General features: G+C 60.0%; 201 protein-coding genes, 1 tRNA gene, 2 pseudogenes and 1 riboswitch (1 of these 205 cut by a window edge). Of the genes and pseudogenes, 101 read left to right on the plus strand and 103 right to left on the minus strand.

Translation table 11 applies throughout. The annotated features are described in order from the left end of the window. The 5 genes from dctP to SIAM614_RS07695 form a co-directional block, all read left to right on the plus strand. Window positions 1–586, plus strand: a 586-nt coding sequence (gene dctP, locus SIAM614_RS07675) for a TRAP transporter substrate-binding protein DctP (RefSeq protein WP_006933396.1), incomplete at its 5' end; no start/stop codon positions are given. Between the two features lie 75 nt (window positions 587–661). Next, window positions 662–1,210 (plus strand): TRAP transporter small permease, encoded by a 549-nt coding sequence (locus SIAM614_RS07680; RefSeq protein ID WP_006933397.1) that lies wholly within the window; start codon window positions 662–664, stop codon window positions 1,208–1,210. After that, on the plus strand, window positions 1,210–2,526 hold the full coding sequence (locus tag SIAM614_RS07685) for a TRAP transporter large permease (RefSeq protein ID WP_006933399.1): 1,317 nt from the start codon (window positions 1,210–1,212) through the stop codon (window positions 2,524–2,526). The genes SIAM614_RS07680 and SIAM614_RS07685 overlap by 1 nt, the downstream gene beginning before the upstream one ends. Then, a complete protein-coding gene (locus SIAM614_RS07690) occupies window positions 2,526–3,791 on the plus strand; it encodes a malonyl-CoA decarboxylase (RefSeq protein WP_006933400.1) in 1,266 nt (421 codons plus the stop codon). Before SIAM614_RS07685 ends, SIAM614_RS07690 begins: the two co-directional genes overlap by 1 nt. Before the next feature lie 92 nt (window positions 3,792–3,883). Next, entirely contained in the window at window positions 3,884–5,401 is a 1,518-nt protein-coding gene (locus tag SIAM614_RS07695; RefSeq protein ID WP_006933402.1) for a malonate--CoA ligase, read from the plus strand. 2 nt (window positions 5,402–5,403) lie between these two features. On the opposite strand, the gene SIAM614_RS31940 is transcribed toward SIAM614_RS07695, so the two are convergent. After that, on the minus strand, window positions 5,404–5,580 hold the full coding sequence (locus tag SIAM614_RS31940; RefSeq protein WP_006933404.1) for a hypothetical protein: 177 nt from the start codon (window positions 5,578–5,580) through the stop codon (window positions 5,404–5,406). Between the two features lie 4 nt (window positions 5,581–5,584). Between SIAM614_RS31940 and SIAM614_RS07700 the strand changes: the two genes are divergently transcribed. Continuing rightward, window positions 5,585–5,803 carry a YqhA family protein gene (locus tag SIAM614_RS07700; protein ID WP_267871939.1) on the plus strand — a complete coding sequence of 73 codons (219 nt, stop codon included), beginning with the start codon at window positions 5,585–5,587 and terminating at the stop codon, window positions 5,801–5,803. A gap of 246 nt (window positions 5,804–6,049) precedes the next feature. Here the strand turns inward: SIAM614_RS07700 and SIAM614_RS07705 are convergent, their stop codons facing one another. The 5 genes from SIAM614_RS07705 to ygfZ all read right to left on the minus strand — a co-directional run bounded on the left by SIAM614_RS07705 (window position 6,050) and on the right by ygfZ (window position 10,742). Beyond that, window positions 6,050–7,297, minus strand: a complete 1,248-nt coding sequence (locus tag SIAM614_RS07705; RefSeq protein ID WP_006933406.1) for a cell wall hydrolase — start codon at window positions 7,295–7,297, stop codon at window positions 6,050–6,052. Between the two features lie 232 nt (window positions 7,298–7,529). Beyond that, the gene (locus tag SIAM614_RS07710; protein ID WP_006933409.1) at window positions 7,530–8,561 is read right to left on the minus strand and encodes an NUDIX hydrolase; all 1,032 of its coding nucleotides are present in this window, start codon (window positions 8,559–8,561) and stop codon (window positions 7,530–7,532) included. A 19-nt stretch (window positions 8,562–8,580) separates the two neighbouring features. Beyond that, window positions 8,581–9,087, minus strand: coding sequence for a tyrosine phosphatase family protein (locus tag SIAM614_RS07715; RefSeq protein ID WP_006933415.1), 507 nt, complete (start codon window positions 9,085–9,087; stop codon window positions 8,581–8,583). A 54-nt stretch (window positions 9,088–9,141) separates the two neighbouring features. Beyond that, a complete protein-coding gene (locus SIAM614_RS07720; protein ID WP_006933416.1) occupies window positions 9,142–9,804 on the minus strand; it encodes a YfbR-like 5'-deoxynucleotidase in 663 nt (220 codons plus the stop codon). A 23-nt stretch (window positions 9,805–9,827) separates the two neighbouring features. Further along, window positions 9,828–10,742, minus strand: coding sequence for a CAF17-like 4Fe-4S cluster assembly/insertion protein YgfZ (gene ygfZ / locus SIAM614_RS07725; RefSeq protein WP_157139737.1), 915 nt, complete (start codon window positions 10,740–10,742; stop codon window positions 9,828–9,830). Window positions 10,743–10,937: 195 nt separating this feature from the next. Between ygfZ and SIAM614_RS07730 the strand changes: the two genes are divergently transcribed. The 5 genes from SIAM614_RS07730 (at window position 10,938) to SIAM614_RS07750 (ending at window position 17,864) form a co-directional block, all read left to right on the plus strand. Continuing rightward, the gene (locus SIAM614_RS07730; protein WP_006933420.1) at window positions 10,938–12,269 is read left to right on the plus strand and encodes a dihydroorotase; all 1,332 of its coding nucleotides are present in this window, start codon (window positions 10,938–10,940) and stop codon (window positions 12,267–12,269) included. Between the two features lie 256 nt (window positions 12,270–12,525). After that, window positions 12,526–13,740 carry a L,D-transpeptidase gene (locus tag SIAM614_RS07735; protein ID WP_006933422.1) on the plus strand — a complete coding sequence of 405 codons (1,215 nt, stop codon included), beginning with the start codon at window positions 12,526–12,528 and terminating at the stop codon, window positions 13,738–13,740. 250 nt (window positions 13,741–13,990) lie between these two features. Further along, a complete protein-coding gene (locus SIAM614_RS07740) occupies window positions 13,991–15,679 on the plus strand; it encodes a methyl-accepting chemotaxis protein (protein WP_006933424.1) in 1,689 nt (562 codons plus the stop codon). 233 nt (window positions 15,680–15,912) lie between these two features. Continuing rightward, entirely contained in the window at window positions 15,913–17,175 is a 1,263-nt protein-coding gene (locus SIAM614_RS07745; RefSeq protein ID WP_006933425.1) for a DUF3419 family protein, read from the plus strand. A gap of 32 nt (window positions 17,176–17,207) precedes the next feature. Next, window positions 17,208–17,864: an SAM-dependent methyltransferase gene (locus SIAM614_RS07750; RefSeq protein WP_006933426.1), complete on the plus strand. Its 657-nt coding sequence runs from the start codon at window positions 17,208–17,210 to the stop codon at window positions 17,862–17,864. 41 nt (window positions 17,865–17,905) lie between these two features. Here the strand turns inward: SIAM614_RS07750 and SIAM614_RS07755 are convergent, their stop codons facing one another. The 3 genes from SIAM614_RS07755 to SIAM614_RS07765 all read right to left on the minus strand — a co-directional run bounded on the left by SIAM614_RS07755 (window position 17,906) and on the right by SIAM614_RS07765 (window position 21,634). After that, the gene (locus tag SIAM614_RS07755) at window positions 17,906–19,411 is read right to left on the minus strand and encodes a caspase family protein (RefSeq protein ID WP_006933428.1); all 1,506 of its coding nucleotides are present in this window, start codon (window positions 19,409–19,411) and stop codon (window positions 17,906–17,908) included. Window positions 19,412–19,418: 7 nt separating this feature from the next. Next, window positions 19,419–20,501: an OmpA family protein gene (locus SIAM614_RS07760; RefSeq protein ID WP_006933430.1), complete on the minus strand. Its 1,083-nt coding sequence runs from the start codon at window positions 20,499–20,501 to the stop codon at window positions 19,419–19,421. A gap of 164 nt (window positions 20,502–20,665) precedes the next feature. Further along, window positions 20,666–21,634 carry a LysR family transcriptional regulator gene (locus SIAM614_RS07765; protein WP_006933433.1) on the minus strand — a complete coding sequence of 323 codons (969 nt, stop codon included), beginning with the start codon at window positions 21,632–21,634 and terminating at the stop codon, window positions 20,666–20,668. A 108-nt stretch (window positions 21,635–21,742) separates the two neighbouring features. Between SIAM614_RS07765 and SIAM614_RS07770 the strand changes: the two genes are divergently transcribed. The 10 genes from SIAM614_RS07770 (at window position 21,743) to SIAM614_RS07815 (ending at window position 31,044) form a co-directional block, all read left to right on the plus strand. Continuing rightward, window positions 21,743–22,609, plus strand: a complete 867-nt coding sequence (locus tag SIAM614_RS07770) for an ABC transporter permease (protein WP_006933434.1) — start codon at window positions 21,743–21,745, stop codon at window positions 22,607–22,609. Continuing rightward, window positions 22,609–23,394, plus strand: a complete 786-nt coding sequence (locus tag SIAM614_RS07775; protein WP_006933440.1) for an ABC transporter permease — start codon at window positions 22,609–22,611, stop codon at window positions 23,392–23,394. The genes SIAM614_RS07770 and SIAM614_RS07775 overlap by 1 nt, the downstream gene beginning before the upstream one ends. Window positions 23,395–23,446: 52 nt before the next feature. Next, window positions 23,447–24,586, plus strand: a complete 1,140-nt coding sequence (locus tag SIAM614_RS07780; RefSeq protein WP_040439670.1) for an extracellular solute-binding protein — start codon at window positions 23,447–23,449, stop codon at window positions 24,584–24,586. Between the two features lie 86 nt (window positions 24,587–24,672). Next, on the plus strand, window positions 24,673–25,758 hold the full coding sequence (locus SIAM614_RS07785; RefSeq protein ID WP_006933444.1) for an ABC transporter ATP-binding protein: 1,086 nt from the start codon (window positions 24,673–24,675) through the stop codon (window positions 25,756–25,758). After that, window positions 25,755–27,110 carry an aminotransferase family protein gene (locus SIAM614_RS07790; RefSeq protein WP_006933445.1) on the plus strand — a complete coding sequence of 452 codons (1,356 nt, stop codon included), beginning with the start codon at window positions 25,755–25,757 and terminating at the stop codon, window positions 27,108–27,110. The genes SIAM614_RS07785 and SIAM614_RS07790 overlap by 4 nt, the downstream gene beginning before the upstream one ends. Before the next feature lie 10 nt (window positions 27,111–27,120). Continuing rightward, a complete protein-coding gene (locus SIAM614_RS07795; protein WP_006933446.1) occupies window positions 27,121–28,050 on the plus strand; it encodes a BKACE family enzyme in 930 nt (309 codons plus the stop codon). A 2-nt stretch (window positions 28,051–28,052) separates the two neighbouring features. Then, complete coding sequence (locus SIAM614_RS07800; protein WP_006933447.1) at window positions 28,053–28,541, plus strand: GNAT family N-acetyltransferase; 489 nt, start codon at window positions 28,053–28,055, stop codon at window positions 28,539–28,541. Beyond that, window positions 28,538–29,560: a histone deacetylase family protein gene (locus SIAM614_RS07805; RefSeq protein WP_006933448.1), complete on the plus strand. Its 1,023-nt coding sequence runs from the start codon at window positions 28,538–28,540 to the stop codon at window positions 29,558–29,560. The genes SIAM614_RS07800 and SIAM614_RS07805 overlap by 4 nt, the downstream gene beginning before the upstream one ends. Further along, the gene (locus SIAM614_RS07810; RefSeq protein ID WP_006933449.1) at window positions 29,557–30,657 is read left to right on the plus strand and encodes an NAD(P)/FAD-dependent oxidoreductase; all 1,101 of its coding nucleotides are present in this window, start codon (window positions 29,557–29,559) and stop codon (window positions 30,655–30,657) included. Before SIAM614_RS07805 ends, SIAM614_RS07810 begins: the two co-directional genes overlap by 4 nt. A 36-nt stretch (window positions 30,658–30,693) precedes the next feature. Then, window positions 30,694–31,044 (plus strand): RidA family protein, encoded by a 351-nt coding sequence (locus SIAM614_RS07815; protein WP_006933450.1) that lies wholly within the window; start codon window positions 30,694–30,696, stop codon window positions 31,042–31,044. A gap of 324 nt (window positions 31,045–31,368) precedes the next feature. On the opposite strand, the gene SIAM614_RS07820 is transcribed toward SIAM614_RS07815, so the two are convergent. Both SIAM614_RS07820 and SIAM614_RS07825 read right to left on the minus strand, forming a co-directional pair. Then, window positions 31,369–31,548: a hypothetical protein gene (locus SIAM614_RS07820; protein WP_006933451.1), complete on the minus strand. Its 180-nt coding sequence runs from the start codon at window positions 31,546–31,548 to the stop codon at window positions 31,369–31,371. Beyond that, entirely contained in the window at window positions 31,545–33,152 is a 1,608-nt protein-coding gene (locus SIAM614_RS07825; RefSeq protein ID WP_006933452.1) for an FAD-dependent monooxygenase, read from the minus strand. The genes SIAM614_RS07820 and SIAM614_RS07825 overlap by 4 nt, the downstream gene beginning before the upstream one ends. Window positions 33,153–33,243: 91 nt before the next feature. Between SIAM614_RS07825 and SIAM614_RS33430 the strand changes: the two genes are divergently transcribed. After that, window positions 33,244–33,954, plus strand: coding sequence for a helix-turn-helix transcriptional regulator (locus SIAM614_RS33430; protein ID WP_006933453.1), 711 nt, complete (start codon window positions 33,244–33,246; stop codon window positions 33,952–33,954). A 17-nt stretch (window positions 33,955–33,971) separates the two neighbouring features. Here SIAM614_RS33430 and SIAM614_RS07835 read toward each other — a convergent pair whose 3' ends face one another. After that, complete coding sequence (locus tag SIAM614_RS07835; protein ID WP_006933454.1) at window positions 33,972–34,790, minus strand: helix-turn-helix domain-containing protein; 819 nt, start codon at window positions 34,788–34,790, stop codon at window positions 33,972–33,974. Between the two features lie 133 nt (window positions 34,791–34,923). Here SIAM614_RS07835 and SIAM614_RS07840 point away from each other — a divergent pair, with 133 nt between their 5' ends. Together SIAM614_RS07840 and SIAM614_RS07845 are read left to right on the plus strand one after the other, a co-directional pair. Continuing rightward, on the plus strand, window positions 34,924–35,334 hold the full coding sequence (locus SIAM614_RS07840; RefSeq protein ID WP_157139738.1) for a hypothetical protein: 411 nt from the start codon (window positions 34,924–34,926) through the stop codon (window positions 35,332–35,334). A gap of 12 nt (window positions 35,335–35,346) precedes the next feature. Continuing rightward, complete coding sequence (locus SIAM614_RS07845; protein ID WP_006933456.1) at window positions 35,347–35,667, plus strand: DUF1330 domain-containing protein; 321 nt, start codon at window positions 35,347–35,349, stop codon at window positions 35,665–35,667. 109 nt (window positions 35,668–35,776) lie between these two features. Here the strand turns inward: SIAM614_RS07845 and SIAM614_RS07850 are convergent. The 5 genes and pseudogenes from SIAM614_RS07850 to SIAM614_RS07870 form a co-directional block, all read right to left on the minus strand. Next, window positions 35,777–36,521 (minus strand): annotated as a pseudogene (locus SIAM614_RS07850) (transporter); the annotation flags it as partial. Between the two features lie 182 nt (window positions 36,522–36,703). Continuing rightward, the gene (locus tag SIAM614_RS07855) at window positions 36,704–38,659 is read right to left on the minus strand and encodes a multiheme c-type cytochrome (protein WP_006933458.1); all 1,956 of its coding nucleotides are present in this window, start codon (window positions 38,657–38,659) and stop codon (window positions 36,704–36,706) included. A 122-nt stretch (window positions 38,660–38,781) separates the two neighbouring features. Then, window positions 38,782–39,777, minus strand: coding sequence for an HAD family hydrolase (locus SIAM614_RS07860; protein ID WP_040439613.1), 996 nt, complete (start codon window positions 39,775–39,777; stop codon window positions 38,782–38,784). A gap of 83 nt (window positions 39,778–39,860) precedes the next feature. Then, window positions 39,861–41,507, minus strand: a complete 1,647-nt coding sequence (locus SIAM614_RS07865) for an arylsulfatase (RefSeq protein WP_040439614.1) — start codon at window positions 41,505–41,507, stop codon at window positions 39,861–39,863. Between the two features lie 2 nt (window positions 41,508–41,509). Then, a complete protein-coding gene (locus SIAM614_RS07870) occupies window positions 41,510–41,788 on the minus strand; it encodes a hypothetical protein (protein ID WP_006933461.1) in 279 nt (92 codons plus the stop codon). A gap of 295 nt (window positions 41,789–42,083) precedes the next feature. Here SIAM614_RS07870 and SIAM614_RS07875 point away from each other — a divergent pair, with 295 nt between their 5' ends. Beyond that, entirely contained in the window at window positions 42,084–43,811 is a 1,728-nt protein-coding gene (locus SIAM614_RS07875) for a hypothetical protein (protein WP_006933462.1), read from the plus strand. Between the two features lie 118 nt (window positions 43,812–43,929). On the opposite strand, the gene SIAM614_RS07880 is transcribed toward SIAM614_RS07875, so the two are convergent. Further along, window positions 43,930–44,142, minus strand: a complete 213-nt coding sequence (locus SIAM614_RS07880; protein ID WP_006933463.1) for a hypothetical protein — start codon at window positions 44,140–44,142, stop codon at window positions 43,930–43,932. A gap of 201 nt (window positions 44,143–44,343) precedes the next feature. Next, window positions 44,344–45,048: a hypothetical protein gene (locus SIAM614_RS07885; RefSeq protein ID WP_006933464.1), complete on the minus strand. Its 705-nt coding sequence runs from the start codon at window positions 45,046–45,048 to the stop codon at window positions 44,344–44,346. Between the two features lie 212 nt (window positions 45,049–45,260). Here SIAM614_RS07885 and SIAM614_RS07890 point away from each other — a divergent pair, with 212 nt between their 5' ends. Beyond that, window positions 45,261–45,914: a LysE family translocator gene (locus SIAM614_RS07890; RefSeq protein ID WP_006933465.1), complete on the plus strand. Its 654-nt coding sequence runs from the start codon at window positions 45,261–45,263 to the stop codon at window positions 45,912–45,914. 88 nt (window positions 45,915–46,002) lie between these two features. Here the strand turns inward: SIAM614_RS07890 and SIAM614_RS07895 are convergent, their stop codons facing one another. The 4 genes from SIAM614_RS07895 to SIAM614_RS07910 form a co-directional block, all read right to left on the minus strand. Next, on the minus strand, window positions 46,003–46,275 hold the full coding sequence (locus SIAM614_RS07895) for a hypothetical protein (RefSeq protein WP_006933467.1): 273 nt from the start codon (window positions 46,273–46,275) through the stop codon (window positions 46,003–46,005). 191 nt (window positions 46,276–46,466) lie between these two features. After that, window positions 46,467–46,877 (minus strand): TIGR02301 family protein, encoded by a 411-nt coding sequence (locus SIAM614_RS07900; RefSeq protein WP_208983918.1) that lies wholly within the window; start codon window positions 46,875–46,877, stop codon window positions 46,467–46,469. 60 nt (window positions 46,878–46,937) lie between these two features. After that, window positions 46,938–47,384 (minus strand): NUDIX hydrolase, encoded by a 447-nt coding sequence (locus tag SIAM614_RS07905; protein ID WP_006933472.1) that lies wholly within the window; start codon window positions 47,382–47,384, stop codon window positions 46,938–46,940. Window positions 47,385–47,443: 59 nt separating this feature from the next. Beyond that, on the minus strand, window positions 47,444–47,956 hold the full coding sequence (locus SIAM614_RS07910; RefSeq protein ID WP_040439615.1) for a hypothetical protein: 513 nt from the start codon (window positions 47,954–47,956) through the stop codon (window positions 47,444–47,446). 114 nt (window positions 47,957–48,070) lie between these two features. Between SIAM614_RS07910 and SIAM614_RS07915 the strand changes: the two genes are divergently transcribed. Then, window positions 48,071–48,826, plus strand: a complete 756-nt coding sequence (locus tag SIAM614_RS07915) for an SOS response-associated peptidase (RefSeq protein WP_006933476.1) — start codon at window positions 48,071–48,073, stop codon at window positions 48,824–48,826. 79 nt (window positions 48,827–48,905) lie between these two features. Further along, the gene (locus SIAM614_RS07920; RefSeq protein WP_006933480.1) at window positions 48,906–49,778 is read left to right on the plus strand and encodes a methyltransferase; all 873 of its coding nucleotides are present in this window, start codon (window positions 48,906–48,908) and stop codon (window positions 49,776–49,778) included. 72 nt (window positions 49,779–49,850) lie between these two features. On the opposite strand, the gene SIAM614_RS07925 is transcribed toward SIAM614_RS07920, so the two are convergent. From SIAM614_RS07925 to SIAM614_RS07940, 4 genes are all read right to left on the minus strand, one after another. Beyond that, window positions 49,851–50,282, minus strand: a complete 432-nt coding sequence (locus SIAM614_RS07925) for a glyoxalase superfamily protein (protein WP_006933481.1) — start codon at window positions 50,280–50,282, stop codon at window positions 49,851–49,853. Between the two features lie 419 nt (window positions 50,283–50,701). Continuing rightward, window positions 50,702–52,165, minus strand: a complete 1,464-nt coding sequence (gene dnaA, locus SIAM614_RS07930; protein ID WP_040439672.1) for a chromosomal replication initiator protein DnaA — start codon at window positions 52,163–52,165, stop codon at window positions 50,702–50,704. Window positions 52,166–53,111: 946 nt separating this feature from the next. Continuing rightward, window positions 53,112–54,392, minus strand: coding sequence for a glycoside hydrolase family protein (locus SIAM614_RS07935; RefSeq protein WP_006933490.1), 1,281 nt, complete (start codon window positions 54,390–54,392; stop codon window positions 53,112–53,114). Window positions 54,393–54,648: 256 nt separating this feature from the next. Next, complete coding sequence (locus SIAM614_RS07940; protein ID WP_006933496.1) at window positions 54,649–56,061, minus strand: FAD-binding oxidoreductase; 1,413 nt, start codon at window positions 56,059–56,061, stop codon at window positions 54,649–54,651. A 169-nt stretch (window positions 56,062–56,230) separates the two neighbouring features. On the opposite strand from SIAM614_RS07940, the gene fabI reads away from it, so the two are divergent. The 3 genes from fabI to SIAM614_RS07955 all read left to right on the plus strand — a co-directional run bounded on the left by fabI (window position 56,231) and on the right by SIAM614_RS07955 (window position 59,490). Continuing rightward, entirely contained in the window at window positions 56,231–57,049 is an 819-nt protein-coding gene (gene fabI / locus SIAM614_RS07945; protein WP_006933497.1) for an enoyl-ACP reductase FabI, read from the plus strand. 87 nt (window positions 57,050–57,136) lie between these two features. Then, window positions 57,137–57,781, plus strand: coding sequence for a histidine phosphatase family protein (locus tag SIAM614_RS07950; RefSeq protein WP_006933498.1), 645 nt, complete (start codon window positions 57,137–57,139; stop codon window positions 57,779–57,781). A 524-nt stretch (window positions 57,782–58,305) separates the two neighbouring features. Next, entirely contained in the window at window positions 58,306–59,490 is a 1,185-nt protein-coding gene (locus SIAM614_RS07955) for a DUF3095 domain-containing protein (protein WP_040439617.1), read from the plus strand. Here the strand turns inward: SIAM614_RS07955 and SIAM614_RS07960 are convergent. After that, entirely contained in the window at window positions 59,481–61,754 is a 2,274-nt protein-coding gene (locus SIAM614_RS07960) for a putative bifunctional diguanylate cyclase/phosphodiesterase (RefSeq protein WP_006933500.1), read from the minus strand. The two genes, SIAM614_RS07955 and SIAM614_RS07960, sit on opposite strands and share 10 nt — an antisense overlap. 311 nt (window positions 61,755–62,065) lie before the next feature. Here SIAM614_RS07960 and aroC point away from each other — a divergent pair, with 311 nt between their 5' ends. Both aroC and yghX read left to right on the plus strand, forming a co-directional pair. Then, window positions 62,066–63,151, plus strand: coding sequence for a chorismate synthase (gene aroC, locus SIAM614_RS07965; protein WP_006933505.1), 1,086 nt, complete (start codon window positions 62,066–62,068; stop codon window positions 63,149–63,151). Window positions 63,152–63,291: 140 nt separating this feature from the next. After that, window positions 63,292–64,179 carry a YghX family hydrolase gene (gene yghX, locus SIAM614_RS07970; protein ID WP_040439675.1) on the plus strand — a complete coding sequence of 296 codons (888 nt, stop codon included), beginning with the start codon at window positions 63,292–63,294 and terminating at the stop codon, window positions 64,177–64,179. Window positions 64,180–64,308: 129 nt separating this feature from the next. Here yghX and SIAM614_RS07975 read toward each other — a convergent pair whose 3' ends face one another. The 14 genes from SIAM614_RS07975 to SIAM614_RS08035 all read right to left on the minus strand — a co-directional run bounded on the left by SIAM614_RS07975 (window position 64,309) and on the right by SIAM614_RS08035 (window position 78,510). Beyond that, complete coding sequence (locus tag SIAM614_RS07975) at window positions 64,309–64,863, minus strand: hypothetical protein (protein WP_006933507.1); 555 nt, start codon at window positions 64,861–64,863, stop codon at window positions 64,309–64,311. 23 nt (window positions 64,864–64,886) lie between these two features. After that, on the minus strand, window positions 64,887–66,206 hold the full coding sequence (gene ribB / locus SIAM614_RS07980; RefSeq protein ID WP_006933508.1) for a 3,4-dihydroxy-2-butanone-4-phosphate synthase: 1,320 nt from the start codon (window positions 66,204–66,206) through the stop codon (window positions 64,887–64,889). A 71-nt stretch (window positions 66,207–66,277) separates the two neighbouring features. Continuing rightward, on the minus strand, window positions 66,278–67,387 hold the full coding sequence (locus tag SIAM614_RS07985) for a class I SAM-dependent methyltransferase (protein ID WP_006933509.1): 1,110 nt from the start codon (window positions 67,385–67,387) through the stop codon (window positions 66,278–66,280). 14 nt (window positions 67,388–67,401) lie between these two features. Further along, window positions 67,402–68,634, minus strand: coding sequence for a class I SAM-dependent RNA methyltransferase (locus SIAM614_RS07990; protein ID WP_006933510.1), 1,233 nt, complete (start codon window positions 68,632–68,634; stop codon window positions 67,402–67,404). Window positions 68,635–68,765: 131 nt separating this feature from the next. Further along, window positions 68,766–69,506, minus strand: coding sequence for a TlyA family RNA methyltransferase (locus SIAM614_RS07995; RefSeq protein WP_006933513.1), 741 nt, complete (start codon window positions 69,504–69,506; stop codon window positions 68,766–68,768). Window positions 69,507–69,513: 7 nt separating this feature from the next. Next, a complete protein-coding gene (locus SIAM614_RS33305) occupies window positions 69,514–69,648 on the minus strand; it encodes a hypothetical protein (protein WP_006933515.1) in 135 nt (44 codons plus the stop codon). A gap of 27 nt (window positions 69,649–69,675) precedes the next feature. Beyond that, the gene (locus tag SIAM614_RS08000) at window positions 69,676–70,302 is read right to left on the minus strand and encodes an SCO family protein (RefSeq protein ID WP_040439620.1); all 627 of its coding nucleotides are present in this window, start codon (window positions 70,300–70,302) and stop codon (window positions 69,676–69,678) included. 122 nt (window positions 70,303–70,424) lie between these two features. Continuing rightward, window positions 70,425–70,943 (minus strand): copper chaperone PCu(A)C, encoded by a 519-nt coding sequence (locus SIAM614_RS08005; protein ID WP_006933517.1) that lies wholly within the window; start codon window positions 70,941–70,943, stop codon window positions 70,425–70,427. Between the two features lie 38 nt (window positions 70,944–70,981). After that, complete coding sequence (locus SIAM614_RS08010; RefSeq protein ID WP_006933518.1) at window positions 70,982–71,377, minus strand: hypothetical protein; 396 nt, start codon at window positions 71,375–71,377, stop codon at window positions 70,982–70,984. Window positions 71,378–71,483: 106 nt separating this feature from the next. Then, window positions 71,484–72,872: an MFS transporter gene (locus SIAM614_RS08015; RefSeq protein ID WP_040439677.1), complete on the minus strand. Its 1,389-nt coding sequence runs from the start codon at window positions 72,870–72,872 to the stop codon at window positions 71,484–71,486. A gap of 225 nt (window positions 72,873–73,097) precedes the next feature. Next, window positions 73,098–75,017, minus strand: coding sequence for a 1-deoxy-D-xylulose-5-phosphate synthase (dxs, locus tag SIAM614_RS08020; RefSeq protein ID WP_006933520.1), 1,920 nt, complete (start codon window positions 75,015–75,017; stop codon window positions 73,098–73,100). 402 nt (window positions 75,018–75,419) lie between these two features. Continuing rightward, the gene (locus tag SIAM614_RS08025; RefSeq protein WP_006933521.1) at window positions 75,420–75,668 is read right to left on the minus strand and encodes an exodeoxyribonuclease VII small subunit; all 249 of its coding nucleotides are present in this window, start codon (window positions 75,666–75,668) and stop codon (window positions 75,420–75,422) included. Between the two features lie 115 nt (window positions 75,669–75,783). Next, window positions 75,784–76,713, minus strand: coding sequence for a histone deacetylase family protein (locus tag SIAM614_RS08030; protein WP_006933522.1), 930 nt, complete (start codon window positions 76,711–76,713; stop codon window positions 75,784–75,786). 801 nt (window positions 76,714–77,514) lie between these two features. After that, window positions 77,515–78,510: an L-threonylcarbamoyladenylate synthase gene (locus tag SIAM614_RS08035; RefSeq protein ID WP_006933523.1), complete on the minus strand. Its 996-nt coding sequence runs from the start codon at window positions 78,508–78,510 to the stop codon at window positions 77,515–77,517. 314 nt (window positions 78,511–78,824) lie between these two features. On the opposite strand from SIAM614_RS08035, the gene SIAM614_RS08040 reads away from it, so the two are divergent. The 3 genes from SIAM614_RS08040 to SIAM614_RS08050 all read left to right on the plus strand — a co-directional run bounded on the left by SIAM614_RS08040 (window position 78,825) and on the right by SIAM614_RS08050 (window position 82,309). Continuing rightward, the gene (locus SIAM614_RS08040; RefSeq protein ID WP_006933524.1) at window positions 78,825–80,606 is read left to right on the plus strand and encodes an acyl-CoA dehydrogenase; all 1,782 of its coding nucleotides are present in this window, start codon (window positions 78,825–78,827) and stop codon (window positions 80,604–80,606) included. Between the two features lie 21 nt (window positions 80,607–80,627). Beyond that, a complete protein-coding gene (locus SIAM614_RS08045; RefSeq protein WP_040439679.1) occupies window positions 80,628–81,371 on the plus strand; it encodes a crotonase/enoyl-CoA hydratase family protein in 744 nt (247 codons plus the stop codon). A 74-nt stretch (window positions 81,372–81,445) separates the two neighbouring features. Then, entirely contained in the window at window positions 81,446–82,309 is an 864-nt protein-coding gene (locus tag SIAM614_RS08050; protein WP_006933526.1) for an SDR family oxidoreductase, read from the plus strand. Window positions 82,310–82,375: 66 nt separating this feature from the next. Here SIAM614_RS08050 and SIAM614_RS08055 read toward each other — a convergent pair whose 3' ends face one another. Beyond that, entirely contained in the window at window positions 82,376–82,942 is a 567-nt protein-coding gene (locus tag SIAM614_RS08055; protein ID WP_006933527.1) for an NADPH-dependent FMN reductase, read from the minus strand. Window positions 82,943–83,077: 135 nt separating this feature from the next. Between SIAM614_RS08055 and SIAM614_RS08060 the strand changes: the two genes are divergently transcribed. The 3 genes from SIAM614_RS08060 to SIAM614_RS08070 all read left to right on the plus strand — a co-directional run bounded on the left by SIAM614_RS08060 (window position 83,078) and on the right by SIAM614_RS08070 (window position 86,116). After that, entirely contained in the window at window positions 83,078–83,488 is a 411-nt protein-coding gene (locus tag SIAM614_RS08060; protein WP_006933528.1) for a winged helix-turn-helix transcriptional regulator, read from the plus strand. Between the two features lie 170 nt (window positions 83,489–83,658). Next, on the plus strand, window positions 83,659–85,212 hold the full coding sequence (locus SIAM614_RS08065; protein WP_006933529.1) for an ankyrin repeat domain-containing protein: 1,554 nt from the start codon (window positions 83,659–83,661) through the stop codon (window positions 85,210–85,212). Between the two features lie 97 nt (window positions 85,213–85,309). Further along, window positions 85,310–86,116, plus strand: a complete 807-nt coding sequence (locus tag SIAM614_RS08070) for a mechanosensitive ion channel family protein (protein WP_006933530.1) — start codon at window positions 85,310–85,312, stop codon at window positions 86,114–86,116. A 60-nt stretch (window positions 86,117–86,176) separates the two neighbouring features. Here the strand turns inward: SIAM614_RS08070 and SIAM614_RS08075 are convergent, their stop codons facing one another. The 3 genes from SIAM614_RS08075 to SIAM614_RS08085 all read right to left on the minus strand — a co-directional run bounded on the left by SIAM614_RS08075 (window position 86,177) and on the right by SIAM614_RS08085 (window position 91,830). Beyond that, window positions 86,177–89,161, minus strand: coding sequence for a cation:proton antiporter domain-containing protein (locus tag SIAM614_RS08075; protein WP_006933531.1), 2,985 nt, complete (start codon window positions 89,159–89,161; stop codon window positions 86,177–86,179). A gap of 110 nt (window positions 89,162–89,271) precedes the next feature. Next, entirely contained in the window at window positions 89,272–90,810 is a 1,539-nt protein-coding gene (locus tag SIAM614_RS08080; protein ID WP_006933532.1) for a hypothetical protein, read from the minus strand. A 108-nt stretch (window positions 90,811–90,918) separates the two neighbouring features. After that, complete coding sequence (locus SIAM614_RS08085) at window positions 90,919–91,830, minus strand: DMT family transporter (protein ID WP_050789354.1); 912 nt, start codon at window positions 91,828–91,830, stop codon at window positions 90,919–90,921. 228 nt (window positions 91,831–92,058) lie between these two features. Between SIAM614_RS08085 and SIAM614_RS08090 the strand changes: the two genes are divergently transcribed. Further along, window positions 92,059–94,221 carry a malate synthase G gene (locus SIAM614_RS08090; RefSeq protein WP_006933537.1) on the plus strand — a complete coding sequence of 721 codons (2,163 nt, stop codon included), beginning with the start codon at window positions 92,059–92,061 and terminating at the stop codon, window positions 94,219–94,221. A 62-nt stretch (window positions 94,222–94,283) separates the two neighbouring features. Here SIAM614_RS08090 and SIAM614_RS08095 read toward each other — a convergent pair whose 3' ends face one another. Genes SIAM614_RS08095 through SIAM614_RS08105 form a run of 3 tightly spaced genes read right to left on the minus strand, consistent with a single transcriptional unit; the run spans window position 94,284 to window position 98,606 of the window. Beyond that, window positions 94,284–95,495, minus strand: a complete 1,212-nt coding sequence (locus tag SIAM614_RS08095) for a mandelate racemase/muconate lactonizing enzyme family protein (RefSeq protein ID WP_006933539.1) — start codon at window positions 95,493–95,495, stop codon at window positions 94,284–94,286. A gap of 10 nt (window positions 95,496–95,505) precedes the next feature. Further along, window positions 95,506–96,993: an aldehyde dehydrogenase family protein gene (locus SIAM614_RS08100; protein ID WP_006933541.1), complete on the minus strand. Its 1,488-nt coding sequence runs from the start codon at window positions 96,991–96,993 to the stop codon at window positions 95,506–95,508. Next, window positions 96,990–98,606: a GMC family oxidoreductase gene (locus tag SIAM614_RS08105; RefSeq protein WP_006933543.1), complete on the minus strand. Its 1,617-nt coding sequence runs from the start codon at window positions 98,604–98,606 to the stop codon at window positions 96,990–96,992. Before SIAM614_RS08105 ends, SIAM614_RS08100 begins: the two co-directional genes overlap by 4 nt. Before the next feature lie 180 nt (window positions 98,607–98,786). Here SIAM614_RS08105 and SIAM614_RS08110 point away from each other — a divergent pair, with 180 nt between their 5' ends. Continuing rightward, window positions 98,787–99,680, plus strand: coding sequence for a LysR substrate-binding domain-containing protein (locus tag SIAM614_RS08110; RefSeq protein ID WP_006933545.1), 894 nt, complete (start codon window positions 98,787–98,789; stop codon window positions 99,678–99,680). Between the two features lie 341 nt (window positions 99,681–100,021). Here SIAM614_RS08110 and SIAM614_RS08115 read toward each other — a convergent pair whose 3' ends face one another. Further along, entirely contained in the window at window positions 100,022–102,391 is a 2,370-nt protein-coding gene (locus SIAM614_RS08115; RefSeq protein ID WP_006933546.1) for a fatty acid cis/trans isomerase, read from the minus strand. After that, the gene (locus SIAM614_RS08120; RefSeq protein ID WP_040439682.1) at window positions 102,381–102,611 is read right to left on the minus strand and encodes a hypothetical protein; all 231 of its coding nucleotides are present in this window, start codon (window positions 102,609–102,611) and stop codon (window positions 102,381–102,383) included. The genes SIAM614_RS08115 and SIAM614_RS08120 overlap by 11 nt, the downstream gene beginning before the upstream one ends. Before the next feature lie 200 nt (window positions 102,612–102,811). Here SIAM614_RS08120 and SIAM614_RS08125 point away from each other — a divergent pair, with 200 nt between their 5' ends. The 3 genes from SIAM614_RS08125 to SIAM614_RS08135 all read left to right on the plus strand — a co-directional run bounded on the left by SIAM614_RS08125 (window position 102,812) and on the right by SIAM614_RS08135 (window position 106,072). Beyond that, window positions 102,812–104,137 carry an NAD(P)/FAD-dependent oxidoreductase gene (locus SIAM614_RS08125; protein ID WP_040439622.1) on the plus strand — a complete coding sequence of 442 codons (1,326 nt, stop codon included), beginning with the start codon at window positions 102,812–102,814 and terminating at the stop codon, window positions 104,135–104,137. Window position 104,138: 1 nt separating this feature from the next. Continuing rightward, the gene (locus tag SIAM614_RS08130) at window positions 104,139–105,461 is read left to right on the plus strand and encodes an NAD(P)/FAD-dependent oxidoreductase (protein WP_006933549.1); all 1,323 of its coding nucleotides are present in this window, start codon (window positions 104,139–104,141) and stop codon (window positions 105,459–105,461) included. A 65-nt stretch (window positions 105,462–105,526) separates the two neighbouring features. Continuing rightward, entirely contained in the window at window positions 105,527–106,072 is a 546-nt protein-coding gene (locus SIAM614_RS08135; protein ID WP_006933550.1) for a ClbS/DfsB family four-helix bundle protein, read from the plus strand. Here SIAM614_RS08135 and SIAM614_RS08140 read toward each other — a convergent pair. The 5 genes from SIAM614_RS08140 to SIAM614_RS08160 form a co-directional block, all read right to left on the minus strand. Next, window positions 106,054–106,782, minus strand: a complete 729-nt coding sequence (locus SIAM614_RS08140) for a GNAT family N-acetyltransferase (protein WP_198137284.1) — start codon at window positions 106,780–106,782, stop codon at window positions 106,054–106,056. The two genes, SIAM614_RS08135 and SIAM614_RS08140, sit on opposite strands and share 19 nt — an antisense overlap. After that, window positions 106,763–107,083, minus strand: a complete 321-nt coding sequence (locus SIAM614_RS32905; protein WP_006933552.1) for an antibiotic biosynthesis monooxygenase family protein — start codon at window positions 107,081–107,083, stop codon at window positions 106,763–106,765. The genes SIAM614_RS08140 and SIAM614_RS32905 overlap by 20 nt, the downstream gene beginning before the upstream one ends. After that, window positions 107,080–107,610: a MarR family winged helix-turn-helix transcriptional regulator gene (locus SIAM614_RS08150; protein WP_006933553.1), complete on the minus strand. Its 531-nt coding sequence runs from the start codon at window positions 107,608–107,610 to the stop codon at window positions 107,080–107,082. Before SIAM614_RS08150 ends, SIAM614_RS32905 begins: the two co-directional genes overlap by 4 nt. A gap of 175 nt (window positions 107,611–107,785) precedes the next feature. Further along, a complete protein-coding gene (locus SIAM614_RS08155; RefSeq protein WP_006933554.1) occupies window positions 107,786–108,763 on the minus strand; it encodes a DnaJ C-terminal domain-containing protein in 978 nt (325 codons plus the stop codon). Between the two features lie 197 nt (window positions 108,764–108,960). Next, a complete protein-coding gene (locus SIAM614_RS08160; protein ID WP_208983919.1) occupies window positions 108,961–109,428 on the minus strand; it encodes an RT0821/Lpp0805 family surface protein in 468 nt (155 codons plus the stop codon). A gap of 80 nt (window positions 109,429–109,508) precedes the next feature. Here SIAM614_RS08160 and pdxH point away from each other — a divergent pair, with 80 nt between their 5' ends. After that, window positions 109,509–110,144 (plus strand): pyridoxamine 5'-phosphate oxidase, encoded by a 636-nt coding sequence (gene pdxH / locus SIAM614_RS08165; protein WP_040439685.1) that lies wholly within the window; start codon window positions 109,509–109,511, stop codon window positions 110,142–110,144. A 50-nt stretch (window positions 110,145–110,194) separates the two neighbouring features. On the opposite strand, the gene SIAM614_RS08170 is transcribed toward pdxH, so the two are convergent. The 3 genes from SIAM614_RS08170 to SIAM614_RS08175 form a co-directional block, all read right to left on the minus strand. Then, window positions 110,195–111,169 (minus strand): magnesium transporter CorA family protein, encoded by a 975-nt coding sequence (locus SIAM614_RS08170; RefSeq protein ID WP_006933557.1) that lies wholly within the window; start codon window positions 111,167–111,169, stop codon window positions 110,195–110,197. Between the two features lie 282 nt (window positions 111,170–111,451). Further along, window positions 111,452–111,841, minus strand: coding sequence for a hypothetical protein (locus SIAM614_RS31945; RefSeq protein WP_157139739.1), 390 nt, complete (start codon window positions 111,839–111,841; stop codon window positions 111,452–111,454). Between the two features lie 41 nt (window positions 111,842–111,882). Next, window positions 111,883–112,320 carry a hypothetical protein gene (locus SIAM614_RS08175; protein ID WP_006933559.1) on the minus strand — a complete coding sequence of 146 codons (438 nt, stop codon included), beginning with the start codon at window positions 112,318–112,320 and terminating at the stop codon, window positions 111,883–111,885. Between the two features lie 189 nt (window positions 112,321–112,509). On the opposite strand from SIAM614_RS08175, the gene SIAM614_RS08180 reads away from it, so the two are divergent. Further along, a complete protein-coding gene (locus SIAM614_RS08180; protein WP_006933562.1) occupies window positions 112,510–113,508 on the plus strand; it encodes a DUF1499 domain-containing protein in 999 nt (332 codons plus the stop codon). Window positions 113,509–113,520: 12 nt separating this feature from the next. On the opposite strand, the gene SIAM614_RS08185 is transcribed toward SIAM614_RS08180, so the two are convergent. Beyond that, window positions 113,521–114,423 (minus strand): MBL fold metallo-hydrolase, encoded by a 903-nt coding sequence (locus SIAM614_RS08185; protein WP_006933564.1) that lies wholly within the window; start codon window positions 114,421–114,423, stop codon window positions 113,521–113,523. Between the two features lie 172 nt (window positions 114,424–114,595). Here SIAM614_RS08185 and SIAM614_RS08190 point away from each other — a divergent pair, with 172 nt between their 5' ends. From SIAM614_RS08190 to phoB, 9 genes are all read left to right on the plus strand, one after another. Beyond that, the gene (locus SIAM614_RS08190; protein ID WP_006933566.1) at window positions 114,596–115,081 is read left to right on the plus strand and encodes an SRPBCC family protein; all 486 of its coding nucleotides are present in this window, start codon (window positions 114,596–114,598) and stop codon (window positions 115,079–115,081) included. A gap of 247 nt (window positions 115,082–115,328) precedes the next feature. Beyond that, window positions 115,329–116,684 carry an ATP-binding protein gene (locus SIAM614_RS08195; RefSeq protein ID WP_006933568.1) on the plus strand — a complete coding sequence of 452 codons (1,356 nt, stop codon included), beginning with the start codon at window positions 115,329–115,331 and terminating at the stop codon, window positions 116,682–116,684. Between the two features lie 163 nt (window positions 116,685–116,847). Next, window positions 116,848–117,864 carry a substrate-binding domain-containing protein gene (locus tag SIAM614_RS08200; RefSeq protein ID WP_208983933.1) on the plus strand — a complete coding sequence of 339 codons (1,017 nt, stop codon included), beginning with the start codon at window positions 116,848–116,850 and terminating at the stop codon, window positions 117,862–117,864. Between the two features lie 351 nt (window positions 117,865–118,215). Then, window positions 118,216–119,256 carry a substrate-binding domain-containing protein gene (locus SIAM614_RS08205; RefSeq protein ID WP_006933571.1) on the plus strand — a complete coding sequence of 347 codons (1,041 nt, stop codon included), beginning with the start codon at window positions 118,216–118,218 and terminating at the stop codon, window positions 119,254–119,256. A 65-nt stretch (window positions 119,257–119,321) separates the two neighbouring features. Beyond that, on the plus strand, window positions 119,322–120,791 hold the full coding sequence (gene pstC / locus SIAM614_RS08210) for a phosphate ABC transporter permease subunit PstC (protein WP_006933573.1): 1,470 nt from the start codon (window positions 119,322–119,324) through the stop codon (window positions 120,789–120,791). Continuing rightward, window positions 120,791–122,143, plus strand: coding sequence for a phosphate ABC transporter permease PstA (pstA, locus tag SIAM614_RS08215; RefSeq protein ID WP_006933576.1), 1,353 nt, complete (start codon window positions 120,791–120,793; stop codon window positions 122,141–122,143). Before pstC ends, pstA begins: the two co-directional genes overlap by 1 nt. Window positions 122,144–122,154: 11 nt before the next feature. Beyond that, on the plus strand, window positions 122,155–122,952 hold the full coding sequence (pstB, locus tag SIAM614_RS08220) for a phosphate ABC transporter ATP-binding protein PstB (protein WP_006933578.1): 798 nt from the start codon (window positions 122,155–122,157) through the stop codon (window positions 122,950–122,952). A 31-nt stretch (window positions 122,953–122,983) separates the two neighbouring features. After that, window positions 122,984–123,679, plus strand: a complete 696-nt coding sequence (gene phoU / locus SIAM614_RS08225) for a phosphate signaling complex protein PhoU (protein ID WP_006933580.1) — start codon at window positions 122,984–122,986, stop codon at window positions 123,677–123,679. 80 nt (window positions 123,680–123,759) lie between these two features. Next, on the plus strand, window positions 123,760–124,461 hold the full coding sequence (gene phoB / locus SIAM614_RS08230) for a phosphate regulon transcriptional regulator PhoB (protein WP_006933581.1): 702 nt from the start codon (window positions 123,760–123,762) through the stop codon (window positions 124,459–124,461). A gap of 236 nt (window positions 124,462–124,697) precedes the next feature. Here the strand turns inward: phoB and SIAM614_RS08235 are convergent, their stop codons facing one another. Continuing rightward, complete coding sequence (locus SIAM614_RS08235) at window positions 124,698–125,234, minus strand: GcrA family cell cycle regulator (RefSeq protein WP_006933582.1); 537 nt, start codon at window positions 125,232–125,234, stop codon at window positions 124,698–124,700. 439 nt (window positions 125,235–125,673) lie between these two features. On the opposite strand from SIAM614_RS08235, the gene SIAM614_RS08240 reads away from it, so the two are divergent. The 3 genes from SIAM614_RS08240 to SIAM614_RS08250 are packed head-to-tail and all read left to right on the plus strand — an operon-like array spanning window position 125,674 to window position 128,796. Further along, window positions 125,674–126,870 (plus strand): aspartate aminotransferase family protein, encoded by a 1,197-nt coding sequence (locus SIAM614_RS08240; RefSeq protein ID WP_006933583.1) that lies wholly within the window; start codon window positions 125,674–125,676, stop codon window positions 126,868–126,870. Further along, window positions 126,870–127,799: an ornithine carbamoyltransferase gene (gene argF / locus SIAM614_RS08245; RefSeq protein ID WP_006933584.1), complete on the plus strand. Its 930-nt coding sequence runs from the start codon at window positions 126,870–126,872 to the stop codon at window positions 127,797–127,799. Before SIAM614_RS08240 ends, argF begins: the two co-directional genes overlap by 1 nt. 10 nt (window positions 127,800–127,809) lie before the next feature. Continuing rightward, entirely contained in the window at window positions 127,810–128,796 is a 987-nt protein-coding gene (locus SIAM614_RS08250) for an Hsp33 family molecular chaperone (protein WP_006933585.1), read from the plus strand. A gap of 772 nt (window positions 128,797–129,568) precedes the next feature. On the opposite strand, the gene SIAM614_RS08255 is transcribed toward SIAM614_RS08250, so the two are convergent. Continuing rightward, window positions 129,569–130,216, minus strand: a complete 648-nt coding sequence (locus tag SIAM614_RS08255) for an alpha/beta family hydrolase (RefSeq protein WP_006933586.1) — start codon at window positions 130,214–130,216, stop codon at window positions 129,569–129,571. A gap of 115 nt (window positions 130,217–130,331) precedes the next feature. Between SIAM614_RS08255 and SIAM614_RS08260 the strand changes: the two genes are divergently transcribed. After that, entirely contained in the window at window positions 130,332–131,177 is an 846-nt protein-coding gene (locus SIAM614_RS08260) for a sterol desaturase family protein (protein ID WP_006933587.1), read from the plus strand. A 31-nt stretch (window positions 131,178–131,208) separates the two neighbouring features. On the opposite strand, the gene SIAM614_RS08265 is transcribed toward SIAM614_RS08260, so the two are convergent. Continuing rightward, the gene (locus SIAM614_RS08265; RefSeq protein WP_208983920.1) at window positions 131,209–132,075 is read right to left on the minus strand and encodes a transporter substrate-binding domain-containing protein; all 867 of its coding nucleotides are present in this window, start codon (window positions 132,073–132,075) and stop codon (window positions 131,209–131,211) included. Between the two features lie 321 nt (window positions 132,076–132,396). On the opposite strand from SIAM614_RS08265, the gene SIAM614_RS08275 reads away from it, so the two are divergent. Continuing rightward, entirely contained in the window at window positions 132,397–133,575 is a 1,179-nt protein-coding gene (locus SIAM614_RS08275) for an IS481 family transposase (protein ID WP_006931338.1), read from the plus strand. 56 nt (window positions 133,576–133,631) lie between these two features. Here the strand turns inward: SIAM614_RS08275 and SIAM614_RS08280 are convergent. After that, window positions 133,632–133,705 (minus strand) — tRNA-Gly (locus SIAM614_RS08280). Between the two features lie 169 nt (window positions 133,706–133,874). Here SIAM614_RS08280 and SIAM614_RS08285 point away from each other — a divergent pair. Beyond that, a complete protein-coding gene (locus SIAM614_RS08285) occupies window positions 133,875–134,675 on the plus strand; it encodes an ion transporter (protein ID WP_040439628.1) in 801 nt (266 codons plus the stop codon). 472 nt (window positions 134,676–135,147) lie between these two features. Here the strand turns inward: SIAM614_RS08285 and SIAM614_RS08290 are convergent, their stop codons facing one another. Both SIAM614_RS08290 and SIAM614_RS08295 read right to left on the minus strand, forming a co-directional pair. After that, the gene (locus tag SIAM614_RS08290; protein WP_006933590.1) at window positions 135,148–135,696 is read right to left on the minus strand and encodes an IMPACT family protein; all 549 of its coding nucleotides are present in this window, start codon (window positions 135,694–135,696) and stop codon (window positions 135,148–135,150) included. Between the two features lie 6 nt (window positions 135,697–135,702). Next, on the minus strand, window positions 135,703–136,839 hold the full coding sequence (locus SIAM614_RS08295; RefSeq protein WP_006933591.1) for a 2'-deoxycytidine 5'-triphosphate deaminase: 1,137 nt from the start codon (window positions 136,837–136,839) through the stop codon (window positions 135,703–135,705). 138 nt (window positions 136,840–136,977) lie between these two features. Then, a riboswitch (SAM riboswitch) is annotated at window positions 136,978–137,057 on the plus strand. A gap of 36 nt (window positions 137,058–137,093) precedes the next feature. On the opposite strand from SIAM614_RS08295, the gene SIAM614_RS08300 reads away from it, so the two are divergent. Beyond that, on the plus strand, window positions 137,094–138,302 hold the full coding sequence (locus SIAM614_RS08300; RefSeq protein ID WP_006933592.1) for an O-succinylhomoserine sulfhydrylase: 1,209 nt from the start codon (window positions 137,094–137,096) through the stop codon (window positions 138,300–138,302). On the opposite strand, the gene SIAM614_RS08305 is transcribed toward SIAM614_RS08300, so the two are convergent. Continuing rightward, window positions 138,299–138,916, minus strand: a complete 618-nt coding sequence (locus SIAM614_RS08305; protein ID WP_006933593.1) for a CDP-alcohol phosphatidyltransferase family protein — start codon at window positions 138,914–138,916, stop codon at window positions 138,299–138,301. The genes SIAM614_RS08300 and SIAM614_RS08305 overlap by 4 nt on opposite strands. A gap of 210 nt (window positions 138,917–139,126) precedes the next feature. On the opposite strand from SIAM614_RS08305, the gene apaG reads away from it, so the two are divergent. Beyond that, window positions 139,127–139,528 (plus strand): Co2+/Mg2+ efflux protein ApaG, encoded by a 402-nt coding sequence (apaG, locus tag SIAM614_RS08310; RefSeq protein WP_006933594.1) that lies wholly within the window; start codon window positions 139,127–139,129, stop codon window positions 139,526–139,528. A 12-nt stretch (window positions 139,529–139,540) separates the two neighbouring features. Here the strand turns inward: apaG and SIAM614_RS08315 are convergent, their stop codons facing one another. The 3 genes from SIAM614_RS08315 to SIAM614_RS08325 form a co-directional block, all read right to left on the minus strand. Beyond that, complete coding sequence (locus SIAM614_RS08315; RefSeq protein WP_006933595.1) at window positions 139,541–139,945, minus strand: hypothetical protein; 405 nt, start codon at window positions 139,943–139,945, stop codon at window positions 139,541–139,543. A 109-nt stretch (window positions 139,946–140,054) separates the two neighbouring features. Beyond that, window positions 140,055–141,146, minus strand: coding sequence for an alpha/beta hydrolase family protein (locus tag SIAM614_RS08320; protein ID WP_006933596.1), 1,092 nt, complete (start codon window positions 141,144–141,146; stop codon window positions 140,055–140,057). Between the two features lie 27 nt (window positions 141,147–141,173). After that, the gene (locus tag SIAM614_RS08325) at window positions 141,174–141,587 is read right to left on the minus strand and encodes a tellurite resistance TerB family protein (protein ID WP_006933597.1); all 414 of its coding nucleotides are present in this window, start codon (window positions 141,585–141,587) and stop codon (window positions 141,174–141,176) included. Between the two features lie 320 nt (window positions 141,588–141,907). Here SIAM614_RS08325 and SIAM614_RS08330 point away from each other — a divergent pair, with 320 nt between their 5' ends. Beyond that, window positions 141,908–143,563, plus strand: a complete 1,656-nt coding sequence (locus tag SIAM614_RS08330) for a lysine--tRNA ligase (RefSeq protein ID WP_006933598.1) — start codon at window positions 141,908–141,910, stop codon at window positions 143,561–143,563. 82 nt (window positions 143,564–143,645) lie between these two features. Here SIAM614_RS08330 and SIAM614_RS08335 read toward each other — a convergent pair whose 3' ends face one another. The 3 genes from SIAM614_RS08335 to SIAM614_RS08345 all read right to left on the minus strand — a co-directional run bounded on the left by SIAM614_RS08335 (window position 143,646) and on the right by SIAM614_RS08345 (window position 146,229). After that, window positions 143,646–144,449, minus strand: coding sequence for a pyrroline-5-carboxylate reductase family protein (locus SIAM614_RS08335; RefSeq protein ID WP_006933599.1), 804 nt, complete (start codon window positions 144,447–144,449; stop codon window positions 143,646–143,648). A gap of 167 nt (window positions 144,450–144,616) precedes the next feature. Then, window positions 144,617–145,528, minus strand: a complete 912-nt coding sequence (locus tag SIAM614_RS08340) for a thermonuclease family protein (RefSeq protein ID WP_006933600.1) — start codon at window positions 145,526–145,528, stop codon at window positions 144,617–144,619. A 17-nt stretch (window positions 145,529–145,545) separates the two neighbouring features. Continuing rightward, a complete protein-coding gene (locus SIAM614_RS08345; protein WP_006933601.1) occupies window positions 145,546–146,229 on the minus strand; it encodes a S24 family peptidase in 684 nt (227 codons plus the stop codon). 151 nt (window positions 146,230–146,380) lie between these two features. On the opposite strand from SIAM614_RS08345, the gene SIAM614_RS08350 reads away from it, so the two are divergent. Together SIAM614_RS08350 and SIAM614_RS08355 are read left to right on the plus strand one after the other, a co-directional pair. Next, window positions 146,381–146,725 carry a DUF952 domain-containing protein gene (locus SIAM614_RS08350; protein WP_040439694.1) on the plus strand — a complete coding sequence of 115 codons (345 nt, stop codon included), beginning with the start codon at window positions 146,381–146,383 and terminating at the stop codon, window positions 146,723–146,725. Further along, window positions 146,722–147,816, plus strand: coding sequence for a quinone-dependent dihydroorotate dehydrogenase (locus SIAM614_RS08355; protein ID WP_006933603.1), 1,095 nt, complete (start codon window positions 146,722–146,724; stop codon window positions 147,814–147,816). The genes SIAM614_RS08350 and SIAM614_RS08355 overlap by 4 nt, the downstream gene beginning before the upstream one ends. Window positions 147,817–147,818: 2 nt before the next feature. On the opposite strand, the gene SIAM614_RS08360 is transcribed toward SIAM614_RS08355, so the two are convergent. Then, on the minus strand, window positions 147,819–149,171 hold the full coding sequence (locus SIAM614_RS08360; protein ID WP_006933604.1) for an MATE family efflux transporter: 1,353 nt from the start codon (window positions 149,169–149,171) through the stop codon (window positions 147,819–147,821). A gap of 198 nt (window positions 149,172–149,369) precedes the next feature. Between SIAM614_RS08360 and SIAM614_RS08365 the strand changes: the two genes are divergently transcribed. Next, entirely contained in the window at window positions 149,370–150,299 is a 930-nt protein-coding gene (locus tag SIAM614_RS08365) for a histone deacetylase family protein (RefSeq protein WP_006933605.1), read from the plus strand. A gap of 25 nt (window positions 150,300–150,324) precedes the next feature. On the opposite strand, the gene SIAM614_RS08370 is transcribed toward SIAM614_RS08365, so the two are convergent. The 9 genes from SIAM614_RS08370 to SIAM614_RS08410 form a co-directional block, all read right to left on the minus strand. Next, a complete protein-coding gene (locus SIAM614_RS08370; protein ID WP_006933606.1) occupies window positions 150,325–151,416 on the minus strand; it encodes a hypothetical protein in 1,092 nt (363 codons plus the stop codon). Window positions 151,417–151,539: 123 nt separating this feature from the next. Then, on the minus strand, window positions 151,540–151,815 hold the full coding sequence (locus tag SIAM614_RS08375) for a DUF6460 domain-containing protein (protein WP_006933607.1): 276 nt from the start codon (window positions 151,813–151,815) through the stop codon (window positions 151,540–151,542). Window positions 151,816–152,368: 553 nt separating this feature from the next. Beyond that, a complete protein-coding gene (locus tag SIAM614_RS08380) occupies window positions 152,369–153,490 on the minus strand; it encodes an AraC family transcriptional regulator (protein WP_006933608.1) in 1,122 nt (373 codons plus the stop codon). A 147-nt stretch (window positions 153,491–153,637) separates the two neighbouring features. Beyond that, the gene (locus SIAM614_RS08385; protein WP_006933609.1) at window positions 153,638–155,848 is read right to left on the minus strand and encodes a 3-hydroxyacyl-CoA dehydrogenase NAD-binding domain-containing protein; all 2,211 of its coding nucleotides are present in this window, start codon (window positions 155,846–155,848) and stop codon (window positions 153,638–153,640) included. 18 nt (window positions 155,849–155,866) lie between these two features. Beyond that, window positions 155,867–156,250, minus strand: a complete 384-nt coding sequence (locus SIAM614_RS08390) for a cupin domain-containing protein (protein ID WP_006933610.1) — start codon at window positions 156,248–156,250, stop codon at window positions 155,867–155,869. Between the two features lie 2 nt (window positions 156,251–156,252). After that, window positions 156,253–157,461, minus strand: a complete 1,209-nt coding sequence (locus tag SIAM614_RS08395; protein WP_006933611.1) for an acetyl-CoA C-acetyltransferase — start codon at window positions 157,459–157,461, stop codon at window positions 156,253–156,255. A 27-nt stretch (window positions 157,462–157,488) separates the two neighbouring features. After that, on the minus strand, window positions 157,489–158,127 hold the full coding sequence (locus SIAM614_RS08400; protein ID WP_006933612.1) for a glutathione S-transferase family protein: 639 nt from the start codon (window positions 158,125–158,127) through the stop codon (window positions 157,489–157,491). A gap of 105 nt (window positions 158,128–158,232) precedes the next feature. Then, a complete protein-coding gene (locus SIAM614_RS08405) occupies window positions 158,233–160,029 on the minus strand; it encodes an acyl-CoA dehydrogenase C-terminal domain-containing protein (protein WP_006933613.1) in 1,797 nt (598 codons plus the stop codon). Between the two features lie 331 nt (window positions 160,030–160,360). Continuing rightward, window positions 160,361–160,822, minus strand: a complete 462-nt coding sequence (locus tag SIAM614_RS08410) for a MerR family transcriptional regulator (RefSeq protein WP_040439631.1) — start codon at window positions 160,820–160,822, stop codon at window positions 160,361–160,363. A 422-nt stretch (window positions 160,823–161,244) separates the two neighbouring features. Between SIAM614_RS08410 and SIAM614_RS08415 the strand changes: the two genes are divergently transcribed. From SIAM614_RS08415 to SIAM614_RS08430, 4 genes are all read left to right on the plus strand, one after another. Beyond that, the gene (locus SIAM614_RS08415) at window positions 161,245–165,336 is read left to right on the plus strand and encodes a peptidoglycan-binding protein (RefSeq protein ID WP_006933615.1); all 4,092 of its coding nucleotides are present in this window, start codon (window positions 161,245–161,247) and stop codon (window positions 165,334–165,336) included. A 460-nt stretch (window positions 165,337–165,796) separates the two neighbouring features. Beyond that, window positions 165,797–166,726: a sulfite exporter TauE/SafE family protein gene (locus SIAM614_RS08420; protein ID WP_040439633.1), complete on the plus strand. Its 930-nt coding sequence runs from the start codon at window positions 165,797–165,799 to the stop codon at window positions 166,724–166,726. Next, entirely contained in the window at window positions 166,723–167,505 is a 783-nt protein-coding gene (locus tag SIAM614_RS08425; RefSeq protein ID WP_006933617.1) for a TIGR02186 family protein, read from the plus strand. The genes SIAM614_RS08420 and SIAM614_RS08425 overlap by 4 nt, the downstream gene beginning before the upstream one ends. Before the next feature lie 179 nt (window positions 167,506–167,684). Continuing rightward, window positions 167,685–168,803: an AI-2E family transporter gene (locus SIAM614_RS08430; RefSeq protein ID WP_006933618.1), complete on the plus strand. Its 1,119-nt coding sequence runs from the start codon at window positions 167,685–167,687 to the stop codon at window positions 168,801–168,803. A gap of 35 nt (window positions 168,804–168,838) precedes the next feature. Here the strand turns inward: SIAM614_RS08430 and pdeM are convergent, their stop codons facing one another. From pdeM to SIAM614_RS08445, 3 genes are all read right to left on the minus strand, one after another. Continuing rightward, a complete protein-coding gene (gene pdeM / locus SIAM614_RS08435) occupies window positions 168,839–169,576 on the minus strand; it encodes a ligase-associated DNA damage response endonuclease PdeM (protein ID WP_006933619.1) in 738 nt (245 codons plus the stop codon). Further along, window positions 169,573–172,077: a ligase-associated DNA damage response DEXH box helicase gene (locus SIAM614_RS08440; RefSeq protein WP_040439635.1), complete on the minus strand. Its 2,505-nt coding sequence runs from the start codon at window positions 172,075–172,077 to the stop codon at window positions 169,573–169,575. Before SIAM614_RS08440 ends, pdeM begins: the two co-directional genes overlap by 4 nt. 142 nt (window positions 172,078–172,219) lie before the next feature. Further along, the gene (locus SIAM614_RS08445) at window positions 172,220–172,402 is read right to left on the minus strand and encodes a hypothetical protein (protein ID WP_006933621.1); all 183 of its coding nucleotides are present in this window, start codon (window positions 172,400–172,402) and stop codon (window positions 172,220–172,222) included. Window positions 172,403–172,503: 101 nt separating this feature from the next. On the opposite strand from SIAM614_RS08445, the gene SIAM614_RS08450 reads away from it, so the two are divergent. From SIAM614_RS08450 to SIAM614_RS30505, 3 genes are read left to right on the plus strand one after another with little or no spacing between them, the layout of a single operon-like run. Further along, window positions 172,504–173,526, plus strand: a complete 1,023-nt coding sequence (locus SIAM614_RS08450) for a ligase-associated DNA damage response exonuclease (RefSeq protein ID WP_006933623.1) — start codon at window positions 172,504–172,506, stop codon at window positions 173,524–173,526. A gap of 51 nt (window positions 173,527–173,577) precedes the next feature. After that, on the plus strand, window positions 173,578–174,021 hold the full coding sequence (locus SIAM614_RS08455; protein ID WP_006933625.1) for a DUF4440 domain-containing protein: 444 nt from the start codon (window positions 173,578–173,580) through the stop codon (window positions 174,019–174,021). 4 nt (window positions 174,022–174,025) lie between these two features. Continuing rightward, a complete protein-coding gene (locus tag SIAM614_RS30505) occupies window positions 174,026–175,414 on the plus strand; it encodes a right-handed parallel beta-helix repeat-containing protein (protein WP_050789349.1) in 1,389 nt (462 codons plus the stop codon). A gap of 251 nt (window positions 175,415–175,665) precedes the next feature. On the opposite strand, the gene SIAM614_RS08465 is transcribed toward SIAM614_RS30505, so the two are convergent. After that, on the minus strand, window positions 175,666–177,759 hold the full coding sequence (locus tag SIAM614_RS08465) for a DEAD/DEAH box helicase (protein ID WP_006933627.1): 2,094 nt from the start codon (window positions 177,757–177,759) through the stop codon (window positions 175,666–175,668). A 377-nt stretch (window positions 177,760–178,136) separates the two neighbouring features. Here SIAM614_RS08465 and SIAM614_RS08470 point away from each other — a divergent pair, with 377 nt between their 5' ends. The 3 genes from SIAM614_RS08470 to SIAM614_RS32410 all read left to right on the plus strand — a co-directional run bounded on the left by SIAM614_RS08470 (window position 178,137) and on the right by SIAM614_RS32410 (window position 181,015). Next, complete coding sequence (locus SIAM614_RS08470; protein ID WP_208983921.1) at window positions 178,137–178,517, plus strand: hypothetical protein; 381 nt, start codon at window positions 178,137–178,139, stop codon at window positions 178,515–178,517. 140 nt (window positions 178,518–178,657) lie between these two features. After that, on the plus strand, window positions 178,658–180,313 hold the full coding sequence (locus SIAM614_RS08475; RefSeq protein WP_006933631.1) for a cisplatin damage response ATP-dependent DNA ligase: 1,656 nt from the start codon (window positions 178,658–178,660) through the stop codon (window positions 180,311–180,313). A gap of 162 nt (window positions 180,314–180,475) precedes the next feature. Further along, window positions 180,476–181,015: a hypothetical protein gene (locus SIAM614_RS32410; protein WP_198137285.1), complete on the plus strand. Its 540-nt coding sequence runs from the start codon at window positions 180,476–180,478 to the stop codon at window positions 181,013–181,015. Window positions 181,016–181,099: 84 nt separating this feature from the next. On the opposite strand, the gene SIAM614_RS08485 is transcribed toward SIAM614_RS32410, so the two are convergent. After that, window positions 181,100–181,969, minus strand: a complete 870-nt coding sequence (locus tag SIAM614_RS08485; protein WP_006933634.1) for a thioesterase family protein — start codon at window positions 181,967–181,969, stop codon at window positions 181,100–181,102. Window positions 181,970–182,424: 455 nt separating this feature from the next. On the opposite strand from SIAM614_RS08485, the gene SIAM614_RS08490 reads away from it, so the two are divergent. Next, the gene (locus tag SIAM614_RS08490) at window positions 182,425–183,108 is read left to right on the plus strand and encodes a response regulator transcription factor (RefSeq protein WP_006933639.1); all 684 of its coding nucleotides are present in this window, start codon (window positions 182,425–182,427) and stop codon (window positions 183,106–183,108) included. A 262-nt stretch (window positions 183,109–183,370) separates the two neighbouring features. After that, window positions 183,371–185,863 carry a putative bifunctional diguanylate cyclase/phosphodiesterase gene (locus SIAM614_RS08495; RefSeq protein ID WP_006933640.1) on the plus strand — a complete coding sequence of 831 codons (2,493 nt, stop codon included), beginning with the start codon at window positions 183,371–183,373 and terminating at the stop codon, window positions 185,861–185,863. Window positions 185,864–185,907: 44 nt separating this feature from the next. On the opposite strand, the gene SIAM614_RS08500 is transcribed toward SIAM614_RS08495, so the two are convergent. Then, window positions 185,908–189,429, minus strand: coding sequence for a PAS domain-containing hybrid sensor histidine kinase/response regulator (locus SIAM614_RS08500; protein WP_006933642.1), 3,522 nt, complete (start codon window positions 189,427–189,429; stop codon window positions 185,908–185,910). A 294-nt stretch (window positions 189,430–189,723) separates the two neighbouring features. Between SIAM614_RS08500 and SIAM614_RS08505 the strand changes: the two genes are divergently transcribed. From SIAM614_RS08505 to SIAM614_RS08525, 5 genes are all read left to right on the plus strand, one after another. Beyond that, window positions 189,724–190,896: a pyridoxal phosphate-dependent aminotransferase gene (locus SIAM614_RS08505; protein WP_006933644.1), complete on the plus strand. Its 1,173-nt coding sequence runs from the start codon at window positions 189,724–189,726 to the stop codon at window positions 190,894–190,896. Between the two features lie 77 nt (window positions 190,897–190,973). Then, window positions 190,974–192,170 (plus strand): two-component system sensor histidine kinase NtrB, encoded by a 1,197-nt coding sequence (locus tag SIAM614_RS08510; RefSeq protein ID WP_006933646.1) that lies wholly within the window; start codon window positions 190,974–190,976, stop codon window positions 192,168–192,170. Then, window positions 192,170–192,787, plus strand: a complete 618-nt coding sequence (locus SIAM614_RS08515; protein WP_006933648.1) for a response regulator transcription factor — start codon at window positions 192,170–192,172, stop codon at window positions 192,785–192,787. The genes SIAM614_RS08510 and SIAM614_RS08515 overlap by 1 nt, the downstream gene beginning before the upstream one ends. Window positions 192,788–192,923: 136 nt before the next feature. After that, window positions 192,924–193,280, plus strand: a complete 357-nt coding sequence (locus SIAM614_RS08520) for a response regulator (protein ID WP_006933650.1) — start codon at window positions 192,924–192,926, stop codon at window positions 193,278–193,280. Window positions 193,281–193,639: 359 nt separating this feature from the next. Then, the gene (locus tag SIAM614_RS08525; RefSeq protein ID WP_208983922.1) at window positions 193,640–194,356 is read left to right on the plus strand and encodes a Crp/Fnr family transcriptional regulator; all 717 of its coding nucleotides are present in this window, start codon (window positions 193,640–193,642) and stop codon (window positions 194,354–194,356) included. 140 nt (window positions 194,357–194,496) lie between these two features. Here SIAM614_RS08525 and hemN read toward each other — a convergent pair whose 3' ends face one another. Continuing rightward, window positions 194,497–195,870 carry an oxygen-independent coproporphyrinogen III oxidase gene (gene hemN / locus SIAM614_RS08530; RefSeq protein WP_006933654.1) on the minus strand — a complete coding sequence of 458 codons (1,374 nt, stop codon included), beginning with the start codon at window positions 195,868–195,870 and terminating at the stop codon, window positions 194,497–194,499. Window positions 195,871–195,961: 91 nt separating this feature from the next. Here hemN and SIAM614_RS08535 point away from each other — a divergent pair, with 91 nt between their 5' ends. Next, window positions 195,962–196,708, plus strand: coding sequence for a glutathione S-transferase family protein (locus tag SIAM614_RS08535; protein ID WP_208983923.1), 747 nt, complete (start codon window positions 195,962–195,964; stop codon window positions 196,706–196,708). Between the two features lie 100 nt (window positions 196,709–196,808). Beyond that, the gene (locus SIAM614_RS08540) at window positions 196,809–197,858 is read left to right on the plus strand and encodes an AbrB family transcriptional regulator (RefSeq protein ID WP_006933658.1); all 1,050 of its coding nucleotides are present in this window, start codon (window positions 196,809–196,811) and stop codon (window positions 197,856–197,858) included. A gap of 62 nt (window positions 197,859–197,920) precedes the next feature. On the opposite strand, the gene SIAM614_RS08545 is transcribed toward SIAM614_RS08540, so the two are convergent. Further along, window positions 197,921–199,243, minus strand: coding sequence for a serine hydroxymethyltransferase (locus SIAM614_RS08545; RefSeq protein ID WP_040439638.1), 1,323 nt, complete (start codon window positions 199,241–199,243; stop codon window positions 197,921–197,923). A 101-nt stretch (window positions 199,244–199,344) separates the two neighbouring features. Between SIAM614_RS08545 and SIAM614_RS08550 the strand changes: the two genes are divergently transcribed. Further along, window positions 199,345–200,226, plus strand: a complete 882-nt coding sequence (locus SIAM614_RS08550; protein ID WP_006933661.1) for a LysR family transcriptional regulator — start codon at window positions 199,345–199,347, stop codon at window positions 200,224–200,226. 23 nt (window positions 200,227–200,249) lie between these two features. Here the strand turns inward: SIAM614_RS08550 and SIAM614_RS08555 are convergent, their stop codons facing one another. Continuing rightward, window positions 200,250–201,155, minus strand: coding sequence for a DMT family transporter (locus tag SIAM614_RS08555; RefSeq protein WP_006933663.1), 906 nt, complete (start codon window positions 201,153–201,155; stop codon window positions 200,250–200,252). A 401-nt stretch (window positions 201,156–201,556) separates the two neighbouring features. Here SIAM614_RS08555 and ccoN point away from each other — a divergent pair. The 9 genes and pseudogenes from ccoN to SIAM614_RS08600 all read left to right on the plus strand — a co-directional run bounded on the left by ccoN (window position 201,557) and on the right by SIAM614_RS08600 (window position 210,323). Beyond that, a pseudogene (gene ccoN, locus SIAM614_RS08560) lies at window positions 201,557–203,211 on the plus strand (cytochrome-c oxidase, cbb3-type subunit I). A gap of 14 nt (window positions 203,212–203,225) precedes the next feature. Beyond that, window positions 203,226–203,960, plus strand: coding sequence for a cytochrome-c oxidase, cbb3-type subunit II (ccoO, locus tag SIAM614_RS08565; RefSeq protein ID WP_006933669.1), 735 nt, complete (start codon window positions 203,226–203,228; stop codon window positions 203,958–203,960). Window positions 203,961–203,965: 5 nt separating this feature from the next. Next, window positions 203,966–204,121, plus strand: a complete 156-nt coding sequence (locus tag SIAM614_RS08570) for a cbb3-type cytochrome c oxidase subunit 3 (RefSeq protein WP_006933670.1) — start codon at window positions 203,966–203,968, stop codon at window positions 204,119–204,121. Window positions 204,122–204,124: 3 nt separating this feature from the next. Next, window positions 204,125–205,003, plus strand: a complete 879-nt coding sequence (gene ccoP / locus SIAM614_RS08575; protein ID WP_006933671.1) for a cytochrome-c oxidase, cbb3-type subunit III — start codon at window positions 204,125–204,127, stop codon at window positions 205,001–205,003. A 172-nt stretch (window positions 205,004–205,175) separates the two neighbouring features. After that, entirely contained in the window at window positions 205,176–206,639 is a 1,464-nt protein-coding gene (gene ccoG, locus SIAM614_RS08580) for a cytochrome c oxidase accessory protein CcoG (RefSeq protein WP_006933672.1), read from the plus strand. 10 nt (window positions 206,640–206,649) lie between these two features. Beyond that, window positions 206,650–207,162: a FixH family protein gene (locus SIAM614_RS08585; protein ID WP_006933674.1), complete on the plus strand. Its 513-nt coding sequence runs from the start codon at window positions 206,650–206,652 to the stop codon at window positions 207,160–207,162. Window positions 207,163–207,172: 10 nt separating this feature from the next. Beyond that, window positions 207,173–209,419 (plus strand): heavy metal translocating P-type ATPase, encoded by a 2,247-nt coding sequence (locus tag SIAM614_RS08590; RefSeq protein WP_006933675.1) that lies wholly within the window; start codon window positions 207,173–207,175, stop codon window positions 209,417–209,419. Window positions 209,420–209,426: 7 nt separating this feature from the next. After that, the gene (gene ccoS, locus SIAM614_RS08595; RefSeq protein WP_006933680.1) at window positions 209,427–209,579 is read left to right on the plus strand and encodes a cbb3-type cytochrome oxidase assembly protein CcoS; all 153 of its coding nucleotides are present in this window, start codon (window positions 209,427–209,429) and stop codon (window positions 209,577–209,579) included. 72 nt (window positions 209,580–209,651) lie between these two features. Next, a complete protein-coding gene (locus SIAM614_RS08600) occupies window positions 209,652–210,323 on the plus strand; it encodes a methyltransferase domain-containing protein (protein ID WP_006933682.1) in 672 nt (223 codons plus the stop codon). A 30-nt stretch (window positions 210,324–210,353) separates the two neighbouring features. Here SIAM614_RS08600 and SIAM614_RS31955 read toward each other — a convergent pair whose 3' ends face one another. Further along, the gene (locus SIAM614_RS31955) at window positions 210,354–210,521 is read right to left on the minus strand and encodes a hypothetical protein (RefSeq protein WP_157139744.1); all 168 of its coding nucleotides are present in this window, start codon (window positions 210,519–210,521) and stop codon (window positions 210,354–210,356) included. Window positions 210,522–210,811: 290 nt separating this feature from the next. Between SIAM614_RS31955 and SIAM614_RS08605 the strand changes: the two genes are divergently transcribed. Beyond that, window positions 210,812–211,348, plus strand: coding sequence for a response regulator (locus tag SIAM614_RS08605; protein WP_006933687.1), 537 nt, complete (start codon window positions 210,812–210,814; stop codon window positions 211,346–211,348). Window positions 211,349–211,381: 33 nt separating this feature from the next. Here the strand turns inward: SIAM614_RS08605 and SIAM614_RS08610 are convergent, their stop codons facing one another. Continuing rightward, window positions 211,382–211,711, minus strand: coding sequence for a hypothetical protein (locus SIAM614_RS08610; protein ID WP_157139745.1), 330 nt, complete (start codon window positions 211,709–211,711; stop codon window positions 211,382–211,384). Between the two features lie 97 nt (window positions 211,712–211,808). Between SIAM614_RS08610 and aroQ the strand changes: the two genes are divergently transcribed. Then, entirely contained in the window at window positions 211,809–212,252 is a 444-nt protein-coding gene (gene aroQ, locus SIAM614_RS08615; protein ID WP_006933691.1) for a type II 3-dehydroquinate dehydratase, read from the plus strand. Window positions 212,253–212,399: 147 nt separating this feature from the next. Here the strand turns inward: aroQ and SIAM614_RS08620 are convergent, their stop codons facing one another. The 8 genes from SIAM614_RS08620 to urtA form a co-directional block, all read right to left on the minus strand. After that, complete coding sequence (locus tag SIAM614_RS08620) at window positions 212,400–213,152, minus strand: sugar transferase (protein WP_006933692.1); 753 nt, start codon at window positions 213,150–213,152, stop codon at window positions 212,400–212,402. 279 nt (window positions 213,153–213,431) lie between these two features. Further along, window positions 213,432–214,739 carry a UDP-glucose dehydrogenase family protein gene (locus tag SIAM614_RS08625; protein ID WP_006933697.1) on the minus strand — a complete coding sequence of 436 codons (1,308 nt, stop codon included), beginning with the start codon at window positions 214,737–214,739 and terminating at the stop codon, window positions 213,432–213,434. 326 nt (window positions 214,740–215,065) lie between these two features. Next, window positions 215,066–216,352: an ArgE/DapE family deacylase gene (locus tag SIAM614_RS08630; RefSeq protein ID WP_006933698.1), complete on the minus strand. Its 1,287-nt coding sequence runs from the start codon at window positions 216,350–216,352 to the stop codon at window positions 215,066–215,068. Between the two features lie 171 nt (window positions 216,353–216,523). Further along, window positions 216,524–217,219, minus strand: a complete 696-nt coding sequence (urtE, locus tag SIAM614_RS08635) for an urea ABC transporter ATP-binding subunit UrtE (protein ID WP_040439706.1) — start codon at window positions 217,217–217,219, stop codon at window positions 216,524–216,526. 112 nt (window positions 217,220–217,331) lie between these two features. Continuing rightward, entirely contained in the window at window positions 217,332–218,078 is a 747-nt protein-coding gene (gene urtD / locus SIAM614_RS08640; RefSeq protein ID WP_006933700.1) for an urea ABC transporter ATP-binding protein UrtD, read from the minus strand. Between the two features lie 4 nt (window positions 218,079–218,082). Then, window positions 218,083–219,321 carry an urea ABC transporter permease subunit UrtC gene (urtC, locus tag SIAM614_RS08645; RefSeq protein WP_006933701.1) on the minus strand — a complete coding sequence of 413 codons (1,239 nt, stop codon included), beginning with the start codon at window positions 219,319–219,321 and terminating at the stop codon, window positions 218,083–218,085. After that, complete coding sequence (gene urtB / locus SIAM614_RS08650; RefSeq protein ID WP_006933702.1) at window positions 219,318–220,940, minus strand: urea ABC transporter permease subunit UrtB; 1,623 nt, start codon at window positions 220,938–220,940, stop codon at window positions 219,318–219,320. Before urtB ends, urtC begins: the two co-directional genes overlap by 4 nt. A 239-nt stretch (window positions 220,941–221,179) precedes the next feature. Beyond that, on the minus strand, window positions 221,180–222,466 hold the full coding sequence (gene urtA, locus SIAM614_RS08655; protein ID WP_006933703.1) for an urea ABC transporter substrate-binding protein: 1,287 nt from the start codon (window positions 222,464–222,466) through the stop codon (window positions 221,180–221,182). 299 nt (window positions 222,467–222,765) lie between these two features. On the opposite strand from urtA, the gene SIAM614_RS08660 reads away from it, so the two are divergent. The 3 genes from SIAM614_RS08660 to SIAM614_RS08670 all read left to right on the plus strand — a co-directional run bounded on the left by SIAM614_RS08660 (window position 222,766) and on the right by SIAM614_RS08670 (window position 227,982). After that, complete coding sequence (locus tag SIAM614_RS08660) at window positions 222,766–226,155, plus strand: hybrid sensor histidine kinase/response regulator (RefSeq protein ID WP_006933704.1); 3,390 nt, start codon at window positions 222,766–222,768, stop codon at window positions 226,153–226,155. Beyond that, complete coding sequence (locus tag SIAM614_RS08665; RefSeq protein WP_006933705.1) at window positions 226,145–227,059, plus strand: response regulator transcription factor; 915 nt, start codon at window positions 226,145–226,147, stop codon at window positions 227,057–227,059. The genes SIAM614_RS08660 and SIAM614_RS08665 overlap by 11 nt, the downstream gene beginning before the upstream one ends. A 200-nt stretch (window positions 227,060–227,259) precedes the next feature. Continuing rightward, the gene (locus SIAM614_RS08670; RefSeq protein WP_006933706.1) at window positions 227,260–227,982 is read left to right on the plus strand and encodes a FadR/GntR family transcriptional regulator; all 723 of its coding nucleotides are present in this window, start codon (window positions 227,260–227,262) and stop codon (window positions 227,980–227,982) included. A 120-nt stretch (window positions 227,983–228,102) separates the two neighbouring features. Here the strand turns inward: SIAM614_RS08670 and SIAM614_RS08675 are convergent, their stop codons facing one another. Further along, window positions 228,103–228,679: the 3' portion of a sulfotransferase family protein gene (locus SIAM614_RS08675; protein ID WP_006933707.1), read on the minus strand. The gene runs 194 nt beyond the window's last position; the window shows 577 of its 771 coding nt (coding positions 195–771); its start codon lies off the right edge, out of view; the stop codon is at window positions 228,103–228,105.

Raw genomic sequence — 228,679 nt, forward strand, 5'->3', positions numbered from 1 at the left:
GATGGTGCTGGTGCACGGCTATCTGGCCGGTGGTTTTGCGGCCAAGGACAAGTGCATCACCAAGCCGGAAGACATGCCGGGCCTTCAGACCCGCGCGGCCGGCAAGGCCTTCGAGCAGATGCTTGCAGGCGCCGGGGCCTCGATTGCGTCCATGGCATCTTCCGAAGTTTACAACGCCATGCAATCCGGCGTTCTGGACGCGGTCAACACCTCGTCCTCGTCCTTCGTCAGCTACCGCATCTATGAGCAGGTCGCCTGCTACACTCCGGCTGGCGAATATGCACTCTGGTTCATGTACCAGCCGCTCCTGATGAACAAGGCCAAGTTCGACAGCCTGACGGAAGAGCAGCAGAAAGCCCTTCTGGCAGCGTCGGAAAAGGCCCAGGCCTTCTATCTGGAGGAAGCCAAGAAGGAAGATGCGGTGTCTGCTGAGGTCTTCCGTGAAAACGGTGTCGAGATTGCAGAAATGAGCGCCGCGGACTTCGATGCCTGGCGGACCCTTGCCAAGGAAACATCCTACAAGGCTTTTGTAGAGGAGACCCCGAACGGTCAGCAGCTTCTCGATCTGGCATTGTCCGTAGAATAAGCGTCTGAACTTGCGGGGCGGGCTGAAACCCGCCCCGAACCCTTTCCAAAGGACCTCTTTTCTAAGGAGTGACCCATGGCGGGCCACAGTACGGCTGCGGTGGCGCATGCCGGCAGCAATCCCTTCTTGCGCTTCGTCGCCGCGATTTCCACCGTGGCCGGCTGGTGTTCGGCAGCAATGATCGTCGTCGCGGTCGTTGTTACCTGTCAGATGATCTTCGTGCGGCTGGTGCTTAACGCCTCCACCGTCTGGCAGACTGAAACGGTCATCTATCTGGTGATCGCCGCAACCCTTGTGGGCCTGCCGTATGTTCAGCGGCTCCGGGGGCACGTCAATGTCGACCTGTTTCCCTTATGGCTGTCGCCGCGAGCCCGCTACGTGCTGGCCTGCATCACGCTGTCGCTTTCGATACTGGTCATGGCGATGATGCTCTTTTACGGCTTCGAATTCTGGTACCTTGCCTGGTCGAAAGGCTGGACCTCCGACACGGTCTGGGGCGTCAGGCTCTGGATCCCTTATCTGTCGATCCCTGTCGGCATCGGGCTGCTGTTGCTGCAGCTTACGGCTGACCTTTACGCGGTTCTCACCGGTATCGACAAACCCTTCGGTCTGGAGGACAAATAATGGATCCCCTGCTGCTCGGCGCACTGGTTGCGGTCGCCACTATCCTTGTCCTCTTCTCCGGCATTTCCGTTGCCATCGGTCTATTGATCGTCTCCGCGGGTTTTCTGCTGGCATTCGACGGTTTCCGGTCGCTGGAACTGATGCCCGAAATCCTGTTCGGCAAACTTGATAACTTCGCGCTTCTGTCGATCCCCATGTTCATCATCATGGGTGCTTCCATCGCCTCGACACGGGCGGGGGCGGATCTATATGAAGCGTTGGAACGCTGGCTCACGCGAGTGCCTGGCGGACTGGTGGTCTCCAACCTCGGCGCCTGTGCCCTTTTCGCCGCCATGTCCGGATCTTCACCGGCCACCTGTGCGGCCATCGGCAAGATGGGTATTCCGGAAATGCGCAAGCGTGGGTATCCGGATGGCGTTGCCGCCGGTTCCATCGCTGCCGGCGGAACGCTCGGCATCCTGATCCCGCCGTCGGTCACCATGATCGTCTACGGTATTTCGACGGAAACCTCGATCGGCCGCCTGTTCCTGGCCGGCGTCATTCCCGGCTTGATGCTGATGGGGCTTTTCATGGCCTGGTCGCTCTATTCGACCTGGCGCAGCGGCAATGCCAGCGTGCTTAGCGCGGGCAGCTATTCCTGGGCGGAAAAGTTCGAGATCCTGCCGCGCGTGCTGCCGTTCATGCTCATTATCCTGGGTGTGCTCTATGCCATGTACGGCGGTATCGCCACACCGTCTGAAACAGCGGCTGTCGGCGCTCTTCTTTGCCTCGTGATCGCGGTCATCATCTACCGGCTCTGGAGCCCCAAGCTGCTCTGGACCGTGCTGCGCGACAGCACCCGGGAAAGCGTGATGATCCTCTTCATCATCGCGGCAGCAGGCGTCTTCTCCTACATGCTGTCGTCGCTGTTCATCACCCAGGCGATTGCCGAATGGATCGGAACTCTGTCGGTCAACCGCTGGATCCTGATGGCGGCAATCAACGTCTTCCTGCTGATAGCCGGTTTCTTCCTGCCGCCGGTCGCGGTGATCCTGATGGCCGCACCGATCCTGCTGCCGATCATTACCACCGCAGGCTTCGATCCGATCTGGTTCGCAGTGATCCTGACCATCAACATGGAGATCGGCCTGATTTCCCCTCCGGTCGGGTTGAACCTTTACGTGATCAACGGCATTGCCCCCGACATTTCTCTGAAGACGATCCTCACCGGGTCTCTGCCATTCGTGGCCTGCATGTTCCTGGCGATCGTCATTCTCTGCCTGTTCCCGGAATTGGCCACCTGGCTGCCGGACGTGGTCATGGGAGAAGCGCTTTGATGTTCCTGGCAGACCTGCTCACCACCGTTTTCGAACGAAGATACCTGCCGAAATGGGCGGACAAGGCGGATGACCGTCCGCTCGAAGCGCTCGTCACCGATCTGATCGGTGCAACTGGCGAAGTCTCCGGGCAAAATCTTGCCCGGCAGATCCTCGCCCGGTACAGCGCGCTGAACGACGAGGAAAAACGTGGCTTTTTCCGGTATCTCGCGGAAGGCCTGGCAGTGTCGGTTTCCGCCGTTCGTTCAGCGCTGGAGCTTTACGAAAAAGGACAATCGAAGGCGAGCTACCGGGAATTCATGGAGGCGGTCGAACCGCCCCGGCAGGAGCTGATCCGGCGGCTCAATCAGGTTCCCGACGCAACCCGGCTTCTGGTCGGCATGCGCGAGGATCTGCTGCGCCTGAGCAAGGGCGACGATGCCCTGCAGGCGCTTGATCTGGACTTCCGGCATCTGTTTGCAAGCTGGTTCAATCGCGGTTTTCTCGTCCTGAGGCCGATCAACTGGGAAAGCCCGGCCCAGCTTCTGGAAAAGATCATCGCCTATGAGGCTGTGCACGCGATCGATAGCTGGAGCGATCTCCGCCGCCGGCTGGAGCCCGTCGACAGGCGCTGTTTTGCGTTTCTGCATCCGGCGATGCCAGATGAACCGCTGATCTTTGTGGAAGTGGCCCTGACAAAGGGAATACCGGGATCCATCCAGGGCCTCCTTGCCGAAAACCGGACCCAGATCGAGCCGGACAAGGCAGATACGGCGGTCTTTTATTCGATCTCAAACTGCCAGGCAGGCCTTGCCGGTATTTCCTTCGGCAACTCGCTGATCAAGCAGGTGGCCGCGGATCTGTCGCTGGAACTGCCCAAGCTCAAGACGTTCGTCACCTTGTCCCCAATCCCGGGGCTGGTCCGCTGGCTGGACAGTGAGGGCATCGACCACACCTCAGCCGACGAGGACACCCTTCGCAAGCTGGCAGCGCGCTATCTGATGACCGCAAAACGCACGGACGGTCTGCCGCTCGATCCGGTCGCCCGCTTCCATCTCGGCAACGGCGCCCTTGTCCATCAGGTGCATGTGGGCGCGGATCTTTCCGACAAGGGGTTGAAGCAGTCCGCGGGCGTGATGGTCAATTATCTCTACGACCTGGAGAAGGTGACGCAGAACCATGAAAGGTTCGCTTCGTCACAGACAATCGCCGCCTCGTCTGAAATCAAATCGCTCAGCACCGCTGGAGACAAAGCTTTCACTTTGGAGCTTCCCGCGTTGAACTGAATGCGGTTAACAAGCTCTAACACTATAGAATCGATCAGCTTTTTAGCCTTTCAAGGCTGGATGGGACACCTGCTGATCCAGGAGCCACATAAATGACAAACCCACTCTACGACCAACTCTTCGGAAAGCACGCCGGCAAGACCACTCCCTTTCTGATCTTTCAGGACGGCTCCATCCTGACCCATTCGGCGTTTCTGGAAAGTGCAGCACAGATTGCCCACGTTCTGACCGACCACGGCATGGTGGCTGGTGACCGGCTGGCGGCACAGGTCGAAAAGTCCGCCACAGCATTGGCACTTTATGCGGCCTGTGCCCAGACCGGCATCGTGTTTCTTCCGCTAAACACAGCCTATACCGTCGATGAACTCAGCTATTTTATCGAAAACAGCGGTGCCCGCACCGTGGTCTGCGACGGTTCCAGCAAAACCGTGCTGGAACCCGTCGCCTCCAGGCTCGGCGCCCGTCTCGAAACGCTCAACGCCGACGGGACCGGTTCTCTGACCGATCAGGCGAAGAACAAACCGTCCGAGTTTGAGACGGTGGACCGCGCGCCGGACGATCTGGCTGCGTTCCTTTACACATCAGGCACAACCGGACGCTCCAAGGGAGCGATGCTGACGCAGGCAAACCTCCTGTCGAATGCCACCACCCTGGCAGATCTCTGGCGCTTCACCGACAAGGACGTGCTGCTGCATGCCTTGCCGATCTTCCACACGCATGGTCTCTTCGTTGCGACCAACGTGTCGCTGGTGGCAGGCGGCGCGATCCTGTTCCTGCCGAAATTCGATCTCGACGCAATGATCGGCCTGATGCCGAAAGCAACGACGATGATGGGCGTGCCGACCTTCTACACCCGCCTGCTTCAGGACGACCGCTTCACAGCCGGGCTGACCAAGGGCATGCGGCTGTTCATTTCCGGAAGCGCGCCGCTGCTTGCCGACACGCACCGGCAGTTCGAGGAGCGGACCGGCCACCGGATTCTGGAACGCTATGGCATGACCGAAACCAACATGAACACCTCCAACCCTTATGAGGGCGAGCGCCGCGCCGGAACCGTCGGGTTTCCGCTGCCGGGCGTTGAACTGAAGATCACCGATCCGGCCACGGGCGACACGCTGCCGCCGGAAACGGTTGGCCAGATCGAGGTGCGCGGGCCGAACGTCTTCAAGGGATACTGGCAGATGCCGGAAAAGACGGCTGCGGAACTGCGTGAGGACGGCTTCTTCATCACCGGCGATCTCGGGATGATCGATGCCGATGGCTACGTTCATATCGTCGGGCGCAACAAGGACCTGATCATTTCGGGCGGCTACAACATCTATCCGAAAGAGATCGAACTGATCCTGGATGCCCAGCCGGGTGTGCGGGAAAGCGCCGTTATCGGCGTGCCGCATTCGGACTTCGGTGAAACGGTGCTGGGCCTTGTGGTGCCGGACGGCAGCCAAACTCCGGATCTGGACGCGATCCTGGCCGTTGCCGGAACATCTCTGGCCCGTTTCAAGCATCCGCGAAAGCTTGTCGTGGTCGACAGCCTGCCGCGAAACACCATGGGCAAGGTCCAGAAAAACATCCTGCGCGAACAGTTCAAGGATACCTTCGCCACAGCTTGAGGTCAGGCGCATACCCCGGCAAGCTCCAGAAGCTGGCCGGGTTTGTGCTTGCCGGTTGGATCTTCCGGTTTGGTCTGCCGTCCAAACTCGTGCGAGCTCTGAAGAAGGTCATTCAGGGCAGTCATCATGGGCGAATAGCAGAACGAAGACCGCAAGATTCCGGCAAGCGACCCGGTCATCAGGCTGACCCGCTACACTCAGGTCCCGATCCTGTTGGGGCTCAGCATTGCCATGGCCCTGTTTCTCGTCACCTTTATCTTCGATATCTACGACGCGATCCAGAGCTTCGAGTTTCTGGACCGGAAGAAGACAATCCTTCTGGTCCTCAATCTGCTCGACATGGTCTTGATCGCCAATCTGGTGATCATGGTGGTGACAAACGTCTTCAAGTCGAGTGACTGATGGGGAGGGACCGCGGTGTTTGTTGCGGATGCCCGGACAAGGGGCCCATCCTTCGAGACGGACCTGATGGTCCTCCTCAGGATGAGGTTGGGTGTTTGTCGATGTTGATCCATGCTCGCCTCCTCTCAACCTCATCCTGAGGAAGCGCGAAGCGCTGTCTCGAAGGATCGGCCACACACGCCTGAGGACGCCTATAAAGCAGTCGTCTGGAGAGCGCAGTTGGAAAAGGGGCTCAAGGCGGCAGGATCAGTTCCAGCCGCCGGCGTAGGTCTTGTAGAAGATGTGCAGACCGACCTGGCCGCGTTTGGCCATGGATTTTGCCCACCGCGGATTGACGTAGGTCGCGTGGTAGTGGGTCGAGGCGTCGACCATCTTGGAATAGCGCTGGCCGTCGGTCACTTGCCTTGCCAGCTTCTGCGCCGTTGCCCAGGCAGCTGGACTGGAAATACGGTCCTTGATGCCATCGCAGGCGAACGAGAACTGGCAGCGGTTGCGCTTGTGGCGGTTCTGGTAAACGACGCCGCAGATACTGTCCGGATAGGCCGGGTTCTTGACCCGGTTCAGCACGACCTGCGCCACGGCCACCTGGCCGTCTTCGCTTTCGCCGCGGGCTTCAAAGTAGATGGCCTCGGCCAGGCAGCGCTGTTCCTTCTTGTCTCCAACGGAAAGTGGCAACGGCTTCTGGGCCCACCAATGGGGATTTTCAGGATCTTCCGGTGGCGGCAGTTCCTGCTCATACATGGCCGCGCCGAACAGCGCGTCAAAGGGTTCCTTGGTTTCCTTCACGCTGTCAGGAGCGTAAGCGGAAACGAGCGAGAAGCTGGCCGCCGCCGCATTGCGGGCCATCATCACCTTTTGCAGATCCAGCGGACCGCCTTCCGGGAAACCGTCCTTGCCATGGCTGGCCAGCATGCTGGTTTCCTGAGAATTGAGCGGCTGTGCCTTGACGAAGGCAACGCGCGGCAGATCCTCGTGTTTCTTCTCCGTCGAGATCAGGCTGGACATGGAATAGAGATTGCCGGCCGCCCTGTCGACCATCTGGCGATCCGGCGCCATCGTGATCAAGCGGTCGCTCTTGGCGGTGCTGTTGGTTCGGATCTTGTCGGGAATTTCGGTCGGACGGTCGCTCATCGCAACTTCCTGAAGACCGACAAGCGGCCGCGCTTCAAAGGCATCATCTGCGGAGTTCAGCGTCAGCACCGGCGAGGAGATGTAGTCCGGTACGGGTGTCGTCCCGAGAGCCAGTTGCGGCGCGATTTTCGTGGTGAAATTCGCAGGCTCGAGATACATCATCCAGCGCGGAGATTCAGCCTTGCGCGCGTTGACGAGCGAGAAGATGTCCTGATTTCCCACCGATCCGCCGATACCGATCCAGACCAGCGGACAGGCAACAAGCACATATTTGAGCCGGCGCATACGCGCACGGACCGGGCCGAAATCCTGTGTCACTTTCGAAGAAAACCGCTTTCCGTTGCGGGACTTAAGGCCAGACATACGCAGCCAACTCCAACTCGTTACACATCGTCCCGAAACGCCGGACGAACAGCGTGAACGCTGTGTAAACAACGACGCTGAAATTGAAGATGTGCGCTTAACCTTGAAAGAGCGTTAATAAGACTGGAATTCGCGGAAATTCGTGGAAGTTTTCGCGCCTACAGGGTGCGTTATGGTTAATATTACGAAGGACTTAACTTTGAAGACGGCGTGAAAAAAACGCAGAACGCCGTCAGCGCCCGCCGACACGTAGCCCGGGAGCAGGCCGTTCACTCAACAATTGATGGCGGAACCGGAAGAGGGCGGCGGGGCGGCCACCAGTCGCGGTTGACGTTGCGCCGGTCGGTTCGACAAGGTCGGCATTTTCCACCAGGCGGCGAAAATTCTGCTTGTGCAGATGGCGTCCGGAAATGGCCTCGACCGAGGTTTGCAGTTCGGTAAGGGTGAAGGTTTCCGGCATCAGCTCGAAAATTACCGGTCGGTATTTCAGCTTGCCGCGCAGCCGGGAAATGGCCGTCGCCAGCACCCGGCGATGGTCAAACCGCATCGACGCGCCGAGAAACGGCAGGTTGGACCGGCGCAGGGCCGCAGGCCGTCCATCGGTCCGCGCTTCCTCGACGAGACCTGCTTCATAGAGCAGCTCGAACCGCTCCAGCGCCCGCTCTTCGTCCCAGGAAGTTCCACCTGTGCCAAAGGCCAGCCGGACCCGTTCCTGACGCCCGAGCGGTTTGGGCGGTTCGCCAGAGGGGGGCGGTTCGCTGGCCCACAAGTCGAGCGCGGGCAGGATGTCCCGATCCAGGACATCTGGCCGTCCGGTGCGCCAGTCTTCCCAGGGGAAATAATCGTACCAGGAGCGCCATGCCGAATCGTGCCGCGACAACATGCTTTCCGAATCCGGTGTCTGGCGGGTCAATGCCAGATATCCGACCGAAACCACGTGCGGGCCCTCGTCGCCGGAAACCCGGTGGCGGCCCCGGTCGCCGAATGTATAGAGCTGTTCCACATACCCCAGTCTCAGCGCGGTCTGGTTTTCCACCCACGACCGCAGGCCGATTTCGAAGGTACGGTGGTGGATCGGGTCGAACGGACCAAAGGGCAGACTGTCGAGCGTTGCCTCGCCCGGGGCGTTTGCTCCGGGATCTGCGCCAGTTCCCCTACCGGTCTGCTTCGCATCGTTCACATGGACGATCTGAGGCAGGCCTCCGGCAACCGATACGATGACGGCATTCAATCCGATTTCAATATTGGCTTGCCGGTGGGGCATTGGGTCTCCGTGGTGGCCGTCAGTCGATCGGCATGACAAAGGGGGTGCCTTCAAAGGCATTGGCTCCGCGGCCGATGCCCCGGATGGCGTCGATCATGCGGCCGTCGCGGCCGAGAAGCTTGTCGCCAATGGCAACAATACGTGCATTCGGCGTGGCCGAGGGCGAGCGTTCGCGCAGGATCTTCGCGAGACGGTGTTCGTCCGCCTCCGGATTGAGCGCACAAGCCGCCACATAGGCACCGGCTGTGGAGCGGCTGATACCCGCCCAGCAATGAATGACCAGCGGGTCCTGCTGGTCCCAGGAATTCACGAAAGAGAGAAAGGCCTGCACATGCCGTTCGCTGGCGGGCACCAGTCCCTGCACCGGGCTGACAATGTCATTGAAGGCAAGCGACAGATGCCGCTCCGGTAAAATGCCGGCCGGGGTCGGAACGTTCATTTCCGCATTGATCAGCGTTATAACGGATTTGGCACCAGTGGTGGCAACCGTTTCAGGTAGTTTCGACAGGGAGCAGACGTGCAGCATGACAGAACCGGTTCTTCGTATCTGCCACTAAACTAGGGTCATTCGCTGGCAACGTCACCCGTTTGCTTGTTTGCTTTTCGGGTTGTTCCCAGCTTCGCGCAGGGCCTCGATCTCATCGAAGCGCTGCATGAACATTTCCTGGGCAGTTTTCACCGGCAAAGGCTTAAGACCGTAGCGTAATTTGCCATCGGCATCGAGGGGGAAACCGCGCGGTTTGCCGAAAATCTTCGCCGCCTCGGTTTCCTCGAAACCGGCCAGTTCCACGGCTTCGAAATAGGCACAGATGATGTCTGCGCGCTTGGCGAGCTTCTTCACGGCCACGGGTATGGCAGCCGGAAGGCCGAACCGAAGGTGAATGGCCGCCTGAAGACGGGCTTCAACCGCCTTGTAGGCTTCGCCGATGACGGATTTGAACGGGGAAATCATGTCGCCGATGACATACTCCGGCGCGTCGTGAAGCAGTACCGCCAGCCGCCAGTGCGGTGGCAGGTCGGGCTTCAGCATAAAGGCGATGTCCTCGACGATCAGCGAATGTTCGGCGACCGAGAAGGCATGATTGCCGTAGGTCTGGCCGTTCCAGCGGGCGACACGGGCAAGCCCGTGGGCGATGTCGGAAATCTCGACGTCGAGCGGCGAGGGGTCCAGAAGATTGAGCCGTCTGCCGGACAACATGCGCTGCCAGGCGCGCGGGGGCTGGTCGATACGGGCAGAGGCCATCGGTTCTCAAGGGTCTCGCGGTTTCAGTCCGCGGTGCTCGGCTCCGGCAAGGAAAAGGAAGCCCAGTCGGGCAGCTTGACCAGAATCTCCGCGTCACCGCATTGCAGAGGGGTGCCGTTGTCCTTGGCTTGGGCAACCTTGTCAAGGCGCAGAAGCGCAAGGCCCACAGCGCCATCGTCGGTCAGGGCGCTGGAGCCGAGGGCGCCGATGGATTTGCCACCTGCCGTTATATCAGTGCCTTTTTCCGGAAGAGCATCGCTGCTTTCGATCTGAACGAACCGCTTGCGGGCACTGCCCCGGTGGTGCATGCGCGAAACGACTTCCTGCCCGACATAACATCCCTTGGAAAAGGAAACGCCGCCAAGCTGATCAAGATCGGCGTCATGCGGGAAGATGTCCGAGTAGTCGTAGTCCTTCAGGCCCTCCGGCACACCCATTGAAATGCGATGACGGTCATAGGCCGCAAGGTCCTGAGCCGTGGCCAGGAGCTTTAAGGCGAGCTCTACGACAGGCCCAGCAATACGCTTGCCGAGCGCGGGCAGGCGTGGGTCGGTGACGGCAGAAAGAGCGCCGTCCACATCACTGTCCAGACCCTTGCCCGCTTCCGGATTGTCATCCCAAAGAGCAATCACGCCAACGTTTTCCGGCAGCAGCTCCAGATCCACCTTCGCCCGCAACCGGTAGAAAGTCAGCCGTTTCACAAGATCGGCAGCGGTTGCCGAAGGCGCGTCCAGCAGATAACCGCTTTCCAGACGGTAAATCAGGAAGTCGAACAGGATCTTCCCCTGGGGCGTCAGCAGGGCACCTGCACTTGCGCCGCCATCCTTCATGCCGTCGATATCTGCCGTCACCAGATTTTGCAGGAAATGCTGTGCGTCGGCACCGCCAACGCGGATCAGCGAGCGGTCGGACAGAGGGGCGTAGGACAAGGTCGGCACGGCAGGCTCCATGGAAAGGATGGCTGTTTCAGACAGAGTGTCTGGCCAGATTTACTTGATTGGCACATAGGCTCTTTGCCCACCGTGGGCAAGGTTCTGAATCTGCCGGCCCCTGTCTGGCCCTTTGCCGCCGGGCCGCGTATAAGCCCGGTAAACCGACCTGCCGATAGACCCGAATTTACGCGGAGGAGCCACATGAGCGCGACCTATGACCTGATCCTGAAGGGCGGAACCGTTGTCAATCAGGATGGCGAGGGACAGCGTGATGTTGCTGTTCGCGATGGCCGGATTGCGGGCATCGGCTCCTTCGACGCATCGCAGGCAGGCGAAACAGTCGATTGCACAGGCCTGCATGTTCTTCCCGGTGTCATGGACACCCAGGTGCATTTCCGCGAGCCGGGTCTCGACCACAAGGAAGACCTGGAATCAGGGTCCCGGGCTGCGGTCATGGGCGGTGTCACCGCGGTGTTCGAAATGCCGAACACCAATCCGCTGACGACCTCTGAATCAGCTCTTGCCGACAAGGTGCAGCGCGGACACCACCGCATGCACTGCGACTTTGCCTTCTGGGTTGGCGGTACACGGGACAACGTCAAGGATATTCCGGAGCTGGAGCGTCTGCCGGCCGCCGCAGGCATCAAGGTGTTCATGGGCTCCTCTACCGGTGATCTTCTGGTGGAAGACGACAAGGGCGTGAAGGAAATCTTGTCCACGACCCGCCGCCGGGCAGCCTTCCACTCCGAGGACGAGTTCCGCCTGCGCGAACGTCAGGGAGAGCGGGTTGAAGGCGATCCGAGCTCTCACCCGATCTGGCGCGACGAGACCGCAGCGCTCCAGTGCACCCAGAGGCTGGTGGGCATTGCACGCGAAACCGGCGCCAAGATCCACATTCTGCATCTGTCGACGGCGGAAGAGGTGGATTTCCTGATCGACCACAAGGACGTTGCCTCCATCGAGGTCACCCCGCACCATCTGACCCTGACGGACGAAGCCTACCACCGGCTGGGTACGCTGGTTCAGATGAACCCGCCGGTGCGCGCGCCGCGGCACTCGGAGCGCCTGTGGTGGGCCTTGCAGCAGGGCATTCTCGACATTTTCGGCTCCGATCATGCGCCTCACCTGCTGGAAGAAAAGCAGAAGCCCTATCCGGCATCGCCGTCTGGCATGACCGGTGTGCAGACGCTGGTGCCGATCATGCTGGATCACGTCAATGCAGGCCGTCTCAGCCTGGCGCGCTTTGTTGACATGACCAGCGCAGGCCCGGCCCGTCTCTTCCAGACGGCGCGCAAGGGCCGGATCGCCGTCGGCTATGATGCCGACTTCACCGTGGTGGATATGAAGCGCAAGGAAACGATCCGCAACGAGTGGATTGCCTCCAAGTGTGGCTGGACACCCTATGACGGCAAGAATGTCACCGGCTGGCCGGTTGGCACCGTTGTTCGCGGACAGCGTGTCATGTGGGAGGGCGAACTGGCAGCCCCCTCGCGCGGTGAAGCCGTCCGTTTTCTCGACGCACTGAAAGCCTGAAAAAGCCGTTCCTGGGAACCTGAGGCATGAATGGGCCGTTTTCCCCGTTCAGGCCAGGTTCACGTTACGTCTGCTAACTGTACAAAAATGTGATGTGAATAACAGCCGCGAGCTGACTAATGTGCGACCTTGCGGCTGAAAGGTGGAAGGAAACCAATAAGTAACCGTGTTTCCTAACCCGATCTACACAGGTTTTGGTTACGGTTTTAATCGAGCTTTATGGGTTTTTGCGTTGGGGAGCTCAGGGATGTTGTCAATGGAAATGAATAGCCGGAGCAGGCGCAAGCGCTCGCTGCTCAACCTGACCGGTGCCGCAGTTATTTCGGTCGCCGCGATGTCGTCGGCATTCGCGCGGGACGCCGCTCCGGAGACGGATGTGGCAAGCGAACCGCCGTTGCATATGCTGGTGTCGCTGGACGACCAGAAGATCAAGGTCTATCGCGGCCTGGATCTGATCGAGGTTTCGTCGATTTCCTCCGGAAAGCGCGGCCACAGCACACCGACTGGCGTGTTTTCCATTCTGGAAAAGAAGCGCAAGCACTTTTCCAATCTCTACGACGATGCACCGATGCCCTTCATGCAGCGGCTGACCTGGTCAGGCATTGCCCTGCACGTCGGCAGGCTGCCCGGCTATCCGGCCTCTCACGGCTGCATTCGTCTTCCCAAGGCCTTTGCGCAGTCGCTCTACAGCATGACCGAGCGCGGCATGCATGTTGTCGTGACCAGGGGAGATGCGAACCCGCTGGGTGTCCATCACGCGGTGCTGCCGCAGCCCTATGTGGCGGAAACAGAGGTCGCAAGCCTGACGGATGAGACCATCGCGTCAGATCCGGCCCTGCGCGGGGCCATTCAGGAAGCGCCCCTGCAGGCCAATCTGCCGGCGGTACAGCCTGAAAATCCGTATTTCGATCAACCGCTTCGGATGATCATCACGCCGCAGAAAGCGCCGAGCCGTATTCAGGTGCTGCAGCAACTGCTCAACCAGATGGGCTTTAACGCCGGTCCGGAAGACGGTGTCATGGGCCGCAAGACCCGCGCCGCCATCAGCCTCTATCAGGAAGGGGCCGAACTGCCGGTAACCGGTCAGTTGACCAATGCACTGGAAGGTCGCATTCACGCCGACGCCGGCTACGAAGAACCGCAGAACGCCACCTTGCGGATCCGCCGCAAGTTTCGCGATGTCTATTCCGCACCGGTGACGATCAAGGATATTGATCAGGAAATCGGAACGCACGTTTTCACCGCGATGGATTTCAAGCCCGGCGACACGTCCGTTGACTGGATCGCGGTGTCCGCGGAAGAGGAACGCGGCGGCTCGGCAACCGATGTTCTCGACCGGATCGAGGTGTCCAGGAAGGTGGCGCTTGAAGTGTCCACAATGCTGACCCCGGGCTCGTCCCTGACGGTCACGGACCGCAACTTCACCCGCAATACCGGTCTTGGCACCGACTTCGTGGTGATCACCCGCTAGGTTCAGATATCCCAACCGTGCTGGACAAGCGACAGGCCCCCGCCTCGGCGGGGGCTATTCTGTTCTGGCGTCCCCGGTCATTAGACGAGTTATAGTCTAGGTTGTATTTGTAAATACTGCTCTCAAAATATTTCTCAAAAAATCGACAAGTAAAAATATGTGTCGACTTCGTCAAAAATGCCAAGGTCATGGAAAATTTACGATCATACGGCAGAAATACCTTCAGTAAGTTCCCCCAAAGGTATGTCAGATGAAATACAACAGCATTCCCCTGACCTGGAAAATTGCCATTCCAGCGGTAACTGTTTTCGCCTTCACAATTCTGATCGCAATTATCAGCCTGAATTCCCTTCACAGGGGAATGCTTGAAGAGCGCCTTCTTGGTATCAAGAACATCGACCAGGCCGCGATCGCGATAGCGAAACGCTACAATGATATGGCAGAGGCCGGCACTCTGACCGCCGAGGAAGCCAGACAGCGTGCTGCTGTTGCCATTGGCGGAATGCAGTTTAGCGGTGACGGCTACATATTCGTCTATGACAAGGAAGGAACGCTGCTGGTCCACCCGCGCTCCGAGATCGTTGGCGACAATCGCTGGGACAACGTCGACCCGGATGGCGTCTATATTACGAGGGAGCTGGTCAAGGCAGGCGACGCCGGGGGAGCCTATATTCAATATCAGACTAGGAAGAAGACCGGAGACGAGGTCTATCCGAAGCACGCATGGAGCGAACTTTTCGCACCCTGGGGCTGGTATGTCGGCAGCGGTGTCTATGTGGATGACCTTAACGCTGCGTATTGGGACGTCGCCATTGTATTGATCGCCGTGTCTGCCATCGGTGCGCTCGTTGCGGGATTCGTTGCCTATTTCACGATCCGTAGTATCAGCCGACCGATTAATGCCCTTACCAGCAACATGAACAGCCTCGCTGAAGGCAATAGTTCCATTGAAGTGACGGGAACCGAACGCGGGGACGAAATCGGCCAGATGGCATCCGCTATGGAGGTCTTCGTTCGCAATGAGAATGCGCGCAAGCAGCTTGAAGAGGAACAGCTGGCCAATCAGGAACAGGCTGCGCGGCGTGGTGAGGAAATCCAGCGTATGAGTGCCGAATTCGATCGCCAGATCATGGAGATGATGAACATCATCGAGGGTTCGGTTCGCCGTCTGCAGAACGCATCGGAGGAAATGACGAACGGAGCGGAACAGACGACGTCTCAGAGCGGGCTTGTCTCAAACGCCTCCTCTCAGGCCGCCCGCAACGTGGAAACGGTTGCCGCTGCTGCAGAAGAGCTTTCGGCATCGGTGAACGAGATCCGGCGGCAGGTTCAATCTTCCAGCGAGATCGCCTCCCAGGCAGCCTCCGAAGCCCGCGCGACCAACGAACGGATGAACGGTCTCTCCGAAGCAGCCGGTCGGATCGGCGAAGTGGTGACCCTGATTCAGGCGATTGCCGAACAGACGAACCTTCTAGCCCTGAACGCAACGATCGAGGCTGCGCGCGCTGGCGAAGCCGGCAAGGGCTTTGCTGTCGTTGCTGCCGAGGTCAAGGAACTCGCCACCCAGACATCGAAGGCAACCGAGGAAATCTCGAGCCAGATCTCGGCAATTCAGGGTGAAACCCAGTCTGCTGCGAATGCAATCTCGTCCGTGACGCAGATCATCAACAGCATGAACGAAATCGCACAGTCGATCTCTTCGGCGGTCGAGGAACAAGGTATGGCGACGCAGGAAATCGCTGAGAACGCGACAGAAGCGTCGCGGAGTACGGTAGAAGTGACCAACAGCATCGAGAGCGTCTCCTTGGCGGCGGAAAACACCCGTCACAATGCAGAAACAGTCGATGTCTCTGCACGCCAGCTTGAAGAAAACGCCAAGACCCTGAAGAGCCAGGTCGCCGCCTTTCTGGACGGTGTACGAACACAGTCCGCAGCCTGATCGGCTTCAGACAATGTGCCAAGGCCCCCGCCTCGGCGGGGGCTTTTCTGTCTGATGGGCTTCAGGTGGTCCATCCCGGCAAACCGAAGGCGCGTCAGGAACGGATCGGCTGGTGCTCACGGCCGGTTTTATTATCCGGACAACGGCTCGAATCTCCGCAAACGTCACCAAACTGTCGCGTCCGTCACGTATCGGAAGGCAGTTTATTGGCGCAGGTGACTCGGGAGAAAGACATGGCGCAGAGCACGCTCACCGCATCGAAGAAACGTCTCAAGAATGCGGTTCACCGGTCTGAAGCAACGTCCAAAGACGGCTTTCTGGAGCGCCTGTTCACATTTGCCTTCAAGGGGCTTGTCTATCCGCAGATCTGGGAAGATCCGGATGTCGACATGAAGGCCCTGCGCCTGACGCCGGACTCCAGGATGATTGCCATTGCGTCCGGCGGCTGCAATGTCATGTCGTACCTGACGGCAAACCCGGCCGAAATTACCGCAGTCGATCTCAACCGCGCACATGTTGCGCTGGGCCGCTTGAAGCTGGCGGCCGCCAAGCATCTGCCGAATTACGAGATTTTCTACAGGTTCTTCGGTGAAGCCGACGAAAAGGCCAATGTGGCTGCCTATCAGCGCTTCCTGAAGGACAAGCTCGATCCGGAAACGGTCGCCTACTGGGAAGGCCGCGACATGGCCAACTGGGGCCGCAAGCGGATCACGCTGTTCTCGCGCGATCTCTATCACCACGGCCTGCTGGGCTACTGCATCGGTGCCGGGCACCTGATCGCGAAGCTCTATGGCATTGACCCGAAATACATGGTCAAGACCAAGTCGCTGGAAGAGCAGCGCAGCTTCTTTGATACCGCGCTGGCGCCGCTGTTCGACAAGCGTCTGGTACGCTGGGCAACATCGAAGAAGATGTCTCTCTACGGCCTCGGTATTCCCCCGGCGCAATATGATGCGCTGGTATCTGCCAGTGCCGAGGGCGACATGTCCGCGGTTCTGCGCCAGCGGCTCGAGAAGCTGGCTTGCGACTTTTCCATGCAGGACAACTATTTTGCCTGGCAGGCCTTCGGCAGGGGCTATGCCCCCGGTGGTCAGGACAGCACAGGTCCGGCAGGGCCCTTGCCGCCCTATCTGAAGCGGGAACACTTCGAGGAAATCCGTCAGCGTGCCGGCCGTGTCCGGGTGCTCAACCGGAATTTCACCGAGCATCTCCAGTCGGTTCAGGACGACACGCTCGATGCCTACGTGTTGCTCGACGCTCAGGACTGGATGACCGATCATCAGCTCAACGCTCTCTGGGCCGAAATCACCCGCACCGCCCGCCCGGGCGCCCGGGTCATCTTCCGCACGGCTGCCGAACCGACCTTGCTGCCGGGCCGCGTCGCCGACCGAATTCTGGATCGCTGGACCTATGAGGAAGAGGAAAGCCTGGAACTCGGCCGTCAGGACCGTTCTTCCATCTATGGTGGCTTCCACCTTTATGTGTTCAACGGTTAGACTGGCCTGTCTCAGGACGGAAAACGAGCATCATGACCCAAGCTGTCGAAACGGCCCGGCTGATGGACGCCGTCTATCGCCATCAGCGCCATTTTTATGACCTGACCCGCAAGTTCTATCTGCTCGGGCGTGACAGGCTGATCCGAGACCTCCAGCCTCCGCGAGGAGGCACTGTTCTGGAACTTGGCTGCGGCACGGGCCGGAACCTGATTGCAGCCGCAAAGGCTTATCCGGACGTGCGCTTCTTCGGTGTCGACATTTCCAGGAACATGCTGGAAACCGCGCAGAAGAATATCGACAAGGCTGGCCTGACGGACCGGATCACGCTTGTGGAGGGCGATGCCGCCAATCCCGCTGCAACGGAAGGCCTTGGCGTGCCGGCTTTCGACCGGGTGTTCTATTCCTACACGTTGTCCATGATCCCGATCTGGCGTGAAGCACTGGCGGCAGGTGCTGCCCGGCTGGCGCCGGACGGACGTATTCACGTCGTCGATTTCGGTCAGCAGGAGCGGATGCCGGGCTGGTTCAAGCGCCTGCTGTTTGCCTGGCTGAAATCCTTCCACGTGTCTCCGCGCGCAAGTCTGGAAGACGAACTGACAGGTCTTGCCGCCAACAACGGCGCGCTACTGTCATTCCACCGTCTTTACGCCGGCTATGCGGATTATGCGGTGATCTCCAGACCGGTGTAGAAAGAATAGCGGGTCCTGCGAAAAAGAAACCGGCGCTGACCTCAGGGACATCCCTGCTGGGCCCAGAGCCGCAAGGCATTCTTGAAGGCGCCACCGTAGGGGTGTTCCTTCGCCACGGCGCGGGACTTGTCAGCGACATAGGTCTTGGCCTGGTCGCACAGGTTGGCCTGTTCCCAGTGATGGCACGCAGCGCAGGTCTTGTCCTTCCAGACGGCCTCCGGCAGGCCTTCGATCGGCGGATATTTCGGTGACCCTGTGATCAGTTCCGAAATGCTGCGGCTGGCAATTTCCGGATCCCCCATGGCGAGCGGCGCATTGAACGCGATGACCGCGGGCGGGCCTTTCTGATCCTGGTCAGTGGAGGGCTGTTGAGCGGCCACAGGCGCCTCTTCCGGCGGCGGCTGATTGGTAACCGGGTCGGTGCTCTGCTCCTTGTTCAGGATCGTCTGCAGTTCCAGGCGCGCCAGTTCTGTAAACGCCCCGTTTGGATAGGCATCCAGATAGGTCTGATAGGCGCTTGCCGTTCCCTCGCGGCGCGCTGTCTCGATCATGTCGCGCTCGCTTGTCTGGGGGGCGGCAGGCTCGGAGGCGGGTTGCGACGGAGCCTCTGCCGACACGACAGGCTGTGCCTCTTTCTCCATCAGCACCGTCAGGAGTTCCCTGGCTTCCCCCGCATAGCGGCTGTCCGGGTGCGCACGCAGGAACAAGAGCACCTGCAAGGGGTCCTGGCTGAGCTTGACCGTGTCCCAGATCTGCCGAAGCTCGACTTCTTCCGCTGAAGGGGCCTTGGCGGGAACGAACTGAAAATCGACGGTAAGGGAGGACGTATCCCAGGGCGTCTGCTGGTTGCCGGTATCCTTCAGAACGTCGACCCGAACTTCCCTGAAAAGAGTTTCAACGGACATTCCGGGTGTCGGCAGGTGCCGCGCCAGCGCTTCTGTGAACGGGCTGTTGCCGCCTGCACCATCAAGGGCAATATCGCCGGGGGCTGTCGAATAGGCCAGGAAGGTGCCTCTGGGGGCCTTCATTTCCGCAAGGCCGTTGTCGCTCAGGTCCGGGATCGCAGCGAACGGGTTGTTCCGGCAGGCATCCAGAATGACGATATTGGTCCGGTTGCGCGCCGAAAACATCTGCCGCAGAACGGCCTGGGCCGGCACGCCGACAAGGCTGAGGTCGGCAGCGTCCTGGAGCTCAATGTCGACCGGAAGCAGAAAGTTCGTACCGAAGGACTGCACACCGTGGCCGGCATAGTAGAAAAGCCCGGTCGCGTCCTCGCCGGCTGCCCGCAAACGGCTGCCGAACCGTGAGATCGCCGTGATCATTTCGTGCTGGCTGGAATCCGTGACGAGCGTTACCTCAAAGCCGACCTTGCGCAGCGTGTCGGCCATCAGCTCGGCATCGTTGACCGGATTGTCCAGCGGCGTGACCTCGGTGTAGTTGCCGTTGCCAACCACCAGCGCCAGTCGCGCTTCCGCCTGCGCCCTGCTCATGAACAGGCCAAGGCTGACTGTCAGCGCCAGAAGAAAACCGATCGCAGTGCGATGCATGAGAGGCTTATTCGACAACGACAAACTCTATCCGCCGGTTGCGGCGCTTTCCGTCCGCAGATGTGTTTGCTGCGACGGGCCGGCTTTCACCATAACCGACGCTCTTGATCCTGCTCTCGGGAATGCTCTTCGAGACAAGATATTGTTTGACCGCACCCGCCCGGCGCTCGGACAGAAGCTGGTTCGATGTATCGCTGCCGTCACTGTCCGTGTGGCCGCCGACTTCGATAACCAGTCCCGGGCATCTCAAGATGATGTCAACGAGGCTGTTCAACAGCGGTTCGCTTCGCGGGTCAAGCTGCGAACTGCCACTTGGAAAATAAATATTGTCCGTGCGGGACAGGATCTCGAACCGGCCGGTGCAGGCTTCACTGTCCAGGTTGCCTTCCGGTTCCAGCGCGGTGCTCGCCGCCGATTGGGAGGCTGTAACCTTTGGTGCCGCATCCGTCGAAACACTCTGAGCCGGTTCAGCGGCTTTGCGCGCGAAGACAAAATCGAAGGAAACCGTTGCCGAAGGCACAATCACCACACCGGCGGCTTCCTCGAGCTTCTTGATGCCGCCGCCAAGGTTGAAGTCAGACGCCGCAACGGAAACCGGCGCAGTGCTCGAAACGGCAACCAGATCCGCGCTCAGGTAGGTCACGGCAACGTCGGACTGGAAGGATTTGGAAACACCGTGAAGATCCAGCTTGAAATCCAGCGGTATGATCTTGCGTTTGACGGTCGGAAGGTCGGCCAGAGCCGACGCATCGATTTGCGTGGTGATCACCGCCTCGGGGAATTCGAACGTCTCGAAGAACAAAAACCGCATGCGCACGTTTCTGAGGTCGATTTTCGTATCGATTGAGTCCAGATAGATGCGAACTCTGGCGTTGCCGGTTTCGTCTATGCCGCCTTCAAATTCGGCGAAAGAGCTGGATTCCACGATTGTGAGGTTCTTCACCGACTGGAACCGGAGGGACGATGCGTCCCGCTGCAGGGTCCAACCACCCTGGAAGAATTCTTCCGCCGCGGTGGCCGGCGACTGAAACAGGGCAACAGTCATGAGCGCGAGGAACAGGTATTTCCAGGCGAGCCGTGCACAATTCATCTTCTAACCCTTTCAGCCCGGTCGGCGTTAACCGCCAGATTTCCGCAGCGTGCTGAAAGTTTTACAACGTCGGTTGAGGAATGCAATGTGCAGCTACAGGGTTTCCCTTATTGCCCGCTCGACTTGGTAAAGAAGCCGGCTGGCCATTCAACCCCAGAAGACTGTCATCGATAAGTCCGTTTCTCGATCGGTGTCTGCCGAATCTTTTCAAGCAGCATGTCGAGCAGTGCCTGTTCGGCCCGGTTCAGTTTCGCCTTCGGATTCCAGACCACATGCACGTCGATCTCCGGCAGCGCGTCATAGGGCGGTAATTGCCACAAAAGTCCATCGCGGATGTCCCGCTTGGCGACGTGGACGGGCAGGGGGCCGATACCCAGCCCGGCGATGATCATGCGCCGCACTTCTTCCAGATTGGCGGAAGTGCCGACGACCCTGTCTTCCAGATCGGCTTCCGCGCGCATCAAGGTGACCGGACGGAGCGCATCTTCCAGCCGGTCGGTCACGAAACTGACCGAGGACTGGCCCGCAAGATCGGCCTTCGTCAGGTTCGTCTTGCCGAATAGCGGATGGGGTGGGCCGCAGAAAAGGCCGAAGAACTCACGGAAAAGGCGCAGATATTCAAGCTTCGGGTTGCGTTCGCGCACCAGGCAGACAGCAAGAGACGCCCTGCGCGAGGTCACGGCCTCCAGCGCGTCCTTGCTGGCGGACACATTGACCGTCAGCGTTGCCGCAGGATGGCGTTCATGAAAGGCGCGCAAGGTGTCGTCGTAAAGCGGCGAGACCACGTGACTGGCCATGGCGATCTCGACATGGCCACGGATCTCGTCGGTGACGTCGCGCATCAGCGTACCAAGCCGCAGGATGGATCCCTGGATCTCGATGGCTTCCTTCAGCAGCAGTTGACCGGCTTCCGTCAGCTCGAACTGGCCCGGCTTGCGGTTGATGAGCTTGCGCCCCAACCGGTCCTCCAGCCGCTTCAGCGCGCTGGAAACGGTCGGTTGCTTGAGGCGCAGCCGATCCGCCGCCCTCGTCACGCTGCCCGATTGGGCCAGCACGATAAAGGTTCTCAGCAGGTTCCAATCCAGTTCGCGGGCAAGCCGCTCTGCCTGGATGGGGCGCAATCGCTCAGTCATTGATCAGATCTATAGTTATAATTTCTACTATCTATTTGATCAATAAACACCCTTCTGCGACGCTGAAGTCAAGCAATTTTGACAAGGCATCTGGCAGGGTTTGAGCGCATGAGCGTCGAGGCGCGGGAAAAACGACAGCCATGGATACTTCTCTCCCCAGCGCTGACCGCAGTCGGGTTGCTGCTGTTTGTGCCGCTTGTCTTCATCGTGGTCTATTCCTTCTGGCTGCGCACAGCCACCGGCGCCGACCAGGCGGGCTTTTATCTGGACAACTGGAACGAGGCACTCACCGATCCCTTCTATCGGGACATCCTGCTCGGCACGCTGCGGATCGCGGCAATTACGACAATTGCCTGCGCCGTCATGGGCTATCCGGCGGCTTATTTCATCGCCCGCTCGCGTGGCAACAAGGCATTGCTGCTGCTGTTGCTGATGCTGCCCTTCTGGATCAGCTACATCATCCGCACCATGTCCTGGATCAACATTCTGGGCGTGTCCGGCGCGGTCAACTGGGCGCTGCTCAATCTTGGCATCGTCTCCGAACCGGTCCAGATGCTCTATAACGAGCCGACGGTGATCCTGGGCCTCGTGCATTTCCTGCTGCCCTTCATGGTGTTGAACGTCTACGTGGCGCTGGAAGGGATCGATGTATCGCTGGAAGACGCCGCCTGTTCGCTCGGCTCCACCCGCTGGCAGGCGTTCCGGGAAGTCACCTTGCCGCTGTCCCTGCCGGGGCTGGCCGCGGGCGGCCTGCTCTGCTTCGTGCTGAGCGCCGGTACCTACATCACGCCGCTGGTTCTGGGCGGGCCGACGGACGCCATGTTCGCCAATCTCGTTTTCGAGGCGATCATTACCCAGCTCAACTGGCCACTCGGCTCGGCGCTCTCGCTCATGCTGCTCGCCGTCCTCGGCACCCTGGTACTCATCTACAACCACTATCTCGGCATGGGCCAATTGATGAAGGGGCTGGGCTGATGGGGTGGCAACTGATCCGGGCCTATACGCTGCTGGTCTATCTGTTCATGTTTCTGCCGGTCGCGGTGGTGGTGCTGCTCAGCTTCAACGCCAGCCAGTTCGGCAGCTTTCCGATGACCGGCTTCTCGTTCCGCTGGTTCGTTGAACTGGCCGGCAACGACGCCATCCTGCGGGCGTTCCAGACCTCAATCATCCTCGGCGCGCTGACGGCGCTGATCTCCACGACACTCGGCGTTCTGGCAAGCCTTGCCCTGGTGCGCTACGAGGTGCCGGGCCGCAACCTGATCTCCACCCTCCTGATTGCCCCCATCCTGGTGCCGGAGGTGGTGCTGGCGGTCGCCTTGCTGCTGTTCCTGAATTTCCTGTCGATCAACAAGAGCTTCTTCCTGCTGCTGATGGGGCACGTCATCTTCACGCTGCCCTTCGTCATCCTCGTGGTGCAGGCCCGCCTCGTCGGCATTCGCCGCGACTATGAGGAAGCCGCTCTCAGCCTTGGCGCCAGCCCGGTGCAGGCCTTCTTCCAGATTACGCTGCCGCTGCTGGCGCCTGCTGTCTTCGCCGGCATGTTGTTCGCCTTCACCATCAGCTTTGACGACATTACCGGCACCTTGTTCTGGAAGCCGGGCGGGGTCGAAACCGTGCCCACCCAGATCTTTGCCATGCTGCGCAATTCCATCTCTCCGGAGATCAACGCCCTCGGCACTGTGATGATTTTCCTTACCGTCGGCCTGCCGCTTATCGGGCTGGCAATTGCCCGGCGGATGGCCATGCAGCGCGGCAGTTAGAACCGCGCGATCAAAGCAAGTAAATGACACAAGAACCAGAGTGGAAACCAAGATGGACAATACCAAACGCTATGAGCGTCTGCGCGAACGCTATCTCAACGGCGATCTCGACCGCCGCAAGTTCCTTGGCTTGATCGGGGCCGCCGGTCTCGCCTACGGGGTGCAGACACCCTTTGCTCGCCATGCCATGGCTGCAACCGAGGAAGTTCGCTTCGATGGCTGGGGCGGGGTCGTTTCGGAAGCCTTCCGCAAATATGCCTTCGATCCGTATACCGAAAAGACCGGTATCAAGGTTGTCGACGGAACGTTCGGCGGCGGTGACGAATATCTGTCGCGCGTCAAGGCCAGCCAGGAAGGCGAATACAACATCGCGCATCTGTCCGGCGTCTTCGACTATGCGCGCTACGTCAATCTCGGGCTGAACTCGACGCTCAACGAGGACAACATCCCGAACCTGAAATACGTGATCCCGAAACTGACGGACGTCTTCCGGGGTGTCACCGACGGCAAGCTGTCCTGCGTGCCTTATGACTACGGCACCACGGGCATTGCCTATAACCGGAAATACATCTCTGACGATGAAGCCAAGGAGAAGGGCGCGAAGCTCCTGATCGATGAAGCCTACAAGGGCAAGATCGGCGGTTGGTCCGACTGGCGCACGCGCGTCTGGTACGCATCGCTGCAGACCGACCAGGACCCGAACAACGCAACGGATATGGATGCCGTCTGGCAGGCCGTGCGCACCAACCGCGACCTGCTGCTGAAATACTGGCAGTCCGGCGCTGAGCTCATGAGCCTTCTGGCGGAAGAGGAAATCTACGTCACCGAAGGCTGGTCCGGCCGGATTTATGCGCTGCAGGAGCAGGGCCACGACATCGGTTATATCGATCCGCCCAACGGTTTCGGCTGGCAGGAATGCCTGTTCGTGATCAAGGGCTCGCCGATGGAAGCCTGTGAAGAGCTGCTCAACTTCATGCTGGCGCCGGAAACCTCCATCGCGGTCGCCGAAGGCCAGAACTATCCACCGGCGCTCGACCCGACAAAGGTCGACCTCGGCAAGAAGATCCCGACCCTGCCGGCCTTCGACCCGACAGGAACGCTCGACGGTCTGACCTTCGCCAATCCGGAATACTGGAACAGCCACGAGCAGGACTGGTCCAAGATGTTCGGGCGGATCCAGAAGGGTTACTGAGCCCGGTACGGCCCCATCACTGACCCAGCACCTTCCGGCAGTTGCTGCCGGAAGGTCGTCTTCTCCCCAGGACCTGGAGAATTTGCGTGAGCGCGGTTTCCCTCAAAAATATCGTCAAGAAGTTCGGCGGCTTCACCGCCGTTCACCGGATGAGCATGGACATCCCGGACGGAAGCTTCGTCACGCTGCTCGGCCCCTCCGGATGCGGCAAGACGACGACCCTCAGGATGATCGCCGGTCTGATCGACCCCACCGAAGGCGACATCACCATCAAGGGACAGCGCATCAACGATGTGCCGATCCACAGGCGGAACCTCGGTCTCGTCTTTCAGAATTACGCACTGTTCCCGCACAAGACGATTGCCGAAAACGTGGCTTTCGGCCTGAAATACCGCGATATCTCCAAGGCGGATGCCGCGATGAAGGTGCGCGACGTGCTGGAACTGGTGCAACTGCCCCACGTCAGCGACCGATACCCCAAGCAGCTTTCCGGCGGCCAGCAGCAGCGTATCGCCCTGGCGCGGGCCATCGTCATCGAACCCGATGTCCTGCTGCTGGACGAGCCGCTGTCCGCGCTCGATGCCAACCTGCGGGAAGACATGCGCGTCGAACTGAAGCGCATCCAGCACCGGATCGGCATTACCACTGTTTTCGTCACCCATGACCAGTCCGAAGCGCTTGCCATGTCCGACAGGATCGTCGTCATGTCCAACGGGCGGGTGGAACAGATAGGCACGCCGCAGGAGGTCTACAACACACCTGCAAGCGAGTTCGTCTCGCGCTTCCTGGGCATCTCCAACATTCTGCCTGCCACATGCCAGGCGGTGGACGGGCAGGACCTGTCTCTCGAATTGCCTCACTTCGGCAAGATCAGCATGCCGAGGGAAAAGGCCCCCAACGTGTCGCAACCCGGTCCTGCACAGCTTGTGATCCGGGCGGAAAAACTTCTGCTGGCGGAAAAATCCGCTCCGGCGGATGATCGCATCGCGCTCGACGGCAAGGTCGAGGCGGTGGACTACCAGGGTCAGGCGGCACGGTATTTCGTGCGTGTCGGCGACCAGCAGCTTCAGGTGATCAACATGATCGATCAGCACCCTTTTGAGGAAGGCTCCGACGTTTCCGTTCGCTTCCGCCCGCGCGACTGCGCAGCCCTGCCGGGAGCTGCTTCATGAGCCGTCCTCAAACCTCTCATCTGTTCTACCAGTCCCGCCAGCGCCGGCCCGTTCTGGACCAGGCGCGCGGCGTCTACATGTGGGACGTCGACGGCAAGCGCTATCTCGACGGCTCCTCCGGGGCGATGGTCTGCAACATCGGCCATTCCAACCCGCGCGTGCTCGAGGCAATGCGCAAACAGATGGACAAATCCACTTTCGGGTACCGTCTTCACTTCGAAACCGAACCGGCTGAACTGCTGGCCGCCAGGACGGCCGCGCTGGCGCCTGAGGGGCTGGAAAAGGTCTTCTTCGTTTCCGGTGGATCGGAAGCGGTGGAAAGCGCCATCAAGCTGGCCCGCCAGAACGCAATCGCGATCGGCGAGGCTCAGCGCTACAAGATCATCTCGCGCGAACCGAGCTATCACGGCTGCACGCTCGGTGCGCTGGCCCTGACAGGCTACGCGCCGCTTACCGCCCCATTCGACCCGATGATGCGGCCGATGCCGAAGATCCCGGCACCGCGTGCCTATCTCGACGGGCTGGACCCGGACGATGAGGCAACGGGGCAGCATTATGCCGACATGCTGGAGGCAAAGATCCTGTCCGAAGGCCCGGAAACGATCCTCGCCTTCATCGTCGAACCGGTCGGCGGCGCTTCAACCGGTGCGCTTGTGCCCCCCAAAGGTTACATGCAGCGCATCCGCGAGATCTGCACCCGTTACGGCGTCCTGCTGATCCACGACGAGGTCATGACCGGAGGCGGGCGAACCGGCAAGTTCTTTGCCGGTGAGCACTGGAACGTGGATCCGGATATCCTGGTCATCTCCAAGGGCTTTGCCGCGGGGTATGCACCGCTCGGCGCCATGATCGCGCATAAGGACATCGTCACCAACGTGCTCGACAATGGCGGTTTCCTGCATGGCTTCACCTATGCCGGCAATCCGCTTGCCTGCTCTGCCGGCCTTGCGGTGCTGGAAGAGATCGAGCGGGAAAACCTTTGCCAGAACGCGGCTGAGACCGGGGCGCTCCTGAAGCGCGAACTGAAGAAGCTGATGGACCGTTATTCGATCATCGGCGACGTGCGCGGCGAAGGTCTTCTGCTGGCCTTTGAACTGGTCGAGGACCGGGCAAGCCTGAGACCGCTTGCGAAGGAACTGAACGCCTTCAACGAGTTGGTCGATATCGCGTACGAGAACGGCCTCATCATCTATTCCCGCAGGACGCGGGGCGGCTACAGCGGCGATCATTTCCTGATCGCACCGCCGATGATCTCGACCCCGGATCATGTTGCCGAGATCATCGAAGGCCTCGACCTTTCTCTCCGCCAGTTCCTCGACAGGATTTCAAGGCAACAGGCCAAAGCCAGCTGAAAATCAAGACATGACAGACAAGATCATCATCACCTGTGCCGTCACGGGCTCCATTCATACGCCCACCATGTCGCCCCATCTGCCGGTGACGCCCGCTGAAATTGCCGGACAGGCCATTGGCGCCGCCGAGGCGGGTGCGGCCATCCTGCATCTGCATGCGCGCAATCCCGAGACCGGTCAGCCGTCGGCCCGTGAAGCCGATTTCATGGCCTTCCTGCCGGAGATCAAGGCAGGCTGCAGCGCGGTGCTCAATCTGTCCACCGGAGGCAGCGCCATCATGAGCCTGGAGGACAGGCTTGCCGGTCCGCTGAAGGCTGAGCCGGAAATGTGCTCTCTCAACATGGGCACCATGAACTTCGCGCTTTATCCGCTGGCCGACCGCTACGACACGTGGCTTCACGACTGGGAACAGCCGTTCCTGCGCGGCACGGACGATCTCGTCTTCAAGAACACACCGCGGGACATCGAATTCGTGCTCACCCAGATGGGGCAGCAGCGCGGCGCGCGCTTCGAGTTCGAATGCTACGACGTCGGACACCTCTACATGCTGCGCCACTTCGCTGACCGCGGGCTCGTCAAACCGCCGTTCTTCATCCAGTTCGTCTTTGGTGTCCTGGGCGGTATCGGCGCCGATCCGGAGAACCTGCAACACATGAAGCGGATGGCGGACAAGCTTTTCGGCGACGACTATATCTTCTCTGTCCTTGCAGCGGGACGACAACAGATCCCCTTTGCGACAATTGCCGCCAGCATGGGCGGGCACGTGCGCGTTGGGCTGGAAGATAATCTCTACATCGCCAGGGGCGAACTTGCCCGGTCCAACGCAGAGCAGGTCACCAAGATCCGCAAGATTGTCGAAGAACTCGGACGCAAGGTTGCCACACCGGACGAAGCCAGGCAGATGCTGGGCCTCAAGGGCGCGGGCGGGACGGCCTTCTGATCATGAGTGGCATTACGATCAGGCGGGCAAAGCGGGAGGATGCCGAAAGGCTTCATGCGGCACTGCTCCAGCTTTCAGCCGATATGGGCGACACCCACGTTGCCAGTCTCGATGATGTGATCCGCCACGGGTTCTCGGAAGCCCCGGCTTTTTTCGCGCTGCTGGCAGAAAGAAATGCTGACGGCCGGACACTCGGAGTGTTGCAGGCCTCGCCGGTCTTTTCGACCACACGCGGCGGCACCGGTCTCTATGTTTCCGACCTCTGGGTCGACAGTGAGGCGCGCGGAGAAGGGCTGGGCCAGCGCCTGCTCGCCGCGAGCCTCGACCTTGCCCCTGAAAGCTGGACACCGGTCTTTCTGAAACTCGCCGTTTATCACGACAATCCGCATGCACGCCGTTTTTACGAACGGCTCGGTTTTGCGCCTCGGGAAGGCGAAACCGTCTTCGATCTGCGCGCACCGGCATTCGACAAATTGAGGGACCGCTCATGAAAGCCATTTTTGACGACCGCCAGTGGGCGCATGATCCCAAGCACTTCATGGCAAATGGAACCAGGCTTGCCAATCCGGAGCAGCCAAGGCGCATCGAGGTCCTGACAGCAGGTGCCAAGGCAGCCGGCTGCCGTTTCGAGGTGCCGGACGATCATGGCCTCGGGCCGATCGCAGCGCTTCATTCGGCTGAATACCTGGTGTTTCTTCAAACGATCCATGACCGCTGGAGCCGGATCGAGGGCGCGTCCGACGAGGTCATCCCGAACATTCATCCGGACAGGCGCACGGCAAGTTATCCGCGCTCGGCGGTTGGTCAGGCAGGGTTCCACCAGGCCGATACCAGTTGCCCCATTGCCGCGGGCACCTGGGAAGCGGCCTATTGGTCCGCTCAAAGCGCAATTCACGGCGCGGATCTCATGGCGGCCGGGGAACAGGTCGCCTATGTGCTGTCGCGCCCGCCCGGCCACCATGCTTTTGGTGATCTGGCAGGCGGGTTCTGCTTCCTCAACAATTCCGGCATCGTGGCCGAAAGGCTTCTGAAGGCGGGCAAGCGTCCGGCGATCCTCGATATCGATGTCCACCATGGCAATGGCACGCAAGGCATCTTCTATGAGCGCGGTGACGTTCTCACCGTTTCGCTGCATGCCGATCCGGTGCGGTTCTATCCGTTCTTCTGGGGACACGGTCATGAGCGCGGCGAGGGTGCCGGTCGAGGCTGCAATCTCAACCTGCCCCTGGCACGCGGCACCGGGGATGACGAATACCTGAAAGCTCTGGAAACGGCTTTCGACCATATCCGGGCATTCGGCACCGACATTCTTGTTGTTGCCCTGGGTCTTGATGCTTATGAGAAGGATCCCCTCAAGGGGCTTGCCATCACCACGCCCGGGTTCGGACGGATCGGTGCCGCTATCGCGAAGCTCGGCCTGCCGGTGCTGTTCGTGCAGGAGGGCGGCTATCTTTCGGAAGAACTGGGCCAGAACCTCACCAGTTTCCTCAAAGGGTTCCAGGACGCATGATCGAGACATCGGACTTTCTGATCATCGGCGGCGGCATCGCCGGCACCGGGGCCGCAGCGCGGCTTGCGCCGGAAGCAAAAGTCAGCGTGCTGGAAATGGAAGATGCGCTCGGCCGCCACGCAACCGGCCGCTCTGCCGCCATCTTCATCCGCAACTACGGCAATGCCACCTTACGGGCCTTGAATGCCGCTTCCGAACCGGTTCTGAAGAACCCGGAAGGAATTTCCGACGAAAGCCTGCTGTCGCCCCGGGGTGAGATGCTGATTGCGACCGAGGACGAACTGGACGCGTTCAAGGCCTATCTGGACGGCGGAGACGGCATGGAAGTCCTGACGGCGGACGAAGCCGTCGCCCTGTTTCCATTGCTGCGCAAGGAGAGGATTGCCGCTGCCGCCATCGAGTGGGACGCACAGGATATCGACGTCGACAGGCTGTTGCAGGGCTTTGCCCGGTTTGCACGCAAGGCCGGTGCGCGCTTCGTTACCGAAGCACCGGCGCAGAGCATTCTCAGGAGCGGTGACAAGTGGCGTGTCGAAACGCCCAAAGGCGTGTTTGAGGCCCCGGTCCTCATTAATGCCGCCGGAGCCTGGGCCGATCAGATCGCGGATCTGGCAGGCGTCCGCAAGATCGGCCTCGTGCCCATGCGCCGCTCGGCCGCCATCGTGCCGCCACCGGACGGCGTCGATGTCACCAAATGGCCGCTCGTCGCCAGTGCGTCGGAGCAATGGTACGCCAAGCCGGATGCGGGAAAGTTCATGGTCTCGCCCGCCGACGAGGACCCTGTCGAACCGCACGATGCCTGGGCCGACGACATGGTTCTGGCCGAAGGGCTGCACCGCTTTGAGCAGGCCGTGACCATGCCCGTCACGCGCGTTGAGCGGAACTGGGCGGGCTTGCGCAGCTTCGTTGCGGACCGCACTCCTGTGGTTGGTTTCGCACCGGACGCGGAAGGGTTTTTCTGGCTTGCCGGTCAGGGCGGCTACGGCGTACAAACGGCACCGGCGCTGTCCCGGCTCGTTGCGGATCTTTGCCTCAAACACCCGAGCGAGCTGCCCGAAAAGGTCGTGACCGCTCTCGATCCCGCCCGCTTGTTCTGAGCGGGCGTCTCTTTCAAAACAAGAAGGAATTCAAACATGTCCGACATCAAACGGCTGGAAGTTGGCCCGCGCATGAGCCAGGCTGTCATCCATGGCGGTCTCGTCTATCTCGCTGGCCAGGTCGGTAATCCGGGCGACACTGTCACCAACCAGACCCAGACCATCCTGGAACGGATCGATGCTCTTCTGGCGCAGGCCGGAAGCGACAAGAGCCGCATTCTTCAGACGACCATCTGGATGGACGACATGAAGGACTTTGCCGAGATGAACAAGGTCTGGGACGCCTGGGTGGACCCGGCCAATCCGTCGGCACGCGCAACCGGTGAAGCCAAGCTGGCAGCCCCGGAATACAAGGTCGAGATCATCGTCATCGCGGCGCTCGCTTAAAGCGAGGTCGGCCGGTTCAAAGTCAGGGCTTCCGGTTTCAACCACCGGCGTCATCCCGGCCAAGCGTAGCGCGAGCCGGGATCGGGGAGCCAGGGAGCTATCTTTTGAGGCCGCTCAAACGAGAGGCCCCGGCTCACCGGTCCCGGATCTCCGCTCCGCTGCGTCCGGGAAGACGTACCGAGGGGCTGTCTTCAAAAGAATCCGCCGCTCAAAAGTGTCGGGCGGGTCATTCTGAATGACGCAAAAGGCTGTGCGTTAAAAAGAGAAAAAGCGTGTCGCCTGAATTCGAAAGATCGCGACACGCTTTATTTGTTGGCGCTGACGTCATATCTCGAGATTGCTGGCAGCATCGGCAACAAGCGAGCGCGCACGACCGGCATCGGCGATCTCATGCACCAGCAGCAAGGCGAGCTTGGCGAGATAAAGCTCCCGGCGATCAGGCCCGATGGCATCGAGCTGTTCGGCCAGGGCCTCGTAAACGGTTTCCAGATCGGCGGGCGTCATGTTTTTCCTCCAGCTACTGCCAACTCGAGAGCTGCGCGGACTGCTTCTGGTGAAGCGGATTGCCAGCGCGCCGCGATATGCATGTCAGGCCGGACGAGATAGGCACTGCCGGGTGAAGCCGCCAGCACATCAGCCGCTTCAGAGCCCGGCTGCAGCACAAGCGGGGTGAGATCCAGGTCGGCGAGACGATCGGCCAACTCCGGACTGAAGACGATCAGCGAAAACCCGTCGCCGAGCAGGTCGGACAGGAACCCGCCATTAACGCGCGCATTCGGCAAGACCGCGCCGGGTTTTGGTCCGCCTTCGAAGCCGTCCTCATCGGGAGTGACAATCGGACTGTCGGCATAAGTATAGGGCGTCATCTGGCGCGGGTTGGCGAGCTCTCCTGCAAAGGGATGGCTGAGCGAAAGATTGAGCGCTGCATCGCGCATCAACTGCCAGCCTGCCGTTGGTGGTGTCATGAACCGGGCTGATTTGGACGCATTCTGAAACACATCCAGCGTCGCGCCGCGCCGCTCGGGCGTATAGCTGTCGAGGAGGCGAGGGCCGGCTTTGCCTTTCAGCACCCAGGCCAGCTTCCAGGCGATGTTATGGGCGTCGGCAAGACCGTTGTTGAGCCCGCGCACGCCGAAGATCGGCACGATATGCGCGCTGTCACCGATGAAGAACACCCGGCCGTCGCGGTAGTCATCCAGCGCCAGGGTGTTGGCCGAGTAGATGCTCCACCATTCCAGGTCCCAGTCACCGTCATAACCGATTTCCGTCAGAACGGCGGCCACCGAGGCCCGCACGGTGTCCTCGCGGATCGCCTCGGCTTCATCCTCGCCATCGCGAAGCTGATAGTCGATGCGCCAGATGTTGTCGGGCTGCTTGTGAACCAGGATCGTTCCGCCGCGACGGCAATCCGGATCGAACAGGGCGCGTCGGATGGTCGGGTAATCATGCTCCATCTGGACGTCGGCAATCACGTAGCGGCCTTCAAAATTTTCGCCTTTGAGCCGCAACCCGCGCAGCCCCCTGATGGTGCTGCGTGCGCCGTCTGCTGCCAGCAGCCAGTCACAGTCGACCTGGTAGGTGTCCACAGGGTCCTGGATCGTCAGGCGGACGCCTTCTTCAAGGTCTTCAAGTCCGGAGACGCGGCTTTGCCATCTCGTTTCGATCAGCGGCTCCTGCTCGATTGCATCCCACAGGTACTGCTCGATGTATTGCTGTTCGAGATTGTACATCGGCCGGTACTTTTCGCGCGGGCTGTCCGGCATTTCGAATTCGAGGATCTTCCGGCCGCGATAGAAGCTGCGGCCCCTGGTCCAGCCGAGTGATTTTTCCAGAAAGGGTTTCACAGCGCCGAGCCTATCCAGAATGTGGTAGCTCTGCCGGGCAATACAGATCGCACGGCTGCCGTCGTTGAAGGTGGCCTTCGCATCGAAGAGGACAGACGCAATTCCTTCCTGAGCCAATGCCAGCGCGGCCGTCATGCCGACCGGCCCCGCACCGGCAATGGCGACACGGACAGGCCGGGTCAGATGCGCACGGTTCGAAGGCGGATCGAAATGCGGATAGGTGAAATAGAGCGAGTCCGTTTCGGCGCGTCCGGCTGGCCTCATCTGCGTGTCCTCCCTGATTGTCGAGGGAAGATTAGGAGGTGGGGCCTCCCGCGTCTGTCCCCTTTTGGGGAGGACATGCTATCAGCATCTCATGAGCACACCGGACGGACACACGACTGCCTGTCACATTGAAGCCTGCCTCGCGGATCTGGGCACGGATCGGTTTGCCCAGACCTTTGTTGCATTTGTCGAAACGCTTGGCGTCGACCAGATCATGGTGTTTGCCATCGAGGGCACACAGGCGCGCTGCCTGTTGTCCTGGCACTTCAGCCGCTCTGCCATGGCCGGGAAACTGGCCGAAACCTATCTCGATGGCTGGTTTCTCAAGGACCCGCTGTTGCCGGACCTGATGGCCGCACCGACCCAATCCGTGACCTTGAGCCGGCTGGACGAGATCAAGGGCCGGATGAGCGCGGACTACCGGAAGCTCTTTTTCGAAAACCCCGGCATGCTGGCGAAAACAACACTGCTGGCAGTCGGAGAAAGACTGCGCCTTTTCGTCAGCCTTTATCAGAGCGATCCGGCCGCTTCCCTGTGTGACCCCGATCTGGCGCGCCTCGCCGGACGGCTGGCGCTGCTTCATTTCGAAAAGGCATCGGACACGGACCTGCCACCGCCCCTGGCGGCGCTCAGCGAGCGAGAGCGTTCGGTATGTCTCGGCATCCTGTCTGGACGCAAGGCGGAGGCGATTGCGGCGGATCTGGACGTCGCCCCGTCAACGGTGATCACCTACCGCAAACGCGCGTACGCCAAGCTTGGCGTCACCTCGAGAGCAGGTCTCTTTGCCATCTGCGGAAGGTAGCCCAAGGAGCGGGCGGTTCAGGAATGTCCGCCCGCGGTTCCGCTTGTCATGACCTTCATCTGCCTCGCCGTTTCCGCATCTGCCGGAAAGAACGCCTCGATGGCGATTTCGGACAGGGTGACATCCACCGCCGTGCCGAACACCGTCGTGGTGCTCAGGAAGCTCAAGGCTCCATTGGGGCCTTGCAGATAAAGCGGAACGGCGATGCGCCCTTCAGGGGCGGGGCCTGGTTTGTGGGCTTTAGCGGCCTGATCCGGAACCATGGCGGCAAGCTCCTCCTTGAGCGCGGCCAGCTTCGGATCGGCGGACTGCTCGACCTCATGGGCTAGGCGCGCAAGGATATGCGTTTGCCATTCGCCGAGATTGAGGATCCGCGAGGCTAGTCCTTCAGGATGCAGACTGAGGCGCAGAACGTTTACCGGCGCTTCCAGAAGGTGGGGTGCGACACCGTCCAGCAGGGCAAGGATCGCCTGATTGGCGGCCTGCAGCTCCCAATAGCGGTTCACGGCAAGGGCGGGATGGGGCATGTGCCCGTCGAGGATCTGACGGACAATGGCTGTTGCCGCGGCAAGTCCGGGTTCCCCCAGATCGTGCTGCGGATAGTGCGGGGCATGGCCTGCGGCAACGAGAATGGCGTTGCGTTCGCGCAAGGGGATATTCAGATGCCCGGCCAGATGCATCACCATGTCCCGGCTCGGGCGCGATCGCCCGGATTCCAGAAAACTCAGGTGCCGTTGAGAGATGTCCGCTTCGCTCGCCAGCGCAAGCTGGCTCATCCGCCGGTGCTGCCGCCATTGACGCAGCAGATCGCCCGCAGTCTCTGTTGTCCGCTTCATGATCGTTATCTTGCCGGTACAGTTTTCTAGTTTCAATTACCCCTGAAGTAATCGACTTCAGAACACCGGTTGGCAATCCTTTCGCCATTGCCGTCCGCACTGTGCGGGTGGATTTCACGATTGGAGAAAGATGATGACCAAATCGAACACACCTGTTCCCTTGAAGGTTGTTCTGAGGTTTGACGCGCTCACCTGCGCGGTGATGGGTTCCCTGCTCATCGGGGCGTCGGGATGGATCGCCGGGTTGACGGCGCTTTCTGCTGGCCTTCTGTTCTGGGCAGGGCTGGCCCTGTTCCCGGTGGCGGTGTTCATGGCGGTCTTTGCGTATGCGGATAAGGTGCCCGGCTGGGCGTCCGGCCTGATTGTCACCGGCAACCTTCTCTGGGCTGTCGCCAGTCTTCTCTTGCCGGTCACCGGTCTGGTTTCGCCCAACAGTCTGGGGTGGGCGTTTCTTCTGGTTCAGGCCGTTGCCGTGCTCTGTTTTACCTGGTTGGAGTGGAAAGCCGCACGGCTTCAGCCGGTCGTCGCGCGACCGCTTGCTTGAAGAGGTCGGACCATGACCTGTTATGCCGTAGGTCACCTGCGCGAAGTCGCAATGGGACCAGACATCGTCGCCTACCTGGAAGGGATCGACGCGACGCTCGCAGCGTTCGAAGGCCACTTCATCATCCACGGCGGCGAGAAGCATCAACTGGAAGGCGCGTTTCGGGGAGACCTAATCGTGATTGCCTTCCCTGACCGGGAACACGCCGAGGCCTGGTATGCGTCGCCGGCCTACCGGACAATCCTGCCTCTGCGCTTGAGGAAGGCGGTGGGGGATGTGTTCCTCATCGAAGGGGTAGGGGAAGATCACAAGGCAACCGATGTGTTGCCGTGATCTTGCGGCACCCGTGTCGCACCAAAAGCAAAGGCCGGTCCCCGGTGAAGGGAGCGGCCCTTTGCGCTGATGTTTTTTCGTAGTTCGCGCTTGGCGCGAATGGCTCATATTTCGGGAAGAGAAACGTGACCGCGGCCCGTGTACCGAAGCCGTCCGGACCGTTGTCCGAACTTGCCGCATAGTAGCGAACCCCCGCCTGCAAGCTGATGGGTTGCTTGTCGATCGTCACGAGTTTGGCAACCATCGCATTGATCGGAACCGACCATTCGTTTTGACGTCCAGTCGTAGGTGGTTTCCGAGTTCAGCGTGAACGTCCAGGCGTCTTTGGTGGTGTAGGACAGGAACGGCTGGAGGAAGGTTGAGTTGACGTCGCTGCGGTTACCGTCGCCCGCATAGGACCAGACATGGTTGGCAAGTGCGCCGTAGGTCCAGGGACCGGACTGACGCAGGACAACGCCTGTCGGTCCCGCGCCCCATTTGCGGGTGCTCAACAGATCATCGGTGCCTGTTGGCAGCAGCAGCACCGGGCCGAGACCCCAGATGATTTCGCCGGCGGTCGGTTCCTTGGGTGAAAAGAAGAAGCTCTGCGTAGTATCGCTGAGACCGAACTGTGTGCCTGAATTTCCGGCGATGTCATCCTGCCAGACCACGGGCACGATCGTCCGCGAGATCAGGTTACAGTGCTCGTTGAGTGAAATCGGAATCACCGCCTGAATGTTCAGCGTAACCTTGTCGCCGTCCGACGGGCCAAATCCGTGATCGTAGTTCCATTGAAACGGCACGCTGATAAGCGATGCCACTGGATTGGAGAGCTTCTTGGCAAGATCGGCGTCTTGAGCGCCTGCCGGCGTCATCTGGCAGAATAGCGCGAGAGCTCCCAAGACAAACAACTGCTTCATGTTACTTGCCTTCCATGTCCAGGGCCGCTTGTTGCCGTAGCAGGGGCCTGATCCTCAATGAGACCCAGATCTGTCGTCTGGATGTGGCGGATGTATTTCTGGAAAAAGCAATCTGAAGTATCGCGCGCCTTTTCCTTCTACTTTTGCGAAAACTGCTGTTTGTAGGATTGAAGCGTCGGGTCGGACGGATTGGCAACCAGAGCCTTTTGCAGACTGAGCTGCGCTCCTGCCATGTCGCCGACCGCCATCTTGATGCGCACCTGCATCACCCAGGCGTTGACCATTTGCGGATCAAGCAGGGTAACTTCCTCAAAGGCTGCTATGGCTGCCGGGATATTGCGAAGGACGAGCGCCGTTCCGCCCAGAACGAGCTGAGTTTCCGGAAAATCCGCCTTGTATGCGAGCGACTGTTGCCATTCGGTGGTGGCACTGGATGCCGCCTGGGCCATCTTGCCGGGCATATGGGCAATCGGCGCGCCGATCATGAGGCGGGCTGCGGCAATCCGGACGGCTTTGACCGGGTCGCTCAAGGCAGGAATGATCCGCGGAAGCCGCTGGGTTGGCGGCACCTGCTGCTGCAGCGCCAGCGCTCCGGCGCGGACCATTGGGTCCGGGTCTGAAAAAAGGTCGGTGACAGCTTCGGCGATCTCCGGTGTCGCGACAGGCAGCAGCAGGTCCAGCGCGCTCGCCCGCACGATCCCCGGGTAGCTCGCCTGATGGGCGACCGCCAGAAGGTCCGCGGCGTTCACGCCCGGGTTCTGCCGAGCGACTGAAAAGATCTCCGCGAAATGCGGGCCGCGGTGGCGGCTGTCCGGAAACCGCTTTTCAAGTTCTCCGGCGGCCCATGCGGCGGACTTGTCGTCGTGGCAATCGTTGCAGGCATTGGGCGTACCGAGCTTTTCCGAAAGATCCGGCCGTGGAACGCGGAAGGAATGATCCCTCCGGCCATCGATGCCCATATAGACCCGCTCGATCATATGGCAGGATTTGCACGCGGCGCCAGGCGTCGCCGGTTGGTGAAAATGATGAGAGGGATCGTCATAGAGCTTGGCGGTCAGTGACGGGAAGGCCTCGTTGCCCGCAGGGCTGTGACATTGGGTGCACACGGCGTTTGCCTCTGCACGCAATTGCCCGCTATGCGGCTCGTGGCAATTGCTGCAGCTCACGCCCTTGGCGTACATCTTCGACTGCAGGAACGATCCGTAGACATAGACCTCGTCAAGGATCTGCCCGTCTGCGTGATAAAGGCCTTCACGAAGCGGCGACAGGCGGTACGCGTCATGGAACGGTATGCCCGGCACCGGATTGCCGTCTTCAAAGGCTTCGCGGCGCGAATGACAGCTTGCGCATTGCTGGATCTCCGCTTCCGGCCGGCCTTTTGCAAACACCGGCAGAAGACCGGACGGGCCGGTTCCCGGGAAGGGGCTTTGGGCATAGGTCTCCGGGTCTTTCGCCCAGGCAAGATGTGCGGCGCCCGGACCGTGGCACGCTTCGCAGCCAACCCCGATTTCCGCCTGCCGGCTGGAATAGGTTCTGGTTCCGGGGTCGTAGTTCTTTTCAAAGCCGGTGGCGTGACACTCGGCGCAGCGGGCGTTCCAGTTCTTGTAAGGACCGGTCCAGTGCAAACCGTCTTGCGGTGGAGGAGCGTCGTTGCCGTAAAGGTGATACCAGCGCTTGTTCTCCTGGTCCCAGACCACATCGAAGGACTGAACCCGGCCTCGTTCCGTTTCAACCAGATACTGCTGCAATGGCGCGATCCCGTCGACACCGATCACCTTGAAGGTTTGCGTCTTTCCCGGAACGTCGCTTGTCTCGATGAAATAGGCGCCGTCGCGAGTGAAGAAGCGGCTGGTGCGTCCCTTGTTCGTGAACTGCGAATTGTCGAAGTCGGCGTCAACCGTGTCCGGTCCTGGCTCCATCCAGGCCTTGGAATGGTGTGAGCGGCGCCACGCGCTGGCTTCCGCCTCATGGCAGCCGGTACAGGTTGCCGTCCCGGCATAGTCCGGAACAGCGGAAGAAAGGTTTTCGGCTGCAATGGCGCTCTGGAACCAGAGCGTTGCAATGAGCACGATGAGCAATCGGGTGAACAACATTCTGGACGCTCAAACCTTTCCATCAATTCCGCTGGGTAAAACGAGACGTCAATTACCGCTCAGTCTCGCCGTTGCCTGACAACCATTCCAATGGTTCACTTCATGCGTCTTCTCCTGCGGATCTAGTCCGGAAAGATCTGCTTCCAATCGTCTTTCATGCTGATGATATGCCACCCTTCTTTCGAGGCGTCGTCCAGTCCCTTGTTCAGCGTGCCGAAATGGGTATCGCGATCATAGGCATATTCCCTGTCCGCATCATCGTGATGGACGATCATGCCGAGGCGCTTTCCCGAACCGGCAGTCGTATATTGCAGCATCTGATAGTCGCCATCGGAGTTGCCGAACGCAGCCAAGGGGCGCTTGCCGATGTGGCTGAGGATACCGACGGGCTTGCCGTCCTTGTCGTCGATAAAGGCAACCTTGGGTGTCCGCATCAAAGTGGGAACGCCGTCGATCACCTTGTATTCCGTAACGATCGACGAGCCGACCACCTGCTCGGGCGGGATCCCGTAGACTTTCTCGGTCCATGGGCGCATGAATTCGATGCCGCCACCGGAGACGATGAAGGTCTTGAAGTCGTTCGCGCGCAGATAGGCGAGAAGGTCCAGCATCGGCTGATAGACAAGTTCGGTATAGGGCTTGTCGAATTTCGGGTGTTTTGTGGTTGCGATCCAGTCCGTGACCGTCTTTTCGAACGCTTCCGTGCTCATGCCTGCGTGGGTGGCTGCGACGATTTCCAGCAGGCCTTTTTCGCCAGCCTTACCGAGCGCTTCCATGTCGTTTTCCAGAACGGCCTGGAAGGGCTGGGTCGTCTTCCATTCGGGGTGGTCCGGGGCCATGGCCTTCACCCGGTCGAGTGCGAAGGCAAACTGGGTGTACATGGGATGCTCCACCCACAAGGTGCCGTCATTGTCGAAGGTGGCGATCCGGTCTCCCGGCGCCACGTAATCCGCTCCACCTTCCGCCGTGACGGCTTCGACGAAGTCAACGATAGCCTGCTTGTTTGCACCATCGTTCCAGGACGGCAACGGATCGGATTGGGCAAGGGCTCCCGCCGTCGAGACGCTGACCGCGACCAGGTAAAGCACCAACGTTCTGTAGAGAGATCTGGCGTTCATGGCTGAAACCTTCCGAAATGATCATTTCTGGTTGGTGTCCGCTCCGTCACTGATCGGGGCGGACACTGTCGGCGTGTTTCAGATCAGTTTCCGGTCGGCAGGCCGATCGAGAAGCCGTCCTTGGCAAGGGCATCCTGAACGTACTTGAAGCGTTGATACTGGGTCAAAGTAATCGGCCCCGTGTAAACTTCACTCTGCAGCTTCCGCGGCGGGTACTTGACGTAGGATTCAACGAGTTTCTTCACTTCCTCGTTGATCACCGGCAGATACCAGGTGCGTTCGGTGAAGTTGTTCATGAACATGTCGTATCGTTCCTGCGGGTCGGCAAGCAGATTGAAGATCTGCGGCACAGTTGCGACATAGCTTTCCGGACCCTTCCACCCTAAGTTGGTGTCAACCGCAAGTCCACCTGTAGATGCGCCGTCATCGCCGCGCAGGTTGAACACGGCCTTGTAGTTGCCGACGCGGGCAGCACCGGGAGACAGTTCGTTCTCGGTGAAATAGAACCAGGCTTTGCGGCCGGAGTCTCCCGTGCCTTCCCAGACTGGTGTCATGTCGTAGCTGTCGAAGATGATCGGCTTGCCTTCGCGGTCTTCGGTCGGCAGCGTGATGTCGGCAACGGAGGCGAAGGTTGCCATCAGATCAAGACCGCCGACGACCGCTGCACTCTTCGTGTCCGGTTTGACATGACCGGGCCAGCGGACGATGGCCGGAACCCGGTTGCCGCCTTCACGCACGGTGCCCTTGGTGCCCCGGAACGGTGTGTAGCCCGCGTCCGGATAAACGTCCTGCCAGGCGCCGTTGTCCGTGGTCCAGAAAACGATCGTATTGTCGGCAAGGCCAAGCTCGTCGAGCTTGTTGACCAGATTGCCGATGCGGGTGTCGAGTTCAACGACGGAATCGGCATATTTGGTCTTGGAGATCGACTTTCCTTCAAATTCCGGTGCCGGCAGGTTCGGCTGGTGCACCTTCATGAAGTTGACGTTGATGAAGAACGGCGTGTCCGGCTTCTTTGCGGCCTCTTCCAGAAACTCCAGACCGGCTTTTTCGACATACCCGTCAAAATAGGGGATCCCGACCACGCCCTTGTCCGGCGTGTCCACATATTGGCCGTTGATCTTGAAGTCTTCCGTGGGCTTTTCACCGGCTTTGCCCGACAAAGACCCCTTGGTGACCTTTGCGAACATCTCGCGCAGGTCTTTCGGCATATCCGGGAACCAGGTCGGATCGGCATAGGTATAGGCGTTGAGGTGATAGAGGCCGACATGTTTCATCACGTCGTAGCCCTGCGCATTGGGCAGGGCGTAATCGTCTTCCCCAAGGTGCCACTTGCCGGTGAAATAGGTGTCATAGCCACCGGTTTTCAGGACCGATGCCAACGTCCACTCGGCAGCGGGAAGCCCGCCGCCCTGGCCCTGAAACGCCACGGTCGTCATACCGGAGCGGTTGGGAATACGGCCTGTCTGCATGGCAGCGCGGCCGGGCGTGCAACTGGGCTGTGCATAGAATTGGGTGAACATCATGCCGTCGTCGGCCAGTTTGTCGATGTTCGGCGTCGGCATGCCACGCGCTTCACCGCCCAGATACGGACCCGTGTCGCCGTAGCCGGTATCGTCCGAGACAATGAAGAGGATGTTGGGTTTCTTCGCGTCCTGGGCGAAGGCCATGCCTGACAGCGCTGTGCAGGCCATGCCTGCGACCACCAGTCTGGTTACTATTCTGGTCAACATACCTAATGGCTCCTTTTTGGACCATTTGTGGAGGAGGCCGGTGACGGCCCGTCGATACGAACGCTTCCTGTCAGAAAGCTCGAAATTTCCCGTTCGAGTTCTTCGATCACGGCACGATAGTCTGCGGCTTTGGCTTCATCGTTTCCCCAGCGTTCCAGAGCGCAACATGCGGTTGTGTAGTCCTCGCAAAGTGACAGGAAGGCGGGGTGAGTGCTGCAGAGGCGGCGAAGAGCAAGTTCGTCCACTTTGAAGCGACGCATGATGAGAGCTGCGACCGGCATGACGACACTGCTCCGTTCTCGAGAGCTCCTGGAAAATTCCAGTAAGATTACGTTCGGGAAACAGAGCGGTTACAAGGTGTGAACAGGTACGAACAGGAGTCTTGGGGGCTGTTTACCGTCTTCGCCGGTTTTGGGAATTGTTACGGATGACAAAGCTGATGGCATTGGACTATCGTTCGGATGAAGTTAATTCACGGCACTTTCGAGTGGGGGGAAGATGCGGTCTGGCGGGCAACACATAGTTGCAACAGGTGACGTGGAGGAGTTCGATTGCCCGGCCCGCGTACGGGAAGAAATGTCCCGTGTCCTGCAAAGCGATCACTTTCAGGCAACCCCCAAGCGCCGCGCCATGCTGACGTTCCTGATAGAGGAGGCCTTGGCCGGGCGCGCAGAGACGTTGAAGGGCTACACCATCGGACTGGCGGTCTTCGGCCGCGACGAGAGCTTCGACCCGCAGTCCGACCCGATCGTGCGTCTGGAGGCCCGGCGTCTCCGGCACGATCTGGACAGCTATTACATCGCCGATGGCGCCCAAAACCCGATCCGCATTTCCATTCCCAAAGGCCAATACGCTCCGAAGTTTCACAACAATCTGGCAGACGTTTCCGCAAAGGAGGTCCCGATTGAAGCAAGGGAGGAGAGTGTTCAGGCCAAACGGCCCGAAGAAGTTGAAACCGCTGCGCACGCTTCCGGGACGGTATCCAGATTGCCCTGGGCGCTTGCCGCCGCAGCAATCCTGTTTGTGCTGGCGGCGCTTGCAGCCGCAGCCGTAATGCATTTCCTGCCGGCACAAGAGGAGCAGGATGAGGTCTTGAAACCGTCGGTAATGGTACTTCCCTTCAGGGTGTCATCAACGGACCCGGAACAGCAGATACTGGCGGAAGGAATCGCGGAGCAGATCATGACCGCCCTCAGCCGGTTTCCGGACTTTCGCATCTTCTGGCCGCCGTCCGGTGCCAACGGGGCCAGCACAATGGATCCGGTTGAGATCGGCCGGCAGGAGGATGTCTCCTTCCTGATTACGGGCGCTGTCGGATCGGAAGGCGGGGTGATCCGTGTCAGCGCCAAACTGGTTCACAGCCCCAGTAGGCGGGTCCTGTGGTCGAGCAGTTACGACCGCGTCCGCAGCAGATCGACCTTGCTGGAAATCGAGGAAAGCATCGCTTCGGACATCGCAACCGTCGCCGGGCAGCCATATGGTGTGATCAAGTCCGAGCTGGCAAGCACTCTGCCTGCCGGGAACGAGCCGAGTAACGACAGTTTCGAATGCGTGTTGCGCGGCTACGTCTACCGGAGGAACTTTTCGAAACAACTCCATGCAACGGTCCAGTCGTGCCTGGAGCGCGCGGTCAAACGGGATCCGGGGTATGTCGAAGCCTGGGCCATGCTGGGCTGGATCTATCTGGATGCCGCACGCTTCGGTCTGACTGCGGACGGAAGCAAGGAACTTGCCTTCGACCGTGCACTGGATGCTGCGTCACATGCCTTGAGCCTTGATGGCAACAATATCCTGGCGCTCAAGGCGCTTTCGTCGATCAATCACTACATGGGCAATATCGAGGAAGGCGAAAGGCTGGCCAAAAAGGCGCTCGCTCTCAATCCCAACGATCCGGACACCATGGCCCAACTCGGCTGGCGGCTGGCGGTGGCAGGCAAATTCGACGAAGGCATTTCGTATCTGGAAAAGGCGATAGAGCGCACACGAAACGCGCCCGGCTGGTACTATCACCTGATCGCCGTCGATCATCTGCTGAAGGGCCAATATGCGGAAATGCTGACCGCCGCGAAGAAGGGCGTTCTGGACGGGTCCGGGATTAGCTGGTGCCTCGTCGCAATAGCACAGTCCAAACTTGGCAATAAGGCTGCCGCCCATGCAGCACTGGAGAAAATGGCGGAGATGTCTCCCGAGTTAGGTCGGGACCCGGCCAGTTACCTGCGCTCGCATCAGGCCAGCGATCAAATCGTCACTGCCCTGATCGAAGGCTTGAAAACAGCCGGCTGGAAAGATCCTGCCGGAGATTGAGATCCGCAAGGACTGCTTGAATTGCCTGTGAGGCAATGCAGCCATGAGGCGTTCCCGGAACGGCGGCGCTTGTTGCCTCAACCGTTCCGGAAAACCGGCTGTGAAAACCTGCAGGCCGTTAACAGCCCGGTGTCATCGAGGTACCTTCGGACATTGCGCCGGCACATGCGTCAGGATCGCCGTCCGGTCCCTGATCAACGGAGCTCAGATCACCTATGGGAGGCGCGGCACTGCCGTTTTCCAGACCATCACCGGACTGGCTGCTGGATTGGCAGCCGCTCAGGGCCAGGAGCGAAATCAGAAAGGCAGCGGAGAAAAATCTTACAATCATATTGGTCACTCGCATGCGCCGCAGGTGGCGGGAGTTGGAAGGCGGGGCGCAAGCACGTGCTTATGGGGTAACGAACGGCCTGCGCTCGTATTGATTGTCACGATTTTTTCATTTGCCGCAATAGCCCGGTCGATTGACGTGCCCGATTTATCTGGCGACTTGCGGTCACCGGGCACTCTGGTCAGTCTTGGGGCACTCTGGTCAGTCTCCGGCCACGAAATAATGCAGCGTGCCGTCCGGGCCGATGCCGACGCGATAAAACGTCCAGGCACCAAAGTCCTTCATTTCGGCGTAATCACCCGCAGTAACGATCCGGAACATCTCGACTTTCTGATCAGGCGTCAGGTCGTGCAAAGGGTAACGGGCAAAGTAAGGCCAGACATACATTTCCTGGGGCGTACCGGCATCGACGTGGAGGAAACCGGCATCCATGATGTCGGCAAGAATGGCCAGGATCTCGAAGCCTTCGCCGTCGCCGGAGCTTTCTTTCAGGAAGTCGATCGGGTCGTCGATGTGCCCGAACGAGACGGTGGGCGGCAGTTCGTTGCTTTCGAACACCATCCGCAGTCGTTCCATGTTTCCTGAAAGCGCGGCTTCCTTGAGTTGGGCCTGCATGCGCTGAACAGGTTTCGGCAGATACGATGTGCTGTAAAGCACCTGAGGCAGCTCCGCGCTGTCATTCGCAGGTGTTTGAGCCTCTTCGGCAGCAGCGGGTTCGGCGTCCTCCGATTCTTCGGCCTCTGGCAATGTGAGGTCATCTGCCGGAATGGCCGGTGCGTTTGAAGGCTCGCTCGGCGCAACCGGGATCGTTTCAACCTGGACTGTCTTGGCGACACCCGTAGCTGCGAAAGCTGTGCCTGCCAGAAGACCGGCGGCCAGAACCGCGGTCTGATAAATCCGACTCATGAAAGTTCCTCGTTTATCCGCACCTGTCCATCGCCGTTGTTGTCATGGCGGTGAAGGCAGGCATCGCCCCGCGCCTTTCCTTAAACAATTCATGCGAGACTGGAAACATCGGGACTGGAATTTCCTCTTGTCTTGTCACGGCCCCACCGGGCCGCTATCGAGAGGTCCGTTCGCTCTTAAAGTAAAATCAAGGGTCTAGAAAAGGACCGACCGTGTCGTTTTTCGAATATGCGCTGATCGGGTTTTTTGTTGGCATTCTCACAACAGCGCCTGTCGGTCCTGTCAATATCATGGCCATTCAACACGCCGTACACGGCGGGTTCCGTCAAGGGGTCTTCGTGGGGCTGGGGGCCGTTCTCGCCGATACCATTTTTGCCGCGGCGGCGATTTTCGGCGTGTCGGCGGTCACCAATTTCATCAAGGGCCAGTTCGACCTCATCGAGATTTTCGGCGGGGCGTTGCTGATCATTTTTGGCATCAAGATCTGGAATACCCATCCGCATCTGACCCGGGACGGCAAGCAAAGGGAACACGGATTTTGGGCCGATGCGACGGCGGCCTTTTTCATGGCCATCACCAATCCGGGCGCGGTGCTCGCCTTTGTGGCGATATTCGGCAGTCTCGGCGACTACCGCCCCCAGAGCGGGGATCATTTCGGTGCATTGGTGATGGTTGCTGGCGTCACGGCAGGCGCAACCACATGGTGGGTGCTGGTTTCGGCGTCCGTCTCGCACTTCAAGTCGCGTATCGACGATCTCTGGCTGGATCGCGCCAACCATATTGCCGGAATTCTGCTGGTCCTGTTCGGCGCGCTGATCTATCTCAAGCTCGCGCTGGAAGCGGCAGGCGTTGAGCTGACTGCTTAAGCGCGCCGGAAACACGAAGCCGCAGGTAAAAGGCGGGAATCAAAAAGGCCGGACAACCGGCCTCTTCAGAACGTGTGCCGAGAGAGAGTTACTGCAGAACCCGGTTCACGGTGTAGTCGCCTTGCAGGATACGGTCCGGCAGGCCTTCGGCCAATTTGGCCACGGCATCCTCACCATAGGCGGCAACCAGATCCGCAAGCGCGGTGAACATTGCCGCATGTGCGACCGCGTCCGCATCCACGCCATTGGCGATGGCTTCAGCCCATGCGTCTGAAATGAAGCCGAGGGCAGCACGCCTGATGTCTTCGTCTTCAGCAAATTCGGCTTCCATTGCCGCGTCGGCGTAATCGTCGTTTATCATTCGCTTCCTTACCGGTCCTTCCCGAACGCAAGGGAAACAACCCTTGCGTGTTCCTGCCCCGAATCTTGAGTATTGATCCTAGCACGGCGAACCGCGCTGATAAGTAACCGTGAACGCAAACTTAACGGCCACCCACAAATTTGATTCAAAAGGTTAACCAACTCGTAACGATTTGAAGTTTTTTGCGGAAATTACCGGCCGTAGCGGCTCGTGACGTCGCTGATGATGACCTCTCCTTCGCTCAAGTACTGTGCCATTGCGAGACGGGCAGCCTCGGTGCACTCTCTATAAGCGACTGAGAAACCACGATATCCTTGGTTAAAACGCTCGATGAACCTGCGGCGCCGATTCTCGTCCAGTGTTTCAGCGTCCAGGAAATCCTCCATGCGGTCACGCCAGCTTGGGGTATCGCTTTCCTTGCACAGCGGACGCAGGAAATGCAGCGCTCCGAAGATCTCCGACAGACGCATGAGTTGCTGTTCGTAGGGCGGCTCGTCGACCGCGGTTTCCTGGGCCGATACAACCTGAACCGGATACACGCTCCCCAAGGCCAGAACGACAGCGGTCCGGAAAAAGAAAGCTTGCAGGCGGCGGTTCATCATGGGCCGATCATGCGGAACGCAGACCGGCACCGCAAGCACTATGGCAAGTTGATCCCAAGATTAGACGCCCGGCTGCTGTTCGCCGGAGGCCTTCATGTGCCGCCGGATACGGTCGGGCGTGCCGGGTGTGGTCAGCAGACCATCAAGATCTTCTATCCGGAACCAGTCGAGCGCGGCAGCATCGTCGGCGGCAACAGCATCGCCGGAAACATAGGGTCCACAAAACACGGTCAAAATGAAATGGGTGGCAACGTGGCCGTCGTCGTCGCGCTGGATCGAATCGAATGTCTCCACAGGCTCGCCAAGTTCCGCGGTGACGCCGGTTTCCTCAAACAGTTCACGCGCGGCTGCTTCCTGCAGGGTTTCGCCCAGTTCGATCACACCACCAGGCAGGCTCCAGTGATCCTTGAATGGAGGCCTGCCACGTTTCACCAGCAGGGCACGGCCATCGCGGTGGCACAGGACACTGACACTGGCGCGTGGTGTTTCCGGATAAAACCTGGACATGGAACCTCGGCGGGCGGAGAAAACTCTGATTCTGCCCGGCCACAATAAGCGGCCTTGTTCTATGCGAACAGGGCGTCGATTTCCGCCTGCGCGCCTTCACCTTCGTGCTGGGTTGCTTCGGGCTCCACATGGCCGTGGATGACGGCGCCGGCAACGGCGATCAGAGGCTTGATTTCAACCGTGGCCTTGTCGGCTATTTCCGCCGCGATCATTGCCGGGTCCGGCGTGTCGCGAAGCTGATCCTGAATGTTGCGCACGAGTTTGTTGATGCCCGCGACCTGTTTTTCCAGGTGCTCGCGCAGATATGCCGGGGCGGCGTGATAGGCCATGATGGCCAGGTTCTTGTCCTTGAAAGACGAGTTCTCGAAGTGACCCTCATAGTCGAGCGGTTCCCATTCCAGAACATCTTCGGCGCAGTCCGGCATGTCCGGAAGCATTTCCAGAAGCATCATAACTTCATTGAAATGATTGAGATAATCGGTCGCCAGGCCGGTATGGGGATTGATGTTTGCCTCTTCCAGCCTTTCGGCTGCCAGCTCCCCGGCGCCCAAAACTGGATTCAAACATTCCATACCCGTCCCCCTGTTATTGACTTGGGACCTACGGTACTTCTTTTTTATTTCCAATTGCCTAACTCGGCGGAACCCTGTTTGCGCTTGTTGAGGTATCCCCATGGGAGAAAAACGATGTGCGGCCGCCTGGCTCTGACGACACCACCGGATGCTGTGCGCAGCTTCTTTGATTATGTCGATCAGCCCAATTTTCCGCCGCGATACAATATCGCGCCCACCCAGCCACTGGCCATCGTGCGTCAGTCGCTCGACGGCACGCGTCGCTTTCACCTTGTCCGCTGGGGCTTGATGCCGCCCTGGGTCAAGGACCCGGCGAGTTTCACGCTTTTGATCAATGCACGAGCCGAAACAGCATCGCAAAAGCCGTCGTTTCGCAACGCCATGCGCCATCACAGGTGCCTTGTGCCCGCCTCAGGCTTTTATGAGTGGCGGCGCACGCCGGAAGGCAAGCAGCCTTTCTGGATTCGCCCGGCAGAGGGCGACATCATGGGCTTTGCCGGACTTTGGGAAACCTGGTCGGATCCTGATGGCGGCGATATCGATACCGGCGCAATCCTCACCATCCAGTCCAACCGGATGATGTCGGCAATCCATAACCGGATGCCAGTCATCCTGAAGCGGGAGGATTTCGGCACCTGGCTGGATGTCGCCAATGTGGACAGGCGAGAAGCTGAAAAGCTGCTGCAGCCGGTGGAAGACGATTTTCTGGTGGCAACGCCGGTTTCGAACCGGGTGAACAAGGTGGCCAACGACGACGCCGATGTGCAACGCGAGATTTCGCCGGACGAAATGTCGGTGCCCTTGAAAAAGGTTGCCAGGCCGGCGGCGGAAAAAGCCCGGGCCGACAAAAAGCAGCTCGATCTGTTCTGATCCGCTCCGGGCATTCAAATTTGCCGTGCAAAACTCCGTCCATGGCTGTAGGGCAGGGGCTCAGCCGCAAGGATAGATCATGAGCAATAACGACACGCCTGAATTCGAGCCGGACGAGGACTTAGACGACGCTCCTGAAAACGAAGCGTTGGCGGAAGCCTATAATCGCGGCCTGGCCCTGCAGAAATCAGGTGATCTGGAAGGGGCAGCGCTTGCCTTCCGCGAAGCCTTGGCTCTCGATCCGGACGATCCGGGCGGTGTCAGCATCCGCCTGGCGGCCATTGGCGCGGAAGCCGCGCCGCAGAAAATGCCGGATGCCTATGTCGCCACCCTGTTTGACCAGCATGCCGATGTCTTTGACGACATCCTGGTTGATGAACTTGGCTATTGCGTGCCGTTGCTGGTGCGCGACCTTGTTCAGAAACTCGAGATCGGTCCTTTCGACCGGCTGCTCGACCTTGGCTGCGGGACGGGTCTTACAGGGATGGCTCTTGCCGACTGCACGAGCCATCGGACCGGCGTCGATCTCTCTGAACGGATCGTCGAGCTTGCCTACGACCGAGAAGTTTATGACGATCTTTATGTCGGTGAAGCTGTCGCGTTTCTTGAGGAATTCGAGGAAGACGACGGCTCACGGCCAAGCTGGGACATGATCGCGGCCACCGACGTGTTTCCCTATCTGGGCGCTGTCGAACCTTTTCTGGCAGGTGCCATCGACCGTTTGACCCCGGGTGGTTACCTGGCCTTTTCGACCGAAACCCTGCCGGAACAAGTGCTGCAGGGCCGTTCTTATATGGTTGGGCCCAAAAGCCGCTTTGCGCAGGGGGAAGACTATATTCGCACATCTCTCGATACGGCCGGTTTCGACATTCTCGCAATGGACCCGATCACCGTGCGCCTGGAGGAAGGCGATCCTGTTCCCGGACATCTGGTGATCGCACGGCTGCGCTGACGCTCAGCCGCTGAACGTTGCCTCCTATGATGCAGCGCTCAGCGGCTCAGGACCGGAAGGTTTTCAAAAAAGTCAGTCTGTGCTCTGCATGCGCAGATAGGGTTCACCGTCGGAGGTCCGCTTGACCGCGACACCGTCGCCGGTGATCACGACCACCACCCTGCTGCGAAAGGCCGAGAAACTGTCGAAGGTGACCACATCCACCGGTGTGTCGAACTTGATAGTCACCCTGTAGTGGCCCGTTGGGCCAACCCGGGTCAGCGACAGCACTTCACCTTCGAAGGGTTGCTTCAAATACGTGCCGGAGACGCGGCTGCCGACGGCAAACTGCATCTGGTTCGGACGGGCGGCGGTCGCAGACGCGGTGTTCCAGTCCTTGAAGCCGTATTGGGCGGAGAGAATTTCGAGCGCCTGGCTGTGAGAGATGTCCTGCCCCTTGGCAGCAAGCGCGGCGCGCAGGCGCTTGGCCTGTGCCTTGAGATTGGCAACGCTGGGTAGCGTCATGGGATTACCTTTCCAAGAAAGGCAGGCGGTAAGGTGTTCGCCACTTGGCGGCGACCCGTCATGGGGCCCGCGTTGCCATCAGCCTGCACTGTCTCGTGAAGGTCGATCAAAGCTGCAAGACGTCTTGCGCAAGGGTATTCACCATGGCCGAAGCCTGCGGGCGGCTGGTTCCCTCAAACCGGCGCAAGGCATACGCCTGGCCGCGGTGCCTGTCAACGCGGCAAAAAAGAAGCCGCTGGCGCGGCTTCAAGGAGAGGGAGGTTAAGATGAAACACCCGGCGGCTGTTACCGCCTGAGTTCGACCGCGCCCTGGCGGACGCATAGGGGTGATTGCCCTGTGTAGGGGGCAGGGCAATCGCGGAGGCGGGCAAGGCCCGCCGCCGCAGGTTTTCCGGGGGAGGGGTGTCCCCGGAAACGGATCAGGCGTGGATCAGACGCTTCAGAAGTTCCACTTCCTGGGCAAGGGCCTTGTCCTTGGTCACCATGTCCTCGATCTTGCGGACGGCATGCAGCACCGTGGTGTGGTCGCGGTTGCCGAACCGCCGACCGATTTCCGGCAGTGAGCGTCCGGTCATCACCTTCGCGATATACATCGCGATCTGGCGTGGACGAACCAGCGTGCGGGCCCGGCAGGACGACAACAGGTCGGCCTTGGTGACACTGAAATGCTTGCAAACCACCTGTTGGATCTCTTCCACCTTGATGGAGCGTGGTTCACCGATCCGCACGAGGTCGTGCAAGGTCTTTTCCGCCAGATCCATCGTCACCGGCTGTTTTGTAAGCTGGTTGTGCGCGAACAGTCGATTGAGAGCACCTTCCAGGTCCCGGGCCGATGCAATCACGTAACGCGCGATGTAATCGGCAACATCTTCGGGAACGGAAAACCCCGGATGCGTGCGGCGTGCTGCGTTGATCCGCTTTTTCAGGATATCGTGGCGCAGCGCATAGTCGGTGGCCTGAATGCCAACGACCTCGCCCTTCTGGATCCGGAAGCGCAGGGCATCGCCAAGCGTATCGAGATCTTCTGCCGGCCGGTCGGCCGCCATGATGATCTGGCTCGGCGATTCCATCAGCAGTTCCAGTGTCTTGCTGAATTCCTCGGCGGCCTGCTTGCCATGCAGGAACTGCAGGTCGTCTACCAGCAAGAGGTCGATGGAGCGCATAGCCTGCCGTAGGATAGGAAATGCTGGCGTTCTGAGGGCTGGGACCAGGTGATACATGAAGAATTCGGCTGACAGATACGCAACCTGCCGTCCCGTCTTGCGGGCCTCCGAGGCTGCTGCCTGCAGCAGATGGGTCTTGCCGATGCCGGTGGCGGAATGGATATAGAGCATATCCAGGGTGCCCTGGTGACCTGCAGCCATCTGGCGCACGGCTGCGCAGGCAAGGCTGTTCGAGGCGCCTTCCGCAAAGGTGTCGAACGTCAGCTTCGGATTGAGGGACGCTCCGTTCAGGAAATCGGCCGCCGCATCCTCATTGCTGTCTGCAAGACAGGGAATGACCGGAACGCCGTAAGAAGCGCCGAATTGAGGCGTGCTCGCGAAAGGACCGGGACGGCCGCTGATCCGCCGGGCAGAGATCGCCTTGGGGGCAAGACCGGTAGTGATCTGACGCGGACGCAGAGCGCCGCGAACGGTCAACTCGATACGGTTGATAGCGTCCTGCTCACGTTTCCAGAGCCCGACGAGCTGCTTCTCGTAGTTGTTCTGGATCCAGTTTTTCAGGAAGCGGGTGGGTACCGACAGGCGCACCGCATCGCCTGTGGTTTCTTCGTGGTTTACTCTGCCGAACCAGTTGGAAAATACATCGTCACCGAGCTCGTTTCTCAGTTCCTTTTTCACACGATCCCATTGATCCGAACCAGCTAAGTTCTGAACCTGCATTGTGGCCTCCATCGGAGGGACCGTTTTTATGGAATCGCTCCCCCCCGTGCACTGTCTATGGACAACGGTGTTCCGCCTCGCTGCCCGTTTCTTTCTTTAGGTCTCTTGCCCGTTGCGGGTCTTTGGACCGGGTGGCTTATTAACGCCTATGAAACACCATTAACCTTTTGCTTACCATGTTTACAAATAGCTTATTTTTATGAGGTCATAGACGTATCATATTGTGATTTTTGTAGATGACGGGCGCTGCGCATGTAAATTTTACATGGCGAATCTTGCTTTTCGTCATCGTCAGGACATGCCGCAAGTCCCGACCCAGTTGTTCTCCTGTTGCTGTTACCGCTCTGCCTTTGAGCTTGAAGACAACTTTAGGAAAAATTTAACTTTTCGGGAATTTTTCTGCGAGTTTTCAAAAGTCTGATGACAAATTAAGAACATTAAACAATAAAAAAAATCGGATTAATCGAAAGATAATGTCATTTCTGACGAGGATGCGTACGCATCGGTTCACCCGCGCTGCGGCTGCAAGAGCGCATGGCAGTCCTTTTCTCAGCTGATCAGAGACGGTTCGTGGTGGTAGCTGGGGACAATGTGCGTGGTTAAATCGCGCGCAGTGTGCGTTTTGGGTAACGCGTTCTGTCTGGTTCCTGTTTCCATAAAGTGCTGACAGATCAAGAGCCTGACGGGATCAATGCATACGTTGCCGGTGCTTGCCCGTGGTCACAGGTCCAGCCAATCTTATCCCCAGCTCCGGGGAAACGTGGGCAACCTGACAGTTTTGACAATTGATCGGCCGGGGCTTTTAAAGACGGACAAGGGCTTTCCGGTGCTAGGTGCTTTTACTTAGCTGTGACTGTGAGTTCTCCAAGTAGAGATCAGTAAATCACGGCCACCGGTCAGGTCGGCATGGCGAAGCCGGTTTTAACCGGCTTCGCCAGGTGTGAGATCAAGTCGTCGCCTGGAAAATTTTAGCGACAGTCGAAAACAGATAGTTTCTGTTCGTGTGGACATCTATCGGCTTATTGGGTCGGGTATTGTCCCAGATGGGGGCGTTGTTGGGCAGACCGGGGCCGCGCTTCACCGAAACGAGGCCAAAGCCGTCATTGTCCCAATAGCCGTTGGGAAAACCCGGAGCGGGCGGGCCGCCCCACCAGGTGTAGATGTTGGGGGCTTCTGGCTGGTTCCAGAGTTCATCGCAATATTCGAAGTAATAGAGGCCGATACAAAGCGGGTGGGCAAAGGCCTGCGGCAGCATTTTCTGCACAACTTGCGCCGCCTTGCTGCAGGTCTGATCGTCTGCATAGATCGTCCCGGGGTCGTTCGGGTTCCGGTGGCTGGTGGCAGGCATGCCCCACTCGGTCAGGAGAACGGGTTTCATGGCCCGCGGCGGCAAGTTGCCATAGTCCTTGAAGATGCTCTCGAAGGTCTCTGTCTGGTAGGTGTTGACGCCCCAGAAGTCGATGCTCGGGCAGTTCTCCATATAAGAGGACGCCTTCAGGGGAATGTTGGGGTCGTCATGGGTGGCCATGCCAGCCAGCTTGCCTGGCGCTTCTTCTTTCACGATGGCAGCCATCTTCTCCACCTGACCCCACCAGAACTTGGCCAATTCCGGTTTGTTGTAGCAAACGTCGGCCCCGTCCTGCTCGTTCTGGATGGTAAACCCCACCACCGCCGGATGATCTGCAACGGATCTGACCGTCTCACGCAACACATTGGTCCAGTAATCGATCTCTGCCTGTGTGGCCCGGTCGTATTGGGTCTTCCAGAACATCGTGGCGGGCAGGGGAATTCCGACCAGTACGGACTTGCGCATCTTCGCTTCAGGTGGCGCAAACTTGTCCCAGGCCAGATCCAGAAAGAACTGATGCGTGAAACAGTGGCCGCTGTCCCAGGGAACCGGAAAGCTCCCGTTTCCTTCCAGTTGCCGCGACAGCATGCAGTAGACCCGAAGCGAATTATTGTAGAGGTGCCTGAAATTGGGAAAATCGCGCAAAAGCAAGGGCGACCAGCTTGAAATGAACGTGGTGCCTGCTTCGAATTCATCCCAATACCAGTCCCCCAGGGCGGGGGCATAGGAATTGGAGCCATTGATCGGGGCAGGGGAATAGCAGACCCCTTTCAGTTTGACTTTCTCGCTCTTGGGTGGCTGTCCCTCTTCCGAGAGTTCGCAATAAAGAGATGCGGTTCCATCGCTGTCGACGGAACATGTCCATTTGGTTTTTGTCATGATGGGGTGCCTGAAATAAAGGGTTTCGAATAATGCGCGGCGCTCAGAAAGCCTATACCTTTTCGTGTAATCTAGAAACGATACAATCCAAGGGTGATGAATGAAGCTTTAAACCGGTCGCCATCATTGTGGCGAATGCGGTTCGCAAGAGGCACTGCCAAGGGCATTCAGGACGGCGCAATTCGGGCAGCTCATAAAAAATGCCGGCGCTTGTGGCGCCGGCATTGATTGTTTGCAGAGTTGAGCCGATGACAGTCTAGAGAATGCGGCCGCGGTTCAGCAGGCCTTTGGGATCGAACGCGTCCTTGATTCGCTTCATGAGATCCAGTTCGATACCCTGCTTGACGTCCTTAAGGAGATCGCGCTTGAGACGGCCGATGCCGTGCTCCGCGGAGATGCTGCCGCCGAATTCGTTGACGATGCCATGAACAATGGCATTCATTTCATCCCACTTTGCCAGGTACTCTTCCTTGTCGGCACCAACCGGCTGGCTGACATTGAAGTGGATGTTGCCGTCGCCGATATGGCCGAACGGAACGGGCCGGCATCCCGGCACGAAAGCTTCAACCGCCGCCATGGCCTTGTCCAGAAAGTCGGGGATCGAGGCAACGGGCACGGAAACGTCATGCTTGATCGATCCGCCTTCAGGCTTCTGCACTTCCGACATGCCGTGGCGGATATGCCAGAAATCCTGAACCTGGGTCAGGTTCTGCGCGAAGGCGGCATCTTCCACTAGGCCTGCTTCGAAGGCCTCGCCAAGAATGCTCTCCATCAGATCCCGGACAGGAAAGGCGTCCGAACCGCTGGACAGCTCCATCATGACGTACCAGGCGTGCTCGCCTTCGAGCGGGTCTCGCGCCCCTTCAAGATGGCGAAGGCAGAATTCAACACCAACGCGTGGCATGATTTCGAAGCCGGTCAGAACCGGACCGGCCTGCGCCTTGGCAAGGGTGAACAGCTTGAGGGCAGCCTGCGGGTCCGGCAGGCCGACGAAGGCGGCTTCCTGCTTCTTGGGCCTGGGGAAAAGTTTGAGTGCCGCGGCGGTAATGATGCCAAGTGTTCCTTCGCCGCCGATAAATAATTGTTTCAAATCATAACCGGTATTGTCCTTGCGAAGGGTTCTCAGACCATTCCAGATCTCCCCAGTCGGCAGCACCACTTCGAGGCCCAGAACCAGATCGCGCGTGTTGCCATAGGCCAGCACGGCGGTGCCGCCGGCATTCGTGGAAATGTTGCCGCCGATCTGGCACGAGCCCTGTGCGCCAAGTGAAAGCGGGAACAACCGATCCACCTTTTCCGCTTCGTTCTGCAGTGTTTCCAGCACCACGCCAGCTTCGGCCGTGATGGTGAAGCCTGCCGGGTCGACCGCGCGGACCTTGTTCAGCCGGGACAGGGAAAGAACGATTTCGTCGCCGGTTTCCTGCGGAATCTGGCCCCCGACGAGACCGGTGTTGCCTCCTTGCGGGACGACCTTGAGATCGTTCTGATAGGCATAGGTCATGACAGCGCTGACCTCTTGCGTGCTGCCCGGGCGCAGCACCATGGGAGTGACGCCCTGATACAGGTCGCGCCATTCTGTGAGGTAGGGAGCCTGGTCGTCCGGACTGGTCAGAACATTGGCTTCGCCGATCATCTCGGCAAAGCGGTCGGCATGGGCAGTGCGCTCCATGAGCGAGGTCCTCGTGAAGTTTGACGGTAAAATTCGGGCGCCAACATAGTGTCTGAGAGCGTCTGCGTCGACGGTTCATTCCGTCACCGTGTCTCTTGAAGGAACAGACCCCTTGTGCCATAGGAAGCCAGCCCGCTGGGGTGGTATTGGAATTCTTTCGGAGACGACTATGGCGGAAACGCGCGGACTGATGAATGGCAAACGCGGCCTGATCATGGGTGTGGCAAACAACAAGTCAATTGCCTGGGGCATTGCCAAAGCACTGGCCGACGCGGGAGCAGAACTGGCTCTTACCTATCAGGGCGACGCGTTGAAGAAGCGCGTCGAACCTTTGGCTGACCAGTTGGGCGCCATCGTTGTTGGCCATTGCGACGTGACCGATGGCGCCTCCATCGATGCCGTCTTCAAGGCGCTGGAAGACAAATGGGGCAAGATCGACTTTCTCGTCCACGCGGTTGCCTTCTCCGACAAATCCGAACTGACCGGCCGTTTCGTCGATACGTCTTCCGACAACTTTGCCCGCACCATGGATATCTCCTGCTATTCGCTGACCGCTGTCACTCAGCGTGCAGAGAAGCTGATGTCCAATGGCGGTTCCATCCTGACGCTGACCTATTACGGCGCCGAAAAGGTGATGCCGCATTATAATGTCATGGGCGTTGCCAAGGCTGCACTGGAAACCAGCGTGAAGTATCTGGCGATGGATCTCGGCCCCCAGAACATTCGCGTCAACGCGATTTCCGCCGGTCCGATCAAGACGCTTGCCGCCTCCGGTATCGGCGACTTCCGCTACATTCTGAAGTGGAACGAATACAACTCGCCCCTGCGCCGCACGGTGACGATCGAGGAAGTTGGCGACAGTGCCCTGTTCCTGCTGTCCGACCTTGGTCGCGGTGTGACCGGCGAGATCCAGCACGTCGACTGTGGCTACAACATCGTCGGAATGAAGGCGGTAGACGCCCCGGATATTTCCGTCGTCAAGGATTGACCGTTTCGGATGGCCGGTTTCAAACCGGCCATTTTCATATTGAATGAGCCCGTTTGTCAGGGCTGACCCCGTTTTCCGGAAACTGACATGACATCTGTGCTGAGTGCCCCGAAATCCGGCCTGCTGCCCAAGCTGCACGATCCGGAGTTCCTGGTCTTCGTCCGCCATGGACAAACGGACTGGAATTTCGAAGGGCGCATGCAGGGCCAGAAGGATATTCCGCTCAATGAGACCGGACGCGGCCAGGCCAGTGGCAATGGCGAGAGACTGAAGGCGTTTCTGGAGCGCGAGGCGATCGATCCGGCAGGGCTGGATTTTGTTGCCTCACCGCTTCACCGCACACGATCCACCATGGAACTGCTGCGCCAGTCCATGGGGCTGCCGGTTGAGGCCTACCGCCTTGAGGATCAGCTCAAGGAGATTACCTTCGGCGACTGGGAAGGCTTCACGCTGGAAGAACTCGCCGATGAGGAACAGGATCTGATTCTGCACCGCCGGGCCGACAAATGGGGCTTCGTTCCCCCTGGCGGCGAAAGCTACAAGATGCTGACGGAGCGGATCAGCCGCTGGCTGGTGACCGTCGACCGGCCGTCTGTCGTCGTGTCCCATGGCGGTGTCTTCCGTGTTCTGCGCGGTTTGCTGGAAGGGCTGGGCACCGATGTGGTGCCCAAGCTGGATGTGCCGCAGGACAAGGTCTTTGTCTGGCGTGATGGCACGTTCGAGGTTGTCTGAAGCACCGGCATGCAAGCATTGATCTGCTGATCAGCAGATACCCTGGGCAAACGGGTAAATCTTAGATTTTGCAACAACGCTGTTGGCAGCGCGCCCCGTGATTTCCGCCTAATCCCTGAGCACCGCGCGCTCGGGCGATTTTGTTGAAGACAGACCAAGCGGTTTGTCTTGAGATGTGCGACAAGCTGATCTTGCTGTTCGCATCGGCAGGCGTTTCATAGCGGGTCCGGTTCCCGCCCCACGGGGTCTGCCTCTGTTCGTTTAGCTGATAATGATCATAGGAAAGTGTCAGAAGGTCTGATCGAAAGCTGTTCTTGAGTACGTCATTTCGTCTTCATTTATGGGTCCGCACCCTAAGGAAGGTGGTTTTCTCCTGTCACGATCGGCATTGCAAAAAAGACAAGGTATCTCAGCGGCAATTTCTGTGTCGGGCATATCCTGCGCTGGTGATCGGTCGAGGTGAATGAAACGTAAAAGACGACAGCTAATGCGAGGGAGCCCGGAGAAAATCTAGGTCAGGTGCCGTGTCCGCCAATGAATTTTACAGCGAGCTGCCAAGCTTTTCAGATTTCAGTACGGTCGGGGATCTCGCCGATTACCGACCCGTGCCGGACGACTGGTACGTTCTTGCCGCAGATATTGTCCGCTCCAGCGATGCAGTTGCACAGGGCCGGTACAAGGAAGTCAACATGGTTGGCGCCGCGGCAATCGCGGCAGTCCTGAACCGGATCGGCAGTGACCGGGTTCCTTTTGTTTTCGGGGGGGACGGCGCGATGCTGCTCGTGCCCAAACACGATGTCGAGGCTGCCTGTGACGCGCTTGCAGGTGTTGTCGGTCTTGCGCGTCAGGTCATGGAGCTGGAGTTGCGTGCAGCGGCTATCCCGGTATCGCATCTGAGGGTGCTGGGCGGCGATGTCCGTGTGCGCAAATACCGCCTCAGTCCTGGCAATCACCTTGCCATGATCCTGGGGGACGGGCTGGCCATCGCCGATCGCATCCTGAAAGATCAGGAGAAATCCCGCCCATTTGCGATCTCAATCCCCGATGCTGCCTTGCCGCCGCTTGACGGGCTGTCTTGCCGTTGGGAGCCGCTTCCTTCGCAAAATGGCCACATCGTGTCCCTGATCGTCAAACCGTCCGGACGCATTCCCATGCAAGATATCCTGCGGGGGCTGGCTGATAAGCTCGGCTACGACCCTTCGACGGATGACAGCCGGGCGAGGCTTGCGGACAAATCGCGCCTGCGTTTTCGCTTTCCCCCAACCGGCACGCGCCATGAAGTGCGGCTCGGGTCTCCGGGCAGGCACTTTCGCGGACGGGCGAAGGCGTTGCTGGAAGCGGTTGTCTTCATGATCAGCTATCATACGGGCTGGCGCATCGGCCCCTTCGATCCGAAGCGTTATTTTCCGGAGCTTGGCCTGAACACGGACCATCGGAAGGTCGGCGACAGCCTGCAGCTTGTTCTGGATATGACACCCGAACAGCTTGGAAGGGTCGAAGAGTACCTCAAAGCCGGCTATGCAGCCGGCGATCTTGTGTACGGGCTTCACGTTTCCGCGTCAGCGCTGATGACCTGCTTCGTGGAGGACATCAGCAACAGCCGGCATATTCACTTTGTTGACGGCGCCGACGGCGGATTTTCCTTTGCAGCAGCCGAATTCAAGAAGCGGCAGGCGGAGATGACTGCGAAAGCGGCCGGTCAGGCCTGACCGCGCAGCGGGCCGTACCCTTCGAGCGCAGGCACCTTGGGTTTGAAATTCTGTTTCAGGATCATCGTCGCCAGCTCGGCATCAGGGACGGCCTGCGAAATCAGGAACCCCTGGATGACATCGCAGCCGTGGCGTTTCAGCCAGTCCCGCTCGCCCGCGGTTTCCACGCCTTCGGCCAGCACGCTGATGTCGAGGCTCTTGGCAAGGTTGATCAGTGCGCTGGTGAACTTCTGCAGAGCCGGATCGGTATCAACCCCGGAAATGAAGCTGCGGTCGATCTTGACCCGATCGACGTTGAGATCGCGCAGGCTGGAAATACTGGAATGGCCTGTTCCAAAGTCATCCAGCTCGATGAAAAAACCAAGTTCGGACAGCCGCGCGATATTCTGCCTGATCGGAGTGGCCGTGACTTCATCGATCATCACGGCTTCCAGGATTTCAAGGTTTATGTGAGCCGGTTTCAGGCCAAGCTCGATTACTTGCTTGTGGAGCACGTCCACGGCCTTGGTGCTGGTCAGGAGACTGGCGGTAACGTTGAGGCCCAGATGCATGGCGGACCGTGTCTTGCCGCTGAGACTTGCGGCGAAGTTCAGCGCATGGCTGCGTACCGCGTCCTCGATGTCCTCCATATACCCGGCTTCCATGGCGGCCGGCAGGAAGGCGCCGGGATAGCGGATGGTGTCGTCGTCTATCCAACGGGCCAGGGCTTCGGCGCCCACCACTTCGCCCGTGTGAATATTCACCTGAGGCTGGAACCAGGCGACGATATTTCCCCCCTTGAGGGCATTCTGCAGCTCCTTGGCAATCTGATCGCTTTCCTCGAAGGCGGTGCGCATCGCCGGGGTGAACCGGCCGAACTTGCGCGGCCCCTTCTGCTTTGCGGCCCGGAGCGCCAGGGCCGCGTCGGTCAGAATGTGATCGGAGATCTGGTCGCCCGGACTGCTGATGAAAATGCCTGCATTGGCCTCGATCGCCGATCTGTTGTTGCCGATGATCCGATCCGTTGAGATTTCCTGAAGCAAGGTGAAGGCAAGTTGCTCAAATTGTGCCGCCTTTTTGAGGCGCGGACGAAAAAGCAGGAACTCCGTCCCGCCTGTCCTGCACAGAAAGTCATCCGGCTCGGCGTGCTGGTTCAACTGCTCGGCGACCTGCCGAAGTAGGGAATCGCCATTATGATCGCCAAACCGGTCGTTCACCTTCTTGAATTCCCGAAGGTCGATCAGGATAGCGCCGGTCCGCAGTCCGGGCTCTGCCGGAGGCAGGTTCCGGATGGTGTTCAACAGGGCGCGCCTGTTCGGAAGGCCGGTCAGGGGATCGTGAAAGCCGAGGTTTTCGAATTCCTGCTGCGTCTTGTCGGCAAGCGCGCGCGACAGGGCGATGGCTATGGCAAAGGCCGCGACGATCACCAGTCCACCGACGAGCCCGGCAAGGGAGACGGCAAAGAGCGTTTCGGATCGTTGCCGCTGCAGGTCCATCAAGAGATAGTCGACCGTGGATTGCCACAAGGCAAACGTGGCATTTACCAGCGCCGGCTGCATGTTCACCACCGGCCGGGTCATGACGTCCCCGCCCTTTTCGGCGGTGATCGTCGAAGACAGCATTTTTGACCCGGCGTTCTGGAAGGCAACGTTTGTTTTCCGGAAAACGCCGGCCTGCTTCTTCAACAGCTCGGCTTGTGCGCCGGTCAGGTCGTGGAAGTATTCCATGGTATCGCGCGAGGCACCGTCGGCCGCAATCTTGTACTGACCGCCCTGGACCGGGATCACCATCTTGTCCCAGACATTTATTTCGCCCCAGGTGGAGATATTCTTGGCGTTGTTCGCCATGATCGCAGATTGAATCACCACGGTTGGCAAGGTGTCGGTAATGAGCTGCGGAAGCTTCGCGGTTTCGAAGGAGGAGGCTGAACTCAACCTGGTGATCTGGGAGATTTTAGAGGCAAGGATTTGAGCCTGACGAAGCGCGAGGGGAATGCTGCGCTCTTCCAGCAGGGTGTCGAGCGATAGCACAAGGTCCGCAGATCGCTCACTCCCGCCCAGCTCTTCCAGGCGCTCGCGCAGGTGGTCCGGTGTGCTGCTGATCTTTCCGGTGAGGGCTTTTTCCTGCAGCAGCGGTCCCAGCGCTTCAATCAGGTGAAGACCGGCGAGGCTGTTGTCGATCGAGTTGACCTTGTCGAACTTGTTATGAAACCAGAGCGAGGCAAACACCAGGCTGGGTGCCAGCAGGAATACGATCAGTCCAGTTAGCCAGCCCCTGATCCGCAACGGTTTGCCTCTTGGTTATTATTCGTTCGCAACGTGTAATAAAGGTAGAGGTTTAAGGATTGGCAAATCCAGGGTCGAATTTCGGCGAACCATTCGCGAATTTTCCCATGTCGAACAAGCAGAGCTTGTGAAACCCGTTCCGATGGCCGCAGCATCCATTCGAAATCTACTTGTTTTCAATTTTGGGAAGTCCGATGAGCGCATGTGCCTGTCAAAAAAATCCCTATTCCCGGCTGTGGGCTTGAGCTTGCGGGCGTGATGGCGTATCGCTCGGCGCCTGAACCTTCATTTGCAAACCTCGGTCACCGTTCATGTCGCACAACAGCTTTGGTCATCTTTTCCGGGTTACCACCTGGGGCGAAAGCCACGGTCCCGCAATCGGTTGCGTGGTCGATGGTTGCCCGCCGCTCATTCCGCTGACGGAGGCCGATATCCAGGGTTTCATGGACAAGCGCAAGCCCGGTCAGTCCCGCTTCACAACACAGCGGCGCGAGCCGGATGAGGTCAAGATCCTCTCCGGTGTCATGGTCGATGAGGATGGCGTTCAGAAAACCACCGGAACGCCGATTTCGCTGTTCGTGGAAAACACCGACCAGCGCTCCAAGGACTATTCCGAGATCAAGGACAGGTTCCGTCCCGGCCACGCCGACTTCACCTATGACGCCAAATACGGCATTCGCGACTATCGTGGTGGCGGCCGGTCGTCGGCGCGTGAAACGGCGATGCGTGTTGCCGCCGGGGCTGTCGCCCGCAAGGTGCTGCAAGGTGTGACCGTTCGCGGTGCCCTGGTGCAGATAGGACCGCACAAAATCGACCGGAGCAACTGGAACTGGGCGGAAGTGGATAACAACGCCTTCTTCTGCCCCGATGCCGAGGCTGCCGTCTTCTGGGCGGACTATCTGGACGGGATCCGCAAGGCCGGGTCTTCCGTCGGTGCGGTCATCGAAGTGGTTGCCGAAGGTGTGCCGGCCGGCTGGGGCGCGCCGATCTACGGCAAGCTGGACACGGATCTTGCTGCGGCAATGATGTCGATCAACGCGGTCAAGGGGGTCGAGGTCGGCAACGGATTTGATGCCGCAAGCCTGACCGGTGAAGACAATGCCGACGAGATCCGCCTGGACGATGTCGGCCGTCCCGTATTCCTGAGCAACAATTCCGGTGGCATTCTCGGCGGGATATCGAACGGCGATCCGCTGGTCGTCCGCTTTGCGGTCAAACCGACGTCATCGATCCTGACCGAGCGCAAGTCGATCACAAGCAAGGGCGAGGAGGTCGATGTCATGACCAAGGGCCGGCACGACCCCTGCGTCGGCATTCGCGCGGTGCCGGTCGGCGAAGCGATGATGGCTTGTGTCCTGGCGGACCATTTCCTGCGTCATCGCGGCCAGGTTGGCTGACCGGCGCCTGGACTGCGTTACAACTGATTACATTTCCGGAAGGCGAGGACCATGGACCTTGCCTGTCATCTCCCTAGTTTTATTTGCAGTATGACGTGTGATGCATTTCAGGGAGTGATGACATGAACGAAATGACGCCTGTGCGCCGTATGACGGCAAAGGATTTTCCTCAGGAACTGCTCGATCTTTATGATTTTTACGCACATGGAAAAATCACCAAGCGCGAGTTCATGAACGGAGCTGCCAAATTCGCGGTCGGAGGACTGACTGCCGCGATGCTGCTCGACCAACTTTCGCCCAACTATGCGCTTGCCCAGCAGGTTGCTCCGGACGATGCCGGGATCGTCACCGAACGCATCACGTATCCATCACCGAACGGCCATGGTGAGGTCAACGGCTATCTGGTGAAGCCCGCAGGCGCGACCGGCAAATTGCCGGCGGTGCTTGTGGTGCACGAGAACCGGGGTCTCAACCCTTACATCGAGGATGTCGCGCGCCGTCTCGGCAAGGCCGGTTTCATGGCACTGGCGCCCGATGGCCTGACCTCCGTCGGCGGGTATCCCGGAAATGACGATCAGGGCCGCGAGCTGCAGCGCACGGTCGACGGCACCAAGCTGATGAATGATTTTTTCGCCGGTTTTGAGTATCTGCTCAAAAGTGACGACAGCACCGGCAAGGTTGGTGCTGTCGGCTTCTGTTATGGCGGTGGTGTCGTCAACGCAATTGCGGTTGCCTATCCGGAGCTTGCCGCCGGTGTGCCGTTCTACGGCCGTCAGCCGGATCCCGCGGATGTCTCCAAGATCGAAGCGCCTCTGATGTTGCAGTATGCCGAACTGGACGAGCGTATCAATGCCGGCTGGCCGGCCTATGAGGAAGCTCTCAAGGCTAACGGCAAGACCTATGTGGCCCATATGTATCCGGGCGTGAATCACGGCTTCCACAACGACACGACGCCGCGCTACGACGAAGCGGCGGCAAAGCTCGCGGAAGAAAGAACGATCGAGTTCTTCAAGGAAAACCTGATGTAGGGCTGTGTGGCCCTGCTTTTAAGCGGTGATCCCGTTCAGTCTTTCCTGGGCGGGATGACCGTGATCGGCTTCTTTATCGTTAAACCAAGCCATCACATGCTGGGACTGAACACCCGGGCGGGTGGCGGATCAGACGAACTTGAAGGCCCGGATGCGGCTCAGGATTTCTTCCGGATCGGCGGCGAGCGTGTGCAGGTTGATTGCGAGCAGTTCCCGGCCGTGTTCGCGCGGGGTGCGCTTCCAGTTGCGCATCATGAACTTCTTCCAGACCGGAAAGGTCTGCGCCTTTGTGACCGCGTCATCCAGTGACCGGGTCAGGAGAACGTCGAGCCGAACCAGCTCGATGTTGCGGACCGACGTCCGCTTGACGTCGGTCATCCGGATCGCCGCCCAGTCGATGAAGCCGATGCGCTCCACATACAGCCCTTCCTCATTGGCACCGAGCTGGGGCTTGCCTTTTTCGATCATCGGGTAATGCCAATAGGCAATCCCGAAGGGGGCGAGGGAGGCGAGGGCCAGCAGGGGAAGTCCGCCGACGGCGCCGATCACTGCGAACAGAATACCGAGGATGAGGCTGCCGTAGACGAGGCTTTCGCTCTGGCTGCGGTTGAAGCCGACGGTGAACGGCACCGGAGCCGGCTTTACGTTTTCCTCTTGTTTGACTGCCTCTTTCTTCGCCGCCATGAAAGGCCCCTTCCGAAGGATCCTCAGGTGTCGAGGATCTCTGTTTCGTCAATCTTGATGTCAAACCCTTCCAGCCCAACGTAATGACGCTCACGGGAGGCCAGCAGGCGTATGGAACTGACGCCCAGGTCCTTCAGGATCTGTGCACCAAGCCCGACCTCACGCCATTGTTCCTGTCTAGCTTGTGCGGAGCTGTGTTCCTCGGTATCGGCGGCTTCAAAATCGGATCTTGGTCGCTTCGACTGACGGGCAACGCCGACCGAGCCTTCCCGCAGATAGACGATAATACCACGGCCGCGATCCGCAAAATGCTTCATGATCTGGTCAAGCGGCTGGGCATCTCCGAAGACATCGTCGAGCACCGACTCCAGTTGCAGGCGCACCGGCACGCTGCGGCCGTCCAGAATGTCGCCATAGACGATGGCAAGGTGGTGCATCGGGTCATACGGGGTGGAATAGGTGGTGGCATAGGCCGGACCGAAAACCGTCTCGACGGGCTGTTCGTTGACCCGCTCCACCAGCTTCTCGGTACGCTGGCGCCAGGCGATCAGGTCGGACACGGAAACCATCTTCAGCTCGTGCTCCGCGGCGAATTCGGCCACCTGCTGGCCGCGCTTCACGGTGCCGTCGTCATTGACCAGCTCGCTGATCACACCGACCTGTTCCAGGCCGGCAAGACGGCACAGGTCAACGGCAGCTTCCGTATGGCCGGAGCGGATCATGACGCCGCCTTCCTTGGCCACGAGCGGGAAAATGTGCCCGGGGCGGACGAAATCATCAGCGCCGACATTGGGGTTTGCCAGCGCGCGTACGGTGGAGCAGCGTTCCTCGGCCGATATGCCGGTGGTCAATCCCTGGCGGTAGTCGACGGAAATGGTGAAGGCCGTTGCGAGCGGAGCATCGTTTTCGGCAACCATCGGGTCAAGCCGCAGCCGGCGGGCATGGGTAACCGTCATGGGGGCGCAGATGATGCCGGATGTGTGACGCACCATGAAGGCCATCTGCTCGGGCGTGACCTTGGCCGCAGCGACAATCAGATCGCCTTCGTTCTCGCGGTCATCATCGTCAGTCACGACCACCATTTCTCCACGTTCGAATGCGCGGATTGCTTCTGCGACACGGGCCTGGGACACGGGATGCTCCTTGGTTGTAGACAGTCCGAGAAAGTCGTTGGGGGTTACGGCGCCATTGGTGGCAATGGCGATCTTGCGGGCCATGTCCCGCGAGACCCAGACATTGGGATCGTTGCACAGGGCCGTAACGGAGGCAGGTGACAGGTTGGCGCGGCGCGCAAAGGCGCTGCGGCTTTCCCCGGTCTGCAAGAGCCATAGATCCAATCTCATGACATTGGATATACGACCGAATAATTTCAGTCTCAAGAGAAGATGTGAAAAATTTCAGTGATACTGAAAGATCAGTCGCTTTTGATAAACTCAGCGACGCGGGAGACAAAGGCCGGAACCATCCAGCGTTCTTCCAGCCCTGCCGCTTTGGCAAGCCCTGTCAGGTCTTCACTGAGATAAGAGGTAAAATACGGCTCGTGGAAAAGCTGCGGAAAGACCGACAGGAGGCCGTCATATTCCGGCACGTCTCCGGTTTGCAGACTGTCGACAAAGAGAAACGAGCCGCCGGGTTTCAGAACGCGGGCCACTTCCGACATGACCTGCTTGCGGATCTTCGGCGGCAGTTCGTGAAACAGGAAGACACAGGACACAACGTCGAGAGAATTGTCCTCAAACGGCAATGTTTCGGCAAGACCGCAGACATACCCCGCGCGGCGCGACGGCAGGCGCTCCCGGGCAACGTTCAGATAAGGTTCCGACAGGTCGAGGCCGGTGCCTTTGAGGCGCGGAAAAGCGGCCAGGGCAGGCCGCAGGAGACCGCCGGTGCCACAGGCGATGTCCAGATAGGAAACGCGGCGCTGGTCCTTGCGGCGCAAGATACTGGCAAAGGGTACAAGGGCTCTGCGGCGCATCGCGGCGGTGGCTCCCGAAAAGAGTACATCCACCTGGAAGTCGTAGAGCCGGGCGCTTTCCTCCGACAGCCAGCCATCGGTCTGAAAATGAAAGTTCTGCCGGTAATAACGAGGCAGGGCTGCTGCAAAGCCCTCGGTGGAATTCACTTCCTGGTGCGCGCCGCTCGCTCGCCGGCGGGCAACCTCCGGCACGTCCTTGAAGAAGGCGCGGCTGGTCGCGATCAGCTCGCCAGGCGTCATGGTGCCATCGGTCGGCAGCGGATAAAGCCCGTCCTCGACGGCCTTCAGATCGTCCGCGAACAGCTTGACGATGTCCGACAGCATCCGCCTCTGGCTCGGAACCGGGCCGCTCGGCACCACTTTCGGCGTTTCGGGAAGCTCTTTCTGAAGATCCCGGTTCATCCGCCGCATGGCTTCTGAATGAAGAGTGTAAAGCGCAACCCGGCTTCCCTGGTAAAGCGCATAGCGGGTTCGCCGGGCAAGGCTCAGCAGCGGCGGCAGGTTGCGGGATCCTCTGACAGGTCCGAATTCCTCATCCGCCGCACTCATGGCTCACTCCCTGATCAAGGTCTGGTCAACACCGCCACTGCTTCAATATGGGGCGAATAGTGGAACTGGTCCACCGGTGTGACGCTTTGCAGCACATATCCGCCGTCGAGCAGGATCCGCAGATCCCGGGCGAGCGTTGCCGGATTGCAGGAGACGGCGACAATCGTCTTGACCTTGGAAAGGGCCAGTTGCTCCGCTTGGGCCTGGGCGCCAGCGCGGGGCGGATCGAACACCACGGCGTCATAGGGTTCCAGTTCGTCCTTCACCAGCGGTCTGCGCGACAGGTCGCGCCGTTCGAAGGTGACTTTCTTCAGGCCTTGCGGTTTCCTTAGGGCCTTGTCGAAGGCAGCCAGTGCTGCGGCATCGCCTTCCACGGCATGCACATTGGCCTGCCGGCCGAGCCTGAGTGCGAATGTGCCGACACCGGAAAAGAGATCGGCAATGGTCTTGGCCTTGCCGACGCCGTCCATAACCAGCTTGGACAGAGCGTGTTCCGCCGCCAGTGTCGCCTGGGCAAAGCCGCCAGGCGCGGCGACAATGCCGATGCCACCCATGTCGAGCAGGGGTGGGCGCAGCTCCAGAATGACTTCGCCATTGACCGAAAGCCTGGAGAGGTTCTGGTCGACGACCTTTTGCGACAGGGCCGGGATCTTGCGTTCATATCCCTTGTCGGCCTTGTCGAGCGCGACATCCAGACCGGTGGTGGTCACCAGAACGGTCATGCGAAGTTCGCCCTTTTTCGGCAGAACTTCCGAGGCAAGCGACTTGAGGCCTGGCAGCGCTTCAACGATGACAGGGTCAAGCACCGGGCATTCGGTGATATCGACCAGCCGGTGGCTGGCCTTTTCATGATAGCCGAGCAAGGTGTGGCGCCCGGCGCGGGTGGCCGTCAGCACGGCCCGGCGGCGTCCGCCCGCGGTTGCCGCAATCGTACTGGAGACGTCGGTCTCGATGCCGCGATCGCGCAAGGACTTTTCGACAAGCCCGCGCTTCCAGGCCAGATACGGATCTTCTGCAAGATGCTGCACCGAGCAGCCGCCGCAGGCGTGGTAATGGCGGCACACCGGTTCGATCCGGTCCGGGGACTTTGTAACGATCACCGGATTTTGCGCGCGTCCGTCCACCACATTGGCCCGGACCGTTTCGCCCGGCAGGGCTTCGGCCACATAGATCGGTCCGGTCTCCGTCTCGGCAACACCGTCACCGCGGTGGCCGAGCGTGGTGATTTCAATCTCTCTCTCGCTCATGGGCGAGCGATAGCGCCAAGAAGGGGATTGAGCAAGCCTTGATCATGAAGCGGGCTCTCAGCACCATCCTTTTGACAGCGCTTCGCGCTTTCTCAGGATGCAGCCAGGGAAAGGGGGGAGAACCGTGGCCCTCAACCCGCTTTCTTTCCGTAAAGCAGCCACTCCGCATTGCCGTCACCGCCTTTGACAGGCGAGGGAACCAGGTCACCCGCCTGCCAGCCCGGCATGGTGCCCAGCCACACCTGCAGGGATTTCGCGGTTTCTTCGGCAATCTCCGGATCGACCAGGCCGCCCTTGCCGATATTGTCCTTGCCCGCCTCGAATTGCGGCTTCACCAGAAAGACACCTTCCGCACCAGGCGCCGCGAGGGCAAGGGCGGGCGGCAGGGCAAGCTTGAGCGAGATGAAACTGACGTCGGAGACAAGCAGGGCCGGGGCGTCTCCGCCAAGATCTTCCAGAGTCAGATCCCGGGCATTGAGACCGTCGCGTGCGGCCACCTTCGGATGTGTCTTCAGGCTCTCATGCAATTGGCCGTGACCGACGTCGATGGCGTGGACCTTGTCGGCACCGCGTTCCAGTAGGACCTGGGTAAAACCACCGGTGGAAGCGCCAATGTCGAGGCAGATCCTGCCTGCCGGATCGACGCCAAACCGGTCGAGACCTTCGATCAGCTTCAGCGCAGCCCGGCTGACATACCCGGCAGCCGGATCTTCAACAGTGATGCTGGCATCGGCCGAGGTTTTCTGTGCCGGTTTGGTGCAGGGAAGACCGTCGACGCTGACCGTCCCGCGCAGGATGGCGTCACGAGCCCGTGCGCGGGACGGGAAGACGCCCGTATCGACGAGATGCTGGTCGAGGCGTTGTTTGGACATGTGAAATTCAGAAGCAGCCGGCGATTGCCGAGATCAGGCGGTCGGCATAGACCCGCTCACCGGCATAGAGCCACAGAAACGCCGAAAGCGCGACGAGGCCCGTCGCGCCGGCGGTCAGTCCCATGAACAGTGGCATCCGCATCGTGCCCGGCTGGCTCCAGATATTGTCTCAGGAAGAGGCTGGCGCGTTGTCGATGAGCCGGCGCAGCTTCTTCAGGGCGTTTTCCTCCGCCTCACCATAAGCGACCGTGCCGACGAACTTGTTGTCCGCACTCATCAGGTAGATGGCTGCGGAATGGTCCATCGTATAGTCGCCATCGTCAAGAGGCACCTTCTTGGAATAGACCCGGTATGCCTTCAGCATGGCGTCGATCTGCTCCCGCGTGCCGGTCAGCGGAACGATGCGCTTGTCGAACGCCCACACGTAATCGCGCATGACTTCGGGTGTGTCGCGCTCCGGATCCACGGTCACGAAAGCATAGTTGAGCTTGTCGGCATCCGGCCCGAGTTCCGCCATCCAGCCCTGCAGTTCGGAAAGTGTTGTCGGGCAGACATCCGGGCAGAAGGTGAAGCCGAAGAACATTACAGTCGGCTTGGTGGAGAACGTTTCGTCGGTCACCGTTTCGCCGGTGCCGCTGACAAGTTCAAACGGGCCGCCAATGGCCGCAAGCGGTTCGATCAAGCCGCCGGTGCTCTTGTTGCCGGCAGTCTGTTGATAGACCAGCACACCGGAGATGACAGCCAGAACGACAACAGCCGCCCAGGCCACGTACCGGAAGAGTTTCAAACCAGACATCGGTTTCGTCCTATCCTGGTCAGAGCCCCCGGCACCTGTTTCAAGGCGGGAAGGAGGCTCTGACACTTTGAAAATGAGTGCGGGCGTTTCATCGCGACCGAAGCAACGCCCGCAGACGGGGCTTAGTTCTTGCCGTGATCCATCTTGCTGTGGTCCATGGCGCCACGCTCCGCACCGCCATTGGGGGTTTTGGCGCCCATCTTGGAAACAGCCAGTTCGACGGCAACATCTCCGGCTTTTTCAAAGGTCAGGACAACCGGAATGCTGGAGCCTTCTTCGAAGGGTTGCTTGAGGCCCATGAACATGATGTGGAAGCCGCCCGGTTGAAGGGCAACCGTTTCACCGGCCGGGATCTCGACGCCGTTTTCCATCTTGCGCATTTTCATCACGCCGTCGGCCACCGCCATCTCGTGAATTTCCACCTTGGCGGCGACATCGGAACTCGCCCCGACAAGGCGGTCTGAAACGGCGCCGTTGTTGATGATCTCGACGAAACCGCCACCGGCCTTTGCTTTTGGCGGGGTTGCGCGGGTCCAGGGCTGGGTCAGTGTCAGCTCGCCGACCTTGTAGTCACTGGCAAGGGCGGACAGGGAGACAAGCGAAAGGGCGGCGGCAGCCGCAACGGTTTTCCAGATTTTCATAAAGTTATTCCTCGAGGTCTGAGAAGTCTGACGATTTTTCAGACCGAGGAAGGAGGCGCCCTGATGGGGCTGGACCGCTGAGCCAGTGGCAGGACAGCCGCTTGCCTTGCCGTGAAATTCGGTTTTTCGGCGCTAGCGAGCGGTTGATCCAAATGCGGCACAGCGCTGCTTGCCAGGCAAGGGGCGATTGCGCAGCCATGGGCGCAGACCGGGCCGCATTGACAGGTCAGCGGATTGTGCGGTCCCGGCAGGCTTTGCTCCTGTCCGGAGGGCTGGCAAAGGCTGGTGAGACCTGCGGCAACCGCCGCGTCGGGCGACAACGCACTGGCAAGCACCAGAAGCACAAGGCGCATCGCAAACGCAAGGGCCACCAGCGCCACCAGAGGGTGGCGCTCCTGCCGTAGCTGTTGCAGCTTTGTGACGCGCGCTTTCATACCAGCGGCTATAAGCCGGTTGTACCGCCGTGTCGAGAGGCGAAACCGCGCAGGTGAAGGTGTAGGCGCAGCGGCCGAAGGCCGGGCGACATGCATCGGAAAGGCATCAGGCCGATGGCGGTTTTTTGTCCGCTGCGTCTTGGGTTCCGGCGGGTTCGGCGGAAGCGGCATCCTCGCTGTTCGTATCTGCCTCGGTCGACGTTTCGAAATTGTAGATGTCGTCTTCGTAGGCCGGGAAATCCTCGGGCGCGATGACATATTCTTCCGCGGCCGCATCCAGGGGCTCGGCGGAGATGACCGAACCGACCTGTGCGGTGGATGCGTATTCGAAGTCTGTCTTTTCTTCGCCGGTCGGTGCCTCACGGGTCAGGACACGGGCAAGGATGAAGATCACCATCAGAATATTCGCCGCGATGATCATGATGTAGAGGCCGGATGGGCCGGTGTGGCTCATGATCATGGAGGCTGCGAGAGGTCCGATGATCGAGCCGATACCAAACGACAGCAGCATGCCGGAGGAGGTGGCGACGAAATCTTCCGCAGCGGCGTGGTCGAAGGCGTGGGCAACCGCGATTGCATAAAGCGGCTGGACGGCCATACCCACGGCCACCGCGCTCAACATGGCAACCAGGAAATCCGTCGGCGAGAAGAACACGATTGCCGTCGAGACGGCTGCAGTCGCGATGCCGAGACCGGCGATCACGAGACGACGGTCGATGCGGTCGGAGAGCCGGCCCACTGGCCACTGTGCGATGAGACCGCCGCCGACGATGGCGGCCGCATAAAACGCGGCCTGCTTGGTGGAAAGGCCAATCTGCGACCCGTAGAGAGACGAGAGCGTGAGCAGAGCCCCTTGCGAACTGCCGACGAAAAGCACGCCAATAAATGCTGCCGGGGAGTTCTTGTAGAGCTTCACCGGCTGGAAACGCACCAGCGTGATTGGCGCAGGTTGGGTCGATGTGGTCAGCGAAACGGGCATCACGGCAAGGGACACCATCACCGACGCAATTGCGAAGGGGATGAAATCGGCGATGTTCATCGACGCGATGGAGATCTGCCCCAGCATCAGGGCGCCGAACAGGATGACGATGTAAAACGACATCACCGTGCCGCGGTTCTCGTTCGAGGCGCTTTCGTTCAGCCAGCTTTCGACGATCATGTAAAAGCCGGCAAGGCTGAAACCGGAGATCATGCGGATGATCATCCAGGCATAGGGATCGATCAGCACCGGATGCAGGATGGCAGCGGCCGACATCAGCGAAACAAGCGCGGCAAAGGCGCGAATGTGCCCGGCGCGCATGATCACCAGCGGTGCGCCGAGGCAACCGATCACCATGCCGAAGAAATAGGCCGACGACACCAGACCGATTTCGAAATCGGTGAAGTAAAACCGTTCCGCGGCGAGTGGCAGCAGTGTTGTCTGCAGACCGTGCCCGAATATGAGCAGGGCAACCGACAACAAGAGAGCGGAGACGGAAAGAAGGGTCTGAGCCATGGCTGCATCCTGACGATGGATCGCCGCAGCCCGGTCGGGAGCGTTGCGGCTGGTATCGTGCTCTAGAAATAAAACAAAAGCGCCGGTTTGATCCGACGCGTTCATTTCTTTCGTCCAGCCTTTTCAGGTATGGCAGCCCATGTCAATCAGGATCGAAACCCGCTCCCCAGTCGACTTTGTTCCCAGCTTCTGGTGACGTGCGGGGGCCGGAAGGCTGAAAGCCGGTCAGGCGCGCTGTGGCGCGCTGACAGAGGCCGTGCCGAGTGCGGTAAAGACAGTCTTCAAAATGCCGTCGCTGTTGAGACCTGCGCGGGCATACATGGCATCCGGCTTGTCGTGGTCGAGATAGGCATCCGGCAGAGCCAGCGCACGCACCTTCAAGCCGTTGTCCAGAAGGCCTTCCTCAGCAAGCCGGGTCAGGACGTGGCTGCCGAAGCCGCCGGCCGATCCTTCCTCGATCATCACGAGAACCTCATGCTCGCGGGCGAGACGACGGATCATGTCCATGTCGAGAGGTTTGGCGAAACGGGCGTCTGCGACGGTGGTCGAAAGACCGGCGGCATCCAGTTCGTCCGCAGCCTTCAGACATTCGCTCATGCGGCCGCCGAAGTTCAGGAGGGCGACTTTCGTGCCTTCCCTGCGGATGACGCCCTTGCCGATTTCAAGCACGCTGCCGCGTTCCGGCATGTCGAGACCGACGCCTTCGCCGCGCGGGTAGCGGAACGAGATCGGGCCTTCGTCATAGGCAACGGCCGTTGCCACCATGTGGCGCAGTTCCACTTCGTCAGACGCGGCCATGACGACAAAACCCGGAAGGCACGTCAGGAACGCGGTGTCGAAGGCACCTGCGTGGGTCGGGCCATCCGCGCCGACAAGACCCGCCCGGTCTATCGGAAAGCGCACCGGCAGGCCCTGGATTGCCACGTCGTGGACCACCTGGTCATAGGCCCGCTGCAGGAACGTGGAATAGATCGCGCAAAAGGGCTTGAAGCCTTCGGTCGCAAGGCCCGCGGCAAAGGTAACGGCATGCTGCTCGGCAATGCCGACGTCGAAGGTGCGTTTCGGATAGGCTTCGCCGAACAGATCAAGCCCCGTGCCGTCCGGCATGGCGGCAGTGATGGCGAGCACCCGGTCGTCTGTTTCCGCTTCCTTGATCAGTGACGTTGCAAAAACATTGGTGTAGCTGGGTGCATTGGCTTTCGGCTTGGCCTGCTTGCCGGTAACGACATCGAACTTGGCAACGCCGTGATATTTGTCCTTCGCCCCTTCCGCTGGCGCATATCCCTTGCCCTTCTGCGTAACCGCATGGATCAGGATCGGGCCATGGTGAGTGTCGCGGACATTCTTCAGGACAGGCAGGAGGTGTTCGAGGTTGTGACCGTCCACCGGGCCGACGTAGTAGAATCCGAGTTCCTCGAACAGCGTTCCCCCGGTCCAGAAGCCGCGGGCATATTCTTCGGCGCGTGCGGCCTTCTCGAAAACCGGCTTGGGCAGGTTCTTGACCAGATTCTTGGCCGCGTCGCGAAAGGTCTGGTAGGTCGGGCCGGAGACGAGCTTGGCCAGATAGGCGGACATGGCACCGACCGGCGGTGCGATGGACATGTCGTTGTCGTTCAGGATGACGATGAGACGCGAGCCGAGATGGCCGGCGTTGTTCATCGCTTCATAGGCCATGCCAGCGGACATGGCGCCATCACCGATCACGGCAATAACGTTGTTGCTGCCGCCCTTCAGATCACGGCCGGCGGCCATGCCGAGACCTGCCGAAATCGAGGTGGAGGAATGTGCCGCGCCAAATGGGTCAAAGGGGCTCTCGGCGCGTTTTGTGAAGCCTGACAGGCCATCGCCCTGGCGAAGGGTGCGGATTCGGTCCCGGCGCTCCGTCAGGATCTTGTGCGGATAGCACTGGTGGCCAACGTCCCAGATGAGCTTGTCATCGGGCGTGTTGAACACATAGTGCAATGCGACAGTCAACTCGACGACACCAAGCCCGGCCCCCAGGTGACCGCCTGTAATCGACACGGCATCAATCGTTTCCGCGCGCAATTCGTCGGCGAGCTGCTTGAGATCGCTTTCATCAAGCTGGCGCAGATCGGCCGGGGACTTAACCTGGTCAAGAAGAGGGGTATCGGGCTTCGAAGTCACTCTGGAGATAGCTCCACGAATTGAAACATGGCGGGCAGGCATACACCAACCGGATATAGGGCGCAAATCGGGCAGGTGGTATGCGCCAAATTGGCTCCCTGATTCCTGCGACGGAAACGCCCGACACTTGATGGAAACGGCTTAAAGGGCTTTTTGGCAGAAAACGTGCAGGTTTTGGCGAAAATGCGCGCAGTTACGCTATCGAAAGATGCAAATTATCAGAATGAGACCGTCTGCTGCTGACGACGTCATCTGGGGCACTGTTATTTGTTTGACCCATGAAACGTCGATTTCGGTTCCAAGGTGTGCTTCCGAATACCATCGTCACAATCGAGCGAGCCGCCACGCAGTTCGGAATCGACTCAGGAAGCGGTCAGGGGGTTATCCGTTGGCGTGGCTGGCTTATTGCGGATCGAGGGCTTCGGTACCGCTGGCTTCACCGTTCTGACCAAGCTGGATCTTCTCGACCTTGGCTTCCGCGGATTTCAGAAGCGTGTCGCAATGTTTGCGCAACGCGTCGCCGCGTTCGTACATGTCGATGCTCCGCTCCAGCGGCACGTTGCCCTGCTCGAGTTCCCGCACAATGGTTTCGAGCTGCTTCAGCGCTTCTTCGAAGGAAAGGCCGGCAATGTCGTTGGCAGCATCGGTCATCGATAGGATCCCGTTTGTCTGAATGGCGTCTGGTCTTGAGGGAAACTTGCGGTCTGAGGGCCGAAGGTCAAGGTTTGATTTCGGCCTTCTGCCGGTCATCCCCGTGCTTTTCGCCCTAACCGGTCATGAGGGTCATGACATGTGCGGCGACCGATCGCGCCAGGCCTTCAAGATCGTATCCGCCTTCAAGAACCGAGATCAGATGACCATTGCTGTGGGCGTCGGCGACGTCCATCAACGCCCGTGTGGCCCAGGCGAAGTCCGCCTCGACAAGGTTGAGCCCGCCCAGCGGGTCGCGCATGTGCGCGTCGAACCCTGCGGAAATGATCACCAGTTCCGGTGCGAAGTGATTGAGACGCGGCAGGAGCAGCACCTCGAAGGCTTCCTTGAAGCCGGTTCCGTCTTCCCCCGGGGCCAGCGGTGCGTTCACGATGGTGTTGGCCTCTCCGGTCTCCGAAGCAGCTCCCGAGCCCGGATAAAGCGGCATCTGGTGGGTGGAGCAATACATCACCGTCGGATCGTCCCAGAAGATGTCCTGGGTGCCGTTGCCGTGGTGAACGTCGAAATCGACGATGGCGACCCGATCCAACCCGAACTTCGCCTGTGCATAGCGCGCGGCAACCGCTGCATTGTTGAAGAAGCAGAAGCCCATGGCGCGGTCTTTTTCCGCGTGGTGGCCGGGAGGACGGGAAGCGGAGAAGGCGTTGTTGACCCTCTTGGTCAGGACCTCGTCGACAGCGCGGCAAGCGCCGCCAACACCGCGCAGCGCGGCTTCCCAGGTGCCGGGCGACATGGTGGTGTCGGCATCGACGCGGGCCGTCCCTTCCGTTGGCGCCAGCCGGTGGATCTGGTCGACGTAGCTCATCGGGTGAGCGCGGGCGATGTCCTCAACAGTCCCCATGGGCGCGAGATCGCGCTCCACGGACTGGAACTTTTCGTGCTCCAAAATCCTGTCGATCGCCCGGATACGGTCCGGCCGCTCCGGATGCCCCACGGGTGTCAGGTGATCGAGATAGGATGAATGGTGCAGAAGCAGCGTAGACAAAGGGGCGTTTCCGGAAGGTCGATTGTTATCTTTTGTAGCCTCTGCATCAGAGCGGTTGCAGAACAGGCTGTCAATTCCCGCATTGGACTAACCACTGCGGCAAATCGGGAGAGTGGCGGAAAAGGGAAATCCGTCATTGATCGTGCAATCGGGAAGACGGCAGCCGAATGTAAATGTCAGCCCCTCGGCGAAAGACACATCATACCCGCCGAGTCAGCATGCCGTTTATAACCCTGGAGAGGCCCAGGCCCGTTCGACCTCTGCGTGTAACCCCCTGAAAGGAGTTGCCGGCCGTCATGCTGAACGCTCTGGTTGCCTGCGCTGTGGCGTCGGATAGGGCTGATCGTATTTGGGTGGGGTCAGGGAAAGGGCAAAAAAGCGGGCCGGCTATCTTGCCGGCCCTTACCGAGGTGCGAGCACCGCAATGCCCGAGGGGAGGTCCGCTGCATCTCAATTCTGATTCTCAAACTACGCGATTCCAGTAAGGGAACGCGAGCTTTTTACCGTAATCCATTTGGGGCATGGTGTTGATAAGTTTGCAGTAGAGGTTCTTATATCAACGGATATTGTATGAATTGCTTAACCAAAATCGAGATTTGGCGGCGGGGGTTGCTTGCTTTCGGAGGCGGAAACTTGCTGATCTTTTCTATTAACTTAAGGTGATCCGGATTCAGCTTGAAATTTAGCACCTGCTTCCGAGTTGCTGTTTTTTAAGGCCTTTTGTTTTGTTGCTGAAGAATGCGTCAAAAGCGCAGCTCATTAATTTAGCCGGCTCAATCGAAGGCAAGGGGCTGGCAGGTGTCAGTCGCGCGGGGCGGCTGCGCGGCGCAGCCGGTCATTGATCGCTTCGCCCAGTCCAAAGCTGGGGATAAACTGCACCTTGATGGTGCTGACACCCTGCGCATCGAGAAATCGCATGGCGCGAAACAGATTGGCGGCAGCTTCTGCAAGGCCGCCTGTCGGGCTCAGGTTGAATTCCGCCTTTGCAAGTTCAGCCCCTGGCAAACGATTGGTGCCGAAAGAGAGCAGCCCGTCGCCGGCACTCACCTCGCTTGCGTTCAGCAGCATGGCCGCATCGGGCGCATAATGAGACGTCAGCATTCCCGGTGCTGCCGGGGCATCCGGCCGCATGTCCGGGCTGGCGCCTTCAAGAGGCTGCCCCAGCACACGTTCGATGTCCTCGCGTGCAAGACCGCCCGGCCGCAGCAGGCGCGGCGTTCCGTCAACCAGCCCGACGATGGTGGATTCGATGCCGACGGCGCAAGCGCCCGCGTCGATGACGAAACTGAGCGAAGGACCAAGATCGGCAACCACGTCTTCTGCCCGCGTCGGGCTGATCTTGCCCGACCGGTTTGCACTTGGCGCTGCTAGTGGCCTGCCGGTCTTTTCGGCCAGAAATCGCATGACCGGGCCGACAGGCACGCGCAGGGCAACAGTTTGAAGCCCGGCGGTGGCCAGATCGGAAATCGGGGAACCTGCGCGCTTGGGCACGACCAGCGTCAGGGGGCCGGGCCAGAAGGCCTCGGCCAGTGCCAGCGCGCGTTCGTCGAAGACGCCGTGGTCCAGCGCAGCGCCCAGTGTCTGGACATGCGAGATGAGCGGGTTGAACTGCGGCCGCCCCTTGGCTGCGAATATCTTCGCACAGGCCGTACCGTTGGTGGCATCGGCGGCAAGGCCGTAGACGGTTTCGGTCGGCACCGCCACCAGCTCACCGGCCATCAGGGCAGCGCATACGGCATCTGCTTCAGGCGCTGCCTGCCAGTTGGCGTCGGCGATGTCGAGCGTCCAAGTCCGCATGTGCCTCACTCGCTGGCGTATCAGGCGTTTACGGGCAGCCTGGATACGCAAAGATTTTCGTTCCGGTGACGGTGTTGCAGTCCTGTCTGGCAGGAACCAGACCAACCGGACAACTCGTTTCCGCAATTGACCAAAAAGACGATGACCTGCCGCTGCGATACGGGTTGACGTTAACGTCAACGGGTCTATTGTCCTTTCAAACCGCTGTCGATATTGCCTTTTGCGGAGTAGCCTTGCCGCCGTCAAGCTCGGAACAGCGAAAACCGTCATTCGGCGGAATGAATCAAAAGCCAACTGGTTTTGGGAGGACTTGAATGTATCGCGCACCCGTCGATGAGATTGCCTTCACTCTGAAACACGTCTGCGGTCTGTCCGACCTGCAAAAGAGTGCCCGTCACGCCGAACTCGGCGACGATCTTGTCGATGCCATCCTGACTGAGGCTGGCCGGTTCGCCGCCGAGGAAATCGCGCCTCTCAATGCCGTTGCCGACAAGCACGGCACTCCGCTCTCCGATGGCAAGGTGTCCACGCCTCCGGGATGGCGCGAGGCCTATCATGCCTGGATCGAGGGCGGCTGGAACAGCCTGACCGCCGATCCGGAGTCCGGCGGTCAGGGCCTCCCGGTGATGATGTCGGCGGCTGCGCTGGAAATGTGGAACTCCGGGTCAATGGCGTTCGCCATCGGCCCGACCCTGACCATCGGTGCCATCGAGGCGATGGAAAAACACGCCTCGGACGAGCTCAAGGCAAAATATCTGGAGAAACTGGTCTCCGGCGAATGGATGGGCACCATGAACCTGACCGAGCCGCAAGCCGGTTCGGACCTGAACGCGCTGAAGGCAAAGGCCGAGCGCCGGGATGATGGCACCTACCGCATCTTCGGTCAGAAGATCTTCATCACCTATGGCGACCACGATCTGACTGACAACATCATCCACATGGTGCTGGCACGCCTGCCGGATGCTCCTGCCGGTACCAAGGGCATTTCTCTGTTTCTGGTGCCGAAGTTCCTGGTCAACGACGACGGCTCTCTGGGCGAGCGCAACGACGTCAAGGTGGGCGGTGTGGAGCACAAGATGGGCATTCATGGGTCGCCCACCTGCACCATGGTCTATGGCGACGAAGGTGGTGCCATCGGCTGGCTGGTCGGTGAGGAAAACCGCGGCCTGGCCTGCATGTTCACGATGATGAACAACGCTCGTCTGGCTGTCGGCATTCAGGGGCTGGGTGTCGCGGAGCGCGCCTATCAGCATGCGCTCGCCTATGCGCTGGAGCGCAAGCAGGGCAGGGCTCCCGGTGATACCGGTGAAGGCATGAGCCCGATTGCCCGCCATCCTGACATCAAACGCATGCTTCTGGGCATGAAGGCCCGCACGCAGGTCGCCCGCGCCATCTGCTACGCCTGTGCCCACGCCATCGACATGTCGAAGATTGCCGAGGATGAGGCAGGCAAGACTTTCTGGAGCGAGCGCGCCAGCCTGCTGACGCCCATTGCCAAGGCCCTGCCGACGGACTTTGGCGTCGAGGTCGCCTCGCTCGGCATTCAGATCCACGGCGGCATGGGCTTCATCGAGGAAACGGGCGCGGCGCAGCACCTGCGTGACGCCCGGATCGCCCCGATCTATGAAGGCACCAACGGCATCCAGTCCATCGATCTGGTTATGCGCAAGCTGCCGCTGTCCGGCGGTGAGCATATCAAGGGCTTTATTGCGGAACTGCAGGCGGTGGCCGACGAGGTCGCGGCCTCCAACCGGCCCGAGTTCGGGGCAACGGCGGACCGGCTCTCGGCCAGCATCCGGGATCTGGAGGAAGCAACCGGCTTCATGCTGAGCGCCCAGGCGGAGGGGCGGATCGGCGATGCGCTGGCCGGCGCAACGCCCTATCTCCGGCTCGCAGGGCTGACCCTGGGGGGCGTGTTGCTTGCCAGGGGCGCGCTTGCCTCTTCAGGCGAACCGGCACAGCGGCTGTCCGAACGCACGCTGCTCGCCCGCAGCTTCTGCGAAACCACGATGGGGGAAACCGCCGGTTTGAAGTCGGATATTCTTCTGTCTGCCGAAGCCATTCAGGCGTTCGACGCTGAAGCCCTGGCGTCCTGAACCGCCTGACCGGAGTTGATGATGATCCGCAAGTCCCTTGAAGACGGCGTCCAGACCCTGCGTCTGGACCGGCCGGAAAAGAAGAATGCCCTGACCGGGCAGATGTACAACGATCTCGCGGAAGCTCTGGAGGCCGGCAACACGGATGCGGATATCCGCTGTCATCTGATCTGCGGCCTGCCGGAGGTTTTTACCGCCGGCAACGATATTGGCGACTTTCTGCAATATGCCGGCAAGACCGGGCTTGGTGAGACGCCGGTCGTTCGGTTCCTGAGGGCCCTGGTTCGCAACGAAAAGCCGCTGGTTGCCTCGATAGACGGTATCGCCATCGGTGTCGGCACCACCTTGCTGATGCATTGCGACATGGTGTTTGCCAGCCCGCGCGCCCTCATCCGTTCGCCCTTCGTTGATCTCGGGCTTGTTCCGGAAGCCGGTTCAAGCCTGCTCGGTCCGCAGATCATGGGACCGGCCCGGGCTTTTGAACTGCTGTGCCTCGGCAACGCCTTTTCGGCCGAAAAAGCCGAGCAGGCCGGGCTCGTGAACGAAGTGGTGGAAGGGGATGTCGACGCGGCCGCCATGGCCTGCGCGAAGGAAATCGCTTCGAAGCCGCCAGAGGCAATGGCGCTTTCCAGAAAACTTCTGCGCAGGGACACAGCTCGGCTTTCCGAACGCGTCGAAGAGGAAATCAGGATCTTTGCCAGCCGGTTGAGCGCCCCGGAAACCATAGCTGCCTTCCAGGCCTTCATGACGAAAAAGAAGGCCTGACCCAAAACTGGTCGGAACGAGAAATTTCCAGACCGCAAGGTCGTCGCCGGAGAGCGACAGATGGAGGAACCACCATGTCCCTGAAGGGCAAGACACTTTTCATCACCGGCGCCTCACGCGGGATCGGCAAGGCGATTGCGCTGCGGGCCGCGCGCGACGGAGCCAACATCGCCGTTGCCGCCAAGACGGCGGAACCCCATCCCAAACTGGAAGGCACGATCTATACCGCTGCCGAGGAGATCGAGGCCGCCGGTGGCAAGGCGCTGCCCGTTCTGCTGGATGTGCGGGACGACGAAGCGGTCAAGGAAGCAATGGACAAGACCGCGGCGCATTTCGGCGGGCTCGACATTCTGGTCAACAACGCCAGCGCCATTCAGTTGACCCGGCTGCAGCAGACCGACATGAAGCGGTTCGATCTGATGCACCAGATCAACACCCGTGGCACGCTTGCCTGTTCCAAGCATGCCATTGAGCATCTGAAACAGTCCGCTAATCCGCATATCCTGATGCTGTCACCCCCTCTGGACATGCAGGAAAAATGGTTTGCACCGTTCACGCCCTATTCGATCGCCAAATACGGAATGAGCCTTGTGGTGCTGGGGCTGGCAGGCGAGCTTCGCTCAAAAGGCATTGCGGTCAACGCCCTGTGGCCGCGCACGACCATCGCAACAGCGGCGATCAAGAACATCATCGGCGGTGACAAGATGATGCAGCAGAGCCGGACACCGGACATTCTGGCCGATGCAGCCTATGAAATCTTCACCACGCCGTCGAAAGAGTTCACCGGACAGTTTGTCATTGACGACACCTTTCTGGCCAGCCGCGGCGTGACCGACTTCGACAAATACCGGGTGGACCCGAGCCTGGCATTGGCGCCCGACTTTTTCGTGCCCGACGACAGCGAGCCCCCCTGCGATATGGGCCCCGTGAAGAAATAAGGCCGGGACCGCCAAAACTGACAAACGATTGAGGGCCGCCGGACAGGTATCCGGCGGCCTTGTCATTTAACCGCGCATGGTTTTCAGGGCGGTTGCCCACTTGGTCAGCTCGCCCAGCAGCTGGGTGGTGCCTTCACTCATCTTGTCGTTCGGTGTGAAGACGCTTTCGTCGTTGATGAATTCCGGGAAGAAGGGAACCGGAACGACTTGCGGCAGAGCCATGACGTTGACGTTGCCAAGCAGCTCGCGCAGCGTCTGCGACGCGCGCAGGCCACCGGAAATCCCGCCGTAGCTGATGATGCCGGCCGGCTTGTAGTTCCATTCGCGGTAAAGCACCTGCACGGCATTCACCAGAGATGCCGGCGCGAAATAGTCGTATTCAGGGGTCAGGAACAGGAACGCGTCGGCGTCGGCGACAATGCTGCTCCAGCGCTTGGTGTGCTCGTGGGTGTATTGCTGGGCGGCCGGATGCGCAGGTTCGTCCAGAAGCGGCAGGTTGATGTCAGCGAGGTCGATGTATTCCACCTCAAAGCCGCCATGCGCCTCAGCGGCGCTGGCCGCCCATTTCGCAATGGTCGGCCCGACCCGTCCGGGGCGCGTGGACCCGGAGATGACCTTCAATTTCAGCGACATGTTGAATTCCTTGAGAAATATAATCTTGGGAGGAGTATCCAGGCGATACCTCGGTATACGTTGGATACTGATATGAAATGAGGTATGACGCAGCGAGCCGCAAGACGGCACCTTTTGGAAACCGAGGTATCCTAGATGAAACCCCTGGCAAAATCCGTCGAAGACCTGCCGCGCGAGCAATTGCCACACCACGAGGACCCGCGCTGCGCACCGGTGCGCAGGTTGCTGCAGACCGTCTGCAGCAAATGGTGCAGCCTCGTGGTCGCCCATCTTGAGGCCGAGCCGCAGCGGTTTACCGATCTCAAACGCTCCATCGGCGGCGTGACCCAGAAATCCCTGACCGCGACCTTGCGGGAACTTGAGAAGGACGGGCTGGTCAATCGCGTTGTGACGCCCACCATTCCACCACGGGTCGACTATTCCCTGACACCGCTCGGCCGGACGCTTCTGGTGCCGCTGAAGGCGCTGACAAGCTGGGCGATCGAGAATGAAGCTGCCGTTTCCAGTGCCCGCGAACGGTATGAACGTGAGCATGGTTCCGATTGAGCCCCGGGGTTGAAATCTGCTCCTCTCTCATGCAGTCTGATGTCGCCGATGAGGGCGGCAACCGGATCCGCGGAAAGCGTAAGCACCCTGACGACTAAAGATATTTGCCGGTTTTTCACCTGCGCCCGACACCAGCGGATCGCCCGGGCTTTCAACTCAGGAGAAAAGCCATGTCCGCAGGACTTGCGTCTTCCCTTACCCTTGATCATTTCCGGAAATCCGCTCGCCGTCTGAAAAAGGCGTTTTTGAACGGCGAGGCAGAGGCCGTCGCACGGATTGCCGCACATGTGGACACGGCAAGGCCGCCGCGCCATGCGGATTTTCTGCACGTGATTGCCCGCGAGGCCGGTCACGAAAGCTGGCCGAAGCTGAAATTCGCCCTCGAAACAGCATCCATGAGCCGTGCCGAACGCGCACAGCGACTGACACAGGCGCTTTATTTCGGCCAGCATTGGGTTGCGGAAAAACTGCTTGCCGATGACCCCACGCTGAAGGACGACAATTTCGGACTTCAGGTTGCCCTGTATGAACTCGAGGCCGTCCGCTCCGCCCTGGAAACCGACGCCGGAGTAGCCACGCGCCGGGTCGGCCTGCGCACGCCGATCCTGCATCTGGCGTTTTCGAAGGACATTCACCGGCGGCCGGAACTGGCACCGCAGATGCTTGCCATCGCCGAGCTGCTGGTGGCCAACGGTGCGGATGTAAATGACGGCTATCCGGACCAGCCAGGGGACACGCATTTGCTGTCTGCACTCTACGGCGCCTTGTGCCATGCGGCTAATTTCGAGCTAGGCCGCTGGATGCTGGAGCGCGGGGCCGATCCCAACGACAACGAAAGCCTCTACCACGCGACCGAGCTTGGGCATTCCCGTGCGCTTGAGCTGTTGTTGAAACACGGGGCAAGGCCTGACGGGACCAACGCCTTGCCGCGTGCGCTCGATTTCGGCGACGAGCACAAGGTCCGGCTGCTTCTGGAAGCTGGCGCCGATCCGAACATCACTGTGGCAGATCACCCGAGCGGCCAACCGGTGAACTCCATTCCAGCGCTTCATCAGGCTGCCCGGCGTGGTTGTTCCGAGGAAATTGCCGAGCTGTTGCTTGCCCATGGCGCCGATCCGGACGCGGATTGGGAGGGGCACACCGCCTATGCCATGGCACTGATTTACGGCAACCTGCCGGTTGCCGCTTTCCTGGCCAAACGGGGACATGCGCAAGTGCTGACCGCGAACGAGCAGGTTCTGTCGGCCTGCGCAAAGGGAAAGGAAGACCCGGGAAGGCTGGACGTTGCGCGCTTGAGCAAGGAAGACCAAAGCCTGCTGACACGGCTTGCCATCCTTCCCGGCAAGCTGGACCACATGAAGGCCCTGATTGCCGCCGGTCTGGACCCGGATGAGCCCGACGAAATGGGGTTGCCGCCGCTACATGTGGCAGGCTGGAATGGACTTGCGGACGAGCTCGCCTATTTCCTGTCCTTTGGCCCGGACCTTAGCCGAAAAAATCATTTTGGTGGCGATGCCCTCGACACTGTCGTGCACGGCTCGGAATTTGCCCCCAGGGACCCGAAGGCGGACCACATTTCCTGCGCACGTCTGCTGCTTGAAGCCGGATGCGTGATTGACCCGCGCTCCATCAGTGGCTGTGGCAACGAGGACATGGCACAGTTTCTGGAAGACTGGCTCGCTGCGCCGGGTGGCAGGTTCGGTTCGCGCACGTTGGACCGCTAAGCTGCGGACATTCTGAGGGCAGGTTTCTGGCCAGTCCCAAAATCTGCTGGTAGTAATTCCACGTAATCAATTGACTGAACAAGGCCGGAGGGAGTTCATGGAAAGCGCAATCGACCAGGTGAGTGTCTATACGCCACTGATCATCAACGCGGTGAAAGCCGTCATCGTTCTGGTGATCGGCTGGTTTCTGGCGGGCTTCCTGTCGAGCATCGTCAAGCGGCGCTTCGTCGCCCACCCGCGGATTGACGATACCATCGGCAGCTTTGCAGCATCGATCGTCCGCTGGCTGGTTCTGCTCGTCACTCTAATCGCGGTTCTGCAGCTCTTCGGCATTCAGGCAACCAGCCTGGTGGCGGTTCTCGGCGCTGGTACGCTGGCCATTGGCCTGGCGTTGCAAGGCACCTTGAGCGACATCGCCGCCGGTGTCATGCTGATCATCTTCCGTCCCTACAAAATCGGCCAGTATGTCGATATCGGCGGGACGTCGGGAACGGTCAAGGATCTCAACATCTTCGTCACCGAACTGGTGACGCCGGACAATGTCCAGATCATCATGCCGAACGGCAAGGCCTGGGGCACGGTGGTGACAAATTTCTCGGCCCACTCCACCCGTCGTCTCGATCTGACCTTCGGTATCGACTACGACGACGACATCGACAAGGCGGTGCAGATCATCCTCGATGTCGCCAATGCGGACGAGCGGGTGCACAAGGATCCCGAACCCTGGGTCCGGCTGACCAACCTGGGTGACAGTTCGGTCGATCTTGGTGTCAGGCTCTGGTGCAATGCAAGCGACTACTGGGAACTGAAATTTCACATGCTGAAATCGGTAAAGGAAGCCTTCGATGGCGGCGGCATCTCCATTCCCTATCCGCATTCGGTGGAAATCCAGAAAGCCGGGTAACATTGCCCATCATCGCCGCAGTGGTTTGGCCCCTGCGGCGATGTCCCGTCAAAACCGGATCTACGCCGTCTCGTGGCTCTTGGCGTTCGGCTCTTGAGTTTTCTCAGGCATGCTCCTGGCGCGGACCTCTTCAGCCGGTTCGGTCTTGTCCTCATCCGGTGACGAGGTAGCTGCAGAGGTTGTCATGCGTGGCTGCGCGCCTTCTGCGCCGCCCTTTTCCTCCTTCTCATCAGCAGATCCGGTGTTGCTCTCGCTCTTTTCCTTCGCCGCAGCCTTGCCTTCGCTTTCATTGGCGTCGCTGTCTCGCTCATTGTCCGGCAGGGGCGTCTCCTCCACCGTTTTGGTGACGGTATCGGCCGCGTTCAGTTTTTCCGTGAGGGACGGATCGTTTTGCGCGTCTGTCTCATCGAAGGTGAACACTTCGGCTTCCGTTTCGTTTGTCTCCTGCTCTGAGGGGCCTGCCTCCGGATCCGGGGCTTCTTCCGACCTTGTGCTGGTTCTGATCTCCGAGAAAATGGGGAAGACGGGATCTTCCAGTTCCGCTTCGCCGTCGTCCATGTTCATCAACTGACGCCGTTTGGTCAGCATGGCGACGTGATTGCGCAGATCCTCGTTTTCACCCAGAAGCGCCTTGAAATCCTGCGCTCTGAGGCTGAGCAACTGGCAGTACCCAAGTGCGACCACGTCTGCGCTGCGGCGGCCGCCGGTCATAAGGGCAATTTCACCGAAAACGTCACCACGTCCAAGGCGGATGTTATGACTGGGCGCACGCACTTCCACTGCGCCTGATGCAATGAAATAGGCGGCATCGCCGCGGTCACCCTTGCGGATCAGCTTCTCGCCCGGCGTTGCGAATTGCGGGCGCATCATCCGGCGGATGGCCTTTTGCTGTTTGCGGGTAAGGTCGGCGAAGAGTGGATGGGCGCTGACGAGTTCGCGGGTCTTCAGGCCAAGATCGAGCTTCGGCCGTGTGTGGCAGGCTTTCCGGGTCCGCTCGGCATCGCGCAGAAGCTCGCGATGCAGCTCGGTTCCGATCAGCATCTGCTCCTTGGCTTCGTCATAGGCCGTTTCTTCCAGCCGGACACCGGCCTTGCGCAGGAACTGCCCTTCAAGGGCATCGGCATAGTCCGGATACTGCAGGCGCAGCGCATCGATGGCTGCAAGGGTCTCGTCCTGACGGATCGCCAGAGTGTCCTGAAGAATGTCGGCAACGCGGTCACCGAGCAGGGGGCGTATCCGCCGGTTGTTGAAGTCCACCAGCTCGTCGGCAAGGATCCTGTAGACGAGCAGGAACTCGAACCGGTCGGCAAGGCGGATCGCCAGTGGCCGGGCAATCCGGAGCCGACGTTGCAAAGTCTGCGCCAGGCGGAAACCGAGGCCGAATTTGAGCGGCTGCCGCGCGGCCTGATTATAGCCGGACCGGCCTTCGGATCGCGTCAGGTCTCCTGTTCGCCCCGTCATGGCGAGGAAGCGCGAAACGGATCGACCGGATATGGTCTTGTCGTGGAAGTGCTCCAGCACGAGCTGCTGTTCCCGGTCGGCGAGCGCAATCAGGCCGATGCGGACACGGTCCCAGTCCTTCAGTTCTTCCAGCTTGTTGGTTTCCGCTGCCGCCGCTGCCGCACGGGTTTCGTAATCCTTCAGAACATCGTCCGTGACGCGCGGTGCGATGTGATAGTTGCGGGCGGCGGTTTCCAGTTCCTGCCGCACGTCCGACAGCGCAAGGGCGAGATACTGCGTGCGCAAGGCCTCGTCGCGGGCGTTCAGCTTGTCGAGGCCGAGCAGCCGGATCAACGGCTTCAGACTGGTGCCATAGACAAGCAGCGTGAACAGCACGAAGCCCGTTGCGAGCTTTGTGACGAAGACCGACACTTCGTCCGACAGCATCGCATGCTCGGACACGCTGAGCGCCAGCGTCAGCGTGACGGCGCCGCGCATGCCGCCCCACAGGATCACCGTCTTGTAGCGATCGTTGACCGCCTGTCCCATGCGGAACACGCTGAGCACCGGCAGCAGCCCGAAGATGACGACCGCACGCGCCGCCAGCGCCGCGACGATGACGACAAACAGCAACAGGATGTCGATGGGCGTGAAGCCCTCGACGAAACGCGGGATCAGGATGGCGGACAAGAGGAAGATGAGCGAAGCCGCCCAGAAGGAGATCTGCTCCCACACCGCATGGAGAAACTGCCAGCTTGCCGGTTGAATGCGGGCCGGGCCGTACAGATTGAACACCGTTCCGGCGCAAACTACCGCAACGACGGCGGAAACATCAACGAACTGATCGCTGAGCACATAGGTGCCATAGGGCAGGGCCAGGCTCAGCGTCACCTGTGCCAGCGGAATGTCGCGCATGACCGGCAGCAGCGAAACCGCGATCCGGCCAAGCAGCGCACCGACAATGATGCCGCCGGCAAAGGAGCGGCTGAAAGCAATGGCGGATTCTCCGACGGTCATCGTCTCGTGACCCGTCAGCATGTGCAGCAGGATGACGAAGATCACGATGGCGGCAGCGTCGTTCAGCAGGCTTTCGCCTTCCACGATCCGGCCGAGACGTGCAGGCGCGCCGATGTCCCGGAAGATGGCGACGACGCGACCGGGTCCGTGGTGGCGACGATGGAGCCGAGCAGAAGCAGCGATCAGCGTGATATCCGTAAGCGAAAACAGTGTCGCCAGCGGATAGAGGGCAAACCCGATAAAGCCGTGCAACAAAACGGCGACGACTGCCATCAGCAGGATCGGAGCAATATCCTCGATAATCCGTCGGACATCCAGCGTGAGCGCGGTTTGAAACAGCAGAATTGGCAAGAAAATATAGAGGATCATCTCCGAATCCAGCGGGGGATTTATGAAGACGTCCGCAATCGCGTTAAAGGCATTGGTTTCGGCCGTATAGCGCAGATAGGTCGCCAAAATGCCGATCATCGTGCCGACAGTTGCCAGCAAAACGCTAGGCGCCAGCCCAAGCCGGCGGGCAAGGGGCTGCAGCAGGGAAATCGTGATCAGGAGCAGCGCGAAAGCGCCTGTAATTAATGGAGTTTCCATGCCCTCATGGTGCACCGCGATTGCGGCAATTTCAAATTAGCGTTTCAAATATTCTTGCAGCCCTCGGCAATAGCCACAGGATTGAGTGAAAAAGACCTTGGGTCCAAAGCCTAGCGGCCAAATACCTTGCGGAAGGGCCACGTGAGGAACCTCACCCAGTCGGCAACGAAGAGCCAGATCATTGCCGGAACCACCATGACAAACGCAAACGGCACGAATAGCACGATCTTGATGGCCTTGAGCAAACGGGAAGGCGCTTCGGCAGCCGCACTGTTTTTGAGAATGAAGTGCCAGAGCCGGTTCCACCAGCGCCAAAGATACCAGCCCAGAAACAACGTGACGGCGGACAGGACCGCGAAGAGGAACAGGTTGAAGTTGGATACCCAGGGTATCCAGCGGCTTTCGACCTCGTCCGTGTGAACGGGGTCTTCGTTGTTGCTGTGAATGGTCCTGACGCCGGTCCGCAAGCTTGCATCCAGAAGCCAGCCGGCAAGTGTGTAGTCATCTCCGGCTGCCGAAGACACGTCCTGGGTGGCGACCGCGGGTGTTGCTGCCGGGTCGAAACGCGTTGCGGTCACCAGCCGGAAGTTTCTCTCGTCGGCGGCGCTGATCACGGTTGTGCTTTTGGGCGGCGACAGAGCCTTCAGAAGGTCGGCCTGGGTCATTGCCGATTGTGCGGCTTCAAAGCGTTTTTCAAGCGCGGTCTTTGAGAACCAGCTTTTGCCGGGTTGAACCAGCGAGGCACTCTCGACAAGCATCAGGTTGACACGCTGGCTTTCGGCTGCCGCCTGAAAGGTCTCGAGGTAGATGTCCCTAACGGACTTGCCGTCGCGCACACTCAATTGCGGCCGCCCGGTTTGCGGGTGCGGAGCGATGCGGCCACTCACGACGAGGGTCCGGTTTTTATATTTTGCCAGGCTGGACGCGAGAATGTCGGCATTGAGATTGGCTATCATGTCGCCCGGAGCTGCCGCGTTCGCCGACGCGGCACTGTCGAACCGGGCCATCTTGAGACCCGCCTGTTTGACCGGCCGCGACAGGAACCTGATGTTGCCGTCGAGTGCTCTTGCCGTTGCCGGATCGATCAGGACATCCGGCGAAAGCGCGACGGCCAGCCTCGTGCCGCCAGGATGGCGGACTGGCTTCAGGTCGTATGTTTTGCCATTTGGCAACACCATCACGGGCCGGGCCTTCGGCGGCAGGGTTCCCAACTGGTCCCGAAGCTGGAAGAAGTCGGCTTCCCGGACCGCGAGCTGCAGCGTGTCGGGGGCCTTGGTCTTGCCCGGAAGATCGCCCACCAGCGGCCGGTGCGACTGCCTTGCGGCATCATCCAGGGTGTCCGGCAGATCGTTGAGGGATGACAGGTGCAGACTTTTGCCTTCGGGCGTGACGAGCTGCCAGGCGTTTCCCGGGGCCGGCATCAGGGCAACGGACGCGGCGCCCGAGATCTTGGGAAGCCGTTTTGCAATCGAAGCGCCTTCGTCGAGAAGGTGCTTGGGCGTGTTGATGTGTTTGCCAGCGGAACCGGCGGCATCACCGGCCTCCCGTGCAAGCCGCGACAACAATCCGGCTTCGGCGGTTGAGGCAAGACACAAGGTGGCTGCAGCCAGGACGACCACGCGGAGGGTATCTTTGAAACTGCGGAACACGTCTGAAATCCCGATCAGTTAGAACAAGTTATTCCAAAAACGCAAACTGGCTGTCCCGGAGCGGGGCGTCGGTGCAGGCCAAAAAGGTCCGGTATTACACCGTTTCGCCTAGCCTGCCTTGCGCTCCGAAAGCCAGATGCCACCGATCACCAGCGCCAGAGCGGAGCCGTGATACCATTTGAACGGTTCTCCGAGGATGGAAACCGCCAGAATGGCCGCGAAGATAGGCACCAGGTTGATGAAGACCCCCGCGCGGGCCGGTCCGATCAGCTCGACACCGCGCATGAAGAAGATCTGCGCGAGGCAGGAAGGAAACAGCGCGATATAAAGGACCACGAGCCACCCCTGGAGTGACGGCCACTGAACGGTGCCGGCGGCAATGTCATACCCAAGACCGGGCAGGGAGGTGAGGGCCGCAATGCCGGACAGAACCGCAAAGAAGGCAAGCGGTGAAACCTGCGGCCGGTCGCGCAGCGCAAGCGTATATCCGGAATAGAGCACACAGGCGATCAGCATCACCCCGTCGCCTGGATTGACGGCAAGCGCAAGCAATACCTCCAGACTGCCCTGGGCGGCAATCAGCGTCACCCCGGCAAGCGTCAGCAGAATGCCGATCACCTGCAGGGTCCGGATCCTGCTGCCGAACGCAATCATGGAGCCGATCAGAACAAGAATGGGGACCGACCCCTGGATAATGCCCAGGTTGACGGCCGTGGTTTCCGTCGCAGCGATATAGAACAGCGTGTTGAAGCCGATGAACCCGAAGACGGCCATCAGCACCATACGGAAGGAATAGGGCCGCATCAGGGGCCACTCCGCACATATGTGCCGCCACTGCAGCGGCACCAGAATGCCGGCAACGATCACCCAACGCAGGAACACCACCACCATCGGAGACACTTCGCCAACCGCAAGGCGGCCGGCAACAGTGTTGCCGCCCCAGAACAGCGTGGTCAGGGCCAGCATCAATAGGGCGTTGCCGTAGGTCAGATCGCCTACACGTTTAACCAGCGAGTACATGGAAACCATTGTGTGGAAGATGGAATGGAACCCCATCGGTAACGGATTGGCGCGCGCAGGCAAAGGGCAATCTTTTTGTATACCGACCTATACTGTTGGAGATAATGATCGGGATCTTTTCCAAAATGGAAAAAGTCATCCAATCGGCCTGGCAATTGACGATTGCGTGCTTAGACCCCAAAACACGGGCTAATATCAGATTTTCAAGTTCGTTTAGGGAGCTGACAGATGACAGGCCGCGTCGATGCCCATGGATTGCAAGTTGCCAGGGTTCTTTATGACTTCGTCAATGAAAAGGCCCTTCCGGAGACTGGTGTCGATCAGGAACATTTCTGGAAAAGCCTGTCGAGCCTGATCCACGATCTGGCGCCGAAGAACCGGGCGCTGCTGGCAAAGCGTGACAGCCTGCAGGAAAAGATCGATATCTGGCACAAGGCCAACCCGGGCACCCCGGACATGGAGGGGTACAAGACCTTCCTGACGGAAATCGGCTATCTGGTACCGGAAGGACCGGACTTCTCCGTCGGCACCGCTAACATTGATCCGGAAATTGGCTCTGTCGCAGGCCCGCAGCTTGTCGTTCCGGTGATGAATGCGCGCTATGCACTCAACGCCGCCAATGCGCGCTGGGGGTCTCTCTATGATGCGCTTTACGGCACCGATGCGATGGGCTCTCTGCCGGCCGGCAAGGGATTTGACCCCGCACGCGGCGCCGAAGTGATTGCCTACGCACGCAAGGTTCTGGACGAAGCTGCTCCGCTGGCGGCTGGAAGCTGGTCCGATGTGACCGGGTTTGCCGTGGAAGACGAAGCGCTTGTCATTTCCACCAAGACCGGAAGCACGAGCCTTGCCGATGCCTCTCAGTTTGCAGGGTATTCCGGAGACAATGCAGCTCCCTACAAGGTGCTGCTGGTCAGAAACGGCCTGCATCTGGAAATCAACATCGATGCGCAACATCCGATCGGCAAGACCGATGACGCCAGTATCGCCGATGTGATCCTGGAATCGGCGATGTCGACGATCATGGATTGCGAGGATTCTGTCGCCGCGGTCGACGCGGAAGACAAGGTCGTCGTCTACACCAACTGGCTTGGCCTGATGAAGGGCGACCTGGAAGAAACATTCGAAAAGGGCGGAGAGACCGTCACCCGCCGGATGAACGGCGACCGCAATTACACGGCACCTGACGGGACCGCGCTGTCGCTGCACGGCCGCTCGCTGCTGCTGATACGCAACGTCGGCCATCTCATGACCAACGACGCCGTGCTCGACAAGGACGGCAACGAGGTGCCGGAAGGTCTTCTCGACGGCATGATCACCTCGCTGATCGCGCTGCACGACATCGGCCCGAGCGGCCGCGAGCTGAACAGCCGCGCGGGTTCGGTCTATATCGTCAAGCCGAAGATGCACGGCCCGGAAGAAGTTGCGTTTGCCTGCGAGATCTTCAACCGGGTGGAAGATGCCCTCGGCCTTGAGCGCAACACGCTCAAGATGGGCATCATGGACGAGGAACGCCGCACCACGGTGAACCTGAAGGAGTGTATCCGTCAGGCCAAGGACAGGGTGTTCTTCATCAACACCGGCTTCCTCGACCGGACCGGCGATGAAATGCACACCTCCATGGAAGCCGGTCCGATGATCCGCAAGGGCGACATGAAGGCCGCAACCTGGATCAGTGCCTACGAGAACAACAACGTCGATGTCGGTCTTGCCTGCGGGCTGCCGGGTCATGCCCAGATCGGCAAGGGCATGTGGGCCATGCCCGACCTGATGCACGCCATGCTGGAGCAGAAGATCGGTCATCCCATGTCCGGCGCGAACACGGCCTGGGTTCCCTCGCCGACGGCTGCGACGCTCCATGCGCTGCACTACCACAAGGTGGCCGTGACAGAGCGTCAGAACGAGTTGAAGAGCCGTGACGCCGCCAAGCTGGAAGACATTCTCTCCATTCCCGTTGCCGAGCGCCCGAACTGGGCACCGGAAGACATTCAGGCTGAACTCGACAACAATGCCCAGGGCATTCTGGGCTACGTCGTCCGCTGGGTCGAACAGGGCGTCGGCTGCTCCAAGGTGCCGGACATCAACGATGTCGGCCTGATGGAAGACCGGGCCACCCTTCGCATTTCCTCGCAACACATCGCCAACTGGCTGCACCACGGCGTTGTCGGACGGGAGCAGGTTCTGGAGACCATGAAGCGCATGGCCGCGGTGGTGGACGGCCAGAACGAGGGCGATCCGCTCTACCGGCCGATGGCGGCGGACTTCGAAGGCTCGGTCGCCTTCCAGGCTGCATGCGAACTGGTGTTCGAAGGCGCCAGCCAGCCAAACGGTTACACCGAGCCGGTGCTGCATCGCCGCCGGATCGAGTTCAAGGCCAAGACAGCGGCCTGATTTTGAGAAAAGAAAACTGATGTTTCGGCCGCAGGGAGACCTCCCTGCGGCCGAACTGCTATTTAGAGCGGCAAGGCCGGGCTTTCCTGGAACCCAAGATGCAGTTCATTGCCGGTGTAGGGATGCGCCCGAGCGATCTCCTCGTTGAGGTCGTGACCAAGGCCCGGCTCGTCTGAGGGGATGACGTAGCCGTCTTCCCAGCGGATTGGCGTCTTCAGCAGCTCGGCATAGAAACCGTCGAAGGTGCGGATCGATTCCAGTACCAGGAAATTCGGGCTGCAGGTTGCAAGCTGGATATTGGCGAGCGCCACCAGCGGTCCGCAGTAAAGATGCGGTGCTATCTGCGCCGAACGGCATTCCGCCATCGCTGCAATCTTCTTGGCTTCCAGCAGACCGCCGACGCGTCCGAGGTTCATCTGCAGGATGCTCGCCGCTCCGGTTTCCAGCACCCGGGCAAATTCATATTTGGTGCAGAGCCTCTCACCGGTCGCGACCGCTATGGATGTAAACCGCGCAACCTCGGCCATGTCCTCCGGCTTTTCCGGCGGGATCGGCTCCTCGAACCAGAGCGGATCATAGGCCTCGATCCGGCGGGCAAGGCGCTTGGCGCCCGAAACGGTGAACTGGCCATGCGTGCCGAAAAGAAGGTCGGCCCTGGTGCCGACGGCGTTGCGGATCTGCCGGCAGAAGGCTTCTGACCGCTCCAGATCGTCAAGGCTCGGCTGGTGACCATCGTAGATCGTGTAGGCACCAGCCGGATCGAACTTCACCGCCGTGAAACCCTGATCAACGGCCTTGACCGCCGCTTCCGCCGCCATGTCCGGATCGTTGTAGACGTTGGGCTTCGACGGGTCCGGATAGACATCGCCGTCGGAAGGATAGAGGTAGGTGTAGGACCGAAGACGCTCATGCACCTTGCCGCCCAGAAGCTGATAGGCCGGCTTGCCGGCGGCCTTGCCGATGATGTCCCAGCAGGCTATTTCCAGACCCGACAAAACGCCCATCACGGTGACATCCGGACGCTGCGTGTAACCGGCGCCATAGGTCTTGTGCCAAAGCTTCTCGATGTGGTGCGGGTCTTCGCCTTCGAACTGGCGCTGAAACACGTCCTTTGCCATTTCGGCAACCAGATGCGGGCCGAAGGTCGCGTTGTAGATCTCGCCATAGCCAATGATCCCGCATGCGGTCACCAGCTTGACGAAGATGAAGTAGCGCCCACCGTGGCGCGGCGGGGCGTTTTCGACGACGAAGGTCTCGATTTGGTCGAGTTTCATTTTGGTCCGCTTAGCTCGCGTTGCTGATCGTGATGGACTTTACCTTGGTATAGGCGTCGAGGCCTTCCCAGCCTTTTTCGCGGCCGTAACCTGATTTCTTGTTGCCGCCGAAAGGCAGCTCCAGACCGCCGGCCCAATAGTCGTTGACCGAAACCTGGCCGCAATCCAATGCTCCGGCAACCCGCATCGCCCTGCCAACGTCATTGGTATAGACGCTGGCGATCAGGCCGAAGTCGGTGCCGTTGGCAAGTGCGACGGCTTCTTCCTCGCTCTCGAACATCTGAACAGACAGCACCGGGCCGAAGATTTCTTCCTGGACCGCGGGATCGTCCGGCGCGAGATCCGCGATAATTGTCGGCTGGAAGAACCAGCCCTTGCCGGTATCCGTGTCGCTGGTGACGTCGCCGCCGGTCAGGATGTTGGCGCCGCGCGCCTTCGCGGCATCCACATGGTCCTTGATACGGGAAAGATGCAGTTCAGAATTGATAGCGCCCATGTCCGGGGCCGTCAGGCCATGACCGGTTCTGATCCTGGCCGCGCGTTCGGCAAGGATTGAAAGTACCTCGTCGCGGATCGATTTGTGCAGGATCAGCCGCGATCCGGCCGAACAGATCTGGCCGGAATTGGAAAAGATTGCCCAATAGGCTCCATCGGCGACCTTCTCCGGATCGGCATCGGCAAAAGCGATCAGAGGTGACTTGCCGCCGAGTTCCAGTGTCAGCCGGGTCACGTTCGGCGCGGCCATCTGGGCCACATTGATGCCGGTGGTGACGGAGCCGGTGAAGGTAAGCTGCTTGATGCGGGGATCGCGGGCCATCTGTGCGCCAACATCGCTGCCAAGCCCGGTGACCACATTCACCAGTCCCTCCGGCACACCGGCCTCACAGAGAAGTTCGGCCATGACAAGCGCGGTAAAAGGCGTCGTCTCGGCCGGCTTGGCGACAACGGAACAGCCCGCCGCAAGGGCAGGGGCGACACCGCGCGCGAAGGTCGAGGTGGGATAGTTCCAGGGAATGATATGCCCTGTAACTCCGACCGGTTCGCGCACGGTGAAGGCAGTGTAGGCAGGGCCGAGATTGACCGACCGTCCGTCAAGCTTGTCGGCGGCACCTGCATAATATTCGAAGAGGCGCGCGGAGGACTGAACGTCGCCCTGGGCCTCTGCCAGCGTCTTGCCGCTGTCGACCACCTCGATCACGGCCAGACGGTCGGCATTTTCGCGGAACACCCGGGCTACAGTGTTGAGGATCCGGCAGCGCTCCGCGGGCGTCACCTGACGCCAGTGGGCGGCCGCTTTCTCGGCAGCGTCGATGGCCTTGTCCATATCGTTTTCGGACCCGAGAGAAAATTCGGCAAAAGCTTCCGCCCGGCCCGGGTCGAAGCTGTCCATCTTGCGGTTCGAGGCAGGAGTGCGCTTGCCGGCGATGAAATGCCCGTCGGGCAGGGCGTCGAGCTTGCCTGTGGTCAGATAGTCTTGGGCGATGTCCTGAACGGTCATGAGAGGGCTCGCTTCTGGTCTTCTAGAATGAGATCGGCCCCCTTGAGGGCCAGCATCATGGTCGGGGCGTTGGTGTTGCCCGAGGTGATGTTCGGAAAGGCGGACGCGTCGGCGACGCGCAGGCCTTCAACCCCATGCACCTGCAGGCGGCTGTTGACGACGGTTGTCTCGCGGTTTTCCCCCATGCGGCATGTCGACACCGGATGGAAGACGGTGCTGGCCCGGCTTCGGAAGTCCGACAGAAGTCCGTCACTGTCAAGGTCGCCAAGGATGGGGGCGACCGGTTGCTCGACAAGCGCGCTCAAGGCGTGGCTTGCCATCAATCTCTGGCAAAGCTTTCCGCCATCGATCACGGTCTGGCGGTCTTCTTCTGTTGCGAGAGAATTAGGCCGGATCGAGGGCGCAGCACTGGCATCGGCGCTCTTGATGTCGATGCGGCCCCGGCTGGTCGGACGGGCCGGCTGGGCGCAGATGATGAAGCCGTTGAACGGATCGATGGTCAGCCGGGTCTTGTCCTTGTAGGGCCGTAGGCGATAGCTGATCGGATTGAAATAAAGCTGCTGGTCCGGTCGGCTGAGATCCGGCCGCGAGCGCAGGAAGCCGCCGCACTGGTTGACGGAAAGCGCCAGAGGTCCCTTGCGCGTTGCCGCATAGCGCATGGCGGAAAGAGCCTGGCCGAGCAGGGGGCGCAGGATCGCGTTGAGCGTCGGTTCCTTGGCACGAAATGTGAAATTGGCCGCCAGATGATCCTGAAGATGGCCGCCGACATTATCATTGGCGTGGATGACGGGAATGCCCAGTTCACTCAGCAGCTTTCCCGGTCCGATGCCGGAAACCTGAAGCAGTTGCGGCGAGCCGATGGCGCCAGCCGCCAGGATGACTTCCCGGCCGGCAAACAGGGTTTCCCCACTCAGGAGTTCCACGCCTGTCGCCCTGTTTCCGTCAAACAGAATGCGGGCCACCTGGGCCTGCGTACGAACGCTCAGGTTCTTGCGGGCAAGCGCCGGACGAAGATAGGCGCGGGCAGAGGAACACCGGCGGCCGTCCCGTGTGTTGATCTGGTAAATGCCGCCACCTTCCGGAGCATCGCCATTGAAATCGTCGCTCCACGGCAGCCCGACCTCACGGATCGCGGCGAAGAAATGCCGGTTCACCCTGTGGACCTGATCGGACACGTTCTGGATATGGATTGGGCCATTGCCTTGTTTGACGCCGTCGCAGGTGACCCGTGTTTCAAGGCGCTCGAATGTCGACTTGACGTTCGCCCACCCCCAGCCTCTTGCACCGGAGGCCTCCCAGTCTTCGAAATCGCCGGGCAGGCCGCGGCAATAGACCATCGCGTTGATCGAGCCAGATCCCCCCAGCAACCGGCCGCGCGGCCAGTAGACTCTGCGGCCACCCAGGCCCTCGTCCGGGTCGGTCATGAACCGCCAGGTGCGTTTCGGGTCGGAATTCAGCTTGCCGTAGCCAAGCGGCAGCGTCACCCAGGGCGAGGCATCGGACCCGCCAGCTTCCAGAAGAAGGACACGGGTTTGCGGATCGGCGCTCAGGCGCTCCGCCAGGATACATCCGGCCGAGCCGGCCCCAACGATGATGTAATCGACCTTGTTCATTTTCCGCTGCCAGTTGACTGCTGTTTGGACAAAGTGTCGGCGAGGATCGAAAAATCCTGAAGCGAAAAAATATTTGGTATAGCCTCGAAAATATTTGAAGGAACAGTCTGTCTACACAGGTGCGAATTCGTTTCGGCAGGTGGAGGCAGATGTTCCACCGGGAGAAGAAAGGACGGCGAAATGGCCTATAGCCTGCCACCGCTCACGTGGCTGCGCGCATTCGAGGCGGCCGCCCGGCTGGGGAACTTTACCCGGGCAGCGGAAGAGCTTCTCATCACCCCCGCTGCCGTCAGCTATCAGGTGCGCCAACTGGAGCAGCTCCTCGGCTATCCGCTCTTCGACCGCGTTCACCGCGAGCTGGTTTTGACCCGGCTCGGGCAGACCTACCTGCCGACGGTCGAGAAGGCCTTTTCCGACCTGTCCATCGCCACGGTTTCGGTGTTTGGCGAACGCGACAGGCAGCCGGTCCGTTTCCGCTGTCTCAACAGCTTCGGTCAGCTCTGGATGATCCCGCGGCTGCGCGCGTTCCAGGAAGCGCACCCGGGCGTCGACCTGCAGATGATCTCGGCCTCCTGGGCAGAAACGCTCAGTCCGGAACTGTTCGACATCGATATCCGCTTCGGTGACGGCAGCTGGACCGACGGGGTGGTGTCGTTTCTGGTGAACGACCCGATCATTCCGGTCTGCCATCCGGAACTGGCCCTCGACCCGGACAAGCGTGACATCGAAGCGCTGGCAGGGGCAACCCGTCTCGACATCATGGGCGTCATCGATACCTGGGAGAGCTTCTTCCGCAGCCATGGCCATGCAGTGCCCAAGCGCAATGGCCTGCAGGTCGACCAGACCCTGTCGGCCCTGGAACTGGCCGCTCTTGGCCATGGCCATGCCCTGGTGCTGGAAACGCTCGCCCAGCCCTATCTGGACAGTGGCCGCTTGATCCGGTCGTCAGACAAGAAGATCAAGAGCCGGCACAGCTACTATCTCGTCACCGACGGCCCCCGCCAGGCACTTGGTCCCGACGCCCAGATCTTCTGCGACTGGATGTTTCGGGAACTTGGCGGGGAAGCGGGATGAGGAGGTTGTTCATGGATGTAAGCTGTTTGTCGGGCTGGTCACAACAAACTCCGGTTTATCCTGGACGTCTGGACCGAAAGTGTCAGAGGGCGCAGTTGACGTGGTTCGTGTAACGAACTTCCGCCCTCCTCAGTTGTCATCCCCGCGAAGGCGGGGATCCAGTAACCTCATGAATTTGCTTTGGAAACTTAATTCTCACCTCACGCTTTACTGGATTCCCGCCTTCGCGGGAATGACAAATGTGGTTGTTGCAGTCGCCCCGGGCACCACTTTCGGAACAGACATTCAGGATGAGGAAGAGTGTTTGGCTGAGCAAAAGCCCACCCGCTCAAGCCTCAAGATTAATCCATCGAGAAGGTGAACTCGAACAGCCGATCGATCGGATCGAGGGGTTTCGGGTCCCGGTACCGGTTGAGATCGAGCAAACCCGCCTGAAGTTGATCCTGGTCTCTCAGGGCAGTCTGGATCCGGTCGAACTCGGTCCAGAAGGCCGGATCTGTTCTGCGGATGCCGAAACGTTCCACGAGTTTGAGATAATCGTCCTGCGATCGGATCGCCCGAACCGTCTCGACGAAGGTCGGTAGCTGCGCCTGGCTCACCTTGAACATGAAATTCGGATAGCTGCTGAACTGGCCGGGAACGACCGTCACGCTGTCGTTCTGCGGCTCGCGGCGCAGGTCCTCGTTGAAGATGAAGGCGACATTGCTGTGGGCCATGTCGTGCACCAGCGTGAATACCTGCGCGTCACGCTCCGTCTCCACGAGAAGCACCGAGATATCTGCCAGGAACTTAGCATATGGGGCAGGCTTTTGGACAAGCGGGCGCAGTTGACCGGCTGGGGTGTCGTCGGCCGCGCAGGTGCTTCCGCTGCAGCGGTTGATGGGATCGTGCTCGGCCCACAGACCCGCAGGTTTGCGCAGCAGGGAGGTCAGGAACTCCGTTTTGGTGTGGCTGGTGGTGAAGTGGATTCCCGTCGGCGACTTGCTGTCGAGCGCACTTTCCTTCCAGAGATCGACAAGATTGACGAGCGGCCCCTGATACCAGCTGTCGTGCAACGGTTTGCGCACCTGTGGCGGCAGGAACGACAGGAATGTCCGCTCCCCCTCGCGGCGCAGGCTGTCCATGTAGAGACGCGTCGTCAGTTGGTGCTCCACGTTGCCGAAGACGTCGAACCCGGCGACCAGATTGTAATAGATCCGCTCGAACAGCGGAAAGTCGATGACCCAGGCCGTTTCCGGTATGGCACCGACAAAACCGGTCACCACCGACGCGGATGAGAAATTGCGGTAGACCGTCAGGCGGGCATCGACCTCGGTATCGTCGCCGTCCCAGATATCGCTATAGTCCGGACCGCCTTCAGCCTTGAACTTGCTCTCGTATCGTCCTTTGCGAAACTCCTGATACTTGACCGGCCCGAGCGACAGGAACGCTTCCAGCCGCTTGGATATTTTGCCACCGAATTGCGCGACCGGCAGTTCCAGGATCGGGATCGCGGTTTCCAGGAAGGTCGGGTCCGTAATGGAGAGGTCGGCATCCGGGTTCAGGAAAGACACCCAGAAGCGGTCCTCGATCACGTTGACGGCAACCTGTCCGTAGCAGACGGGGCCGCGGATGAAGGACCGGACGAAATACAGCGCGTCGTCCAGGAGGAACTGATAGCGGCTGCGGGCAGGGATCGCGCGGAACGTCGACAGAGGGTTGCCGCCCGCGGCCGTTGAATAGGACGGCAGGCTCTCGATCTCCCAGTCGCTTTTCAGAAACAGGTCTGCATAGCGGTCGAGGCGCTTGGGGCCGATTTCATAGACCATGTGCTCCTTGTGCAGGATGGTGCCGTCAATCGGGATGAGCCTGTAATGAAAGGGCCCGCCCGGATCGTCGAAGGGGCGGCGCGTGGCGATTTCATCGGCGGGGGAACCGGCCGGGGTTCTGGAGCGGATCACCCGGAAGAACCGGTTCTGGTCGTCGCCCTCCAGATGCAGATGGGCCAGGAACAGGTGCTCGTAGACATAGCGGGCGACAAGTTTCGATCGTCGGTCGCCACGATTGAAGAATGTTTCGACGGCCTGCACTGTCTGCGTGACGCTCTTCGGCAGGCGCTTGTCGGTGTCCGGGGCAGGTGCGCCATCCCGGGCCCAGGTCAGCAAGGTCTCGTAGTCGCCGTCGGCAAGCGGTGCCATGGCAAAGGGCATACCGCCCTGCGGATGTTCCTTGAGATAATCCTTCACCTTGCCGGGCATGGCGCAGGTATTGGCCCGCAGTGTGGAAATGTCGATGTCGACGGGAAGCGGGGCCCCGAGTTTGAACGAAGTCTTGCGACCGGCCAGAAGCAACTGTTCCAGAACGGATGGTCCGCCCTGTGTGCCGGCAACATTGAAGAACCCCTTGGCGCGCCAGTCCGGAACGGTTTTCGCGTCGACGCCAAGACGCGTCATCGGTGCATCCTCCAGCCGGGAGGAATCATAGACTTTCTGCTTGCTCGCTCCCCTCAACCAGCCTGAGGCCGACGACAGCTTGAGCTGACAGGGGGCGTCATAACAGCCGTGGCAGACCACGCAGCGCTTGTTGAGAACATCGACAGCAGAACCGGCTTCCTGTGCGGTTGCAGCACTGGCCCACCAGATCAACAGCACCGGAATGGCGGATTTCAGGAACCGGAAGAACGGTCTCTTACTGCGCCCGGCTGCAATCCTGTCCCAGGCCTCAACCCTCATCGTCTTCCATCCGCTGGCGGGTCACCCGGCTCGGATCGTCAGGTCCCTTGTAGCGGAACAGGTAAGCCCATGCCGCGTAGGCGGTGATGGCCGACATGATATAGACCCAGGTGGTCGTGCCGTAGACATATTCCACGCCGGTCCAGCCGGCGCAAAAGGCGACCAGCACAATTCTGCGCCAAAGTGGATCGAACCAGGGATGTTCTACGGGACCAAACACAGTTTTGCCTTCCTTTTGCGTCATCTGAGCCTTCTGGCCGGGCTTCCTGACGTTACGGGATCCTCAAGAGCTTGCAAAATCAGGTAAAACCTGCCTGCTATCGACTGATTACACCTTGAATCCCACTGCTGAACAAGGGAATGTGGCGTTGAACTCCCCGCCACTGCAATTCATGTTGATAAGAGGGCCTGGCTTCCGACATGCTGACTTCGCTTGATCTCCTGACAGCTAATGACACGCCAGGTCAACACCCACCTTCCTATTACGCAGCGACTGCCAACAGGCAAACGGCTCACCCGGTGCTGGATGGCTCTCATACGTGCACGGCCTGCGTCATCGGCGGCGGCTACACCGGGCTGTCGGCCGCCTTGCATCTGGCCGAACGTGGGGTCGATGTCATCCTGCTGGAAGCCAACCGGATCGGATGGGGCGCTTCGGGCCGCAACGGCGGCCAGGTCGGGTCCGGCCAGCGCATGGACCAGACGGTCCTGGAACAACGCCATGGCAAGTCTCACGCCAGATTGCTGTGGGATCTTGCTGAGGATTCCAAGGCGCTGGTCAAGGACCTGATCGTGAAACACCAGATCGCCTGCGATTACACGCCGGGGATACTGCATGCCGATCACCGCAAGAGTTTTGTCGAGGAAAGCCGCGACTATGTCGAGCATCTCAGGCTCGTCTACGGTTATGAGGACATCCGCTTCGTCGGACCTGACGAAATCGGCGAACAGGTTGGTAGTCCGCGCTATTACGGCGGATCTCTGGATACGGGGGCAGGTCACCTTCATCCGCTCAATTTCGCGCTTGGTCTCGGCCAGGCGGCCGAAGCCGCAGGGGCCAGGATTTTCGAGGAAACCAAGGTCACCGGTATTGAGGGCCAGGGCACGGAGCGGATCACGGTGAGGACCGGGCAGGGCGACGTTCGCGCGGATCACCTCATTCTGGCCTGCAATGGCTATCTTGGCCGTCTCGACCGCCGGACCGCCGCGCACGTCATGCCGATCAACAATTTCATCGTGGCGACCGAACAGTTTTCGGAAGACGAAGCGCAGAGGATCATTCGCAACAATGTCGCTGTGGCTGACAGCAAGTTCGTGATCAACTACTTCCGCCTGTCCGCCGACCGCCGGCTGCTGTTCGGCGGCGGCGAGAATTACGGCTATCGCTTCCCGGAAGACATCAAGGCCTTCGTGCGTGAACCGATGCTGGAAATCTTCCCGCAGCTCGGCGATGTGGGCATCGACTACGGCTGGGGCGGCACACTGGCGATCACGCCCAAGCGCATGCCTTATTTCGCGCGTCTGGCCCCCAACATGCTGACCGCCGGTGGCTATTCCGGCCACGGTGTTGCCATGGCGACCCTTGGTGGACAGATTCTGGCGGAAGCCGTTACAGGCACTGCCGGGCGTTTCGATGTCTTTGAAAAGCTCGACATACCGTCTTTCCCCGGCGGCGACCGGCTGCGCTTCCCGCTTCTGGTGCTGGCCATGACCTGGTTTTCACTGCGGGACAGGCTCGGATTTTGAGATGCCGCTGAATCGCACGGAAACGCGCCGAACCATCGGCAGTTACTGGGAAGCCAGCGTTCCGCAGGTCAGACTGGACCGGCAGCTTATCGGCAACGCGGTGTTCGATGTGGCGATCATTGGCGCAGGGTTTGCCGGGCTGAGTGCTGCGCTGCGGCTTGCACAGGCTGGTGTTTCGGTCTGTGTTCTGGAGGCCGAACACGTCGGCTACGGTGCGTCGGGCCGCAATGGCGGGTTTTGCTGCCTGGGCGGAACCAAGCTCGACGAGCACCGCCTGATCAAGAAATTCGGTCTGGAAGAAGCGCGCCGCTTCGTTGCCTATCAGGTTGCCGGCGTCAATCTTGTTGCCCAGCGGCTGGAGAGCTGGGGTGTTGACGCCGACCGTCATTCCAAGGGAGAGATCTACCTGGCCCACCGGCCGAAGGATTTCGCCGGGTTTCAGGCGGAAGCCGCGTTCCTGAAGGAAAACTTCGGCATCAAGGCGCGGGTTCTTTCCAAGACGGACCTGGATGCGGAAGGGTATGGCGGGCCGGCATTCCACGGGGGCATGCACATGCCTTATGGTTTCGCGCTCAATCCCATGGCCTACGTTCAGGCGCTGGCGGAGCAGGTGCGCCGCGTCGGCGGCAAGATCTTCGCAAAAACACCGGTGACCGGTATCACCCGGGACAGCGACCGCTGGCATCTGGAAACCCAGCACGGTTTCATCCGGACCAAAAAGGTTCTCCTGGCTGGCAACGGCTATGCGCGTGAAGACGCTCCCAGGTGGCTGCACGGGCGCACGCTGCCGGTGATGTCGTCCATCCTGGTTACCCGGCCCTTGAGCGAGGACGAACTGGCAGCGCAGGGCTGGACTGCCGACACGATGGCAGCGGATACACGCAACCTGTTGCATTATTTCCGTCTGTTGCCGGACCGACGGTTCCTGTTCGGCACGCGCGGCGGGATATTCGAAAACGCCCAGTCCCTTGCGGCCATGTACAAGCGTGCCAGGGCGGATTTCGAGGAGATGTTTCCTGCCTGGGCCGACGTCGAAGCGGAACATAGCTGGTATGGGCACGTGTGCCTCGCGCGCAATCTCACCCCTTTCGTCGGTGAAGTGCCCGGCCTTGAGGGCATCTATGCCGCAATGGGGTGGCACGGCAGCGGTATCGCCATGGCCTCCATCTCGGGAGAGAAGGTCGCCGGGCTGATGCTGGGCAAGCTCCAGCCGGGTGACCTGCCGGTCCCCTTGCGGCGTCCCTTCGCCAGGTTTCCGCTACCGTCCCTGCGCAAGCTCTATCTTCAGGGTGCCTACTGGTGGTACGGCTGGCAGGACAGGTGATCTGCGTACCAACGAGGGAACGTCAGGCCATCTGATCCCGCATGAGGCGGTCATGGGAGAGCGGCATGCCGGCAACATCCAAGACAGAACTGCTGGCCGCAAGCGAGCGTGAGTTTTCGAAGCTGCAACAGCTTCTTGACGACCTGCCTGCAATGCTGCGCCTTGAAAAGGATGCGGACGGCATTTCGCCGAAAGATATCGTCGGCCACAGAGCCCACTGGATCGACCTGTTCCTGGGCTGGTACCGGGACGGGCTGGCGGGCAGGCCCGTCTGGTTTCCGGCCAAAGGTTACAAGTGGAACGAGACGCCCAGATACAATGCCGATCTGAGGCAGAGACAATCCGGCCTGTCGTGGCAGTCAGTGCGCTCGCTTCTGGACAGCAATCACGCCGAACTGCTTGCCCTGATCGAAGGCCTGGACGAGGAAGAACTTTACGGCGGACCGATGAAAGGCTCCAACAACAAGTGGACGACGGGCCGCTGGGCGGAAGCCGCCGGCCCCAGCCATTACCGGTCGGCTACAAAATATCTGCGCCAGCGTCGCACCCGGTTTGAGGAAGAAAGAGACCGGCGCAATTCCGATGTGAGGGGTCAGTCAGGGGTGACCTGAGCCTTGCGTCTGACAACGGCTACGTTGACCTCCCGCCATATCTCGAAACCCAGCTTGCGGTAGAGAGCGATTGCTCCGTGATTGTCCGCGTAAGCGTGAAGGAACGGAATGTCGCCGCGGCTCCTGATGACTTCAGTCACATGAAGAGAGAGCTCGGATGCCAGGCCTCTGCCTCGGAAATCGGGATGAGTGCAGATCCCGCTGACTTCCGTATAGCCGTCGAGGTTGATCCTGCTGCCCGCCATTGCAGCCAGACGGCCGTCCAGCCTGATGCCGAAGAACGTGCCCAGCTCCGGCGTGCGTGCGGTGAACGGGCCCGGTTTTGTCAGTGTTGCAAGCTCGACCATCTCCGGGACATCGGTTTCATCCAGCTGCACGATTGAAGTCGGTCGGGATGGGCCTGCTGACGGGGAAACTTCCACCATGAGAACACCAAGCGCGGTAATCTCTGCCTCAAGATCTTTGGGCAGGGCGATGTCATCCGCCTGCAGTATGAACGCCCGGTCGTCACCCGCTTGAATCAGCTCCGCCAGGGCTGCCAGAGCTTCGGGCGAGTTGTTCGCCGCTGCCGCGAAGGGAGAGATGGCCGGATCAAAACGGCGGGCAAGGTCGCCACCCTTGCTGAATTGCGCATGCCGGGAGGTCAGGGCTGACCAGACAACCCGCTTCAGAAGGCTGTCCCGGCTCGGTTCATTCATAACTGCGTGCATCTTCGAGCTCATAGTGTTGTGAAATCAGATCCCATCGCTTCAGCACTTCCCGGGCGGCATCGGGCACATAACAGCGCTCGTAATCCGGGCCTTGAAACGCGATGATGTCGTCAAGCGAGCGGAAACTCATGATGGTGATGAATTCCACCTCTGTTTCCAGGTTCCTTCGAAGCACCTCGAGGCCGAGATAGCCGGGAATGGCTTTCGCTTCGATGCCCGGAATGACTTGTGTCGTAAGACCATGGGCATAGGTGTCGGCCATGCCGGGGTCTGTCCAGCCATGCCAGATGCGCTTGATCATCGTTCAATCTCCGGAGGCGATTGCAGAGAGTTCCAGTTCTGCAACGGCATGTCCTTGCAGCGGACAGAAAGCGGGCTCGTGCAAAGGGCATCCTCCAGACCGGCAAGCTGGTCAAGCAGAGGGCCTTCCAGACTGTTGCAGGCATCGGCAACGGCCAGGGTGATCGCGGGCCAGAGCGTTTCTTTCAGATGGGCGACGAGGGCTACTCCCTTGTCGGTCAGGCCGATCGTCGTCACGCGACGGTCCTGTTGCGAGGGAACGGATTCAACCAGTCCATCCGACTTCATCTTGTTGATCGTTCTGGTTACGCCCGGCTGGCTCTGGCCAAGGGTCTTCGCCAGATCGCCGATACTCAGCGGACCCTGCCGATCAAGTGCGGCAAGAACGGGGTTGTGCGGCGTTGGCAGATCGGTGCCGGCAAGTTCGGCGGCGACGGTCTGCGTTTGTGCCTGCAGAATTTCTCCGATCCGCTTCAGCCGGCTGCCCAGCGTGGCATAGCCGAGGGCGCGGACGACGTCTTCGCTCATGGGTCTCTCCAGTTACATAACATGATATATAACTTGTTATGTAAATACGCAAGGCATGGCATTTGAGAAAGATGGAGGCCGGCGGGGGAGGGATTGGAAACAGAAAACAAGGTCGCCCCGCCAGTGGTTACAAGCGGGGCGAAAAGAAGTTTCAACGCGTTGACGCGGATGCGGCCTAGTCGAACTCCGGACCGCGTGCGCGATACGGCGTAATTTCCTTCCAGGCCCGCATCAGCGTATCCAGCTCGTCATCGCTGTGCGGCGGCATCACGATCTGCAGTTTGACCAGCAGGTCGCCGTGGCCACCGGTTTTCGTTGGCAATCCCTTGCCCTTCAGCCGCATGGTCTTGCCGCTGGAGGCATTGGCCGGAATGGTCAGATTGACGGCTCCGGACAGGGTCGGCGTGCGTACTTTCGCGCCCAGAACGGCTTCATAAAGCGTCAGCGGCAGATCGAGGTGAAGGTCGGATCCCTTCACTTCGAAAAGCTTGTGTGGTTTGAAGCGAATCTCGACCAGAGCGTCGCCGGCGGGGCCGCCGTTTTCACCCGGATGCCCCTGGCCCTTGAGCCGGATCTTTTCGCCTTCGACCACGCCCTTGGGCAGGGTGACATTCACCGTCTTGCCGCTAGGAAGCGTGACCTGGGTCTTGCCGGAGTTGACGATGTCTTCCAGCGAGGCGCGGGCGACGAGTTCCGCGTTGGCACCCTTCGTCTTGGGCGGTGCCTTGGCACGGGCTCCGGCACCGAAACCGCCACCGGGGCCGGCTCCCGCGCCGGCACGCGCACGGCCGCCGCCGAAGCTGCCGAAAATGTCGTTCAGAATGTCGTCGAAACTGCCGCCGCCGGCTCCGGACGTCTTGTGGGTGCGCGCGCCACCACCGAAGTCTTCATATCCGGAAAAGCCGTCAAAACCATGCGCCTGATAGCGCTGCTTGCCTTCCGCGTCGATTTCGCCACGGTCGAACTTGGCGCGCTTTTCCTTGTCGCCGACAATTTCGTAAGCCTGATTTGCTTCGGAAAAACGCTGCGCCGCCGTCGGATCATCCTTGTTCTGATCCGGATGGTATTTCTTGGCCAGCTTCCGAAAGGCCTTCTTGATTTCGCTCTCGCTGGCAGATTTTGCCACCCCGAGAACACTGTAGGGATCACGCATTCGTCTCACCAGGTTCCTAAGATTTTCCGGCAGGCTGACCTGCGCACTGCCTTGATCGGCAAGCCGAACGAAGCGTGCAGGTGAAGCAGGTCATGCTTGACCGGACTTGTCCTCTATATCGGGATGGATAGGAAAAAATTCCAGACCCTGGCCTTAGACTTGAGGACCTTCCGGTTTTAGCTGGTTTTCGGCTGGGTTCAAGCGTCGGCGACGTTCAGACTGGTGACTGCGAACTTTTGCGTCACGTCCCGGCAGGCCGTGCCGCTGTAGAGCTTGATCCCGACGATGGTATTTGCGGTTGTCTTGAAACCGAGACAGCCGGTCTCGCTGAACGTGGACGCGTTGATGCTCGACAAGGTGCCTGAGTTGCCGCTGATCGAATTGAGCCACGTCAGCGAAAGGGCGTCTGTCGGTTTTCCGGCGGCAAGGTCCGGGCCGATGGTGTCGAGGTTCTGCGCGATGACCGACCGGTCGTCCTCGTTGATGTCGGCGTAGGCGACATCCGATGCGGACGGAATGGAGCCCGTCAGGAGCGTCGGAGAATCGATATTGTTGCTGCCCATCGGCACGGAGAACTGGCTGCAGCCGCCAAGTGCGGTTGCAAGGGCCACGCAAAGTGCGGCTAAGGGTTGGATCTTCATGTGACCGGCAGTATATGAACGCATACGATACATTTTTCAGGCAGCCCCCCGGTCCGGCTTTTGGCGCCGCTCTAAAGGCTGTCGTTTCCTTCGACAGGTTACCGATGACAGACCTTAAAGATCCCCCTGAAGAGTTAACAAAAAGTGACTTTACAGAGGTAGTGAAACCATTTGAGCTTTTTGCAGAATGGCTTGAGGACGCCAGAGCTTCGGAGCCAAACGACCCCAACGCCCTGGCCCTGTCGACCGTCGACGAAGACGGCCTGCCCAATGTGCGTATGGTTCTGCTGAAGGACTTCGACGAACGTGGTTTCGTCTTTTACACAAACTTCGAAAGCGCCAAGGGGCAGGAACTGCTCTCCGCCGGCAAGGCCGCCATGTGCTTTCACTGGAAGTCTCTGCGCCGCCAGGTGCGCATCCGTGGTCTGGTCGAACAGGTCTCGAACGAGGAAGCGGACGAATATTACCGCTCGCGTCCGCGCGGCAGCCGGATCGGCGCCTGGGCGTCCAGGCAGTCCCGACCGCTGGAAAGCCGGTTCGCGCTGGAAAAGGAAGTGGCTAAATATACCGCCAAATTCGGCATCGGCGACATTCCGCGGCCCGACCATTGGTCCGGTATGCGTCTGGTGCCGCTTTCCATCGAATTCTGGCACGACAGGCCATTCCGCCTGCACGACCGGGTGCAATTCACCCGCACGTCCACGGATCAGCCCTGGAGCAAGGCGCGCCTCTACCCGTGATGTGCTTGCCGGGGAAGCCGCGCTTTTGAGCGGTCAGGTGGATTGAAGGATCAGAGCAGGCGTTTCCATCGGAAGAACAGGAACGTCAGTGCCACCGACGACACCATCAGGCCAAGCGAGAAAAGAAACCCGAGCTGCCAGTTCAGCTCGGGCATATTGGCAAAGTTCATGCCGTAGATCGACGCGATCAGCGTCGGCGGCAGAAAGATCACGCTGACGACGGTAAAGATCTTGGAAATCTGGTTCTGTTCCAGCGTGACGAGACCGACGGTCGCGTCCAGCAGGAAGGACAGCTTGTTGTCCAGCGCGTCGCCGTGTTCCTTGATGGAATGGATGTCCCTGCCGAACATCTTGCAGTCGGCTTCCTGCTCCTCGTTCAGGTTCAGCCGTTTGGCATGTGTGCTGAGGTAAAGCATCATCCGTGAGAGGCTTGTGCAAACGTCGTGCATCTTGGAAACATGCAATCCGATCTGCCCCAGTTGCTTGATGGCGATCTGATAACTGGCAGTCTTGCGCATGTTGAGGCCGTCGCCGAACACCTGCACGGCCAGCTTGTCATAACGGGTTGAGGCGCTTTCCATTTCGTCGGCACACCGGTCGACGATAATGTCGAGCAATGTGAACAGAACAGCCGGACCCTTGTGGGCGATACCCGAATCGGCCTGAACCTTGCGCGACAGAAGGGCGATGGACTTCGGTTCGCCATAGCGAACCGTCACCAGCCGCTTGGCGTTGACGACGAAGGTGACAGACGAAAGGGCCGGGTCGATCATCTGGGTGGCGATGGGAAGCTGCGCGGTCATCACCACGGCGCCCGGTTCCAGATAAAGCCTTTCGGATGTTTCGATGGAAGCGATCTCGTCCCGTGTCGGGATTTCCGCGCCCATCAGTTTTTCTGCTGCCTTTTGCTCTTCCGGCGTCGGGGCGATCAGGTCAATCCACACGGACGTGGACGGCAAAGGGGCATCAGAGGAAAGCTCGATACGCTCCAGCCCTTTCACCGTCGGGCAATAGGCAATGATCATGCAGCAAGTCTCCGCCGGAGGGCACGAACCGCGCCCTGTTTGGCGGCAGTTTGCCCAACAGATCGGAAGACGGCAACCATCTGAAAGAAGTAACTTTGCGGCACCCGTCGGGCTTAGCCGCTTCCGGATGGCGGACATTCAATCGTCGCCGATTGCATGTCCGTGCACTATCCCAGACCGGGGTCATACCGGCAGTAACCATGCGTCGTTCAACACCACGGCCGGCTGGCTGAAAGGAAGCCAGCGATCGGTTTGGGCGCAGGACGCGTCAGGAGCGGCTGCTCAGTTTTTCTTCTTCGCTACCGTGCCTGAATTCTTGCAAAGGGCAGCCGCATTGAGGGCTGCGATGCCGACGGGCTTGTAGAGGTTGACCAGTTTCGCGTCGGCGGTTTGCTTCGGGGCAGGGCGTGCAGGTTGCTCAGACATCTGTCTCGTCCGTTGTTTCTTCCAGTGCCCGCTCTCTGGGTTGAAATATTCATGGCTCGCGGGCGGTGTGCATGTCGTATCCAATTGCGGCAAACGGAAGGCGTAAAACACGCCTTTCAGCCGATTTCTGCATCGGATGTCAAAAAGCATGCGCTTATTGGCGGAAATCAGCCAGTCAAAAACGATAACAAGATGTAACGAATCCGGAGCGGATTTGAAGTAATACGGTAATAATTTCTTTACCAATTAAGCGCGTCGGTCATTCGGGCAAGTATATGACTGGCGGTTCATATGAAATAGCTTCTGTGATTGCGCAGTGGAGAGCCGCGCAGGGCGCTGTAGAAACCAAGACCCGACCGGGCGTAACACAGCAGCACCGCAACGGCGCATAACCCCAGTCCGGCCAGCATCAGCGCCGAGGAGATCGAAGCTCCAAGCAGGATCATCAGACCACCAGCGCTCAGGCCGATGATCAGAAGGGCAATCGTCGTTCGCAGATAATGGTAATGCGCCTGCTGCCAGCGGCCGCCCTGTTCGGCAAAGAGGAAGGCAAACCCCAGCGCGATGGGCGACAGCAGCAGCGTCAGAACAAGCAGGTGGCACAGGCAGATATTGGCAGAACCCGGCCGGAACAGGCCAAAAGGTGAAAACGCTTTTTGTTTTCCGTCACCGGTCGCGCGTTGCTCCGGTTCATTTGCCGTATGGCGGGACCGCAATCCGGTCATGCCTTACCCCGATTTGAAACTGTCATTCCGGCGTGTCTTGCTTGCACGTTTATCGTTTGCCCAGAAGGAATGTATGATGTGTTCATCGCCGAAGTGAAGTTCATTTTTGACAATTTGGCTGTAAACGAAGAAACAATCAGGTGGACAGCACGCCGCGCCGATGCGGCAGGCCATGCGAGATAGGATCTCATGAAGCGCTACGCCGTTTACAAAACAGCTTCAGCACCGGCAAGCCGAACGGCTGGCTCCGTGGCGCTGGCGCTTGCGGCAATTGCTTTTCTGGCAAAGCGCTTCGGTCTCATCGAAGCGGACGTCTTCGTCCTGTCTCTCATTGCAGCGGCAACGATTGCGCTCAGTGCCATTCTGCTTGCGCTGTTCGGCTTTCACCGGATCTGGACCTATGGCGGACCCGGCGTCCCGGCAGCGCTCACCGGGCTGTTTCTGGGCATGCTGGCACTGGCTACGCCCGTGCTTGTTGTCGGCATGCTGGTGATGCACGCAGGCGCGAGCGACCTTGCGACAAATCGAACAGATCCGCCCAGCCTGGAAACGACGGTGATTTCCGACGACCAGCCGTTTCTCGATTGGCTGAACACGGTGCTCGTGGAAGACGTCTGGCCGAGTGTCGCTGCCTATACAGGCGCCGTGCCGGATAGGAGCGTAGCCGGCACGTCGGTGGAAGATCGCCTTTATCCCGATATCGTTCCCCGCAGATACCGCATTTCCACGGCCCAACTTCATGCGGCCAGTGCCAAGGCGCTTGAAGCGCTGAACTGGCAGGTCGTCGACGAATTACCACCCGATCTCCTGGACGCGCCGACCTACCTCCAGGCCGAAGGCACCTCGCAGATCCTCGGCTTGAAACACGACATCGTCTTGCGCATTCGACCGGATACGGTTGGTGCGCTGCTTGATGTGCGCTCGCGCTCGCGCACGCCGCTCAAGGACCTGACCAACAACGCGGATCGCATCCGTCTGGTCTTCAGCGAAATCGACCGGGTGCTGCTGGAGACCTATGGCGATCTGGCGAGACTGTCCGTCGATGAGACGGAGCTGGAAGAGGATCTGCCGGCCGAACCGGTGGAGGATCTGCGCGAGACAATTCCGCTGCCGAGCTTCAAACCATATTTCGAGGATGAAGACGCGCCGGTTGCCGAAGGTCTGGATGCGGTGGATCTTGAAGGCTGATCGCCCGCAGGCTCATTCGGTGAGGCGGTAACGGGCGGTAAGCGGCAGCTCCGGGCTGGCTTCGACACGGCCACGGTTTGCCAGATCTTCCAGATGCGCGAAGACCGACAGACCTGCCGCGGGATGCAGCGCAGGATCGACGGCGGCATAAAGCACCGAAACGATTTCCGGGATCGATCTTTCACCTTTCGCCAGTTCTCGCAGGATGGAAGCTTCCCGGTCGAGCCGGTGGCGCTTCAGATCGCGGACGTAGTCAAGCGAGTTGCGAACCATGCCGCCATGCCCGGGCAGATAGATATCTTCCGTGCGGGCCAGCAATTTGTCGACGGAGGCCATATAATCCCGCATGCTGCCGTCAGGCGGTGCGACCACCGATGTCGACCAGCCCATGACATGATCCGCTGACAGCAGAACCGGTTCGCCGGTGAGCGTAAAGCACAGATGGTTGGAGGTGTGGCCGGGGGTGGCGACGGTTTCCAGCGAAATGCCGGCAGCCTCGAATACCTCGCCGTCTTCCAGCAATCTGTCGGGTGCATAGTCCTTGTCCCCGCTGGCATCGAGCGGGTTGACCTCGTTTTCCAGAAGCGCACGCGCCGGCCGGTGCGGCCCGCATCCGAGGATCTCTGCCCCCGTCCGTTCTTTCAAAAGCCGCGCGCCCGGTGAATGATCCACATGCGTATGCGTCACCAGGATTGCCTCGATTGTGGCGCCTTGTGCCGCCTTCAGGATGGTCTCGACCTGGCCTTCCAGGGCAGGTCCTGGATCGACACAGATCAGCCGGTTGGTCCCCAGAAGATAACTGTTGGTGCCGTGAAAGGTGAAAGGTCCCGGATTGTTCACCGTCAGCCGGCGCACGCCTGGCATCAGTTCGACGGCGGTTCCATATTGCGGATCGAACGCGCGATCGTGCTTCATGTTGTCTCCGGTTCGTTGTTGCGAGCAGGCAAGTGTCTTGGCGGTATCCGGGTGAAACTGCACGTCATGTATCTGACGTTTGAATCGGCTAGGGAAGCGCTACTTTGCCAAGCCGGGCCTAAATGTGAAACAGTGCGTTTGGGGTTGGAATGAACGAATTTGACGGAAAAAAATGACAAATGACACCGAGTGCCGGGTCGAAGGCATCTTGAATCTCCCACGAGCTCAGGCGTTTTCACTGTTTGTCGACCGGCTCGACCTGTGGTGGACCTCTCCATTCAAGAATGCGGGAGACGGCAAGGTGGAGGCGGGGATCGATCCTTATGCCGGCGGAAGCTGCTATGAGATCGACGCCGGCGGGCAGCACAGGGTGTGGGGAACCGTCCTGTCTCTGGAGCCTCCACTCTACGTCCGCCTTGCCTGGCAGGTCAGCCGCGATGGCGAGGAAGTCCCGGATCCTGCAACTGCAAGCCGTGTCATGGTCAACTTCCGAGAAGCGGGAGACAGCACGCGGCTGGAAATCGTCCATAGCGAGTTTCTAAGGCATGGCGAAGCCGGGGCGGAGTATCTGGAACGCATGCGTCAAGCTGATGGCTGGCCGCGCATTGTGGACAATCTGAAGGCGGCCGCCAGGCATCCCTTGCCAAAAAGCCGCTGACCGGCAGGGTTGCGCGCGGCGACGGTTCCCGGCCTTGCAAGCTGAAACCGGGCACCGTCTTCCGGCACTGCTGAGTGCGCTTTCAGGAAAGTCTTTTTTTGTCGCTTGGATGACATGTTTTCCATGTTAGGGGAGTGCTTCCATGCTGCCCCGATCTCCCTATTCCGGCCTTGCGCATTTACTGAGACGTCGAAATAGTGTCTGCACTCGGGAGACCAACCGCTGAAACGAATCCGCTCGACAGGCCATGACCCAACCGCCTTCGCCAATCGAAGAGCCCGCTGAAGATCGGCAGGCCGCATCGCCCCTGACCAGACTCGGCGAAGCCCGCTGGATTCTGCTGTTCGCGTTTGCTGCCATCACCGGTGCGGTCGTCTTGCACGAAGTGCCGTTGACGACGGGACTGCTGGTCATGGCGGCAATGGTTGTCGTCGCCTGTTTCGTTCCCCGCAAGTCATCGAGCCGCAGGGTCAAGCTGAATGCGCAGCGGGAAATCCGCAGGATGTGGCCGGGCACGGGCATGAAGGTCACCGTTGATGCCCTGCCAACCCCCTGTTTCGTTGCCGACGGGCGGGGCATCACCCGCTATGTCAACAAGCCGGCCCTGTCGATTTATGAAGGCGTGAAACCCGGTGATCCTCTGTCCTTCTCGCTGCGCGCGCCTTCGCTGCTGGAAGCGTTCGACCGTGTCTGCGCCACCGGTGAAGCAGAGAAGATAAGCTGGATCGAGAAGGTGCCGACCGAAACCTGGTACGAGGCCCATATCTCGCCGATCTACATGCCCGGCAGCGGTGTGCAGGAAAAGGTTCCGAAGCTGCCGGACTTCATTCTGGTGGTGATCCAGGATCTGACCGAGAACCGCCGGCTGGAACGCATGCGCACGGATTTTGTCGCCAATGCCAGCCATGAACTGCGTACGCCACTGGCCTCGCTGACAGGCTTTATCGAAACCTTGCAGGGGCCCGCCCGCAACGACCCGGACGCGCGCGACAGGTTCCTGTCGATCATGCTGGACCAGGCCGGGCGGATGCGCCGGCTGATCGACGACATCCTGTCCCTGTCACGGATTGAGCTGAAGGCCCATGTCCGTCCCGCGAATGAGGTCGATCTGTCGGAGATCGTGCGGCACACGGCCGATGCGCTGTCGCCGCTTGCCTCCGACATGGGTGTCGAGATCCGGCTCCAGCTTCCGGAAACGCCGGTGCGGATAAAGGGGGACCGGGACGAGCTTATCCAGGTGACGGAAAACCTGATCGAGAACGCGTTGAAATACGGTCACGACGGCAAGTTTGTTGACGTTGGCCTTTCGAAGCCGGCCGCGCCTCAGGACGCCTTGTCCTGGCAACTGTCGGTTCGCGATTACGGCGAGGGCATTCCGCGCGAACATCTGCCGCGCCTGACGGAGCGCTTCTACCGGGTCGATGTGGAATCGAGCCGGGCGATGAAAGGCACAGGCCTCGGACTTGCCATCGTAAAGCACATCCTGACGCGCCACCGCGGCCGGTTGGAAGTGGAAAGCGAACCGGGGCAGGGGGCGACGTTCAAGGTCAGTTTGCCTGCCACCGAGAACGCGGAAGGCCTGCCCGAGAAGATCTCTGCCTGAAACCGCGCAGTCGACTGTCGTATTCCTGAGACGGGAGGCTGCTAGAGGATTGCCCCAGTAAGATCGGAACAGTCTTTTGTGACCGGCAAGGCGATCCGCCGGGAGGAATACCCGGTGTTCCGGATCGCGCCCGCATTATTCGTCCAGGAGTTTTGACGTGCCGATATGTTTTTCTGCTCGCGCTGCCTTGTGTGGTCTTTTCTGCCTGGTGTCTCTGAGCGCCGAAGCGCGCGACCGATTGCTTATTGTCGGTTCGTCCACGGTGTTTCCCTTTTCAACCGCGGTCGCGGAAGCAGTCGGCAACAGCGGTATGAAGTTCCCGATTGTCGAATCCACAGGGTCCGGTGCGGGGTTTGCGCTGTTCTGCAGTGGCGTCGGCGAACACACGCCGGACATCACCAACGCCTCCAGGCGCATGAAGGCGCCGGAACTGGAAACCTGCCACGCCAACGGTGTTACGCCTGTCGAAGTGCAAATCGGTTATGACGGCATCGTCCTGGCCAATTCACGCAAGGGGCCGAAGTTCACCCTGACGGTCGAGCAGATCTTCGAGGCGCTGGCGGAGAAGCTGCCAGAGAAGCAGCCAGGGAAGCTTCCGGCGAACGGGCAACTTGTCGACAATCCAAACCTCGCCTGGTCGGATATCGACGCCACGTTGCCGCAGGAAAAGATCGAGGTGCTGGGGCCGCCGCCAACGTCCGGAACCCGTGACGCCTTCGAGGAACTTGTCATGGAAGAGGGCTGCAAGGCAGTCAAGGATCTGGAGAAGGGCGGCTGCACCCGGATACGTCGGGACGGCAGCTTTGTGGAGGCCGGCGAAAATGACGACCTGATCGTCGGCGCGCTGGAAGCCAATCCCGTAACGGTCGGTATCTTCGGCTATTCCTTCCTGATGCAGAACCGAGACAAGATCCAGAGTGTCGGCGTCAACGGGGTCGAGCCGACGTTCGAAAAAATTGCATCTGGCGAATATCCGGTGTCCCGTCCGCTGTTTTTCTACATCAAGAAGGAACACGTCGGCCTTATTCCAGGCATGGAGGCGTATATATCCGCCTTCACCAGCGACGAAGCCTGGGGCGATGACGGTTACCTGGCGGGCAAGGGACTGATTCCCCTGTCTGCGGAAAAACGCAGGCAGCAAGCTGCCGAGGCGCAGGCGCTTCCGGCCCTGCATCTCTGATCTGCCGATACCTGATCGCGTAACCGTAACTGGCCGTCACGGAAGGTGCCGCAGAGCATGCCTGATCGTGTCTGAGAGGGCAGGCTGACTAAAAAGCGTCACTGCCAACTTTGCCGATGCAGGTGAGAGACGCACACTGTGCACTCTGACGCCTGTTTTTGTGACTGGCTGCGACACAAAACCGTCAAGGAGCGGTTTTTATCGAGCAATTTCAATTGCTTAAATTGTCACAAAACTGAAAAGGAACTGTCATAGAACTCTCATCCGTGGAGCCTAGGTTCCCCGCATCGCTCGTGCAGATCAAAGCGCGGTGATCATCTAGAAACCTTGACATTCAAAGGGAGTGGTCAAGTGAAATTTACGACCCTCGTTAGCGCAACTGCTCTTGCCGTTGCTTCCACTGCATTCGTTGGTTCGGCTCAGGCCCGCGACCAGGTGCAGATTGCTGGTTCTTCCACGGTTCTTCCTTATGCTTCCATCGTTGCTGAGGCATTTGGCGAAAACACCGACTTCCCGACCCCGGTTGTCGAGTCCGGCGGCTCCTCTGCAGGTCTGAAGAAATTCTGCACCGGTGTTGGTGAAAACACCATCGACATCGCAAACGCTTCCCGCGCTATCCGCGAGAAGGAAATCAAGGCTTGTGCCGAAGCTGGCGTGAAAGACATCATCGAAGTCCGTATCGGCTACGATGGCATCGTCTTCGCTTCCCAGAAAGACGGCCCGGCTTTCAACGAATTCACCCAGGTGCAGTGGTTCAACGCTCTGTCCCCGAAAGTCCTGAAGGACGGCCAGATCGTCGACAACCCGTACACCAAGTGGTCGGAAGTTGATGCTTCCCTGCCGGACGCAGAAATCGCTGCTTTCATTCCGGGAACCAAGCACGGCACCCGTGAAGTGTTCGAAGAAAAAGTTCTGGCTGTCGGCTGTGAAGAATCCGGCGCTCTGAAGGCCATGATCGACGGCGGCATGTCCGAAGACGACGCAGAAGATGCTTGCATCGCAGTTCGCACCGACGGCAAGTCTGTCGACATCGACGGCGACTACACCGAGACCCTGGCCCGCATCGACTCCAACCCGAACGGCGTTGGCGTATTCGGTCTGGCGTTCTACGAAAACAACACCGACAAGCTCAAAGTGGCAACCATGGCCGGCGTTGCTCCGTCCACTGAAACCATCGCTGCTGGTGAGTATCCGGTTTCCCGTCCGCTGTTCTTCTACATCAAGAAGGCACACATCGGCGTGATCCCGGGCCTGAAAGAATACGCTCAGTTCTTCGTTTCCGACGAAATCGCTGGCCCTGACGGCCCGCTGGCCCAGTATGGCCTGGTTTCCGATCCGGAGCTGGCTGCTACTCAGGCTTCCATCGAAGCCGAAGAAACGATGGGCAACTAAGCACATCTTTCCGAAAGGGCGGCTTCGGCCGCCCTTTCTTTCTTCTTTGCCGGTTGGGTCGCCCTATGTCACTTCCCTATATTCTTATTGCGCTGCTGGTACTGGCTGTCGCCGGATACATAGTCGGCCGCGGAAAAGCGTTAAGTTCTGCTGGAGGGGATTCGCGAGAGCTCCATTCCCTGCCCGGCTACTACGGCTGGAACGTCGTCGTTTCGATACTGGTTCCCGCCCTCCTGCTGCTCATTGCGTGGTTGATCATCCAGCCGATCGTTCTGGACAGTCAGGTATCTTCCAAGATTTCCGAAGAGACCATCGCCGCAAGCTCGCTCGATCTCATCATGAGCGACGTCGTGCGTGTTGCTGAAGGTCTCGACCTTGCCGTTTCTCAGGGCGTTATGTCGGCCGATATGGCGTCCTCCATCCGGACCGAGCTGACTGACGTGCGCAGCCGTCTCGGCGAGATCGGTGTTGCGCTCGGGTCCGAGGTGACCGCCGAAACGCTACGGGCCGCACAGACCTACCGCAGCATTTCCGGCACTGGCCTGCTGCTGCGGTCCATCGCCGTTCTGGCTGCCGGTCTGATCGGTTTCGCCGTCGGTGTGATGCGCACCAACAAGGATTTCCGTGCCCGCAATGTGGTGGAAACGGTTGTCCGCTACATCCTGATCGCCGCGGCCTCCATCGCCATCCTGACGACTGTCGGCATCGTGCTGTCGCTGATCTTCAACACGGTCGAGTTCTTCCGGCTCTATCCGGCCGCGGACTTCTTCTTTGGCCTGACCTGGGCGCCGAGCTTCGGTGGCGGATCGGAGCTAGGCATCGTGCCGCTGATCTGGGCGACCATGTATATTTCCCTGATCGCGCTCGCCGTTGCCGTCCCCATCGGCCTGTTCGCCGCAATTTACCTCTCCGAATATGCAACGTCGCACGTGCGTGCCGTCGCGAAGCCTTTACTTGAGATCCTGGCCGGTATCCCGACCATCGTTTACGGCCTCTTCGCGCTGCTGACGGTCGGCCCGCTCCTGATGAATGTCTTCGGCTCCGGTGGTGCGCTCGGCGTAAGCTGGATGTCCGGTGCTTCCTCGGTGTTCACCGCGGGTGCCGTCATGGGCATCATGCTGATCCCCTTCGTCAGCTCGCTCTCCGACGACATCATCAACGCCGTGCCTCAGGCCATGCGTGACGGCTCGCTCGGCCTTGGCGCGACCCATTCGGAAACCGTGAAGCAGGTCATTCTGCCGGCGGCTCTGCCGGGCATCGTCGGCGCTATCCTGCTGGCGGCCTCGCGTGCCATCGGTGAAACCATGATCGTTGTTCTGGGCGCAGGCGCAGCCGCCCGGCTCAGCATGAACCCGCTCGAAGCGATGACCACCGTGACCGCGAAGATCGTCAGCCAGCTCACCGGCGATGCCGACTTTGCCTCCCCGGAAGCCCTGGTCGCCTTTGCGCTCGGCATGACCCTGTTCGTCGTGACCCTGGGGCTCAACATCGTCGCGCTCTACATCGTGCGCAAATATCGGGAGCAGTACGACTAATGACCGACACGACCCTTACGCCTCCGTCGGGCAAGACCAGTGCTCCGACCCCGAACAAGATCACGTCGATCCTCGAACTCGATCCGCTGACCAAGAAGCGCAACGCCGCTGAAGCCCGCTTCAAGCTTTATGGCATAATCGCCATCGGCATCGGCCTGTTCTTCCTCGTCGCGCTGTTGTGGGCGATCCTCTCCAACGGTCTCGGTGCTTTCAGCCAGACCTTCGTCAAGGTGGATGTCCCGCTAAACCAGCAGCAGATTGATGACGCGGAAAAGTCGGTGGTCAAGACCTCCAAGTACCGGGCCATCATCGACGACGCCTTCGCCAAGGAACTCGCCGGTGCCAACATCACCACCGAAATGTCGGCCAAGGACCTGCAGAAGCTGTTCTCGTCAGGCGCTGCCGCAACGGTTCGTGACTATGCGCTTGCCAATCCGGACAAGGTCGGCACGACCGTCACCTTCGAACTGATCGCCTCTTCCCGTGTCGACGGTTACCTGAAGGGCCGCGTCAAGCGGGAAGACCTTGCCGAAGACAAGAACCTGGATGCGGCGCATCTGGATCTTGTCGATCAGATGAAGTCCGCCGGACTTCTGGAAAAGCGCTTCAACTGGTCCTTCATCACCGGAACCGATGCGTCCGACAGCCGCCCGGAACAGGCCGGCATCGGGGCGTCAATGATCGGCTCGCTGTTCATGATGCTGGTGGTGCTGTTCCTGTCGCTGCCGATCGGTGTGGCCGCTTCCATTTACCTGGAAGAGTTCGCACCGCAGAACAAGTTCACCGATCTCATCGAGGTGAATATCTCCAACCTGGCTGCGGTGCCGTCCATCGTGTTCGGTATTCTCGGCCTTGCGGTGTTCATCCAGTTCATGCACCTGCCGCAATCCGCACCGCTGGTCGGTGGCCTGGTGCTGACGCTGATGACGCTGCCGACGATCATCATCTCCACCCGCGCTTCGCTGAAGGCCGTTCCGCCGAGCATCCGCGACGCGGCACTCGGGATCGGCGCATCCAAGATGCAGTCGATCTTCCACCACGTGCTGCCGCTGGCCATGCCGGGCATCCTGACCGGGACGATCATCGGTCTGGCGCAGGCCCTTGGGGAAACCGCTCCGCTGCTGCTGATCGGGATGGTCGGCTTCATCGCCTCGAACTTCCCCGATGGTGTGGCAGCCGGTTTCTTCTCTCCGAACTCGGCCATGCCGGCCCAGATCTACGAATGGGCGAAACGCGCCGATCCGGCATTCTATGAGCGCGCATGGGGCGGGATCATCGTGCTGCTGGTGTTCCTCATGACCATGAACATTATCGCTATCATCCTGCGCCGCAGGTTTGAGCGCCGCTGGTAAGGATTGCTCCGATGAACGAGATGCCGAATTTTGAACAGGCGAAAACCATGACCGAAAGCAAAATTTCCGCGAACAAGGTGCAGGTCTATTATGGCGATACGCACGCCATCAAGGACGTGGACATCGAAATCCAGCCGCGCTCCGTAACGGCCTTCATCGGCCCGTCGGGATGTGGCAAGTCGACCTTCCTGCGCACGCTCAATCGCATGAACGACACCATCGACATCTGCCGTGTCGAGGGTTCGATCAAGATCGACGGCGAGAATATCTACGATCCCAAGGTCGATCCGGTGCAGCTTCGCGCCAAGGTCGGCATGGTGTTCCAGAAGCCGAACCCGTTTCCGAAGTCGATCTACGACAACATCGCCTACGGGCCGCGGATCCACGGCCTGTCCCGCAGCAAGGCCGAGCTGGATGAAATCGTAGCGTCCAGCCTGCAGAAGGCCGGTCTTTGGGAAGAAGTCAAAAACCGTCTGGACGAACCGGGTACCGGCATGTCGGGCGGTCAGCAGCAGCGTCTTTGCATCGCCCGTGCGATTGCCGTGAGCCCGGAAGTGATCCTGATGGACGAACCGTGCTCGGCGCTTGACCCCATCGCGACCGCGAAGGTGGAAGAGTTGATCGACGAGCTGCGCGAAAACTTCACCATCGTGATTGTGACCCACTCGATGCAGCAGGCTGCCCGTGTGTCTCAGCGTACCGCGTTCTTCCACCTCGGTGTTCTGGTGGAGGAAGGTCTGACGGAGGACATCTTTACCAATCCGAAGGACAAGCGTACGCAGGACTACATTACGGGCCGCTTCGGCTAAGCATTTATTAGGTTTCTGAAGGGGACACAGGATGTCTGAACATACAGTCACGGCTTACGATGACGAACTGACGGCCATGGCCGGCAAGGTCGCCGAAATGGGCGGCATTGCCGAAAAGGCTTTCGCCGATGCGGTCTCTGCGCTGGTGTCGCAGGATCTGGAGCTTGCCAAGGCGACGATCAAGGGCGATGTCCGTCTGGACACCCTTTACAACGAACTTGAAGTCAAGCTGATCGAGCTGATCGTCCGCCGCCAGCCGATGGGGCAGGACCTGCGCGAAATTACCGCCGCCACCCGCATTGCCAACGACCTTGAGCGTGTCGGTGATCTTGCCAAGAACGTGGCCAAGCGGGTGATCGCCATCGACAGCGACTTGCAGTCCAAGAAGCTTGCGATCGGCGTCGAGCACATGACCGAACTGGCACTGTCCCAGCTCAAGCAGGTGCTGGATGCCTACACCCGCAAGGATGCGGAAGCCGCTCGCCGGGTTCAGGAAGCCGATGCCGAGGTCGATGCGATCTATACGTCCATCTTCCGCGAACTGCTGACCTACATGATGGAAGACCCGCGCGTGATCACCCAGTGCGTCCATCTGTTGTTCTGCGCCAAGAACATCGAGCGCATCGGCGACCACGCGACCAATATCGCCGAGAACGTCTATTACATGGTCACTGGCGAACGTCTGCCGGAGGACCGGGCAAAGGTTGACGAAACAGGTGCGGTCTGACCCGCCCGTATTCGTCGGATTTGCAGAAGATCTTAACGGCCGGCGCTTCGGCGCCGGTTGCGGTAATTGGAGCGAGATGTATGCCGAAGGTGCTCATCGTTGAAGACGAAGAACCGCTCAGCCTTCTTTTGAGATACAATTTGGAAGCAGAAGGGTACTCGGTCGAGTCCTGTGTCCGGGGCGACGAGGCGGAAATCCGCCTGCGCGAAAGCCTGCCGGACCTGTTGCTGCTCGACTGGATGCTGCCGGGTCTGTCCGGAATTGAACTGTGCCGCCGCCTGAGAGCGCGCGAGGACACCGAACGTCTGCCGGTCATCATGCTGACGGCGCGCGGCGAGGAAGCAGAGCGCATCCGCGGCCTGTCGACCGGTGCCGACGACTATGTGGTCAAGCCTTTCTCGGTGCCGGAGCTGATGGCCCGCGTGCGCGCCATTTTGCGGCGGGCAAGCCCGGAAGTGGTGTCCACCATGCTGCGGTCCGGCGATATCGAACTGGATCGCGAAACACACCGCGTCCGCCGCAACGCCAAGGAAATTCACCTGGGACCGACCGAATTCCGCCTGCTGGAATTTCTGATGACTTCCCCCGGCCGTGTCTTCTCCCGCGAGCAATTGCTGGATGGTGTCTGGGGGCATGATGTCTATGTGGACGAACGCACAGTCGACGTTCACGTGGGCCGCTTGCGCAAGGCCCTGAACAAGGGCAAGGCGAAGGACCCGATCCGCACCGTTCGTGGCGCCGGATATGCCTTCAACGACCAGTTCACCTCCGCAACTGCCTGAGGGCAGAGCGCGGAACATGCGATCAGAAGCCCGCTGTCGAGCGGGCTTCTTTGTATCTGGGGGGCTCTGTCCTTGCAAGAGCTGTCTGCGACTTCGCAGCTAGGTCCCGCGTGAAGGCCTTGCTCGGGCCAAGGCAAGACGCCGAAGCAAAACAAGGGCATCTGCCTTGGGAGCGCCCTAACAAAAAGCCCACCAGAACGGCGGGCCTTTCATGAACTGGTCTTGCCTGGAGGCTATCAGCCTGCCTGAGCCATTGTCTTGCGGTCGCGGCGGCGGTCGGCGACCGGCTGATACGCGATCTTGCAGTGATGGGCGCAGTAGGGGACGCCGGCATCGGAGTGGCGGCCGCAGAAGTAGAAGTCGTCGGTCGCCGGATCGCCGATCGGCCATTTGCAGGTCCGCTCGGTCAGCGTCAGGATGGTCGCGCGCTGGGAGATCGGCACCAGCTCGGCAATCGGCTCGACGCGCGGCTTGGCTTCCATCACCGGCGCAGGCGCCATATCCGCCTTCAGCGCCGTTGCGCCGATGGACTGCGGATGAGAGGTAGTCGGTTTCTTTGGCGCAGCGCCCGTTGCCGGAGCTGCCGTCCGCGGCCGGCGCGGCTTTGCGCTTGAAGATGTGGATTTGGCACGGCCGGACAATCCAAGGCGGTGCACCTTGCCGATGACGGCATTCCGGGTGACGCCACCCAGTTCTCCCGCAATCTGGCTCGCGCTCAAGCCGTCGCCCCAAAGCTTTTTGAGAAGCTCAACCCGTTCGTTTGTCCAACTCATCGCCGCACCCTTTAGTTTGACCGACCTGCGGCCATTAACCCCGTGTTAAGCATGCGTAGGCACGCTTACTGATGGCATATCTAGTGCCTCTTGGTGATTTGCCTCACGAGATCTCGTGTCTGATTGTTCAGAGGTTACAATAACGTTAATTTGTCAGGCAACCACCGGACCCAAACCAGTTGGGGATGAAACGACTTTTCCCCAATTATGGCGAGGTCATTGAGAATTTTATGAAATCCGTCTTCCTGGGTGGGGGAAATGTCTTGTGCGCCATTTCCATTGACAGTGCACGGTACCGGCAGTGTATAAGGAAACCGCTACGTGCCGCCTCATCGGGGCGGCACGTTGCGTTTTGGCCCTTCGCCCTCTTTCCAGATGGCGGCCCGGCGTCAGGGCGACGCAGGGACAGCAGGGGCGTTTAAAGGAGACAAACGAGGTTATGTCCGCGACTGCACTATTCGGAAATTACGCAAGATCGAACCTGTCTTTCGATCACGGGGAAGGTGTCTGGCTGGTAACCACCGACGGCCGACGATTCCTCGATTGCGGTTCCGGCATCGCGGTCAACGCACTCGGTCATGCCCATCCGCATCTGGTCAAGGCGTTGCAGGATCAGGCCGCCAAGTTGTGGCACACGTCCAACCTGCATCAGATGCCCGATGGCGAGCGGCTGGCGCAGCGTTTGTGCGCAGCAACCTTCGCCGACAAGGTGCTGTTCGTGAATTCCGGCGCCGAGGCGATGGAAGCTGCCATCAAATGCGCGCGCCGCTATCATTATGACAACGGCAATCCCGAACGGTTTCACATCGTCACCTTCGAAGGCGCCTTCCACGGCCGGACCATCGCGACCATCGCGGCGGGCGGCCAGGCAAAATATCTTGAAGGCTTCGGTCCGAAGGCCCCCGGTTTCGACCAGGTGCCGGCCGGCGATCTGGATGCGCTGAAAGACGCCATCGGTCCGCAAACGGCGGCGATTGCCATCGAACCGGTGCAGGGTGAGGGCGGGATCCGCGAAATTCCGGCCGACTTCCTGCGCGCGCTGCGCAAGATCTGTGACGACAACGGCATTCTGCTGATCTTCGACGAGATCCAGACCGGTGTCGGACGGACCGGCAAGCTGTTCGCCTACCAGTGGGCGGGCGTGGAGCCGGACCTGATGGCGATCGCCAAGGGCATCGGTGGAGGTTTCCCTATGGGCGCCTGCCTGGCAACTGCGGAAACCGCAGCGGCCCTTTCGCCTGGAACCCACGGCACCACCTTTGGCGGCAACCCTCTGGCCATGGCTGTCGGCAATGCCGTGCTGGACGTGGTGCTGGAAGACGGGTTCCTGGAAGGGGTTTGCCAGAAAGGCCTCAGCTTCAAGCAGAAGCTGGCCGGGCTGGTGGACAGCCATCCGGACGTTCTGGCGGAAGTACGCGGCAGTGGCCTGATGCTCGGCCTGAAGTGCGTGGTGCCGGTGGCAGATTATGTGCTTGCGGCCCGTGAAGCCGGTCTGCTGGCAGTACCTGCCGGCGATAACGTGGTGCGCATCATGCCGCCGCTGACCATGAGCGAAGAAGAAATTTCCATTGCTGTCGAGCGCCTGGAACAGGCTGCTGTCGCCGTGGAAGCGAAATTGGCGGAAGGAGCGGCCTGATGACCGCAAACGGAACCTACCGGAATTTTCTGGATCTGACGGATTTCGAAGGCGACGAACTGCGCGCCATCCTGGACACCAGCCGCAAGATCAAGTCGAGCCGAAACGGCGTGCATCGCGGCCAGGGGCCTCTGGCCGGCAAGATACTGGCCATGATCTTCGAACAGCCGTCGACCCGCACGCGGATTTCCTTCGATGTCGGCATGCGCGAACTTGGCGGCGAGACCCTGATGCTGACCGGTGCGGAAATGCAGCTCGGCCGCGGCGAGACAATCGCCGATACGGCACGGGTTCTGTCCCGTTTTGTCGACGCGATCATGATCCGCATCCTCGATCACAACGACCTGCGCGAACTTGCGGAAAATGCAACGGTGCCGGTGATCAATGGGCTGACCAAGCTCTCGCATCCCTGCCAGATCATGGCAGACCTGTTGACCTTCGAAGAGCATCGCGGTTCGATCAAGGGCAAGAGCGTTGCCTGGACCGGTGACAGCAACAACGTGCTGGCCTCCTGGGTCCACGCCGCACCGCGCTTCGATTTCGAATTGCGCATCGCGACGCCGGGCGAACTGGCGCCGCCGATGGACCTGATCGAGGCTGCCCGCGCCAAGGGTGGTTCCATTCAGGTCACGACGGACCCATATGAGGCAGTCAAGGGGACCGACTGTGTCGTGACCGACTGCTGGGTGTCCATGGGGGATGACGACGCGGAATCGCGTCACAACCTCCTCAGCGCCTATCAGGTCAACAAGCGTTTGATGGCTGAGGCAAACCAGGACGCCCTGTTCATGCATTGCCTGCCGGCTCACCGGGGTGAGGAAGTCACCTCGGACGTCATGGACGGTCCCAACTCCGTTGTGTTTGACGAAGCCGAAAACCGGCTCCATGCCCAAAAGGGCATTCTGGCCTGGTGCTTCGGCGCAGCATAAGGCAAGCCAAGTGGCACTTAATCTTGATGAACTGGGCATTACGCCTGCAGGGCTGGACGCTGTCCGGCCCTTTGCCGTGGAAGGGCTCGATGTGCGCGGCCGTGCGGTCGCGCTTGGTCCCGTCCTGGAAAAAATTCTAGCCCGTCACGCCTATCCGGAGCCGGTCTCGCGCCTGCTGGCGGAAGCGATCGTTCTGACCAGCCTGCTGGGCACGTCGCTGAAATTCGACGGCCGCTTCACGCTGCAGACGCAGACGAAGGGGCCGGTGTCGATGCTGGTTGTCGACTTCAAGACACCCGACGCGATCCGTGCCTGCGCGACCTTCGATGCCGCGGAAGTCGAGGCCCTGATAGCCGACGGCAAGGCGACGCAGGAGGCCCTTCTGGGCCATGGACACCTGGCGATGACCATCGACCAGGGTCCGCACATGCAGCGCTACCAGGGACTGGTGGAGCTGGATGGCGTGTCTCTGGAGGAAGTGGCACGGCGCTACTTCGAACGGTCAGAGCAGATCCCGACGGAAGTGCGTCTTGGTGTCGGTGAACTGTTCACCCGCCAGGAAGGCGAAGGCCATGCGAAAACCTGGACCGCCGGAGGTATCCTGATCCAGTTCCTGCCCCAGGCACCGGAACGCATGCGTCAGGCCGACATCGATCCGGGCGATGCCCCCGAAGGTACGCGCCCGCACGAGATCGACGAGGACGATGCCTGGGCGGAAGCCAAGGTTCTGGTCGAAACGGTCAAGGATGTCGAGCTGACCGACCCGGAAGTCAGCGTGGAAATGCTGCTTTTCCGCCTGTTCCACGAACGCGGCGTCCGCCTCTTTGAACCGCAGCCGCTGGCCGACAAGTGTAGCTGCTCGCGCGAGAAGATCGAGAATGTTCTCGCAGGGTTCAGCCAGGACGACGTCGACCACATGACAGTCGACGGCAAGATCATAGTCACCTGCGAATTCTGCAGCACCCGCTACGAATTCGACGGCAGGCCCGGTCAGTAAGCCGGAGGGAAGAGCAATTGAAAAAGCCCGGATCGGAAACGGTCCGGGTTTTTTGTTCCCTGCGGCCTAAGCCCCTCATCCTTGAACGATGAATTTGGGTGACTGAACCCACGCTCTCAGTTTTCCGGTGGACTGAGAGGTGGCGGGCGTGCCGAGTTCATCCCGAGGAAGCGCTTTAGCGCTGTCTAGCAGGATGGACCGCTTGCGCAAAAGGTCACCACTCCTGTTTGAGTGGACGACTCTGACCGCTACCGGCATCGCCCGGGCGACCGCTAGGCGACGCAGGACCCATTCCTTTCCAGAGAGCCGGTGAAGGAAGCGCACTGGTTTCAGCAAGCAGTGATGCGAGTAGGCACCGGATCTGCGCTGCGCTTGTCCGGTGTGACACCCAGGGGTGGGGCGAGCGTATCTTTGATGAGACACAGCAAACTTGCGGCTAAAGATGCTCATGTCCGTTGGAAGAGACGTCCCAGCATCCCGATCAGCCATAAAACTTGAGCCGTCCCACCTCCATCATCCTCATCCTGAGGAAGCGCTTTAGCGCTGTCTCGAAGGATGGGCTGCTTGCTCAAAACGTCACCGCTCGTGTGTTGACAGAAGTCTCAGATCGCTACCGGGGGCACCCCCGGAGCAACCGTAGGGAGACCAGGAACCCACTCATTCCCGGAGAGGGCAAAAGCAACACACCGGCTTCGGCTAGCGGCCTTGCGGGCAGGCCACGTGGACTTGCACTGCACTTGTCCGGTTGGGAAGGCCAGAGGTGTGGCAGGCCTTAACTCGCCAACCCGTCCACAAATGCCCTGACGGCTTCTGCGGCCAGAGTGATGTTGCCGTCTAGCGTTGCCGGTGACTTGCCGCGCGGGCCGAAGTCGTGGTTGCCGTCTTCGAGATAAGACAGGCTGACATGAGCGGGCAGGGTGACTTCGTCGAGTTCCGCCTTCGAGCCGAAAGGATCCCGATCGCCCTGCAGCACCAGAACCGGCCGTTTGGCGTCCTGCAGTGGCTGGAGCCGCCACTCGGCATCAGCCTTGCCGGTGGGGTGGAAGGGGTAGCCGAAGCAGGCAACGCCCTTGACGCGCCCGGGCAGCGAGCCGCCGCCTGCCAGCATCGCGGCGACCCTGCCGCCCATCGATTTGCCGCCGATCAGCAGCGGGCCGTCGCTCTGGCTGAGAACAGATTGCAAGGCCGTCTGGAACTCGGCAATCAGCTTGTCGGCCCGTGGTGGCGGTTTTTTCGGGCCTCCGGTCCGGCGGCCTGCCATATAGGCAAATTCGAAGCGTGCCGCTGCAATGCCCTCGCGTGCGAGAGCCGCCGACAGCTTGTTCATGAAGGCCGAGTCCATGGCCGCACCGGCCCCATGGGCCAGCAGCAGGGTTGCCACGGCGGGCGTTTCGGGGCAGGTCCAGAGAAAGTCGGTCATGATGATGTGATCTGTCGCAGCGGCAAGAAATGATATCAGGAGTATTGTTGTACCGCCCTATCGTGCCATCGGGACTGTGGCAAGCTGCATTAGTCAGGACGTTTCAAAAGACCCCATGTTTGACCAGATCGACATCAACCAGCTTCGCATGGCCTGTTTCGCCGGCATCTTCCTGATAATGGCGCTGCTGGAGGCAGGTTTGCCGCGGCGGCGCCTGAAAAGCAGCCGTTTCAAGCGCTGGCCGACCAACTGGGGCATTGTCCTGCTCGATGCCCTGCTGGTGCGGCTGATCTTTCCAATCGGCGGTGTCGGCCTGGCGCTGCTGGCGCAGGAAAAGGGCTGGGGCCTTTTTGCGCTGCTGGGCTGGTCAGGTTTTCTGGCTGGTTCGATAACCTTCATCGTGCTCGATCTGGCTGTCTGGTTCCAGCATCTGGTGTCGCACAAGGTTCCTCTTTTCTGGCGCATTCACCGCATGCACCATGCCGATAGCGAAGTCGATGCGACGACGGCGCTGAGGTTCCACCCGATTGAAATTCTGCTGTCTTTTCTCTGGAAAGGGCTGGTCATCATCGCGCTTGGAGGTCCGGTCGAAGCAGTGCTGATCTTCGAGATCGTCCTCAACGGGTCTGCGGTGTTCAGTCACGCCAATGTCCGGCTGCCGCTTTGGCTGGACCGCCCCTTGCGGTTTCTGATTGTCACCCCAGACATGCACCGCATCCATCATTCGGTGCTGCCGCATGAGACGGATTCCAATTACGGGTTCTATCTTTCCGTTTGGGATCGTCTGTTCGGAACCTACGTGGAAGATCCGGAGCAGGGGCATGAAACCATGGAAATCGGGCTCGGTGCGGCGCTCACACCGCGAGCACACTCCTTCGCCTTCAGTCTGTGGATTCCATTCCTGAAAAATCCGGACCGCTTCAGGAAGGCAGACCTGGGGAAACCGACACCCAAGAGCTGATGGTGTTCCTGCCGGTCATCGTTGGAAGAGATCAGAAAAAGCTCATCGGGAAATAGCGCAGGTAAAGCTCGCGGTAGATGCCCTTTTGATGAAGTTGGCGCAAGGCGTAGGTGAGGGCAGCCGCCCGTTCCGGGTCATCCTGGCGCGTGGCAATGGCCATGCCTTCATCAAAATAGCCCGGCTCCAGCCACGGGCCTCCAGCAAAGGCACAGCAGTCATCCGCGGCTTCGCTCGGCAGCCAGAAGGAAAGGTTCAGGCCATCGCCGAACAGGGCGTCGGCCGAACCGCCTTTGACGGCGTCCCGGGTCGCCTCTGCAGTTTCCAGACTGACAATCTCTGCCTCGGGAAAGAAGCGCTTGGCAAAGGCTTCGAAACGGGACCCGGCCTCGACGGCGATCCTCTTGCCGGTGAGCGCCTGTTCGTTGAAGTCGGCTGCATTATACGCCCGAACCACGAACCGTGCCGGCAGCTTCAGATAATCCTCTGTGAAGTTGAGACGGCGCGTGGAGGGCAGGCTGCGCGACAGGCCAGAGATGATCGCGTCGCCTTCTTCCTCGTCGAGCGCGGGCAGAAGAACCTCGAAATCCTTGATGCGCAGGGCGCAGGAACTGCCCAGTTCCTGGCAGAGCGCCCGGGCGAGATCGACATTGAAGCCGGTAAGCCGGCCGTGCTGGTCGCGGAAGACGAAGGGTGGATATCCATCGGTTGCCAGAAACTGGATCTTGTCCGGAATGGTGCTCGGCCGGTCATGGACGGCTTTGGGATCCCAGAAATTGGGAACGCGGACAGATGGCTCCTGGGCGGAGGCCGACAGGGGACCGAGTGTCGCGGCGCCAAGCGCCAACAGCCCGGCAGCAAGACGGCCGATAGTCTGGAGAAGGGGTCGTGAACGTGGCACGCGGACGTCTCGTTCCATATCAAGTCATGGTCGGCATACGCGCCGGGAATCGCACCTGCAGGATATCGCGAACCGGCAGCGCTTGTCAGCCCGCTCTTTGGAAGAGGGCGCGACATGCCCGTCTGGCCGATCTGCCCGGCTTTCTGCTGAAGGATGTTGGCCTCAGCCGCGCGGATGTCCGGAAATCGCATCAGACCAATGAAACACTGCGCTGACGATGGGTGGCTGCAAATTTTGGGGGAGGGCTGCCCGACCTGAGACATAGGTTACAGACCGTTCCGGACACATAGGTAACACTTTTCGTTTTTGCGGGAGGTGTCGATGCCGTGGAAAGAGGTGTCCGTCATGGAGGAACGTCTTCGCTTCATCGCCCGTCTTCTGGATGGGGAAGGCATGAGTGCGGTGTGCCGTGAGTTCGGCATCTCGCGCAAGACCGGCTACAAGATCTGGGATCGCTACCGGCAGGACGGCCTGGAAGCACTTTGCGACCGGTCCCGCCGTCCGGTGCGCTATGCCAACCAGCTGCCGGACCAGGTTGAGCGGCTGATTGTTTCCACGAAGAAGGACAAACCGCACTGGGGTGCGCGCAAGATCCGGGAGATCCTGGTCAGGAAGCTCGCCGGCGATGTGCGGATCCCGGCCCAAAGCACGGTGCATGCGGTGCTTGATCGCCACGGCCTTGTCAAGCGCGCCCGCAAGCGGCAGCGCGCCTACAAGGCCGAAGGCACGGCACTGTCGGCAGGCGTTCGTCCCAACGATCTGTGGTGTACCGATTTCAAGGGTGAGTTCAAACTGGGCAACCGGCAATACTGTTACCCCTTGACGGTCAGTGACCATGCCTCGCGCTATCTGTTGATGTGCGAAGCCTTTGACAGCACGAAGGAAAGGCCGGTCATTGAGGCCTTCGTGCGCCTGTTCAAGGAACGCGGCCTGCCAGGGGCGATCCGCACCGACAACGGACTGCCATTTGCCTCACCTAACGGGCTCTACAATCTGTCGAAGCTGTCGGTGTGGTGGCTACGCCTGGGCATCGGCATCGAACGCATCAAGCCCGGACATCCCCAGCAGAACGGTCGACATGAACGCATGCATCTGACGCTCAAGAAGGAGGCGACCCGCCCACCGGGCATGAACAGCCTCCAGCAGCAGGCGAAGTTCGATGCTTTTCTCAAGGAGTTCAACGAGGAACGCCCGCACGAGGCGCTCACCATGCAGATACCCGATGAAGTCTACAAACCTTCACCCAGACCTTACCGGGGCTTGCCGGAGCTGGACTATCCCTTCCACGACCGGGATGCGCTTGTGACTGCCTGCGGGCGGATCTGCATGTATCGAAAGAAGATCAATGTCTCCACCGTGCTTGCCGGTCAAAAGCTCGGTATCAAGGAGGTCGACGAGGGAATTTGGCTGATCAGCTTCATGAGCTATGATCTGGGATACATCGACCTGGAGCAGAGAACACTACAGACAATCGACAACCCGTTCGGCACGAGGTTGTAACCCATGTCTCCGGTACAAACTGTTACCTATGTCTCCGGGTCGGACAGGCAGGTCTATGGAGCGGGTGAGGGGAATCGAACCCCCGTCTTAAGCTTGGGAAGCTTCTGCTCTACCATTGAGCTACACCCGCCGAACCTGATGAGCTTTCTGCGCCGACTTGCCCCACCTGTCAAGCAGGCTTCTTGGAACGGGAGATGCTTTTCCAAAGCGCTGCGATCTTGCACTGCGGCACTGAAATCGCCATGTTCCGGCCCGTGCATTGCGGCACGCACGAAAAGCCATCAAATCGGGGCACATCAATGCGAAATCAGGTCAGGGCGCTGGTCACTTCACGCAACTGGGAAGCCTGTATCATCGGCGTCATCGTTCTGAATGCGGTCACGCTGGGTCTGGAAACGAGCCCTGCCGTCATGGCGGAGGTCGGCGGGTTTCTGAGGCTCGTCGATCAGGTCATACTGGGCATTTTCGTCATCGAGCTGATGTTGCGCCTCTATGCCCATGGCCTGAAATTCTTCAAGGATCCCTGGAGCCTGTTCGACTTCAGCATCGTGGCGATCTCGCTGATGCCGGCGACCGGCAACCTCTCGGTGCTGCGGTCGCTGCGGATCCTCAGAGCCTTGCGCCTCATTTCCGTCGTGCCGTCCCTGCGCCGTGTTATCGGCGGACTGGTGGCCGCCTTGCCGGGCATGGGCTCGATCGTGGTGCTGATGGCGCTGGTTTTCTATGTCTTCGCCGTCATGGCTACCAAGCTTTACGGGGAAGCGTTTCCCGAATGGTTCGGCACGCTAGGAGCCTCGCTCTACACGCTGTTCCAGGTCATGACGCTGGAAAGCTGGTCCATGGGCATCGTGCGTCCGGTGATGGACGTCTACCCTTATTCCTGGCTGTTCTTCGTTCCCTTCATCCTGTGCACGGCCTTCACGGTGCTGAACCTTTTCATCGGTATCATCGTCTCCGCCATGCAGGAGGAGCACGAGGCCGAAGCCGACGCCAACCGGCAAGCCATCCATGTCGACACAGGTCTGATCCTCGAAGAGGTCAGAGCGCTCCGCAATGAGGTCAAACAGCTTCAGGCTGAGGTTGGCAAGGCGCGGACATAAGACGTGCGACGCTCGATGCTGGTGATCATTCGGGTGACCTGTCGGCGCGGTTTTGCTCTCCAGCTTGACTGTGGGGTACCGATCTAAACGCTTTGCGAATACTCTGCGCGGTTGCCCCCTGATGCTTGCGCTCACGGGCAGGAGGGGGCGTGCATCCCGCATGGGTGAGGAGAGTCGTAGTCGGTCGGATGCTTGGCGAGTAGTGCAATTGCTTTGTCAAACAGATCCGGCACTCAACTCCCGCTGATGCGACGTCGGCCCGGGATATCCAACCATCCGTTCGTCATTGCCGGACTTGATCCGGCAATCCAAGCCGTGACTTCGGTCGAACGGCACAAGGCTGTTTGGTGAGGAAAAGGCATGGATCCCATGGTCTTGCCATGGGATGACGTAAGCGACTGTCGGCTATTTGAGGGGGGGGGCTATCAGCCTCATTCGGAAAAGTTGGAAAGAACTTCCCGACTTGGAGAACTTACAGCTCTGCCAGAACCTCTTCCGGTCCTTCGACCGTCAGCGTCACACCGTCTTCGGTATAGTCACGGGTCATCACCGTCAGGCCGAGGGTCTCGATCCGCCGTTCCAGTTCCGATCCGGTCGCAAAATCGGCGCGGACTGTTTTTGAAAGGATCTTCTGAAACGGCACCAGGTCGGCATTGTTGATCGCATCCTGGGCAGCGCCGGAATAGGCTCGGGCGAGGCCGCCGCCGCCGAGTTTGGTACCACCGAAATAACGGACAATCAGAACGGCGACGTTGATCAGGTCCGACCCTTGCAGTACGCGAAGCGTCGGCATGCCGGAGGTGCCGGCCGGTTCGCCATCGTCCTTGCCGCTTTCCTCAATCCGGTCGTCTTCCAACAGCCGGCGATGCGCCGTGACGATGTGGTTGGCCTTCTTGTGTTCCTTGCGCAGTTCTTCCAGCCGCTGGTCGAACTGCTCCACCGGCACGAGATGTGCCAGGAAACGGGACTTCCGGTCCTCCAGAAAGCCTTCGAACTCACGCGTGACGGTTTTCAGGGGCATCGGCGATCAGGCGGTTGCCTTGAAGTGTTTGGACAGCTTGAGCGCCTGGCCCTGGTAGTTGGAGCCGATACCTTCGCCGTAGAGCGTCGCCGGACGCTCCGCCATGTGTTCATAGACGAGGCGGCCGATGGTCTGGCCGTGTTCCACAATGAAGGGCACATCGTGCGATCGGACTTCCAGGACCGCGCGCGAGCCGACACCACCGGCACCCGCATGGCCAAAGCCCGGGTCGAAGAAGCCGGCATAATGGACGCGGAATTCGCCGACAAGCGGATCGAACGGCACCATTTCGGCGGCATAATCCGGCGGCACATGCACCGCTTCCTGGCTGACCAGAATATAGAAGGCGTCCGGATCGAGGATCAGTTCCGCCCGCTGGCGGCGATAGATCGGCTCCCAGAAATCCAGCACATCCTGCGCGCCGACGACATCCACATCGATCAGTCCCGAGTGATGTTTGGCGCGGTACCCGATCAGACTGTTGGGGCCGGTGCCTTCCAGATCGATGGAGAGCTGCACACCATTGCCGATGCGCTCGTTGCCGCCGCTCATCAGTGTGTGGGCCTTGTGGACCTCTTCCAGATCGGCATCGGGAATGAGCGACTGGCCGCGCCGAAAGCGGATCTGGCTGAGGCGGGAGCCTGAGCGCACGAGGATCGGAAAGGTCAGCGGCGAGATTTCCGCATAGAGCGGACCGGTGTAACCGGCCGGAATGGTGTCGAAGGCCAACCCGTTGTCGGTGATGACGCGGGTGAAGACGTCGAGGCGCCCGGTGGAACTTTTCGGGTTGGCGGTCGCGGAAATATCGGGAGCCAGGGCGAGGCTTTCCTGCAGCGGCACGATGTAGACGCAGCCGGTTTCCAGGACCGCACCTTCGCTCAGGTCGACGGTGTGCAGTTTCATCTGCTCAAGGCGAGCCGCCACCTGGATTTCCGGCCCCGGCAGGAAACTGGCACGCACCCGGTAGGCCTGCTGGCCAAGGCGCAGGTCCAGGCTGGCAGGCTGGATCTGTCCGGTGACAGGCGGTGCGTCCGCTGAAATCTCCCCGGCGGCGAACATGGCCTGGATTACCCGTTCCGGCAGAATGCCGTTTGCTGTGAGAATTGCGCTTCCGTTCAAGGCCTGTCCCGCTGTGACGTTCATGAAGATATTCCGCGTTTTGCTGGTCTATGGTCATTAAAGGATCGGGCCGCCCGCGCCAACAGGCATTCTGGCAGAAGCGGACTTTTGGGCGCAAAGGACGCAAGACAATTGACCTGTGTCCGCTTTTCCCGTAGGACAGGCGCACTTCGTGGTGATTTGGGCCGGCCGGCTTGCAGCCACGTTAAACAAGTTGCTAAAAAGGCCGGAGGTGAGAACCCCGGTCTTGAGGCTGGGGTTTTTTGCGTTTGGAGCGAATGAAAGACATGACTGAGACCACCAAGACCGGAAACAAGAACTGGCGCCCTGCAACCACTCTGGTTCACGGCGGCACCATGCGGTCACCGTTTGGTGAGACCTCTGAGACCATCTACCTGACCCAGGGCTTCACCTACAGCGGTGCCGAAGCTGCCGAGGCCAGGTTCAATGGCGAGGATCCGGGCTATGTCTATTCCCGCTATGCCAACCCCACCGTTACCATGTTCGAGGACCGCATCAAGGCCCTGGAAGGGGCCGAAGCCGCCCGGGCAACCGCCAGCGGCATGGCGGCTGTCAATCTGGCGCTGATGGCGTCGGTCAAGGCCGGTGACCATGTGATTGCCGCCAAGGCGCTGTTCGGCTCCTGCCGATATATCTGCGAAACACTGCTGCCGCGCTTTGGCGTAGAAAGCACGCTGGTCGACGGAACCGACATCGAGCAGTGGAAGGCGGCGGTCAGACCGAACACCAAGGCCCTGTTCCTGGAAAGCCCGACCAATCCGACGCTGGAAGTGATCGACATCGAGGCCGTGGCGCAGATCGCGAAGGAAGCCGGAGCCCGGCTGATCGTCGACAACGTTTTTGCAACTCCGCTTTACCAATCGCCGCTTCAACTCGGTGCAGATGTGGTCGTCTATTCGGCCACCAAGCACATCGACGGTCAGGGCCGCTGCCTTGGCGGCGTGATCCTGTCGGATGAAGAGTGGATCAACGACGAGGTCATGCCCTTCATTAAGCATACCGGTCCGCACATGAGCCCCTTCAGTGCCTGGGTGCTGCTGAAAGGCCTGGAAACACTGCCGCTGCGCGTTGCGCGCCAGACGGAAACGGCAAGCAGGATTGCCGACTATCTGGCAAGTCAATCCAAGGTTTCCCGGCTGATCTATCCGGGCCGGGACGATCATCCGCAGGCCGATGTCGCCAAGCGCCAGATGCGCGGTGGGTCCACGATGCTGGCGCTGGAAATCGCAGGTGGCAAGGAAGCGGCGTTCCGCTTCACCAATGCGCTGGAAATCATCAAGATCTCCAACAACCTGGGCGACGCCAAGAGCCTGATCACCCATCCGGCAACGACCACGCACCAGTCGATCGGCGAGGAAGCCCGCGCGGAACTCGGTATAACCGACGGTATCCTGCGGTTATCGATCGGTCTGGAAGATCCGCAGGATCTGCTGGAAGATATCGAAAAGGCGCTCCAGGCGATCTAACGGCCTGTCTGCCGCAGCGCCCGGACGCCAATGAGCACCCGGGCGCCCGCCGACACAAAGCATATCGCGGCAAAGCCGTAGGCAAGCAACGGAAACCAGTCAGGGACCAGGGCCATCAGCAGAAACAGCGCGATGGTCTCCGTGCCCTCGGCAAGGCCGCCGATGTAATAGAGCGATTTGGCGCCCTGGGCGTCGCTGGTCAGCTTGTTCTTCTCCGCCATGATGGCAAAGGCCAGAAAGGCTGAGCCGTTGGCATAGAAGCTGGCGAGAAGAGCTGCAGCCGCCAGTGCATTGCTGGCGGGGTCCTGCAGGGCAAAGGCCAGGGGGATGGCGCTGTAGAAGAAGAAATCCAGCGTGATGTCGAGATAGCCGCCTAGGTCCGTTTTGGTGGTCGCTCTGGCGACAGCGCCATCGAGGCCGTCGGCAAAGCGGTTGAGCGCGATCAGGAAAAAACCGATCAGAGCATGCCCCGTCGCGATGGCAATGGCTGCCGCCATACCAATGACGAAACCTGCCAGGGTCACGCTATTGGCTTTCAGACCCGTGCCGGCAAGGGACTGGCCCAGCCGGTTCAGTGGCGGGTCGATCAGCAGGCGCAGGCGGGCATCGAACATGAAAAGGTCACTGTGTTTGGACAGACAGATCGTGTTCTTGCAAAATCCAGCCTTAAATCTCAAGCAATTCCAGCCTCAGATGTCACAACCCTCTTTCACGCTTGCGTCATTCGCCCTATAAGCGCGTCCTGAATGAGCGGGTGCCTCCCGTGGAACTCACTTCGAACCGGTCTATTTCAAGGTTCGCAGGTCTGAAATTAAGGAAAAGTCGTGTCTGGCAGTTACACCGCCATCACCCAAGGGATCGAAGTCTCCGTCGAGCCGTTTTATCTGGACGATGAATCACGTCCGGAAGAGAGCGAGTATATCTGGGCGTATATGGTGGAGATCCACAACGGTGGCAGCGAGCCGGTGCAATTGAAGACGCGGTACTGGCAGATCACCGACGCTCTGGGGCGCCAGGAAGAAGTCAGCGGTGAGGGTGTCGTCGGCGAACAGCCGGTGATCGAGCCCGGAGAGACCTACGAATATTCGTCTCACTGCCCGCTTTCGACCGACAGCGGCATAATGGCCGGATCCTATTCCATGGAACGCCCGGACGGCTCCGTGTTCGATGTCGTCATTCCGGCGTTCTCGCTCGACCTTCCGGACGCGATCCACAGCCTCAATTGAGGCCTGTGCCGGTCAGATACTGGCAAGGCCGCCGGCGAAACCAAGCAGCAGCCACAAGATCCACTTGCGGCGGTTGAAGGCCGTCAGCAGCGCGACTGCAAGAATTCCGAAAACGAGATAGATGATGTGCCCGGCAAAGCCGGTGCCGAGCACCAAGGCAAAAAGGTCCGGGTCACGGTTCTTGGCCAGATGAAAGTGGTCTTCGGCGAACATCACCAGCGCGTCCGCTGCAAGGCCGCAGACAAAACCCGCAAAGGCGATCATCATCCGCGTGCCCCAGTTGGCCTGCTTCGGTGCGGTGCGCACCTGGACGTAGCGGACAGCATAGGGCGCGGGCCGTTGGGACCGAAGACGCTGGCGCCGCCGCCTCAGCGGATAGCGCACGCTCGTCCGCTCTCCGATTGCCTGATTGCTCATGTCCCCGTCTCCGCACTGAAGGACCTTTAGGCCCCGGCAGCCCACAAGCGCGCTGTCCCCGCACCGGTGATAAGGTGCGGCGGATTGAAGGACCGAAAACAAAAAGGCTTCAATTTGAACGATCGGAAGAAGTTGGTCGGTCTCGTGCAGGCACCGCCTGTGCGCTGATCCAGGTGGTTATGGTGTCCAGCGCGCCAGGTGCGTAGGCGCGGCGCCCCAGAACCGTGAACAAGGCCTTTGACCAATCAGGCATTTGCCCTTCAAGCTGATAGTTGAACGCTTCTGCCCTCAACAGCGCATGCGTTGCGCCCGGAAGGATCACGAAACGGTTGGCCGGGTTGCGATCCTTCAGGCTCTTTCGATAAACGCCGGAATTGAAACCGGGATCGACGTTGAGATCGTCAGCGCCGTGCATGGTCAGGACCGGTGCGGAAATGCGGGCAAGGGCTGTTGTCGAGTCGGCCGCTGCATTCCGGCTCGCGAAGGTGAAGCGGTCCTCTGGCATCGGAACCTTGTCCATGCCGCTGTCGAGATAGTCCTGATAGGAAAAATCCCTGTCGAGAAACCTTTCTTCGTCCTTCGCGGTCTGCGCGAGGGCCTTGTCGATTGTCGTGCTGCTGGCGCCGGCAAGCTCCAGCCTGCGGCGGGTATAATAGCCCGATTGGTGCAGCCAGTTGACCGCACCACCGACAATTACGAAGAAATCGCCCTGTGCGGGATCTTCCGCCAGAATTGGCAGAACCCAGCCAGCCTGGGAGAAACCAAGGACCCCGGTGGGAGACGCTTGCAACTCCGGCTGCTCTCTTGCTGTAGCAAGGGCTGTTGCTGCAAGTCGCGCCCTGTCTTCCATTGCAAAGGACAGCCAGTTGCCGTCGCTTTCGCCAACGCCCGGCTTGTCCCAGGAAAAGACGGCCATGCCGCTGTCCAGCAAGCTGCTGATCAGGGGCAAGTAGCCACCACCCGAGTAGCGGTCGGCTGGTCCGTCGCCGTGAACGAGCAGCACTAGGGCTGGATTCTCCGGCTGTGGGGATTTGGCCTGAGGCAGATGCAGGGTACCGGTGACGGAATATCCGTCGAAGGAAAAGACAATCGGCCGGCTTTCGTATTCAGAAAGATCGAAATCCTGAAGGCCCTGGAAAATCAGGAAAACACCGGCCAGGACGGCAAGCAGCACCGCACTGGCCCAGGCGAGGGCCTTCATTGATTTCAAACAGCTGCTCCCAGAGGATCAGATGGTCCGGTGACGGGCAATCGCGCCGCGTTCGATTGCGGCAACGGTCAGCTTGTCGAGTTTGAAGCGGTCACGCAGAAGCTGGAGGATGCGCAATTCTTCCTTCTCGACGTGGAGATCGGCAGCCGCCACTTCAACCGCCAGGGCATAGGCCGTGTCGTAAAGCTTTGCCGGGATCACATCGCCAACCAGCTCCAACACCAGTTGCAGGCCGTTGTCTTCCTGCAGGATATCGCCGCAGCGCTGGGCGGCCGGGATGATCCGGTTGCCGTCATAGCCATTGAAGACGGGCAGCATCTTGATCATGTCGCCGATGGTGGCCAGTTCGTTGTCGGTCATCTGGTTGTCAGACGCCGAGACGATAACCATCACGTAAATGAGGGCTTCCTGTACGCTGATCGGCTCATTCATGGACACTGGTCATTCTCCCGTAGCGCCAAAAGACGGAAAATTTCTTTTTGATCGTGCGCCCGATGTAACGGGTTGAGAGACAAGCTTCAAGTCACCGCTGCGAGACAATCTGGTGACCGCTGCTGCCAGCTTTTCGAACCGCGAATTGGCCGGGGGTGAAAAGAGTGCTCAAAGGCCCCGGTTCCGCTCAACTTAGCTGTGCTCATGCGATTGCACATGGAGGCGTGTTGATCTAGTGTCGCGCCGCAGCAACCGGCCGAAAACTCCAAAATCCGGCCGGCTGCATTCCATCCATTCTCATGAACAGAACGACTTGAAAAATGACCGAACAATCCCTGCCTCCGCTTGACCTTTCGCAAGAGTTTGTCGAGGCGGCCACGAAATCGAAAGCGTGGCCGTTCGAAGAAGCGCGAAAACTGGTCAAACGGATCGAGAAAAAGGGATCGGACAAGCCGGTTCTGTTCGAGACGGGCTACGGCCCGTCCGGGCTGCCGCATATCGGCACCTTTGGCGAAGTCCTGCGGACCACCATGGTGCGCACCGCCTTCCGACTGCTGACCGAAGACAAGATCCCGACCCGGCTGCTGTGCTTCTCCGACGATATGGACGGCATGCGCAAGATCCCGGAAAACGTGCCGGATCGTGCAGCGCTCGAACCTTATCTGCAGATGCCGCTGACAGCGGTGCCGAACCCGTTCGGCGGCGATTTTGACAGCTTTGCGGCCCACAACAATGCCATGCTGCGCCGGTTCCTGGACACCTTCGGCTTCGATTACGAATTCGCCAGCGCGACCGAATACTACAAGGCGGGCAAGTTTGACGACGTACTGATCCCGGGCGACCGAGAAGTACCAGAAGATCATGGACGTGATGCTGCCACCCTTGGCGCGGAACGCCAGGCGACTATCGCCGTTCTGCCGATCTCGCCGACGTCGGGCCGTGTGCTCTATGTGCCGATGAAGGACGTCAATCCGAAGGACGGAACCATCACCTTCGCGGACGAGACGGGAGAAGAGATCACGGTGCCGGTCACCGGTGGCAAGGTGAAGTTGCAGTGGAAGCCCGACTTCGGCATGCGCTGGGCCGCGCTGGATGTCGATTTCGAGATGTTCGGCAAGGATCACATGACCAATGCGCCGATCTACGACAAGATCTGCAACATCCTGGGCGGCACCGCACCGGAGCATTTCGTCTATGAGCTGTTCCTGGACGAAAAAGGCGAGAAGATTTCCAAGTCCAAGGGCAACGGTCTGACCATCGACGAATGGCTGACCTATGCCGCGCCGGAAAGCCTCGCGCTCTACAATTTCCAGAAGCCGAAGACGGCCAAGAAGCTCTATTTCGACGTCATTCCGAAGGCGGTGGACGAATATTACACCTTCGTTCAGAAATACGAGCAGATGCCGGTGGAGCAGAAGCTGCAGAACCCGGCCTGGCACATCCATTCGGGCAATATCCCGAAGATCGACATGCCGGTGCCCTTCGCAATGCTGCTGAACCTCGTGTCCGCCTCCAACGCGGAAAACAAGGACGTGTTGTGGGCGTTCATCTCCCGCTACGCACCGGGTGTCACGGCATCGACCCATCCGGAACTGGATGCGCTCGTCGGCTATGCAATCCGCTACTTCGACGATTTCGTCAAACCGGCCAAGTCGTTCAAGGTGCCGGACGATGTCGAGCGCACTGCGCTGGAAAAGCTGGACGAAACCCTGGCGGCCCTGCCGGCCGATGCGGATGGCGCGGCTATCCAGGACGCGGTTCTGGACGTTGCCCGGTCCATCGAGCGTTATCAGGACCCGTCCAAGAAGGGCCCGGATGGTGGTCCCGGCGTGTCCGTCGCCTGGTTCTCCGCGCTCTATCAGCTGCTGCTGGGACAGGAAAAAGGCCCTCGCTTCGGATCCTTCGTCGCTCTTTACGGCATTGCCGAAACGCGTGAGATGATCCGCAAGGCGCTGGCAGGCGAACTGACAGCCTGATCGAAAGACAACAGGAAAAGCGGTGCAATTGCGCCGCTTTTCTTTTTTTTAAGGCCTGTCCTCAGGGGAGTGGCGCGCGGGTTCAGTTCGGGCCGGCAATGGTTCTGACGCGCTCGGTAGCAGCTTCCAGCCCCTGGCTGATCAAGTCTGAAACACCCAGTTCCTTCAGCTTGATGAGGCCGGCGGCTGTCGTTCCTGCGTAGTCGACCATTTCCTGAACATGTTCTGCCGGAGATCTTGCGTCTCCCGCCATGATTTGTCCTGCCGACAGGATCAACTGTTTTGCGGCGCGTTCGGCAATGGGTCTTTCGACGCCATTCTTGCAAGCATAATCAACGATACAGTCGGCGAAGAAAGCGGCAAAGCCGGGGACTGGTCCGGTAATGGCGGTAAAGACCTCGATCTGCCGTTCGTCCTGGACTTCGTCACTTTGACCGCAGGCCGACAAGAGCATCTGGACTATGTTCCTGTCCTCATGCGTGAGCGAGGATGCAGCGCACCAGGGCGAATACGCCAGCCGCTTGCCGGCTGCCGGGCTCGACATGGCACGAACGACGTTGTCCGAGCCGGTGAGGGCCTTGAGCCGGTCGCGCGACACACCCGCCATGACCGAGAGGATCAGTTTCCCGGGAGCCGAAAGCCGGACCGTGTCGACAAGCGCCGGCGGGACGGACAGAAGGATGACGTCACAGGCATCGGCCAAAAGCTGATTGTTGGCGGTAAAGGTGATCTCCGGCCAGGCGTCAAACCCGGCTGCAGTTCCGGAGCGATTGGATATCCATAGCCGGTCAGGTTTGACAACGCCGCTTTCCAGCCAGCCGGTCGCGATGGCGCTGCCGAGTTGGCCGGTTCCACCGATAATGCCGACCTTGATGTCTCCGGTCATGATAACTCCAGATCCGGGTTCTCCGAACCTGTGAGCCTAATACCAATCCGGTTAAACATGAAACAGGCTTGCCATGGTTCGTAAACGATCCCTGCCGGAAGCCTGTCCACCCGAAGTGAGCGCTTGTCCTCTGCATTGCTTCAAGACAATTCTCTGCCTGTCTGGCGTTAGCGCACCGCCGGGTCTGTTTGCGGGTAGTCATCGACGGTCAGTTGCCCATCATCCGGCTGATCCGGTTCGGTCCTGAGGCTCCATTCGACAGTTTCCGGCGCAAGTTCCTCCAGCCCCGGCAATGCGGACGGTATTTCGGTTTCCAGTTCGGTCGTCGGCAACTCGTTCAGCCATTCCGATTGCCACTTTCCGACCTTTCGTTCCTTGGCCTTTTCGGCAAGTTCAAACAGGTCTTCAGGTGCATCCGGTGCGGGATCCGCCCAGCCGTAGCGGACAAGCCGTCTGCTGAGGTCCATGGATCCGCGGCTGCAGGTGGCCAGGATCTGTTGGGGTCCGGTGTCCTCGATCTTGTCGCAGACCACCTTCAACTGCCGCACCAGTCCTCTCAGGAAGGTGCGTGCCCTTGCGCCGCAGGGCCAGGTGCCGCCAAGACGAGAAACACAGGTTTCGTCCGATTTCAGCGGAACGATATGGGCAAGCGTCACCGTCAACCGGTCCGACTTGATGCGTCCACCATCCAGAACCTGCACACGCATAAACTCCAGCGGTCCGTCCGGAATGGGTTCGACTGGCGGGTCCTTCAGTTCCAGATAGCGTTTGGACGGCTCAATACGTTTCAGATCACCATTGACCTTCGGCGCCGAAACGCCTTCCGGCGAAACGTTGCGAATATCAGCCGGCCGGGGTGCGGTTGCAACGACAACCGGCTCGCTTTGTGTCGGGGGAACTTGCGAGGCGGTCTCGCCCGTCTTCACCGGTTCGCCCGCTTCGCTGGGAGAAGGAGCCTCACTGCCTGCCGTCACCTGTTCTTTCTGTACGGACGGCGGGTCGGACAGCAACAGCCAGGCGAGCAGACCACCTGCGGTGGTCAGCACGATTGCAGGCGTTATGAGAGGCCGAAGCTTCATCAATTGGGGCTCGCAGGTTATTGGCTCGCCCAGATAATACGGGCAGTCCACTCAATTGCCGAGTGCCGAAAGCGCAGGGAGTGTGAATTCTCCCCGATTGTACGGACAGACAGTTCCTCACCGCCTGCCTCCTGCAAGGTATAAAGCGACAGACGGCCACTGGTTAGCTTGAGTGCCAGCCGGTCTCCCGTGCGAAGCGGGGCATCGGGTGCAACGACAACGATATCGCCGTTCCGGTAAAGAGGCTGGAAATCTTCGTTGCTGACCTGCAGCGCAAAGGAGGCTCCGGGCTGCGGAAAGCTGAACTGCTGCCAGGTCGCGCCGGAAGGGCGGCCTGCGGCGTCGAAGGCATTGCGGTCCGACGCTGCTTCCAGTGCAGCAACGGGCACCAGGGCAGGTACGCTGCCACTTGGCGCGTCCTCGGTTTCGACTCTAGCGGCAAAGGTGTTCAGGGCTTCGCCGGTTGCCGCCAGCACCTTGGCAAGCGACTCGGTGGAGGGCCACCGCGGGCGCCCGTCACCCGCAACGCGTTTCGACGGATTGAATGCGGTCGGGTCCAGACCGGCCCGCCGTGCCAGGCCGGACGGCGTAAGTCCGTTCTGTGAGGCGAGGGCGTCGATGGCCGCCCAGACTTTTTCGTGTGAGAGCACGGTTGCCGGTTTCTCCGTATTGCGCGGCAGGAATAAATACCTTTCACGCATATGGGTTTTCCCGGCCAAAATTCAAAAGAAACAGGCAGGCCTGCCCGTGCGGCTTGTTCGGGACGGCCCGGATGAGTAGTGTCCCGACCGGTTGAGCATGCGCCGGGCCTTTGCCTGCCATGCCGTCGCTGGCACCAGGCAAGGCAGACAGATGACACTGATATTCAAGATCGTTCCAAAATCCCTGTGGCAGGAAGCAATCGGCCTCGGCGTTTTCAAAGGCGCACCGGTGGATCTTCAGGACGGCTTCATTCATTTTTCGGCTGAAGATCAGGTTCGGGAAACTGCGGCAAAGCATTTCGCCGGCCAGCAGGAACTGTTGCTTGCCGCCTTCGATGCCGACAGTTTCGGCGACAAGCTGAAATGGGAGACGTCGCGCGGTGGCGCCCTGTTCCCCCATCTCTACGCTCCGCTGGACCCGACGACCGCACTCTGGGTGAAGGACTTGCCGCTTTCACCGGACGGCTCGCATGACTTTCCGGAGCTTGCGCGATGATACCGCCCTTTCTGGAAAACGCCGCGCTGAAAGGCCTTCAGTGCCTGGACGCCGAAACCGCGCACCGTGCGACCATCCTGGCCTTGAAGTCCGGGTTGATGCCGGCGCGACGTAGGACTGACGATCCGCGTCTTGCGGTAAGGCTCTGGGATCTGACCTTTCCCAATCCGCTCGGGATGGCTGCCGGTTTCGACAAGAACGGTGAAGTGCCCGATGCCCTGCTGAAGCTCGGCTTCGGATACACTGAAGCCGGATCGGTGACGCCCAGGCCGCAGCCGGGAAATCCGCGCCCGCGCGTGTTTCGTCTGCCTGCCGATGAGGGGGTGATCAACCGCTACGGTTTCAACAACGAGGGACATGCGGCCCTGCGCCAGCGCCTCGAAGCCCGGCGAAAACAGAGTGGCATTGTCGGCATCAACGTTGGGGCCAACAAGGACGCGGCCGACCGGATCGCCGATTACGTCGCCGGGATCACCGCTTTTGCCGATCTGGCGTCCTATTTTACGGTCAACATCTCCTCGCCGAACACGCCCGGGCTGCGCGACCTGCAGGCGCGGTCTGCGCTTGCCGATCTGTTGACCGCCGTTATCACCGCCCGGGACGCGTCCACGCAAAAGCTCGGGCGCAAGGTTCCTGTCCTTTTGAAGATCGCACCGGACGTGGCGGACGAAGATCTGCGGGACATTGTCGAAGAAGTGCTCGCCAAGAAAGTCGACGGTCTGATCGTCTCCAACACGACCATCGGGCGCGAAGGCCTCAGCGGTAAGGGACCTGCGCAGGAGACCGGCGGATTGTCCGGCAAGCCCCTGTTCCGTAAGTCGACCATCATGCTGGCACGCGCCCGCAAACTGGCCGGACCAGACCTGCCGATCATCGGTGTTGGCGGTATCGACAGCGCGGAAACCGCCTGGACGAAAATCACCGCGGGTGCCGATCTGCTGCAGCTCTATTCCGCGCTCGTCTTCAAGGGGGCGGGGCTGATCGACGAGATCCTGAGCGGCCTGTCAGCGAAGCTGGATCAGCACGGTTTGGCATCGCTGCGCGAGGCTCGCGATGCGAATGTAGACGCCTGGGCGTCGGAAACGGCTTAGGGTCAGGCAACGCCGAATGTCTCAGCCGCCCGCTTCTGGCAGGCGGCCAGCAAGGTCAGGCCGCGCGTTCCGAAAAAGAGCAGGAACGCCAGCCAGAGGCCGTGGTTGCCAAGGACCGGAAACAGCAGGTAATAGGCTGCCAGATAGACGGCCAGCGACAGCAGCATCATATTCCGCATGGTCGACGACCACGTGGCACCGATAAAGACGCCGTCCATCTGGAAAGCCAGCACCCCGAACACGGGTGTCAGAATGGCCCAGACAAGATAGGTCGCAGCCACCTGGCGGACGTCTTCGGCTGTGGTCATGAAATCGATCACGTATTGGCCGAAGAACCAGAACAGGGCCGAGAGGATCCCTGCCAGCGCGAAGCTCCACAAGGCCGTCAGTTTCAAGGTGCGGTCGAAGGCTGGCCGGTATTTTGCACCGACCGCCCTGCCGGCAAGCTGTTCCGCCGCGGTTGCAAGGCCGTCCAGAAAGAACGCCGTCAGCATGATGAATTTTTCGAGCAGCGCGTTGGCCGCAAGAACGGTGTCGCCCTGGTCAGCCGAGCGCGCGGTGAAGAACGCGAAGGCGAACAGAAGGGTGAAGGAGCGGATCATGATGTCGCGGTTGACAGCCATCATGCGCACCAGCAAACGGCGGTCGAAAATGACCTTGGGAGCCGGCCACGGTGCCTTGCCGGAGGTGAAGACGATCAGCCCGACACCCAGGCATGTTGCCGCGATTTCACTCAGGACCGTTGCCAGTGCAACGCCTTCCACGCTCCAGCCGAGCCCGATGACGAACCAGACGCTGAGGCCGATGTTGAGCCCGTTCAGGACAAGCTGGAGAACAAGGCCGGTTCCCGCGCGCCCAAGCCCGATGAACCAGCCGAGTATGGCGTAATTGGCAAGCAGGAACGGGGCGCTGTAGACGCGAATATCGAAATAGCGGCTCGTGGCGGCCTGCACATCGGCGCTGCCTCCCAGGAACCAGAGGCCGGTTTCCCGCAAGGGGCCCTGCAACAGGATGACGAGAAGGCCGCCGAAGGCCGCAATCAGAAAGGCGCGCAACAGTGTCGCCCTGACTTCTTCCTCGTTCTGAGCCCCATAGGCCTGTGCCGTCAGCCCTGTTGTTCCGGACCGCAGGAAATTGAACGTCGTGAACACCAGGTCGAAGATGATGCCGCCGATGGCGATACCGCCAAGAAGGGCCGGGTCTCCGAGGCGGCCGATCACGGCCATGTCGACAATACCGAGCAGAGGTGTCGACAGATAGGCGAGCGTCATCGGAATGGCGATCGCCAGAACGGAGCGGTGCGTAACCGCAAAGGCCAGGCTTGGCCGCTCGCCGGTAGCTGGAGGGTGGGACATGATGGCTCGCTACAAAGGGAAGACCTTCATGTCCGCCCGGTGCACGCGCGTCAATTCTTTTCCGCACATACCGGGTATACGTCGTCGCCCTCGAACGGGGCAGGGAAGGGTGCTGATCCTGAAGGTGGCATTGCAAATGTCATTGGCCCCGCGCAAAGGGGTGCCCGTGACGCCACAGGCGCCTTATATTGCGCACAGATGACCCTGCCGATCGTACACCATCCGGCCTACTGCGCCGATCTTCCCGCCAATCACCGGTTCCCGATGGACAAGTTCCGTGCCGTTGCCGAGCTGATACGTAGGGAAGGTCTTCTCAGCGACAATGCCTTTTTCAGGCCCCGTCCAGCTCCCTTCGAGTGGGTCGCGCTGGCACACGAACCAGCCTATGTGGATCAGGTCTTCAACGCCCGTGTGCCGGACAAGATAGCGCGGGAAATCGGGTTTCCGATGCGCGAAGACATCGCCCTTCGTGCCCGCTGCGCCACTGGCGGAACCGTGCTGACGGGATATCTGGCACTGGAACACGGCATTGCCTGCAACACCGCCGGAGGCAGTCATCATGCCCGGCGGGCGCACGGTGCCGGGTTCTGCGTTTTCAACGACGTCGCCGTCGCCATCAAGGTGCTGCAAGCGGACGGAGCCATTCGAACGGCGCTGGTTATCGACCTCGATGTGCATCAGGGCGACGGTACCGCGGATATTTTCCAGGGGGATCCGAATGTCTTCACGTTCTCGCTCCATTCGGAGAAGAACTACCCGGTCCGCAAGGTCCCGTCGCATCTCGACATAGGCCTTGCCGATGGCACGGGAGACGAAGTCTATCTTGCTATTCTGGAAGAGGTTCTGCCGGACCTGCTGCGCCAGGGGCCATGGGACATTGTCTTTTTTAATGCCGGTGTCGACCCCTATTCGGGCGACCGCCTCGGCAGGCTGGCGCTGTCACGCGAAGGGCTTTGGCGGCGTGACCGCTATGTCATCGAAACGGTGCGACAGGCAGGGGTGCCTCTGGCCGGCGTTCTGGGAGGAGGTTACTCAACGGACATCGACGAACTGGCCGACCGCCACGTCACGCTGCACCGGACAGCAAGGGCGGTTTTGATTGGGGCGGCGCTCTCCGCGGCGGGCTGAGACGTCCGCACTTAGGTAAAACGGATCAAACCACGATATCCGACACCTGCACGGAAACATTTGCCGTAACGTTTGCTGCGAAGACAGCGTCCGTGCTGCCGGTGGCAACGGTTGAAGGTACTTCCGGCTCAGCCGTGAGGTTAGTGTCCCTCAGTGCCTTGATGCCGTCCTTCAGGTCCTCGCGGACATCCTTCAGGTCTTTTTTGGAGTCCCGGTCATCACGCTTGAGCAGACGTTCGATCTGTGCGGCAAGCGACTTGATGTCATCTGCCATCTTGGCCAAGGCTTCCTTGTCGCCCTGAAGTCCGGACCGGCGGCTTGCAGTATGGGCCCTGTCCGTTTCCTGTTGCCGTTCCGCGTAGGTGAGGATGGCTGCCTTGAGGTCTTCCTTCCAGCTACCGGACTTTTGCTCTTCCGGGGAAGACCCATCCTGATCCTCACCGTCTTGACTTTGATCCGTTTGACCCTGGCCTTCTTGGCTTTGACCTGCCTGGTCCGTGCCTCTGGCCTTGCCGTCCGAAGCCGGAGATGCAGTGCCTGCTTCAGGCGTGGATGTTGGAACACTTGCGTCGGAAATGCTTGCCGTCGCGGTCACACCCGTGACCGGTGCCTGAGCCCCTGCAACTAGCGTTCCTGTGTCTGCAGTGACGGTTGGCGTGCCGGTCGCGTTTGACACTCCTGCAAGAGCGTCCGCGCCGGTTGCCCCACCGCTCAGGCTCTGTCCTGCGGATTTCAGGTCCTGTGAAGCGGACTTGAACTCCTTGGCGACCTGTTTCAGTTCCTTGAGCAGCCGTTTGGCCTGCTCTGGTGTTGCGAAACGAAGCATTTCCTTGAGCCGTTCGATCCGCTCCTTGGCCTTGTTGATCTTCTGGTTGCGCAAGGCATCCTTGTTGGATTCCACCGACCGGGAAAGGCTGTTGTTGAGTTCACCAGAATCCTTGTACGTCTCGAACAGGGATTTTGCCTTGTCCTCGTCCTCCGCCGAGCCGGTTGCACCGAGAAAGGTCGTGAGCGTCTGCGCTGCGCCAAGCGAAGCCGCACGATTGCCCGCATGTGTGCCCATACGCGAATAGGATTGAAAGGAAGCGGCAACTTTGGACGTGGCAACGGCGGACATGAAAAGGCCCTTTCAGGCTTGGGAAGGCCCCGCCAGTTTTGGTTAATTTCGATTAATAAAGAGTTAATTTCCCGTGGAAGTTGCGGTCACGACTCAAACTCGGAACGTCGCCTTCCTCTGATCTTAGCGGTTGCGTCCCATGGCCAGAAGGCGCGTCACCAGCCAGATCGGCACGACCACCATCGCACCGATGACCAGATATTTACCCAGCCGTCCGAGAGCGTTGAAACCCATGTTCCACAGCCGTTCGACAAAGTCGAACGACATGGTGATCAGGTCGAGCGGGTCGAGGTTCAGTGCGGAGAGGATGATGCCGACAACGAAGGACAGGAACACAAGCCGCAAAAGCACCTGGGCTGGCGAGCCTCCCAGAAAACGGCTCAGGCCGGTGTCGGACATAGGTGTCTCCTGCATGATGTTGGTAGCGATGCTGGCCAGAAGTTAGGAACATTCGCTGCCGATTACAATGAGGCTGCCCAAACACTGCGAAGACTTGGCGTATTGAAGAAGTCAGATCGTAAGATTTCTTATTAATTAAACTTGGTGTCGTAAATCGTATAGTTCTGTACGCATCCTGCCAAAGACTTGGAAGCAGGCTTGGCGTATTAAACTTTCAGGAATGCGCATCTAGATCGTTTGCGGCTACCCACATCCGCTGCGATCTGCCTTCCTCTACCTGCGGTGAAAGACAGCCGTCGGAGCGGGAAATACCCCAAACCGGCAGATAAGGCGCACACTTCGCAGGATGGGCCAGCCGCCATCGACCCCACCTGTTCTTCATCCAACGGGATGAACAGCCGGTTGCGGTACAGGTGGTTTCATGGAGAGACATCCATGAGATCGCCGGCAATACGAACGATCTCTGGCACGGTGGCGACAAGCCCGAAGCCGCCGTGCCGCAATTCTTGATAAATAACGAAGCTTCAGCGTGAAGACCCTGGCCGTGGGGATCTCACTTTGCGACGGCGGACTGCCGGGAAGCGGAGGGAAGAGTCGCAGCCGTCTTGGACCGCTTGACCACCTGTTTGCGTCCCGGTGAGGTTCTGTCCGTTGTATGCGGTCTGGAGCGCGGCGCATCCCGCACCTTTTTGGGTGAGACGCCGAACCATGTCTTGACCGCCCGGGAAAAGGTGCTCAGTTCCGAAAATCCCAGCAGATACGCAATCTCCTTCATCGGGAGATCCGTTCCAAGCAGATAACGTTCGGCGGCGGACCGCCGAACTTCCTCGCTGAGTTGGCGGAAGCTCGTACCTTCTCTTTCAAGGAGCCGCTGGACTGCCCGCTGCGACATGCCCAGTTTGGAGGAGATGAGCGGCAAGGTGCAGGCACCGGTCGACAGGCTGGACGCAACTTCGTTCGCAATGCGGGACAGCGGCGATTCAAGCTCGCCGAAGCGTTCCAGTTCCGACGCCGCCGATTTCAGAATGATCTCGTACAAATGCGCGTCGTGCCGCCGCAAAGGGCGGGAGAGCAGAGACTTCGGGAACGAGATTCTGTTCCGCGTCGCCCCGAATTTGATCCGGCCCTGATACTTTTTCTGAAAATTGGAAGTGCATCGGGGAGGCGGCGTCGCAAGCTCGATGAGGATCGGAGGCACTTTCATGTCGAGCGCATGTTCAATCTGCTGGGTTGCCCAGCCCACACGTGCAAACACGTTCTGCCGCCATTCTCCGCGTCCCTCGAGAATGGGCCACTCGACGTAGCCACCGGTCTCGTCCTCATCGAATTTCACGCGATAGGCATTGGTTCGGATCGGGCTGAACCGTGCCCATGCCTGACAGGCGTCCCGAAGCGACGGGGCGCAGGCAAACAGGTAGTCGAAGATGGAAAAACAGCCGATATCGATGGTGTTGAAGAGGTCGAACATTGCGGCGTCGTCGTTGAGAACAGCGGCGATATGTTCAAACACGGCATGCCAGGCAGCTATTGGTACGGTGCCTTGCGGATCGTCCAGGCTTGCGAGATCGAACTCATAGAGCCTGGCCATCTGCGGCCAGTCCAGATTGGCGTTTGAACAGATGTCGCGCAGAACGCGGAAGACATCCGAGCGCGCCCATTCGCCATCTAGCGGCATTCGTATCTCCAGCCTGCCCATGCCTAATTCCAGGCAGAACTGTGCATGACAAGTCATGCCGGATCAAGTTTTGTCGTAAAATGCTAACAATTGTTGGCGCGCGACTGTCCGATGCCGCTCCCATGCGGGAGCGGCATCGGCTCATGATCAGGCGGCGTCCTTGACCTTGGCGTCCGCTTTGGGCGGAAATTTGCCGTAGAAGGTCTCGTTTTCCTTGGCCATATCCTTGAGCAGCTTGTTGGGCTTGAAGCGCGGGCCCCACTTGCGGGTGAACTTCTTGCAAAGCTCGACAAAAGCTGGCGTACCCATCATGTCGATGTAGCTCAGCGTGCCGCCGGTATAGGGGGCAAAGCCAAAGCCAAGGATCGAACCGACATCGGCTTCACGCACATCCGTCAGGCACTTTTCTTCAAAGATGCGGGCGGTTTCGAGTGCCTGCATCACCAGAAGCCGCTGCTTGAGCTCTTCGATGTTGAAGCTCTCAGCCGGCTTCGGCTGGCCGGTGACTTCCGGAATGCCGGGCCACAGGCTCTTGTCCTTGCCCTTGTAGTCGTAAAAGCCCTTGCCGTTCTTGCGGCCGAAACGCTCCTGCTTGACCACCATCTCTTCCAGGATATTGTCGAGCGGACCCTCGACATATTTGACACCAAGGTCCTTGCGGGTGGCGGAGACGATCTTCCAGGCGAGGTCCAGCGCCACTTCATCGCCAAGCGACAGCGGGCCGACCGGCATGCCGGCCATCTTGCCGGCATTCTCGATCATGGCCGCCGGAACGCCGTCCGCCAGCATCATCAGGCCTTCGCGGATGTAGGTCATGACGACGCGCGAGGTGTAGAAGCCACGGCTGTCGTTGACGACGATCGGGGTCTTCTTGATGGCCTTGATGTAGTCGAGCGCCATGGCGAGCGCACGGTCGGAGGTGCGCTTGCCGAGGATCACTTCCACCAGCATCATCTTGTCGACGGGCGAGAAGAAGTGAATACCGATGAAATTCTTCGGCCGCTTGGACGCCTGCGCCAGCGAGGTAATCGGCAAAGTCGAGGTGTTGGAAGCGTAGATCGCGCGGGACTTCATCACCGCCTCGGCCTTCTCCGTCACCGCTTTCTTGATGTCGCGGTCCTCGAACACCGCCTCGATCACCAGGTCGCAATCGGCAAGGGCTTCATAATCGACGGTGGCGGTGATCTTCGACAGCAGCTTTTCCTTCTGCTCCTCGCTCGCCCGGCCGCGCTTGATCGCCTTGGTGATCAACTCGTCGGAATGAGCCTTGCCCTTGTCGGCGGCCTCCTGGTCTCGGTCGATCAGGACGACGTCGATGCCGGCCTGCGCGGTGACATAGGCAATGCCTGCGCCCATGAATCCTGCGCCCAGAATACCGATCTTGCGGATCTTGTTCGGCCGCTGATCGGCCGGGCGGCGGGCCAGCTTGTTCAGCTCCTGCATGGAGACGAACAGCGAGCGGATCATGTTGGCAGCTTCGGGCGTCTGCAACACCTTGGCGAAATAGCGGCTTTCCACCTGAAGCGCGAGATCCATCGGCAACTGAAGGCCTTCGACAACCGAGCGCAGCAGGTAGCGGGCACCGGGATAATTGTCATGGGTCTCGCGGCGATAGATCGCATTGGCGGCCGGCCAGAACTGAAAGCCTGCCGGGGAATAGACATTGCCGTTCGGCAGCTTGTAGCCCTTCTTGTCCCAGTCCTTGACCGGGTCGAGGCCTGCTTTCAGCATCTTCTTGGCGGCAGCGACCAGTTTCTTGGTCGGCGCGACCTCATCCACCAGTTTCATCTGCTTGGCCTGCGGGGCACGCAAGGTGCGGCCCTGGAGCAGGAACTGCATGCCCTGCTGGCCGTCGGTCATGCGCATCACGCGCTGGGTGCCACCGGCTCCCGGGAAGAGGCCGACCTTGACCTCCGGCAAGCCCATTTTCAGGCCTTCGTCAACGACACGGCCATGGCAGGCAAGCGCCAGCTCGGTGCCGCCGCCCATGCAGGTGCCGGCAACGGCTGCCACGAAGGGTTTGCCGCAGGTTTCCAGCTTGCGGTAGACCTGAGACAGCTTGCGCGATCCATCGAAGAGCGCCTTGGCGGCCGCTTCCGCGTCATTGCCGCGCTTGACGTGGAAGTCCTTCAGGAGGCCTTCCAGCATGGTCAGGTCAGCCCCGCCGGAAAAGGCGGATTTGCCGGACGTGATCACGGCACCCTTGATGGCCTCGTCCCCGGCAATCTGGTCGACAATCGCATCCAGCTCGTCCATGACCGACAGATCGATGACGTTCATCGATTTTTCCGGCATGTCCCAGGTGATCAGGGCGAAACCGTCCTCATCGGTTTCAACGGTGAAATTCTTGTAGCTCATCTGATGGTCCTCCTCGGGTCAGGCGCCGGCCGACTGCAGATGGGCGCGCTGTTGCGCAGCCGTCTTCGTGCCGTCGACGACAACGTCGCCGGTGTGTTTGGTCTCTGCGGGTTCGAACAGCATCACCCAGCATTCGTCTTCTGCGAGCGGATTATGCTCGACGCCCTTGGGCACGACATGCATGTCGCCCGCATTCAGGACGACGTCGTCCCGGTCGCGGTAGCGAATGGTGAGGCTGCCCTTGACGATGAAGAACAGTTCGTCCTCGTCCTGGTGGTCGTGCCAGACGAACTCGCCTTTCAGCTTCGCAAGCTTGACGCTCTGATTGTTGACATCGGCCACCACGCGCGGAGACCAGTAGTCGGTGATCTGGGCGAACTCCCTGTCGATGTTGCTGATCATGGTCAGACCCTCTCGATGATGGTCGCCGTTCCCATCCCTGCGCCGATGCACAGCGTGACGAGGGCGGTGTTGAGATCGCGGCGTTCCAGTTCGTCGAGCACGGTGCCGAGGATCATGGCACCGGTAGCGCCAAGCGGATGGCCCATGGCAATTGCACCGCCATTGACGTTGACGATTGCCGGATCGAGATCGAAGGCCTGCTGGTAACGCAGAACGACGGAGGCGAAGGCTTCGTTGATCTCGATGAGATCGATGTCCTTGATGTCCATCTTGGCGTTTTTCAGCAGCTTTTCGGTGACATCCACCGGGCCGGTGAGCATCAGGGCCGGTTCGGAGCCGATGTTGGCGAAGGCCTTGATGCGGGCGCGCGGTTTCAGGCCGCAGGAACGGCCCGCGGTGCTGGAGCCGATCAGGACAGCGGCAGCCCCGTCGACTATGCCGGAGGAGTTGCCGGCGTGGTGGACGTGCTTGATCTTTTCGATTTCCGGATGGGCCTGAATGCCGACCGCATCGAAACCGCCCATGTTGCCCATCATCTCGAAGGAGGGGTTGAGCGAGGCGAGCGACTGCATGTCGGTGTCCGGCCGCATGTGCTCGTCCCGGTCCAGAATGGTGATGCCGTTGACGTCCTTCACCGGCACGACCGATTTGGAAAACCGGCCTTCGTCCCAGGACTTGCCGGCACGCTTCTGGCTTTCCACCGCGTAGGCATCGCAGTCATCGCGGGAAAAACCGTATTTGGTGGCAATCAGATCTGCCGACACGCCCTGAGGCATGAAATAGGAGGGGATGGCGACCTGCGGTTCGATCGGCCAGGCGCCGCCCGAAGCGCCAAGGCCGACGCGGCTCATGCTCTCCACACCGCCGGCGATCACCAGCTTGTGCTGGCCTGCCATCACCTGGGCCGAAGCCATGTTGACCGCATCGAGACCGGACGCGCAGAAGCGGTTGATCTGCATGCCCGGAACCGATTTGTCGTAACCGGCTGCAAACACCGCCGCACGGGCAATGTCGCCACCAGCTTCCCCGACCGGGTCGACACAGCCCAGGACGACGTCGTCCACCCGGGTCGTATCGAGGCCGTTCCGGTCGCGGATCGCTTCCAGCGCGGTGGCTGCCAGACGGACGGTGGGCACTTCGTGCAGCGAACCGTCCTTCTTGCCGCGTCCGCGCGGGGTGCGCACGTGGTCGTAAATATAGGCTTCGGGCATCAGATCCTCCTCTAGATCGGATTCGCCTCAGGTCTTGTCCGGCAAGGGATGACCGGGCATGAGGTCGTAAGGATGTTTCCAGCCGGGCAGAGCCTTGATCCGCCCCAGCCACTTGGTGACATTCGGATAAGCGTCGAGATCGATCCCGAGCTCACCTTCGTAAAAGAGGTAGCTGCACAGCGAGAAATCCGCGCTGGTCGGCTTCTTGCCGATGGCGAACTCGTTCTTGGCAAAATGCTTGTCCAGGATGGCAAGAGCGGATTTCGAGCGTCCGTCGAGCCATTTGACGACGTCCGTTTCGCCGGTCTTCATCAGCGTGCGCAGGAACCGCAGCGGGCCGAGCAAGCCGGAAACCTTCTGGTTGTCGAAGATCGTCCAGCGCAGGATCTCCCGCCGTTCTTCGTCGTTTTCCCAGCCGAAGGCACCGAATTTCTCGGACAGGTCGTCCATGATGACGGCGGACTGGGTCAGGATGTTGTCCCCATGAACGAGCACGGGCACTTCACCCATCTCGTTCAGCGTATCGCGGAACTCTTCCGTACGGGTGGCTCCATTGAAGAAGTCGACCCATTCCGGCTTCCAGTCGGCACCGCACAGTTCCAGCATCAGGGCCACCTTGTAGGAGTGCCCCGACTGGGCCATGCAGTGAAGAACGTATTCAGCCATAACTTGAAAATCCCCTCGCAAATCAAATTGGAACGCGACTATAGCGGCCGGTTTCGATTTGCGGGCTCAAATTTCCGCCATCGGTCAGCCAGTCCCCGGACGCCCTTAAAAGGCGTCCGCGGCAACCGACATCATGGTTTCGGAGCCGGACGAGATCCGGGCGAGGTGGGCGGCTGTTTCCGGCAGCGTGCGCTCCATGAAGAAGCGGCCGAAAGTCAGCTTGGTTTCCAGCCAGTCCGCCTTGTCTCCTGCACCTTCCGCGGTCTTTTCCTGGATCGTCTTGGCAATCTTTGCCCACATGTAGCCCATGGCGACGAGACCGAAGAGGTGCATGTAATCGACCGAACCGGCGCCGGCATTGTCCGGGTTCTTCATGGCGTTGTTCATGAACCACATGGTCGCGGCCTGCAGATCGTCCATGCCCTTCTTCAAGGGGGCGGTGAAGGCGGCAAGGGCTTCATTGTCCTTGTTCTCCTTCAGGAAGGTATTGACCTCATTGAAGAAGCTCATGACCGCGCGGCCGCCATTCGCTGGCAGCTTGCGGCCGACGAGGTCCAGGGCCTGAATGCCGTTTGCGCCTTCGTAGATCATGGCGATGCGGGCATCGCGGACGAATTGCTCCATGCCCCATTCGCTGATGTACCCATGACCGCCGTAAAGCTGCTGCGCATTGACCGCATTGGCGAAGCCGGTGTCGGTCAGAACGCCTTTGAGCACCGGGGTCATCAGGCCCATCATGTCGTCTGAGAACTGCTTGGATTTTTCGTCGTCCGAGCGGTGCGAGACATCGCCGTGAAGCGCGGTCCAGATGATCAGCGCCCGGGCAGCTTCATTGAAGGACCGGATTTGCATCAGGGTGCGGCGCACGTCCGGATGCACGATGATCGGATCGGCGGGCTTGTCCGGCGCCTTCGGTCCGGTGAGGGCACGCCCCTGAATGCGGTCCTTGGCGTAGGTGACCGCGTTCTGATAGGCGACTTCCGACTGGGAAAGCCCCTGAACGGCGACCCCGAGACGGGCCTCGTTCATCATGGTGAACATGGCGCGCAGGCCCTTGTTCTCCTCGCCAACCAGCCAGCCAGTGGCATCGTCGTAGTTCATCACGCAGGTCGCGTTGCCGTGAATGCCCATCTTGTGCTCGATGGAACCGCAGGAAACGCCGTTGTTGTCACCCACCGTACCGTCGTCGCCGATCGCATTGCGCGGCACGACGAACAGCGAAATGCCCTTGGTGCCTTCCGGCGCGCCTTCGATGCGGGCCAATACCAGGTGGATGATGTTTTCCGCCATGTCGTGCTGACCGGCGGAAATGAAGATCTTGGTGCCGGTAATCTTGTAGGAACCGTCGGCCTGCGGCACCGCCTTGGTGCGGATAAGGCCGAGATCCGTTCCGCAATGCGGCTCTGTCAGGTTCATGGTGCCGGTCCATGTGCCGGCGATCATGTTGGGAAGATAGGTCTGCTTCTGCTCGTCCGTGCCGTGGATCGTCAGGGCGGCCACGGCACCCGCCGTCAGGCCCGGATACATGGAAAAGGCCATGTTTGCCGACGAGGCGAACTCGTTGAAAATGGTGGTCAGCGTGTGCGGTAATCCCTGGCCGCCGTAGTTCGGATCGGCGGACAGCGTGCCCCAGCCGTTTTCGCAAAAGGCCTTGTAGGCTTTGAGAAAGCCCGTCGGCGTCGTAACGGAGCCGTCTTCATTGTGGGTGCAGCCTTCATTGTCGCCGGTCTGGTTCAGAGGCTGAAGAACTTCTTCTGCAAACTTGCCGCCCTCGCGCAGGATCGCTTCCACCAGGTCGAGAGGCGCATCGGCAAAGCCCGGAAGGTTGGAGTATCGGTCGTAGCCGAACACGTCCTTCAACAGGAAAAGCGTGTCATCGACGGGAGCGGTATAGCTCGGCATGGAAATCCTCCCAGATTTGCCGTTTATGTCTCGACCTTACGTTTCCGTAAACGTCACCTTGAGCTCTATATACGCGTCTAGTTTTTTTCCGGCAAGTGGTATCCCAACGGAAGGGGTGACAAAAAAATACGCCTAAAACATGCTGATGGGAATGATTTCCGCGAGTCCGGCACACGAATTCGTGTTGAGAGGGCGTATTTTTGAGCAATTTCGTCAGTTTGAGAAAAGAGTGCCGGTTCACGTAAAACGTGCATAACGGCAATTCCGCAAACGAAAACCGCCGGAGTTGCCTCCAGCGGTTTCAAATCTCTCAGGTCGAAAGGGAAGGGGCTTATGCCTCTTCCGCTTCCTTGTGCTTCAGCATGCCGGAGACGATCTCGACAGTGCGCGACAGTTCCTCGATGGCCTGTTCGATGTCCTTGCGCTGTTCTTCCAGAACGGCGATCTGTTCGTTGAACTTGGATAGCGCAACGCGCAACTGGGTCACCTGGCCGTCGCGCAGGTCGTAAAGGTCGAGCATGTCGCGGATTTCGGACAGGGAAAAGCCGACGCGCTTGCCCATGAGCACCAGCTTCAGGCGGGCGCGGTCGCGGCGGTTATACACCCGGTTCAGGCCATCACGCTTCGGGTTGAGCAACCCCTTGTCTTCGTAGAAGCGCAGCGTACGCAGGGTACAGTCGAATTCTTTTGCCAGGTCGCCGATGGTGAACTGGGTTTTCTTGGTGCTGTCGTCGGTCGCGGACACAACGTCCACAAGATCATCTTCATTGAGGATCGAAAGAGCTTCGCTCATAGCAGTTTGTTCTCGTTTTTCAGCCGTTGCCCGGCTCATCGTTGATGTTATGCAGTTTTCGAAACCCGCTCCGAAGACATGGTCTGCGGTGCGTTCGCAGGTGACGCGTTTGTGTGCACAGTGGCTCAGCCGGTTTCTTGCGTACTATTTAGCTTACGTTTGCGTTAACGTCCAGTCACGGAAGGTCGTCGGGGAAAATTTCGTTAACGTAGCGTTCGCCGATTCGCTCCACCCTGTTCCCTTGAAATGCGGATATTCATTCGAAAACGGACTGTTTTCGCATTTAGCAACGCCAATTAACGGCCTGTTTACCCTAAAACGACAAAGTCTTTCAAAACGCTGCGCCTGTCCCGTCCTCGACGGAAATTTGGTGCAGCCTGCTCCATCAGCGGTCTGAATGACCGTCAGCCCAGGGTCAAGAGATGCCGGCTTGGAAGAAAAACGAGGCAGGACGCCGCGGCCGTGATGCGTATGAAGGCGACGACTTTTACGATGCACCGCGCCGCGAGCCGGCGCGCAGTCGTATCGAAAGGTTGACGCGCACTGCAACGGCGCTCGGCGGCCAGGACCGTTATCCCTCCGAAGAACGCGACGAGGATCTCGATGCCGTGGCGGACGAGCTGGACCGCCTGCTGGCCGATCAGTCTGAACCACGTCGGCCAGCAAACAGGCCTGAAACCCACCGGCCCGAGCCGCGTCAACCTGCGCCGCGCCGCCGAGCGCAGCACAGGGAGCCGGGCATCGATGACGTCATGGGTGCGCTGGATCGTCTGGACGAACAGGTGCAAGGGCTGTCAAGGCCGGATCCGAGGCACGACTACGGACAGGACTATCGTTCCGATTTCGCCGACGAGCCGCTTCGGTCCGCGCCAAATCCGCGTCCGCGCCCCGGCAGTTACGCCATCGACAATTTGCCTGCCGAAGATCCCTCCTATGAAGAAGACGAAGCTTACGGAACGCAGTATACGCGGCAGCCCTCCCGTCACCGGGAACGGGACGGACGCGGCAGAAGCGACGCGTCCATGCATATCTACAAGGACCTTGGCCGCCGCATCGATGCGTTGAGAGCGCCGCAGGAACAGGCCTTCAATCAGGTGCGCGACGAGCTTGGTTCGCTGCGCGAGGCGCTTGGCGGCCTGTCGCGCGGCACCAACGAAACCGTGAGCCGGCAGAATGCGGAACTGCGCCGCTTGTCCGACATGGTCGAGCGTTTGCGGGCCGACAAGAAGAACGATCAGCTTGCCCGCGATATCCGCAAGGAAGTTGCGGACCTGAAGGACATGGTCGGCCGCACCAATGTGGAAGGGGCTCTGCAGACCCTTGAGCATGGCTATGCCCACATTCTGCAACGCCTCGACGAATTGTCCCGTGCTTCGGTCGATCCGCGCGTTCTGAGGGGCGTGACCGCTCGACTCAACGAAATCGAGGACGCCTTTGCCGCGCTGCCACGGTCCGAGCACATGATCGTGCTGGAAGACCGGGTCATCAGCATTGCCGAGCGTATGGAAGAGCTCTTGCAGCGCAAGGGCCATGACGAGATCGAGCCCCTTCGCGCAGAATTGCGGGAAGTGCGCGGCTTCGTCGAACAGATCGACATCAAGGGTCTTGTCGAGGGCATCGATGACCGGATGAAGTTCGTCTCCAGCCGGCTGGACGATCTGGAAGTGCTGGCGCGTGAACAGCGTGGCCTGGACAGCCGTCTGTCCGCCATGGAACAGCGCATGCCGGAACCGGAAACGATCTCCAGGCTGCAGGGCCGTCTTGAGGACATCGTCGGCATGATGGCCGATGACCGTGCAGCTCCGGTCGACAGCCAGCATCTGGGCCAGGTCGACCGGCGTCTCGATGAGATCGTTGATCGCCTGGAGCGGATGGAACAGGCCGGGCCGCTGCCTTCAGCCAATGCAGGAGCCTTCGCGGCCCTGGAGCAGCGTCTGGAAGCGATTTCCGGCAAGATCGACGCAATCGAAAAGAAGTCGGCTCGTCCCGTGCCCGTTCTGGATGCGGCAGCCATGCGGGCTGGCGGCAATGCACCCGACACCAAGTTCCTGGTCCAGCTTCAGGAACGGCTGAACGATCTGACCGAGCGTCTGGATCAGCCGAAAGACACCGTCACGACATCCGATCTCGACAAGCTTCGGGCGGAAATCGGGTCCATGCGCGCCAGCGTGTCCGCTCCGGCCTCCACCGAGGCGCTGGAACAGCGGATTGCCGATCTGGCGCAGGTCGTGTCGAAGGGCGCCGAAGTGACCGACGACGGCCGCTTCGAACAGCTTGGCGCGAAGGTTGCCGCGCTCGCCGAACAGATCGAAAGCACGTCCTCCCGTGCCTTCAGCATGGAACAGTTCTCGCCGTTCCTGGAGCGGATCGAGAAGGGCCTGGAGAAAACCCGGTCGGACGTCGTCGAGATTGCCCGCGAAGCAGCTCTGGAAGCCATCGAAAACGCCCCGACAGCTCGTAGCGGCCAGTATGACCAGGCCATTACGGAGCTTCAGTCCGATCTGAAGCGGTTGCTGGATGCGGCCGAAGGAAACGACGAACGGACACGCAACACCTTTGACGGGGTCAAATCCGTTCTCGGATCGCTGACAGAACGCCTGGACAATCTGGAGCGTGCCGAACATTTCGGCGAAGCGCCGGCCTCCAGCTTCTCGCCGATCAATGTCGATGAGCCTGCTCCGCTCTTCTCCAAGAGGTCCAGGGCGAAGAAGCCGGAAGGCGATCAGCGGCCGGTTAACGCACCGCGTTCCGATGACCGGACCCGGGACCGCAAGGCCGACTTCATTGCCGCCGCCCGGCGGGCCGCACAGGCAGCGTCTGCCGAAGCTGCTCAACTGGAAAAGCGCCAACAGACGGTCGAGGAACCGGAAGTGGCCGACGAGGAACGCGGCAAGGCACGCGTCGGTTGGCTGCGCAACGTCCTCAAGCGCGACAAGTCCGCCGCCAAGGCAGATAAGGTTGAGCCGGTCGAAGATCTGGAACTGAAAGCCGAGGAAGTCGCCGATCAGGCGTTCGAATCCCAGGATGCGACCGTCCTCCCGGGCGACCGCCCGGCGCCGGAAACGCCGCAGGCCTCCAATGGCCGCCGCCGCGCCATTCTCTACACCGCTGCTGCTGTCGTGCTGCTGCTCGGAACGCTGCAGGTGTTCCGCATGGCAACCGGTGTCCCGGAAGAGGGTGACCAGCTTGCTGCCAATACGCCGGAAACCGTTGAAGCCGTGCCCGCGCAGGACATGGCGGATGCGGCTCCGGCACAGGCAGATGCCCATCCGGTAGCTGATACTACAGGCGGAGTTGCTCTTGCAGAAAGCCGCGGCGCCGAAGCTGAGGGCCCGCAACCAACGGGCTCTGAACTTGCAGCATCTGGAGCAAGCACCCCTCTGCCGGACGACGCAGGCGATGCAATGACGCCGCAGGCGCCGGCCATGGCAGCAGCACAGCCGGCTCCGGCTCCCTCGGCACCGGTCACCGAGAGCGGCACCGTACAGACAGCTTCTGCCACCGGACCGCTTGCCCCGGAAACCGAACTGGCCTTCGCTCCGCCTGCTGGCGTTGCCAGCACCTTTGGCGCAGCCGGTGAAAGCACGGTGTCAGGGTTCCAGCCCGCAAGCGACGCCGGTGCGCCGGCAAACCTCCTTGCCAACCTGCCGCCGGAGGGCGTTGGTCCGATGGCGCTGCGCAGCGCCGCTGCCAGTGGCAATGCGGCTGCAGAGTTCCTGGTGGGTGTGAAATTCACCGAGGGGAACGGTGTCCCGGCAGATCTGGCCAAGGCTGCGGTCTGGTATCAGAAAGCCGCCGACAAGGGTCTCGCGCCCGCTCAGTACAGGCTCGCAAGTCTTTACGAAAAAGGCCGCGGCGTCGACAAGGACCTGCCAAAGGCAAAAGCCTGGTACGCCAAGGCCGCCGAGGCAGGCAATGCGAAAGCCATGCATAACCTTGCCGTTCTTTATGCGGAAGGGGGCGGTGAACAGCCCGACTATGCCGCTGCCGCAAAGTGGTTCGAGCAAGCCGCCAACTTCGGCGTCAAGGACAGCCTGTTCAACCTGGGCATCCTCTATGCCGGAGGTATCGGTGTCGATAAGGATCTGGTTGCCAGCTACAAGTGGTTCGCCATCGCGGCCGATCAGGGCGATCCGGAAGCGGCCAAGCGCCGTGACGATGTCGCCAACATGATGGACCAGGAAATGCTCGCCAATGCTCGGCTTGCCGTCGAGAGCTTCAAGCTGAAGACACCGGACGCGGCAGCCAACAAGGTGACGATGGAACCGGCTTGGGTGGATGCCGCTGCATTGCCGGCGGAAAAAGTGTCGATCCAGGCTCCCGACAACACGGCCATGGTCAAGGAAGCTCAGGACAAGCTGAACTATCTCGGTTTCGACACCGGAACGCCGGATGGTCAGATGGGGCCGCGCACCCGCAGCGCGATCCGCGCCTTCCAGCGCAGCCTCGGAATGCCGGAAACCGGAGAAGTTGACAGCCGTCTGCTGGACGAGCTGAAAAGCCAGGCGATCTGACCCGGCACGCGCCGATCCAAAGGGACCGGCGAAAGATATGGCGATCAGAAATCGGAGAGACGCCCAGTCAGGCTTGCTGCCCGGCTGGGCGTCTTGGCTTTGTGGCAGCGCTTTTCATCTCTCCTTACGCCGGAAAGAGAACGTGTGCGGCAAGCAAACGTGCCTTCGCTTGCGGTGAGCCAGGCTTTCTGCCAGCGTCTGCTTTGCAGTGGATAAGGCCATGGCAAAAATGCCATCAGATTTTTGACGGGAGAAACGGTATCGGGCACGGTCTTTGAAACGGGACTGATGCCGGGATAAATTCGCAACGCAATGGTCGAATTCCGCCGGTCACTGGTCTAAAATCGGCGAATGGAACGGAACCGGCCCGCAGGCCGGTTGACAGGCCGGACAGTACAGGTCTTTAACCATTTCATCGTAATCATTAAGCAGTCATTTCTGCAATTTTCCGGTTGATCCCGTGCAATTATACCTGCCCATAGCCGAGATTCCGGTGAATATCTTCGTGATATTCGGCATGGGCGGTGCCGTGGGGTTCCTGTCGGGCCTGTTCGGTATCGGCGGCGGGTTTCTGCTGACACCGTTGCTGATCTTCTCCGGCATCCCGCCAGCGGTTTCCGTTGCGACCGTCACCACCCAGGTGGTTGCTTCGTCGTCGTCGGCTGTCGTCACCTACTGGCGACGAAAGGCCATCGACCTGAAACTCGGCACGATCCTGCTCTGCGGTGGTGTGCTGGGCTCGCTGATCGGCGTCATCCTGTTCCAGGTGTTACAGTCCGTCGGTCAGCTTGATGTCGTGATTTCGCTGTCCTATGTGACGTTCCTGGGCGCCATCGGCGGCCTGATGCTGTTCGAATCCATCCGTGCCATCCGGCGGCGCAAATCCGGTGTAGCGCCCAAAGCGCGCAAACCCGGGCAGCATAACTGGATCCACGGTCTGCCGCTGAAAGTGCGCTTCCGCCGCTCCAAACTCTATGTCAGCGTCATTCCGGTTGTCGGGCTGGGCGCGATCATCGGCTTTCTCGGCACGATCCTGGGTATCGGCGGCGGCTTCATGATGGTTCCGGCGTTGATCTATCTGCTGCGCGTTCCGACCAACATCGTCATCGGCACCTCCCTGTTCCAGATCCTGTTCACGATGGCGGCCGCAACCGTGTTCCATTCCATGGGAACCAAGACGGTCGACATCGTTCTGGCCATGACGCTGATGATCGGTGGTGTCATCGGAGCCCAGTTCGGGGCCCGCATGGGCCAGAACTTGCGCGGCGACCAGCTCCGCCTGCTGCTGGCTTTGCTTGTTCTGGCTGTCGGACTGCGTTTTGCGGTCGACCTTCTGCTGACGCCGGACGATTTCTATTCCATCGCGATCCGGAAGGGGGCAGGGGCATGAGCCGGCTGATCCTTCTTCTGTCGATGGTTCTTTGTCTGACGACAGGCGCACAGGCGCAGAACCGGCCCGCTCAGGAACTGGTGACGTCCCTGTCGTCGGATCTGATCTCGATCCAGTCCAATTTCACGGGCACGGAAATCGTCATTTTCGGGCAGGCCAGCAACATCGAGCGCCAGCCGAACGATCCCAGCGGTTACGAACTTGCCATCGTTGTGGAAGGTCCGCCCCAGGATATTACCACGCGCCGCAAGGGCCGCTTTCTGGGGGTGTGGGTCAACCGCGAGGCCGAGCGGTTTCAAAACGTTCCTTCCTATTATGCCGTCGCCAGCACGATCAACATCAGCAACATGGCCAACCGCACGGTGCTTGATGATCTCGGCATCGGCCTCAACCACATCAATCTGGCGGTGTCAGGCGTTTCCAACGTGGCGCTGTCCGACCGGGACGATTTTCGCCGTGCCTTCGTCCGGCTGCGGAAGCAGATGGGCCTCTATTCTGAGCAGGAAACCTCGATCACTTTTCTGACCGACACGATGTTCCGCACCAATATTCCGCTGCCGGCCAACATTCCGGTGGGCGACTACAAGGTGAAAAGCTTCCTGTTCCTGCATGGCGATGTGGTGGCCCAGACGGAGCAGACACTGGCCGTCGCAAAAAGCGGTTTTGAACAGGTTACCTTCGAAATGGCACAGTCCTATCCGCTGTTTTATGGCCTCCTCGCAGTCTCTCTGGCCATTTTCACGGGCTGGCTCGCCGGCGTGATTTTCCGCAAGGATTAATCAGTCTCCTTAGGTCTGCCCGGAGCCATCCAACTCTGCCGGTTCGGATTGCTGGCATCTGCGCAACACCTTTGGTGCGCAGCGTAAAACCGCTTGCCTGCGCACTTTCCACTGGCACTCGCCGCTGCCGCGGCTATTCTCAAGTCCAGCGATTTTCCAGACCGTTGGGGCAGGCGGACATGACAGAAGAACCCTCATCTACAGCACGGGTGGAAACAGTCGTGAAAGCGGACCCGACGCTCGACGCCAGGGTCATCGACATTGCCATCCGCCTCGGCGTTCTCGGGTTATTCGCCTATTTCTCGCTTCAGCTCGTGGCGCCGTTCTTTCTGTTTCTGGTCTGGGCCGTGGTGCTGACGGTCGCGCTGTATCCCGTCTTTGGCTGGCTGACAGCCAGGCTTGGTGGACGCAAGGTTCTGGCGGCAGTGCTGATCACCCTCTGCTGCCTGGCGATTGTCATAGGGCCCGTCGCCGTGCTGGTCGTCAGTCTCGTCGACACGCTGCAAGGGTGGTATCACGGCGTTGCCGGCGGGGTTCTCAAGCTGCCGCCATTGCCGGAGAAGCTGGCCGCTTTGCCGGTGGTCGGTGCGAAGCTTTCCGAAATCTGGCAACTTGCCGGCCAGGGCCTCGAACAGGTGTTTGCCAAGGTCGGCCCGACGCTGGTGCCCGCAGGCAGCCGCATCCTCGGCGTTCTGGCATCGCTGAGTGGCAGCGTTCTGTTCTTCATTGTTTCCATCATCCTGGCGGGCTGCCTGTTTGTGCCGGCTCCCGCTCTGGCCAAAGGCGCCAAGCTGTTCGCCGACCGCATCATTGCTCCGCGTGGGTCTGAGTTCGTCGATCTGGCAGGAGCCACCATCCGCAACGTCTCGCGAGGGGTCATCGGTGTTGCTGTCGTCCAGGGGCTGCTCACAGGCATCGTGCTGATCGCCTTTTCCGTGCCGCTTGCCGGTGTCCTGACCTTCGTTGCGCTGATCCTGTGTATCGTGCAGATCGGTCCGGCACTGGTGATTGTTCCCACAATCATCTGGGCGTGGAGCTCCTGGGACCTGGTGCCGGCGCTCCTGTTCACCGTGCTGATGGTGCCGGTCATGCTCATCGACAATGTGTTGCGCCCGATCCTGATGTCCCGGGGCCTCAACGTGCCGATGCTGGTGATCCTGATAGGGGTTCTTGGCGGCACCATAGCCTATGGCTTGATCGGCCTGTTTCTCGGGCCCGTCATCCTGGCGGTGTTCTATGAACTGGTCATTGCATGGGTGAAGGCAGGCGAGAAGAGGTCGGCTGAAGAGACAGCCTGACGAAAGACAGTTGCGGGATCAGAAACCGAGACCTGTCAGTCCCCGACCAGCCTGCTGGCGGTGAAGGGGAACAGGCGGTCGTTGCCGAGCATGAAGACCGAAAACTGGCGCCGGCGGAACAGCATGCCATAGGCTTCGTCGGTGACGTTGAGGCCACCTGTCAGCGCGCCGAAGGCGGGCAGGACCAGACGGGTGCCGTCGGTGACGAAACAGGCCCGGCGGATCGAACGTCCGAAACGGCGCACGCGGGCAGCCGGATGCAGATGGCCGCAGATTTCTCCAGCGGTTGATGTAGAGCCGACCTTCTCGATCGGTTCGTGGCGGAAGGTCAGCGGACCTATGGTGATTTCATCGACCGTGACACCGCACAGGCGAACCGGTGCAATCGGGTCATGGTTTCCGGTGACCCAGATCCATTCACGGCCGAGTTGCAAGGTTGTCAGCATGGCCCGGTACGGCGCGGGCAACCGGTCGGACCCGTCTGGGTCGTGGAAACTGTCTCCAAGGCAAACGACGCAAGCCGGATCGAAGGCATCGATCACACCGGCAAGCTTCTCCAGCGTTGCCCCGGTGTCATAGGGCGGCAGCATCACGCCGCGCCGGGCGTAGCTGGAGCCTTTCTCAAGATGGAGGTCGGCCACCACCAGGGTGGATTCGTCCGGCCACCACAGAATACCGCTGTCATGCAGACCGACCAGCTGGCCATTGATCTGAATGTCATGACATACCGGCGCAGCAGCATATTTGCGCAGATGGGATGTCAGGGCACTCATTCCATAGCCTCCAGTACGAGTTCTTCGGCTGCCTCTGCCAGCAGCGTGTCCATGGCTTCCCCGTAGACCGGTTCTTTCCCTATTTCCAGGAGAATTGGCACGGCAAGGGGTGACACATGCGGGAGTTCAGTATGCGTGATTCGTCCACGTATACGGGCAAGAAGTTCCCCCAGACGCGAGATATCCAAAAGTCCTTCGGCGGCATCGTTCCAGGTTGCCTTGAGAAGTATGTGGTCTGGTTCATGGGCTCGCAGCACGTCATAGATCAGGTCCGAGGAAACGGTTACCTGCCGGCCCGACTTCTCCAGCCCCGGATGGCGGCGTTCGATCAGACCGGCAATGACAGCACAATTACGAAACGTACGTTTCATGAGGCTGGATTCGGCGAGCCAGGCATCGAGATCATCCCCGAGGATGTCTTCCTCGAACAACCTGTCCAGGGGAATTCGGCCAGAGGAAAACAGCAGAGACAGATCGCCAAGGCCCCAGACCGCAAGCGCATAATCGTTGGCGACGAAGCCGAGCGGGTTTGCACCCAGGCGTTCCAGCCGCTTGGTCAGCAGCATTCCCAGGGTCTGGTGCGCCAGGCGCCCTTCAAACGGATAGCAGACCATGTAGTGCTTGTTCGCGCGCGGAAACGTCTCTACCAGGAGGCCGTCCTTCGCCGGCAGCACGGATTTCTCCTGCTGGATGGTCAGCCAGTCGCGCACCTGTTCCGGCAAGGCCTTCCATGTCTCGGGCGTCGCCAGCATCGTGCGGACACCTTCGGCGAGATAGGTGGAGAGCGGAAACTTGCCGCCCATGTAGGACGGGATCATCGGATTGTCCGATGTCGTGCGCGAGACATAGGCCTCGTTTTCGCGGATACCTTCGAAACGCACGACCTCGCCGCCGAAAAGGAACGTGTCGCCCGGCGCCATCTGTTCCAGGAAATACTCTTCCATCTCGCCCAGCACCCGGCCGCCGCGGCCCACGGGCGTCCTTCGTCCCGAAGCCTTGGACCGCACCAGCCGCACCTTCAGCATCGGTGCTTCGACGATGGTGCCGACGTTCAGCCGGTATTGCTGCGCGATCTTCGGGTGGGAGATGCGCCAAAGCCCGTCCTGGCCCTTCCGCAGCTTGGCATATTGATCGTAGCTCTTCAGTGAGTAGCCGCCGGTGGCAACGAAATCGAGGACCCGCTCGAAGGTCTCCCAGTCTAGGTGCCTGTAGGTTTCCGAGGACCGCATTTCATTGAAGACATCCAATGCATCCAGCGGGTCCGCGCAGGCGAGGCCGAGCAGATGCTGGGCAAGCACGTCCAGCGCGCCCTGGCGCAGCGGCGGCGTGTCCTGGTCGCCGCGCATCGATGCGGCAAGGGCCGCCTGGCATTCGAGCACCTCGAACCGGTTGGAGGGAATGAGGATCGCCTTTGACGGCTCGTCCATGCGGTGATTGGCGCGGCCGATCCGCTGGGCAAGGCGGCTGGCGCCCTTCGGTGCGCCGATGTTGATCACCAGATCGATGTCGCCCCAGTCGATGCCCATGTCGAGCGAAGAGGTCGCGACCACCGCCTTCAGGGCGCCGGAGGCCATGGCCGTTTCGACCTTCCGCCGCTGGCCGACATCAAGCGAGCCGTGGTGTAGCGCGATCGGCAGCGTATCGTCGTTGATCCGCCAGAGTTCCTGAAACACCATTTCAGCCTGGCTGCGCGTGTTGACGAACAGCAGCGACACGTTGTGCGCCTTGATCAGCTTGTAGATGTCGGCAATGGCATAACGTGACGAGTGGCCGGACCACGGCACACGTTCCTCGCTGTCCAGGATCGAGATGTCGGGCTTGGCGCCACCGGCGACCTCAACGACGTGAGACAGCGCCCTGCCATCCGGGTCGGGCTGATCCACAAGATAGGCGCGCAGGTCATCCGGTTCGGCGACAGTTGCCGACAGGCCGATGGTTCTGAGGTTCGGCGCCAGTCGCCGCAGACGGGCGAGGCCAAGCGCCAGGAGGTCGCCGCGTTTGGAAGTCACCAGCGCATGCAATTCGTCCAGAATGACGGTTCGAAGCGAGGCGAACATGCGGGCCGAGGCCGGGTCTGACAGCAACAGGGCAATCTGCTCCGGCGTGGTCAGCAGAATGTCCGGCGGATTGAGCTTTTGCCGCTGGCGCTTGTGTGACGGCGTGTCACCGGTCCGGGTCTCCAGCCGGACGGCAAGATCCATTTCGGAAACCGGAGCCTCCAGATTGCGGGCAATATCGACCGCAAGCGCCTTCAGCGGCGAGATGTAAAGCGTATGGATGCCATTGCCCGCAGAACCGGGTTTGCGCTTTCCCCGTGCTTCCAGCTCCACCAGGCTGGGCAGGAAGCCTGCCAATGTCTTGCCGGCGCCTGTCGGGGCAATCAATAGTGTGGAATGGCCCTGTTGAAGATGATCGATCAGTTGAAGCTGATGCGGCCTCGGAGCCCATCCTCGCGAGGCGAACCAGCTTTGGAATCTGTTCGGTAGCAACTGCACGTCCATGGCTTGGTTTTAGGCCAGGGCTTGGCGAAAGGCGAGGGGGATGTTCCTAGATTGTTCGGCTTGTCTTCAGGTGACTTTGGGTCAACCCTACCGAGGCATGACCTTGGGCGGTTCTTTTGAAATTATTGGATTTTTGAGAGCTCTATTGGCCACGGTTCTGTCTGCCTGTGTGGGCGCAAAGGGTTCTGATAGCTTCGCCTGCCGCTGCACTCTCGGAAATCAGCTTGCCTTCCAGCAACGGTATCGCGGCGGGCGACTGCGAACAGGCGGCGATGCATTTTGCCATGGTCTGATGCTTGAACAGCGGTGCAAGCAGCTGCCGCATCGAGTATTCCCATTCCCATTACCATGATCCAAGACACCGCCATGCAGCCTTTTCGCCGCAGGACCATGGCACAACCGCAAATCAGGCCTATCTAGCGACCGATGTCCGATCTTCTGACGCTCACACCCGAAGGCCTTTATTGCCCTGAAGCAGGTGTTCATATCGATCCCGTCCGCCCGGTCGAAAAGGCTGTCATCACGCATGGTCACGCCGATCACGCCCGGTCGGGCCATGGCGCGGTGCTGGCGACCCGCCAGACACTCGACATCATGGCAATCCGCTACGGCGAGAACTTCTGCGGGGCGGCGCAGGCAATCCATTACGGCGAGACGCTGAAGCTTCGGGATGTCGAGATCTCGCTCCACCCTGCGGGACATGTGCTTGGCTCTGCCCAGATTCTGCTGTCATCTGCCGGGCGGCGGACCGTCGTCTCCGGCGACTACAAACGCCAGGCGGACCCGACCTGTGTGCCTTTCGAAGTGGTCCCCTGCGATACCTTCGTGACCGAGGCGACTTTTGGGCTGCCAGTGTTTCGGCACCCGCCGGCGCGAGAGGAAATTGCCAAGCTGCTGTCGTCGCTGGAGTTGTTTCCGGAGCAGACCCATCTGGTCGGGGCCTATGCGCTCGGCAAGGCGCAACGCGTTCTCGCCGAACTGCGGGCCACCGGTTACAGCAAGACGATCTATATGCATGGTGCACTGGAAAAGCTGACGGCCTACTACCAGAGCCAGGGGATCGATCTTGGCGATGTCGAGCCTGTCGGCCAGCGTGGCAAGGAGCTTGCCGGTGAGATCGTTCTCTGCCCGCCCGGACAGCTCTCGGACCGATGGTCCCGCCGCTTCGGCGATCCGGTTGCGGCTATGGCCTCGGGCTGGATGCGTGTCAGGGCGCGGGCGCGCCAAAGAGGGGCCGAACTGCCGCTGATCCTGTCCGACCATGCCGACTGGGATGACCTCTGCCGTACCATTCTGGAAACGGGTGCCGAGCAGATCTGGGTGACCCACGGCGCCGAGGAGGCACTTGTCCACTGGTGCGAATTGAATGGACGAAACGCCCGTCCGCTCAATATGATAGGTTATGACGACGGCGAGGACGCCGACGTTGCGCGGGCCGCACAAGGCTGATCAGGCCCGCATGGAATTGCGGCATATTTTCCTTTTGGGGGAGAGGCATTCATGGCGGACGACGGTGGATTTGCAGGTGCCGGCAACGGCCAGACAAACGGGGCCGGGGCCAGTGCCAACGGCGACGCGGAAGAAGCGATCGCCCAGCTTTTTGATGACTATCAGGCCGGTTTCAACGACTACGATATCGACAGGATCTGCGATTGCTTCGCGCTGCCGACCATCATCTGGCAGCACGAGAAAGGCCATGTCTTCAACGACGACGAGGAGCTGATCGAAAATATCGAGGCGCTCCTCCAGGCATTGGAAAAGGAAGGCGTGTCCCATTCGGATTTCCATGTCGTCTCCAGCCACGTCAGCGGCTCGGCCGCACTGGTGACCCTCGACTGGAGCCAGGAAACGGCCGACGGCGAAGCCGTCTTCGAATTTACCTGCCATTATCAGCTCATCCAGGACGGAGCGGATTGGGTTATTGCCTGCATCATCAATGAATAAAACGATGAGCGGGAATGCAGGACGTCTTGTTCTGCCGGTCCTTTCCCTGCTTGGTGCCCTGTCGGTGCCGGCTGTGGCCGAGACACCGAAAACCTATGGTGCGCTGACGCCTGCACCGGAAAGCATGAGAGACTGCGCGCTCCCGGACATGGCACCCGGAAAGGTGCTTCTGGAGACCGATTGCCGTTATACGAACCCGATCGTGATCTCCACCGGCAATGTCATTCTGGACTGCCGGGGAGGCACCATCACGGGAATGCACCGGCGCGGCATCACCATTCGGCCGGGTCTGGAAAATGTCACCATCCGCGATTGCCGCCTGGAGGACACCGGCGGCATCCTGATCGAAGGTCAGACGCCGACGGACGATGCGGCTGCACGTGACGAGGCGCGGGCAAACTCGTCGCAAGGCGTCGTGCTCGACCATCTGACCATCACTCAGTCCTACATGACCGGCGTCTTTGTCGATCACTATGTGGTTGGCGCGACGATCCGCAATTCCATCGTCGCGGATGGCCACCATGTCGGCATCTACCTGGAGCACGGATCGCAGAAGAACGTCGTTTCGGGCAATCTGATCCGCAACAACGGCCTGTTCACCAACAAGGGTATCCGGCGCATCGGCCCGACCCGCCGCGAAGGCCTGTCCGTGGATGGATCCGCCTACAATCTCATTGAAAACAACATCTTCGACAGCAACGCCTTCGGCGGCATCTTCCACTACAAGAACTGCTGGGAATTCCACACCACCAACCCGGAAAGCCGCCCGCGTCTTCAAGGATCGGACGGCAATGTCATCCGGGGCAACGTCTTTCGCAATATGGATATCGGCATCTGGGTTGCCTCGCGCCAGGCGCGTGATCTGGTGATGTGGGACTGCGGCGACAAGAGCCCCTACGACAACCCGGTGTCCTTGGCCCCGATGATGGGCGAGCGCCCCTGGGGCAAGTCCGACAATTTTCTGGGGTATCACTTCAATCCGGAACTGATCGCCGGTTTTGTCGACAAGAACGCGCTTGCCCCCAGGTGGCCGTTTCCGATGCGACTGAACCTTTTTGAGGATTTCGCGGAAGACAACACCTATGAGGGCAATTGCTTCGAAAACCTCGTTACCGGCATCCGGATTGAAGACGACGGCAACACGGTCAGGGACAATCTGTTTCTGGGAGACTTTGAATATCTATATCTCGGCAGTCCGTTCCGGGCGAAAATGCTGAACCGGCCGATCGAGCGAACCGTGATCGAAGGCAACGAGAATGTCTCCCCCTCGGGGCGAAGCTTCCTGCAGAACAGCTTTCTTGCGGATGGCGAGCACAAGGAGACCGTGATTAACCAGCCCGATGTCGGTTCCGCCGAGCGAAAGCCGAACACCTGCAAAACGGGACAGAGCTAGTCCGGTTCAAAAGAAAAGCCGGTGACACTGGTCACCGGCTGTTGTTGTTCACCGGCCCTTCTCTTTGTCATCCCGGACGCAGCGAAGCGAAGATCCGGGATCGGGGAACCGTGTAACTTTCAGAAAAACCTGAAAACAGAAAGGCTTGTGCCGCCTCGATCCCGGCTCGCGCTACGCTTGACCGGGATGGCGAAAGGTGAGGCAAGTCTGGGTCACCGCCTATGCCGGTGACACTGGTCACCGGCTTTCGGTCAGGGTTTGGTTTTCGTAGCCTTGCGCTCGGCGCGCGAAGGCTTGTTTTTCTTTCCGGCTTTTTTCTTGGCCGGTGCTGCGTTGGCTGCGGGCCGGCTGCGTGGCTTGCGCCGTTCACCTTCAGGCGCATCCGCGGAACGGCTCTTGCGTTTGGGAGCCTGGTCACCATCGAGATCGCGGGCCAGGTCCTTGGTGTTCAGCGGCTCGTAGGCAGGGTGATGCGGCACGAAATCATCGTCGCCGGACCGGCGACGGGGTTTCCCACGCGGTCCGTCAAACTTGCCGCGCGGCCCGTCGAATTTGCCTCGGCCTTCGCGCTTCGGGCGGCCCGTCTTCAGGCTGTCTTCAGCACCGAGGTTTTCATAGTCCGGTGCGTCTGCACCACGCGGACGGCGCTTGGGCGGACCGGAGCGGTCAGAGCGCTCACGGCGAAAGCTGTCTTCCTTCGGCGGAGCAGGGATCTTGCCACCACGCGCGTCGAGCAGCTTGATGGTCGCATTTTCCTCGCCCGTGCCTTCGCGCTTGACCACATCGGCAAAGCGTTGGCCATGGCTGCCGGCGATCTCGAAATAGAGCTCGTTCTGGAAGATTTTGATCGCGCCGACTTCCTTCTTGGTGACATGGCCGGCACGGCAGATCATCGGAAGAATCCACCGCGGTTCGGCGCGCTGGCGGTGGCCAAGCGACAGCGAGAACCAGATGCCGTCTTCGAACTTGCCGGTGATTTCCGCGGTGCGGCCACCGCGCGAGCCGGCATCCCGGCCTCTGAGCGAGGTTTCATCGACGTCCGAGACCTCTTCCGGGGCGGGCAGACGCGACTGACGCAATTTGACGAAGGCTGCGGCGAGCTGTTCGGGGCTGTGAAGCGCAAGCAACTCGTTCGCGATGGCCAGTTCTTCTTCTTCCAGTTCCACTTTCAGGGCCGGATCGGCAAGAAGCCGTTCCTTGTCCTTGGCGCGGATGTCGTCCGCGGTCGGAGCGCCTTTCCAGGTTGCCGTGATCCCGGCGAATTGCAACACGCGTTCCGCCTGACGGCGGCGCGGGAAGGGGACCATCAGCACGCAGGTGCCCTTGCGGCCGGCACGGCCCGTACGGCCGGAGCGGTGCAACAGCGCAGCCTTGCCGGTCGGCAGGTCGGCGTGGATCACCAGATCTAGGTTCGGCAGGTCGATACCGCGTGCGGCCACGTCGGTTGCCACACAGACCCGGGCGCGGCCGTCTTTCATCGCGGCCAATGCGCTGGAACGCTGTTCCTGGCTGAGTTCGCCGGAAAGGGAAACGATGGAAAAACCGCGGTTTGCGAGACGTGACGTCAGCCGGCTGACGGCTTCACGGGTCGAGCAGAACACGATTGCCTTTTCCGCCTCGTGCTGACGCAACACGTTGATGATGGCGTTTTCGCGCTCGTTCGGGGCCACCGGATGGGCGACATAGTCAATGTCGCCATGCTGTTCGCGCGCATTGATGGTCGACAGACGCACGGCGTCTTTCTGGAAGCGCTTGGCCAGTTCCGCGATCTGCCTGGGAACCGTTGCGGAGAACATCAGCGTACGCCGGTCCTGCGGCGCGGCGTCCAGGATGAACTCCAGGTCTTCGCGGAAGCCCATGTCGAGCATTTCGTCGGCTTCATCAAGAACGACGGCCTTGATCTCGGAAAGATCCAGAGCGCCCCGTTCGATATGGTCGCGCAATCGGCCCGGCGTTCCGACGACGATGTGCACGCCGCGTTCCAGTGTCCGCCGTTCCATGCGCGGATCCATGCCGCCGACGCACGAGGCCGTCACGGCACCGGCTTCGTTGTAAAGCCAGGTCAGTTCTTCCTTCACCTGAAGGGCAAGTTCGCGGGTCGGGGCAATGGCCAGGGCGATGGGCGCGCCTGCCTGGCCGAGGGTGTCCTTGCCGTCCAGCAGGGTGGGAGCAAGCGCAAGGCCAAAGGCAACGGTCTTGCCGGACCCGGTCTGTGCGGACACCAGAAGGTCGGCTTCCGGTGGAGCGTCGCTTAGAACGCTTTCCTGTACGGAGGTGAGGTTTTCATAGCCACGTTTCGCCAGCGCGGCCTTCAGCGCCGGGGCGAGAGAAGTCAAATCGGTCATAGAAATCTTTCAACTGCTCCGGATCTTCTGCATGCCAGTCAGCAGTCTACCGGATAGGGCCATCCAGTCATGGGCCCGTGGATGGCCGCGGCTTATACAGGTATTTTCCGCATCCGTCCATCCCGCATTTCAGGGCGTCGCACATGCCCCTGACAAAAACATCGAGTTTTTCCGCCGATACCTTTGCGGGATATTGATATTTATACCGCAGGTTGGTTCTTGCTCAAAATTTCATCTTCAGGTTATTCAAATTGTTAACTTGCCCCAGCGTTAATTTGCGCACCTGCTGGTTGGGGGAAGACATACTGAAATCAATTCGAGTTCAGATCGCGCTGCTGGCGATCGTTCCATTGCTTGCTTTCGTCGTACTTGGGGCAATGACGATAGAAGAGGCTTACCGGGAAAGCCGGCATGCCTCTGAAATTCAGCCTATCGCCGACATGGCCCATGGCATTGAAGGCTTCCTCGAAGAAATGACGCGTGACGTCGAGGAGCGGCGCCGTGCGACCCGAAAGCAGGAAATGGGGCAACAGGTCACGCTTGTGACAGAGGGTGGCAAGGTGTTCGAGACGCGCCTGATGAACAGTTCCGAAGGTGGCATCGGCGTGATGTATTTCGAGGGCGCCCGCGTCGGTCAATTGGTGATCTATGAGGACTTTTCCGGTCGGAAGTTCCCGATGGAAATCAAGTGGGTGAGCGACGACACGGTGGGGCTCCAGTATCGTGCGGAAGCTGGCAGCATGGCTGCTGCTGCCTGATTGGCATTAAGCCACCTCGCACATCAACCCTTTTCAAACCTGTTGGCCTGACCGGACGCCCAAGGGTGCCTGGCCAGACCTTCGAAAGAAAATCCGTCAGGGCTTGCAGTCCGGACCCTTTCCCGGTTCGTATAGCGCTCATGCAGGCCTTTTCCCATTTGCTCGACCGGCTCTCCCTGGAACCCAGGCGCCTCGCCAAGGAAGCGCTCTTGGTGCGGTTTTTCCAGGACGTGCCAGACCCGGACCGGGGCTTCGCACTGGCCGCCCTCACAGGCGGATTGCGTTTCAAAAACGCCAAACCGGCCTTGCTGAGGGCCTTGATCAGCGAGCGGACAGACCCGGAGCTGTTTGCGCTTTCCTATGATTTCGTCGGTGATCTTTCCGAAACCATTGCCCTGATGTGGCCGCAAGCGGTGCCTGTAGATGCCGCCGTGCAAGACGAAGCTCCAACTCTGTCTGAAGTGGTCAAAAGGCTGGAAGCTGCCGGCAAGAGCGAAGTGCCCGGCTTGCTGACGGACTGGCTGGACACGCTGAACGAAACCGGCAGGTGGGCTCTGTTGAAACTGGTGACGGGCGGTTTGCGCGTTGGTGTGTCTGCACGGCTGGCAAAAACGGCGGTCGCAAAGCTCGGCGGTCTGGATGTCGCTTCGGTAGAGGAAGTCTGGCACGGGCTGGAGCCTCCTTACGAGGCGTTGTTCGCATGGGCGGAAGGCCGGGAAGGTCCGCCGGATACATCCGATCCGGCTCCATTCCGCCCGGTGATGCTGGCGCACCCTCTGGACGAGGTCAGGGATACGGACCTGCTGGACGCGCAGGACTTCGCGGTCGAATGGAAATGGGACGGAATTCGCGTGCAGGCGGCTGCCGGCGAGAGTGAGAAGGGAGAGCGCGTGCGCCGGCTGTTCAGCCGGACCGGCGAAGACATATCGAAGGCCTTTCCCGATATTCTGGAGCTTCTGACATTCGATGCCTGCATCGATGGCGAACTGCTGGTGGTGTCGGAGGGAAAGGTCCGTCCCTTTGCGGATCTCCAGAAACGCCTCAACCGCAAGACCGCCGGTCCAAAGCTGATCCGTGAGTATCCGGCAGCGATCCGTGCCTACGATCTGCTGAGTGTCGGCGGAACCGATTTGAGGGAGTTGCCGTTTGCCGAGCGGCGCAAGGCGCTTGAAACATTTGTCGCCGGTCTGCCGGAAGGAAGCATCGATCTGTCCCCCATGGTGCAAGTGCGCGGATGGCAGGAAATCACAGCGGCACGCGCCGACCCTCATGCCCATCTGCCGGCTGCCGATGCCGAGGCCGTTGAAGGCCTGATGCTGAAACGGTGGGATGCGCCCTATGTCACCGGACGGCCGAAGGGACTGTGGTTCAAGTGGAAACGGGAGCCTTTCCTGATCGATGCGGTGCTGATGTATGCGCAGCGCGGGCATGGCAAACGGTCCTCCTTTTATTCCGACTATACCTTCGGCGTCTGGCGCGAGGCAGAGGCCGGGGCGGAGCTGGTTCCGGTCGGCAAGGCCTATTTCGGATTTACCGATGAGGAATTGCGAGAAATCGACCGCTACGTGCGAAACAACACCGTCAACCGGTTCGGACCGGTTCGGGAGGTTGTTCACGGTGCCGAAAAGGGCCTTGTTCTGGAAGTTGCCTTCGAGGGCCTCAACCGGTCGACGCGGCACAAGTCCGGTGTTGCCATGCGCTTTCCCCGCATTTCCAGACTGCGCTGGGACAAGCCGGCGGCAGAAGCCGATCGTCTGGAAACGCTACAAGCGATGTTGCTGGGTGACGAAGCGTAATCCTGGGTTCTGATACCTGGTTCTTGAAAACACTTTCTAAGGTCGTGCTTTGGCCATGGAAATATGGCACCCATGGAAAAACGAATGGCCGATGGCTGCCCTGCTTTCGAAAGGGCTGCTCCCACATGCGGGAAACGCACGGCCGCCAACCGGAGAGGCACTATGACGATCCGCAACACATTTCTGGCTCCCCTGTTCCGCGGGGTGGCCCTGGCCGTTCTCCTGGTCCCGGCAGCCATTGCTCAGGAGACGGTCACCCCTGAAACCGCAGACGCGGTCACGAAGGGACAGGCGGACCGCTTTTCGCTGGTCAAGGTTGATGACGATATTCTGAGAGTGGACAGGCAGAACGGCACCGTATCCATCTGCAAGGAACAGAGCGAAGCATGGCGCTGCAATCCGGTTCCGCTGGCCGAAGACGCCTATCTTGCGGAGATCAACGAACTGGCCGGTGAGGTGGATCGTCTGACGGCCCGTCTGGAAGAGGTGGAAGGCAACGGGGCAAAGCCCGAGAAACAATTACCGCCCGGCTCCGCACTTGACCGCCCGGCACCCAAGTCAGGAGAAAACGGCAGTAGTCCGTCGACGACCGAGGAAGACGAAGAACTCGAAAAGGTTCTGACCTTCACCGAAAGCGCCATGCGCCGCTTTTTTGGCATGGTGCGCGATCTTCAGAAGGACTTTGAAGGCGACACCAAATAAGTGCTTGAGCACAGCGGATGAAAAAATGGCGTGTCTCTGCCCGGGACACGCCATTTTCAATGCAGCTTCCTGTAGGTGTCTCAATCAGTCGATCAGCATCTTGTTGATGCCCTGATAGGCCTCGCCCGGTAGTTCGACGGCAACCCGCTTCGTCAGGTCCATCGTCAGCGCGACAACATCCAGCACGGCAGCCAGACGGTTCGTCCGCGATTCAAACAGATGATGGCGCATCGAGAATGTCTTTTGATTGACGCCGGTAAAGCCCGAAATGACCAGTACTGCATCGCCGGTCTTCAGAGGCGTTAGCCAGGTCAGTTTCATTTCGACCGCCACCCGGCCGAACCCGTTTTCCGTCAGATAGGCGTGGGTCATGGGCGTGCGTTGCCAGACATGGGCAACGCCATCGGTGCAGCAGGACAGGGCAAATCTGTCGTCGGCCTTGCCGTCGGAACCGATATCGCGCGGCAGCACGGTTCCCCGGTAGACGATCTGCGCTCCCTTTGCCTGAAGGCCAGCCAGCGTCGCGCGCGCATTCGCCGGAGCCGCGGATATCCCTCTCGGCCCGGCCTCCGCAATCATCGGTGTCTGGAAGTCGCGAAAGCGCTGGCGCAGGGTTTTGGCGGCAGTGGCACTAGGTTCATATCCATCAAGTGCGGTCGCGGTGAGTGTGCCTGTGGCACCGTCGCGCATCTCATGGATGACGGTCAGCATATGCGGTCCGTCGAAGGCGACGCTGGAATGAACGGTGATCAGGTCTCCCGTGCGCATTTCCTTGTGATAGCGCACATGGCGTACACGGCGGGCTCCGACGATGGTTTCACTTAAACCGGTGAGCAGCCGGAACTGGCGGTCTGCTTCTTCGAAGCGGCTGAAGTAGAACTGGACATTTAAATGATCATTTTCGTCACATTCCCAGCGGTTCACAAATGAAAACAGCGTCGCCTGAATTGTCATAATGGGTTCGTTTACTCAGTGATTTTGATTATTTGATGTGTATTGGAACCATCATTTGTTGCTGTATTTGCTTTGATTATCAACAGGAAATGTAGATTGTGGAAAATTATCTTTGGCTACGTTGAGGAAGTGCGAAAAATAACAAGTTCAACTACGCTAAGTTTTTTTAAACTTCAGGTTGTTGTTGGTGGTCGGTCGTGTCGTTGCTGTTTTATTTCAGAAATGAGCTGGCTGTCGGGAGTTTCGGCCGTGGCGGCCTGACGAGCGATTTCGCAGGGTTGGTCAAAAGCATGGTTTGACTTGCGCGTAACCCATGTTGCAAACATACTTTAAGATGGCCGCAACAATGGGGCTTCGCCACACAATCAAGAAGCGAGCGGGGGGCTGTATGGCAGCACCGCATGGCTCAGGCGGATCCTGCGGACCAAACGGACCGTTGAGGGAGGATTAACAACGTGTCGGCGACATCGTATCGGTTCATTATCGCGGATGATCATCCCCTGTTTCGGGGTGCCCTGCGTCAAACGCTCGAAACACAATATCCGGATGCTGTGATCGAGGAAGCCGGTGCGTTGGAGGACGTAACGGCCCGGTTGGAGCAGGATGGTGAGGTCGATCTCATTCTGCTGGATCTGTCCATGCCGGGCATGCGCGGCTTTTCCGGGCTCATGTATCTGAGGGCACAGTATTCCGGCGTTCCGGTGGTTGTGGTTTCGGCAAACGAAGATCCGCAGGCTATCCGGCGCGCCGTTGAATTCGGCGCATCCGGCTTCATTCCCAAGTCTCACGGGATTGATGTCATCCGGGAGGCGATTTCCGAAGTGATGTCAGGCAACATGTGGACCCCGCCGGATGTGGATCTTGCCGCCGACGATGGCAGTGGCGATCTGGTGCAGCGCCTTGCAACCCTCACGCCCCAGCAGGTGCGTGTGCTGATGATGCTGTCCGAAGGTCTTCTGAACAAGCAGATTGCCTACGAATTGTCGGTCTCCGAGGCTACCGTGAAGGCGCATGTTTCTGCCATCCTGCAAAAGCTCGGCGTGGAAAGCCGGACCCAGGCGGTTATTGCAGCGTCCAAGATCGAAGCCGGACAATGGCAGGTCGGCGGAGAAACCGCCGAGGCCGCTCAGGCGCAGTAACGCGCAGATCAAATACGGTGACCTAAGGCTTTTCGAACGGCGATAGGCTTCTTCCGCAAGGAGAGCCGTCGCCGTTTTTTGTTGCCCGAAGCAATGCTTATGGTTGCGGATTTGCGCGGAAAACCGGCTTCTTTCCAGTCAGGATTGCAAAAACATGCCTGAATCCTGACCATCATTTTTACCGGAATTTCAGGGAATGCCTGTAACCGTCGTTGCTGCGGGGCGATGCCGCGCACGGTGCGAGCAACGACCCGGAGACAAAATGCGGTTCAGCTTCAATTGGCGACTGATCTTCCAAATGATCGGAATGGCCTTTCTGTTGCCCGGCCGTCAGCTCAAGGTGGACTTCCGTTCCGATACCGGCGTTCGGACCGGCAAGCAGGAGGTCAATGCCATCCGGGCCTTCGTGCTTGCGTTCGGACATCCGGTGGTCGACGAGCTTCTGGCCCGCAAGGTCCGTGCCGCGCAAATTGCAAGCATCGCGCGCCTGACGCCCTTCATCGTGCTGGCCAATATCGTGAACGTGCTCGTTATCACGATCACGTTCCGCAGCTTCATGCCAATGAGCCTGCTGGCCCTGTGGATTGCGGCCATTGGCACATTTTTGTCCCTCACCCTGTTCAAATGGCTGAAGGCAAGAAAATCGCCCGTTCAACTTGCGTCGAGGCGGTCGCTGAACAAGGCCGTCACGCACGCAACGATCTTCAGCAGCCTGTGGGCGGTCGTTCCGGTTGCCGCGTTCGCTTATGGTGACGCTGACGGCATCTGGATCGCCTCTTGCCTGACGACCGGCATGCTTTGCGGTGGTGCGTTTGCCCTGGCAACGGTCCCGCAGGCAGCATTCCGCTGGGTTAGCGTCCTGTTCGTTGCCTCGCTCATGTCCTTCGCAATCGGACGCAGTGCGGAGCTGTGGCCGTTGTTCTTTCTGCTGACCAGCTACACGCTTGTGGTGATCGGCAGTATCGCCTCTGCGGCGTGGCTTTTCGCCTCCCATTTCCTTGCCGAAGCAGAGTTGGAACATCGCGGCGAACTGATTGCCCTTCTGCTCAACGAGTTTGAGGAAAAGTCCAGCGACTGGCTCTGGAAGACGGATAGCCACGGCATTTTGCACTCGATCTCCGACCGGTTTCTGCATGCCAGCGGCCGGCAGAGTGCCGAACTGGAAACCATGCGCATGGTCGATCTGGCCTATTCCCTGGACGAAAGCGACGCACGGTCCGCGGTGACGAAGCTGGAAAACGCCATGAAGCGCCAGCAGGCCTTCCGCGAAATCGTCATCGGCGTGGATGTGAAAGGGGAAGAGCGGTGGTGGTCGCTTGCGGCGCGGCCGGTCTACGACGACCACGGGTCCTTCACCGGTTACCACGGTGTCGCGTCCGACATCACCGAGGCCCACAGGGCAAGTGCCCTGGTCTCGCATCTCGCCGAGCACGATTCCCTGACGGGTATCGGCAACCGGAGCTGGTTCCTGAAGCAGGCCGAAGCGCAACTGGAAGAGCAGAACCAGAATGGTCAGAACACGCTGACGCTGTTCCTTATCGATCTCGACAATTTCAAGGTGGTGAATGACACCAGCGGCCATCCGGCAGGCGACGAGCTGCTGCGCCAGGTCGCAAGCCGGTTTACCGCCCTTGGCGAAGGCCGCACGATGCTGGCGCGTTTCGGTGGCGATGAATTCGCCGCGCTCGGCCGCTTCGTCAGCGATCAGGCTGCCCTGGCCTTCGCCGAAGAGCTGGTTGCCGTCACCCGCAAACCTTTCCGCATCGGCCGCCGCGACTTCGCCATCGGCGCCACGGTCGGCTTCACGCGCCTGCACGACAGCAAGGACACGGTCGATGACCTGATGCGCAAGGCAGATATTGCGCTCTACAAGGCGAAGGAAGGTGGCCGGGGACGGTCGCTCGCCTTCGAGCAGGACATGGAGCGTGAGGTCCGCGAGCGCCGTGAACTTGAATCCGACCTTCGCGAGGCTTTTGAATACGGCAAGCTCAACGTTGATTTTCAGCCGATCGTGGACGCCCGGTCCGGCAAAGTTGTGTCCAGCGAGGTTCTGGTTCGCTGGCTGCATCCCGTGCGCGGCGAGGTGCGGCCGGATGTGTTCATTCCGATTGCAGAACATGCCGGCCTGATACTGCCGCTTGGAAGCTGGGTGCTGAAGAAGGCCTGTGCGGCTGCCGCACAATGTCCGGAGCTGGAGAGTGTCGCGGTCAACCTGTCACCGGTTCAGTTCATGGATCCGAACCTGGTGGAACAGATCCTGGGCGTGCTGCAGGAAACGGGTTTCCCACCGGAGCGGCTAGTTCTGGAAATCACCGAATCCGTGTTCCTGCGCGACTTTGGCACCGCCTCGATCAAACTCCAGAAGCTGCGTGACCTCGGCATCCGTATCGCGCTGGATGACTTCGGCACCGGTTATTCGTCGCTTTCCTATCTGCGGCATTACAAGTTCGACAAGATCAAGATCGACAAGTCCTTCGTCGACGAGATCGGCGAACGCAGCGATGGCCTTGCCATTATCTCCGCCGTGATTGCGCTTGCACATAACCTCGGCCTCGAGGTGACTGCGGAAGGGGTGGAGCGCCAGTTCCAGGTGGACGCGCTGCGCACGCTCGGCTGCGATACCATGCAGGGCTATTACTTCGGCAAGCCGGATCCCAATCCGATGCGGGTCGCCCAGATCCGAAGAGAAGACTGGCAGGACCGGTCACCGAGCACCGCGCCGAAAAATCCCGCAGCGCTTCGCTCCGCTTCCTGATGAATTGGGGCTGACAGTCTTCTGAACCGACCGTTGCCGCCGGCTTATTCGGCAGCCTGGCCTGCCTGACAGCGCGCCAGATGGGCGCGCAGCGCCGCTGGCTTCAAGGGTTTGTTGAAGAAGGCGATGTCCTTTTCCTCCGCCTCCGTGCGCACGGGCCGGCTCCGGTCCGCGGTGATCAGGATTGCCGGGATCTGGCGTCCGAACTTCCACCTCAGTTTGAGGATCGCCTCGATGCCGGTTCCATTGTCGAGGTGATAATCCGCCAGAATGACATCCGGTATCAGACCGGCCTTGCTCAGCTCATTTGCCGCTTCAGCGTCGTCCGCGGCTGCGACCACCTTGCAGTTCCAGTTCGTCAGCAGATGCCGCATCCCGCTCAGGATGTCCGGTTCGTTGTCGATGGCGACCACGCACAGGCCGTCGAGCTGCCCCGCGATGGCAGGTGCCTGCGGGACGGGAACCAGATCCGGCATGTCCGCCGAACGCGGCAGTTCGACCGAGAAGCACGAGCCTCTGTTGGCTTCCGAACGCAGCATCACCGGGTGGTTCAGCACATGGCTGATCCGCTCGACAATGGACAGCCCAAGCCCAAGCCCCTTGGCAACGCGCATGCCGTCGTCCAGCCGGTGGAACTCCTGGAAAATCGCCTTCTGTTTGCTTTTCGGAATGCCCATGCCTGTGTCGTGAATTTCCACGATCACCCGACTTTCGCGCCGGCGGCAACCGACCAGGACGCGGCCCTGCTGCGTGTATTTCAGGGCGTTCGATACGAGGTTTTGCAGCAGGCGCCGCAGCAGTCGCCGGTCTGTCCGCACAGAAAGGGACGTCGGCACGATCCGCAGCTCCAGCCCCTTTTCCTTCGCGACAGGCTGGAAGTCGAGATCGATCCCGCGCAAGAGTTCATCGAGGCGGAACACCGCCGGTTCCGGTTTCAGGGCGCCGGTATCCAGCCGGGAGATGTCCAGGACGGCACCGAGAATGTCCTCAACCGACTCCAGCGCCATTTCCACATTGCGGACCAGCGAGCCGTCGTTGCCGTCCTTCAGCTTGTCCACGAGAACAGAGGCATAGAGACGGGCGGCGTTGAGGGGCTGCAGGATGTCATGACCGGCCGCGGCCAGGAACCGGGTCTTGCCGATATTGGCTTCTTCGGCGGCGCGGGTGGCTTCCACCAGGCGCTCGTTCACATGGGTCAGTTCTTCCGTGCGTTCCCGGACCCGGCGTTCCAGGGTTTCGTTGGCACGGGCGAGCGCTTCTTCCGCCAGCACCCGCTCGGTAATGTCGGTATAGGTGGTCACGATCCCGCCATCGGGCATCGGGCTGATGCGGACCTCGAACACAGCGCCGCTCGATTCCAGTTTTTCCTGGAAGGTTTCCTGGATCAGCACCAGCTTCTCGATCCGGTCGGCGACAATCGCTTCCACCGGTCCGGGGCCATGTTCGCCCCGTTCGGCGTTGAAGCGCAGGATCGCATCCAGCGTCGTGCCGACCTGACCGTATTCGGCCGGCAGTCCAAGAAGATCGCGGAATTGCCGGTTCCAGCAGATCAGGCGCAGGTCCCGGTCGAACACGCCAATGCCCTGGCGCACCTGATCAAGGGCCGTCTGCAGCAGGTCGCGGTTGTACTGAATGGCAATCGAGGCGTCATCGAGCAGCTTCACCGCACCCTTTGTCGAAGGGTCGTGCCGCTTGAGCATCAAGGTCAGCACCAGGCGGGAGGAGGCCGCGCCGATGGCGCTTGCCAGAAGCTGCTCGGAGAAGCGCAGCAGGTTGGCGTCCGCGAGTGTTTTCGGATCAAGCTCGATGCCGCGTTCGCTGGCGAAACGCCGGAACGAACGGGCCGTGCGTTCTTCGCCGAGATAGCGTGCGACGGTCGCCTGCAGGTCTCCAGCGGTGACGGAGGTGCGCCAGTAGCGCAGGCTGGGCGAGGGCGCGAATTCCGCCGGCACGAAGACATTGGCCTGGAGGGTTTCCGCAGGCAGCGGTTTTCTCAGGAAGGAACCGCCCACAAACAGAACGATGTTGACGAAGAGGCTCCAAAGCGTGCCGTGGATAAAGGGATCTATCGTGATCCCGAGCAGAGCCTGCGGGTTCAGTTCGGCAATGCCGAAGGGGCCGGTCTCCAGGAACCCGTCCGAAATCAGGCCGGATTTGGCAAAGGTGGGCAACAGCAGGGTATAGGCCCAGAACACGAAGCCGCCGCTGAGCCCGGCGATGGCCCCCAGAGACGTGGCACGGCGCCAGAAGAGAGCACCGACGAAGGCTGGTGCGAACTGGGCGATTGCGGCAAACGACAGCAGGCCGATGGACACAAGCGCGGCCGTATTGCCGGCCGCCTTGTAGTAGGCGTAGGCCAGCAGAAGGATGCCGAAGATGGCAAGGCGCCGGATCGTGAGCAGCCTGTCGCTCATGTCCTGGCCACCGGTGTTGACGATGTCGTCCTCGCTGTGCCGGCGCAGCAGCAGCGGTACGACAATGTCGTTGGAAATCATGATGGCCAGCGCAACCGTTGCGACGATCACCATGGCTGTTGCAGCCGACAGGCCGCCGATAAAGGCAAAGAGGGCGAGCCAGGGATGTCCGGCATCTATGGGCAGCGCCAGCACGAAGGTGTCCGGATTGACGTCCTGTCCGAAGCGCAGCAGACCGGCTGCGGCAATCGGCATCACGAACAGGTTGATCAGCACAAGATAAAGCGGAAACATCCAGGTGGCACGGCGCAGCTCGGCGTCGGAATTGTTCTCCGTCACCGTGACGTGGAACTGGCGCGGCAACAGCAGAACCGCGAAGGCCGACAGGCACGACATCACGAGCCAGTTGCCGATATTCAGCGGCTTTTCGAAAATCTGGGCAACTTCTGGCGCTTCCGAGATGGAGCGTATCAGGTCGACCGGGCCATCGAACAGCGAGTAGGTCACCCAGAAGCCGACCGCAAGAAAGGCGACAAGCTTGACGACCGCTTCGGCGGCGATCGCAAGCATCAGCCCTTCCTGGTGCTCCGTCGCGTCGATGTGCCGGGTTCCGAAAGCCCAGCTGAAAATGGCCATCCCGAGGGCGATCAGCAGGGTAACGTCATCGAAAACGGGCGTGAAGATGTCGCTTGGTGAAATCAGCGGTCCGATCATGGTGGTGATCGACAGCGAAACGGCCTTCAGCTGAAGGGCGATGTAGGGAATGACGCCGATGACCGCGATAAGGGTGGCCAGCGCTGCGACCGACTGGCTCTTGCCGTAGCGCGCGCCGATAAAATCGGCGATCGAGGTGATGCTCTCGGTCTTGGAAATCTGGATGATCCGTTGCAGCAGGGGATAACCGAGCGCGAAGACGAGCAAGGGGCCGATGTAGATCGTCAGGAATTCAAAGCCGGTCCGGCTGGCGTTGCCTACCGAGCCGTAGAAGGTCCAGGAGGTGCAATAGACCGAAAGTGACAGGGCGTAGATGAACGGGCGGCCGCCGGTGCGGGACGTATACCGGCGCGGCATACGGTCGCCAAAGCTGGCGATGGCGAACAAGCACAGGATGTAGGCCGTCGCGGCCAGTATCACGAGCCATCCATGCAGCATGATCTGCTAACCGTCCTCCCGAGCGGCATAGGTTCCTGCCGCCTCTTGCCGGGCCGGCTCGGACCTGTTTCACGGCAACACGCCAGGTTACCTTTTCCGATCCGACCACAGCCAGGCCGATCTGTCTATTCACCTTGCGACTGACACCCTCTCACAGCTTCGTCCAAGGGTCTCGAGGGGCTGCCAGAGGGCTCAATTGATCATCATCAGTGAAGTCATCTTCAAATCCTTTCATGAAACACGAAAGCGCAAACCCGATATGGTTGCGCCAGCAGTCAAAGAAGGACCCGCAATGTGACCAGCCTGATCGAGCGATTGAGCCCGGAAGCCAGAAACGCGCCGGAAAGCGGTATCGTCGAAGTGTTTAATGCCGGCCGGGGGCGGGAAGATCTGATCCCGCTCTGGGCCGGCGAAGGCGATCTGCCGACACCCGGGTTCATTTGCGAGGCGGCAAAAGCCTCTCTCGACCGGGGCGAAACCTTCTATACCTATCAGCGCGGCATTCCGCCCTTGCGCGAAGCGCTGGCCGCCTATCACCAGGACCTTTACGGCAAGCCGTTCTCTCCGGAACGATTCTATGTCACCGGATCGGGCATGCAGGCCATTCAGCTCGCCGTCCAGGCTGTCGCAGGACCCGGGCGGGAGGTGATCGTGCCGACGCCGGCCTGGCCGAACATTTCGGCCGCCATCGATATTCACGGCGCGCGTTCGGTCAGCGTGCCGATGCGGGAAGAGGAAAATGGCTGGAGGCTGGCGATAGAAGATGTCGAAGCCGCCATTACACCGCAGACGACCGCCCTTTTTCTGAATTCCCCCTGCAACCCGACAGGGTGGGTTGCCAGTGAAGACGTGCTGAAGGCCTTTCTGGAACTAGCACGCAAACGCGACCTCTGGATCATCGCAGATGAGATCTACGCGCTGTTCTATTACGGCAAGGGACCACGCGCGCCGTCATTTTACGATATTGCCGGGGACGATGACCGAATCATCTTCGTCAACTCGATGTCCAAGAACTGGGCGATGACCGGATGGCGCGTCGGCTGGATTTCCGCGCCACCGGAGCTGGGCCAGGTGTTTGAAAACCTGATTCAGTATTCCACGTCCGGCGTGCCCTCCTTTTCGCAATGGGGCGCTGTGGCGGCGCTGACAAAGGGCCGCGATTTCCTGCAGGAGCAGGTTGAGCGGGCCCGCAGGGGACGCGAGTGTGTTCTCACCGGGCTGCAAGCGCTCAACCGCGTGAAGGTTCTGCCGCCTGACGGCGCGTTCTACCTGTTCTTTTCCGTTGAGGGTGTCACGGATACACGCCAGTTTGCGCTGGATCTCGTCCGGCAGACGGGTGTGGGGCTGGCGCCCGGAACCGCCTTCGGAAAGGGCGGTGAACGCCACCTGCGTCTATGCTATGCCCGGCGCGAAGATCACCTAGCGGAAGCGGTGCGTCGAATTAGCACTTGGATACCAGAGATTTAGGGGGCAAACGGGTTGCTGGCGTACGGGAAAACCCTTAAACCTAGGTAACACATGAGTTCCATCTGGGTGCAGGGCTAGTGCGCGACGGGGTTTCAGATCACGATGATGACAATGCAGCCGTAACGGAAGCGCGCCTTGCCAGTGTTTTCGATACCGCAGCCGACGGTATTGTCGTCATCAACGAACGCGCGCAGGTGCTTGCCTTCAACAAGGCTTGCGAACGGCTGTTCGGCTATGAAGCGGCGGATCTTCTGGGACGGAACGTCAATCGGATCATGCCGGAGGAATATGCCCGCGCGCATGATCACTACGTGAACAATTATCTGACCACCGGTCATAAGAAAATCATCGGCATCGGCCGCGAGGTGCAGGCCCGGCACAAGGATGGCACTGTCTTTCCCATCGAGCTGTCCGTTGGTGAGGCCTGGACGCCGGCCGGGCGTCAGTTCATCGGCATTCTGCGCGACCTGCGCTCTCGCAAGCAGATGGAAGACCGGCTGGCCAAAACCCAGGCGCAGCTTCTTCACATGACCCGGATCAGCGCTCTGGACGAAATGGGAGCTGCAATCGCGCATGAGCTCAACCAGCCCCTGACCGCCGTTCTGCTGTACCTTCAGTCCGTATCGCGCAAGACCCGGGCCGACAAATCCCTGGATCCCTTCATCCTCGAAGTGATCGACAAGGCGGTGCGCGAAGCGGAGCGGGCTGGAGAAATCATCCAGCGCATGCGTCAACTGGTGGAAAAAAAGACGCCCAACCGCGAGGCAATCGAAGTCCGGGACTTTGTTGCAAGCTGTCTGGAAATGGCCGAACTCGGCAGTGGTCAGGGCAGGTCGATCATGAAGGCGGAGATCGCAAAAGAGTTGCCGCCGCTGATGGCCGATCCGGTGCAGATCCGGCAGATCCTGATCAATCTCCTGCGCAACGCGCGCGAAGCGGTCTGCGATCAGGCCGACCGCAAGGTGGTGCTGGCTGTTTGCCGCAATGGCGATCGTCTGGAATTCCGAGTCACGGACAATGGCCCGGGCGTTCCGGAGGAACTGGTCGACAATCTGTTCCGGGCTTTCACTGGGGCCAAACACAAGGGCGTCGGCCTGGGTTTGGCAATATCCCGTTCGATCGCGCAAAATCATGGTGGTGATTTGCGCCTGGAGCCTGCGGCAAACGGGCGAGGGGCTTCCTTCCTGTTGTCATTGCCAATAGACCCGCCCGAAGATGATCTAGCAGAAAGAGCCGAATCTCACGATCCGGCAGAAGAAAAGCTGAGGAAGTGATGGATATGAAAGCTGACGCGGAGGCCATATACATCGTTGATGATGATCCGGCGGTGCGCGACGCGCTGTCGGTGCTTTTCAATATGGAAGGCTATGTGGTCGAAACCTTCTCCGACGGCGACACGTTCATTCAGTCCGCAAGCAAGGCCGTGCCCGCCTGTGTCATGCTGGATGTTCATATGCCGGGCCGGTCGGGCATAGAGATCCTCAAGGCGTTGAACGCGGAAAACTACCCGGCGCCGATCTTCATCATCTCCGGTCAGGGCGATATTCCCATGGCAGTCGAAGCCATCCGCAATGGTGCCTTCGACTTTGTCGAGAAGCCGTTTTCCGCCGAGACCGTTCTGGAGCGGGTGAAGGAAAGCATTGCCATCACAAGGCAGCGGCAGGACAAGGTTGTCCCGGCCTCGTTCCAGGGGGCGGACTTGCTGACCCGCCGGGAACTTGAGGTCCTCAAGGAAATCACGGACGGGGCTTCCAACAAGGAGGCCGGGCGCACACTTGGCATCAGTCCGAGAACGGTGGAAGTGCACCGGGCGCGAATCATGGAAAAGCTCGGCGCGCGCAACGCGGCGGATCTCGTGCGTATCGTTCTGGGGCACCCGTCAGCCGGCTAAGGCCAGCGTGCTGTGCTGAACGGCATTTCAGCATCATAACCAGGTCGGAACGTATTTATGCGTACAGCCCGCAACGAAATTTTGGCGTATGAGTGGAGACCGACTGCACGTTCGCAGGCTTTGAGGATCTACTTTCGTGGTTGTTCACATCGTTGAAGATGATGAAGCAGTCGCCGATGCGCTGGCGATTGCGCTCGAAGATCTCGATCATCATCCGATCACTTACAAAGACGCTGAAAGTTTTCTCACCGGCGCGGCTCTCACTGCGGACGACTGGGTGATTGTCGATATCGGGCTTCCGGACAAATGCGGTACCGAGGTCGTCCGCGAGCTTATGGATTTACCGACGCCCCCGAGCATCCTTGCCATTTCCGGCAAGTCGAAAGTGAATCTGTTGCGGCAACTGCGGGAGCTTCCGGACCTGACGGTTTTGAGAAAGCCGCTGTCGATAGACATGCTGACGGCAGCCATGGCGCCGAAGGCGATGGTCTGAAGACGCAATCTGTCTGGATCCACTTTTGAAAATTCCAGAATTTCAAGTCCGGAGTACCGAGACGCATGGCGCTCTTCGAGGCCGTGCGCGCGCATTTTTCACGCTGAAACTCCAGTAACTTAGACCTTCGTCGGCTGCGGCGTTACAACTCATATGTAGTTTATCTTACGCAGTCGACCGAATTCCATTCTTTGCAGTTCGCGTTTTAGAGTGCACCCTGCAAGCTGCGAGGTGTCGGACGGGACACCTGCAATCAGCGGTCGATCTTGCCAGAGGCGCCGACAGGAATGTGCCGAAGAATAAGACTATCCGCTGTCGTAGCAAATGAAGGCCGTGCTTGAAGCACGAAGGAGGGACATATGGCTTATTTCGACGCGGGTACCCCCGGCCAGGGAGCTGCACCAAGAATGACGGGCGCTCCGATCTGCACACCCAGCAAGACATCGTTTTCAGAGTTTGGCGGCAAGGCCGTGCAGTACGACACCCACGCGGTGATCTACTACGAAGGTGATTCCGCCAAGCGCCTGTACGAGCTGGTGAAGGGCTCGGTGATGCTCTACAAGCTGCTGCCGGATGGCCGGCGCCAGGTTGTCGAAGTTCTTCGTCCCGGTGATATTTTTGGTCTCGCCGGCAGCGATGAATACGATTGCACCGCCGAAACACTCACGAATGCCGAAATTCAGGAAATCGACCTGAAGCAGGTCGAACGGTCCGATGCACTTCAGCGCACGCTCACCAGATGCCTGACCAACCAGATGCACGTGCTTCACGAGCATGCCGTTCTGCTTGGCCGCAAGTCCGCCGTCGAGCGGGTCGCGAGTTTCCTGATGCATCTCGTTCCCGATCGGGGCGGCGTCGGTTGCGTCGGTCCGGCCGACGATGATGGCGACGACGGCTTCGATCTGCGGCTGCACATGACCCGGCAGGAAATTGCCGATTATCTTGGCCTGACCATCGAAACGGTCAGCCGCGTGGTGTCCGATCTGAAGCGCCGGGGCGTTATTCGCGTCGACCGTGCGGACCAGATCCATCTCAACAAGGTCTGCAGCCTTTGCCAGATGACCGGCATGCACTGATCCCTGCTTGATCTTCGAATTCAAAGGGCTGCGATTTTCGCAGCCTTTTTTTGTGGCCGATCGTCGGCGCCCGGTTCGCAGCCGGTGGCCCGGCTGCCGAAACAGGCAAGCCCCAAGGTCCTGCCTCGGGGCTTTGGTCTTCAAACAGCGGCAGAATGGCGGGCTTTCCCGCTTGCCTGACTTGCCGCCAGATAGGCGTCGAATGCTGCTGCGGCCAGACGCACATAGGGCCGCCCGGCCTCTGTCACTTCAACCTTCGCGGTGCCACCTTGAACATCCAGCCGGACAAGGCCATCGGCCGCCAGGTCCTGCAGTGCATCGAATGCATCTGCCAGGTGGCTTGTCGGCAGGCCATAGGCCCGGCAGGCGGGTGTCAGATCGCAGGTGTAGTTGGTCATCAGTTCTTCGATGATCCGTCCACGCAGGCGGTCGTCGGCGGAAAGCGCCAGTCCTTTCGAGACCGGCAGCTCGCCCGCCATGATTGCCCGGCGCCAGTTGCCGACGTCGGATATGTTCTGAATGTAGCCTGCAGACAGCCGTCCGATGGAAGAGACGCCAAAACCGATAAGCTGTTCACCCTGATCCGTCGTGTAGCCCTGGAAATTGCGCTTCAGGGATCCGTCGGAAAGAGCGATGGCCATGCTGTCGTCCGGACGGGCGAAATGGTCGAGCCCGATGGCGATATACCCGGCCTTCAGCAGTTCGGCGCGGGCAAGATCCGCAAGAGCCAGCCGCTCTGCTGCATTCGGCAAGGTGCTTTCGTCGATCAGGCGCTGATGCTTGCGCATCCAGGGCACATGGGCATAGCCGAACAGGGCAATGCGGCCGGGATACAGAGAGAGCGTTTTTTCCACCGTGTCGAGAATCGTTTCCGGCGACTGGCCGGGAAGTCCGTACATCAGATCGAAATTGAGCGCGGTCACCCCGGCCTCTGCCAGGAACTCCACCGCCTGCTTCACGACCCTGTAGGGCTGCATCCGGCCAATGGCTTTCTGAACATTGGGATCGAAGTCCTGCACACCGAGGCTGGCCCGGTTGACACCGATGATGGCAAGCGTTTCGGCAAGCTGTTCCGTCACAAGCCGCGGGTCCAGCTCGATGGCGTGTTCCAGATCCGGTGCCAGGTCGAAACTGACACGCATCAGCCCGGTCAGATCGATCAGGCTCTCGCGCGGCAACAGGCTGGGCGTTCCGCCACCCCAATGGATATGGCGGACAGGACCTGTATGCGGCATGTGCTCGGCAACCAGGTTGATTTCCTGCCCCAGCGTTGCGGCATAGGCCTTGAGCGGCGCATCCTGACGCGTTGCCTTGGTATGGCAGCCGCAATAGTGGCAAAGCTCACGGCAATAGGGCACGTGCAGGTAAAGCGAAAGCGAATCCTGCGACGACACCGTCTTGAGCCAGTCCGCATAGACACCGGCCGTTACGCCGTCATGAAAATGCGGTGCTGTCGGATAACTGGTGTAGCGCGGAACGTTGCGCATGGCGTAAGAGAGCGGATCTTTCATCATGTGTCGATCTATCCGCGCTGCGCGGGACCGCGCCTTGATATCGCTCAAGTCCCTGGCGGGAATGACACTCAAACCGAAGGAATGATCTGGCGTGACCGACTTGCAGCCCGTTGCCGAAGAAACCCGGCTTGCCGATTCTCCTAAGCGGTACCGACTGCATGGCTCTCCGGACAGCGCCAATTTTATCGTCAGGATGGTTCTTGAAGAACTTGGCCTCAGCTATGACTATGCGCCTGTCGACCGGTTGATCTCGCAACAGAACTCCGAGGCTTATCGACGGCTCAATCCGCAGGGCCTGATTCCGGTTCTGGAAGTGCCGGGGCAGGACGCCCCCATGTTTGAAACGGCGGCGATTATCGTGCATCTGGCGGAAACGCACGGAAATCTGGCGCCGGCCCCTGGCTCACCACACCGCGGACGCTTCCTGAAGTGGCTGTTTTTCCTGTCAAACACGTTGCACTCGGACCTGCGGATCTCCTTCAAGCCGGAACGATATGTTCCCGAAGCGCAGGTGGCCTTGAGCCTTCACGCCGGTCTGATACGCCGGATCACCGGTAGTTTCGGGCATCTTGAGGCTGAACTCTCCGCGCGGGGCGGCCCCTTTCTTCTGGGGACCGAACTTTCCGTCCTGGACCATTATCTTGCCGCTTGCGCCAGGTGGGCCCAGCTCTATCGCAACGAAGGCAAATGGTCTCTTGAGGCGACGCCGCATCTGCGCGCTCTTCTTGAAACGCTGGAAATGCGTCCGGCCGTATGCAAGGCCTGTGAACTGGAAGGAATTGAGGGTAAACCTTTCACACAGCCCCGCCCTGCGCAGTTGCCGGGGACAACCGCCTGATAAAAGACGCCTCGTACATGTTGATCCATGCAATCAACCATGCGCTGTCCGATCAATCCATCTATAGCTCAAGGAGCCTTTCCAAGCTCAATGGGTCCTGATGCCTGACATATCGTTTCAATCTGCCGCCGGAAGACTTGCGGTCACGCTTCTCATTGCGACTGCCGGAGGGGCGTTGTTCAACCTGCTCGGGCTGCCTGCGGCATGGTTGTCCGGCGCCATGGTCTTCGTCGCCATCGCGACGCTGGCACAGGTTCCGACGCTCATGCCGGCCCTGCTGCGGGATGCGCTATTCATCATGATTGGCATTTCAATGGGGGCCGGGGTTCATCCGGATATCGTCGAGCGGGTGGCGGAGTGGCCGGTGTCCATGGCCATGCTCCTCGCAGTCATGGTGGCCGTCACGTTTGCCGGGTATGCGGTGCTGCACTACGGCGCGAAATGGTCGAAGGAAACGGCCTTTTTCGGGTCGATTCCGGGGGCTCTTTCCTATGTCATGGCCCTTGCGACGGAAAGGGGGGCGGATCTTCCGCGCATTGCCTCCAGCCAGTCGCTGCGTCTGTTCGTTCTGGTGGCGGTTCTGCCCTTTGCCGTCGTCTCCTCTGCGGAACCGACTGGGATTGGTGGCAGCACGGTCTATGTGTCCGGTCTCAAGGATTTTCTGATCGGCATACCGCTCTGCCTTGCGGCGAGCTGGCTTGCGGTCAAGACCAGGGTGCCGGGAGGCGGACTGACAGGCGCGTTTTTCATGAGCGCAGGTCTCAATGCGTCCGGTCTGCTGGTGCTCGTCCTGCCGAATTACATCGTGCTTCCCTGTTTCGTCATGATGGGCGCCCATATCGGTTGCCGCTTTGGCAACATGACACTCCGCCAGTTTGTCAGTGTCCTCGGAGCCTCCATTGCCGCCTTCGCAGCGGCGTTTCTGACTTCACTTGCCGGGGCCTGGATGGTTGCCGAAATGGTCGATATCCCGTTCGGCCAGGCCTTGCTTGCCTACGCTCCCGGCGGCCTGGAAGTGATGACACTGCTCGCCTTCATGCTGGATCTCGACCCGGCCTTTGTTGCCGCCCACCAGATCGCACGCTTCACCGGAATGGTGCTGCTGTTGCCGTTCATCACCGGACTGGTGCTGGGGCGGCGAAGCAACTGAGGCTGATCAGCGGTCCGGGTGTGGAACCATGAACCGCCGTTCTGCAGGTTGAGTGCCAATACTCACGGACGGATGAAGTGGAGTGTGTCGAAACTCTGCCGCCATCTGGCGACGCGTCCGGCCATTGCCTGCGGATCGTTCGAACGAAGGGCTTCGGTTATCAGCCTGGCCAGTTCCGGCATGTCGGCGCTCGTCATGCCCCACCGGACCAGTTCCGGTGTTCCGAATCTGAGGCCGTTCATGTCGCCGTCAACGGGGGCAATCGGCAGACCGATGCCGCATGCCAGAAAGCCTGCCTGGCGAAGCTTTTTCGACGCCGCCTGACCGCCGCCGAAGGCAGCCGCTTCCAGCGCAAACTGGTGGGACGCAGTTGCCCCCTTCGCCGTTGAGAACACCGGCATGCCCTCCGCTGCAAGGGCATCGGCAAGCGTACGCGCAGTCGCTGCCATCTCGGCGGCATAGGCCTGGCCGTAGTCGCGCCAGTCCAGCAGGGTGATGGCGAGTGCAGCCGACTTTGCAACGTCGAAATTGGCGGTCAGGCCCGGAAACGCAATCTTGTCGAGCTTGCGGGCAAGATCCTGGTCATTGGTGACGATCAGTCCGCCGGCCGGACCGCCCAGGCTCTTGTAGGTACTCATCGTCATCAGATGCGCACCTTCCGAAAGCGGATCGGAAAAGACCCCTCCGGCAATCATGCCGCACTGGTGGGCCGCATCGAACAGGACGAAGGCACCGACCTCATCGGCAATGGCGCGAATGTCTCTCACCGGGTGCGGGAACAGGTTGAGGCTCATTCCGATGGTGATCAGCTTGGGCCGGACTTCCAGCGCCAGGGCGCGCAGTCCGTCCAGATCGATCGTGTAGCCGTCGGCATCGGCTGGCGCTTCGTGGATGTCCAGGCCATAAAGACCGGCGCATCCTGGCGCGTGATGGGTGACATGACCTCCCACGGAGGCAGGCGGCGCGATGATGGCATCACCCGGCTTTGTCGTTGCCATGAATGCATAAAGATTTGCCAGCGCGCCTGAGGCAACCCGGATCTCCGCATAGGCGGACTGGAAGATCTCGCAGGCAAGGTTCGCTGCGATCACCTCGATTTCCTCGATGGCTTCGAGACCCATTTCGTATTTGTCACCCGGATAGCCGAGCGAGGGCCGGGACCCCATGCCACTCGACAGCAACGCCTCCGCACGCGGGTTCATCACGTTGGTCGCCGGGTTGAGGTTGAAGCAGTCCTTCTCGTGGATGGTCCTGTTGGCCTCGGCCAGCGCTTCGATGCGCGCGGCAATCGCTTCGGATCCGAGAGAGGAAGTTGCCTGGGTGATCTCGTCGATACGGGTGGCAGCCACAGCGGGGAGCCAGGGGCATTTGTCTTGCGCGGTCATGTCGAAACTCCGGGTCTATTTGGACAAAGTGTCCATCTCCGCTTGTTTTCGCGCAAATCAGATTTTAGAAATTCAAGGGCTAGAAAAATTAGGCCTTGAGTATGCCTGTTGCTCCTCCCGTTCCCAGACTTCCTTCGCTGAACGCACTCAGGGCGTTCGAAGCATCGGCGCGCCTTGGCGGGTTCGCGCAGGCCGCTGCCGAGCTCCAGGTCACGCCGGGAGCCGTGGCGGCGCAGATCAAGTCGCTGGAGCAGGAAATAGGTGCCGCCCTTTTTGTGCGTCACGCCAAGGGTGTCCGCCTGACCGCCACGGGCGAGCGGGCGTTGCCGGGGTTTGTCGCCGCTTTCGACCTTATGGGAACAGCCGTGCGGGATCTGAGGCGCGGCGCTTCACCCGGCAAGATCCACATTGCCGCCCTGCCGGCGCTTGCTCAGCTCTGGTTAGGCCCGAGGTTGCCGCAACTGCGCAAGAAGCTGCCCGGGATCGATATCTCGGTGACGGCTCTGGAAACACCGCCGAACCTGAAGCGGGTGCCCTTCGATCTCTGCCTGTTTTATTGCGACAGTGTTCCGGACAACGGGATCACGTTTTCGGGCGATGAGTTGCTGCCGGTCTGCACCCCGGCGCTTGCCAAGCAGCTCAGAAAGCCAGGTGACCTGAAAGAGGCGGTTTGCCTGACGGATACCGCCTGGGCGGACGATTGGCGCCTTTGGGCGGAGAGTGTGATGCCCGGTGCCGGGTTTGCACCACGCGGCCCGGTCTTTTCGCTTTATGCCCTGGCGGTGGAAGAAGCGCTCAACGGGGCAGGGGTTCTGATGGCGCATCGCGCGCTTGTTGCCGAACAGCTTGCGTCAGGAGCATTGGTGGCACCCTTTTCAACCACTGTTCCGCTGCACCGGCAGATCTGCCTGTGGAGCCTTCCCGCAAGCCGGGGCAAAGGTGCTTCAGGGCAGGTACTGCAGGCCTTGCGTGACATCGGATAAGTGCCTGAAGGCAGGCTTTGCTTTCATGTGCGCCGGGCCTTCGCCTTGTTGCCGCGCCACAGAATGAACAGTCCTGATCCCACAATCACAGCACATCCGACCAGCATCTGCGTATCGATCTTTTCGTTGAACCAGACGGTACCGAGCAGGACACCAAACAGAAGCCGCGAATAGCGGAACGGGGTGACGGTGGCGATCTCGCCGGTGCGCATGGCTTTCATCAGCGCGCTATAGGCAAAGACACCGCAAAAGACGGCGGATCCAAGGGCAATAAGCGCGGTTGTTCCCGGCACCAAGAAGGCTGATCGGTCCCACAGACCGTAGACGAGCCCTGCGATGATGATTGTCAGAAACCCGTAAAAGCCCAGAATATTGGTGCTGAGGGTTGCAGGCGCGGCGCGGCTGGCGAGGTCACGTCCGGAAAAGCCGAGCATGCCGATGACGGCCAGGATCGAGAGTAGGGAGAAGCTGTCACTGGTCGGGCGCAGCACGATCAGCACACCCACAAGGCCGATGAAGATCGCCGTCCACCTGCGCCACCCAACCGTCTCTCCAAAGAACAGCGAAGCACCGAGGACGACGAAGATCGGTGTAGCCTGAAGGATGGCCGTGGTCGAGGAGAGCGGTGTGAGTGCAAGTGCCAGAACATAGAAGAGCCTGCCCACCAGCTCAAAGGCGAAACGTACCTGCATCACCTTCGAGAAGACGTCCCGGTTCAGAACCTTTTCCCGCGTGGCTGTGGCAAGGCCGAAAAAGGCAATGGTGCCGCCGATGCCGAACAGGACGAGGATTTCCGAAACGGGTAATTGCGTGGCGGCCTGCTTCACAAAGGCATCTTCCAACGCAAAGGCGGCCATGGCAGCCACCATCCAGAGACTGCCGATGATGTTGGGATGAAGGCGTGCGCCTTTGTTGAAAGCTGCAGTCAAGGGAAAGGTCCGGTATCGAAAAGGAAAGCCAACGGTGGCTGGTGAAGGCATTCGGCGGGCCCTTGGGCATCATCCGTCAGCGAAAGACGAAGGGCTAACACGTTTCCAGGTCCTTGGCTTTTGAAAACCGGCGGACCGGGCATCGGCAATGGCACAAGGGCCTTGAGCGCAGCCGGATCACACTGTCTGGAGGCGGAAATCGACCGGTCGTCATATCCCCTTAACAACCACCCCGCATCGTACCCGCGACAATTAACCCAATGCAATCTGACCTTTGCTGGCTGTTCCGGCATCGTCATTTGCGGTCATGTTGATATGAATCAACGCGGCATTTTCAGAGTCGTGTGCATGGTCGTGCCATCGTTGGCACCTTGTAACGATTTCAAGACTGGGGCGCTAAAATGGCACAAAACAAGGCCAAAATGATCTCGCTCGAGGAAGGCGGCTTCGCTCTCTTCCTTGTGCTGCTTGCGTTTGCCTGCATCATCGTGGCAGGCAAGACATTCGATCAGGTCATGGCATTCCACGCTGGCATAGGCGCATTGTTCGCCGCCGTCAGCGTGTTTCTGATTTTCAAGAACTACTTCGATGACGGCGGGGAACCGATTCCGGCCGAAATCGACGGCAAACCCAACTACAACATCGGGCCGATCAAGTTCGGTGCGGTCGCGGCAATGTTCTGGGGTATTGCCGGTTTCACGGTCGGTTTGATCATCGCTCTTCAGCTGGCCTGGCCTGCGCTGAACTTCGATCTGCCGTGGACCAACTTCGGGCGGTTGCGCCCGCTGCACACCTCCGCGGTGATCTTCGCTTCGGCGGCAACGTGCTTCTGGCAACGTCGATGTATGTTGTCCAGCGCACCAGCCGTGTCCGGATGCCGGGCAAGATCCTGCCCTGGTTCGTGATCCTGGGCTACAACGCCTTCATCGTGATCGCGGGAACGGGCTACCTGCTCGGCGCGACGCAGAGCAAGGAATATGCGGAACCGGAATGGTATGCCGACCTGTGGCTGACCATCGTCTGGGTCTTCTACCTGCTGCTGTTCCTGGGCACGCTCTGGAAGCGCAAGGAGCCGCATATCTATGTGGCCAACTGGTTCTATCTGGCGTTCATCGTCACGATTGCCATGCTGCACATCACCAACAACCTGACCATTCCGGTCTCGATCTACTCGACCAAGTCCTACATCGTCTGGTCAGGTGTTCAGGACGCCATGGTTCAGTGGTGGTACGGCCATAACGCGGTGGGCTTCTTCCTGACCGCCGGCTTCCTGGCCATCATGTATTACTTCATCCCCAAACGCGCTGACCGGCCGGTCTATTCCTACCGTCTGTCCATCGTGCACTTCTGGGCGCTGATCTTCATCTACATCTGGGCAGGCCCGCACCACCTCCACTACACGGCTCTGCCGCAGTGGGCGTCAACGCTGGGTGCGACCTTCTCCATCATCCTGTGGATGCCCTCCTGGGGTGGCATGATCAACGGCCTGATGACGCTTTCGGGCGCCTGGGACAAGCTGCGGACCGACCCGGTCCTGCGTATGATGGTGGTTTCGGTCGCCTTCTACGGCATGTCCACCTTCGAAGGCCCGCTGATGAGCCTGCGCTCTGTCAACTCCCTGTCGCACTACACCGACTGGACCATCGGCCACGTGCACTCCGGTGCTCTGGGCTGGGTTGGCTACATCTCCTTCGGCGCGATCTACTGCCTGATCCCGTGGTTGTGGAACAAGCGTCAGCTTTACTCCCTGAAGCTGGTCAACCTGCACTTCTGGCTGTCCACGATCGGTATCGTTCTCTACATCACCGCGATGTGGGTGTCCGGTATCATGCAGGGCCTGATGTGGCGCGCCTACGATCAGCTCGGCTTCCTGGAATACTCCTTCGTGGAAACCGTCGAGGCGATGCATCCCTTCTACATCATCCGTGCTCTTGGCGGTGGGCTCTTCCTGCTCGGTGCTGTGATCATGGCCTACAATCTCTGGATGACCGTCCGTCACGGCGAGGCTGAAGAAGCCGATGCCACGCCGGTTGGCTCCCTGGCTCCGGCCGAATAAGGGAGGGACAGACAATGTCTGCATGGAAAAAACACGAAGTCTTTGAAAAGAACTCCTTCATTCTCTTGATCGGCATTCTGGTCATGGTCGCCATCGGCGGCCTGGTCGAGATCGCTCCGCTCTTCTATCTGAAGAGCACGATTGAAAAGACCGAAGGCATGCGGCCCTATACGCCGCTCGAACTGGCCGGACGCAATATCTACATCCGCGAGGGGTGCTATCTGTGCCATTCGCAGATGGTGCGTCCGATGCGCGACGAAATGGAACGTTATGGCCACTTCTCGCTGGCGGCGGAGTCGATGTACGACCATCCGTTCCAGTGGGGGTCCAAGCGTACCGGACCGGATCTGGCCCGTGTCGGCGGCAAATATTCCGACGACTGGCATGTGGAGCACCTGAAGGACCCGCGCGCGCTGGTTCCCGCTTCCATCATGCCCGGCTATCCGTTCCTGGCTGAAAACCGCCTGGATACCCGGGACATTGGGGCTCACCTGTCGGTCAACACCGTGGTCGGCGTGCCTTACACCGAAGAACAGATCGCAAATGCCGCATCTGACATCATCGGTCAGGCAAAACCGGACACGGAAGCAGCCGATGGCTTCGAGGAACGCTGGCCGAACGCCACGATCCGCGATTTCGACGGCAACCCGAGAGAAGTCACCGAGATGGACGCGCTTGTCGCCTATCTGCAGGTTCTCGGGACCATGGTCGATTTCTCGATCTATGACGACAAGGCAAACGCGAGGTAAGGGCGATGAACGAGACATACTCCGCATTCGCAGGCTTCGCGCAAACCTGGGGCCTACTCTATTTCATGATCCTGTTTGGCGTCGTTCTGGCCTACGCATTGTGGCCGAAGAACCGGAAAAAGTTCGACGACGCTGCTCAAATCCCGTTCCGGGAGGACTGATCCATGGCAGACACACATAAAAAGGAAGTCGACCAGATTTCCGGGGTCGAAACCACCGGCCACGAATGGGACGGTCTGAAAGAACTGAACAACCCACTGCCGAAATGGTGGCTGTATCTGTTCTATGCCTGCATCGTCTGGGCTGTGATCTACTGGGTTCTCTACCCGTCCTGGCCGCTGATTTCCAGCTACACCACCGGTGTGCTGGGCGCCAACCAGCGGACCGAGGCGATCGCAGCCTATGACAAGGGCATCTCCGACCGGTCGGTCTTCGCCGACAAGATCGTGGCAGCCTCGCTTGAGGATATCTCCACGGATCAGGAGCTGCTGCAATTTGCCCGGGCCAACGGCCAGGCAGCTTTCGGCGACAACTGTGCACCGTGCCACGGTTCCGGCGGCACGGGTGCGGAAGGCTTTCCGAACCTGCAGGACGACACCTGGATCTGGGGTGGAACGCTGGACGACATCCACACCACCTTGGAATTCGGTATCCGGTCCGGCCATGACGAAGCACGCATTGGCGAAATGCCTGCCTTCGGCCGCGACGAGTTGCTGAGCCGCGAGGAGATCAACCAGGTCGCCAACTTCGTCGCATCCCGTGCAGGGCTTGAGACCGAACAAGGTGTCGATCTGGCAGCGGGGCAGACTGTTTATGAAGATAACTGCGCAGCCTGCCATGGCGACGACCTGAAGGGCCTGCAGGAGGTCGGCGCACCGAGCCTGCTGTCCGCCAACTATCTCTATGGCAAGTCTCTGGACGCCATCAAGTCGCAGATCAACAACCCGCGCAACGGCGTGATGCCGGCCTGGGTCGACCGTCTCGACCCGGCGACCATCAAGTCTCTGACGGTCTATGTCCACTCCTTCGGGGGCGGGCAGTAATTCCAGCGGATCTGGTGCGACAAATGCGCCAGATAGCCTGAACGATTTGATCCGGCGCAAAGTGTGACGCTTTGCGCCGGTTTATTTTGAGCACTCGCTGCTAATTGTGAGTGGCGAATGATTTTACATAAGATCCTATTGGGGCAGGATCGCGTTGAAGAGGACGGACGGTATGTCTACGGACACCGAGACGCATGAGGGCGCGCAATCCGAAGAGTGGTTTGCATCAGCCAAAAAAATCTATCCAATGGCGACGCATGGCCTGTTCCGCAGGATCAAGTGGACGCTGCTGTTCATCACGCTGGGCATCTATTATTTCCTGCCTTTCATTCGCTATGACCGTGGGCCGGATGCACCGAGCCAGGCGGTTCTGGTCGATATGGAAGCCCGGCGGGCCTATTTCTTCTTTATCGAGATCTGGCCGCAGGAAGTCTATTACCTCACCGGCCTGCTGATCCTGGCCGCCTTGACGCTGTTTCTCATGAACGCCGTCGCAGGACGCGTCTGGTGCGGCTATCTCTGCCCGCAGACGGTCTGGACGGACCTGTTCCTGTGGGTCGAGCGCAAGGTGGAAGGTGATCGTCGCGAACGTATCGCCCTCGACAAGGATCCATGGACCTTCGACAAGGTCCGCAAGCGCGTCACCAAGCATTTCCTGTGGCTGATGATCGCCTGGTGGACCGGCGGTGCCTGGGTGCTCTATTTCAACGACGCGCCGACCCTGGTCTGGGAACTCCTGACCTTCCAGGCCCCGATGATTGCCTACATCTGGATCGCCATCCTGACCACGACGACCTATCTCCTCGCAGGCTTCATGCGGGAGCAGGTCTGTATCTACATGTGCCCGTGGCCGCGCATCCAGGCTGCCATGACCGACGAGAAGGCCCTCAACGTCACCTATCGCTGGGATCGGGGAGAGCCACGCGGCTCCCTGAAACAGAACAAGAAGCTTGCCGACCAGGGTTTGCCGGCAGGTGACTGTGTCGACTGCTACCAGTGCTTCCAGGTCTGCCCGACCGGTGTCGATATCCGCAAGGGCATGCAGCTTGATTGCATCCAGTGCGGCCTGTGTATCGACGCCTGTGACAACGTCATGGACAAAGTCGGCAAGCCGAGAGGTCTGATCGGCTACGATACGGACGAAAACATCCAGCGCCGGCTGGAGGGCAAGGAGTCTGTCTACGAGATCGTCCGCCCGCGTACGGTTCTTTATGTCGGCATCATTGCCGTGGTCTGTGGCATCATGCTGTTCGCGCTGCTCAACCGCGATTTCGCCGACATCAGCGTTCTGCACGACAGGAATCCGGTGTTCGTCGAACAGTCTGACGGTTCCGTACGCAACGGCTATACTGTGCGCCTGTCCAACAAGCGCCGCCACGAGCGCCACTTCATGCTGCATGTGGAAGGTATGCCTGCAAACACGATGGTCGAAGCCGTTGGCACCGAAGACACCTTCGCCGGCCGTCCGATCATCTCTGTCGGCCCGGACACCACGCGTGAAGTTCGTATTCTCGTGACCTCTCCGCCCTGGGCGAAGATGCCGCATTCGACGCCGGTTACCTTCCGCATCACCGAAAGCGTGATGGGCGAGGTCGTGACGGCCAAGGATACGTTCAAGGCACCGCAAAAACCTTGAGGAGCAAGGAATGACGATGGTTCAATCGAACATGAAGGATCCCAAGGCGATTTCCGGAAAGACGGTCCTTGCCTGGCTTCTGGGCTTCTTCGGGGTGGTCTTTACCGCCAATGCGATCTTCATCTATCTCGCGCTCGGGTCTTTCCCGGGCGTGGTGGTGGAAAGTTCCTATGAGGCAGGACAGGCCTACAACGAGGAAATCGCGGCAGCAAAAGCCCAGGCGGAACTGAACTGGCAGGTGTCGAGCGAATTCGTCCGCACCAGCGATCAGGACGGCAAGCTGGTCGTCACGGCCAAGGATGCACAAGGCACGCCGCTCTATGGGGTGGCTCTCCATGCCCTCATGCGCAATCCGGTTCATGACGACACCGACGTGAAGATCGATTTCACGGCCGATGGCGGTGGGCGGTATGTTGGTACGGTCGAAAACCTTGCCGATGGCAACTGGACACTCATCCTGGAAATCGAACAGGATGGTGAACGCAAGTTCCGGTCCGAAAACCGGATCTTCGTCAAGAACTGAGGCAAATGCCGTGACGGTCCATCAGCGTGATTGGCAGGCGTTCGTGACACCGGGCGAAGATGGCGCGGTCCATATGGATCTCGCCGTCGACGGTATCACCTGCGCAGCCTGCATGGGAGAAATCGAACGGGGCCTGAAGCGGCTTCCGGGCATCCGGACAGCCCGTGTCAACCTGACCAGTCAGCGGCTTGCCGTCGACTGGTCACAGGATCAGACCGGGGCCGATGAGATCGTCGCCGAGCTGGAGCGGCTCGGCTACAAGGCTCACCCGTTTGACCCGGCCAGCCAGAAGGAACGTCAGGACAAGACCGGCAAACAATTGCTGCGCTGTTTGGCGGTTGCCGGTTTTGCCGGCATGAACATCATGCTCCTGTCTGTCTCCGTCTGGTCGGGCAATGCCACGGACATCACCCCGGAAACCCGGGATTTCTTCCATTGGCTGTCCGCGTTGATCGCCATGCCGACGGTTGCCTATGCCGGGCGACCCTTTTTTCGTAGTGCCTTCAATGCCCTGGCCGCTGGCCGCTTGAACATGGATGTGCCGATCGTGATCGGCGTGACGCTCGCCGTTGCCCTGTCTGTCGTCCAGACCATTCAGCACCAGCATCACGCCTATTTCGAGTCCGCCGTCATGCTGCTGTTCTTCCTGCTGGTCGGGCGGTACCTCGATCACAACATGCGCGGGCGCACGCGGTCCTTTGCCGAAAACATCGCAGCGCTCAAGGCTGAAGTTGCCGCGCGGATCCATCCCGACGGGGCTGTGCGCGAGGTTCCGCTCTCGAAAATTGCCGCGGGCGACCTGGTTCTGGTGTCCGGCGGCGAGCGGGTGCCGGTGGACGGCGTGGTCGAAACCGGTGTCTCGGAGATCGACCAGAGCCTTGTAACCGGTGAAAGCGTGCTGGCGCCTGTCGCTCCCGGCCAGCGCGTCTATGCCGGTACGCTGAACGGGGCAGGGGCCTTGCAGGTCCGGGTCCAGGCGGCTTCCGGCGCAACGCTGCTGGATGAAGTCAATCGCCTGCTGGAAGCAGCCTCCCAGGCAAAATCGAAATATGTGCGCATCGCCGACCGCGCCGCGCGCCTGTACGCACCACTGGTGCATGGAGCGGCCGCACTGACGTTCCTCGGGTGGCTGCTTGCCGGGCTCGACTGGCAACCGGCCCTGATCATCTCGATCTCGGTTCTGATCATCACCTGTCCCTGCGCACTCGGTCTGGCGGTTCCTGCCGTGCAGGTGGTGGCCTCCGGTCAGCTTTTCCGCTGCGGTGTCCTGCTGAATTCCGGCGATGCCATCGAACGGCTGTCGGACATCGACACCATCCTGTTCGACAAGACGGGAACCTTGACCCTTACCGAGCCTGATCTGTGCAGCTCCATCGATCCAGACGACGAAACGCTTGTACTGGCGGGACGTCTTGCCCTTGCCAGCCGGCATCCCTTGTCGGCCGCTCTGGTCAAGGTAACAGGCGCGCTGCAGCCCCTGCCAAACGTCAGCGAAACGTCCGGGGCCGGTCTTGAGACGACAGTTGCCGGACAGCGTCTGCGCCTCGGCAGCCCGCTCTTTTGCGAAGCGTCGGTTGATGAGATCGAGGCCACCCTGGAAGCGAACCCGGGAGCGTCGCTGCTTGCCATCCGCTTCGGCGCGGAGCCTGCCCGCCTGCTGGCGTTCCGGCAAAGACTGCGGCCGGATGCCAGGGCGGTGATCGACCAGTTGAAGGCGCGTGGTTATGCGCTCGAAATCCTCTCCGGCGACACCAGGCCCGCCGTTGCCGATTGCGCGGCTGCGCTGGATATTGCGCAGTGGCAGTCCGGCATGAAACCCGCCCAGAAGATTGCACGCCTTGAAGAACTTCAGGCCAGTGGCCGAAAGGTTCTGATGGTGGGCGATGGCCTCAACGACGCTCCAGCGCTCGCCGGTGCGCATGTCTCGCTGTCCCCGGTATCGGCCGTTCATCTCAGTCAGGCGGCGGCGGACGCTGTTTTCCTGGGTGATAAATTGCAGCCGGTGGCCGACGCGCTCAGGCTGTCGAAACGGGCGAGGGCGGCAATCGAGCAGAACCTCTGGATCTCTGTCGTCTACAACATCGTTGCCGTGCCCATTGCCGTGGCCGGTTTCGTCACGCCGTTGATGGCAGCCGCGGCCATGTCAGCGTCCTCGCTTGCCGTTACCGCAAACGCGCTCAAGCTGCGCTGGGGAGCCGGCGACAGGAATTCGGGAACCGAGGCACCTGGGGTCTCGCAACAACAGGCCGCGGAATGAGATCAACATGGACGTTCTGATCTATCTGATACCGATCGCGCTGCTTCTGGGAGCGCTGGGGCTGGGGGCGTTCCTCTGGTCCTTGAAAAGTGGCCAGTATGACGATCTGGAAGGCGCCAAGTGGCGCATCCTTGACGATGACGATCTGCCCGGCAAGTGATCGCCGGCAATCTTGACTTTGGCCCTCTGTGGGCCTAGCCCCATGCATTCCTTTAGGTCATTGGAGCAATGCATGGAATCGTTTCCCGAAGCGCACAAGCCGGGCTATGCCGTTTATTCCAGAACGTCGCTTGCCATCTACGATGCGCTTGTACTGGGGCTGTCCAACCGCTGGATCTGGCGTTGCCCAAGTTCCCATCTGGTCGGGCTCTACAATCGTCATGTGTCCGCCAATCACCTGGATATCGGCGTGGGCACCGGCTACTTCCTGGACAAGGCGCGGTTTCCCGTTTCGGATCCCAAGGTCGCATTGCTCGATCCCAACAGCGATTGCCTCGGCAAGGCCGCTGCAAGAATTGCCCGCCTGAACCCCGTAACCATTCAGGCAGACGCACTGGTGCCATGGCCACAGGATATCGGCACGTTCAAGACGATAGGTCTGAACTACGTGCTTCATTGCCTGCCGGGCACAATGGCTGAAAAGGCCGTGATTTTCGATCATGCGATCCCGCATCTTGAAGACGGGGCAACCGTCTTCGGTTCCACCATCCTGCAAGGCGACGCCCCACGGTCCGGTGCCGCCCGCAAGCTGATGCAGATCTATAACCGCAAGGGCGTCTTTTCGAACGAGGCCGACGCGCTGGAGGCTCTGCGGTCAGAACTCGACAAGCGATTTGACGATGTGACGGTGGAAATGATCGGATGCGTCGCACTCTTCAGTGCCAGGGAACCACGCTCTGCCTGAAACGCATGATCACAGGCAGCAACGAGCAGGCTAGGAAAGCACGTTGGAGAGGGCCATTCCGGTGGCCAGCAGGACGAGGCCTATGCCGGCAAGCAGCAGAAGATTGTCTCTCAGTTTTGCATGTGATGCGAGGTCGGACTGCTCGTTCTCCATGGGGAGCGGGTCGTCTTCCCCGAACGGGTCAGAATCTCGGGACATGGTTCTTACAATCGTTTGCAACAGGCTGCTCATTCGGTTGAATTTCGTGCCTGAAGGATGACGGCGTACAATTGAAAGTCCCGTTAATTTCAAACCGGTCAAAAGATTAATTCATCGCAATCTTACCAATGCGTGAAATCCTTTCTTGTATTGCAATCAATTTCTCAGCCTTTGCGAAACTATTCAAAGTCGATCCCGCGCAAGCGGCGGATAGAGCTGTCGGAAAAGAGCAGGACTAACTCATTGTTCAGACTTTCATGGCAATGGTTAAGTCAAACAAGGAGGACTAGGTGAGCCTTGATCTTGCCTCTCTGACATTCTTGCTGGTCGAAGACAGTGCCTATATGCGGACGATCCTGCGCACCATGCTGCAGGGGTTCGGTGCGCGGCGCATTGTCGAGGCCGAAGATGGCGCGTCTGGCCTGGAGGCCATGGACCGGGCGAACCCGGATATCCTCATTCTGGACTGGGTCATGCCGATCCTGGACGGCGCGGATATGGTGCGCATGATCCGCAGCCCGAACAATCCCTTCGCCTATATTCCGATCATCATGGTAACGGCGCATACCGAGCGTAGCCGGATTGTCGAGGCCCGGCGGCTTGGCGTGCACGAGTTGCTGTCAAAACCGATCTCGGCAAAGGCTCTTTATCAGCGCGTTTCCAGCGTGATCCTGCACCCGCGCGATTTCATCAAGACGGCCACCTATTTCGGCCCGGCCCCACGTGAAATCCGCAACCGCCAGAAAATCTGGCAAGGCGGCCCCGGCCAGCCGCAGCAGCCGCCGCAACAGGGCGAGGGTGACGGTAGCCTCACCGCGATCGGTTAAGCGACAAATTCAGGAAAAGACAGTGTGGAAGCGTCAGGCGGCTGATTGTGCCGCAGTGCGGGTGGCTGTTGCTGGATAAGACACCGCCCCTTGGGAATTGGCGGTTTCTGCAGCTTCAGCAAACTGCGCCAGCACATCAAGATCAACCGTGTAGTGGTCAAGCAGGAACTGCGAAAGAACATCGATGGGCAGGTGATGGTACCCTTCGATGGCCGCCATCAAAGCTTCAAGTGTGTCCAGCCGTTCGCGGAGTTTGATCATGATTACCCGATGCGCCGATTTTTTCTCACACTGGAGTTTTATGGTTAATAATGCGTAAAGCTGAGCGTGGCAAGAACGCGCGCTCGCGGTATCACCTCCCATAGTAACCGTCCACAATCTTTTGCCGGAAATCACCGAATTTCTTGGTAAAAGTCACCAGTGCGCGGCAAGTTGTCTGTAAAGATCCAGGGAAAACTCAATGGCAAAAATCATCTATGTTCTGAACGGCCCGAATCTTAATCTTCTCGGCAAGCGGCAACCCGAGATCTACGGGGCTCAGACGCTGGACGATGTTCGGGCGATGTGTGAAGCGGCGGCGGAGCCGGCAGGCCTGCAGATCGTGTTCCACCAGAGCAATGCAGAACATGAGTTGATCGACTGGATCCACGAGGCGCGGGAAGCTGCGGCTGGCATCATCATCAACCCTGCAGCCTATACCCACACGTCGGTTGCAATTCTGGACGCGCTGAGCGCCTGTAGCTGTCCGGTGATCGAGGTCCATATCTCGAACATCCACAAGCGGGAAAGCTTCCGGCATCATTCATATGTTTCCGCCCGGGCGGACGCGGTAATCGCCGGCTGCGGGGTCGAAGGCTATCTGCTGGCCCTCCAGCGCATGGCAACACTGTGCGCCGACGGGTGACCCTGTGCCGATGACGGTCGATGCAGGCTGGAAGCTGTGCTGAAGTTCGGATCGCACCTGGAGAACAGAGGTGCCGGTTTCGGAAAAAGATCTGCGTCCATAAAGCTACGAAGCATGTCGCTCAGAGGCGATTGACCGCGACATGTTTCAGGAACCGCTGGCGTAGAAAAATTCCTTCACGATGGTCGTGGCGAGGATCTTGACGTCGAGGGTGACCGACTGGCGCTCGACATAGGCAAGATCATAGGCCAGCCGCATGCGGGCCGAGTACGGGTCTTTGGTTTCTCCGCGAAAGCCGTTGACCTGGGCCAGGCCGGTGATGCCCGGCAGAACACTGTGCCGGTCCATGTATCTGGGATGGAACTCTTCATAGGGTCTTCCAGCAGCCAGCATGCCAGGCACATGCGGCCGCGGGCCGACGAGAGACATTTCCCCCCGCAGCACGTTGATCAGCTGCGGCAGTTCATCGAAATTACTCTTGCGAAGGAAGGCACCGACCGGCGTCACGCGTGGATCATTGGCAACGGTTTGCGAAATGCCGGTGCTGTCGCACTGGTCTTCATACATCGTGCGGAACTTGAGAACGGCAAATTTCTTGCCGTTCAAACCGTAGCGCCATTGACGGAAAAACACCGGTCCACGGCTCGTCAGTTTTATTGCAACCGCCATCACAACAAATAGGGGAAAAAGCAGCAAGAGGCCGACTCCAGCGCCCGTCAGATCGATGCATTTCTTCAATCCGGCGTGCAGCGCACCGCGTGCCGGACGAACGGCCAGCCGGCCCTGTTTCGGCCCGGAGAGCCGGTCGGTGTGTTGAGAGCTCCAGGTCACGAAGCCGGCGATATTAAGGGCATCGCGGCCGTGATCATCTGCGTCGTAAGATACTGTTTCGTCTGCCAAGATATGCCAGCCTCAACCTGATTTACGAGACCACTTAAAGTGCTTCAGCATCCTGTCTGGAGGCGTTCGCAATCGCTATTGTGTCGTTAATATGTGGTTAACAAGATCAGGAAAATTGTTGTCCATTAAGGGTTTGGTTACCATAGTGACGCGACGTGAGCAATCTGGAAACTTCAAAAGTGATGTGAAATTAAATTAATTTTTAAAAAAACGAACGCCGGGCTACTGTGAGCCCGGCGTTCGCATTGACTAAAACAACAGGGTGCGAAAAGTGCCCGCTTAATAGCTGCGTCCGACGCTGGTGTAATCGAAGCCGCGGGACTCCATGTAGTCCGGTTTGTAGATGTTTCTGAGGTCGACAACCTTGGGTGCAGAAACCAGAGATTTCACGCGATCAAGGTCAAGCGCCCGGAACTGATCCCACTCCGTAACGATTACAACCGCATCTGCATTTTCGATGGCATGATAGGGCCCATCGCAGAACATGACGTCCGACATCACCTTCTCGGCCTCTTCCATGCTGGCCGGGTCATAAGCACGAATCTTGGCACCGGCGGCCTGCAGTTTTGCAACGATGTCGATGCTCGGGGCTTCACGCATGTCGTCCGTATTGGGCTTGAAGGCGAGGCCGAGCAGCGCAATGGTCTTGCCGTTGACATCACCGCCCATGAATTCAATGACCTTGTCGGCCATTTTCTTCTTGCGGGCCGCATTCACCTCAATGACGGAATCGACGATCTTCAGATCGGAGTGGGCGTCGGCGGCGATCCTGGACAGCGCGAGTGTGTCCTTGGGAAAGCAGGATCCGCCGTAGCCAGGGCCGGCATGCAGGAACTTGCCGCCGATGCGGTTGTCGAGGCCGATGCCGCGCGACACTTCCTGAACGTTGGCACCGACCTTCTCGCACAGATCCGCAATTTCGTTGATGAAGGTGATCTTGACTGCCAGAAAGGCGTTGGCCGCGTATTTGGTGAGCTCCGACGTGCGGCGGCGGGTTACGATGATCGGCGTTTCGTTAAGATAGAGCGGGCGGTAGAGCTCACGCATCACTTCAACCGCGCGCTCGTCCTCGGTGCCGACAACGACGCGGTCCGGATGCTTGAAGTCGTTGATTGCAGCGCCTTCGCGCAGGAATTCCGGGTTGGAAACGACGGCGAAATCCGCATCCGGGTTTGTCTTGCGGATAATCGCTTCCACTTCGTCGCCGGTGCCGACCGGAACGGTCGATTTGGTGACGACAACGGTGAAGCCTTTAATCAGGCGCGCGATTTCTTCAGCCGCTGCATAAACATAGGAAAGGTCGGCATGGCCGTCACCGCGGCGGGTGGGCGTTCCAACGGCAATGAAAACGGCATCCGCGTCGCGGATCGCCTCTTCCGGAGACGTGGTGAAGAAAAGACGTTCCTCGGCAACGTTCTTGGCAACCAGATCCTGAAGGCCAGGTTCGTAGATCGGGATCTGTCCGTTGTTCAGAGCGTCGATCTTGCTTGCATCCTTGTCGATGCAGGTCACGACGTGGCCGAAATCAGCAAAACAGGTTCCGGACACCAGACCGACATAGCCGGTCCCAATCATAGCAACACGCATTTTAAATTTTCCTGCTTCTGGGTGGTCTTCAGGCGCTAGTCAATCACCGTAAGCCCGCTAGGTGCTGCCCGAATTACATGGATGGGCAACAAAAGACCAGATCGTTGAAATCGTATGGTTTGAAATGTTGAAATTCTGCTCCGTACCCAATTCTAAACGAGACAGCATGAGGCGTCTGCAATTGCCTGATCGTGTCCCAATCGTGCAGCCTAGTGGAACAACACAAAAAACGGGAGCATTTTTCTGGCTCAAATGGCCACGGGACCCTCAGCACAAAAGGCTTTGTGCGATGAGGTGCCCCGAAAGACCGGAGTAGCCGCGTTTGCTTAGCGGGGCGCGATACCGCACCAGCGGGCAGTAAACAGGGCGATCGTCTTGGTGACCCTTTTCAGCGAAGGCAGGTTCACGCATTCGTCGATGCCGTGAATGTTCTTTGTCAGCGGGCCATAGGTGAGCGAAGGAATGCCGCAATGGTTCATGTAGAGCGCGGCATCCAGATAACAGGCCATGATCGACCGCTTGAGAGCGGTACCGGACGTGATCTGGTGTGCTTCTGCGAGCGTGTTTTCCGCGTCGCTGCCTTCTGCCAGCAGATATCCCGGCTGACAGGTTCCGACCCATTCCAGTTTTGGATTGGCTTTTTCAAGCCGGGGGTCTTTCGCGCCAAGTGTCTTGAGCATGTCTTCCAGGCCGGCCATCCGGTCGTGCGGAGCGTCACCAGGATAAAATCCGATCCGGCCTTCAAAGGTGCATTCAAACGGGATTGATGAAGGCCATTCGCCACCGTTGATGGTGCCGATGTTGAGGCTTGCCGGGTTGCGCAGATCGGCGAAGCCGGGATGGCCGGTCTTTTCCTCGTTCCAGCGCGCTTCAAGCGCCTTCATTTCGTTGATGACAAGGAAAGCCGCCTCAATGGCACTCAGGCCGGACTCCGGCTCCCGGGGATGGGCGGGCACGCCCTGGACAGAGATCTTGAACTTGATCACACCGGAGTTCGCATAGATGACGTCTTCATCCGTCGGCTCGGGAATGAGTACGGCGTCGGCTGTCGCGCCGCGCAGGATGGCTGCGGCGGTGCCGTTGCCGGTCACTTCTTCATCGATGACGGACTGGAATTCGAGAGGACCTTGCAAACTGAACCCGGCCGCCTCGATGGCATCAATCGCAAAGAGATTGGCCGCAAGTCCGGCTTTCATGTCACCGGCGCCCCGCCCGAAAAGCCAGTCGCCCTCTCGCACGGCTGCAAAAGGCGGATGGGTCCAGCTCGCCGGGTTGGCCGAGGGAACGACATCGACATGGGCATTCAGGATCAGCGAACGTCCACTGGTTTTGGACGTCTTGCGGCCGCTGACGTTGAACGTGTCCTTGTAATCAATGGTGGCAGGCGAAAAGGCCGGATGGGAGCGCAGTGATGCCACGTCGACGGGATAGGTCTCGACGTCATAGTCACGGCTGCGAAGCGCGTCGGCGACGATACGCTGAACACCGGCCTCTTCGCCGCGCAGGGACTTTGCGCGGACGATCTCCTGCAGGAAGGAAATCTCGTTCTCGAAGGCCGCGTCGACAGCGGCAGTGATTGCGGAAACGGCTTCTTTTGAAAGTGGTTGTGACATGACGGTCCGGCTGAGTGAGTGAAGAGGCAGGCAATTTGCCTGCACCCTATCAACTGCGCGCCGTGCGTCAAATCGGCAGTGACTGAAGCTGGCCAGTCCCTCTTATAGGGAGACGCCGGATGTGCCGATACTTGAGGGGAGAGTTTGGCGCAAGCGAATACGCTCCCGGCTCTACACCGTCAGATAGCGCCGGACTTCGGTCTCCGACAAATCCGCCCCGGTCCCGGAAAGCACCACTTCCCCGCGATCCATGACGGCATAGTCATCGGCCAGATCCCGGGCGAACTCGAAATACTGTTCCACCAGCACGATGGCCATGGTGCCCTGATCGCGCAGCCAGGAGATTGCCCGGCCGATGTCCTTGATGATCGAAGGCTGGATACCTTCTGTCGGCTCGTCCAGGACCAGAAGCTTCGGGCGGGTCACCAGCGCCCGGGCAATGGCAAGCTGCTGCTGCTGCCCGCCCGAGAGGTCACCGCCGCGTCGGGACAGCATGTCCTTCAGTACCGGGAACAGTTCGAAGATCGTGTCGGGAATGAACCGTTCCTTGCGCGGGATCGGAGCGTAGCCAGTCTCAAGGTTTTCCTTCACCGACAGCAGCGGAAAGATCTCGCGTCCCTGCGGTACGATGGCAATGCCTTTCCTGGCGCGGGCATGGGCAGGCAACGAGGAAATATCCTCGCCGTCCCACAGGATCTTGCCGGCGCTGATGCCGTGCTGACCGGCAACCGCGCGCAAGGTGGAGGTCTTGCCGACACCATTGCGCCCCATCAGGCAGGTCACCTTGCCGGTCTCGGCCTTCAGCGAAACCTTCTTCAGCGCCTGGGCGGCGCCATAGTGAAGATCGATGTTTTCAACTTGCAGCATGGGCTGACTTCCTTGGCTGATCACGATGCGGTAGGTGGCCTTTGCTCCGTTTGCTTTCGTCAATGCCGCCGCAACAATCGAAACGACAACGGCTGGGTCCACACCCTAGCCCTCATCGTCCGAGATAAACTTCCACGACACGTTCGTCGGCTGAGACATGGTCGAGTGAGCCTTCAGCCAGGACTGAGCCTTCGTGGAGAACGGTGACTTTGACACCCAGGGAGCGCACAAACACCATGTCGTGCTCGACCACGACGACCGAGTGATCATTGGCGATATCCTTCAGAAGTTCAGCGGTTTCGGCGGTTTCGGCATCCGTCATCCCGGCGGCTGGTTCATCCACCAGAAGCAGCTTCGGGTCCTGGGCCAGCAGCATGCCGATCTCCAGCCACTGCTTCTGGCCATGGCTGAGGTTGGCTGCAAGTTCGTGCCTCTTGGACCCGAGCCGGATCAGATCGAGCAGATATTCGACCCGTTTCTTCTCGCCGCCGGAAATGACGTGAAAAAGCGTTGCAAAAGGCCCGCGCGGCGCCTTTAGCGCCAGTTCCAGGTTGTCCCAGACGGTATGGCTCTCAAAAACGGTCGGTTTTTGAAACTTGCGGCCGATACCGAGTTCGGCAATCGAAGCCTCATCCTCGCCCGTCAGATCCACAGTGCCGTTGAAAAAGACCTCACCACTGTCGGGCCGGGTCTTGCCGGTGATGACATCCATCATCGTGGTCTTGCCCGCGCCGTTGGGGCCGATGATGGCCCGCATTTCTCCCGGGGCAATTGTCAGCGACAATTCGTTCAGTGCCTTGAATCCATCGAAGGAGACCGACACGCCGTCGAGATAAAGAAGACTGGAAGATCGTGCCATGGCTTTACTCCGCGGGCTGGGGGTCGGCATCCGCCGGAACGGTCGAGGCAGATTTTTTCGGGCTGACGTTGGCTGGCGAAGCGGGCGACTGCGGCGCCTGGCTTGGCGGTTGGTCCGACCCGGCCTCGAAGTCTTCGGAAACTTTCCGCTGCCGCAAGGCCGTCCAGCCCTGGGAAAGGGTGCCGACAATGCCCTTAGGCAGGAAGAGGGTCACCACTACAAAGAGGCCACCGAGTGCAAACAGCCAGATGTCGGGCAGGGCGGCGGTGAACCAGGTCTTGGCGAAGTTGACCAGCACGGCGCCGAGCACCGCCCCGACCAAGGTTCCACGTCCGCCGACGGCAACCCAGATCACCACCTCGATGGAGTTGGCGGGTGCAAACTCACCCGGGTTGATGATGCCTACCTGGGGCACATAAAGCGCACCGGCGATCCCGGCCATCATGGCCGACAGGGTCCAGACGAACAGCTTGTAGTGCTCCACACGGTAGCCGAGGAAGCGTGTGCGGCTCTCCGCATCGCGCACGGCCACCAGCACCTTGCCGAGTTTCGATCGGGTGATCGCCCGGCAGATGAGGAAGCACACGACCAGCGCCAGGCCCGAGGCTGCAAACAGGCCTGCGCGGGTCGTGTCGGCCTGAATATCGAAGCCGAGAATGTCCTTGAAGTCGGTCAGGCCGTTGTTGCCGCCAAAGCCCATGTCGTTGCGGAAGAAGGCAAGCAGCAGCGCATAGGTGAGGGCCTGGGTGATGATTGAAAGGTAGACGCCGGTCACGCGGGAGCGGAAGGCGAACCAGCCGAAGACGAAGGCCAGCACACCCGGCACCAGCAGCACCATCAGCGCGGCGAACCAGAACATGTCGAAGCCGTACCAGTACCAGGGCAATTCACCCCAGTTCAGGAAGACCATGAAATCCGGCAGGATCGGGTCGCCATAAACGCCGCGGGTGCCGATCTGGCGCATCAGATACATGCCCATGGCATAGCCGCCGAGGGCGAAGAAGGCCGCGTGCCCGAGCGAGAGAATGCCGCAATAGCCCCAGACCAGATCCACTGCCAGCGCCAGCAGGGCGTAGGTCAGATATTTGCCCATCAGCGTGACCGCATAGTTGGGCACGTGGAAGGTGGACCCTTCCGGCATGAGCAGATTACCGGCGGGCACGAGAACGATCACGGCCGCCATAATGGCCAGGAAGATCCCCGCTCGGGCATCCATGGCGCGGAAGAGAAAGGAGGACATCATGCTTCAACTGCCCGGCCCTTGAGGGCGAACAGCCCCCTTGGACGCTTCTGGATAAAGAGAATGATGAAGACGAGCACGAAGATCTTGCCGAGCACGGCTCCTGCGTATGGTTCGAGGAACTTGTTCACGACACCAAGCGTCATCGCGCCCACGAGCGTGCCCCACAGGTTGCCGACACCGCCGAAGACCACGACCATGAAACTGTCGATGATGTAGCCCTGACCCAGGTTCGGCGACACGTTGTCGATCTGCGACAGCGCCACACCGGCGATCCCGGCAATGCCGGAGCCGAGCCCGAAGGTGAAGGCGTCGATCCAGGGGGTGCGGATGCCCATGGAGGCGGCCATGCGCCGGTTCTGCGTGACGGCACGGGTATAGAGCCCGAACGGTGTCTTCTTCAGCACCAGCATCAGTCCGGCGAAGACCAGCATCGCGAAAACGATGATCCACATGCGGTTATAGGTGATCGTCATCTGGCCGATCTCGAAGGCGCCGGACATCCAGTCCGGGTTGCCAACCTCACGATTGGTCGGGCCGAAGATCGAGCGCACCGCCTGCTGCAGCACCAGCGAGATGCCCCAGGTTGCAAGCAGCGTCTCCAGGGGGCGTCCATACAGCCAGCGGATCACGCCGCGCTCGATGGCAACGCCCACCAGTCCTGAGGTGAGGAAGGCAAGCGGCAGGGCGATGAACAGGGAATATTCGAAGAGCCCTGGCGCAGAGGAGCGAATGAACTCCTGAACCACGAAGGTGACGTAAGCCCCGATCATCACCATCTCGCCGTGCGCCATGTTGATGACGCCCATGACACCGAAGGTGATGGCAAGGCCGATGGCGGCGAGCAGCAGAACCGAACCGAGCGAGAGGCCATACCAGATGTTCTGCGCGGCATCCCAGGCCGCGATGGATTTCTCGATCTTGGTGATTTCCGATGTCGCCGCGTCGCGCAAGGCGCCTTCGGAAGAAGATTGCACGGCGATCAGAAGCGACAGCGCATCGCGATTGCCCATGGTGCCGAGCGTCGAGACCGCCTGAAGTTTGGCCGCCTCGTCCATATCGGAGTTCAGAACCGCCGCCGCCCGGGCTTCTTCCATTTTCTTGCGCACGCCGTCGTCCGCTTCTGCGGCAATGGCGGCATCCAGCGCCTCGATGCTGTCCGGATCCTTCGCCTTGAAAACGGCTTCCGCTGCCGCCATACGCACTGTCGGATCGGGCGCCATCAGGGTCAGGGACCCGAGCGCGGACCGGATCACCCGGCGCAGCTTGTTGTTGACCTTGATCTTGTCCATCTCGCGCTTGGCGGCTTCGCCGGCCGTTTCCAGGGTCAGCGGATCAATCAAGGCGTAGGCCTTGCCGGCCTTCTTGATGATGAAGACCTCGCCATCGGCCTTGCGCACGTAAAGATCGCCGTCGCTCAGGGCTTCAAGGGCCGGAGCAACCTGTGGATCACCGGTCGCGACCAGCGCCCCGATCTGCTTTTCCGTCTCGGAATATTTGCCATTGGCCAGCTCGTTGATCAGCGGACGAAGCGTCTCCGGATCGCTTTGGGCCAGCGCCGGCGCGGCAAGGAGGCTGGCAGCGAGGCTAAAGAGCAGTAGGAAGGATCTCATCAAGGACATCGTGTCCACCGGTGTTTTGAACTTTCACCTGACGACTTCATCCTGAGGAGCCGCATTGCGGCGTATCGAAGGATGGGCCACTTGCTTCCGGAGTTGCCGCCCATCCTTCGAGAGTGACCTTGTGGTCCTCCTCAGGATGAGGGGAGAGCTAAGAGCGGCTCTCCAGGCAATCCCTTCCGGTTGGAAAACCGGGGAAAGAGGACGGGTCTCGTAAGACCCGCCCGAACTCCGTTCCCCCCTTAAGACCCGGAGCCGCCGCACTTGCCGGTGGCGGTGTTGAAGTTGCCGCAGGAGAGCGGTGCGCGCCAATCGGAGATCAGGTCCTTGGAGCCGTCCAGATAGTCGGACCAGGCATCGCCAACGACGAGGCCGGAGGTCTCCCATACGGTTTCGAACTGGCCGTCTTCCTGGATTTCACCGATCAGCACCGGCTTGGTGATGTGGTGGTTCGGCATCATGGCGGAGTAGCCGCCGGTCAGGTTCGGAACGCTGACACCGACGATGGCGTCGATCACGGCATCCGGATCAGTGCTGCCGGCTTTCTTGACGGCTTCGACCCACATGTTGAAGCCGATGAAGTGTGCTTCCATCGGGTCGTTGGTCACGCGCTTGTCGTCACCAATGTAGGCGTGCCAGGCTTCGATGAACTCCGCATTGGCGTCGGTGTCTGCGGACTGGAAGTAGTTCCAGGCAGCCAGGTGGCCGACGAGCGGAGCGGTGTCGAGACCGGCGAGCTCTTCTTCACCCACGGAGAAGGCAACGACAGGAATGTCTTCAGCCTTGATGCCGGCGTTGCCGAGTTCCTTGTAGAACGGCACGTTGGCATCGCCGTTGATGGTGGAGACGACAGCGGTCTTCTTGCCGGCAGAGCCGAAGGTCTTGATGTCGGACACGATCGTCTGCCAGTCGGAATGACCGAACGGCGTGTAGTTGATCATGATGTCTTCTTCGGCCACACCCTTGGACTTCAGGTAGGCTTCGAGGATCTTGTTGGTCGTGCGCGGATAGACATAGTCGGTACCGGCCAGAACCCAGCGCTCGACGCCTTCTTCGTTCATCAGATAATCGACGGCCGGGATGGCCTGCTGGTTCGGTGCAGCGCCCGTGTAGAAGACGTTGCGCTGGGATTCTTCGCCTTCGTACTGAACCGGATAGAACAGCAGCGAGTTGAGTTCTTCGAAGACCGGAAGAACGGACTTGCGCGAAACGGAGGTCCAGCAGCCGAACACGGCATCGACGCCGTTGACTTCGATCAGCTCGCGCGCCTTTTCGGCAAACAGCGGCCAGTCGGAAGCCGGGTCGACGACGACCGCTTCCAGTTTCTTGCCAAGCAGGCCACCCTTCTTGTTCTGCTCTTCGATGAGCATCAGCATGGCGTCTTTCAGTGTGGTTTCCGAAATGGCCATGGTGCCGGAAAGCGAGTGCAGGATGCCGACCTTGATCGTGTCTTCCTGGGCGGATGCGCCGCCGATCATCGTGGAGGCCATCAGGCCTGCCAGTGCGAGTTTGGTGAATGCGCTTTTCATGGTTGTTCCCCTTTGCTTGACGTCACCGGTTCCCAGGCCGGTGATAGGCGGCTGGAAGGAGTGCCGCTGTCAGGAAAGGATCGTGCACTGGCATCACTGCACCGCAACATACGTCAATTGACGTAACCGGCTTGAAAGCCCGCCCGAGCGTTCCTTCAGCGAAGACGGCATGAAATGTGCTGAAGAGTGGGGCTGAATAAAAAACGGGGTGGAAAACGGGCAATGAAGAACGGCGTTTGCCGAATAATAGGTCATATGCCTAGAGATTGGGCAGGTGGTGCTGGTTTGGAGGCGGGCGCGTGAGGGCACGCCAACGCATCCTGCCGGTCCGGCGCCAGTACAACAAATGGGTCAACAACCAGACCCTGGAAGACTATGCGCTCAGGTTCACCGCAAAGAGCGCGCGCCGGTTTTCCTCCCGGGCGATATCCCAGACAGCGATCGGTGCGATCTCCTTTCTGGCGCTGGAAGCCATCGGCGGGGCGATCACCCTGTCCCACGGCACGGCCAACGCGTTTCTGGCGATCCTGGTCGGCAGCCTGGTGCTGTTGATCGTCGGTCTGCCGATCAGCCGCTATGCCATGCGCTACGGCGTTGATATCGATCTGCTGACCCGCGGCGCCGGGTTCGGCTACATCGGGTCGACGGTCACCTCGCTGATCTACGCCAGCTTCACCTTCATTCTCTTTGCGATTGAAGCCTCCATCATGTCGAGCGCGCTGGAATTCGCCTTCGGTGTGCCGCTGTGGCTGGGGTATGTCATCAGCGCGGTCGCGGTCATTCCATTGGTGACCCACGGCATTACCTGGATCAGCCGTTTTCAGCTCGCGACCCAACCCTTCTGGATCATTCTGAACATCCTGCCGTTCATCTTCATTGCCTTTACGGACTGGCAGGCGGTTGGCGAGTGGCTGACGTTTTCCGGCATCGACCCGCTAACACAGGCGCCGCGCACGACAGTGGGCGGCTGGGACAGCATCAACCTGGTCAGCTTCGGCGCGGCGTCCGCGGTGATTCTGGCGCTGATGGCGCAGATCGGCGAGCAGGTGGACTTCTTGCGCTTTCTGCCGGCGCAGGATTTCGCTCGCCGCAGGCACAGGCTCGCCCTGTTTCTGGCCGGGCCCGGCTGGGTCGTTCTTGGCGCCCCCAAGATGATTGCAGGCTCCTTTCTGGCAGTGCTTGTGCTTTCGCATGGGGTTCCGGTTCAGCATGCCGACGAACCCTCACGCATGTATGCGATTGCCTTTGGCTACATGATACCCAACGAAACGGTGGTCCTTCTGCTGATGGCGGCCTTCGTGGTGGTGGCGCAGCTCAAGATCAACGTGATGAACGCCTATGCAGGCTCGCTCGCCTGGTCGAATTTCTTTTCGCGCCTCACCCATTCTCATCCCGGCAGGGTGGTCTGGCTGGTCTTCAATGTCGGCATAGCGCTTCTGTTGATGGAACTCGGTATCTACCGGCTGCTGGAAGAAACCCTCGGCGTCTTTTCCATCATTGCGATGGCCTGGCTTTCCGCCATTTCGGCGGACCTCTTCATCAACAAGCCGCTTGGTCTGTCGCCACCGGGCATCGAGTTCAAGCGCGCGCATCTTTATGACGTCAATCCGGTCGGCACCGGCGCCATGCTTCTGGCCGCGGGCCTTGCTCTTGCGGCGCATTTCGGCGAGTTCGGCAAGACGGCCGAGGCACTGGCCACCTTTCTGGCGATGGTCATTGCCTTCGTCGCTGCCCCCCTGATCGCCTATGCGACCAAGGGACGGTTCTACCTGGCCCGCAAACCGCGCCAGAGCTGGCAGTCGAAGGAACACATTGCCTGCTCGATCTGCGAAAACCCGTTCGAGCCGGAAGACATGGCCTATTGCCCGGCCTATCAGTCGCCGATCTGTTCGCTGTGCTGCTCACTCGATGCCCGCTGCCATGACAGCTGCAAACCGAAGGCGCGGCTCTCCTATCAGGTTGGCACCGTCGCGGGCCGGGTTCTGCCGGATAGGGCGATGGAATTCCTGCAATCCCGGCTGGGGCGCTATGCCTTCATCTCGGTCCTGTCGAATGCGGCAATCGGCCTGGTGCTCTGGATCATCTACGCCCAGGCGGAGAACCGTCTGGGAGACCCGACCGGCATCATCGGACAGACGGTGCTACTGATCTTCTTCGTCTTCGCCATCGTCGTCGGTATCGCCTGCTGGTTCCTGGTGCTGGCCCATGACACCCGCCGGGTTGCCGAAGAAGAATCCATGCGCCAGAACGCGCTGCTTCAGAAGGAAATCGATGCCCACAGCGTCACCGATGCGGCCCTGCAGAAGGCCAAGGAAAATGCCGAAGCGGCCAACCTTGCCAAGAGCCGCTACGTGGTTGGCCTCAGCCATGAACTCAGAACGCCGCTGAACGCGGTCATGGGCTATGCCCAGGTGCTGGAGCGTGATGACAGCGTGCCGGCAGCCCGCAAGCCTGCCATCAGCACCATCCGGCGCAGCGCCGAGCACCTGTCGGGCCTGATCGATGGTCTTCTGGATATCTCGCGTATAGAGGCGGGCAGGCTGCAGATCTATTCCAACGAGATAAACATTCACGAGTTTCTGGATCAGATCGTCGACATGTTCCGTATGCAGGCGGCGGCCAAGGGGCTCGGCTTCAGTTATGACCGTGCACCCAACCTGCCGGTCTTCGTGCGAACCGATGAAAAACGTCTGCGGCAGATCCTGGTCAATCTTCTGTCCAACGCGATCAAGTTCACCACCAGGGGCACTGTCTCGCTTGCCGTCAGCTACCGCTCGCAAGTGGCCGGCTTTGTGGTGTCGGACAGCGGCCCGGGCATCGCGCTCGATGAACAGGTCAAGATTTTCGAACCCTTTGGCCGCAGCAAGGCGGCGGACGGCGCCAAGACGCCGGGACTGGGCCTCGGGCTGACCATCACCAAGCTCCTGACGGAAACCATGGGCGGGGCCATCGCTCTGTCCAGCGAACCGGGCGAGGGCGCCTCCTTCGAAGTGCGCCTGATGCTGGCGGCTGTCGACAGGCCCGTCGATACCATCCGCCTGGAACGGCAGGTGCGAGGCTATGAAGGCGAGCGGAAGACGGTTGCGGTGATCGACGACAATCCGGATCACCGGGCTCTTGTCTGCGATATCCTGAAGCCCATCGGATTTGCGGTTGTCGAAGCGGACACGGGCCGGGCCTGTCTGGAGACAGTGGAGCCGTTGCGGCCGGACCTCTACCTGATCGATATCCTGATGCCGGGAATGAACGGATGGGAGCTGGCCGAGAAACTGTGGGACAGAGGCGTCACCGCGCCGATCATCATGCTGTCGGCCAATATCGGCGACAAGGCACTGCGTCCGGACGGGCCAGCGCACCATTCGGCAACCCTTGCCAAGCCCTTCGCCATCGGCCAACTTTACGATCTTTTGCAAAAGCACCTGGGTGTCGTGTGGACCGAACTGCCGGTCGAGCGGACCCTGCAACCTGCCCGAAAGGATCCCCTGAAATCGCCGGGTGCCGATCATGTCGCCGATCTGATCTCGCTTGCCGAGATCGGTTATGTGGAAGGCATTGAGGCCAAGCTGAACGAATTGGCGCAAACGCCTGAAAATCTGCCCCTGATCGATGCATTGAACGTCCATCTGGCCCGGTTCGACTTCGATGCTTACAAAAACGTCTTGAGTGAATTGGAAACACATGACGGATGATCGTCGCGATACGGTCCTTGTGGTCGACGACAGCCCGGAAACGCTCGGCTTCGTCACCGAAGCGCTGAAAAAGACCGGTGTCGCCGTTCTGGTGGCGACCAGCGGCGAGACCGCGCTCAACATCTGCAGCAAGGTGACACCGGACACGATCCTGATGGATGCAGTCATGCCGGGCCTCGACGGTTTTGAAACCTGCCGCCAGATCAAGGAAAACCCAGCGCTCCAGCACGTGCCGGTGATTTTCATGACCGGGCTGTCCGAGACGGAGCATGTGGTAAAGGCACTGGAATCGGGCGGTGTCGATTTCCTCACCAAACCGATCGACGTCGATGAGCTGAAGGCCCGGATCAAGGTGCATCTCAAAAATGCCCGTTCGGTTCAAAGCGCCCATGTGGCGCTGGATGCGGCGGGCCGCCATCTGGTCGCGGTATCGCAGGAGGGGACGGTGCTGTGGTCGACACCGCAGATCCACAACCTGCTGGCAAAGACAGGCGCTGCCGAAACCAGCCTTTTCCGTTTGGGGCGGGCGCTGGGCGAGTGGCTGGACGGGCCGCATTCTTCGGGTGAGCGGCGCAAGAGTTTCATGCTTGGACTTTCGGAAAACCTTGCGGTGCAGCTTCACCCGCTTGGCCGTGTCGGCCCGGACGAGAACCTGTTCCGCGTCACCGCCGAAGATGAAGCCGGTCAGGTTCAGGCGCTTCAGGGCAGCTTTGAACTGACGCAGCGTGAGGCGGAAGTCCTGATCTGGATCGCCAAAGGCAAGTCCAACAAGGACATCGGCGAAATCCTGGGTCTATCGCCGCGCACCGTGAACAAGCATCTTGAGCAGATCTTCGTCAAACTTGGCGTCGAAAACCGGGCCTCTGCCGCTGTGCGCGCCGCCGAGGTTATCTACGCGCTTTAGGCCCTCAACAGGGAAAACGTTTGACTGGCTTCGATTGCTATCGGCCACCCAAGCCTTGTCCACCGAATGAGAATGGCAGGTTTCTGCGATTTGAAACCATATTGCCGATTGGCTCGACAAGCGCCGGAGCTTGTCCTATGGATGCATCAAGCCGTTGAATAACACGAAGAACCCTGCGGCAATGCAAGGAGGTACCGGGCATGGTGGAGTCTCGGGAAGTGCGCCGGTCGTCGCTGTTGCCGGACCGCATTGCTGCGGACATCATGGCAAAGATACAAGATGGCGAACTGATGCCAGGCGATCCCTTGCCGACGGAACACGCCCTTGCCGGAACCTTCGGCGTCAGCCGCAACGTGGTGCGTGAAGCCATCGCCCGGCTGCGCTCGGACGGTGTCATTGAATCGCGCCAGGGCCGTGGAGCCGTCGTCAAACCCGTTTCGGAACGCGAAACGTTCCGGGTGGACATCAGGTCACTCGAAAAATCCGGCAATCTGGCAGATCTCTTCGAATTGCGCGGTCTCCTGGAGATCGAGGCCGCTGGCCTTGCCGCGTTACGCCGCAGCGCAGAGGATCTCTCGGAAATGCGGGCGGCGGTCGCCGTCCTCGAGGGACACAAGCAGTTTGACGAACAGCGGCTGGAAGCCGATGCCGTGTTTCACCGCGCCATCGGCAAGGCGGCCGGCAATTCCTATCTCTTTGCCATCATCTGCTATATTTCCTCACGCTTGAAGGAAACCACGCGGGTGACGTCGGATATCTACACCAAGGACGATCTGGTGGAGATCACGCTGGATGAGCACCGCAGGGTGCTGGCCGCAATAGAGGCAGGCGACAGGACCGCCGCCCGCGACGCCATGGCAACGCATGTTCAAGGCGCCGCGTCCCGCCTCAATGTCGAGGTCAAGCTGGGCACCAAGGTTTAGAGTCGTCGCCCCTGGGTGCTGTCTTGACCGCAAGCGGGTTATCCAATCGGCTGATTTTCACACCCGCAAGCTGTCGGTCTTTTGTGGGCTGTCTCTGGAAGGCAGGATCGTCACGGTAGCTCAGGACCCGAGCAGGCCTGTTTTTCGCAGAAGACGTATAAACTTGTTGCTGTTTCGCTCGGCTCTCATCGTCTCATAAAGGCGCAGATCGATTGTATTGTGGTTCCTGATGACGTCGAGCTGACGATCCGAGAGCGATAGCGCAGGATAACGGCTCCGATTGTCCTGCCGCAGTGTCAGGGGCAGGCCGGTTTCCTGCGAGATTCTCTCGAAGAGAGCCGGCACGTCATCGGTAAACCCCAGTATGTTCACCGAGCGACAGGTGGAAACGGCCCGTTTGAGAAGAGCGTCGCAGTCATCGATCGGGTTGGTTTTGGAAGCAACAAACCGGTCGGACAACTCTTGTCCTTCTGCCACTATGGGGGTTCCACCCAGATATCGGCATATAAGATTGTCAGCACCTGGCAATCGGCCCTGATCCAGGCTTTCGAGCGCATCTGTCTCCGTCATTTTTCCATCTGCGAGAAAATGCCGAATGTGGGAAATGGTTCGCTCTATCGGATCACGCAGCACCACGATCGTCAGCGTCTTCTTCGGCAGATATGTTCGAACCCATAAGCCGTAGTGGCCCCGAAAC

The sequence above is a fragment of the Roseibium aggregatum IAM 12614 genome, assembly GCF_000168975.1.
GTDB lineage: Bacteria > Pseudomonadota > Alphaproteobacteria > Rhizobiales > Stappiaceae > Roseibium > Roseibium aggregatum.

What these genes read in the sequence shown, in the direction of transcription:
- SIAM614_RS08540 (WP_006933658.1), top strand. Translation starts at nt 196,809, where the DNA reads ATGCCTGACATATCGTTTCAATCTGCCGCCGGAAGACTTGCGGTCACG.
- SIAM614_RS08475 (WP_006933631.1), top strand. Translation starts at nt 178,658, where the DNA reads ATGCAGGCCTTTTCCCATTTGCTCGACCGGCTCTCCCTGGAACCCAGG.
- SIAM614_RS08365 (WP_006933605.1), top strand. Translation starts at nt 149,370, where the DNA reads ATGACCCTGCCGATCGTACACCATCCGGCCTACTGCGCCGATCTTCCC.
- SIAM614_RS07910 (WP_040439615.1), bottom strand. Translation starts at nt 47,956, where the DNA reads ATGGAATGTTTGAATCCAGTTTTGGGCGCCGGGGAGCTGGCAGCCGAA.
- SIAM614_RS08450 (WP_006933623.1), top strand. Translation starts at nt 172,504, where the DNA reads ATGTCCGATCTTCTGACGCTCACACCCGAAGGCCTTTATTGCCCTGAA.
- SIAM614_RS07865 (WP_040439614.1), bottom strand. Translation starts at nt 41,507, where the DNA reads ATGTTGACCAGAATAGTAACCAGACTGGTGGTCGCAGGCATGGCCTGC.
- SIAM614_RS07765 (WP_006933433.1), bottom strand. Translation starts at nt 21,634, where the DNA reads ATGACTGAGCGATTGCGCCCCATCCAGGCAGAGCGGCTTGCCCGCGAA.
- SIAM614_RS08610 (WP_157139745.1), bottom strand. Translation starts at nt 211,711, where the DNA reads ATGGGAGGTGATACCGCGAGCGCGCGTTCTTGCCACGCTCAGCTTTAC.
- SIAM614_RS07780 (WP_040439670.1), top strand. Translation starts at nt 23,447, where the DNA reads ATGGACAATACCAAACGCTATGAGCGTCTGCGCGAACGCTATCTCAAC.
- SIAM614_RS08325 (WP_006933597.1), bottom strand. Translation starts at nt 141,587, where the DNA reads ATGAATGAGCCGATCAGCGTACAGGAAGCCCTCATTTACGTGATGGTT.
- pdeM (WP_006933619.1), bottom strand. Translation starts at nt 169,576, where the DNA reads ATGAGTGCCCTGACATCCCATCTGCGCAAATATGCTGCTGCGCCGGTA.
- SIAM614_RS08630 (WP_006933698.1), bottom strand. Translation starts at nt 216,352, where the DNA reads ATGTCACAACCACTTTCAAAAGAAGCCGTTTCCGCAATCACTGCCGCT.
- SIAM614_RS07855 (WP_006933458.1), bottom strand. Translation starts at nt 38,659, where the DNA reads ATGTTGTTCACCCGATTGCTCATCGTGCTCATTGCAACGCTCTGGTTC.
- SIAM614_RS08110 (WP_006933545.1), top strand. Translation starts at nt 98,787, where the DNA reads ATGGCCTATAGCCTGCCACCGCTCACGTGGCTGCGCGCATTCGAGGCG.
- pdxH (WP_040439685.1), top strand. Translation starts at nt 109,509, where the DNA reads ATGACAGACCTTAAAGATCCCCCTGAAGAGTTAACAAAAAGTGACTTT.
- SIAM614_RS08085 (WP_050789354.1), bottom strand. Translation starts at nt 91,830, where the DNA reads ATGTACTCGCTGGTTAAACGTGTAGGCGATCTGACCTACGGCAACGCC.
- argF (WP_006933584.1), top strand. Translation starts at nt 126,870, where the DNA reads ATGACCGCAAACGGAACCTACCGGAATTTTCTGGATCTGACGGATTTC.
- SIAM614_RS07810 (WP_006933449.1), top strand. Translation starts at nt 29,557, where the DNA reads ATGATCGAGACATCGGACTTTCTGATCATCGGCGGCGGCATCGCCGGC.
- aroC (WP_006933505.1), top strand. Translation starts at nt 62,066, where the DNA reads ATGTCGCACAACAGCTTTGGTCATCTTTTCCGGGTTACCACCTGGGGC.
- SIAM614_RS07820 (WP_006933451.1), bottom strand. Translation starts at nt 31,548, where the DNA reads ATGACGCCCGCCGATCTGGAAACCGTTTACGAGGCCCTGGCCGAACAG.
- SIAM614_RS08015 (WP_040439677.1), bottom strand. Translation starts at nt 72,872, where the DNA reads ATGGCTCAGACCCTTCTTTCCGTCTCCGCTCTCTTGTTGTCGGTTGCC.
- SIAM614_RS07825 (WP_006933452.1), bottom strand. Translation starts at nt 33,152, where the DNA reads ATGAGGCCAGCCGGACGCGCCGAAACGGACTCGCTCTATTTCACCTAT.
- SIAM614_RS08285 (WP_040439628.1), top strand. Translation starts at nt 133,875, where the DNA reads ATGCGAAATCAGGTCAGGGCGCTGGTCACTTCACGCAACTGGGAAGCC.
- phoB (WP_006933581.1), top strand. Translation starts at nt 123,760, where the DNA reads ATGCCGAAGGTGCTCATCGTTGAAGACGAAGAACCGCTCAGCCTTCTT.
- pstB (WP_006933578.1), top strand. Translation starts at nt 122,155, where the DNA reads ATGAACGAGATGCCGAATTTTGAACAGGCGAAAACCATGACCGAAAGC.
- SIAM614_RS08380 (WP_006933608.1), bottom strand. Translation starts at nt 153,490, where the DNA reads ATGCCGCTAGATGGCGAATGGGCGCGCTCGGATGTCTTCCGCGTTCTG.
- SIAM614_RS08345 (WP_006933601.1), bottom strand. Translation starts at nt 146,229, where the DNA reads ATGCGTGAAAGGTATTTATTCCTGCCGCGCAATACGGAGAAACCGGCA.
- SIAM614_RS07925 (WP_006933481.1), bottom strand. Translation starts at nt 50,282, where the DNA reads ATGACGCTACCCAGCGTTGCCAATCTCAAGGCACAGGCCAAGCGCCTG.
- SIAM614_RS08295 (WP_006933591.1), bottom strand. Translation starts at nt 136,839, where the DNA reads ATGAACGTCACAGCGGGACAGGCCTTGAACGGAAGCGCAATTCTCACA.
- SIAM614_RS07760 (WP_006933430.1), bottom strand. Translation starts at nt 20,501, where the DNA reads ATGAATTGTGCACGGCTCGCCTGGAAATACCTGTTCCTCGCGCTCATG.
- SIAM614_RS08600 (WP_006933682.1), top strand. Translation starts at nt 209,652, where the DNA reads ATGGAATCGTTTCCCGAAGCGCACAAGCCGGGCTATGCCGTTTATTCC.
- SIAM614_RS08395 (WP_006933611.1), bottom strand. Translation starts at nt 157,461, where the DNA reads ATGCCCGAAGCCTATATTTACGACCACGTGCGCACCCCGCGCGGACGC.
- SIAM614_RS08095 (WP_006933539.1), bottom strand. Translation starts at nt 95,495, where the DNA reads ATGAAACTCGACCAAATCGAGACCTTCGTCGTCGAAAACGCCCCGCCG.
- SIAM614_RS07870 (WP_006933461.1), bottom strand. Translation starts at nt 41,788, where the DNA reads ATGCCGGTCGCAGCTCTCATCATGCGTCGCTTCAAAGTGGACGAACTT.
- SIAM614_RS08400 (WP_006933612.1), bottom strand. Translation starts at nt 158,127, where the DNA reads ATGGCTGAATACGTTCTTCACTGCATGGCCCAGTCGGGGCACTCCTAC.
- SIAM614_RS08010 (WP_006933518.1), bottom strand. Translation starts at nt 71,377, where the DNA reads ATGAAAGCGCGCGTCACAAAGCTGCAACAGCTACGGCAGGAGCGCCAC.
- SIAM614_RS07880 (WP_006933463.1), bottom strand. Translation starts at nt 44,142, where the DNA reads ATGATTGTAAGATTTTTCTCCGCTGCCTTTCTGATTTCGCTCCTGGCC.
- ccoG (WP_006933672.1), top strand. Translation starts at nt 205,176, where the DNA reads ATGTCTACGGACACCGAGACGCATGAGGGCGCGCAATCCGAAGAGTGG.
- SIAM614_RS07875 (WP_006933462.1), top strand. Translation starts at nt 42,084, where the DNA reads ATGTCCCGTGTCCTGCAAAGCGATCACTTTCAGGCAACCCCCAAGCGC.
- SIAM614_RS08385 (WP_006933609.1), bottom strand. Translation starts at nt 155,848, where the DNA reads ATGAGCTACAAGAATTTCACCGTTGAAACCGATGAGGACGGTTTCGCC.
- SIAM614_RS08390 (WP_006933610.1), bottom strand. Translation starts at nt 156,250, where the DNA reads ATGATCAGCAACATCGACAGGGAGTTCGCCCAGATCACCGACTACTGG.
- hemN (WP_006933654.1), bottom strand. Translation starts at nt 195,870, where the DNA reads ATGATGAAAGATCCGCTCTCTTACGCCATGCGCAACGTTCCGCGCTAC.
- SIAM614_RS07710 (WP_006933409.1), bottom strand. Translation starts at nt 8,561, where the DNA reads ATGCCCCACCGGCAAGCCAATATTGAAATCGGATTGAATGCCGTCATC.
- SIAM614_RS08090 (WP_006933537.1), top strand. Translation starts at nt 92,059, where the DNA reads ATGACAGGCCGCGTCGATGCCCATGGATTGCAAGTTGCCAGGGTTCTT.
- SIAM614_RS08330 (WP_006933598.1), top strand. Translation starts at nt 141,908, where the DNA reads ATGACCGAACAATCCCTGCCTCCGCTTGACCTTTCGCAAGAGTTTGTC.
- urtA (WP_006933703.1), bottom strand. Translation starts at nt 222,466, where the DNA reads ATGAAAAGCGCATTCACCAAACTCGCACTGGCAGGCCTGATGGCCTCC.
- SIAM614_RS07835 (WP_006933454.1), bottom strand. Translation starts at nt 34,790, where the DNA reads ATGAAGCGGACAACAGAGACTGCGGGCGATCTGCTGCGTCAATGGCGG.
- SIAM614_RS08355 (WP_006933603.1), top strand. Translation starts at nt 146,722, where the DNA reads ATGATACCGCCCTTTCTGGAAAACGCCGCGCTGAAAGGCCTTCAGTGC.
- SIAM614_RS08350 (WP_040439694.1), top strand. Translation starts at nt 146,381, where the DNA reads ATGACACTGATATTCAAGATCGTTCCAAAATCCCTGTGGCAGGAAGCA.
- SIAM614_RS07795 (WP_006933446.1), top strand. Translation starts at nt 27,121, where the DNA reads ATGACAGACAAGATCATCATCACCTGTGCCGTCACGGGCTCCATTCAT.
- SIAM614_RS07815 (WP_006933450.1), top strand. Translation starts at nt 30,694, where the DNA reads ATGTCCGACATCAAACGGCTGGAAGTTGGCCCGCGCATGAGCCAGGCT.
- SIAM614_RS33430 (WP_006933453.1), top strand. Translation starts at nt 33,244, where the DNA reads ATGAGCACACCGGACGGACACACGACTGCCTGTCACATTGAAGCCTGC.
- SIAM614_RS08150 (WP_006933553.1), bottom strand. Translation starts at nt 107,610, where the DNA reads ATGAGCGAAGACGTCGTCCGCGCCCTCGGCTATGCCACGCTGGGCAGC.
- SIAM614_RS08050 (WP_006933526.1), top strand. Translation starts at nt 81,446, where the DNA reads ATGTCCCTGAAGGGCAAGACACTTTTCATCACCGGCGCCTCACGCGGG.
- SIAM614_RS08060 (WP_006933528.1), top strand. Translation starts at nt 83,078, where the DNA reads ATGAAACCCCTGGCAAAATCCGTCGAAGACCTGCCGCGCGAGCAATTG.
- SIAM614_RS08070 (WP_006933530.1), top strand. Translation starts at nt 85,310, where the DNA reads ATGGAAAGCGCAATCGACCAGGTGAGTGTCTATACGCCACTGATCATC.
- SIAM614_RS33305 (WP_006933515.1), bottom strand. Translation starts at nt 69,648, where the DNA reads ATGCGGATGCCACTGTTCATGGGACTGACCGCCGGCGCGACGGGCCTC.
- SIAM614_RS08465 (WP_006933627.1), bottom strand. Translation starts at nt 177,759, where the DNA reads ATGACCGATTTGACTTCTCTCGCCCCGGCGCTGAAGGCCGCGCTGGCG.
- SIAM614_RS07985 (WP_006933509.1), bottom strand. Translation starts at nt 67,387, where the DNA reads ATGAGTGCGGCGGATGAGGAATTCGGACCTGTCAGAGGATCCCGCAAC.
- SIAM614_RS08035 (WP_006933523.1), bottom strand. Translation starts at nt 78,510, where the DNA reads ATGCGGACTTGGACGCTCGACATCGCCGACGCCAACTGGCAGGCAGCG.
- SIAM614_RS07920 (WP_006933480.1), top strand. Translation starts at nt 48,906, where the DNA reads ATGAGCAATAACGACACGCCTGAATTCGAGCCGGACGAGGACTTAGAC.
- SIAM614_RS07770 (WP_006933434.1), top strand. Translation starts at nt 21,743, where the DNA reads ATGAGCGTCGAGGCGCGGGAAAAACGACAGCCATGGATACTTCTCTCC.
- urtD (WP_006933700.1), bottom strand. Translation starts at nt 218,078, where the DNA reads ATGGCACGATCTTCCAGTCTTCTTTATCTCGACGGCGTGTCGGTCTCC.
- ribB (WP_006933508.1), bottom strand. Translation starts at nt 66,206, where the DNA reads ATGAGATTGGATCTATGGCTCTTGCAGACCGGGGAAAGCCGCAGCGCC.
- SIAM614_RS07860 (WP_040439613.1), bottom strand. Translation starts at nt 39,777, where the DNA reads ATGAACGCCAGATCTCTCTACAGAACGTTGGTGCTTTACCTGGTCGCG.
- SIAM614_RS08440 (WP_040439635.1), bottom strand. Translation starts at nt 172,077, where the DNA reads ATGGACGTGCAGTTGCTACCGAACAGATTCCAAAGCTGGTTCGCCTCG.
- SIAM614_RS08195 (WP_006933568.1), top strand. Translation starts at nt 115,329, where the DNA reads ATGACCCAACCGCCTTCGCCAATCGAAGAGCCCGCTGAAGATCGGCAG.
- urtB (WP_006933702.1), bottom strand. Translation starts at nt 220,940, where the DNA reads ATGTCCTTGATGAGATCCTTCCTACTGCTCTTTAGCCTCGCTGCCAGC.
- ccoP (WP_006933671.1), top strand. Translation starts at nt 204,125, where the DNA reads ATGGCAGACACACATAAAAAGGAAGTCGACCAGATTTCCGGGGTCGAA.
- SIAM614_RS07950 (WP_006933498.1), top strand. Translation starts at nt 57,137, where the DNA reads ATGACATCTGTGCTGAGTGCCCCGAAATCCGGCCTGCTGCCCAAGCTG.
- SIAM614_RS08175 (WP_006933559.1), bottom strand. Translation starts at nt 112,320, where the DNA reads ATGACCGGATTGCGGTCCCGCCATACGGCAAATGAACCGGAGCAACGC.
- SIAM614_RS08180 (WP_006933562.1), top strand. Translation starts at nt 112,510, where the DNA reads ATGAAGCGCTACGCCGTTTACAAAACAGCTTCAGCACCGGCAAGCCGA.
- SIAM614_RS32410 (WP_198137285.1), top strand. Translation starts at nt 180,476, where the DNA reads ATGACGATCCGCAACACATTTCTGGCTCCCCTGTTCCGCGGGGTGGCC.
- SIAM614_RS07990 (WP_006933510.1), bottom strand. Translation starts at nt 68,634, where the DNA reads ATGAGCGAGAGAGAGATTGAAATCACCACGCTCGGCCACCGCGGTGAC.
- SIAM614_RS08425 (WP_006933617.1), top strand. Translation starts at nt 166,723, where the DNA reads ATGAGCCGGCTGATCCTTCTTCTGTCGATGGTTCTTTGTCTGACGACA.
- SIAM614_RS07750 (WP_006933426.1), top strand. Translation starts at nt 17,208, where the DNA reads ATGACCCAAGCTGTCGAAACGGCCCGGCTGATGGACGCCGTCTATCGC.
- SIAM614_RS08125 (WP_040439622.1), top strand. Translation starts at nt 102,812, where the DNA reads ATGCTGACTTCGCTTGATCTCCTGACAGCTAATGACACGCCAGGTCAA.
- SIAM614_RS07755 (WP_006933428.1), bottom strand. Translation starts at nt 19,411, where the DNA reads ATGCATCGCACTGCGATCGGTTTTCTTCTGGCGCTGACAGTCAGCCTT.
- SIAM614_RS07845 (WP_006933456.1), top strand. Translation starts at nt 35,347, where the DNA reads ATGACCTGTTATGCCGTAGGTCACCTGCGCGAAGTCGCAATGGGACCA.
- SIAM614_RS07735 (WP_006933422.1), top strand. Translation starts at nt 12,526, where the DNA reads ATGGAAATGAATAGCCGGAGCAGGCGCAAGCGCTCGCTGCTCAACCTG.
- SIAM614_RS07905 (WP_006933472.1), bottom strand. Translation starts at nt 47,384, where the DNA reads ATGTCCAGGTTTTATCCGGAAACACCACGCGCCAGTGTCAGTGTCCTG.
- SIAM614_RS07685 (WP_006933399.1), top strand. Translation starts at nt 1,210, where the DNA reads ATGGATCCCCTGCTGCTCGGCGCACTGGTTGCGGTCGCCACTATCCTT.
- SIAM614_RS08500 (WP_006933642.1), bottom strand. Translation starts at nt 189,429, where the DNA reads ATGCTGCATGGATGGCTCGTGATACTGGCCGCGACGGCCTACATCCTG.
- SIAM614_RS08515 (WP_006933648.1), top strand. Translation starts at nt 192,170, where the DNA reads ATGGATATGAAAGCTGACGCGGAGGCCATATACATCGTTGATGATGAT.
- SIAM614_RS07790 (WP_006933445.1), top strand. Translation starts at nt 25,755, where the DNA reads ATGAGCCGTCCTCAAACCTCTCATCTGTTCTACCAGTCCCGCCAGCGC.
- SIAM614_RS08135 (WP_006933550.1), top strand. Translation starts at nt 105,527, where the DNA reads ATGCCGGCAACATCCAAGACAGAACTGCTGGCCGCAAGCGAGCGTGAG.
- SIAM614_RS08300 (WP_006933592.1), top strand. Translation starts at nt 137,094, where the DNA reads ATGAAAGACATGACTGAGACCACCAAGACCGGAAACAAGAACTGGCGC.
- SIAM614_RS08255 (WP_006933586.1), bottom strand. Translation starts at nt 130,216, where the DNA reads ATGACCGACTTTCTCTGGACCTGCCCCGAAACGCCCGCCGTGGCAACC.
- SIAM614_RS08455 (WP_006933625.1), top strand. Translation starts at nt 173,578, where the DNA reads ATGGCGGACGACGGTGGATTTGCAGGTGCCGGCAACGGCCAGACAAAC.
- SIAM614_RS30505 (WP_050789349.1), top strand. Translation starts at nt 174,026, where the DNA reads ATGAGCGGGAATGCAGGACGTCTTGTTCTGCCGGTCCTTTCCCTGCTT.
- ccoO (WP_006933669.1), top strand. Translation starts at nt 203,226, where the DNA reads ATGTCTGCATGGAAAAAACACGAAGTCTTTGAAAAGAACTCCTTCATT.
- SIAM614_RS08005 (WP_006933517.1), bottom strand. Translation starts at nt 70,943, where the DNA reads ATGAAAATCTGGAAAACCGTTGCGGCTGCCGCCGCCCTTTCGCTTGTC.
- SIAM614_RS32905 (WP_006933552.1), bottom strand. Translation starts at nt 107,083, where the DNA reads ATGATCAAGCGCATCTGGCATGGCTGGACAGACCCCGGCATGGCCGAC.
- SIAM614_RS08130 (WP_006933549.1), top strand. Translation starts at nt 104,139, where the DNA reads ATGCCGCTGAATCGCACGGAAACGCGCCGAACCATCGGCAGTTACTGG.
- SIAM614_RS08495 (WP_006933640.1), top strand. Translation starts at nt 183,371, where the DNA reads ATGCGGTTCAGCTTCAATTGGCGACTGATCTTCCAAATGATCGGAATG.
- SIAM614_RS07885 (WP_006933464.1), bottom strand. Translation starts at nt 45,048, where the DNA reads ATGAGTCGGATTTATCAGACCGCGGTTCTGGCCGCCGGTCTTCTGGCA.
- SIAM614_RS08335 (WP_006933599.1), bottom strand. Translation starts at nt 144,449, where the DNA reads ATGACCGGAGACATCAAGGTCGGCATTATCGGTGGAACCGGCCAACTC.
- SIAM614_RS08170 (WP_006933557.1), bottom strand. Translation starts at nt 111,169, where the DNA reads ATGATCATTGCCTATTGCCCGACGGTGAAAGGGCTGGAGCGTATCGAG.
- SIAM614_RS08665 (WP_006933705.1), top strand. Translation starts at nt 226,145, where the DNA reads ATGACGGATGATCGTCGCGATACGGTCCTTGTGGTCGACGACAGCCCG.
- urtC (WP_006933701.1), bottom strand. Translation starts at nt 219,321, where the DNA reads ATGATGTCCTCCTTTCTCTTCCGCGCCATGGATGCCCGAGCGGGGATC.
- SIAM614_RS07730 (WP_006933420.1), top strand. Translation starts at nt 10,938, where the DNA reads ATGAGCGCGACCTATGACCTGATCCTGAAGGGCGGAACCGTTGTCAAT.
- SIAM614_RS07745 (WP_006933425.1), top strand. Translation starts at nt 15,913, where the DNA reads ATGGCGCAGAGCACGCTCACCGCATCGAAGAAACGTCTCAAGAATGCG.
- SIAM614_RS07705 (WP_006933406.1), bottom strand. Translation starts at nt 7,297, where the DNA reads ATGTCTGGCCTTAAGTCCCGCAACGGAAAGCGGTTTTCTTCGAAAGTG.
- SIAM614_RS07895 (WP_006933467.1), bottom strand. Translation starts at nt 46,275, where the DNA reads ATGATAAACGACGATTACGCCGACGCGGCAATGGAAGCCGAATTTGCT.
- SIAM614_RS08235 (WP_006933582.1), bottom strand. Translation starts at nt 125,234, where the DNA reads ATGAGTTGGACAAACGAACGGGTTGAGCTTCTCAAAAAGCTTTGGGGC.
- SIAM614_RS08065 (WP_006933529.1), top strand. Translation starts at nt 83,659, where the DNA reads ATGTCCGCAGGACTTGCGTCTTCCCTTACCCTTGATCATTTCCGGAAA.
- SIAM614_RS08670 (WP_006933706.1), top strand. Translation starts at nt 227,260, where the DNA reads ATGGTGGAGTCTCGGGAAGTGCGCCGGTCGTCGCTGTTGCCGGACCGC.
- SIAM614_RS08550 (WP_006933661.1), top strand. Translation starts at nt 199,345, where the DNA reads ATGCCTGTTGCTCCTCCCGTTCCCAGACTTCCTTCGCTGAACGCACTC.
- urtE (WP_040439706.1), bottom strand. Translation starts at nt 217,219, where the DNA reads ATGCTGCAAGTTGAAAACATCGATCTTCACTATGGCGCCGCCCAGGCG.
- SIAM614_RS08545 (WP_040439638.1), bottom strand. Translation starts at nt 199,243, where the DNA reads ATGACCGCGCAAGACAAATGCCCCTGGCTCCCCGCTGTGGCTGCCACC.
- SIAM614_RS07695 (WP_006933402.1), top strand. Translation starts at nt 3,884, where the DNA reads ATGACAAACCCACTCTACGACCAACTCTTCGGAAAGCACGCCGGCAAG.
- SIAM614_RS08585 (WP_006933674.1), top strand. Translation starts at nt 206,650, where the DNA reads ATGACGATGGTTCAATCGAACATGAAGGATCCCAAGGCGATTTCCGGA.
- phoU (WP_006933580.1), top strand. Translation starts at nt 122,984, where the DNA reads ATGTCTGAACATACAGTCACGGCTTACGATGACGAACTGACGGCCATG.
- SIAM614_RS08190 (WP_006933566.1), top strand. Translation starts at nt 114,596, where the DNA reads ATGACAAATGACACCGAGTGCCGGGTCGAAGGCATCTTGAATCTCCCA.
- SIAM614_RS08320 (WP_006933596.1), bottom strand. Translation starts at nt 141,146, where the DNA reads ATGAAGGCCCTCGCCTGGGCCAGTGCGGTGCTGCTTGCCGTCCTGGCC.
- SIAM614_RS07680 (WP_006933397.1), top strand. Translation starts at nt 662, where the DNA reads ATGGCGGGCCACAGTACGGCTGCGGTGGCGCATGCCGGCAGCAATCCC.
- pstA (WP_006933576.1), top strand. Translation starts at nt 120,791, where the DNA reads ATGACCGACACGACCCTTACGCCTCCGTCGGGCAAGACCAGTGCTCCG.
- SIAM614_RS08375 (WP_006933607.1), bottom strand. Translation starts at nt 151,815, where the DNA reads ATGTCCGACACCGGCCTGAGCCGTTTTCTGGGAGGCTCGCCAGCCCAG.
- SIAM614_RS08625 (WP_006933697.1), bottom strand. Translation starts at nt 214,739, where the DNA reads ATGCGTGTTGCTATGATTGGGACCGGCTATGTCGGTCTGGTGTCCGGA.
- SIAM614_RS07940 (WP_006933496.1), bottom strand. Translation starts at nt 56,061, where the DNA reads ATGGAGCGCACTGCCCATGCCGACCGCTTTGCCGAGATGATCGGCGAA.
- SIAM614_RS08100 (WP_006933541.1), bottom strand. Translation starts at nt 96,993, where the DNA reads ATGACCGTTCAGGACATCGCCCAAGACTATCTGACCACAGGCAAGCTC.
- SIAM614_RS07975 (WP_006933507.1), bottom strand. Translation starts at nt 64,863, where the DNA reads ATGGCGGCGAAGAAAGAGGCAGTCAAACAAGAGGAAAACGTAAAGCCG.
- fabI (WP_006933497.1), top strand. Translation starts at nt 56,231, where the DNA reads ATGGCGGAAACGCGCGGACTGATGAATGGCAAACGCGGCCTGATCATG.
- SIAM614_RS08290 (WP_006933590.1), bottom strand. Translation starts at nt 135,696, where the DNA reads ATGCCCCTGAAAACCGTCACGCGTGAGTTCGAAGGCTTTCTGGAGGAC.
- SIAM614_RS08470 (WP_208983921.1), top strand. Translation starts at nt 178,137, where the DNA reads ATGACGATAGAAGAGGCTTACCGGGAAAGCCGGCATGCCTCTGAAATT.
- SIAM614_RS08140 (WP_198137284.1), bottom strand. Translation starts at nt 106,782, where the DNA reads ATGCACGCAGTTATGAATGAACCGAGCCGGGACAGCCTTCTGAAGCGG.
- SIAM614_RS08000 (WP_040439620.1), bottom strand. Translation starts at nt 70,302, where the DNA reads ATGTCTGGTTTGAAACTCTTCCGGTACGTGGCCTGGGCGGCTGTTGTC.
- SIAM614_RS07805 (WP_006933448.1), top strand. Translation starts at nt 28,538, where the DNA reads ATGAAAGCCATTTTTGACGACCGCCAGTGGGCGCATGATCCCAAGCAC.
- SIAM614_RS08485 (WP_006933634.1), bottom strand. Translation starts at nt 181,969, where the DNA reads ATGACAATTCAGGCGACGCTGTTTTCATTTGTGAACCGCTGGGAATGT.
- SIAM614_RS07800 (WP_006933447.1), top strand. Translation starts at nt 28,053, where the DNA reads ATGAGTGGCATTACGATCAGGCGGGCAAAGCGGGAGGATGCCGAAAGG.
- SIAM614_RS07690 (WP_006933400.1), top strand. Translation starts at nt 2,526, where the DNA reads ATGTTCCTGGCAGACCTGCTCACCACCGTTTTCGAACGAAGATACCTG.
- SIAM614_RS31955 (WP_157139744.1), bottom strand. Translation starts at nt 210,521, where the DNA reads ATGTCCCGAGATTCTGACCCGTTCGGGGAAGACGACCCGCTCCCCATG.
- ccoS (WP_006933680.1), top strand. Translation starts at nt 209,427, where the DNA reads ATGGACGTTCTGATCTATCTGATACCGATCGCGCTGCTTCTGGGAGCG.
- SIAM614_RS31940 (WP_006933404.1), bottom strand. Translation starts at nt 5,580, where the DNA reads ATGACCGGGTCGCTTGCCGGAATCTTGCGGTCTTCGTTCTGCTATTCG.
- SIAM614_RS08075 (WP_006933531.1), bottom strand. Translation starts at nt 89,161, where the DNA reads ATGGAAACTCCATTAATTACAGGCGCTTTCGCGCTGCTCCTGATCACG.
- pstC (WP_006933573.1), top strand. Translation starts at nt 119,322, where the DNA reads ATGTCACTTCCCTATATTCTTATTGCGCTGCTGGTACTGGCTGTCGCC.
- aroQ (WP_006933691.1), top strand. Translation starts at nt 211,809, where the DNA reads ATGGCAAAAATCATCTATGTTCTGAACGGCCCGAATCTTAATCTTCTC.
- SIAM614_RS08155 (WP_006933554.1), bottom strand. Translation starts at nt 108,763, where the DNA reads ATGCGTGATCCCTACAGTGTTCTCGGGGTGGCAAAATCTGCCAGCGAG.
- SIAM614_RS08115 (WP_006933546.1), bottom strand. Translation starts at nt 102,391, where the DNA reads ATGAGGGTTGAGGCCTGGGACAGGATTGCAGCCGGGCGCAGTAAGAGA.
- SIAM614_RS08430 (WP_006933618.1), top strand. Translation starts at nt 167,685, where the DNA reads ATGACAGAAGAACCCTCATCTACAGCACGGGTGGAAACAGTCGTGAAA.
- SIAM614_RS08340 (WP_006933600.1), bottom strand. Translation starts at nt 145,528, where the DNA reads ATGAAGCTTCGGCCTCTCATAACGCCTGCAATCGTGCTGACCACCGCA.
- SIAM614_RS08275 (WP_006931338.1), top strand. Translation starts at nt 132,397, where the DNA reads ATGCCGTGGAAAGAGGTGTCCGTCATGGAGGAACGTCTTCGCTTCATC.
- SIAM614_RS07720 (WP_006933416.1), bottom strand. Translation starts at nt 9,804, where the DNA reads ATGGCCTCTGCCCGTATCGACCAGCCCCCGCGCGCCTGGCAGCGCATG.
- SIAM614_RS07935 (WP_006933490.1), bottom strand. Translation starts at nt 54,392, where the DNA reads ATGACAAAAACCAAATGGACATGTTCCGTCGACAGCGATGGAACCGCA.
- SIAM614_RS08160 (WP_208983919.1), bottom strand. Translation starts at nt 109,428, where the DNA reads ATGCGTTCATATACTGCCGGTCACATGAAGATCCAACCCTTAGCCGCA.
- SIAM614_RS08240 (WP_006933583.1), top strand. Translation starts at nt 125,674, where the DNA reads ATGTCCGCGACTGCACTATTCGGAAATTACGCAAGATCGAACCTGTCT.
- SIAM614_RS08260 (WP_006933587.1), top strand. Translation starts at nt 130,332, where the DNA reads ATGTTTGACCAGATCGACATCAACCAGCTTCGCATGGCCTGTTTCGCC.
- SIAM614_RS08360 (WP_006933604.1), bottom strand. Translation starts at nt 149,171, where the DNA reads ATGTCCCACCCTCCAGCTACCGGCGAGCGGCCAAGCCTGGCCTTTGCG.
- SIAM614_RS07715 (WP_006933415.1), bottom strand. Translation starts at nt 9,087, where the DNA reads ATGCTGCACGTCTGCTCCCTGTCGAAACTACCTGAAACGGTTGCCACC.
- SIAM614_RS08315 (WP_006933595.1), bottom strand. Translation starts at nt 139,945, where the DNA reads ATGAGCAATCAGGCAATCGGAGAGCGGACGAGCGTGCGCTATCCGCTG.
- SIAM614_RS07775 (WP_006933440.1), top strand. Translation starts at nt 22,609, where the DNA reads ATGGGGTGGCAACTGATCCGGGCCTATACGCTGCTGGTCTATCTGTTC.
- SIAM614_RS08305 (WP_006933593.1), bottom strand. Translation starts at nt 138,916, where the DNA reads ATGTTCGATGCCCGCCTGCGCCTGCTGATCGACCCGCCACTGAACCGG.
- dnaA (WP_040439672.1), bottom strand. Translation starts at nt 52,165, where the DNA reads ATGCAGGTTCAGAACTTAGCTGGTTCGGATCAATGGGATCGTGTGAAA.
- SIAM614_RS08055 (WP_006933527.1), bottom strand. Translation starts at nt 82,942, where the DNA reads ATGTCGCTGAAATTGAAGGTCATCTCCGGGTCCACGCGCCCCGGACGG.
- SIAM614_RS08105 (WP_006933543.1), bottom strand. Translation starts at nt 98,606, where the DNA reads ATGAACAAGGTCGATTACATCATCGTTGGGGCCGGCTCGGCCGGATGT.
- SIAM614_RS08445 (WP_006933621.1), bottom strand. Translation starts at nt 172,402, where the DNA reads ATGCGGCAGCTGCTTGCACCGCTGTTCAAGCATCAGACCATGGCAAAA.
- SIAM614_RS08040 (WP_006933524.1), top strand. Translation starts at nt 78,825, where the DNA reads ATGTATCGCGCACCCGTCGATGAGATTGCCTTCACTCTGAAACACGTC.
- SIAM614_RS08525 (WP_208983922.1), top strand. Translation starts at nt 193,640, where the DNA reads ATGGCTTATTTCGACGCGGGTACCCCCGGCCAGGGAGCTGCACCAAGA.
- SIAM614_RS08045 (WP_040439679.1), top strand. Translation starts at nt 80,628, where the DNA reads ATGATCCGCAAGTCCCTTGAAGACGGCGTCCAGACCCTGCGTCTGGAC.
- SIAM614_RS07995 (WP_006933513.1), bottom strand. Translation starts at nt 69,506, where the DNA reads ATGTCCAAACAACGCCTCGACCAGCATCTCGTCGATACGGGCGTCTTC.
- SIAM614_RS07915 (WP_006933476.1), top strand. Translation starts at nt 48,071, where the DNA reads ATGTGCGGCCGCCTGGCTCTGACGACACCACCGGATGCTGTGCGCAGC.
- SIAM614_RS08370 (WP_006933606.1), bottom strand. Translation starts at nt 151,416, where the DNA reads ATGTCCGCCGTTGCCACGTCCAAAGTTGCCGCTTCCTTTCAATCCTAT.
- SIAM614_RS07840 (WP_157139738.1), top strand. Translation starts at nt 34,924, where the DNA reads ATGACCAAATCGAACACACCTGTTCCCTTGAAGGTTGTTCTGAGGTTT.
- SIAM614_RS08410 (WP_040439631.1), bottom strand. Translation starts at nt 160,822, where the DNA reads ATGAGCGAAGCTCTTTCGATCCTCAATGAAGATGATCTTGTGGACGTT.
- SIAM614_RS08185 (WP_006933564.1), bottom strand. Translation starts at nt 114,423, where the DNA reads ATGAAGCACGATCGCGCGTTCGATCCGCAATATGGAACCGCCGTCGAA.
- SIAM614_RS08570 (WP_006933670.1), top strand. Translation starts at nt 203,966, where the DNA reads ATGAACGAGACATACTCCGCATTCGCAGGCTTCGCGCAAACCTGGGGC.
- SIAM614_RS08405 (WP_006933613.1), bottom strand. Translation starts at nt 160,029, where the DNA reads ATGCCGAGCTATACCGCTCCCGTCGATGACACGCTTTTCCTGTTGAAG.
- SIAM614_RS08025 (WP_006933521.1), bottom strand. Translation starts at nt 75,668, where the DNA reads ATGACCGATGCTGCCAACGACATTGCCGGCCTTTCCTTCGAAGAAGCG.
- SIAM614_RS08415 (WP_006933615.1), top strand. Translation starts at nt 161,245, where the DNA reads ATGCCGGCTTGGAAGAAAAACGAGGCAGGACGCCGCGGCCGTGATGCG.
- SIAM614_RS07740 (WP_006933424.1), top strand. Translation starts at nt 13,991, where the DNA reads ATGAAATACAACAGCATTCCCCTGACCTGGAAAATTGCCATTCCAGCG.
- SIAM614_RS07900 (WP_208983918.1), bottom strand. Translation starts at nt 46,877, where the DNA reads ATGATGAACCGCCGCCTGCAAGCTTTCTTTTTCCGGACCGCTGTCGTT.